The organism is Legionella santicrucis (assembly GCF_001468135.1).
In the GTDB taxonomy this organism is placed as follows: Bacteria; Pseudomonadota; Gammaproteobacteria; order Legionellales; family Legionellaceae; genus Legionella; species Legionella santicrucis.
The window spans coordinates 45,248-265,161 of sequence record NZ_LNYU01000032.1 but is presented as its reverse complement, the minus strand read 5'-3'; the positions used below and the strand labels follow the sequence as shown (position 1 = coordinate 265,161).

The following is a 219,914-nucleotide window of genomic DNA, read 5'->3' as shown; positions in this document are numbered from 1 at the left end:
CATCTCGAACTCAGAAGTGAAACGAACATGCGCCAATGATAGTGTGAGGTTTCCTCATGTGAAAGTAGGTCATCGCCAGGGCTTTTTTAAGTGACTAATCAACTAAAGAAAAGTTAGAGGTCACAATATTGCTTAGAGCATGAGCAAAAGAAGTATATGCCGGCGTAGCTCAGTTGGTAGAGCAACTGACTTGTAATCAGTAGGTCCTGGGTTCGATTCCTAGTGCCGGCACCATCTTATGAGGTTAACCGTTAACAAAATGTTGACATTCTATTCATATTAAAAGAAAATAGCGTTCTTTTTGGAGGGGTTCCCGAGCGGTCAAAGGGATCAGACTGTAAATCTGACGGCTCAGCCTTCGAAGGTTCGAATCCTTCCCCCTCCACCAATTTAAGAAGGATAAAACAAGCGGGTGTAGTTCAATGGTAGAACTTCAGCCTTCCAAGCTGATAGCGTGGGTTCGATTCCCATCACCCGCTCCAATTTATTAGTAATATTTGCTTGTTCATATAGTCAGCAAGCTAGTATGTAAGGCCCACATAGCTCAGGCGGTAGAGCACTTCCTTGGTAAGGAAGAGGTCGTTGGTTCGAGTCCAGTTGTGGGCACCATAACGTAAAATAGCAAATGGGGAGACTTTCCAATGGCGAAGGAAAAATTTGAACGTAAAAAGCCACATGTGAATGTGGGGACGATCGGTCACGTAGACCACGGTAAGACCACATTAACAGCGGCAATTACCACGATCATGGCAAAGAAATTTGGTGGTATAGCAAAAGCATACGATCAGATCGATGCTGCACCAGAAGAAAGAGAGCGAGGCATTACAATATCTACAGCGCACGTTGAATATGAGTCAGCGAACAGACATTATGCGCATGTGGATTGCCCAGGACATGCTGACTATGTGAAGAATATGATTACGGGTGCTGCGCAAATGGACGGAGCGATACTGGTAGTATCTGCAGCGGATGGTCCTATGCCACAAACCAGAGAGCATATATTGTTGTCACGCCAAGTAGGTGTACCGTACATTGTAGTATTTATGAATAAAGCGGACATGGTTGACGATCCTGAACTGTTAGAACTTGTTGAAATGGAAGTTCGTGATTTGTTAAGCAGTTATGATTTTCCTGGGGATGACATTCCAATTGTTGTTGGTTCTGCATTGAAAGCGCTAGAAGGTGATACCAGTGATATTGGTGTACCGGCGATTGAGAAGCTAGTAGAAACTATGGATTCATACATTCCAGAGCCAGTACGTAACATTGATAAGTCATTTTTATTACCGATCGAAGACGTATTTTCAATTTCTGGTCGAGGAACAGTAGTAACAGGACGTATCGAAAGTGGAATTGTGAAAGTAGGCGAAGAGATTGAGATTGTTGGAATTCGTGATACATCAAAGACGACCTGCACAGGTGTTGAGATGTTCCGTAAGTTGTTAGACGAAGGACGGGCTGGAGATAACGTAGGTATACTGCTCCGTGGAACTAAGCGAGATGAAGTTGAACGTGGTCAAGTATTAGCAAAACCAGGTACAATTAAGCCTCATACAAAATTTGAAGCGGAAGTATACGTTTTATCTAAAGAGGAAGGTGGGCGACATACTCCATTTTTCAATGGATATAGACCGCAGTTTTATTTTAGAACAACAGACGTAACAGGTACTTGTGATTTACCATCTGGAGTAGAAATGGTAATGCCTGGAGATAACGTACAGTTGACTGTAAATTTACATGCGCCTATCGCGATGGATGAAGGTTTGCGTTTTGCAATTCGGGAAGGTGGCCGTACTGTTGGCGCCGGTGTTGTCGCTAAAATTATCGAGTAATTACAATGAGTAGCAATCAAAACATTAAAATAAGATTAAAGTCCTTTGATCATCGGTTGATTGACTTATCAACTCGAGAAATTGTGGAGACTGCAAAGCGTACTGGTGCACAAATTCGTGGACCAATACCATTGCCGATTCGCAAGGAAAAATTTACTGTATTGACTTCACCGCATGTTAATAAAGATGCTCGAGATCAATATGAATTACGTACTCATAAACGCCTGGTCGTTATCGTACATCCAACTGAAAAAACAGTAGATGCTTTGATGAAATTGGATCTGGCTGCAGGGGTTGATGTTCAGATAAGCCTTGATGACTAATTTTAAGGTGAAGGATATTAAAGAGGTGTTACAATGATGATCGGTTTATTAGGCCGTAAAGTCGGTATGACTCGAGTCTTCATGGCAGATGGAGTGTCAGTTCCTGTGTCTGTTGTTGAAGTACATCCTAATCGAGTTTCACAGGTTAAAACAAAAACCACAGATGGTTATTCTGCAATTCAGTTAACAGGTGGTGCAAAAAAGGCAGGAAAGGTAAATAAACCTTTAACTGGCCATTTTGCAAAAGCTGAGATTGAAGCAGGAGATATGCTCGTTGAATTTCTAGTTGACTCTGAAGATGAATTTACTGCAGGTCAAGTGATTTCTATTGCTGATGTCTTTACAGCGGGCCAATTTGTTGATGTGTCTGGTACTTCTAAAGGTAAAGGCTTTGCAGGTACCGTTAAAAGATACAATTTTAGAACACAAGATGCTACTCATGGTAATTCCAGATCACATCGTGTTCCGGGCTCTATTGGTCAAAACCAAACTCCTGGTCGTGTTTTTAAAGGTAAAAAGATGGCAGGACACATGGGGAATGTTCGTTGTACAGTTCAAAGTCTTGAACTCGTACGTGTAGATGCTGAAAGAAATTTACTTCTAATAAAAGGTGCGATACCTGGTGCACCTGGTTCAAGAGTAGAAATTAAGCCTGCAGCCAAAAAGCAAGCACGAGGTGAGTGATGGAAATTACTACTATAGATACAAAATCAACATTAGCACTGAACCAAGAAGTATTTGCATATGGCTACAACGAAGGCTTGATTCATCAAGCAGTTGTGGCATATATGAATAATGCTCGTAGTGGTAATAGCGCGCAAAAAACTCGCTCTGAAGTAAGAGGTGGTGGAAAAAAACCATGGAATCAAAAAGGTACAGGTCGTGCACGTGCTGGTACGATTCGAAGTCCTCTTTGGAGAAGTGGTGGAGTAACATTTGCATCTAAAAAAAGAGATTATTCACAAAAACTTAATAAAAAAATGTACAAACGTGCATTACGTAGTATAATCTCCGAACTTTGCCGCACAGGCAACCTGTTAGTCGTCAGTGACTTTCAATGCGAAAGTAAGAAGACTAAAGATTTCATCAACAAAATGAATCAGCTAAATGTAACAAATGCTCTGATTATAATGACCGAAGTTGGTGAAAATGAATATTTTGGATCAAGAAACTTAATTGATTATGATATTTGTGACGTTACAACTGTAGATCCAGTATCCTTATTAAGATTTGAAAAGGTTGTTGTTACAGAAGCTGCAATTAAAAAAATTGAGGAACAGTTACAATGAACGCTGAAAGATTGTTGATGGTTCTACGTGAACCACATACTTCTGAAAAAGCTACTGTCATAGCGGATAAGCTTAAACAGTTTACTTTCAAAGTATTGAAAACTGCAACTAAGACTGAAATTAAAATGGCGGTAGAAAATATATTTAACGTCAAAGTTAAAAATGTGTCTGTTGTTAATGTGAAGGGAAAAACAAAACGTTTTAAACAAATGAATGGAAAGCGTAGTGATTGGAAAAAGGCTTTTGTAACTCTTCATGCAGATCAAGATATTGACTTTACAGCTACCGAATAAGGCAGATTAAGATGGCACTATTAAAATCTAAACCTACATCGCCAGGAAAGCGTGGCGAGTTACGTGTGGTTCACCACCACATTCATAAGGGTAAACCTCACGCAGCTTTAGTCGAAAAACTAAAGAAAACTGGCGGAAGAAATAACCAAGGTAGAATCACTGTAAGGCATATCGGTGGTGGACAGCGAAATCAATACCGTATTATTGACTTTAAACGAAATAAAGATGGTGTTGAGGCACGTGTAGAGCGTATTGAGTATGATCCCAACAGAACAGCTCTTATTGCTTTGATTGTTTATCAAGATGGTGAACGAAGATATATCATTGCACCAGCCAACTTGAATGTTGGTGATAAAGTCGTTAGTGGTGCTGATTCACCTATTAGCGTTGGTAACTGCTTACCATTGAAAAATATTCCAGTTGGTACTACGATTCATTGTGTGGAAATGAAACCAGGAAAAGGAGCACAAGTATTACGAAGTGCTGGTGCTAGTGGTCAAATTGTTGCAAAAGAAGGTGTTTATGCGACACTAAGACTACGTTCAGGTGAAATGCGTAAGATACATGTTTTATGCAAAGCAGTAATTGGGGAAGTCAGTAATAGCGAGCACAGTTTACGCTCTTTAGGTAAAGCTGGAGCTAAACGTTGGAGAGGTATTCGCCCAACTGTACGTGGTGTTGCTATGAACCCTGTTGATCACCCACATGGTGGAGGTGAGGGACGTACTTCAGGTGGACGTCATCCAGTATCACCTTGGGGAGTACCAACTAAAGGTTATAAAACTAGAAGCAATAAGCGTACTGATGATTTCATTGTCAGAAGACGCAAGAAGAAATAATTATTGAGAGGATATCAAGTGGCTCGTTCTATAAGAAAAGGTCCTTTTGTTGACCATCATTTGATTAGCAAAGTTGAAGCTGCAATCGAATCTAAATCAAAAAAACCAATTAAAACTTGGTCAAGACGTTCAACAATTGTTCCTGAAATGATTGACCTTACAATTGCAGTGCATAACGGTAAAGATCATATCCCTGTATATATAACAGATAATATGGTCGGTCATAAATTAGGTGAGTTTGCCATGACTCGAACATTCAAAGGTCATTCTGGTGACAGAAAGGCTAAAGGCAAATAAGAGGATATGATGGAAGTTACAGCTAAATTGAAAGGTGCTCCCTTATCCGCTCAAAAGGGCAGATTGGTAGCAGACATGATACGAAATATGAAAGTATCTGGTGCACTTGATGTCCTCAAGTTTACACCAAAAAAAGGTGCTCAATTAATGCTTAAGTTATTAGAATCAGCTATAGCTAATGCTGAAAATAATAACGGAGCTGATATTGATGATTTAAAAGTGGGTATGGTTTGCGTTGATGAAGCAATGACTTTAAAACGCATTAGTCCCAGAGCTAAAGGACGTGCAAATCGTATTTGCAAACGTACCTGCCATATCACGATTAAAGTATCTGACGAGGAATAGCAATGGGACAAAAAGTTAACCCTATAGGCATTCGCCTTGGTATTATTAAAGATTGGAATTCAAAGTGGTTTGCTGGTAAAAAATACGCTGAATTTTTAATTCAAGATATCAAGTTACGTACTGAGTTGAAAAAGAAACTTATGGCTGCAGCCGTAAGTAAAATTCTTATAGAGCGTCCTGCAAATAACGCTGTTGTTACAATACTTACTGCCCGACCCGGTATTATTATCGGTAAAAAAGGTGGTGGTATTGAAGCTTTACGTGCTGAAATATCAAGTAAACTAGGTGTTCCTGTTCATCTTAATATAGAAGAAATTAAAAAGCCTGAACTAGATTCTACACTGGTTGCTGAAAGCATTGCTCAACAATTAGAGCAACGAGTTATGTTTAGACGTGCGATGAAGCGTGCAGTGACTGGAGCACTAAAAGCAGGCGCCAAAGGAATTAAAATTTGTGTTAGTGGACGACTTGGTGGAGCAGAAATTGCGCGCAGTGAGTGGTATCGAGAAGGTCGTGTACCGTTACATACCTTTAGAGCAGATATAGATTATGGTACAGCAGAGTCTAAAACTACCTACGGTATTATTGGCGTAAAAGTCTGGATCTTCAAGGGTGAAGTTTTACCACAAAAGAAAAGATCAACTGACAGTGCGCAGTAAGTGAGGATTAAGAATCATGTTACAACCGAAACGTACAAAATACCGAAAACAGATGAAAGGCCGTAATAGAGGTCTAGCTTTAAGAGGCAGTAACATCAGTTTTGGTGAATTTGGTTTAAAAGCGTTAGAACGTGGTCGTTTGACAGCAAGACAAATTGAAGCTGCTCGTAGAGCAATGACCCGTCATATTAAACGTGGTGGAAAAATTTGGATTAGAGTGTTTCCTGATAAGCCGATTACTCAAAAGCCTTTAGAAGTGAGACAAGGTAAAGGTAAAGGAAGTGTCGAATATTGGGTTGCTCAAATTCAACCTGGCAAGGTTTTGTTTGAAATGGAAGGAGTGTCCAGAGAGCTTGCGATGGAAGCTTTTGATCTGGCTAAAGCAAAACTTCCTTTCAAAGTTATATTCGAAGAAAGGAAGGTGATGTAATGAAAAAAATTGACGAATTGCGCGGTTTATCAATTGAAGAACTGCAAAATGAATTACTTTCATTACGTAAAGAACAGTTAAATTTACGAATGAAAAAAGCAAGTGGCTCACTAGATAAAACACATCTTATCACTATGGTGCGTAAATCAGTGGCAAGAGTAAAAACAATGTTGACTGAAAAGGCAGGTAAGTGACATGTCTAATAGTGAATCAAATGCCAGAACGTTAGTTGGAAAAGTTGTTAGTGACAAAATGGATAAAACTATAGTCGTGATGATTGAGCGCTCAGTTAAACATCCAAAATATGGAAAAATAATTAAGCGTAGATCTAAATTACATGCCCATGACGAAAATCAAGTATGTCAAATTGGTAATATAGTTAAAATCCGTGAGTCAAGACCACTCTCTAAAACAAAAAGCTGGGTATTAGTTGAAGTAATTTCTTAATCAACACTGTTGATTTACTTTTAAAACCCTAAAAGGCCTGATATAATCAGCAACCTTTTTCTGGTCGAAATCAGAGCTGGAGAATAAAATGATCCAAATGCAGACAGTGCTCGAAGTTGCTGATAATAGCGGAGCACGTAAAGTTATGTGTATTAAAGTACTTGGTGGATCACACCGAAGATATGCTCGTGTCGGGGATATCATTAAAGTGAGCATTAAGGACGCAATACCAAGAAGTAAAGTAAAAAAAGGTGCGGTGATGAAAGCTGTTGTTGTTCGTACAGCACAAGGTGTTCGTAGAGACGACGGATCTTTAATACGCTTTGACGGTAATGCAGCTGTGCTTTTAAATAATCAAAACGAGCCTATTGGTACTCGTATTTTTGGCCCTGTTACTCGCGAGCTACGAGAGAGATTTATGAAAATAATATCTCTAGCTGCTGAAGTTTTGTGAGAAGGATTGAGATATGAAACGCATTCAAAAAGGCGATGATGTAATTATAATCGCTGGTAAAAGCAAAGGTCATCGAGGTAAAGTCTTACGTGTGACTGAAAATGGTGTTGTAGTTGAAGGTGGAAATTTAATTAAAAAGCATATTAAAGCAAATCCACAGAAACCAGAACATAAAGGTGGTATTATCACTCTTGAATCACCTGTACACGTTTCAAATGTTGCTCATTACAATCCAAACACAAAGAAAGCAGATAAAGTAGGATTTAAGTTTATTGAGAGTAACGGTATAAACAAGAAGGTCAGGTATTTTAAGTCTGACAATGAAATAATTGACCGTGTTTGATTAGGTGAACGAAATGACAAGACTTAATGAATTATACAAAAAAGAAATTGTCCCTATGATGATGAAGCGGTTCAACTATTCAAGCGTCATGGAAGTTCCTAAATTGCTTAAAGTCACTTTAAATATGGGTGTTGGCGAAGCAGTAGGCGACAAAAAAGTAATGAACCATGCAGTTGAAGATATGACTTTAATTGCAGGACAAAAACCGGTTGTTACAAAAGCACGAAAATCAATTGCTGGTTTTAAAATTAGGGAAGGGTGGCCTATAGGATGCAAAGTTACGCTCCGACGGCAACGCATGTATGAATTTTTAGACAGATTGATTTCAATAACTTTACCTCGTGTAAGAGACTTTCGCGGTTTAAATCCTAAGTCCTTTGATGGAACTGGTAATTACAGTATGGGAATACAAGAGCAAATCGTATTTCCTGAAATTGATTACGATAAAACTGATGGTATTCGTGGTTTAGATATTTGTATCACTACAAGTGCAAAAACTAATGAAGAAGCTAAAGCTTTATTAGAGGCCTTTAACCTTCCATTGAAAGATAGAGATAAAAAATAAGGGTGAAATTGTGGCTAAAAAATCAATGCTTATGAGAGAGCTAAAGCGTAGCAAACTCGTAGAAAAGTACAGAAAGCGTAGAAATGAATTAAAGAAGCTAATTAAGTCATCAGATGATTTTCAAGTGATTATGGATAGTCAAGCTAAATTAGCTAAGCTACCTATTAATTCAAATCCTGTTCGTTTTAAAACACGATGTCAACAATGTGGTCGTCCACATGCTGTATATCGTAAATTTAGCCTTTGTAGGATTTGCTTAAGACAACAACTAATGGTTGGTAATATACCAGGCGGAAGAAAGTCTAGCTGGTAATTTTTATTGGAGAACGATTGTGAGTATGCATGATCCAGTTGCTGATATGCTGACCAGAATTAGAAATGGTCAACAAGCAAAACATCAGCAAGTAACTTTAACATCTTCAAAGTTGAAAGAAGAAATTGCTCGTGTTTTAAAAGAAGAAGGTTATGTTGAAGACTTCTTTGTTGAATCACTAGATAATAATCTTAAATTAATGACGATTAAACTGAAATACTATCATGGTAGACCTGTTATCGAATTAATAAAAAGAATAAGCAGACCTGGTTTGAGAGTTTATAAATCTTACAAAGAGCTAACCTCAATACCTGGTTTTGGTGTGGCCATATTGTCTACATCCCAAGGTATAATGACCCATATATCTGCTAAGATGAAAGGCGTTGGTGGTGAAGTCATTTGTGAAGTGGCTTAATACTTGCGAGGAATAATATGTCTAGAGTAGCAAAAGCCCCAGTAGTTCAACCAGCAAATGTAGAAATAACATTAGGTGATGGTGAAATTACTGTAAAAGGGCCTAAAGGAATACTAACCCAAAAGCTGAATCGGTTAGTGAAGGTAAGTAAAAACAAAGAGGCTAATCATATCGAATTTGCTCCTGCAGCTAATGATCCTAAAGCCTGGGCACAAGCCGGGACTGCTAGAGCGATAGTAAACAATATGGTTAAAGGTGTTACTGAAGGTTTTGTTGTAACCCTTGAATTGGTTGGAGTTGGTTACAGAGCACAATCAAAAGATAAATCAATTACTTTATCTTTAGGTTATTCTCATCCTATCGAATACCATTTGCCAGAAGGTGTTTTAGTAGAAACTCCTAGTAATACGGTAATCTTACTTAAGGGTGTTGATAAACAAATTTTGGGGCAAGTTGCTTCTGAGATACGTGCATTTCGCCCACCTGAGCCATATAAGGGTAAAGGTGTTAAACTTGCTGGTGAGTATATTGTTCGTAAAGAAGCGAAGAAGAAATAAGGTTTAAGCTATGAATAAACAAAACTCACGTATTCGACGTGGATTAAAAGCAAAGGCACTGATTCGCAAATCGGGTAGAGTAAGATTAGTAGTTTATAGAAGTGGATTACATATCTATTCTCAAATTATTCGAGCGGATGAGCTTGGAGATAAAGTATTAGTTGCTTGTTCAACTAATGATAAAGAGTTACGAGCCAGTCTAGCCGGTAAATGTAAAGTAGAACAAGCGAACCTTGTTGGTAAGTTACTAGGCAAACGTGCAAGTGATCAAGGAATCACTGAAGTTGCATTTGATCGCGCTGGTTATAAATATCATGGCCGAGTGAAAGCCCTTGCAGAAGGTGCACGCGAGGCTGGGTTAGATTTTTAAGGAACAACTATGGCATTCGATGAATCATCACCTAAATCAGATGGCTACCAAGAGAAATTAGTATCAGTTAATCGTACTGCTAAAGTTGTGAAAGGCGGACGTGTTTTTGGCTTTGCTGTTCTTGTCGTTGTTGGCGATGGTAAGGGTAAAGTTGGATTTGGTAGAGGTAAAGCACGTGAAGTTCCAATTGCTATTCAGAAAGCAATGGAACAGGCGAAGAAAAATATGGTTTATATTCCACTCAGTGGTTCAACTATTTATCATGAAATCACCTGGAATTATGGTGCATCTAAAGTATTTATGAAACCAGCTAGTGAAGGTACAGGGATTATTGCTGGTGGAGCAATGAGAGCGGTTCTTGAGGTTTTAGGTGTCCAAAATATATTAGCTAAAAATATTGGATCTACAAATCCGAGCAATATTGTACGTGCAACAATTGCTGCTTTAACTAATATTGGTACCCCTGATTATGTTGCGGCCAAGCGTGGTAAAACTGTTGAAGAAGTGATGGCGGGCTAATTATGGAAAACAAAATTAAAATTACTTTAGTTAAAAGTACTATAGGCAGAAAGCCTAAACATATTTCAATTGTAAAACAATTGGGTTTGGGTAAAACTAATTCAAGTGTAACTCATAACGATACTCCAGCAATACGTGGTCTTATAAACCAAGTTGATTATCTATTGTTGGTTGAGGAGAGTGTATAATGAATTTAAATTCTCTATCACCTGAGCCAGGTTCACGCCGTCCTAAAAAGAGATTAGGACGTGGTATAGGATCAGGGCTTGGAAAAACAAGCGGTAAAGGCCATAAAGGTCAAAAGGCTAGAGCCGGTGGTTACCATAAGATTAACTTTGAAGGCGGACAAATGCCTATTCAAAGACGTTTACCAAAAATGGGTTTTAAATCACGAGTTGGTAGAACAGTTGATCAAGTTTGTTTAAGTGAACTTGCACAATTATCTAATGATGTAATTGACTTAAATGCTTTAAAAGAAGCGGGTATCGTAAGTCGTTCCATTAAAGATGTAAAAGTAATCTTATCTGGTGAATTAACTACTGCCATAAAACTTAAAGGTTTAAGGGTCACTAAAGGAGCTCGTTCAACCATTGAAGGTTTAGGCGGCAGCGTAGAAGAGTGACTATGAAAAACCAAAAGCATAATACAAGCCAATCACGCGGAGGATTGGCTGAGCTAAAATCAAGATTGTTTTTTGTTGTCTTAGGTATTTTAGTCTATCGATTAGGTGCACATATCCCTGTACCAGGATTAGATCCTGCTCGATTAGCTAATTTTTTTAATGAACAACAAAATACTATTTTTGGCTTATTCAATATGTTTTCTGGCGGAGCCTTATCACGAGTAACGGTTTTTGCTATAGGGATTATGCCGTATATTTCTGCATCGATTATTCTTCAACTTTTTACTGTAGTTTCTCCAAAACTTGAACAACTAAAAAAGGAAGGGGAATCGGGTAGAAGAAAAATAAATCAATATACGCGTTATTTGACGTTAGTATTGTCTATTTTCCAATCTTTAGGGATGGCTCGATGGCTAGCTGGGCAACAGATTGCTTTGCAAGCTGACTTTTCATTTTATTTCACTGCGGTAGTTACATTGGTTACAGGTACTATGTTTCTAATGTGGTTAGGTGAGCAAATTACTGAAAAAGGTGTTGGAAATGGTATTTCTCTAATCATTTTTTCAGGTATTGTTTCAAGTATGCCTACTGCTATTGCTTCAGTTCTTCAGCAGGTCAAAGAAGGACAAATGCAAGCCCTAACTTTAGTTGTCATTACAGTAGTTGTTGTAGTGGTGACGGGTTTTGTAGTGTTCATGGAGCGTGCGCAAAGACGAATTAGAGTAAACTATGCTCAAAGGACACAGGGTAGAAAGGTTTATGCTGCACAAACAAGCCACTTGCCGTTAAAGATTAATATGTCAGGTGTTATACCTCCGATTTTTGCATCAAGTATTATACTTTTACCCGCTACTTTAGCGCAGTTTTTTTCGCATACTAAAGGTATGGGTTGGTTAGCTGATGTTGGAATGGCTTTATCTCCTGGACAACCGCTATATTTAATCGTTTATGCAGTGGCTATTGTGTTCTTTGCATTCTTTTATGCAGCGTTGGTGTTTAACCCTAAAGATACTGCAGATAATTTAAAGAAATCTGGTGCATATATTCCTGGAATTAGACCAGGTGAACAAACTACGAAATACATTGATGCTGTAATGACTCGCTTAACATTAGTTGGCTCAATCTATTTAGTTTTGGTTTGTCTTTTACCTCAGATTTTAATGTATACATGGCATGTCCCTTTTTATTTCGGTGGAACGTCATTGCTGATTATCGTAGTTGTTATTATGGATTTTGTAGCTCAGGTACAAGCTCATTTAATGACACAGCAATATGATTCTTTAATGAAAAAGGCTAATTTTAAAGGTACTAAATTACCTGGTCTTTTATGATTTTTATCGGAGTTAGGAATGAAAGTAAGAGCATCTGTAAAGCGAATTTGTCGCAATTGTAAGATTATTAAAAGAAGTGGCACGATACGAGTTATTTGTAAAGATGCCAGGCATAAGCAAAAACAAGGTTAATATCTTTGCTTGATTTAATTTTATAAAAATAGTATTCTTCTGTCCCTTTCGACAGAACAAATAACGTTCGGAGAAGTTAATGGCTCGTATTGCAGGAGTAAATATACCAGATCACAAGCATCTTGTGATTGCTTTAACAGCAATTTATGGTATTGGTAAACCTACATCTTTAAAACTATGTTCAAGCGTTGGCATTGATCCTTCAAAAAAGGTTTCAGAGTTAACAGATGCTCAACTAGAGTCTTTAAGAACAGAAATTGCTAAAATAACTGTTGAAGGGGATTTGCGTCGTGTTGTAACAATGAACATTAAACGACTTATGGATCTAGGATGTTACCGGGGGTTAAGGCATAGAAGAGGGCTTCCTGTACACGGCCAACGTACTAAAACGAATGCACGTACAAGAAAGGGTCGCAGAAAAGGCACCACCGTTTGATATTTCATGTAGGATAGTAAGATGGCAATAACAAAGTCAAAACAACAAAAAGTACGCAAAAAGGCAAAACGTGTTGTATCAGATGGTATAGTACATGTTCATGCATCTTTTAATAATACCATAGTGACTTTTACTGATAGGCAAGGTAATGCACTTTGCTGGGCAACATCAGGTGGATCGGGTTTTAGAGGTTCAAGAAAGAGTACTCCTTATGCTGCACAAGTTGCAACTGAGCGTGCTGCTGCTGTTGCAAAAGAATATGGTATGAAATCTGTAGCTGTATTTGTTCATGGTCCTGGTCCAGGTCGAGAGTCCACTATTCGTGAATTAATATCACAGGATTTCAAAATTGTTGAAATAACCGATGTTACTGGTATCCCTCATAATGGGTGTAAGCCACCTAAAAAACGTCGTGTATAAGACTCAGGAGTAATTAATGGCTAGATATCTTGGTCCAAAATGTAAATTATCACGTCGAGAAGGCTGTGATTTATTACTGAAAAGTGGTGTCCGTGATCACAAATCCAAATGTAAATCAGAAAAATTACCTGGACAACATGGCGATAAGAAGCCTCGTTTAAATAGTTATGGTTTGCAGCTTAGAGAGAAACAAAAAATCAGAAGATTTTATGGTATTCTTGAAAAGCAATTTCGTGGCTATTATAAAATGGCTGCACGCATGAAGGGTGCTACAGGTGAAAACTTGATGATTCTTCTTGAGAGACGTTTGGATAATGTAGTTTATCGTATGGGTTTTGCAAGTACGCGTGCTGAAGCGCGTCAATTAGTAACGCATAAAGCCATATTAGTTAATGATAAAATAGTTAATGTTCCATCTTTTTTAATAAAGCCTGGTGATGTTATATCTGTGAGACAAAGAGCAAAAAATCAAGGCCGTATTCAAGCTGCTTTAGCTTTATCTGAGCAAAGAGTACCATGTGATTGGCTTACTGTAGATACCTCTTCGTTCAAAGGAACTTTTTCTACAGCACCAACGTTAACTGACTTATCTTCAGACTACAACGTAAACTTGGTTGTAGAACTTTACTCTAAGTAAGCTCGGAGAAATAGCTGAATGTATACTGAAATCAATGAAATGTTGACACCTAATGTTCTTAAGGTACAGGCTGAGTCGCCTTTTAAAGCTAAAATAGTTTTAGAGCCTTTGGAGCGCGGCTTTGGTCATACTCTCGGCAATGCTTTGAGACGTATATTATTGTCTTCTATGCCTGGTAGTGTAATTACAGAAGCCTCAATTGAAGGTGTTCTTCACGAGTACAGTACAATTGAAGGTGTACAAGAAGATGTTGTTGATATACTACTGAATCTAAAATTAGTTGCAATTAAAATGACAGTAGGAGAAGAGGCTATAATAACTCTTAATATGCAAGGTCCTTGTCAAGTTACTGCTGGTGATATTCAATTATCTCATGGACTAGAAATTATTAATCCTGATCTTGTTATTGCTAATTTGAACGAAAAGGGCAAATTAAATATGACAATGAAGGTTGAAAGAGGAATTGGTTTTCATAGTACTGATTCATTTATTAAACATTTTGATGAAGAAGTAGAGAGAAAATCTGTTGGCAAACTCAAAATTGATAATAGCTTCTCACCTGTCAAGAAAGTAGCATATTATGTTGATAGTGCTCGTGTTGAAAATCGTACTGATTTGGATAAGCTGACTATTGAATTAGAAACTAACGGGACAATTGATTCAGAAGAAGCAATCCGTATTTCAGCGAGCATTTTACAACGACAGTTACATGCTTTTGTTGATATGAGATTTGAAGAGTCACGCTCAGATCAGAAGGAACGTAATGATTTTGATCCTATTCTTTTACGTTCTGTTGACGATTTAGAATTAACTGTTCGTTCAGCGAACTGTTTAAAAGCAGAAAATATTCATTATATAGGCGATCTGGTACAACGAACTGAAAATGAACTTTTAAAAACTCCTAATCTTGGTAAAAAGTCTTTAACTGAAATTAAGGATGTTTTGGCTTCCCGTTCATTATCGCTTGGTATGAAGCTTGAGAATTGGCCGCCAGCAAATCTTGGCGAATAAAGTTTAGGAGTTTTGTTATGCGTCACCGTAATTCAGGCCGTCGTTTTGGCCGTACAAGTAGCCACAGAAAGGCTATGTTTGCAAATATGTGTTGCTCGTTAATTGAGCATGAGCTGATAAAGACTACTTTGCCTAAAGCAAAAGATCTTCGTCGTTACATAGAACCTTTAATCACTGTATCTAAAGTTGATTCAGTAGCAACACGTAGACATGCATTTGATATATTGAGATCAAAGTCTGCAGTAGGTAAATTATTTACTGATTTAGGTCCACGTTTTGTAACACGCCCAGGTGGTTATATACGTATTATTAAATGTGGTTTTAGAGACGGAGATAATGCACCTATGGCAATTGTCGAGTTATTAGACAGACCTGTTTCTAGTGCTGATACTGAAGAATAATATTGTTTTATAATATTAAAATTACCCGCTGCATGCGGGTTTTTTTATAAATATGTCCTTTAAAAATATATCGTAAAAGTCATCTTATCTGATGTTCCATTAAATCTTATAAACATTAAATTATGATTTATTCATTCAAGGCATTATTAGCTTGTTTTCCGGGTAGGCTTGATTTTTGGTGATAGGCTGGATTAAGCGCCTAATCGCTTAAAAATAGATTGATTCTATCATTCTTAATGAAGTTAGCTATAGGGCGTTAGATGTATAGAACTTAGCCTTTCGGTACGCAAGGGATGAATACCTACTTTCGATAAATGAATGAGTATGAACCATAGCAAAAAGCTTGCAGGCTGAATAAATTTCTCATTATAAATTTCTGTAGTTTTTATAGAATATTACTATGAAAAGCTGCCCTTATTTATAAGGGCAGAAAATGCTATCAAAAGTTACTACTCAAATAAGACTTAGAATGGAACATCATCATCTAATTGATCAAAAGCATCTTGAGGAACTTGTTGTGCAGGCTGTTGCTTTCCAAAGTTTTGATTGGTTGGCGTAAATTGAGCCTGAGGGATATCATCAAAACCTGATGATGCTCCTCCTTTGCTATCTAGCATTTGTATGTCGTTTGCAACAATCTCGGTAGTATATCTATCTTGTCCTTGCTGATCTTGCCATTTTCTGGTTCTTAGACTGCCTTCAATATAAAGTTTGGACCCTTTGCGAACATATTCTCCGGCAATTTCACCTAAACGATTAAAACACACCACGCGATGCCATTCTGTTCTTTCTTGTTTTTCTCCAGAGGTCTTATCTTTCCATGTTTCACTAGTAGCAATTGAAAGTGTAGTCACTGCATTACCATTGGGTAAATATCGTACGTCAGGATCTACACCTACGTTACCAATAAGTATCACTTTATTTATACCACGTGCCATTTATTATCTCCTGTATGCGAAAGTTAGGAGGAGAGTATACCTAATTTATATAGGGCTTGCACTGGAATTGAGTTAGGCTTTTACACAGTCGTTAAGCTTTAGTCTTCAATGTTTTGTGCTAAAGTTATCGTGATAATACTTGTATTAGATACCTACACTACTACTATTTTTTCTCATGGTCTCTATTGACTCTCACGGTACGTGATAGTTTAGAATCAGCTTTGAGGAGAAAATTGAATGAAATTTTATCAAATTAAAGAAATTAGCCAAATGACGTCGTTAACTATAAGGTCGTTACAATATTATGATGATATTGGCTTATTAAAACCAGCGAAGCGTTCAGATAGTGGCTATCGTTTCTATTCAGAGCAAGATCTCATTCGCTTACAACAGATCACTACCTTAAAATTTTTAGGATTTTCTTTATCTACGATAAAAAAAATCATCGAAAATCCAAATTTCGATATTATGACTTCTGTAATTATTCAAGCTCGTGAACTGAAAGAAAAAGCAGCGCGCATTAATGAAGCTGCATCTTTACTAAACTATATTTCCAGCCAAATGGAAATGAATCAACCTGTAAACTGGAAAAGTACCGCCAAAATTATAGAAATATTGGAGTTAAATAACATGAACGATCTTGTTTTAAAAAAATATCAAGCTGTGGAAGAAAAATCAGAATTAGGAAAAAAATCGAACTATGATGATATTTACAATCCTAATCGATTATATCCTATCCCCCGAGATGGAAAACGGCATGAAATAGGAATAGATCCCGCGCAACTTCCTTTTTATGGATTTGATTGTTGGAATCATTATGAGGTATCTTGGCTTAATCCCAAGGGGAAACCTATGGTTGCAATTGCTGAATTATACTATGACTGCAGTTCACCTAATTTAATTGAATCTAAGTCTTTAAAACTTTATTTTAATTCGTTTAATAATACTCGCATTCAAAATATCAGTGAGTTAGAGAATATAATTAAAAAGGATTTACAAGAGCGTGTCGGGGCTGATGTGGCAGTGAATATCTATCTTTTAGATAATGCAACACAATTTGTAGTACAGCCTTCATTTGTCGGTGAATGCCTAGATGATCTTGATGTCGAATGTTCTGTGTATCTAGTGGAGCCCTCATTTCTTTCTATAAGTAATGAAGTGGTTGAAGAGACGTTATACTCCAATTTGCTTAAATCAAATTGTTTAGTAACAAACCAACCTGATTGGGGAAGCATACAAATTAGTTATAAAGGTAAAAAAATAAATCGAGAAGGCCTATTGCAATACCTTGTTTCATTTCGAAATCATAATGAATTTCATGAGCAATGTATTGAGCGAATTTTTGTAGATATTATGAACCGTTGCCAGCCCGAATTATTGACCGTTTATGGGCGATATACCAGACGTGGCGGTTTGGATATTAATCCTTATCGTTCTACAGAAAAGAACCCATTTTTAGGAAAAAATGTACGTTTGGTGCGTCAATAATATCATTTTAAATTGGGATTTGAGTTAGAAGCGCTCAAATCCTATGCCATTGTCAAGTCAAACTGATTTAAATTTATTCACATATAAACATCTTTAATCTTTAATTAATATTCGTAGATTATAATTATCTCAAATTGATTAAAATATTTTTATATGAAAATACTATACATACCGTTTACTTTTGAAGATGCCCTATTTGATTTATCAGTCAAAGCAGGTACGTGGCGTAAAGATTATGAGGCTAAAGGAAAGGAAGTCGTCGTGATTTATCATGACAGTAAGGAATTTCTTGAAAAAGAAGAGGTTCAGGCCGCTTTGAAAGCAGGGACTTGTCAGATTTATATTTTAAGCCATGGTATTAATACCCCTAAATTAATTGTAGGGAATCAAACTAAAGAGGATGAAAATTATAAGGAATTAACCATAGAAGAGGTGGCTAAGAATTTTAAGAGTGATTTAGCCATAGAGGGATTTAGCAACAATAATATTGTAAAGTTATTTTTTTGTGATGAATATGCAAGGAAGAATAAACCACGGCAAATGGCAGAACAATTCCGTAAACAATTAGGTGAATCACACCAAGCCATGGAAATAAAGTATTATACTGATGTGAGCATTGGTTTACCGGGCACTGGGACAGATGGTTTATTAAGCTCTAAAGGCGCCGTAAGAGTATTTCAGATGAAGAATGATTTATTTTGTTTCAACTTATCGTGTGTCGTTGGACGAGCACGAGCTTTTCGACAAGGTTTGGATGTCGTAGAAGATGCTTCAAAATATAATTTTTTTACAAGTGCTCCTAAGGCAGTGGAATATCCTAAATTTTCTCATCCAATTTTAGATAATCTAGCCCACGAATTGGTAAATATGATTCAACATGATAAATTCTTTTCAAAGAATCAATCAGCGATAATTGATGAATTACTTCGTAGTTTGCCGCTTGATATTTCGGGTTATTTAGTGGAATCACTCACTATTACAGGAAAAAATTTGAAATTTGAAATGCGGATCAATAAACCTCGTCTTGAGGAATTTTTGATAAAATCTGGGGTTATTATTGAAGACGAATCTATAGCTTCACCTGCAAGAGATGTACAACAAAAACAAGCTTGGGTCGATGAAGACGATTATTTTGGTGCAGTTAATACTTCATTTACCGATTTTAATGGAGATGATTTTTTTGCTTTGACTGATTATGAAGAATTGCTTGACAGCGAAAACTCTTTAGAGCTTAGACCAAGTCTAATATGAGTAATTTTGGGATTGATAATGATTTATTTATACATTCCATTTAAGCTAAATGAAGGGAATAAAAAATTAATCAAGCATGCCAATCAATGGTACAAAACAGCATACGAAGGACGTGCTGTTTCATGTACTATTTTAAGTGCTGATGACACATTCTCCATCTCTCAAGATCTTAAAAAAAACAAAATTTATGTATTAGCCTATGAGGCAGATGCAAAGATCGGAATGTTAGCATCTGTACCAAATTCTATTTCATGCAAAACTATTGACGCAAAGGAATTAGTAGAACGCTTATTAGCATCACGGTTACCTGAGGTTGGGCCCGTAGAAATTAAATTGTGTATTAGACAGCAGGTAGATAATGACTGTTCTTTGATTTCTTCTGAATTAATTAGAAACCATTTGCTAAATGGAAATTATAAGAATCCAGTGTTATCAATTCAAGTTCAATGTTCTACAGAGCCTTTCCCAGGAGAAACGAACAAACTGGGTTATCGCACGCTAACCGGTAGCATTCCTTTGTTTTTTAATGAAGATAAGGAAATCGCTAATGCAGAGTCTTCTGAGCTGGAAGTAGGTGCTCCTGAACGGGAAGCAGAAAACAGTGTTAAGAACTGCAATCCAATGAAGGCATAAGAATTTTCTCCGCGCTACCTGCAATATAATACTTTTTGTCAATACGTAAATAAATAACACCTTCCTCTTGTACTAATGCAGCTTCAATAACTCCTTGAGTATTTAACAACCGCTCTAGTACATCTTCTTTTTTTTCAGACCAAGGATAATGGAGAATAAGCGTTGCAATATAGAGATTAGGTTTCATGGCGCTGGCAACAATTAACCATAAGAGACCTAAAACAGCATTGGCGATAAAAACACCTTGACTGCCATTCCATTGAAATAAGAGGCCAGCAAAAGCACCTCCTAGAAAAAGCCCGAGAAATTGACTAGTAGAATATATTCCCATAGCGGTCCCTTTACTTCTAGGGTTAGCCTGTTTCGAAATAAGCGATGGCAATACTGCTTCAAGAATATTAAAGGCAATAAAATAAATCAGCATAATAAGACATAAGCCAAGCCAATTTTGAAGTGTATAAATGAACAATAATTGAGTTGCTGCAATGACGAAAACGGAGGAAAGAAACACACTCTTCATTCTTTTCTTCTTTTCAGCAAGCACAATAAATGGGATCATGAGGATGAACGAAAGTAGCATAATAGGTAAATAAAAATGCCACTGTTGGGTTAAATGGCCTTGTTCCATTTGTTTTTGTAAGATAAAAGGAATCACAAAAAATGTTGATGTAAGAATAAAATGTTGACAGAAAATGCCAAAATTAAGACGTTGCAGTTGCGCGTTAAAGATAATTTGCTTTAAGAGAGCAGGATTTGTTTCACTATCAACATGAAAGCGTTCTCTCATTGGTTTAGGTATTACCCAATGAAGCAGAATAATACCACATAAGGCTAATAAGGTAGTCAGGTAAAAAATTCCTGCTAAGCCAAAATGATGGGTAACCACCGGGCTAACTACCATCGCTAGACTAAATGAGGTGCCTATGGTCATACCAATAACGGCCATCGCTTTAGTTCGCTGTTCTTCAGGGGTTAAATCTGCAAGCAAAGCAATGAGCACACTGCCAATTGCCCCAGTTCCTTGGAGCACTCGTGCAACTATCATTCCATAAATAGAATGAGTTAATGCTCCGAGGAAGCTGCCACAAGCAAATAAAAGCAAGCCTATGGTGATTATTGGTTTTCTACCCCATTTATCGGAAAGCATACCAAAAGGCATTTGCAGTAATCCTTGAGCAAGACCATATATTCCAAAGGCAAAACCTACCAATGCAGGTGTTGCACCCTGCAAATCTTTCGCATAAATACTAAATACAGGAATTAGGAAAAACAGACCTAACATACGAAAGGAAAAAATTGCTGCAATAGGGAATACAGTTTTAGACCAGGAAAGCTTCATTCATTAATATGCATATAATCTAATCGTGTGCCGATAGTACAAAGTTAGCACTCTAGAAACAAGATATTTAAAAATTTAATGCGCTAAACATTGCTTTATCGAAGAATACGCATGAAAATGTAGGCTTTTTAGTTATTCATCTAATGGTGTTAACTTAACCAATTGTACAAATTTTTGTAAATTTAAGAATTGAGGAATGTTATGAGTTTAGTTTTTGCAGATAAAGTAGGATTAATTACTGGCGGTGCTCGAGGCATCGGTAAGGCGACTGCATTAAAGTTAGCTCAAGCAGGGAGTGATATTGCTGTTGTCTATTATAATAGTTCTGATGAAGCTCAAGCTTTGGTTGAAGAAATACAGACTATGGGCCGTAAAGCAATCGCCCTACAAGCTAATGTAGCAGATCACCAGTCTGTAAAAGAAATGTTTACTCAATTTAAAGAGCATTTTAACCAGCTTGATTTTTTAATCAGTAATGCTGCGAGCGGTGTTTTAAAATCAGCCCTTAAGATGTCTACCAAGCATTGGCGCTGGTGTTTGGAGACTAATGCTCTGGCTTTAAATCATTTGGTTGTTGAAGGACGACTATTAATGCCTAAAGGAGGGCGTATTATTGCTTTATCAAGTCTTGGTGCCCATAGAGCAATTCCTAATTATGCCTTTATTGGGGCATCTAAAGCAGCTCTTGAAGCTTTAGTGCGTTCTTTAAGTCTTGAGTTAGCGGTTGATGGAATTACCGTGAATACTGTTTCAGCGGGGGTGGTTGATACAGATGCATTGAAGCATTTTCCTAATAGAGAGCAATTACTCGATGAATACCAAGCCCATTCTTTATCGGATAGGCCGTTAACAACACAAGATGTGGCTAATGCTATTTATCTCTTGTGTTTACCAGAAGCGGCGATGATAAATGGACATACTTTATTTGTTGATGCAGGATATAGCCGAGTTGGTTAATATCCCATCTTTTTTATGCTTTATGCCTTTAAGAAAAAATATGATATAATTTTGGGCTTTGTAAATTAGCTGATTTCTGAGGACAATATATGAATGTAGCAGATGTTTATCCTAAAGTTAGGGAAATAGTTGCTGAGGTGCTAGTAATTGACGAAGAAGAAATATCACTTAATAGTCGATTAATAGTAGATCTGGGCGCTGAATCTATTGATTTTCTTGATTTAGTTTTTCAATTGGAAAAAGAATTTAAAATTAAAATTCCTCGTGGTCAATTGGAAAAGAATGCACGTGGTGATTTGGCAGAGAGTGAGTTTGAAAAAGGTGGTGTCATTACTACTGAGGGTCTAAAAGCATTACAAAGTTATTTAAGTGAAATTCCTGTAGAGCAATTCAAGACTAATATGAAAGTGAATGAAATACCCATGCTTTTTACAATAGAAACATTTTGTAAATTGGTTGTTTCTGCAATTAAAGAGCAACAAAGCGCCGCAACTGAAGCTTAGCTTCTCAGTTGTTTATTTATCTTGGTCAATAGGGTTTAATAGATACTAATGAGATTTTTATTCGTTGATCGTATAGTTGAGTTATTTCCTGGTCAGTTGATTCGGGGAATTAAACACGTTACCCAAGATGACACATTTCTTACGGTTGATGAACAGGGACGTCCTTGCTTTATCCCTTCTTTAATCGGAGAAACACTAGGTCAATTAGCGGCATGGAACGTGATGCACTGCCTAGAGTTCTCTCATAGGCCTGTTGCTGGTATTGTTGCTAAGGCCGTCATGCACAGACCTGCATATGTAGGAGAAACCTTATTACTCGAATCATTCATTGAGCGCATCGAAGATTCAGTGATGCAATATCATAGTGTGGCACGAATAGGGAATGAGGTTGTTTTTACTCTTGACGGGGCGTTAGGCCCTTTATTACCTATGGATGATTTTATCGATCCCGGCGAGGTAAAACGGCAATTTTCTGAGATTAATAGACCAGGCGATTGGTCCATTATTAGTTCAGAAAGTACCCTATTTTTGAATAGTGATTTCATGCAAAATATGGAATTACCTCTAGTATCTATGACTTTTGATAGAGTTTGTTCTTGTGAGCCAGGAGTCAGTTTAATTGCTGAAAAACGAATTACACGTGCAGCTCTTTATTTTGACGATCATTTTCCTAGAAAGCCAGTATTACCTTTAACGGTGTTATTGGAATGTAAATTAAACTTAGCGCGTGAGTTTGTTGCACGTTCAGGGTATGCGATAAGCTATCGCGTTAGCGAGCTTCGCAAAATTAAAATGAATGAATTTGTCCATCCAGGTGATGTTCTTGTGTGCTATGTAAGTGTCAAGAAACAAACCGAGGAAGAATTGATCCTTACTTTTCGTAGTGAAGTTTTAGGTAAACGTGTTTGTGTGGTGGATGTGGTGCTTATTCCTAGAGGTAAATAAAAGTGAAAAAAAGACGAGTAGCAATTACAGGTTTAGGGGCAATTTCACCTATAGGTCTCGATGTTCAATCCACATGGTCCAATTTATTAGCAGGACAGTCAGGAATTGCTAAAATCAAACAATTTGATGCGAATGCTTTTCCAACTCATATAGCGGCTGAAGTGAAAAATTTTGTTCTTGATCCTAAGTTGTCTACAAAGCGCACACGTTTTTCCATGTCATTTACACAATATGCCATTGAAGCCGCGCAACAAGCCTTCAATGATGCGGGTATTTTACCCACTGAGCAAACTGCACCACGTTGGGGCGTGGTTACAGGTAGTGGCATGATGACAGCTGAATTTGATTACCTGTCACGATTCCAAAAAATTTGTGCTCCAAATGGTGACGCTGATTGGGTGCGGTTGCTTGCTAATACTCAAGAGTTTTATAAATTATCAGACTTTGGTAAGACTACTCCTAATTCAGGTTTGTCTTTATTAATCCAGCAATTTGGAATTCGAGGGTATGCATCTTCTGTCCATACGGCATGCGCTTCAGGAGGGCAGGCTTTAGGACTGGCTATGCAGGTAATTCGTCGCGGTGAGGCTGATTTTATGTTGGCAGGGGGATTTGACTCAATGATTAATCCTTTAGGATTATCCAGCTTTTGTTTATTGGGTGCTTTATCAACCTATAATAGTACGCCAGAGACTGCAAGCCGACCTTTTGATGCGACACGTAATGGTTTTGTCTTAGGTGAAGGAGCCGCATTCTTAATTTTAGAGGAATGGAGTAAGGCAAAAGCGCGAGGTGCATCTATTTATGCCGAACTAGCAGGCGAGGGGAACTCTTTGAGTTCTTATCGAATTACTGATTCTCATCCCAATGGTGATGGCGCAATTCAAGCAATAGAACGAGCTCTTCAAGATGCGGGTATTAAAGCCTCTGATGTGGATTATATTAATGCACATGGCACATCCACTAAAATGAATGATTTAAGTGAAACTAATGCGATTAAAGCAGTGTTCGGTGAGCATGTTTCAAATTTACCAGTTAGCTCTACTAAAAGCCAAACAGGACATTTAATCGCCGCAGCAGGAGCGCTCGAAGCTGTTTTAGCCGTTAAATCTATAGAAAAGGCGCAAATACCTAAGACAGCGAACTTAACCACACCAGATCCTGAGTGTGACTTAGATTATGTGGTGGATGGACCGCGAGAACGCTCCTTAGGCGCGGTTTTATCTAATTCTTTTGGGTTTGGGGGCTCTAATAGTTGTTTGCTATTTAAGCATCCTGAGTTTGAAGGAGCAGGCCAATGAATCAGAAGAACAGAGTATTTATTACCGGACGAAGCGCATTAACCGCATCAGGAGCTACCGCAGATGCAACCTGGGATGCGATTCTTGCTGGTAAAAGTGGGATTGCAGAAATAACTCAATGGGATCTATCACAATGGCCCCATCGTTTGGGTGGAGAATTAAAAGAATTCAATCCTGCAAAAATGTTGCCGGATCGAAAATTAGTCAAAGTGATTTCACGTCAAGACGTGATGGGGATTAATGCTGCAGTTCAGGCAGTAGAGCATAGCCAGATAATCACTTATCGCGATGGGCTTGAAACGCCTAATGAGTTTAATGAGCAAACTGCAGTTTTTGTAGGATCACCTGGGAATAAATATTTTCAACAATATGATTTTTTACCTTTGTTGGCAAAGGCTCAAGGTAACATGCAACATTTCGCAGAACATTTATTTGAAACAGTACATCCTATGTGGCTGTTACGTATATTACCTAATAATGTTCTTGCATATACAGGTATTACTTATGAGTTTAAAGGTCCTAATCATAATGTAACTAATCATGCTGTTGGCGGAACGCAAGCCTTATTAGAAGCATATCATGCAATCAATAGTGGGCAAGCAGAGCGGGCTATAGTGGTGTCTTATGATATGGCTGTAGAACCCCAATCTTTGTTTTATTATGAACAATTAGGCGTGTTAAGTCACCGCCATTTAAAACCGTTTGATGAAGAACATGATGGCACTATTTTAGCGGATGGTGCTGCTGCTTTCGTGTTAGAAAGTGAAGCAAGTGTTCGAGCTCGTTCTGCGGTTTGTTATGGAGAAATTATCGGTGGATTGTCATCGAGTGAGGCGCAAGGATTATTTTCTTTAGACGCGAGTGGTCAACAACTTGCAGACTTAATTCAGCGCACTCTAGAATCTGTAACATTAAATCCTGCAGGCGTAGGTTTTATTGTTGCTCATGGGAATGGAAATAGCAAATCAGACTATAGTGAATCTCAAGCAATACAACAAGTTTTTGGCCAGCAACAGCCTGTCACTGGATTTAAATGGTCTACTGGACATACTATTTGTGCCTCTGGATTGATTGATGCTGTTCTTGCTACGTATGCACTCGAGTCAAGATGTATTCCAGGAGTGGCTAATTTTCAACGTATTGCATCAAGTTGTGATGGTTTGTCAGTAAGCGCAGATCATCGGTCATTGCAAAGTCCTTATGTATTGACCGTTAATCGAGGATTTGCCAGTATGAATGCATGTTTGGTGATTAAAGCTTGTGACTGATTTAGAACAAAAAATTAACGAATTGCCAGTGAGCTTACTAGGGCGTTTTGTCTATCAATTCTTACCCTATAAGCGGCAAATCATTATGGCGAATATTGATCGCGTCTATGGCGATCAATTAAAAATAGAGCAAAAAAAACGGCTTGCTCTATCTTATTACTCACACCTATTTAAATCCTTTAAAGAAGCAATACAATTGCGTTTTATGACAGAGGAAACCTTAAGAAATCAAGTTGAGGTTCGTGGTCATGAGAAAATGTTGGAAGTGGTAGCGCAAAAAAAAGGGGTTTTAGTTCTTACTGGCCATTTTGGTAATTGGGAGGTAGCTCCTATAGGTGGGGTTTTAAATTTTAAAGAATTTCAAGGACAGTTTCATTTTATCCGAAGAACTTTATCCATTAAATCTATTGAGCGAAGCTTATTTAAGCAATACTATCAAGTCGGTTTAAATGTGATTCCGAAAAAGAACTCTCTAGATAAAGTTTGTGCTGCATTGGAAAAAAATCATGCTGTCATTTTTGTTCTTGATCAACATGCCTCATTAGCTAATCGTGATGGTATTGCAGTGGAGTTTTTTGGTACAAAAGCCGGAACGTACCGAAGTTTAGCAACTTTATCCCGTTATACCGGAGTTCCCGTTGTTCCTGCCGCCGGTTATAGATTACCTAATGGGAAGCATGTTTTAGAGTTTTATGATCCTATTCCTTGGAAAGATTATGATACAGTTTCAGAATCTCTATATTATAATACGCTTGCATATAACCAGGCTTTAGAGCGTATTATTTTGGCTCACCCCGAGCAATGGAACTGGATGCACAAGCGTTGGAAGCTCAAACTTAAAAAAGATTAATGGACAGTCAATGGCGCCAACTTAGTGAATTAGATGTGTATCTAATCTCCTCAAAAAAGCTATAGTATAAAGAAATGTTCCCAGTTACTTACGTATCTGTTCAGGTAATGGCGTCAACTAAGTACATGTAGCCTGAATTACGGCTGCGTCTAATCCGGGCTACAAAAAAATAGGAATCAGTTTTCTTATGACGCTATTACGTGATGTTTACTTACTTGTTGATGTATTAAATGTAGGAACATGTTCCACTTTAAAACCGTCATCTTCTTCTTTAGGTGGGTTTCCAATTTTAGCCAAAAAACATCCAGCCCACTGCCATGCATTTTGTGCATACTCTGATGCATCAGTTGCATACTCAGATAAGACTTTAGTGGTGCTTGCTATAAAATCAGATGTTTGAGCGTTTTTAATGAGTTTTGGAATGGTTATAACACCTAATTCTGGCATTGCGCAATTTAACTCATCAGAAATATGTTGAAGTTGATCTGAATCTTCATTGATTTGTTTCAATAAAAAATTCACCTCGTCACGAGGTTTTTCTTTTATAACCAATTCTAATAGACGCAATTGATTGACGATAAATGGATTTTGATTATCCTTTAGCCAACGGTACAGTGTTTGGTTTTCTTCTCTTTTGCTAATGACGTAATGATATAAATTATGGAGTTTTTGTCGTGTTTCAAGCTCGTCTTTAGGTAGTGTTTGTAGTGAATAAATATCCAAAGCTTTTATGATGTCTTCAAATTTTTCTTGAGTTAAGGGAAGGGATATTTTATTTAATAAAGTCAGAAGCTCTTTTTCTGGTGTACCAACAGTGTTCAATTTTTTAATATATTTTTTAGAAGGTTTTTTAGAGGAGGGTTCAAGAGTCCATGATTCTGGGGCTATATATTCAGGTAGATTAGGTTTGAAAAAACCGGTCCAACCATAAGTCCAACATCGTTTCATCCATTTGATTACGTTCGAAAAAAAACCTTGTTCTCTAGTAAAGCTTAATTCGAGCCTTGCTTCGGTAAAAGCTTTTTGGGCAATTTGAATAATTTCCGGATTTTTTTCGGAATTGAGATTTTTTAAAGCTAAAGTACATAAATCAATTACTCTTTGGTAATTTTCTTTTCCTCCACGTAGACCAAAATAGCGAATAATTCTTTTGGTATCAAATAAAAATAATTGATAACTAATTTGTTCATCAAAAAAAGATGGATGATTTAAAAAAGTTGTAAAAATGGCTTCTTTAACTGTTGTTTCTAATTCAGAACGTGTCAGCATAAAACCGAGGTGATGTATTGCTTGAGAACGGCTTTTAAAATTATCGGAGTGTTCATAGGATTCCATATAATCATTGAGCAATTTTCTTATAGATTCAGAATTTCCCTGATAATGTATTAAAAAATACTCAAAACAATTAATGAATTTGTTATGTTTGATCAGACCACTTATAAATGAACTTTCACCAGAGCCTTCGAGTTGTTTCTGTTGTTCTTTAAAGGATTCAGGAACTACGGGATTTAAATTAATATTTTGGATCATTCTTTGCAGATTGATCTGATTATTTTGGTAAAATAATGCAATATTGCCTTCTTGAGCATTATTTTTTAAATAGCGATTTGTTAAGAAAGCACTTTTATTGGCCAATTCTTTGAAGGCAAGTTTATCATTTAAGAAAAAAAGTAATTCAATTGCGGAGGTTGAAAAAGAATGATTTTTTTCTAATAATTTTTTTGTTAATTGATTAATATAAGTAGCAAGTGTTTTATTATAATGGCCATTAAGATAGAGACGAATTGCTAAAATCAAATGAGTTTCTTTATTTGCATGCTCTAGGAATCTTTGAGGAATGTAATGAAATAATTCAAAATGTTCAATAATGTTGACAATGATTGCTTCTTTTTGGTTCGGTTCTATTTTGCTTAATTCATCAATAATATTTGTGCCTGCCAATTTCATTAAATGAGCTAATACATAATGGGCATTAGGCATGGTCGCAAAATGGTTCATCCAGTACACAATTAGTTCGTGTTTCGCATGTCTTCCAATTAAAGCTTCTGTTTGCTCTCGAGTTAGGTGGTGAAAATGAGGAATAGAACAAAGAATACTTACGGCCGCTTCAGGTTCTAATTCGCTTATCATCGTGTTTGTAAGTACCTTTAAATCGAGTTGATGTATTAGTGCATTAAGACGAGAGGGGGTATGATTATCACGAATGGTTAATCGATGTAACAACGAAGTGCCTTTTAAAGAGCTCAAATATTCTTTTTGACTTAACAGGTATATGATTAATAAAGACTTTACCTTTGAGTTTCGGATGATTTGAATGGAGTCCAGAATTTCTTGGAATGTCAAATGTCCTTCTTTGAGCGTTGTTAAAAAGTGTGTCTGAGTTGCGGTATTTTTATTAATTGCAGTTAGATAATCTGGATTTCCTATAGCCGCTTTGAATAAATCAAAACTTTGTATTTTGCTTCCTGTCATAGCCCTCTCCTATAAGACTCACATCGGTTTCCAAATTGTAAGATACGAGTTGAGCCTTCATTCAGCATAACTCTTTGTAAAAAAAATTCAATACGTGTGTTAATTTTGCCTCGATATAGGATAAATTTATTGTCTTGTATCGAATGGTTTTTGTCGTGATTGGCAAATTATATGCAGATGTTTTTATATCCTGGGCAAAGTATTATTGAGATTAAAACAGTAAGAGACTGAGTGTTTAAAATAATGTGCCTTCATAAACAAAAACAGCAGGGCCGGTTAAGCAAATTGGCTTATTAAATTCAGGCCAATCAATGAGTAAATCACCACCAGGCAAAGTTACCTTTATTTGTTTATCCAGCTTGTAATATAAACATCCTACTGCAGCGGCTGCAACAGCTCCACTGCCACACGCTTGCGTTTCGCCGCAGCCCCGTTCAAAGACTCGTAATTTAATGTGCTGCGGATTTACAATTTGCATAAATCCGACATTTGCTTGTTCGGGAAAACACGGATGAAGACTAATTTGTTTGCCTAAAGTGAGTACAGGAGCTGTTTGTATCTCTTGAACTAATAAAACAGCATGAGGGTTACCAACGCTTAGAGCATGTAGGTAAAGGGTTTCATTGTTTGAAAGTGCTACAGCGTATTTTTCAGATTGTTCTTGAGCCAGAAGCGGAATGTTTCTTGGTGCTAATTTAGGAATGCCCATATCTACACGTACGCTCTGATCTGCATTAATATACAAATCCATTTTTGTGGTTTTAGTGGCAACTGTTAAGTGGCTTTTATTTGTTAAACCATAATGCTTGACAAATAAGGCCAAACATCGTGCTCCATTTCCACATTGCCCTACTTCCTGACCATCAGCATTAAAAATTCGATAATTAAAGTCAATTCCTTCTTGCTGACTGGATTCAATAAGCAAGCATTGATCAAAACCAATCCCAGTATTACGCTGAGCCATTACTGCTATTTGTTGCGAGGTGAGGTTGATATTTTGATTAATGCCATCAATCACTATGAAATCATTGCCTAGTCCATGCATTTTGGTAAATCTAATGGTCATTATTTTTCCTATTGAAAATTACTTGCTCGAGGCATTTCTTGTTGCTTCTGGTAAATAGAGTGGTCCTTTTTGTCCACAACCAGATATAATTAAGGTGATGCCAACTATCAATACAAAGTGTAGTCGTTTCATTAAAAATGAGTTATTAATTATGAGTAGAAGAGTATTTACCACTTATTGAAGTAAAAGTTCAAGTAATAATAATATAGATTGGTCTTGTTTTGTGCATAAACAGCAAATTTTCTTACTAAACCATCTTTTTTGAACAGAGTATTTTAAAGGGTATAACTTGCACTGTGCTTATGCATTAGCGATAATTTGACTTTTTATATCAGGGGATTGGTTTTGAGTGAGTTTATAAATGAGTCTGAAGATCATGCTCAAGCATGTGTTATTTGGATGCATGGATTAGGTGCGGATGCTTCCGATATGATGGGCTTAGTAGATCAATTAACAGTTACTGATATAGTGTTACGCCATATATTTATCAATGCGCCTCAGCGTCCAGTCACGCTTAATGGTGGAATGGTTATGCCTGCATGGTATGATATTATGGGTATGAAGTTAATTGATAGAGAAGATCAGAAAGGAATCGAGCAATCTGAATTGCTGGTTCGTAAGGTTATAGACGAGCAATTAAATGCGGGTTTTTCGTACAATCAGATTTTTTTAGCTGGTTTTTCACAAGGAGGAGCTATGGCGTTACATACAGCTCTTCATACTCCAGCTCAGTTAGCTGGAGTAATTGCTTTGTCTGCTTATTTGCCTTTAGCTGCACATAATAGGCCAAAACTTGATAAAAGTACGCCTTTTTTTATAGGTTCTGGTCAATATGATCCTCTTGTCTTGCCTCAATGGACTGAATTGAGTAAAGACTGGCTATTGGATAAAGGGTATAAAAATATTTCTTATTATAAATATCCTATGGAACATTCGGTGTGTTTCGAAGAAATTAAAGATCTTAGCTTTTGGTTAAAACAAGTTGCGGGAGAAGCATAATGCCCATAGTGAAGAAATCACGTACTGTTAATTATACTTGTGAGCAAATGTTTGCTTTGGTGAATGAAGTAGAGCGTTATGCTGAGTTTTTACCTTATTGTTCAGAAAGTTTAGTGCATCATCGTGATGAAGATGAAGTGCAGGCAACTTTAGTGATTGGTGCTGCTGGAATGAGTAAATCGTTTACTACACGTAACAGGCTCCAAATTAATAAAATGATAGAAATTCGTCTTGTTGATGGCCCATTCAGTCATTTAGAAGGCTTTTGGCGTTTTGATGAAGTAGAAGAGGGTTGTAAAGTTTCTTTTGACTTGGAGTTTGAATTCGCCGGACGAATGTTTTCTATGCTTCTTGGTCCAGTATTTGAGCAAGTAACTGATAAAATGGTAGATTCTTTCTGTGAGCGAGCAAAAACAATTTATGATAAAGGTTGAGGTAGTTTATGTGCCTTTAACAAAGGCTGTTATACATAGGGCACTTGATCTCAAACTAGGGGCAACAGTTTCTGATGCGATTCATGCATCAGAAATATACTTAATTTATCCTGAAACACGTAGTTTTCCAGTGGGTATCTTTTCAAAACAAGTTTCTTTAGAGCAGGTGCTTAAAGAAGGAGACAGGATAGAAATATACAGACCGTTGATTTTAGATCCTAAAGAAAGCCGACGAAAAAAGGCGAATGTTCTTTCGGAAAAAAACAAATCGTAATCTTAGGATGCAACAGATTTTGTGTTTTACACATGCAAAAAGCCCACTAGAAGGGGAAATTTATTTAGTATTTGTACAGGGGAATGCTTGCCTCTTAGTGAAAAGATGGATTTGAGTGCAGGTTATGTGGAAATGATACTGAAGAAACGGGGGCATGCATCAGTATGTGAGGCTTTTGAAGTGTTATTTCCACGTAACCTGCGCCAAATGCAGCCTTTAGATGCATTTGGCGTAAATGTTTATATCATTTATTCTTGATTGATGTCTGGGTGTGCGAGAGCTATACCTACACCTGGATTGAGTTTGTCCCGCTCTATACGAGTCAGTCTGCCATTATGAAAATATAAGCTCACAGTTGACATAGTAATAGGCCCATGTCCCCTACGCCAAGTATATGCATAATCCCAGCGATCATGATTAAATACAGGACTCAATAAGCTTGTTCCCAATAATAGAGCTACTTCATTTTTGCTCATTCCTATTTTTAAACGGTCAAGAGTTGCTTTGGGTAGTAGGTTCCCTTGTTGTACTACCCGTCGAGAAAGGTCAAACGAGGTACATTGAGTTAGGGTTAAAGTACATACAATTCCAAGTAGAAAAATTATTATTCTCATTTTTTTGCCTATCATGAAAAATTTCGCCATAATAGCACGTCAGTTAATGAAACACACCTGCATAGTGAAGACAACTTCATTGCATTGAGGAGCACTAATGGAAGAAAGTAGACAGCTAAAAAATGCTGGATTAAAAATTACTTTGCCACGTTTAAAAGTATTACAAATCTTAGAGCAATCTCCCAATCATCATTTAAGTGCAGAAGGAGTTTACAAAGCATTGCTAGAGACAGGAGAGGATGTTGGGCTTGCCACAGTTTATCGTGTATTAACGCAATTTGAAGCCGCAGGATTAGTTACTCGCCACAATTTTGAAGGGGGGCATTCAGTATTCGAATTGAGTCAGGGTGAGCATCATGACCATTTGGTCTGTATTAAATGTGGTAGTGTGGAAGAGTTTGTTGATGAAATAATAGAAGAAAGACAAAAAACTATCGCAGATAGAGCTCATTTTCAGATGACGGACCATGCTTTAAACATTTATGGAATATGCCCCAAGTGTCAATAATTAGCGTAAATTCCATATAAAAATCAAGTTATCCCTGATACCGTTCCCTCAATAGTCTGATGTGCATTCATTGCGCTATAGTTCTTTTTTCCCGAGTAGGAAGAAGGTTTTTAGGGTACCGATTCCTTTCATTTCTATGGTTCCTCTTGGTTCCATAATGAATTCATCCTCAAGCATAAATGCCATTTTTTCTGAAATATGAATTTTATTAGGAAGGGACGTTTCTTCCAATCGGCTTGCTAAATTGACTACATTACCCCATATGTCATAAACAAATTTTTTATGTCCAATCACACCTGCAATCACAGTACCATAAGTAATACCGATGCGAAATTGGAGTTGCATCTTATTTTCTTGATTAAAGGACATCATTCTTTCCAGAATAGCTAGGGCATAGTTTGCTATATTGATTGCATGTCTTGTAGTTTGCTCAGGAACACCTGATACAGCCATATAGTTATCACCTATAGTTTTTACCTTTTCAACATGATATTTTTCAGTGAGGTTATCAAATTCTGCAAACAGGCGGTTTAAAATATTTACAGTTTTTTTAGCGCCTAATTGTTCTGTTAGCTGAGTGAAATTGATAATGTCTGCAAACATGACACTGGCTTGGGAAAACTCATCCGCAATATCTACCTCGCCCATTTTCAAGCGTGACGCAATTGGTTCGGGCAAAATATTTAATAGTAATAAATCATTTTCATCATTAACTCTGGAAATAGATTTTAGTGCATGAATAATAAAGAAAATCATGAGTATTGTTGATAAAAATGTGAAGATAAGTGTTAAAAAAATAATTCGTGACATTTTCATATCAATTTTTTCATTAGTGAGTAACGTTCGGTGTTCAACATGAGTAAAAAAAGAATGAAGTGGCTTCATAATGCCCATCTTGGCTTGTGCGTATTCATCACTAAAAACTAGGCTTTGGGCTAGTTTAGGATTAGGCTTTCCAATTATAGTATAATTCCCATCCTTATCTGGATATTTTCCTTCAACCATATTCATCGCTTTAATTTCTAACTTTACTAGCTCATTACTTCTGTGTTCCACTTCAGTCAGCATGGCAAACTCTCTCAGGGTAAAATTATGCTCTAGCATCATCGCGGCTATAGATTGTTTTTCGCCATAAGGCTGGGGGCGTTTATTGTCAATAACTAAATCCCAATAAATCTCATCGTAATCTAATGGTCTAGGTGATTTTCCATCTCGAATTGATAGAATTTCATTATAATAATCACGATACTTCTTCTCTCCAGTCATCACATAAAGTCTCACCATATCCGTTAAGTCATCAGAACTTTGACGAAGACTATCAGCGATTAGATAGGATTGGTAACGTTCATCGGCGTCAAGAGCTTCTTGTACCGCTATATGTTTTAGTGCAAATAAACTTATTATTAGACCCAACAGTGAAAGAGTCAGAAAAAAGAAAAAACACTTTAAAAGATAGGTATTTTTAAGATTGAGCCTTGTTATTTGCATTTTACGCTAAAGTTTTATCAACTTACGTTGAGAATAGCTTATTTATATTAATTGAGCTATTTCTAATAACTGATTTTAAATGCTATTCTAAAATAAGAAGGGTTATTAAAATAAGAAGTATATTTAATAAGGAATTTTTAGAACTCAGACTCGAGTTTTAACTTCACTCAGGGATTTATTCATGAAACTATTATTCTTAGGAGCTGGTAGTGGTTTAGGAACGGATTCTAAAAATTTTCAATCAAATATGCTTCTTCTCACTGATAAAGGTAAAAAACTATTAATAGATTGTGGCACTGACATTCGTTTTTCATTATCTCGGGCCCATTATATTTCTCAAGATATTGATGCAGTTTATATCAGTCATTTGCATGCCGATCACATTGGTGGTTTAGAGTGGCTTGCATTTCAACGTAAATTCGCAGTGGAGAGCAAGGCACCTCAGCTAATTATACATGAACATTTAGTCCATCTATTATGGAGTCATTCTCTCAGTGGTGGTTTAAAAACGCTTAATGAAAAAGAAGCCACCTTGAATGATTATTTTAGGGTGAATACTGTAAGTGACGATCAGATTTTTCAATGGGAAGGATTGCATTTGAATTTAATTAAAACAGTACATATTCATTCTAATAAGAAATTAATGCCAAGTTATGGTTTATACATACAGCACCATAACAAAAATTTTTTTATTACTAGTGACACACAATTTACACCCGATCGCTTTAAAAAATATTATCAGGAAGCAACATTGATTTTTCACGATTGTGAGACGCTAGAGGTACCAAGTGGAGTACATGCCCATTTTAATCAGTTAGATGCACTTGATCCTGAGATTAAAGCGAAGTGTTGGTTATATCATTATAATGATGGCAAATTACCCGATGCCCAATCCTATGGCTTCCTTGGTTTTGTTCAATGTGGCCAAGTCATCGAGCTTAAATGAATAATTGACTATAATTTAATTATACCCAAAAGTTTTAACTGATATCCTATGAAACAAAAAACTCAAAATGAAATAGGAGTAGAGGGTTTTTTGCTATTACTGAATGGAACCTTAATCTCTATTCCTTTTAATATTATTGGTGCGGGCTTACTGAGTCTTGACTTTTTTTATCATCATGTGCCCAATAATATAGTATTTTCTTGGTTCGGAGCGATTTTTTTTCTCACCCTATTTCGCTTGATTTTTAATCAAATAATTATTGCAAAAAAATACTATCAGGAGCATTTTGAGTTAACACGTTTTCTTTTCCTCGTTTTTATTTTTCTTAACGGCTTAACTTGGGGGGCGGCATTTTTTATTTTTTTACCCATTATCAATAGTGCACAACAAACGATTCTTGCTCTTGTGCTAGGAGGTATGTCTGCTGGTGGAATAGCTGCATTAGCAATTTATCTTGCTGCTTTTTATGCGTATGTGTTGCCTATGTTTGTACCCATCATTATTTATGATTTTTATTCGTTGAATCCAGATATGGTAATTACTGGAGTTTTGTATTCTATGTTTTTGATATTGATATGTATGACGGCAAGAGTAAACTCTCGATTGCTCCATGCTACCTTCAAATTGGATAGAGAAAAAGACATATTAATTAAAGAATTAAAGGTTTCAAACCTCAAGCTGGAAAAATCTATTGGTGAGGCTAGGGCGATGTCAATTACTGATTCGTTGACTGGTTTATATAATAGACGTTATTTTGATATGATTTTTTATAATGAATTAAAAAAAGCACAACGTAACCAGTATGCTATAAACTTAGTACTTATTGATATCGATAATTTTAAATACATCAATGATACTTTTGGCCATCCTTCAGGGGACGATTTTTTAGTTTATGTAGCAAGTTCACTAAAAAAATCTGCAAAACGTGCTAATGATATTATTTTTCGTCTAGGTGGCGATGAGTTTGCTTTAATTTTATCAAATATGTTACTTACTGATGTCATGTATTTTTGCGGCGCTTTACAAAATAGATTTGATAATAACAATCAACATAAAAATGTTACTTTGAGTATGGGAGTGATCTGTATTTCTTCATTTCAATCATTGGATCTCCAAACAGTGATTACAGCTGCAGATCGTACGCTCTATCAAGCTAAAAAAGACGGGAAAAACAAAATTATTGCAAAAGTAATTAATTGATAATTTTTATTCATTTTATTCTTAAAATTTGATCTGTTTCATTGCTATAATGCCTTCTCTTTTAATTTAGCAGTATGGATATTTATGTGGATTGTATGGATTGCTCTCTCGCGACCTTACACGTTTATTGTTATGGCTCTTATGCTTCTTATTATTGGGCCTTTAGCAATTATGCGTACCCCCACAGATATTTTTCCTGATATCAATATTCCAGTTGTGAGTGTGGTATGGACTTACACTGGATTACCTCCTGATGAAATGGGCGATCGTATTACTAGCGTTTTCGAACGTGCGGTCACTACTACTGTTAATGATATTGAACACATCGAATCTCAATCGTTGATTGGTGTGAGCGTTGTTAAATTGTATTTTCAAAAAGGGGTGAATGTAGATATAGCTTTAAGCCAAGTCACTGCAATCGCTCAAACTATATTACGTAACTTGCCGCCGGGGACTTTACCCCCCTTAATTTTAAGCTATAAGGCATCGACTGTCCCTGTATTACAACTTGTGTTATCGAGTTCAACGATTCCTGAGCAGAAGTTAAATGATATAGGAAATAATTTCATTCGTACTCAGCTTGCAACAGTTCAAGGTGCATCACTGCCTTATCCTTATGGCGGTAAAATTCGACAAATCATGGTCGATCTGGATACACAAGCTATGCAAACTTATGGTATTTCCGCCAAAGAGGTAAATGAGGCAATACTCGCCCAAAACCTCATTATTCCTGCAGGTACGCAAAAAATAGGTGATTATGAATATATTGTTAAACTCAATGGTAGTCCTCTTGTTGCAGTTGAATTAAATGATGTGCCCGTTAAAACGACACCTGGTCGTGTGTTGTATATTCGTGATGTAGGCCATGTGCGTGATGGCTTCGCACCACAAACGAATATTGTTAGAGTAGATGGACATAGGGCGGTAATGATGTCTATAGAAAAAACTGGAAATGCATCAACACTGGATATTGTCAGTCGTGTTAAGGGTATGATTCCTAAAATAAAGAATATGTTACCTGATGGACTTCAATTGTCTTATTTTGCCGATCAATCCATTTTTGTCACCGCTGCTATTCGCGGGGTAATTACAGAAGGAGTAATCGCTGCTGCATTAACAGGGTTAATGATTCTGCTCTTTTTAGGGAGCCTGCGTAGTACTTTGATCATCACTTTGTCAATTCCTTTATCGATTATTACTTCGATAACTATTCTTTCTGCATTGGGCGAAACAATAAATATTATGACCTTAGGGGGACTAGCTCTAGCCGTGGGTATTTTAGTGGATGATGCTACAGTAGCTATTGAAAACATTAACTGGAATTTGGAACAAGGCAAAGAAGTAGAACAAGCTATTCTAGATGGAGCAAAACAAATTGCAATACCTGCGCTTGTATCAACTTTATGTATTTGTATTGTTTTTGTGCCCATGTTTTTTCTTGGTGGGGTTGCGCAATATTTATTTGTACCTTTAGCTGAGGCCGTTATTTTTGCGATGCTTATGTCTTATATATTATCACGTACTCTTGTTGCTACCTTAGCGAAATATTGGTTACGCAAGCATGAGCTCAATGTTGAAGAAGAAAAAAAGAAAAGTCTTCTGGAGCGTGTCCATGGAAGATTTGAAGAAAAGTTTGCACTTTTGCGTTCTCGATACTTTGATGCGCTTTCCTGGGTATTAAATAATGCTAAAATTTTTATTACCTGCTTTTTAGGATTTGTTGGGGTTTCAATAGTATTGCTATGGCCATGGTTGGGTTCGAATTTTTTTCCTGATGTGGATGCGGGGCAAATTAAGTTACATATTAGTGCGCCAACAGGGACGCGGGTAGAAGAAACTGCACGGACTGTAGACAATATTGATACGCTTATTCGTCAAGTAATTCCTCCTAAAGACTTAGGAAGTATTGTTGATAATATAGGTTTACCTACAAGTGGAATTAATTTATCGTACAGTAATTCGGCGACGAATGGACCAGAAGATGCTGATATTTTAATTTCGCTAAAAGAAGGACATCGTCCAAGTTCCGATTATGTGCATCAACTCAGATCGATTTTACGAGAACATTTTCCATCAGTAACCTTTGCTTTTTTACCTGCAGATATTGTCAATCAAATTATTAATTTTGGTTTACCTTCTCCGATCAATATCCAGGTGATTGGTTTAAAGAAAAAGGAAAATGCTGAATATGCCAATAAATTATTAAATCAACTAAAATTGATTCCAGGCCTCGTTGATGGACGGATAAGACAAAAAAATAATTATCCTGAGTTTTTTGTTGACGTGGATCGTAGCTTGGCTCGTGAACTAGGATTTACTCAATACGATGTTGCTTCTGATTTGTTGGTAACATTGTCGGGTAGTTTTCAAACGACGCCCACATTTTGGTTGGATCCTCGAAATGGAGTTTCTTACCCTATTGTGACTCAGGCACCCCAATATGTAATGACTTCATTAAACGATTTACGTAATATTCCTATTGGAAGTTTAACCGTGCCGAGTCAATTGCAAATTTTAGGTGCTTTTGCCACACTGAAACGTACATGGACTTCAGTTGTTGAATCACATTACAATGTGCAGCCAGTAATTGATATTTTTGCAACAATACAAGATAGAGATTTGGGTTCAGTAGCAAGTGATATTGAGAAAGTTATTGATCAAACTAAAAAGGATGTTCCTAAAGGATCGTCAGTAGTTATTCGTGGTCAAATTGATACTAAAGAGCATGCGTTCAGTGGACTTTATTGGGGGTTGGCTTTCTCAATTTTATTGGTTTATTTATTAATTGTAATTAATTTTCAATCATGGACAGATCCTTTTATTATTATCACCGCATTACCTGCTGCAATTGCAGGAATTAGTTGGATGTTATTTATGACTCATACCCCATTAAGTGTGCCTGCTTTGACTGGTGCAATTATGTGTATGGGGGTTGCAACGGCAAATAGTATTCTTATTATTAGCTTTGCCAGGGATCATTTGGCTACAGAAAATAATCCAATGCAAGCTGCTCTTGAAGCAGGGAAGACGCGTTTAAGACCCGTGATGATGACTGCTTTAGCGATGATTATTGGTATGTTTCCCATGGCGTTAGGATTGGGAGATGGAGGCGAGCAGAATGCGCCATTAGGACGAGCAGTAATTGGTGGTTTATCATTTGCTACCCTAGCAACGCTTTTTTTTGTCCCTACTGTTTTTTATGTAATTCACGAGCGTAATTTGAGGAAAAAGCAAAGGAAAGAGCATGCTTAAAACAATTCACTCCCATTTACATAAGCATAGGCATACGCGATTAGTTATCGCTCTGGCTGTGTTTTTATTGATTCTACTTCTTATTATTTTTTTTCGTGTTTATGCGTCTATTCGTTTGCGTAATGAGACTAGAGCTGACGCTGTACCTGTGGTAAGGGTGATGACGGCGGAACAAGAAAAAGGCATGGACCGAATTGTTTTACCCGGTAATGTTCAAGCTTGGCATGAGTCACCTATCTATGCCCGCACGAATGGGTATGTGAAACAATGGTATGTAGATATTGGCAGTCGTGTTAAAACAGGAGATCTGCTTGCAGTAATAGAAACTCCTGAGCTTGATGCACAAGAACGTCAGGCAAGAGCTGATTTGAAGGTTGCAATTGCTAATAATAAAATCGCACAAATTACCGCAAAACGTTGGCTTCATTTGGTAAAAACGGAGTCTGTATCACAACAAGAAACTGATGAAAAAGTGAGTATAGCTGCTGCACAAGAGGCTGCCGTGTATGCAGCGCAGGCTAATCTTCAGCGCTTGCAAGAGTTAGTTGGTTTCGAGCGTGTTATAGCCCCATTTGATGGGGTGATTACAGATCGTGCAACGGACATAGGTGATCTTATTGATGCAGGAAGTAGTACTACTGCGCAACCTTTATTTCGCATTGCTCAGACGAGTCCTCTACGGATTTATGTAAAAATTCCTCAATATTACTCAGCCCGTATTAAGCCTGATATGGCGGTAAAGTTGCATTTTGCAGAGCATCCAAAACAGACATTTTCTGCTAAATTATTTGAAACAGCCCATGCTATCGACCCTAAAACGCGTACTTTATTGGCTCAATTTACAACTAAAAACAAAAAAGGGGAGCTATTGCCTGGAGGTTATACTGAAGTATTGTTTCGTTTGGATGTTCCACCTAATACAGTGATTCTCCCAGTGAATACCTTACTTTTTCGTGCTCAGGGATTACAAGTGGCTGCTTTAGATAAAGACAATACAGTGATGCTCAAGTCCATAACTGTTCGTCGTGATTTTGGTTCTAAGATTGAAATCGCAACAGGTGTTATGCCTGGTGATCGAATTATACTGAATCCTCCGGATGGGATTATCAATGGAGAAACGGTACGGGTTGTTTCATGAATAGATTGATGAGTCTAGGTGTATTTGTTTTGGCGTTAGCAGGTTGCTCCTTAGCCCCAAATTATCAGCGACCTGCGATGCCTATTCCAGAACATTTTAAAGAACCGGGGCAATGGATAGAAATTAAATCAACACCTAAATTGATAGCTCCGAATGCTTGGTGGGAAGCTTTTCATGATCCCGTTTTAAATGATTTACAAAAACAGCTGAATTTAGCAAACCAAGATTTAAAGCTGGCTTATGCCCGTTTTCAAGAGGCGATTTCTATAGTTCAAATTGCTCGTTCCAATTTTTATCCTAATGTTCAAGGCTTATTAAATGGAAATAGAGAGCAAACATCAAACACTATAGCAAATCCTGCGAAACAATCTCTTTTCAATAACGTTTTAGTCGGCGGGTATCTTACTTATGAGGTTGATGCCTGGGGAAGTATTCGTAACGCAGTTAAGGCAAGCGAAAGCCTTGCTCAGGCTAGTGCATCCGATATGGCCTCAGTCCGTTTGAGTTTGCAGGCCGAACTTACAAATAATTATTTTGCATTACGAGGAAGTGATGAAGCACAACGTATCTTGGATACGACAGTTATTGCGTATCAGAAAGCCCTTTATTTAACGAAACAGCGATATCAAGGCGGGGCTTCGCCTATTGCGAATGTTGATGAAGCTGAAACACAATTAGAAAATGCGAAAACATTGGCCGCAGACATACGATTACAACGAGCTCAATTAGAACATGCGATTGCGGTTTTAGTAGGACAAATACCAAGCGAGTTTTCAATAGCTCCAGGTAAACTTCCAAAGAGTTTACTTGCAATTAGCCCTAATTTGCCTTCAACTCTTTTAGAGCGCAGACCTGATATTGTGGCAGCAGAATCACGTGTACAAGCTGCGAATGCTACTATTGGTGTAGCACGGGCTGCTTTTTTTCCTGTGATTAGCTTAACGGGTACAGGTGGTTTTCAAAGTCAAAGTTTTTCAAATCTTTTTTCGAAACCCAGTCTCTTTTGGTCTCTTGGGCCCTTTAGCTTATTCACATTATCCCAACCTATAGTGCAACAAACACTCTTTGATGGGGGTCGCTTACGTGGATTGTTAAATCAAGCTAAAGCCCAATATTTTGAAACAGTGGCGCAGTATCGGCAAACAGTTCTCACTGCTTTCCAAGATGTAGAGGATAGTCTTATAGCAATGCACCAGTTAGATAAAGAAATTCACACTCAAGAAGCTGCAACTCGTGCTGCTATAAGAGCTTGGAATCAGGAGATATATCGATATAAAGGGGGATTAATTACTTTTCTGCAAGTGGTGATTGTGGAGAATATAGCATTGCAATCAGAACTTTCATTAGTCAATATACGTACACGTCGTCAAATTGCTAGTGTGCAATTAATTAAAGCTCTAGGGGGCGGTTGGTCTTTGGATATGGGAGAAAGAAAGACTGCCCTTGCTCTTTCTCATACGCCAAAAAAACGGTAATTAATTTACATAAAGACCATGAGTGGATGAAAACAAAACTCAAAGCAAGAGTGCTGAACTTATTGCTGATTTGACTTCACCCACACGGTAAAGCTTATCCTTCTAGTCAAGATAAATCGTATACGAATAAGTATTAAAACCATCATATTGAGTACTAACATAACGCAATCCATTGCAAGAAGAGTGAACTACGGGATGATTTATTAATGGGCCATCTTTTATATCGAGGACACACCAGTTGTTTTGCTCATCACCAACAGTCACTAGAGCATAGCCAGCGTGACATTGATAAGAGTCAGTGATCTCAAAGCTATGAGGACCTAATATTTGCAACAGTACATCTTGATCACTATATCCACGTGTAATAACGACACCAGGGTGAGATGCACTGTAGATACGAAAATAATCTTTATAACCGCACCAAGATTGTTCTGCGTGTACATTGCTCATCATTAAGCTTGCTGCCAGTACCATCCATTTTTTCATTTCGGAGCACCTTTTTATTTTTATTGTTAAAGTCGGGGCAAATTATAGGGAAGTCTTGAGTATAAAACAATCATTAAACTATTCCGCTGCAAAGCCTTTTGATGCACTGGCAAAAGTTGGTTTTGCGAACCAAATGATGATGAGTAAAAATATGAAAATCCAGGCTGCAAGTCTAAAAATATCGTTGGTAGCTAACATATAGGCTTGGTTTATGACAGTTGTGTAGAGAACTCCAAAGCTTTTTATGCCTGATATGCCTAGCGTATGCAGTTGTTCTGTAGTTTTCTGAACTAAAGGATTATATGCAGTTATTTGTTCAACAAGCTGACTTTGGTGTAATGCTTCTCTATTGTTCCACAGAGTGAGACTGATTGATGTGCCAAAACTACTACCTAAGATGCGACAGAAATTAGCAAGTCCAAGAGCACTGGCTAGTCGTTCGGGAGGGAGCTCAGCTAAAATTAAAGCAATTAATGGTGTAAAGAAAAATGCAAGTCCAATACCTTGAAGGAATCGAGGTTCAATTAATTGAATAAAACCCATACCTGTGTAAAAAGTAGACTGCCACATCGAAGTGAGTGTAAATACAATAAAACCAATGCTGATAATAATGCGTAAATCAAATTTACCCATGTAATTGCCAACAATAGGGGTTAAAAAAAAGGGTAAAACTCCTACTGGAGCAACTGCAAGACCTGCCCAAGTTGGGGTATAGCCCATTTGCGTTTGTAGCCATAATGGGAAAATAACCACCGTGGCAAAATAAACAAGAAAGCCCAAAGTAAGACTGATCGTTCCTATTGCAAAATTTCGCTGGGTAAATAAACGTAAATCGATAATTGGATTATTTTGAGTGAGAAGCCAAATAATTAAAAAGCTTAGTGTGACTGTGGAGATAATTGCTAAAGTAATAATAAAATTAGAGTGAAACCAGTCTGAATCGTATCCTTTATCTAATAAAACTTGCAAACACCCAATACCAATGGTTAATAACAATAAACCAATATAATCAATGGGTAATTTAGAGATAGGGGTTTCTCTACCACTAAGTGTTATCATAGTGAAGATAACAGAAAAAATTCCAACGGGTACGTTAATGTAAAAAATCCATGGCCAAGTATAATTGTCCGTGATGATTCCGCCCATAATGGGGCCAAATATTGGGCCTACAACAGCAGTCATAGCCCATATACCGGTCGCCAACCCTCTTTTTTCTGGCGGATAATTAGCAAGTAAGATACTTTGAGATAATGGAATCATAGGTCCTGAAACAGCACCTTGAATTACTCGAAAAAAAACCAGCATCCCTAAATTCATTGATAATCCGCAGAGTACGGAAGCGACTGTAAATAATGCGGTGGAAAAAACAAAAAGACGTACTTCGCCAAACCGTTTTGCTAGCCACCCTGTAAGGGGTAGCATAATGGCTTGACTGACTGCAAATGAGGTGATAACCCAAGTGCCATTATCAGGACTTACTCCTAGATCTCCTGCAATAGTTGGAATGGCTACATTAGCAATAGAAATATCTAAGACATTCATAAAAATTGCTAAAGACAATGAAACTGTCATTAAGATCAATCTACTGCCAGTAAGAGGTGGTAGATCAGTCATTATGATTTGCTCCTGTGTAAAAACATATCTGGGGAGTTTGTTTGCAAAATGTCGTTAATAAGAGGTTCCACTTCTGCTAATTGTTTTTTGTAAACTTTTGTTTGAAATTTCAATGCGGGTTCTGATTTTTTAGGGAGTCTACTTCCCTTTAAATTGTGGATATCAATAGTAACGCGCATAGACAACCCTAATTGTAACGGGTTCTTTTTCAATTCATCGGAATTTAAACTAATGCGAACAGGAAGTCTTTGTACGATTTTAATCCAGTTTCCGGTTGCATTTTGTGGTGGCAATAACGCAAAGGCTGAACCTGTGCCTGCATTTAATCCAACAATTTTGCCATGATATGTAATTCCAGGATAGGCATCAGCATAAATAGTAACGGGTTGACCGATGCGGATATCATTAAGTGCGGATTCTTTGTAATTTGCATCAATCCATGTATCGTCAAGTGGGATAATTGCTAACATAACAGAGTTCATTGAGACTTGTTGGCCAGGCTGAACACTGCGTTTAGCAACATAACCTGTAATGGGGGCTTTAATGATTGTTCTTTGTAAGTCCAGATAAGCCTTTTTTAAATTTGCTTTGGCAGCTTCTACAAGCGGATGAGTATAGAGTTGCGAGTTTTCGACTAAGGCAAGTGCTGCGTCTAAGTGATGCAACGAAAGATCATAGGTTGCCTGGGCTGCTTCCAAAGCAGTTTTATAGTGTTGCATTTCTTCGCGTGATACGGCGCGATTACCCATTAATCCTTGTCGACGTTGCAAATCGAGCTGGGCTTGAACTAAATTGGCTTTATCCAAAATTACTTTTTGTCGTGCCTCAGCTGCATTTTCAAAATACTGGCGAACTTGGCGGACAGTTTGAGCTAAATCTGCTTTAGCTTTTTGTAATGCGACTCTATAATCAGCGGAATCCAATTTAATTATAGTTTGTCCTTCAATAACTAATTGAGTTTCATCAGTATCTATTTCAATTACAGTACCAGCTACTTGCGGCATGAGCTGTACCATATTGCCGTTGACATATGCATCATCAGTGTAAAGTTCAAATTGTCCCCAAATCAACCAATAGATAAGCCATATCAAAGCAATAAGCAAAAAGACGCCGCCGAGTATTAGCATGGCGATTTTACGTTTATGTAAGGTTTCTGGAGTCGTCCCTTCTTTTCTAGTTTCAGTTTCTTTGTTTTCAGCCATGATCTAAAGCTCTCCACCTAAAGCTGTTAATAAGGCTATAAAAGCTTGTTTCTGACGGGTCTGTAACTGTTGTAACGTCGCTTTTTGCTGTATTAATAATTGTTTTAGTTCAATAAGTTGGGGGTAATCAATAATTCCTTGAGTATAACGTGCTTGGAATAGTTTGTAATTGGATTCTGTAGTATTGAATGCTTGATTTTGTGCAGCAATTTGTGTTTTAAGCGTTTTTAAGGTAGATAATTGATCACTAACTTGTTGTAAGGAATTTAAAATTGTTTGATTATATTGATTTACTGCAAGTTCGTATTGTGTATAGCTTACGCCAAGATTTGCTCGCCGAGCTCCCGCATCAAAAATAGGTAAATCAACAGCAGCACTGGCATTGTCATTTTCAAACCATATATTAAAAGCCTTACTAAAATAAACGCTTTGTACGCTTAATAAACCCTTCAAATTTATATTAGGAAAAAATGCAGTTTTAGCGACATTTATTTGATGTGCTGCGGATTCTGTAATTGCGCGTGCCGAAGCAATATCAGGTCGTTGGGCAAGAATATTTGCAGGAATTATTTTGGGGAGAGTCAGTTGCTTTTGGTCATATACAAAAGTGGTGACATCCACTTGAGTGGAAAAAGGATTTTTTCCCATTAATACAGCCAGCTGATGGCGTGATTGCATCTCTGCTCGTTTGAAATTTTCTACAGAGAGTATGGCTGTTTGGTAATTTGCTAATGCAGTTTTTACTGGGATATTCGATGTGATGCCCTGTTTTTCACGATCTAAAATGATGTCTGCAAGTTGTTTTAATAAGCGCACATTTTCTTTTGCTAAACGTTGCTGGGTAATATTATTTTGTAGTTCAAAATAAGTTGTTGCAACTGCAGCACTCACCACCAGTCGAGTTTCAGCCAGATCCATTTGTGCAGCAAAGGATTCACTGATTTTGCTTGCTAAGTTTTCCCTGTTTTTTCCCCAGAAATCAAGTTCATAATTAAAGTTGAAACCAATATCTGCAATGTTTGCTTGGTTGATTCTGGTTAGGAGAGGGCGTAGATCAGGAGGGATGGTTCCATGTATAGGAAAGTAAGCTTTTTCTAAAGACCCATCAAGGTTCATTGTTGGCCAAAGTGTTGAATAGGCCATTTTTGCAAGCTGTTGCGCACGCTCAACACGTGCTTTAGCACTATGTATATTAGGAGCATCAACAAGCGCTACGGAAATAAGTTGATTTAGTTGAGGATCATTAAAATGTTTAAGATAAGGTATTGATTTATTTTTAGGAATTTTATAAATATGTTCCACGGATAAATTATCCGTTTTAATGGGTTTTGTCTTGGCCTGTATTTCACCAAATAAAGAGCAGCCCGTTACTGTTAACGCACTTAATAGACTGATGATGAAGGTTATGCGCACATTTAAATCCCTTTTTATATCAGGTCTTGTACTTTATCAACTTTTTAAAAGAAAAACATTAAGGATCAACCGACTTATTGATAATGAAAAAATTTATGGGTTTCTAAGTTTATAAAATATGGACTAGAATAATTTAAGTAGGCACTAATAAAAAGTAAGAGAGGAAAATCATGGATATATTAAAAAGAATAGTGATGATGGGTATTGTTTTGACAACACTTGGATTTTTGAGTGCTTGTGGAACGGTCAACGGATTTGGTAAAGATGTGTCTCATGTAGGTAAAGACATACAAAGAGCAGCACAATAAATTTCTATCATCCTGGGGGCGGTTAATACTTAACTGTTCCGGATCTCGATAGTTGGTTGCTTACATAGCGAAAGCGGTGTTCCATTTTTGATGCAGGATCAATGTTCATATAGAAATGGATTTCCGCTTTTGCGAACATGACGAAACCATTTAAATCAATGCCCTGATGCTCAGGCAATTATTGATGATATCCCTTTATGGAAAATCAGATTTGATTCTCAAAAGTAACTATCCCTGGCATTGCTTGGATCCTACGATTCTTTGTCCCTAATTCTTTGGGTATATAGGGCTGCCATTGCCATGTGGGTAGATCATAGTTTTGTGCCTGAAAAAGTTCATTTAAATGATCAATTAATGCATTTTTATCTGATAAATCAGGAGTGATTTGAATGGTAAATTGATTCAGTTTATGTTGTTTGATACTGTAATCATCAAATTCGAATGGAAATGAGGCCATTTTCTGACGAATGAGATCTGCAAAAATAGGAAACACTTTGTTTCCTTGGGTTGCATAACAGATATCGCCTTCCCGACCTTCAATTCCTGCTAATCGAGTAAATATACCCTCTGATTTTTCTTCAATCAAAACATCGTCTAAACGATACCGAATTATTGGCTGTGTAGTGCGCAATAAGTCGGTAATAATAGGCACAAACCGCCTATCATCTAACCATTCTTTTTCAATAATTAAATATTCTTCATTCATCAATAAATGATTACTCTCTTTATTGCTAATTGCTAAAAAGCCTTCTGTACACTGATATACTTGGGATACTCGGCAATTAAATGCGTTACTTATAACGAGTTCATCACTGGGCTCTAAAACTTCAGCTACGGCGAATATTTTTTCAGGATTAATGGATAAACAATGCTTTTTTCTAGCTAAGGCCAATAATACAGAGGTTGGGGCGGATAAAATAGTAGGTTGTAGTTTGTTCAGCGGATCTAAATGATTTTCAAAATTTTCAAATAAATCAAAAAAGTGAAATTGAATTTTTTTATTTTTATTCAGATTTGTATACAGCTTGTTATTTGCTCTGAGGAAGAAAGCAATACGCTCTTTTTTCTTTAGTCCTTTAGGTAAGGTTTTGGCCATTAAAATGCCAGCCCAGGCATCACGTTCCTTGGCACTGACAAGAAATAATCCGCGATTTCCTGAAGTTCCAGAGGAAAGTCCAACGGCAATATTATTAATTAAAGCAGAAAAGTCACGTGTATGTTCTGCATTTAATGCTAACGCTAAGGCCTGGTCTTTTTTTATTTTTTGAGTATTTATATCATCAAAATGTTCCATCATTATTTTTTTATTAATAATAGGCCATTCAGCAAATGGTTTATCCAGATAAGGTTGATAAAAAGGGGATTTATATAGGGTTGTTTTTACTAAATTTTTGAACTTTTTTTCTTGGTAGGCAGATAATTGTTCACGTGATTTAAAATATTTTTGAAGATATTGAGTTTTAAAATAATAATAAAGAAGTCTAAAAATCATTATTGTTTTTCCAAAATGCGGTTACGTATGTGTTGACAATGAGAAGGAATAATATCTATTGTTTTATTTTTTTTAAAAAGTAGGTGTAAATTTCTTATGGTCTGTTGATAAGCTTCTTTATTGTCATGAATTAAGTAAGTGAGATTGCTGGGAAATATAAATTTCTTAAATGCTTCTTGATGCCAGCAACTGTCTGCAACTAAGAAGACTTCTTGAGTATTTAGTTCTGGAGCGTGGAATCGAGGGCTTTTGAAATACAAACCAATTTGTCCTTTAGCATGCCCAGGTAAAGGAATAGCAATCAGGTGCTTGTCGTCAAAAAGATCAAAACCTTTTGTAAAAGGGGCTAAACTGGATTCAAGTTGTACTTCATTTTTTAAAACCACAAGACGTTCATAAAAATCTTTGGGGAGCAATCCAGGTAAAAATCCTTGGATTAATGCTTTAATGCCTTTTTTATTGGATATATTGTTTATAGCATCTGCATGGCAGAAAAATTGGGCATTAGGAAAATCGTTTAAGCCTCCTATATGATCTGCATGGAAATGTGAAATCACAATTGCTTTGATCTCAGAGGCCGAAATATTGTTTTCTTCTAATTGTTGTTTCAGCGATTTTTTTAATGTCACAGGAGTTAGGCGTCTATAAAGCGAAAATGGAAATTTTTGAGTAAGCTCATAAAATCGGTTGCTGTAACCTGTATCGAATAAAATATAACCTTGTTTAGGGTGTTTTATTAAAGCACAGATTGCTGGATATTCGCATTGTTTCAAGCGGCCATTTTTTAATGTCATTCGTTCGCAGTGTCTACAAAAACCTGCTTCAAATAATTGATATTCGATCATGATGTTTGATACCAGTGGGCAAAACGCTCAATGCCTTGCTCAATATTTATTTTGGGTTGGTAACCCAAATCTTTTTGAGCTGCTTCAATATTTAAAGTTTGTCCCAAAGATAAAACTGCTGCACTGTATTGGGTTAAGCGAGGCTCTTTGGTAATAAAGGGTAGGCTAAAGGCTTTTTCCATGCAGGCAGCATATATTTTTGCAACTGAATAAGGGATAAATTTAGGTATAAATGGTTTTTGTAATGCATGAAACAATTGCGTCAGAATGTTGAGAAGTGTTTGGGGCTCATTATTGGTTATATTGTATTTTTTACCACAAAACTTTTGGTCTGCGTGAGCAGCTAAGAGTAAGCTTTCTACAACATTTTCAACGTAAGTAATGTCGATCACATTTTTTCCATCACCAATAATAGGTAAGAAGCCTTTTTTTTCATTCTTTAATAGGCGAGGAAAAATTGCTCGATCATAAGGACCAAAAATAGCGCGCGGGCGCAAAGTAATCACATTTATATTTTTTTCTTGGTAGGCTTTATCCACTATAGCTTCTGCGAGTAATTTAGTTTTTACATAATAATTAGCAGGTTTTGGGGGTAATGCCATATCTTCTTTGATGTTGTATTGTTCCGTGAAATTAAAATAGATACTGGGTGAAGAAACATATACTAATCGCGCATTTTCTGGAGTTGCTTCTATGATATGTTGTGTCCCTGCTACATTGGCTGCGTAAAAATCTTTATAACGACCCCAGGGACTGGAAAGTGCGGCACAATGAAAAATGGTTTGGGCATTTAGTGCAGTATTTTTTAATTTGGTTTTATCGGCTAAATCCAGGGCAATAAATTGAGCTCCTAGCTTGGTAATGACTTTGCCCAGTTCTTCATTACGTCCCAATGCAATCACTTCGTGCCCTTCTTCAATTAAGCGCTTGGTTAAATTTATTCCAAGACAACCCGTTGCTCCCGTAACGACACAAATCATCTTAATACTCCAAAATCACGCCACCAGCTGCTAAACCAGCCCCTGTACCCAATAACAACACTAATTGTCCACGGCGTAATTGATTTGTATCAATGAGAGTAGATAAAGCTGTAGGGATAGAGGCGGCAATTTGATTCCCATGATAGGGGTAAATGGACACAAATTTTTCAGGAGGAATATTCAGCCTTTTTTGTATGTGATGCATGGCAAGTAAGCTTGCTTGATGCGGAATAAACCAATCAATATCTTGCATTTTTAAATTAGCTTTATTTAATAAGTTATCCATGAGGCTATCTAATAACTTGGAAGCTAATTTGAATACTCTTTTGCCTTCCATATGAAATAAACCCTGTTCTCTATTTTTAAGAGGGTCTTTTGCTGGTAAGCGAGTTCCTCCGGCTTCTATTTGACAGATGGTAGAACCAATACTATGCGTTTCGTGATGTGACGATAAAATTCGACTATCACCATCACTTTTTTCAAGCACACATGCAGCTGCTCCATCACCAAAAATGGTGCAGGTTTCCATATCTTGCCAATTGAGTCCAGCTGAAGCAATATCACTGGAAACAATAAGAATACGATTAAATCGACCGCCCGCGATTAAATAGGAAGCAATATCTAAGGCACTCACGAAGCTTAAGCAGGTACTGTTTATATCGAAACATGCAATTCCCGATTGTTCCAATCCCAATTGTTTTTGGATTAATACTGAAGTACAAGGAATTGCTTGCTCGCCTACACCACAGGCGCTGATGATGGCATCAATATCGGCTAATTTAATATTTGATTGGTGTACCGCAGAGAGTGCGGCTTGTGCTCCCATATAGGAGGTTGTTTCATCGGGAGAAACAAAATGACGTGAAATGAGGCCAGATTTCTTTTGCACACTTCCTTTTGGTAAATTGAGTTTTGTATCTAATTCTGTAGAAAGAACTTTGTTTCTAGGTAAATAACGCCCCATTCCAGTAATTTTTACAGCAGGCATGTTTGGTCCTTAATTGTTAACATTAAAAGCTATTTTAAGCCAGGTGGTTTTCACCTTAAATTTGAGGAAAAAGCATTAAGTATATTGCCATCCAAAGATTGATAATTATACTACATGTTTGTTAGTTGCTCAATTATTGTTTGCTTAAATTAATTTGATGAGTAAGAAGACCAAAACAAAATCTGAAACTGTCAACTCATTCTAATTCATGTTAAATTAGTCATTAATTTTACATGATTGGCAAGGGATTGTAATTAGTGTTCAGTTCTAGATATCGTACAAGAATGTTAAGTAGTGTGCTTCTGAGTGCTTTTCTTCATACTTCTTGTATGGTAGGCCCAAATTTTCATTCTCCTGCACCACCAAAGGTCAAAGACTATACCGAAAACCCCTTACCCGATAAAACGGTAAAAACTGCCGGATCAGGAGGTCAAGAGCAAGCATTTATTACCAATAAAGACATTCCACTTTTGTGGTGGGAGCTTTATCGTTCTTCTGAAATCAATCAGTTAATACACACGGGTTTAGCCAACAGCCCCACTTTAGCCGCCGCTTCTGCAGCATTACGCCAGGCTCAGGAAAATTTAAAAGAGCAAATAGGGAATTCAATGTGGCCTGCAATTGATGTTACTGATTCGATACAACGACAACGTTATTCAGGGGTACAAATCGGTATTCCCTCGGAGAGTGTTACTTTTAGCCTTTATTATACTTCGTTTAATTTATCCTATACCTTGGATGTTTTTGGTGGTGCGCGACGACAAATCGAAGCATTGCGAGCACAAGTGGATTATCAACAATTTGAAGTCATTGCGGCTTATCTCACATTAACCTCTAATATAGTGACCACTGCCATAGCAGTTGCATCTTATCAAGCACAAATTGAAGCAACTATCGAATTGATTCAGGCAGAACAAGGAGTTCTTAACTTATTAAACAAGCAATATCGGTTAGGGGGTGTTTCAAAAGAAAATGTGTTAACCCAACAAACTTTATTGGAACAATCAAAAGCAACTTTACCTCCGTTACAAAAAAGCTTATCGCAGGCGAAGCATGCATTATCTACCCTAGTAGGCGCATTTCCAGATGGGCCTTTACCTACTATTCGTTTAGATCGTTTAAACTTGCCTACAGAATTACCTATAAGTTTGCCTTCAAATCTTGTTCGTCAACGTCCCGATGTACGTGCTTCTGAGGCTTTGTTGCATGCGGCTTGCGCGCAAGTGGGTGTTGCTACAGCAAATTTATTTCCACAGTTTACTATTAGCGCCAACGAGGGATGGCTTAATACTTCCTGGTCAAATCTCTATACTGCAAGAAATAATGTGTGGACGGCAACCGGCATGGTGCTGCAACCTTTATTTCATGGGGGAGCATTGCTTGCACAACGGCGCGCAGCAATTGCTGCTTATCAACAAACGGCAGCACAGTATCAACAGATTGTGTTACAAGCATTCCAGAATGTGGCCGATGTTTTAAGAGGGTTGGAGATAGATGCGCGTACATTGCAAGCTCAAATAAGAGCTGAAGATGCTGCTCGAGCATCTCTTAATCTGACTCTCAAGCAATATCGTTTAGGTGCAGTCAGTTATATCAATTTATTAAACGCACAACAGCAATACCAACAGACGCGTATTAGTCGTATTCAAGCTCAAGCTACTCGTTATAACGATACGGCAGCATTATTCCAAGCTTTGGGGGGCGGCTGGTGGCATAAACCTTGGTGTGTCAAAGAGTGTCTATGATGAAAGAGATTTTCTTAAAAAAACAAATGATCATTATGCTAATAGCTGTGGGTATTCTTTTTAGCCTTATTTTTGGCTGGAAAGTCTTTAGTGGCTATATGCTGAAAAAATATCTTTCTCAGTCCCAAGCGCCTGCAGTTACTGTTTCAACCATGAAGGTTGAGCCTTCTTTATGGCAACCTACCCTAAAAGCAGTAGGCAGTCTACGCGCTGTTCTTGGGGTTAATGTGACGACGGAACTTGCTGGTATGGTGCAAAAAATCTATTTTAGACCTGGTTCTGCTGTGCAAAAGGGGGCTGTTTTAGTGCAATTAAATGCAGGGACCGAATTGGGGTTATTGCATTCATTGCAAGCACAAGTTGAATTAGCAAAAATTACTTACAAACGCGATAAGGCTCAATATGCCGTGCATGCCGTAAGTAAACAAACGCTAGATACTGATGAGTGGAGCCTGCGAAATTTGCAGGCTCAAGTTGAAGAACAAGCAGCAACCGTAGAAAAGAAAACCATACGCGCACCTTTTTCAGGACAATTAGGTGTTAGAAACGTTAACCCCGGGCAATATCTTAATGTAGGTGATACTGTAGTGAGTTTACAAGCTTTAGATGTTATTTATGCGGATTTCTATTTACCGCAGCAAGCATTAGCTCGACTCAGGTCAGGACAGAAAGTCAACATGGTTACCGATACTTTTGCAAATCAAGTTTTTCAAGGAACTATTACTACGATTGAACCTATTGTGGATAGTGCAACTCGTAACGTAGAGGTTGAGGCTACTTTTCCTAATCCTGGTTGCAAATTAAAGCCGGGGATGTTTACACGAGTCGAGGTGGATGTAGGAAACAAACAAAGTTATCTTACGATACCACAGTCAGCAATTACGTTTAATCCATATGGAGACATTGTTTACGTGGTTAAAGACAGTGGAAAAAAGGACAATAAAAATCAACCAATTCTTGTGGTGAAACAAGTTTTTGTCACGGTTGGTGATACACGTGGGGATCAAATTGCAGTGTTAAAAGGTTTGCACAAAGGAGATGTTATAGTGACTAGTGGTCAATTGAAGCTTAAAAATGGCAGTCAGGTCGTAATCAATAATCAACTACAACCCAGTAATGAAGCATCACCGAAAGTTGTTGAGAAATAATCTAAGGATTTGTAACAATGCGGTATACGGATATTTTTATTAAAAGACCAGTACTGGCTACAGTGATTAGCTTACTGCTTTTAGCTATGGGTTTACGATCGATTAATTCTTTGCCCATCATGCAATATCCATTTACAGAAAATGCTATTGTAACAGTGACTACGACCTACACTGGTGCAGATCCTGATGTAATTGCTGGGTTTATTACAACGCCCTTAGAAAATTCAATTGCTCAAGCGAATGGTATTGATTATATGACATCAATCAGCTCGCCTAGCACAAGTACAATTACTGTAAATCTTCGTCTTAATTATGATCCGCTAAAAGCATTGTCGGATATTACGACTAAAGTCAATGCAGTGCTGAATCAGTTACCTAAGAATTCACAGCAACCAGTAATTACTGTTTCAGTAGGTCAAACAATTGACTCCATGTATATTGGATTTTATAGCGATGAATTACCCATCAATAAGATTACTGATTATATAATTCGGGTGGTACAACCCAAACTTCAAGCAGTAAATGGAGTACAAAATGCACAAATTCTTGGAAACCAAACCTTTGCTTTGCGAGCTTGGTTGGATCCAGTCAAGCTTGCTGGTTATGGAATTTCAGCAGCAGAAATTGGTACTGCATTAGCGAATAACGATTTCATTTCTGCGGTTGGACGCACTGATGGTCAGATGTTTATCCAAAACTTAACTGCCAGTACTAATTTAACTGATGTGAATCAATTTAAGAAAATGGTTATTAAAGCGCAAAACGGGGCTATAATCCATTTGGAAGATGTGGCTACTGTTTCTTTGGGAGCACAAAACTATAATTCTTCTGTGAGTTTTGATGGGCGCACAGCTGTTTATGTCGGTATTGTGGTTGCCCCTTCAGCTAATCTTTTAACTGTAATTGATGAAATAAAAAAAATATTTCCTACGATTCAGGAACAATTGCCTCAAGGCTTAAACGGAAAAATTGTCTATGATGCGAGTTTGTTTGTTCATTCATCGATTCATGAAGTTATTGTTTCCCTTTTAGAAGCATTTCTTATTGTCACTGCGGTTATTTTTATATTTTTAGGATCGATACGTTCGGTTTTCATTCCAATTGTGGCTATCCCTTTGTCTCTTATTGGCGCATTCTGGATTATGCTTATTTTGGGATACTCCATTAATCTTCTTACCTTATTGGCTTTGGTGCTCGCAATTGGTTTAGTAGTTGATGATGCCATTATTGTTGTAGAAAACGTGCAGCGTCATATAGAGGATGGACAAACTCGATTAAGGGCTGCATTGTTAGGCGCGCGTGAATTAGCCAATCCAATTATTGCCATTACTGTTGTTTTAATTGCAGTTTATCTACCTATTGGTTTTATGGGGGGATTAACCGGCGCTTTATTTACGGAATTTGCCTTTTCTCTTGCAGGTGCGGTTACCGTTTCAGCAGTTATTGCCCTTACTTTATCACCGATGATGTGTTCCAAATTGCTCAAGATTGGAGATGGCGGTGTCAAGGGACGTTTTATGGCTTATGTTGATAAGTTATTTGCAAAATTGGAGCGATTTTATGAGCGAATTTTAGCTTCTACTTTAAATCATTTGTCTGTTGTTGTGGTCTTTGCGATGATTATTCTTGCAAGCAATTATTTTCTTTTTATCACTTCTGCTTCTGAATTAGCACCCCAAGAAGATCTTGGTGTGATCATTTCCCAAGTTACAGCTCCTGCAAATTCTTCATTAGCTCAAACCCAAATGTATGCTAATGAAGTAAGCAAAATTTTCAAAAAATATCCTGAAACCGATCATATTTTTCAAGTTGATGGATCCCAGGGATTAAATACTTCCATTATAGGGATGGTTCTAAAGCCTTGGGATCAACGTCAGCGAACAACAAATCAGCTGCAACCATTGATTCAAAAAGAGCTAGATCAAATTGCTGGCGCAAAAGTAGCTGCTTTCCAACTGCCATCATTACCAGGAGGGGGGAGTGGACTTCCAATTCAATTTGTTATTACAACAACTGAATCATTTGATAACCTGAATGTGGTGTTACAAAGTATTTTAGATAAAGCGTATCGTTCGGGTATTTTTGCCTATATCGATCCTGATCTTAAAATCGATCAAATTCAAACTAAGGTTAATTTAGATCGTGATAAAATCGCAGAGTTTGGTTTAACCATGCAAGATATTGGCAATTTATTTGGCTCTGCTTTAAGTGAAGGATATATTAATTATTTTAATTATGCAGGCCGTTCTTATCAGGTGATTCCTCAGGTAAAGAGAGAAAGTCGCTTAAATACAGATGAACTCTTGAATTATTATATAAAAACTTCTTCTGGAGCATCTGTTCCTTTGGCTACTGTTGCTGATTTACAACGACAAATTGTTCCTGAATCGTTAAACCATTTCCAGCAACTGAATTCAGCAACAATTTCAGCAGTGGCATTTCCTGGCGTAACTATGGGGCATGCGTTAGAGACTTTGGCCAATATTGCCAAACAGACTTTACCTCAAGGTTATTACATTGATTATGGTGCCCAATCACGACAATTTGTTCAAGAAGGAGCTAGTCTCATTATTACCTTTTTCTTTGCTTTAATTATTATCTTTTTGGCACTATCAGCTTTATTTGAAAGTTTCCGCGATCCACTTATTGTTTTGATCAGTGTGCCTATGTCCATTTGTGGGGCAATGATCTTTGTGAGTCTGGGCATTGGACACGCTACGCTTAATATTTACAGTGAAGTTGGCCTTGTTACTTTAATTGGGTTGATCAGTAAACACGGTATTTTAATCGTCCAATTTGCTAATGACTTACAAGCTCAAGGACAAAAAAAATTAGCGGCAATCAAGGCCGCAGCTGCCATACGGTTACGTCCTATTTTAATGACTACTGCAGCAATGGTATTGGGTGTCATTCCTTTAATTTTTGCAACAGGCGCAGGAGCGGAAAGTCGTTTTAATATTGGCTTGGTTATTGCAATGGGAATTTCGATTGGAACTTTATTTACGCTTTTTGTTGTCCCCTCCATATATTTATTATTAGCGGCAGATCATGCGAAAAAAGTATCCCCTGAAGACGAAGAGTTTTTATAATTTGAATTGAATAAGTGATTTGTTTGGGTTATTTTTTAATCATATTTTATTGTATATGTTCAATAAATATATTGAAAAAACCAATATATTTGCCAATTTCATAAGACACATAAATATATTTAATTGGTCAAGTAGCGCTTCTCTCCAATAAGATTATCCTAACCGTTGTAATAAATTAGGAGCGAGTTGTGAGAGAAGAAGTAATAAAAAAATTAATGACATAACGCAAAATAAAACCTATCCGTAAAGTCATATATAGTGTTACCCGTTGTGATTTTGTATTAAGCAATGAACAAAAGGAAAAAATGACGGTTCAATCAATGAAAGCAGAGATTAATAAACTTAAAGAAGTAGAGCCAATTTCTCAGCGTGAATACTCCTGCCGTTAACTCTAACTGTGTAGGGTATATAAAGGATTTTAAAAAATTGTTGCTTTTTAGACCTCCCGCTTTTGCTCATGGGGGTCAACTTAAGGAAAAATTGACTATCACCTTTAAGGGGTGATGTTTAGCAGGACGTCACCCTCTGCGCAAGCAGGGGGTCTATTGAAAGCTATGCTGTATATGATGTTTCTAGCAAGGTGTATTGCTTTTCAGATTTTCCCCTTTTGCGGCGTTGCTGCATGATTAATGGATCCTAAGCCGTAGGTGCTGTAATGAGAGTAGGGACTTCATATTTTTTCTTGACGCTCTCTGTAGGTGTAGAAGCAAATAAACCAAAACGCTTTGTCAGTTCGCTTATTTCGGGAGGGTGATGTACTGCATTGTTAACACCATCTAAAAGCTTTTTGCGAGTTGGAGTATATAAATGCAATGCTTCTAACAAAGATAAGAAACAGATTTTTAAGAAATTGAAACTAAAAGTATTAGTTTGTCTGTGCTTAAGAATAATGCGTTCAAAGTTAGGGTTTTTAACTTTATTTTTAATCAGCTCCAAACGTTCTTTTACCTCTAAACCAGGATTTTCAGCAATGTCTTCAAGCTCCTTAATACATTTGCTTTTCTGATTTAAGGTTGTTTCACTTTCAAATAAAGAATTATTTTTTTGTATTTGTACCGTAGAATAACTAAAGTAATTTTTGAATTGGGCTAAAGCAACTCGAACTGAATCAAGATGATAGTATTCGGCATAATGTCTTTTTTCAAAAAGACTAATTTTTTCTTTTAACCGTTTTTGGATGTTCAAATTAATATCGTTTGCTGTTTTTGATTCAGCGATGATTTCATTTCTGAAATTAAGTAAGTATTTTTCTAACTTAGCTTGATATTCTTTGTCGGTATACTGCAGGCCAATATGACGATTGCAATAAAGTGTAAAATGTTTATCAAAGGATTCTGTAGTATATTGCTCAACAAACGTAATATTTTCTTTTTCTTGAACTTTAGCTAAATCAGTAAGATACGTTAATTTTTCTTCTGCAGTAGCACGTCTCATTTCATGGGTTGCTTTTAAACCTAAATAGTAATGATGACTTGCTTTGATTAATGCTTCGACTTGAGCGAAATGAGGCGTATAATCTTTAAGTCCAAAATTACAAAGATTATCAAGTGCAAGGTCCTCTGGATACTCGCTAGGTTCAATGTTAATTTTTTTATCGTGTTTTAGTTTTGCAATTTTAGGGAGTGCTTTTTGGTAGGCTACCCGTAAATTTTCTTTGTCCCTATCTAATTCTTCCTGTGATGGAAAAATACTTTCAGGATCGTGATATACAAGATAACATTGGTATAAATCTTCAATATCTTTATATTTTTTCTCTAAATTTTTTAAATATTTTTTTGTACTTTTAATTTGATTGTTCGTTAGAATTGTTCTTTTACTCAATGGTTCTTTATCACAGACAAGCGATAGATGTGTTTTGGAATCTAAATCAAACGGGTGCAGCAATCCTTTAAAAAATTCATTTGTTATTTGTCTTAAAGGTTCGGATAATTTCCCAGGCTCTAATCCTAATCTATTTTCCCAGAGATCTGCTTCAAGAAGCATGGGAGTAAATATCGTAGAATGCATTTGGTTTATATTGTTAAGTACTGCATCGTGGGAAGTCGTTGTGAATTCATTGAGTTTTTGGGTTAGCTCTTGGTACAAATAAATCATGTTCGGTGTTTGCAAGAACAATTTGAAGTAAGAATCAGAGCTATTTATTAAGTTTTCAATGAATAAAGTCGCTTTTTTAGCGCGAATATGTAAGTCGTTGAGTTCTTCTGTAGTTAGGTAATTCGTATTTTTTAAGGCTCTTATGTGTTTAGGCCCTATGTAAAAAGTATTAAGAACATACCAAAGTGCGTTATATTGTACATTAGGGGAACCATAAGGCACTTGCTCTGGACCTACTTGGTATGCATCAGATTGCTCTTGGAAAGTTGCATATAAATGTTGTGCTTTATCCTGTAATTCGCGAGCAATAAATCCTAGGTGAGGATCAGCAATCAAGCGCTGGGTTAATTTAATAATTTCATTAACATGCCCATAGGCTTGCAATAAATAATATACGTAAAGGCTTTTAGCGCTTTTATTATTTAATTTTTCTAATTCAAGAACAATTCCTTCCAAATGGTACATACTGTTAAATATATCTTTTAAAGCACACACCTGTTTACTTTGCGTTAATCTTCGGTTGTCATCCTCCATTTCGGGGAAAGGTACCCCTGACTGTTGAGGCCTTAATTCAGCTTTCATTGCTTTATTAAACAATTTTATAACTTCAAATAAGGATGATCTAAACTTATGGATGGCTTCTGAGTAATTAGTATGTTGAATGACATAATGAGCTCTTTTATTTGTTTTGGAGTCTAGCTCTAGGTCATGGGCGTCATTTTCAAGGGCAAATTTTTCTTGAGCCAAATCATAATAAGTTTGGGCTCTGTTTTGCCAATTTCTATGGGTTCCGCTAAAAAAATCTTGGAAATAGTGGTCTAAGTCTCTGAATGTTTGTACTGAAGGTATATCTTTGTTGTTTATCTTCTTATTTGATAATAAGGCAACGATATATTTATCAAACGTTAATGCATCTTCTTTTCTTTTTTCCGGAATAGCACTAATGAGATAGGGTTGGAAAATACTATAGAGATTACGGCATTGCTCTTTAACTTGGGGAGCAAGATTATCAAGAAGCAATTTTTTTCCACTCATTTGAGGTGTTATAAGTTCTATAAATTGAGAATATGCATTACGAACAACTAAAAATTTAGTATGCTTATTGAGATACCACTGCCACATATCAATAGCTTGATCAGCACTTAATTGTTCAGGATTTTGGAGTATTTTATTACTTTTTTTTGTTTTAAAATGAAGCTTTGCATCTTGATCACGTTTAATCTTTAAAGCTTTTGATTCTTCTTCGGAAAGAAAACTTTTTTTCGAAAAATCATAATAAAATTCACTTTTATCTTTCCATTTGGTAAAGAACTCTTTATCTTTTTTCTCTTTCGATTTTTCAAAGAACTCCAAAACCTCTTTATCCAATTTCAAAAATAAAGAAGTAGAGGGAGCATCTAAAATATCCATGGGTTTATTAGCAAATAAGTCTGCTAAATATTGCTCAAAATTTTGGGCGGAATCCTTAAGCTTAGGTGAAACCACCAATTTGAAATAGGGTTTAAAAATTTGATACAAATTTTGGCACTGCTTTTTTATATCTTCATCAAGATTAGTGAGCGTTAGGCTGCTGCCATAAAGCTCTGGTTTCACTTCTATTTGTTTTTTTATAAGTTGTGAAAAGCGAGTATAGGCAGATTGAACTTGTTGAAGCTCACTTTTATTAGACCACTCATAATTAATTTGATTAAAAAAATCCTGGATATTTTTATCAAGATTTAGAAAAAGTTTTGTTGTTGGCGAATTTGTATTTGTTTTCTTGGAAAAAAAATCGGTCAAATGTTGCTCTAAGCTTTTGGCAGCATCTTGATGTTGGGCCGAGGTAAAAGCACTCAGATAAGGTTGAAAGATGTTATATAAACTGTGACATTCTCTTTGCAAGGTACTTTCAAGCTTATTCAACGCTAAGTTGTTCTCCAGATCAGGCTGCCTGGCTATTTGTCTTTTTATTATTTGGGCAAAACGAATATAGGCATTTTGTACGCGTTGAAACTCTTCTTTTGTAAGCTTTAATTTCTTATTGATTTCTTTTTCAATTTCTAATGGTTTGGACTCATCAAGAGTATAGACACTTTCTTTTTCACTATAAGGAAATAGAAATAACTTGGTATTTTTATGGACTGACTCGATGAGATCTTTGTTTAACTTAATATGAAAAAGCTGACTGTTTTCCGCTTTTGTAATTAAATCCTCCATGGCTTTTTGTTTTTCTAAAACAAAGTTAATATGATCTGCGGGATATTGTCCCCGGATCCAACGCCATGGTTTTTTTAGATAAGAATTCCAATCTTCTTTTTCTACGCCGAATTTTTCAATGAGCAATACATTTAAATCAATGTCCAGTTTAGACATATAGGGACTAATCAATTTATAATTTTTTATCAGTTCTTTTTTTACCTCTGGGGGAAACTGATACATACGAAAGTCTTTATAACGAGGATCATTTAATATTGCGAAAAATTGAGAACAGGCTTCCCGTACTTTTTGGATTTTGTACAATGCCTTATTAGCCTTATCAATCCGCTTGTAAGACATTTCCAATCTTGATTCGATAAAGCGTGGATCTTCAATTTCAAGTAGTTCTGCTCCCTTAGTTTTAAAGTCGACTGCTTTTTTAGGTAGATAAAGTATTGCCTCATAGAGTACTTTGACTTTTTCCATCAAGGGAACTGACAACGTTCCCGGTTTTAACATGGCGTTATCTTCAATTTTGTCAACTAAACCAAATAAAGTGGGTATTAGGTTATATTTTAAATGGGATAATTTATCACGAACTAAATCTTGGGATGAATCGCTGAGCTCGCCTATTTGTTCTAAAGAACTCATAGATAAGGTGATAATATTGCGTATGATATGAATGTAATTTAAGAACTTAAGGGAAACAAAAACACTGCTCCCTTTTAAATTCTCTAAATCATTTAATAGGTGAAGCGCGGCATTTTGTAACTCATCTAGCTTCTCTTTATTAAGCTTAGGTTCTGATTCTTTAATTTGAGATGAAAACTGTTGAATATGTTGAGTTAACTTATCAATATAACTGGGTAAGACTGCGCTAAATTGCGTTAGAAAATTATAGTCTACATCACCATCAAGAGGGCGCATTTGATCGACCGTAATCCCAGCTACTTTACCTGCATTGTAAGCTAATGGTTGGGGTTGTAATGCTTTTACTATAGTCTTTTGCTCATCTGTATGATTTTCCGCAAAATGTTGAATTTGGCTAAATAATGGCAATAGAACAGTTAATTCATCACTAAACATATCTCTTAAATCGACATCTAAATGAGTGAGCAAAAAGCTTGCTTCATAAGCTGAATTAACCGTCTTATCCCAAAGCGATTTCAAATCAGTATAAGGTTGTTTTCTAACATCAACATTTTCTAAATCTATAAAGGTTCGACGCCCATGATAAAGTGCATTAATTAATTTTTTGATTTGAGAAATGTTATCGGGGTCGAGAGAGTAATCAGTAAAGGGCGCCCATTGGATATGGCCTTTTCTTGCAACAGCTGAAAGTATATTTGGCTTAAGTGCATTTAATGTAAATGGATGAGTATGTTTTTTTTTCGCAGTGATGTCGATAATTTTGGGCATCAATTGCTCTAAATCTTCAAAAGAAAGATTAGAGTTAGGGGCTACCTTAAGTTCCTCTTTTTTTATGCGGCTCGTTATTGTTTTTCCATTGGGATCAAGTACTGTATATTCAAATCCCTCATCTAACATACGAACATAAAAGAAGCCTTTTTGAGGCTTTACTTGGTCAGACATTAAGGCAAGGTTATATTTAAAAGGAGATGGAGCTGCAAGTTCTTCTAAGACCGCATTTTTGATTTCCTTTCCATTGGGGGCTATTACCGAATAGGCAATTTTCCCCTCATGTTCCCTAACATAGAGTTTACCGGGTTCTAATTTTGTTTCATCAGTCATGAAACAAAGCTCATAGCGTGGGAAAAAAGGAATTAAGCGTGGACTAACGTGTTTACTGTAGAGAATTTCAAATAATTTTTCATCAATGCGTTCTAATAGTTTTGATATCTGGTTTCGTTTAAATGACTCTAATAATTTTATATATTCTTCAATCATTACAGATACCCAAAAGATTTGATCTCAAGCATTTTACAAAACAATACTTAAGTCAGTATTAAGAATATTTCAGTTTGGCAATATTTTCATCTAAAACTATCGATAAATCAATGAATCAACGTAAAAAAGTCAATTGAGTCTGCTTGCAGATAGTACATGGATTCAGGTTGAGTTTTTAGAAAATAAAATACTAAGCATTTACATATTGGATGTGAATTAGCCAATAACCTTTAAGAACGAACTTTAACCGAGAGCTCTAAAATAAAATCCGCAACTTCTTCATGAAATGAAGGATAATCGGTGAACGCTTTTATATGAATCGGTTTGGTAATCCTTTCTCCTGTAATTTTTGATTCTTGTATCATTGTTTCAACTAATGCACCTTCAGAACACATAAAGTAGACATCTGATTCCGGTCGGCGTAAAAACTGTGCCTGAAAGGATTTAAAAGCAAGAGATATCTGACATTGTTTTTTGGTTGCATGATAAAAACCATGCAACCCTCCTGCAAGATCTGCTCCTACTGAAAGAGCGCCAAAATACATCGAATTTAAATGATTACGACTTCGCCTATTTAAAGGCAAACAAATGATTATTTCCGTATCGTTAAGTTTTATGAGACGAGGTTTTAAATACCCAATCATAGGTACTTTAAAATGACCAAACTTCCAAAGAAAAAACTTAAACCGAGTGAGGAGATTCATGGATTATCCTTTTTTACCATATCAACGCTTTGAATAATAAAACGATCAAATGGCTTTGTTACTACCATGGAAAAGGCAACCATCTCATTTACTTCTGCAACTAATACCACTGAGTCTACACGCCAATACTTAACTCCATTAGAAACTCCTTCGCTTTCAACAAAGGGCTCTTTAGCAAATTTGGGATGAAGAGTAAGATGTTGCTCCCTCACGATTTTTACATATCCTCCTAAAAATACAGCTAAAGCATTCCAGGCGTTATCTGAATAATTTTTACGAAACGCTAAATGTTCTCTTACTTTATAATTGTAATCTATAGATAGAGTATCTAAGATAATTTGTTTTACCCACTGAGTTACTTCAGTATCAGTTTGCGCATAAAGGTTAAGTGAGGAAGTAAAAAGTACTACGAATAGAAGTATTTTTTGTAAAAGAGATTTCATTTTAAAATCCTTTTTTAGTTCAAAATTAATAATTTATGTATTCATTGTAGCATAATTATGAATTAGGAATGCGTATAAAGTGCTCTCCAATTCCTGAGAAAAATGGTCTAAAAATAAGAGCTATTATTGTAGATACATATTTGCGCTAAATGCTCCACATTTTTATCATATTATCTTATAATTCTTACCTTCTTTAAGTAAAAAGACAATAGGCTCTTTTTAAGTCACTGATTAAATCATATGCATGTTATCTCTATACGGGGCGCAAGAACCCACAATTTAAAAAATCTCGATTTGGATTTACCGCGAGATAAAATGATTGTCATTACAGGGTTATCTGGTTCGGGTAAGTCTTCTTTAGCTTTTGATACTTTATACGCAGAGGGACAACGTCGTTATGTAGAATCTTTATCTGCATATGCCCGACAATTTTTGGCCATGATGGAAAAGCCGGATGTTGACTCCATAGAGGGTTTATCTCCTGCAATTTCAATCGAGCAAAAGGCAACCTCTCATAATCCTCGTTCTACAGTAGGGACAATTACTGAAATTTATGATTATTTAAGGTTACTTTATGCACGAGTTGGAGAACCTCGTTGTCCGACTCATCATGTGAGTTTACATGCACAAACCATTAGTCAAATGGTGGATCAAGTTTTGGCTTTACCTCTTGATAGTAAAGTGATGATTTTGGCTCCAGTAGTTCGTGAGCGTAAGGGGGAACAGGTTCAGCTATTGCAACAGTTACAAGCCCAAGGTTATGTACGAGCCCGTATTGATGGCGAACTTTATGAATTGGATTCTCCACCTAAATTGGGTTTGCGTACAAAACATACTATAGAAGTAGTGGTGGACCGATTTAAAGTGAGACCAGAAATTGCCCAACGGTTAAGTGAGTCATTTGAAAATGCTCTAAATTTAGCCGAAGGTCTCGCTCTTGTGGCATCAATGGAGAATCAATTTAATGAACTGGTATTTTCTTCAAAATTTGCATGCCCTGAATGTGGTTATAGCCTTAGTGAATTAGAACCCAGACTTTTTTCTTTTAATAATCCGGTGGGGGCTTGTCCTAGTTGTGATGGGCTAGGGGTGGATCAGTTTTTTGATCCAGAACGAGTAGTTCATGATCAAACGGCAAGTTTAGCTGAAGGCGCTATTCGTGGCTGGGATAAAAAAACTACTTATTATTACGCAATGTTGCAATCACTTGCGGCGCACTATGGGTTTGATACACATACCGCATTTTGCGATTTGTCTGAAGAGATACGCCAAATTATTTTATATGGAAGTGGACAAGAAGTCATTGAGTTTCATTATCATAGACCTAATGACGGGCATATGGTAAAGCGTCATTCATTTGAGGGTATTATTCCTAACATGCAACGGCGTTATCGTGAGTCTGATTCAGGAATGATTCGTGAGGAACTCGCCAAATACTTATCATCCAGACCTTGTTTGAGCTGCCAGGGCGCAAGATTACGTATCGAGGCACGCCATGTCTTTATTGATAATAAAAATTTACCTGAAATTACAGCTTACTCGATCGAGAATGCTTATGATTTTTTTAAAAATTTGCGCATGACGGGATATAAAGGCGAGATTGCAGCAAAAATCAATAAGGAAATTGTTGAGCGATTAGGTTTTCTTGTTAACGTAGGCTTGGATTATCTTTCATTAGCTCGCAGTGCCGAAACTTTATCTGGGGGTGAAGCACAACGTATTCGTTTAGCCAGCCAAATTGGTTCGGGGCTTGTTGGTGTGATGTATATTCTGGATGAGCCATCCATTGGTTTACATCAGCGCGATAATGATCGATTATTAAAAACTTTAATGCACTTAAGAAATCTAGGGAATACGGTAATTGTCGTCGAGCACGATGAGGATGCTATTCGTAATGCTGATTTTGTTTTAGATATAGGTCCGGGTGCAGGTGTGCATGGAGGTGAAATTGTTGCTTGCGGCACACCTCAAGAGGTGATGCAAAATCCAGCTTCATTAACGGGTCAATATTTATCAGGAAAGCAGTCAATTTCTATTCCTGCAACTCGATTAGCAGTTAATCCAGAAAAAATGCTCCATTTAAAAGGGGTGGTTTGTAATAATTTACTGGGTATTGATGTGAGTATTCCTTTAGGTTTAGTAACCTGCATTACGGGAGTTTCTGGTTCAGGTAAATCCAGTTTGATTAATGATACTTTATATCCTAGTGCTGCAAATTTGTTAAATAGGGCAAGTTTATATACCTCAGGATCCGCTAAAGAAATTTTAGGATTAAATTTATGCGATAAAGTGATCGATATTGATCAAAGTCCAATTGGTAGGACTCCTCGTTCTAATCCCGCTACATACACAGGTATCTTTACCCATATTAGAGAATTATTTGCTGCTACCCCAGAGTCTAGAGCTCGTGGCTATCAGCCAGGACGTTTTAGTTTTAATGTACGCGGCGGCCGCTGTGAGGCCTGTCAGGGAGATGGACTTATTAAAGTTGAAATGCACTTTCTTCCTGATATTTATGTTTCCTGTGATGTATGTAAAGGCAAGCGCTATAATAGGGAAACCTTGGACATTCAATATAAAGGGAAGAATATTCATGAAGTTTTAGAAATGACGGTTGAGGATGCAAGTCATTTTTTTTCAGCGATTCCCGTATTAGCTAGGAAATGTCAAACGTTGATGGATGTAGGCTTGTCGTACATCAAATTAGGACAAAGTGCAACGACTCTTTCTGGGGGAGAAGCGCAGCGAATCAAGTTATCACGTGAATTATCCAAACGTGATACAGGAAGTACTTTATACATACTGGATGAACCAACGACGGGGTTACATTTTCACGATACTAAGCAGTTATTGGCTGTTCTATTTCGTTTGCGCGAGCAGGGGAACACCGTTATTATTATTGAGCATAATTTGGATGTGATTAAAACAGCAGATTGGATTATTGATCTGGGGCCTGAAGGAGGCAGTAAAGGCGGGCGTATTGTGGCGACCGGAACACCAGAGCAAGTGGCTGAATGTGAGTATTCCTATACAGGACAATTTTTGAAACCTATTTTACAACAAACCTAATTGACGTAAGTTAAGTTTCAACAGCATCGAATTTTTCTAAATGGTGATACAAGTAAAAACTTAGAGGTAAAAGTAAGGCCCAGGTAATTCCTACAGAAAAATAAAAGGGATAACTCCGTTCGATAACTACTATGTTACATGCAGCACCAATTTTGTAAGCAAATGGCATCAAAAAAAGAGTAAGTAAAAACCAAATGAAATAATAGCGTGTCAATTTTTCATTAAGAATAATCAAATTTAAGCCAAAGCTTAACCAAATACATACCATCCATGGAGCTGTGAAATAAGGAGCAAAAGGGTTGGCTTTAAAATGAATATAGTTTTGGTGTAACCAAATGGCATCAGTTATGGAACCAATCAGGCCGATAAAAAGGGCAAAATAAAGCGCTTTTAAGTAAGGCAGGCGATTAATAGATTGCCAACTAATTTGTACCGCAATAATCAAAAAGCCAATAACTGGTCCAAGGTATGTTTCATTTTGTGCTGCAAAATAAAAGCAGGCTATCCAACATAAATAATAGGATAAAAAATGGATACACCACCCTAATTTACTTTTATTCATTGATTTATCTCATTTTATAATCCGTTGATAGTCAACTCTATTTTACAGGAATTAATTCAATTATTTCTTTACTAAAAATAGATAAAAGTGTAGAAACATCGCCTTAGTTATACTGTTTTTTTTATAATTTTCGGTCTATAACTTAATTGTAGGAAATTTTGCATAGGAATGAAAATGAGTACTTTTTTTATTGTTCTGATAGTTATAGTAGCTCTTATCATGATATGGGCTATTAGTATCTACAATATCCTGATTCAATTTATTGAAGCAATTAATAATGATAAAAAACAAATTGATATCCAACTGGATCGTCGATTTAAAGTATTTGAGTCTTTGATTGAGGCTGTAAAAAAATATATGGATTACGAACAAACTACTTTAAAAGATGTAGTCGCTTTACGTAATCAGGCTCAAGCAGCAAAAGCCTCAGGAGATGAACAAGGTCGTATTGCTGCAGAAAACCAAATCTCACAAATTGCATCGGGCCTTAATGTGGTATTTGAGAGATATCCCGATTTGAAAGCCAGTCAAAATGTGATGCAATTACAAGAGGAAATAGTTAACACCGAAAATAAATTAGCTTATTCAAAACAAGCATATAACGATGCTATAGAACGTTATAATGCGAAGAAAAAATCATTTTTTGAATCAATAATAGTATCAATATTTTCTTCTTCCTTAGATAAGGATTTTGTTTATTGGGGACTTTCTGAGGAGCAGATTAAAGCTAAAGAAGACTATACCGTAAAATTTTGAGTTTAAAATATGAGTCTTGAAGATTATGATAGTGAAGCTGTAGATTGGCGCGAGCAAATTCGGCGAAATAAGCGCAAGACATTATTGGTGATGATGTTTTATATTGGAATTTATTTTGTTGTTGGCTGTGTTGCTGATGTTGCTATATTACAAGCGCTTTATTTTCCTCATATTACTCTTGAGCAAAGCGTTCTCGCATTGCTTCGGTTACAAGTTATCCCTTATGGCACCATTCTTATGGTTGGTTTTGCGGTAGTTTCATTAATCATTACTTATGCATTTTATGATCGGATTATGTTATTGGGCACTGATTATCGAGAAATTACCCCAGAAACAGCCAATAATTTACAAGAACAGCAACTCTATAATGTTGTAGAAGAAATGCAGATTGCTGCTGGTTTGGATTACATGCCTCGGGTATTCATTATTGACGCTGATTATATGAACGCTTTTGCAAGTGGTTATAGCGAGAAATCGGCAATGGTAGCAATTACGCGGGGCTTAATGGAAAAGCTAGATAGAGCAGAAGTACAAGCAGTGATGGCCCATGAACTAAGTCATATTCGCCACCTTGATATTAGATTAACTTTAACAGTTGCCATCTTGAGTAATATTCTTTTAATGGCTGTGGATGTTTTATTTTATTCTGTCCTTTTTAGAGGTAATGATGAACGACGTGAAGATAATCGATTGTTTATGGTTATTGTGATTTTGCGTTATCTCGTACCTTTAATTACAGTCTTATTAACATTGTTTTTAAGCCGAACACGCGAATATATGGCCGATGCTGGGTGCGTGGAATTAATGCGTAATAATGAACCTTTGGCCCGAGCTTTACTGAAAATAAGTGTGGATCATAAGCAATATGCAACACGTTATGCAGAAGAGTACGGTAATACACCTCATGAACAAGTAAGGCATGCTTCTTATCTTTTTGACCCTTCAGATGTTGATCCTGTGAAGTCACTTAACACCGCTTTTGCAACACATCCTACAGTGGATCAACGTTTACGAGCCTTGGGGTTTAAGCGCAAACAAGAGAAATAATTTTAGAAACTCAAATTAAGCCTTCACCAAGAGCCAAGCGATCCTCTTGAATGGATGCCTACCATCCTTTACTGGAGCAAATTAATTCATATGCTTTTACTATTTTTTGAGTTTTTTCATTGGCCATTTTAATCATTTCTTGAGGTAATCCCTGAGCAATTAATTTATCAGGATGATTTCGGCTTAATAAACGTCTGTAGGCACGTTTTACTTCTTGTTTGCTTGCGTTAGGCGATATTTCCAGAAGTGCATACGCATAATCCAAATTTGTTTTAGTGGATTGGTAATTATATCTGCTGTATGAAGAGTAGGATTCAGATGAAGATTGTTGTGATTGTTGCTCATCATCTTTGGGTTGCTCATACGAATAACTAGTACCAAAATCTTCATAAAAACGATATTGTTTATGAAGTGGTGCAAAATCCAGTTTGGAAAAAATAATATCCAAAAGTTGAATTTTTTTTGTACTAAGACCATCAGTTAGAGCTGCTCGATACTGAATATCGAGAAATAACTTGAGTAAATCTCGATTATCTTTACAGGATTTTTTTAATTTCTCGAGAATCTCATTTAGATTAAAACCAAGTTGTTTGCCTTCATTAAATAAACGCTTCGCTAAGTTTTTTTGTTCTTTGCTTAAATGCATTTCCTCCATAAATTGACGTGCAATGTCTAGCTCTTTCTCAGTTACACGGCCATCCGCTTTGGCTAAATGCCCCATAATGGAGAATGTCGCTTCAAAAAAAGTCTGTTGGACGACTTTACGTTTTTCACTGTAATAGAACCAATGAGGGTTGGAGTAATATTGGGATAAGCCTCGGTCAAAAAAATTACCTATTAAAAGACCAAAGAGTGTCCCCATAGGCCCGGCAATTAAATAGCCAAAACATGCGCCAATAATTTTCCCCCACCAGGTAGTGATGATAAAGAAGTCCCGAAAAGTCATCTGCAAGGATCCTTTAAAATTATGTCATTTTATCGCTTTATACCATATTTTAAGTATATACTGTCGCTTTTTGGGTTTGGTTTTATATGCGATTTTTTTACTCTTTTTTAATGTATTTGCTTATCCCTTTTATTTTAATACGATTATGGTGGAAAGGGAAAAGTTTACCAGCTTATCGAAAACGCATAGCAGAACGTTTTTTCCTAAGTACTTATGAGTATAAACCGGTTGATGTTTGGGTGCACGCTGTTTCTTTAGGAGAAGTCATTGCTGCTATTCCTTTAATTGATGCCATGCTTGATAAAAACTGGTCTTTATTGGTGACTACGATGACTCCAACGGGTTCAGAACGAGTGCAAGCTCGTTTTGGTAATAAAGTGATGCATCAGTACCTGCCTTATGATCTTCCTGGTGTATTGAAACGCTTTTATCAACGAATTAAACCTCGGGTTGGTGTGATTATGGAGACGGAGTTATGGCCTAATTTAATTTATCAGGCACAAACTGCTCGAATTCCTTTATTGCTTGCTAACGCACGTATATCAGACGATTCTTTACACGGCTATAAAAAAATAAAATGCCTTATTAAACCTATTTTAAATCAATTCTCTGCTATTTTGGCGCAAGGAGAAGAGGATGCACGGCGCTATATGGCTTTGGGCGCTAGAGAAGAAATAGTACATGTTTTGGGAAATATGAAGTTTGATTTACAGACCAATAGAATTGAGAGCCAACGTTTTAGTGATTTAAAAAAACACTGGGGATCTACACGTATTACAGTGATTGCGGCAAGCACTCATGAAAATGAAGAAGCACAGATTTTGTCTCAATTGAAGCGTCTCCAGCAAGCAATTCCAGATGTAATTTTATTAATCGCTCCGCGCCATCCTGAACGTTTTCAAGCCATTTATCAATTATGTATTCAGTCGGGGTTTAAGACAGGGCTACGCTCTGATGTGCAGACACTGAGTCCAGAAAATGAGATTGTTGTGCTCGATAGCCTAGGTGAGCTTTTAGGATTATATCAAATTAGTGATTATGCTTTTGTGGGAGGCAGTCTTGTTCCTGTAGGCGGACATAACGTATTAGAGCCTATTGCAATGAATGTTCCCGTGTTAAGTGGCCATCAAGTTCATAATTTTAAAGCCATTTGTGATGAGTTACAGGCGGCGCACGGTATTATATTAGTGCAGAACGCAAAAGAGGTTATTGATGGAGTTATTAAGTTACATACAGATCCCACACTCCGACAGCAGATGGTTCTCAACGCTACTACTGTTTTCGAAAAGAATAAAGGTTCGGTTGTACGACATTTACAGCAAATTGAAGCAATAATATAGGTAAGCTAACCTTTGGTTTTTTGAAAGATCGTGACCTGCCGCGAAAGTTGAAGATCTAAAATATCTTACCAAACAGTAAGAGGTCGTTTCTGGAACATTTGTTCCATAGATACTCCCCGACGTTTTGCAGCTTGTCCGCTAAATCCAGGGGCACTGCGTTAAAACAGTGGACCCTGAATGAGCCTCAGGGCGTCAGAAATGGAGCCAAGGAGGCAGCTGCTTATAACTGGGCTACTACATTTTTGTGTAGCACAGTGAAAAAAGAAAAATAGATCTCTTTTATGAATGAAAGTATCTTTTAAGAGCCTTGGTTTTGTTTTTCTTTAATTTCTGACAAAGTTTTGCAGTCAATACATAAAGTTGCAGTAGGTCTTGCTTCCAGACGCTTGAGACCAATTTCAATACCACATGCTTCACAATAACCAAAATCTTCATTTCTTAATCGTTCTAATGCATCTTCAATTTTTTTGATGAGTTTGCGTTCGCGATCACGTGTACGCAATTCGATGCTAAATTCTTCTTCTTGGCTTGCTCTGTCTGATGGATCGGGAAAATTGGCTGCTTCGTCTTTCATATGTGTTACAGTACGATCAACTTCTTCCATTAATGATTGACGCCAGGCTAACAATATTTTTTCAATATGTGCTAACTGATTTTCATTCATATATTCTTCCCCAGCAGTTTCCTGATAGGGGGTAATTCCCATGCTACCTATTGCGTCGCTTTTCACGTATTGTCTCTCATTATTTTTATCAATTAATTGTTCGGTCATTTTAGTCTCCCTCCCCAGCGTTTAACCTGGGACTACAGAAAGGAAAGGGTTTAGGTATACCAAAAATCTATTGTATCATCAATAATATTATCGCCAACCCCCACTTACTCTGTCATGACCCTGGATGTCTTGCCAACATCTTATACTTTTATACCCTAATCTATTAAGTATAGCTTGTACTTTACATTTTTGATCAAATCCATGTTCAAGCAAGAGCATACCTTGAGGTACAAGATATTCATAACCGTGCTCAATAATACATTGTAGATCAGCTAAGCCTTCTTGACTACTCACGAGTGCATTTCGTGGTTCAAAACGTAGATCACCTTGTTGCAAATGCGGATCGTTTTCTGCAATATAAGGAGGATTGGCTACAATAGCATGGTATTGGTGTTGCGGAATGTTACTAAACCAGTCTGACTGAAAAAACTTTATATTGTTTATTTTGTGGTTTTGTGCGTTTTCTTTTGCAACTTTCAGTGTATCCTGGTTAATGTCACATGCAACAATTTTCCAGTTTGGTCTTTCTTTTGCCAATGCTAAGGCTATGGCTCCGCTTCCAGTACCTAATTCAAGAATATAAATATTTGGTAAATTGGGGATAAGCTCTAAGGCTAATGCTACAAGTAATTCCGTTTCATGGCGTGGAATTAAAGTATGTTCATTGACTTTTAAATCAAGAGACCAAAATTCACGTTGACCTGTAAGATAGGCAATCGGCATTCCTTGCGCCCTTTGAGCCATTAAATGTTCAAATGCAGCTAATTGTTTCGGTGTAAGCACTACTTCAGGATGAGCAAAGAGGTAGGCCCTGGTTTTATCTAAAACATGGCCTAATAAAATTTCTGCTTCACGATCTGGATTTTGTTTTAGAACTGTATGAATATTAATCATTTCGTCCTAGTTCTGCTAGTAATTCGGCATGATATTCACGTTTTAAGGGCTCAATTACTAAAGAGAGCTTACCTTCCATTACATCATTTAATTGATAAATTGTTAGATTAATTCGATGATCTGTTAAACGACCTTGAGGATAGTTATAGGTACGAATTCTCTCAGAGCGATCACCTGTGCCAACCAGCGATTTACGGGCTTGTGCTTGCTCTTTCTTCTGTTTACTTTGTTCAGCATCCAACAAGCGTGTTTTGAGTAAAGACATTGCTTTAGAACGATTTTTATGTTGGGAGCGCTCATCTTGGCATTCCACAACTACACCAGTAGGTATATGGGTAATACGAATAGCAGAGTCTGTTTTATTGACGTGCTGTCCACCAGCTCCTGATGAGCGATAGGTATCTATACGTAGATCATCTGGGTTAATTTGAATATCATCAATTTCATCAACTTCAGGTAAGATGGCAACAGTACAGGCAGAAGTATGAACACGTCCTTGGGATTCAGTTTCAGGAACACGTTGTACACGGTGAGCCCCAGATTCAAATTTAAGCTGTGAATAAACAGCATTACCACTAATACGCGTGATAATTTCTTTATATCCTCCATGTTCACCATGACTTGCACTAATTAATTCCTGTTGCCAGCCTTGTTCTTCTGCATAACGAATGTACATACGATAAAGATCACCGGCAAAAATCGCAGCCTCGTCTCCTCCAGTTCCTGCTCTGATTTCAAGATAAATATTGCGTTCATCATCTGGATCTTTGGGAATCAAGTGCCATTGTAGTTGCTCATCGAGTTCTTCAACTTGATTTTTGGCACTTGCTAATTCTTCATCCGCCATCGCCGCTAATTCTTTATCCTCTCCGGCAAGTAACTCTTCTAAAGAAGACACATTATTTTTTGCTTCGAGATAAGTTTCATAACAAGTCGCTATAGGTTCTAATTGTGCATATTCTTTTGATAAGGTTTTAAATTGATTTTGATCAGCAATAATTGATGCTTCAGATAATAAGCGTCCCACTTCCTGATAACGTTCCAGCATTTGCTGCAGTTTTAGTTCAAGAGATTTCTTCATAAGATGATTGACGTGTTGTAGTAGTAAAAAGATATTGTGCTAAGGTAAATAAATCTTCTCGGCCATCTTTGGCTATTTGTCTTAAACCAGCGGTGGGATTATGGGTTAGTTTATTCACCAAACGTTCGCTAAACTCATTTAAAACAAGTTGCTGACATTGACCTGCAGACAGTTTTTTCAAGGCACGTTGCAATTCTTTTTGTGCCAGATCATACATTTGGTTGCGATAATCACAAATGACTTTTTTGGCTTTAAGAGAACGGTGTTTGCGAATGTAATTATTCAGTTCTTCTTCAATTAATTGCTCTGCATGTAATGCAGCAAGGCGTCTTTCTTCGATGCCTTTTTCTATCATAGCCTGCAAATCGTCAATATTGTAAAGGTGCACTTGGGCGATTTCTTTGACATTAGCCTCAATATCTCGAGGCACTGCTAAATCTAGAAAGAACATAGGAGCATGATTTCTTTGATTTAATGCTTGCTGAACCAAATCCTTATTAATAAATGGAATGGGGCAAGTCGTTGCAGAAACAATAACATCTGCTTGAGACAGGTGTTGAGCAATATCACTGATAGGGATCGTTTTTCCATGAAACGCTTGAGCAAGTTTCTCCGCATTTTCTTGGGTCCTGCTTGCTACCATAAAATGGTTCACACCTTGTTGATGTAAATATTTTGCTACTAAAGAAGCTGTTTCGCCTGAGCCAATTAAAAAGACATTGAGTGATTCGTAGCCTGTAAAGAGTTGGCCAATAAGTTGAACTGCAGCATAAGCTACTGAAACAGGATTTACACCTATACCACTTCGAGTGCGTACACGCTTTGATGCACTAAAAATATATTCGAAAATCGGGCGCAATTCTGTTTTTATGGTACCCAGATTACATGCATGTTGATAAGCCTGTTTCATTTGCCCAAGAATTTGTGGTTCCCCAATCATCATGGAGTCTAAACCACTAGCAACCCGTAAAGTATGTTTTATTCCTTCATGGCCTTTATATAAATATAAAAAGGGAGATAATGATTCATGTGATAATTGATGTTCTTGTGCAAGCCAGTGGGCAAGAACCTGCGGATCGTGCGCATTACAGTAGATTTCTGTGCGATTACAGGTAGATAAAATAGCAGCTTCATTGACCCCAGGGAGATTGAGTAAGCTATTAAGCAAAGAATCTTGGGCAGCCGGATCCATGGCGACTTTTTCACGCACGTTTATTGGAGCAGTTTTATGATTTAGCCCACAAGCAACAAACACCATAAGATTATGAATTATTGAATTTGAAATTATTGAGTTAATCGGGAATTGTAAACGATTAGTTGTTAAATTTGTAGAGTACTAAGGTCATATTTATTGGAATTGTTACTGAGGAACTTATTTACTCATCCATTATATCTCTTTCTAAACTCTATTGAGGCGGTAAAATTGCTTTGTTGATTCGGTGCATAATTTCTATGTATCTACGTATACATTCTTGTTCTGGGTTCTGTTTCTCGGTGTACTTCACTCCTCTATCGCGTTTAGAAAGAAACTATTAAATTGATGAAAAAATATCTTCTTGTTAAATTAAAGTACATTGTTGTTTTGCCGCTAACAGTAGTAGAGGGTTTTTGTTCAAATGCCCAAGTTGACGAGGGGAATGAATCATGGACATAATCTTACAAGGCGAGCATAGTGGTGAAGAAGCAACACAAAGCCTGGCGCGAGTATTAGAATTATTTAAGGAACGTTATCATATCGCGGGATTTCGTGAAATCCATTTAACAGTAACTTTGCTCGATGAGCAAGGGGATGATGTGGAATTGATTGATAGTGAATCAAATCAGGCATATCGAATTTTTGAAGTTTATCGTCAGGGATATGAGCTTAGTTCAAATAAAGGAAAAAAAGTTCCGGTATTGCAATTAGTTGTAGATAACACACGTACACGATAAAGGAGTGACCTATGCTTTTGGCAATTATCGCCATAATACTTACATTAATACTTGTAGTAGGGATTCATGAAGGTGGACATGCAGTATTAGCTCGTCTTTTTCAAGTAAAAATTAAAAAAATTTCCATAGGATTTGGTAAGCCACTATTACGTTGGCGAGGCAAAAGCGGTTGTGAATGGGTATGGGCTTTTTTTCCTTTGGGGGGATATGTTCAATTAGAGAACACTCGAATTAGTCCTGTAAAGCCAGCAAAATATTCTGGATGTTTTGATAAGAAGCCAATTTGGCAACGTATCCTGATTTTGTTAGCTGGAGCCGTTGCCAATCTCATCACGGCTTGGTTTGCTTTTGTCATCGTATTTTCTATAGGTCTTAGTTATCACTTCCCTGAAATCAAAGGAGTACAACCCAGCAGTACTGCTGCTCAAGCAGGGATGCTTCCAGGGGATAAATTTGTATCCATTGGTGACTATGCTACCCCAACTTGGAGTGATGTGGGCATGCAATTAGTTATTCTTTGGGGGAAAAAAGACATTCCTGTAGTGCTTAATCGGAGTGATGGAACAGAGGCCAATGCAGTGCTTGATTTAAGCCATGTGCAATTTCGTGGAGCAAAATTATCTTTATTGGCGCAACTGGGTATTGAGCCCAATTTATCTGCAGCAAAAAGTGAATTACGTGCCTCATCATTTGTTGATGCAATCCATCAAGCTAATGCCACGATGATGCATATGATTTATTTTTTCCTGATGGTATTAAAACAGTTATTTTCAGGTTTAATCCCTTTTTCCGCGCTACTAGGTCCTATAGGTATTTTTGCTGCTTCGGTGATCTCTCTGACCCAAGGAATAGTGGTTTTTATGTTTTTTATTGCGACTTTAAGCCTTGCCGTTGCGGTGATTAACTTATTTCCTATTCCAGGATTAGATGGTGGTTCTATAGTTTATGCACTAATCGAAAAAATCCGTGGCAAACCCGTATCTGTGGCGATGGAACTTTTATTACATAGATTGGTATTTATTGTATTTTGTGTGGTATTAGTTCATTTATTAATGAATGACTTGCAAAGGCTTTAAGTAAATTTAAAAGAATATGCCATTATTGTTTCTCAATAGCTCGTGCACAACACCAAACATCCACCTGTTTCACTCCGGATTTTTTTAAAGTGCATGCCAGCTCATTTGCTGTATTACCTGTGGTCAGAAGATCATCGATAATGGCTACATGCTGATAAGGAAGTTGTTGGGTTATAAAGGCAGAGCGTAAATTTTTTCTCCTTTGTTTTTCATCTAGACCTGCTTGAGGTTGGGTATTGAGAATTTTTTGACAACTGAATAAATCACAAGGAAGCTGTAATTTTTTAGCTAAAGAACGGGCTAAGACTGCCGCCTGGTTAAATCCACGTCGTTTGATTCGTTGGGGATGCATAGGGACAGGAAGCAAACACTGAGGCATATCTGCTTGACTTGATAATGATTTAAAAATTAAATGGCTTAAAAAAGAAGTCAGATAAAGACCATCATGATATTTGAATTGATGTAAAAGGCTTCGCAGGGGTTCTTCAAAAGTGTAGTTAATGATTGCTCGATCAAAAGAAGGTGGTTTTTTAATACAATGTCCGCAGACAAGAAAATGGGTATCAGGTAAGGGATAAGCACAATGGCGACAACCAGGGCCTAACAAAGGCATGAGCTCAAGGCAGTGCAAACATACCGCCATTTTGTTGTTGTGGGATTGATTACATAAAATACATATTGAGTATATACGTAGACTTTGTGTTAAACTCCATGTTTTTTGATGCACGAGAAGCTGGATTCCTTTAATCTTTCCTGGTCTTATAATGGCTGTTATCTATGAAATTAGCAAGGCATTTAATCAACATGCCACAGAATATGAAGTTGCTGCTAAAGTACAGCAAGAAATTGGGGTTCGTCTATTAGAACGCTTGCATTATTTAAACATGAAACCGCAACGCATTTTGGATTTAGGGTGTGGTCCTGGTTTTTTTTCCCAAGAATTAGCGCGGATGTACCCAAAGGCACAAGTTGTAGGTTTAGATTTAGCCCAAATCATGTTATTTCAGGCGCGAAAAAAACAAAGTTGGCGACGTCGATGGTCTCTAGTCGCAGCAGACATGCAACGTATGCCCTTTGCAGATGGAACGTTTGATTTAATTTTTGCCAATCAAGTGATTCATTGGGGTGATTCTTTAATGCATGTTTTTCGAGAACTAAACCGAGTAATCAATACGAATGGATGTTTGATGTTTACTACATTAGGGCCTGATACATTTCAGGAGTTGAAAGCTGCCTGGTTTGGAGTGAATCATTACGCACACGTTAATGAATTTGTTGACATGCATGATGTAGGTGATTGTTTGATGTCTGAACATTTCTTAGATCCAGTCATCGATATGGAGTTGTTGGCAGTGCATTATGAAAGCTTGCCTAAATTGTTACAGGCTTTAAAGGCTCAAGGAGTCAAAAATATTAATCCTAAAAGGAACCAAGGATTAACCGGAAAAACAGCTTGGCAACTGTTTAAACAAAACTATGCCACAATGCAAACCGGCAACGGAAAATACCCTCTGACTTATGAAGTCGTTTACGGACATGCCTGGAAGGGGGAGCAAAGAAAAACAGAATTCGGAATAGAAACAAGGATTCCTGTATCACAACTATTGAAGCACAAAAGTTAGATCCTTATGTTGCAGTTGGTCTACTTTTGGTTTTCCTAAATAATCTATAGCATCATCCACAAAGTGAAAGAGGGCGTTATATATCCTCTACTGCAGAATGAAGATTAAAGCAGTAGAGGCAATCTTATTTATTCAATTTAGGCATAAGAATATTTTCAATGTTCTCATTTTTTTCATAACGTTCAAGGGGAGGATTTTTTAGCTTCTCTTCTAAGTGTGCCTTAGAATCTTTTGTAGTTCTTGATTTTATAATTTTAGCTAATAAAGGGTAATTCCCATTTTCGTCATCCTGAATATGTCCAGAAAGCCATTCTGGTGATCGAGCATCGTCTGCTCCCATATCAACAAGTTGATCCCAGCAATTAAAAGGATGCGTGGTTGTTGAATTTTCATGACCTAAAAGTTTAAAAATATTATCACAAATATCTTTAATCGCCATATTATCAAGAAAAGTCGGATCTTGCTCTTGCTTTAATATAATTAAACACCATTGGATAGCGTGAGTGAATTCACCATGGGGTTTACCCCTGAGGCTACTGTCTTTAAGCATAAATCCTGAAGCGGTTAAAAACATAAAATCTTCTTTTTTCAATCCCTTCTCACCTATTGTTTGGACCATCCCTTCTCTAAATCCGGCGTTGGTTAATAATTCCTGCAGCAGTGTTCGCAATTGCTTCGTTGCTTTTTTTTCTCCTGCTGTTAATTTACTGTTTTCTAACTTTGTTGCGAGTAGATTATTTAAACGAGTAAGTTGATTTTCTACAGCGTCAATATCCATGAAAAATTTTTCTATTTTTACACAATTTTTTATAAATGGTTCATTATTTAATAAGTCTCCTTTAAGTGATTTTTTCAACTCCTCTTCAATAGGGTCGGTTTTTTTTTGCGGGTTAGATGGATCGTTTTTAAAGAACATAGGAGCTCCTTTATATGCTAATTGAGCAATTAATGTACAATTAAGTATAGTAGTTTTTACAGAGAAAAGAGGGTAAAAGGTGTCAATTTTCCTATTTAACACCGGATGACGATAATAAATTTAAAGAGGCTAAAATCGATTACTACGCTCTTGTAATTCTTTAGTTAAATCAATTAATAAGAGCGCTTTTTGACCAAATAGTTGTAATGCATCAAGAGCAATTTGATAGTGCTTGCTGATTTCCCTCTCCAATTTATCTTTGGTATATAAAGTAGCAAAAGTAGTTTTTTGGTTCGCCAAATCAGAGGAGCGTCCTTTACCCAAAAATTCGGCTGGAGCATGATAATCTAAATAATCATCTTGCATTTGAAAGACAAGACCAATGTGATTCGCATAAGTTCGCAAAGCGGATTGATACGCTTCAGATGTTAGCTGGACTCTCAAAACCATTTCGATACACGCAAGGATAAGCCGTCCTGTTTTAAGATGGTGGATTTCTTTGAGTCGCTCGTCATCAATAGAAGATTGTGCTAATTCAGATAAATCCAGGCTTTGTCCGCTTACCATTCCACTAATGCCGATTGCTTGAACGAGTTCACGAGTTATGGATATGACGCATTCAGGTTGCACCAAGTGGGGAAGATAAGTTAAAAGCACATCAATAGCTAATGCTTGCATGCCATCACCTGCCAAAATCGCAGTCGCTTCATCAAATGCCTTATGACAACTTGGTCTTCCTCGGCGTAAATCATCATTATCCATTGCTGGAAGGTCATCATGGATTAAAGAGTAACAATGGGTTAATTCTACTGAAGCAGCAATAGCATCCAGAACATTTAGATCCAGATCAAGTAAGCTTCCAGTAAGATAGACCAAAATAGGTCTGATTCTTTTTCCACCTGGGAAAAGAGAGTAGTCTATTGCAGAACGTATGATCCCTGCAGGAACAGATGAATGAGCAATGACCTGCTTCAGAAATGTTTCATGTCGATTTATATAATTGCTAATCACTTAATTGTTCGTCCGAGCTTGGTTCAGCGGTAGTTAATATTTCTATTTTTTGTTCAGCTTTTAGCAATGCATCTTGACAATGTCGTGCCAGGCCTATTCCTTTTTCAAATTGCTTGAGGGAATCTTCTAAGGAGAGTTCACCTTTTTCTAATTGCCTGACAATTTCTTCCAGTTCCGTGATTGATTGTTCAAAATGGAAGCCTTTGCTCATAGAATTTGTCCTGAGTGTGCAAAATGTAATGATTATACTGGGTTACTCTAAGGATTCAACCTAAAAATTCAGTTGCTCTTAAAAGCAAGGGTGCTTTAAAATCTCGAGCCCTTTCCCCCTATTGCCTGGCGCGAAGGACAAAAAAGAAAGGATGTTTTTTGGGAGAGTAAATCGTGTATAGTATTTGCTACCCAAGCTAACGGAATCAAGATGAAAGCAAAAACCCAATTTGTATGCAATCAATGTGCTGCACTTTTTAAACAATGGGCTGGGCAATGTACACACTGCGGGGCATGGAATTCGATTGCAGAAGAGGGAGTCATACCTGCTGCGGGCCGTAATACTCACAGAGGTTCTTGGGTCAATCAGCGTTCAGTAATCACTGCTGTTGAAGATGTGGTTATGGATAAAGAAGTGCGTATGGATTGTGGTTTATCCGAGTTAAACCGAGTACTCGGCGGTGGTTTGGTTTATGGTTCCGTAGTTCTTATTGGTGGTGATCCTGGCATAGGCAAATCTACTTTATTATTACAAACACTTGCCAATCTTTCTCTTCAAGAAACTGTTCTTTATGTAACAGGCGAAGAATCCTTACAACAGGTTGCTATGCGAGCCAAACGTTTAGGATTACCCTTAGCGGGACTAAGACTTCTAGCAGAGACACAAGTTGAATCAATTATTGTACAAGCACAAAAGGAAAAGCCCAAAATTATCGTCATTGATTCTGTGCAGACTATTTTTACGGAAACGATAAGTTCTGCTCCCGGTGGTGTTAGTCAAGTCAGAGAATCGGCAGCACAGTTAGTGCGTTTCGCCAAAATGACGCAAACAGCTGTATTTTTAGTAGGTCATGTAACCAAAGAGGGTGCTTTGGCAGGACCGAGAGTTTTGGAACATATGGTTGATAGTGTCTTATATTTTGAAGGACAAAATGACAGTCGTTTTCGAGTCATTCGCACTATTAAAAACCGGTTTGGTGCCGTGAATGAATTGGGTGTATTTGCGATGACGGATAAAGGTTTAAAGGAAGTGGCTAATCCTTCAGCAATTTTTTTATCGCGTCAACCAGAACCTACTTCAGGGAGTGCGGTAATGGTTACCTGGGAAGGATCTCGACCTATGTTGGTTGAAGTACAAGCACTGGTTGATGAAGCACATGGGCAGCAATCCAAGCGCGTTACGGTTGGTCTTGAGTCTAATCGTTTGGCAATATTACTTGCTGTTTTACATCGGCATGGCGGAATTGCCACTTATGATCAGGATATATTTATTAATGTTGTAGGTGGCGTCAAGGTTACAGAAACAGGATCAGATTTGGCTTTATTAGCGGCAGTGGTTTCCAGTTTGCGTAATCGCGTATTTGATCGCGAAACCATTATTTTTGGTGAAGTGGGGTTAGCGGGGGAAATCAGACCTGTACAAAGTGGGCAGGAGCGTCTGAAAGAGGCAGCAAAACACGGTTTTAAACGCGCGATAATTCCTTTTGCTAATGCACCTAAGCAGAACAACTCTTCTATGACAATAGAACCTGTTAAATACCTGCATGAAGTTTTAGAAAAAATGTAGGATCTGTTCATCATTTAGAGACTTAGTAGTCACAAATGCAAAAGAAGAGAAGAAGTCTATTATACTAAAAGAAGAGTATGCACTTCCTGGAGACTGATATATGGACATAACTCCTTTTTTTAAATTAATGGTGGATAAAAGTGCTTCAGACCTGTTTTTTAGTGTGGGAGCGCCACCTAATATTAAAATTGAAGGAATTATTTTGCCCATTGGCCATGTCCCGCTTAAAGCACAGCAAATGGCTGAAATTGCCTTGTCACTGATGAATGATGATCAGCGTAAGGAATTTGAAGCAACAATGGAATTGAATATGGGACTTTCCATTCCTGCAGTAGGGCGTTTCAGGATTAACTTATTTCGCCAACGTGGTGATATCTCTATGGTTGTGCGTTATATTAAAAATAAAATTCCTTCAATAGAACAATTAAATTTACCACCTATTTTAACGTCTATAGTCATGGAATTGCGTGGTTTAGTCTTAGTTGTCGGTGCAACTGGTTCGGGAAAATCAACAACTTTAGCGGCAATGATTGATTATCGTAATCAGAATCAAAGTGGCCATATTTTAACAATCGAAGATCCCATAGAGTTTCTCCACGAACATAAAAAATCCATAGTAGATCAGCGTGAAGTGGGCATAGATACGATGAGTTACGATAATGCTTTAGTCAATGCAATGCGAGAAGCTCCGGATGTGATTTTAATTGGTGAAATTCGCGAGCGCAATGCAATGAAACAAGCAATTGCTTACGCAGAAACGGGACATTTATGTATTTCCACTTTGCATGCGAATAATGCAAATCAAGCTATGGATAGGATTATTAATTTTTTTCCTGAAGATGCAAGAAAGCAAGTACTTTTGGACTTATCGCTGAATTTAAGAGCTATTATTTCCATGCGTCTTATTCCTGGAGTCAACCAACAACGAATGGTTGCTGTAGAGATTTTATTAAACACACCCTATGTTTCTGATTTAATTGAAAAAGGAAAAATTGATGAGATTAAGGAAGTTATGGAGCGTAGCACCGAGCAAGGAATGCAGACTTTTGATCAGGCTTTATTAAAACTTTATAAAAATGGGTTGATTTCACAGGAAAATGCAATTAAATATGCTGATTCCAAAAATAATGTAGGATTACAAATTCGTTTGAATAGTGGTGGGAGTTTTGATGCACCAGCGGGTGATTTAACAATAGAATCGGATGAATGTTGATCTATATTAAACTGTGTGGTAAAATTTAGTACAATTTTTTATCCTGTGTATCGTGTTTTCATGGCTGGCAATTTTCGTGTTGAAGATATTACTCCCGGGCCTGTTTCAAATTCATCGGGACATGAAGCATATCTTCGCGCTGTATATACCCCCCCAGATTTGCAAACCCCTCCTTATAGAATCATTTATAAAAAAAACAAGCATGGTCGCGCTGATTTTTCACGTTTAGAAGTCACATTTAGCCAATTAGCACGTTTATTTTTATTGCCGAATTTAACGCCCACTCATCATTTGGTCATTGATCAAAATAAGAATGTCATTGGTTTGGCTGTCCAGCATCTTGCCTATGTTATTGCCAATAAAGAAGGACTAAATACCCCTTTTTATGAATTAACTGATCCACAACAGCTTGGTTGTGCTCATAGTGCATTGAAAGTGGATGATCCAACAAAGATACCTATTTATTTTTTGAATAATCTACCTCAAGGTTTTTATGCGAATTTGGTGGAGGCTGAAGCAAACGGTATTTTAACGATTGATTATGAGTCTTTAGCCAGTATTCTTTCTACTTCATATACCCTTGAGGAAGATGATTTACATAAAGGAAATTTTGGTTTTTACTTGGTAGAAAAAGATGGCAAACCCCACGCTGTATTTTTTAAAATCGATCATGATCTCATGTTCGTGGACAGTATTATGGGTTTTCAGACTCGTAGACCTTTTCATTTAACTCATGGTGCTCATGCGTTTGACATTACTGTAGATGATTTGATGTCTCTTGCCTGTTTAAAAAATTCATGTAACTCCTACTGGCCTACTAAATTTGGTTATATTGCGAATCCCTTTGATAATAAGGAATATCGTAATTATGCAGATATTGATGCTTTTGCCCGCCTAAGCAATAATGCTGCATTTATCAAAGCGAAATGGAAATCTTTTTATAAGCATATTTTAATTCCTACTCAATTAATTGAGCGTACATTAAAAGAATGTAGCGATATGAAAAAGGCCTCTGATCGTGCTCACGTTGCCTTGGTAGCTCAAACTTTGACTGCAAGACTGGCTCGTTTGCGTGCGGTATTGTTCTCCATTAAAGAATTTCGTGATTATGTTTCTCAATTGAATGAACAAGAAACAAAGGCGTTACTCAAAGAAATTATTCCACCACATAGTTGTAATGAGGCCCTCATGCAACAGGTCCAGGAATCATTTGTTCGCTACAAACAACTGTGTCATGGACAATTGGGATTTGAAAACGGAGATACGCCATTACACACTGCCATTAAAATGGGTGAATATCGCTATGAAGAAACAATCAGTATGTTTGGCCAATTTATTAATGTAAAAAATAAAGAAGGCAAAACCCCTTTGGATGTTGCTTTAGAGCGTGTTCATACGTTTCGCGGTGATCAGAATGTGGGTAAAAATGCTTATTTTATAATGAAGCATTTATTAAACAATGGTGCTCGTAAAACAAATATTTATAAACTTTCTGATATTGATTCGGCAGTTAAAGCCTATCGTTATTCCAATCCTTATATGCAAGAGATTAGAGCCAGTATGTCTTATGGTGAATTTAAACGGATTTTAAGAAATATCGGTGAAGATCATCGTTTTTGTTTAAAATTTCAAAAGAATTTGGCAGTTCAGTGCATTAAACGATTTATAGAAGTCAATAAGCAACATCCGAATTTTGAGAACCGGCTGTTGCAATTAAGAGACGACATCAATGGCTATTCATCGGACGAGGAATCAGCAGGTGTCAAATACATTCGCCAATTACGTAGTAAGCTATGGATTATTCGTCAATTACGTGGCTTATACGGCTGGACTTCAACCCAATGGGAAATTAATTCAACCATTAACCAGGCTTTGGAACAGCACAAAGCCAAAGAGCCCAGTTGTTTCTCATTTTTCGCGAGCCCCCAGCAAACAACGGATCATGTTCACAAAGACTTAGCATTGGATAACCGTTCTTGTTTGGTAATGGGGTAATGACGCTACTTTAGTGTATGTTCGATATTCAAAGAAATCAGATCGAGCAAATGTTCAGTTTACATCCCGATCTTTTTTTTGAAACTCTCAATTTATGAAGGTGATGGGATGGGTCTTCGTTTTATAATGATTGGTCAATTTATGCTACAATTATAGTCACATGAAGACTAAAAAGATAAAGTAGAAACACGATTTGATTCTTTGGGTTGTATGCACGGTGCATCATGACTCCAAACACGTAAGGGATCGTTAAGCAAATTTGAAGTATTATGAGAATATATAAATGCATCAATTGAGTCATTAGCTCTGGGGTTAATGAATTAAGATGATTGAAAATTTGGAGATAGTAATGGTTGATGAAGCAATAACTAGTGACAAAATAACCGTAGATGACCCTCTTAAATCAGATATTGCTACACTTTTTGATTCCCGAAAGAACGTTGGGGTTAAAACAATACAAGATATTCACTTAAAGGGAGAGGTGAATACAGACGATGCATTTGCCAAGTTTAATGAACTCTTAAATAAGTCAGAATTAAGCAAGCAAGGTATACTTGATGCCCTAAATGAAATGAACAATCTAGATGGAGGCATGCTGTGGCATACGAGCAGATCGGGATTGACATCTCCCGCAAAGCCTACAAAAGAAGTTATAGAATCAATGGCAAGCCATTTATTTGCTAGGATTCAATACAATCGTATTTTAGCATTGACAGTGGATCCCGATGATAACTATTTAAAAGAACAGCTGGAAGCTAGGAAAACAGAAGTCCTTGAAATATTAAGGAATAAAAATACTGCCGAGGAGATCACTACTCTGTTTGAGGCAGTAAAGGATCAAGACAAAGACAAAGAAAATATTCAAGAGGCAATGAAGGATCTGGGTTTGGAGCATGGTAATGATGCTAAGGTTAAAGAACTTTTTGCTGAGATTCAATACAACCGTATTTATAAATTGGCAGTAGCTGATAGTAAACTAAAAGCGCAGCTGGATGACAGCGTAAATGAGGTAATAGAACAATTAGAAGGTCTAACAGAAGTTGGTGAGGTTACTGATTTGTTCAATGACGTGCAGGATCCAAACAAGTCTAAAGCCGAGATAAAAACGGCAATGCAGGAGCTAGGGTTAGACGATGAGGATGCCAAGGTTAAAGCACTATTTGCCGAGAACCAATATAACCGAATTCTTGAAGCTGTAAAAACAACTAACCCAATACTTTATGCGCAACTAAAGGATGAACGCGAAGCTGTTATCACGGCCCTTGCTACTCCTGATGATGTAGATACAGTAGATAAAGTAACTGCATTACTAGATGCGGTTAAGAAGCCGGATACAGATAAACCAGGCATTAAAACTGCGATGGAAAAGCTGGGCCTAAAACATGATGATCCAGCAAAACTTAACGAACTATTTGCCGAGAATCAATATTTTCGTATTCTTGGGGAAGTCCAAGCCAATAACCCTAAACTTCATGAGCAATTACAAGAGAAGCCAGAGGATGTCAAGAAAGCATTGGCTGGGGCAGTGGATTTAGCTGCTGTAAAACTACTAGTAGATGCAGTTCAGAAAAAAGATAAAGATAAAGCAAGCATTCAAAAGGCAATGGAGGCTTTGGGCTTACAACATAATGAAAATACTAAGGTTAAAGAACTATTCGCCGAGAACCAATATGCACGTATTCTTGAAGAGGCTCTTGCCAACAGTCCCACACTCCATAAGCACTTAGAGAATAAAAAAACAGATGTTATTGTCGCGCTGTCTAATGCAAATATAGAGGATTTAGCTGGGGTAAATAAATTAGTAGAAGCAGTTAAGAATCCAGCTATAGATAAACCAGGTATTAAAACGGCGATGAAGGAGCTGGGTTTAGGCGAGGATGACGAAATAGCGAATGAGCTTTTTGCTGAGGCTCAACATGCACGTATTTTAGAATTGGCAAAAGATGATGTCGAATTAAAAAATCAGCTTACGAATAAAAAAACTGATGTTTTAAATAAATTAAAGGAGATGACAAAAGTCGAGGATATTACGGCCTTGCTTAACAAATTAAAGGATCCTGCAACTACTAAGACACAGACTTTAGAGAGGATGGAGGAGTTAGGTTTAGGCAATGATGAAGAAGATGCTAAAAAACTATTTGCCGAGAACCAATATAAACTTCTTCTTGAAAATGTCCAAGAGAGTAATCCAAAACTTTATGCGGAATTAAAAGCAAAACCTGAGGATGTGATTAGAGCACTGGTTCGTGCAGATAAAGAGGATTCCGCTGGGGTAAAACTCCTGGTGGATGCGGCTACGAAAACAGATTCAGATAGATTAACGATTAGAAGTGCTATTGGAGCTCTGGGTTTAGATCCTAATAAAGACAAGCAAATATTTGCCGAAAATCAATACAGTCGTATTCTTGAAATGGTCAAAGACAGTAACCCAAAACTACATGCACAATTAAAAAATAAACGTGATGATGTAATTCAGGCTCTGGTTGATGCAGATGTAGCGGATTTAGCTGGAGTAAATCAACTAATAGAGGCAGTCAAGGATCCCGCTAAAGATAAAGATGATGTTGAAGAGGCGATGGAGGAGCTGGGATTAGGTAATGATGAGGCTAAGGTTAAAGAGCTTTTTGGAGAAAATCAATACAATAAGTTAGCGACACAAATGGAAGCGCATAAAGATACAAATCCGAAGCTCTACGATTATTATAAAGATCCAGTTAAAAGAGTGGAGCTTATTAAAGAATTAGGAGGCAAAGACAGTTTAGAATCTGATACTTTAGACAAGATCGTTCAGATTCTTTTAAGCGAGCCTGGGAAACGTATCGAACAACAGAAAGAATTTAGCAAATCCATTGAAAAACATGCCCAAAAATTAAAACCAATTGATGCGCTTGATGAGGTTATTCATTTACATAACCCTGCATTCCAGGCAAAAGCACGAAAAGATCCTGAAGGAATGAAAAAGAAATATGAGAGTTCATCTCAGGAATGTGCAGTGATGATCAGCCGATTAGAAATGCAATTGAAAGAATTGGAGGCAGTGAAAGAAGCTCTGCAAAATAAAAAATTAAAGCCGGAGGATTTAGGAAGCACTCCTTTTTTCGGAAATAGTCCGGCGATGGATGTGTTAAATGGCATAACGGAAAAGCGCCTTAAAGATCAGTTGGATTTTTACAAGCAAGTACAAGATAAAATAGATAATCATATCTTAATAGCAATTGACGAAGCTGTTAAAGGGTCGAAAAAATATATTTATGATCCAAATTCAGTATCTAGCCGCAATGTTTCACGGGAAGATCTAAAACAACATAGAGTGGGATTTGACAGAAAACCGGGAACAAATAATGTCAACGTAACTACTCCTCCTGATGCAACTTCATCGATAATGGACTTCATATTAGAGGACGAAAAACCGACCAAGGATCAGGTCCGTTGTTTTGATGTGGCTTTTACGCATGAGAAAGATACTGGTGAGAAGGTGGGAACAGCCGCACGCTTTACCTACGATCCTAATCCTCCTGGTGTTAGTGGATCATCAATGCTAATAGGGAAAGAGGTTAGTAAGTCGACCCCAAGTAAATTTGAAATTTTGCAATTTCCTAGGGATCCAGATAATAAATTAACACCTGACGAGCTTCGAAAAGCCCAAATAGAATTTTCTATGACTATGGCGGTACAGATTCTTGCGACGCTTGATAAGCCTCCCACTAAAGACAAGCCTCTTTGTATTAACGGTTTTAGTGGCAAACAAGATGAGGTTGCGTATTTATGGACAGCATTAGCTATTCTTGGCGAAAAGAATCCTAAAATGCAATTCTCTCCTGATGCCCTAGTTGTGAGAGGGAATTCCGGATTTAATCCAAACGCGCAAAGGGGGCGTCTCTACGGATTTGCGAATACCTCCATTAAAGCAACGGTATTTGATGCCCATAGCGCATTGATAGATAATAAGAGACAAGACTTAGCTAAATTGACTACAAAACGGTTTGATACTAAACCTATAAATAAAGTAGAAGAGGGCACTGAGGAGGCGACAAAGGAATATAAGGATAAATTGAAGACAGGTAAAGTTAAAACAGAAATTGAAAATGCGGAACAAAAAGTTGAGGAAGATAAATCATTAAAAATATGACTAAGATAATTATCTTATGAGTGGTCATAAAAGAAAAAATTGAGTATGAGCCCCAATAAAGACATAAACAAGGAGGGGCTTATCAGAGGTTGCAAAACTAACAAATAATGAAACAACCTAGAGAGGGGAATACAATTGAATACAAACCAATTAGCAATTGGTGTATTTGACTCCGGGATGGGGGGGTTAACGGTTTTACGTGCCTTACGCGAGGGGTTACCACAAGAATCATTTGTCTATTTGGGGGATACTGCACGGCTTCCTTATGGTACTAAGAGTCCAGATACGGTAAAACAATATGCAATGCAAATGGCAAAATTATTGGTGGAGCGTCGTATTAAGGCTTTGGTTATAGCCTGTAATACAGCAACTACCGCGGCATTGCCTTATTTGCAATCCATGTTACCGGACATGCCAGTGCTGGGTGTTGTTGCTCCAGGTGCTGCAGCAGCGGTTGCTGCGACTAAAAATAACCATGTTATTGTTTTGGCTACTGAAACAACGATTGCCTCGAATGCATACCAGCAGTTAATTGCCCAACAATTACCGCGAGCAGTCATTAATACTCGCGCCTGCAGTGTTTTAGTCGCTTTGGCAGAAGAAGGAATGGTTAATAATTCAGTAGCAAGTGAAGCTTTAAAACATTATTTGGGTGGTTTTACGCATGAAGACACGGTTTTATTGGGATGTACTCATTTCCCAGTGTTTAAATCTTTGTTAACTCGTATATTACCTGAAGGAGTGAGCATCGTTGATTCAGCTCATGCAACAGCGATTGCATTATATCGTTTGTTAGAAAAGCAGGATTTGCTCAATGACGTACCTTCGCTGTATCGGAGAGTCAATTATTTAGTCACAGATTCGATCAAACGCTTTCAGACTGTTGGCGAGATATTTTTAGGCGAACCATTAGTCTTCGAGGATATTGAGCTAGTTGATGTTAGGGGATAATGATATCGTGCTCAGTATTAGTCTACAAAGCGAAAAGTCTATTAAAGATATGCTGCAAGAAGAAGCTTCTAGCAAGTTTGGTTACTTTTAGACCTTCCGTTTTCACGGAAGGTGACGTATGGGGAAAGCGTTTGCCTTTGCGAAAGCAGGGCTATTAGTATTCTGCAGGTGGGGTTCCTAGCAGGTTATTAGTTTTTTAGACCTTCCGCTTTTGTGGAAAGTGGTGATAGGAGAGTACTTCAGGTTGCGGTGTTTCGTTACATTATAGAACAACAGCCGCGTTCTATTTTTTGTAAATCTTTTTCATCATCAAGGCTCACTTCCAAGAACTCTAATTCTTGATACATAGTCAGCGATATTTGTAATAAGCTGTTTGCAGTGTCCCATAAGCGATCTTTTTCTCTAACGGATGCTAGATTATTTAATAAAATAAGGCATCCTGCATGTTGCTCGCTTCTAGGTGTTTGCGCAGCCAAAGATTCTGGTGGGGGATTTATTGGTTTCGGAGTAATAGGTATCTGTACCATGTAATCAATAAGATCGGATATGGGATTATTATTAAATATATTTAATAAGTTAATTATATGACTATGTAACAGCAGATGAGAATCGGATAGGATTTCTTTAAGCAGTAGGAGAAGATTTTTATTTTTGGATGTGATTGGTATTTTGCCTAATTCAACGAGCACTTGTTGTTGAGCCGACTTAAGATTCTCAAGATTTTTTTTCCAATCAGACAATTGTGTGTTCAAGCTTATTGTTTCATATCGCGCTCCATCTGAATTAAGATAACTTGAAAAAAATTTAATTAAGTCTTCAATGGTGTTCGCTTTAGAAATCTCTTCAATTAAGTACCGTATAATGCCTTTATTATTAACTAAGTAATGTTTTTCTAATCCTGCTTTATAAAGAGATATAATGGAATCCTTCATGTCGAACTCACCTTTAGGTCATTCTTCTCTAGGAGGGCGGTTCATGAGGTTTTGCACTACTTTTTTAGCACTAATTTCTCCTTGTAAAAGTGCATTAATTTGTTCACAGATAGGCATTTCTACTTGATGTTGCTTTGCTATGAAACAGACTTGTGATGCATTACTTTTTCCTTCTACAACTTGTCCAATTTGTTGTTCCGCTTCAGTAATGCTCGTATTGCGCCCGAGAAGTAAGCCAAAACGACGGTTGCGGGATTGATCATCGGTACAAGTCAATACTAAATCTCCTACACCTGCTAAGCCAAGAAAAGTCTCTGGTTGTGCACCTAAAGCAAGTCCTAGGCGCTCCATTTCTGCTAAACCACGGGTGATTAAAGCAGCTTTAGCATTTGCACCATAACCTAAGCCATCACTTATTCCGCAACCAATCGCCAAAACATTTTTAATTGCTCCGCAAATTTGGACACCTATAAGATCACTGCTTAAGTAAACTCGTAAGTTACGATGATGAAGTAAATTTTGGATATCTTTTTGATATTCTGGATTGTTCGAAGCTAAAGTTACTGCTGTGGGTAATAAACTGGCCACTTCTTTGGCAAAGGATGGCCCAGATATAATGGCTTGAGGAAAAGAAGAGCCAAAAGTCTTAGAAACTAACTCACTTAATAACTGATGGCTTTGTGGATCAATTCCTTTGGTGAGCCAAGCCAGGCCTTGGAGTGTTTTGGGAATTTTCGCAATAATTTCAGCAAATGCATGTGATGGCACAGCAATAATCATGTGATCTGCCTCTTTGAGACAGTGAGCAATATCCTGAGTAGGAAAAAGGGTTTCAGGAAAATTAATGTTGGGTAAGTAACGAGAGTTTGCTCTGTTTTCAGACATAAGTGCTACATGTTGTGGATCGTGTCCCCACAATAAAACTCGATACCCTACATGAGCAAGGTGTATTGCAACGGCAGTGCCCCAAGATCCTGCACCTAATATGGCAATAGTTTTCTGATTCATTTTTATGTTCTTAAACAAGTTGCAGTTCTGCCTGACAAGCACAACTAAGGATATATTAAATCCATTACTGCATTAAAATAGATTCCCGCTTACGCGGGAATGACGATTTTCTTAACTTAATGATGGTATGCCTGCCTACTTCCGTACACTATTTTATTTTTAGTGGGTGGTTTCTTCTTTAGCTTGGCCTGATTTTTGTTTTTCTGCAAGTTGTTGCATGTATAAAGCATCAAAATTAATAGGCGCTAGTACCAGTTGTGGGAAGCTGCCATGAATAACTTGAGAAGTTATTGCTTCACGTGCGTAAGGGAATAGGATATTGGGGCAGAAGCTGTTTAGTAAATGATCCAGTTGATTCTCTGGAGCTCCTTGGATAGTAAAAATACCTGCTTGTTTGACTTCCACTAAAAAGGCAGTACTTTTTTGATTGGTTACGGTGGCAGTTACTGTTAATACAACTTCAAAAACATTTTCTTCTAGTTTGGTTGTGGTGGTATTCAGATCAAGATTCAGTTCAGGTTCCCATTGTTGTTGAAAAACAGCAGGAGTATTCGGTGTTTCAAAGGATAAATCTTTAACATAGACTCTTTGAATCATAAATTGGGTTTCATTGTTTTGTGGCACCTGGTTTGCTTGTTCGTTCATAATATCACTATCCTTTTAGTAATTGATCGAGTTTTCCCTGGGCATCCAGGGCATATAAGTCATCGCAGCCCCCAATATGTTGGCCATCGATGAAAATTTGTGGCACGGTACGTCTACCACTTTTGGTTATCATTTCCTCACGTAATTCGGGGTGTAAATCAACACGAATATCAGTAAACAAAGTGTTTTTCTGTTGGAATAACTCTCTTGCTCTGGTGCAGTAAGGGCAATAGCCAGTACTGTACATGATTATTTCAGCCATAACCTTATTTTCCTTTCACTAAGGGTAGATCTGCCTCTTGCCAGGCAGCGATTCCTCCACTAAGCACTAAAGCTTGATAACCTTGCGTTTGTATTTTTTTCGCGATGGTTTGTGTATCTATGGCTCGAGCACCCACTAAAATAATAGGTTTATTTTTGAATTTGTTCATTTTTTGTTGTTCAAAATCGTCACTTTTAGCATTTATAGAATCAATAATATGACCTTGTTTGAATGCTTCTTTGTCACGAAAATCAATCACTACAGCATTTTCATTGTTAATTAAATCTACAGCTGCTTGAGGAGTCAGTTCTTTAGCTTTCTTTTTTTGGGTGATTAATTCATTAATAAAGGTTAACAACAAAATCACAATTAGGGCTAACCATAGTTGCCAGTGATTTATAATAAATTGACCTAAATGTTCCATGTTCCGCTCTTGATGTTTTATTAATGTAGCGAATTATCCCCAGAATAGAGAGTGAACGCAAGTAAAGGATGAGGATCGTGCACGATCTTACGGATCTTATCTTTTTCTTTTCAGAAAAACATAAATTGCTCCGCTGCCGCCATCTTTAGGCAACGCACTGTGAAAAGCGATGACTTCATTTATTTGGGGCAACCAGCGATTAAGGAGATTTTTTATTACAGGAGGGGCGCCCTGAATTCCCCCTTTACCGTGAATAATTAATAAGCATCTTTTTCCCTGTTCCGCTTGTGTTTGAATGAACTGACAAAGCATCTCTCTGGCGTTTTCACTTTTTAGACCATGTAAGTCTAATCGAGCTTCCCATGGGATTTGTCCTTTTTTTAACGCTTTGAATCGTTGGAGTGAAAGGCTGGGTTGAGAATACGAAAGAATGGTTTCAGAAAGAACTGTTTCAATAATCATATCCGATAAGTAATATTCTTTTTTTTCTTCCTTGCAGGTGCTTTTTTGAGGTTGCCTCGGGGGTTGAGTCTTTGTTGAGACACGTTTTGTTTTTTCATGAAGTGGTTTTACTGAGCGCATGCATTCGCGAAAAAGCGCTTTGTCCTCATCTGACACAGAATTATCAGCCATTTTTTGCTAGAATTTAAAGATTATATTTAAGTATATCTTGAAAATTAGATAGGTAGAAACCCTGAGTATCGTTAAAATTCTTGAGTACGGGTGTTGCATTGCTAGGCTACATTTGTTACTTAACATAGGGTACAATTTGTACTTTTTCTGGATGAGAATGAACCTCTATGAGCAGCTATATACTTAAAGAAACGGAAGAGTTAATCACTATTTTAGATTTTTTACGGTTTAGTGTGTCCTGTGCGATGAATACTAATTTGTTTTATGGTCATGGTACAGATAATGCGTGGGATGATATGCATTCTTTAATTCTAAGAAGCCTTTTATTACCTTATGATATTGAATCTAATTGGTTAAATGCTCGTTTGACTACAAGCGAAAAAAAATATTTATGCCAGCAATTGGAAAAACGTATTAATCAGCGTGTACCCGTGCCTTATTTAATAAAAGAAGCTTACTTTTGTGATTTACCTTTTTATGTGGATGAACGGGTCTTGATTCCGCGTTCGCCTATCGCAGAACTGATTAAAAATGAATTTTCTCCATGGATCGATGCGGATAAGGTACATCGTATTTTGGATTTATGTACTGGTAGTGGATGTATTGCGATCGCTTGTTGTTATGCTTTTCCTGATGCTCAAGTTGATGCTACGGATATTTCTAGTGAAGCACTTGCTGTTGCTGCAATAAATCGTGAACAATTAGGTGTTGAAGAACAACTTACTTTAATTGAATCGGATTGTTTCACCAAAGTACCGCAAGTAAACTATGATTTAATTGTCTGTAATCCTCCTTATGTGGGTAAAGAGGAGATGCAAACTTTACCGGATGAATTTCGTCATGAGCCTGTTTTAGCTTTAGAAACCGGGAATAATGGTTTGACTATTGTGGAAAGCATTTTGCAAAATGCCCATGCTTACTTGAGTGAGCACGGTATTTTGATTGTAGAAGTAGGAAATAGTGAAGAAACCTTATGTGAGGCATATCCACATGTCCCCTTCACTTGGTTGGAAATGAGCCATGGTGGACATGGTGTGTTTTTATTAACGAAACAACAACTCGATGAGTATTTTAATGTCAGGTAATACTTTTGGAACTTTATTTACAGTCACTACATTTGGCGAAAGCCATGGTCCAGCTATTGGTTGTGTCGTAGATGGTTGCCCCTCTGGATTAGCGTTGCAGGCTGAAGATATTCAACCCTTTCTTGATAAACGCAAACCGGGCCAGTCTAAATACACTACCCAAAGAAGAGAAGATGATAAAGTGCAAATCCTCTCTGGCGTTTTTGAAGAAAAAACAACAGGTGCGCCTATTGCCTTGTTGATTCCAAATACAGATCAACGTTCCAGAGATTATGAAGAAATCAAAAATTTATTTCGTCCAGGACATGCCGATTTTACCTATCATCATAAATACGGACATCGGGATTATCGTGGTGGAGGCCGATCTTCAGCACGCGAAACCGCGGCACGAGTTGCAGCTGGTGCAATCGCTCGTTTGTATCTACAACATCATTTAAAAATTGATATTGTGGGTTACTTACAACAAATGGGAGATTTGGTTTTAGACGTTAATGATGAGGCAGAGATTCATAATAATCCTTTTTTTTGTCCTAATAAGACACAAGTTCAGAATCTTGAGTATGCAGTAGAACAACTAAGAAGGCGGGGAGATTCAGTTGGAGCTCGAGTGAAAGTTATTGCTCGTAATGTACCTGTAGGACTAGGCGATCCAGTGTTCGATAAACTGGATGCGACATTAGCCTATGCGATGATGTCAATTAATGCGGTTAAAGGTGTTGAAGTTGGTGCCGGCTTTGCTGCTGTTCATCAACTTGGTTCAGTACATCGAGATGAAATGTCGCATTTGGGTTTTTTGAGTAATAATGCAGGTGGGATTTTAGGAGGCATCTCTACAGGACAAAATATAGAAGTAAGCATTGCATTAAAACCTACATCAAGTATTACTACTCCAGGAAAAACGCTCAATGTTTTTGGAGAAGAGGTTACTGTAGTAACTAAGGGACGACATGACCCTTGCGTGGGGATTCGAGCTGTACCTATAGCCGAAGCAATGATGGCTTTGGTATTAATGGATCATTATTTAAGACATAAGGCGATAAAGGGATAACCTATGGTGGGATGTGTGGCCTTATCAAGGATACAATTAATAGAAACATAGAGTGAGGTTATAATGAGTAGAGAATTAAATGTAGCCATCGTGGGTGCTACTGGCGCTGTAGGAGAAACTTTTTTAACGGTATTGGAAGAAAGAAATTTTCCTGTAAAGACTCTTTATCCTTTGGCAAGTTCTCGCTCTGTTGGCAAAACAGTAGTGTTTAAAAATAATGAATTGGATGTTTTAGATTTAGCAGAATTTGATTTTAGCAAGGCGGATATCGCTTTATTCTCGGCTGGAGGTTCTGTCTCTAAGGAGTATGCTCCCAAAGCTGCTGCGAGCGGTTGTGTCGTTGTTGATAATAGCTCATGTTTTCGTTATGAAGACGATATTCCTCTTGTCGTTCCGGAGGTGAATCCCCATCGTATTTCTGAATATAAAAACAGAGGTATTATTGCAAATCCTAATTGCTCCACCATCCAGATGGTTGTTGCTTTAAAACCTTTACACGATGCGGCAGGAATTTCCCGTATCAATGTTGCCACATATCAGTCTGTTTCGGGTACTGGAAAAAAAGCCATTAGTGAACTTGTGTCACAAGTGGGCGATTTATTAAATGGTAAGCCTCCTCAGATCAATGTTTACTCCCAACAAATCGCTTTTAATGCTATTCCTCATATTGATCAATTTGAAGATAATGGCTATACCCGTGAAGAAATGAAAATGGTATGGGAAACACGTAAGATTATGGAAGATGAGCATATTATGGTTAATCCTACTGCTGTTCGAGTTCCTGTTATTTATGGGCATTCTGAGGCCATTCATATAGAGCTAAAAAGAGCAATGACTGCAGAAGAGGCTCGTGCCATTCTTTCCAAAGCGCCTGGTGTTAAGGTGATTGATAATATAAGTAAAGCAAGTTATCCAACAGCAATAAAAAATGCTATAGGCCGTGATGAAGTATTTGTAGGTCGGATTCGTGCTGATATTTCACATCCAAATGGACTAAATTTATGGGTTGTAGCAGATAATATTCGTAAAGGTGCTGCATCTAATGCGGTGCAAATTGCTGAAGTTTTACAAAGAGAATTTTTGTAATTAATTGCACCTTTAGTTTTGGTTTATCCATTAAGTCTTGATTCGAGCTACGATATGTTCAAACCTAAGCTTTATAAATGAATGCTATAATAAAAGTATCTATTGATGATTTTGGTCACCTTCTCCTTGATGAGGGAAGGTGGGTTGTTTATCTATCATTCATTTCGAATGATAATTAGAACGCTTAAAAAATCCTCCTACTTTTTATAACCTAAGTTATACTTTGATTAACGCGATTGGATATTTTGAAGTATATGCTAAACGAATATTATTTAACTGATGATATTGAAGAGCCGGTTCTTGCTCATGCTGTTTTATCTTATGTGACGCCGAGTATCTCTGGTAAGCAATTTCATGAATTAAAAACAGGGCAAATTCCCTGGGATGCAAAGTTGGATCTTTCGGGTTTACAGACAGAAGATGCCCGTAAGGCTTTGTTAAAATTTATTCAAAAACAAGTAAAAAATAAGAAACACTCACTACTCATTATTCATGGTACAAAAAGTCATAAAAATGCTTTTCCTTTATTAAAGAATTTAATTAATCACTGGTTACCTCAGATTGCGGAGGTGGCAGCTTTTCATAGTGCAAATCCTAAAGATGGCGGTATTAACGCCGTATATGTTTTGCTTAAAAAAATTTATGAGCTTCCTGAACTTACTCGTATCGAAAAAGAATCCATTTTAGCTACAGAAACTAAGGCAATGGAAAGACAAAGACGCTTAGCTGAACAACAAGGGGAGCGACGGTTAGCATCGGTAAAAGCGCGTGAGCATTCTAACCAAGAAGCGCAGCCTAGCCCTGAAGGCGAATTGCAAAATAGCATTTTGCAACATCCAGAGTTAAACAGTCAGCGTTTTGATGGTGTTGACTCTCCTTTAAATCCCGAACCTCCTTTAAATACCGAGGCGCGACGAGAATTTGATAATGAACGACGTAACCAAGAACAAGAAAAGCAACTGCGTTTAGGGCATATGCCTAAATTTACGAATACACCTAGACCTAAAGGACCTCAATGACAATTGCAAGTGACATAATCAGTCATCAAATGCCTGATTTTGAATCTTATCTTCGGGCAGGAGAATCGTTAGATGACATTGATGAGTATGGTTTTACGCCGTTAATTGAGTGTGCTATTACTCGTCAAATTGAAATTGCCGAACAGTTAATTAGTCGCAAAGTGGATGTAAATAAAGCTGATGTAACTGGACGTACTCCTTTGCATTGGGTTGTGGATAATAACGATGTGGCGTTTGCACGTCTATTATTGAATAATGGAGCGGATCCTAATGCCTATACGCGCAATGGACTTTCTGTATTGGTCTATCCGGTACTCCGTGGTCAGGATGTACTCAAACACTTGCTCTATAATTATGGGGCAAAGCTTGATTTTGCGCTGGATTTCATTAATGGCAAACTTTTGGGACATCGGTTCGAATTGCAAGGTGATGTAGATATAGTTAACGCCAAGGACGAATTTATCGAACTGGATTATGAAGGTTTTATTCTAGAATTTACTGTTTCTGCAATAAAAGATGCTCTAAAGCGTTTTATTAGTAGTTTTTCAACACGACATTTACGAGAATATTTTCCATTTGCTCATGCCATCATTGATGCATTTACTATTGCCGAAGAACTTTTGCAATATCAGCATTTGCCGTTTTTGGAGAAGCAGCATCTTAGTCGGTTGCAGACTCTCTTAAACACATCCATGTTAATTCTCCCCGCGGCAAGTCGCGGTCATGCTATGGGCTTTATCCGTTTGGGACAATGGTGGGCTAAAATTGATAGGGGTGAAAACAGTCTAAAAGAAGGTAGCGTCAATATTTATAAAATCACGAGACAGGAAGCTTTTGATGTTTATTTTTTGAACGATTTTTTATATAAAAAGCAAGCAAGGACTTATTTTCATCAAATGATCAACCAACAATTAGGATTAATTCCTGTAGCAAAAATGCCTATTAGTTCACAGATCAGTGGTAATTGTTCCTGGGCTAATATCCAAGCTATAGTAGCAGTGGCTTATGCTATTCAAGAATTGGAGAAAACAACTCAGTTTAATCCTAACCCCGCTCTAGCTTTTTATGATGAGTGGGTCGTATGGGATAAGGAAAGGGCAATTGATGAGTGCATTCAGCGTTTTCATTTGGCAGAGCCAACTCGTAAGGCAAGTCTTGCTGCAATGCTAGGGGGTGTTTTATTTCAAGCTTGCGATTATGCGAATAAGCGGGACTTGGAAATGGCCGAAAAAATACTCAAAGTTTTGGCCTTACCTGAATATGAATACATTTTAAAAAGCTATCTTGAAGAATATTGTATTAAACGCTTAACCAAAAGAGGGAATAATTTACTTAAAATTCTCGATGACTGTGGCATAAATCCTAATATTGGTGTTAATCCTATTGCTACAGGTTTGTAAGTTTACTATCCTCTAGAGTTATTCCTCATGATTCAACAGTGTGTTTTAGGTTATGTATCAAATTGTTGATGTCTTATTATGCTAGAGTTTCGTTATCCTTGGACTTGACCGAAGGATCTATTGATTGAGCAAAGAACTTGGATCTTCCGATCAAGCCGGAAGAGGACGTAATAAATGTAAATCAACAAATTTGTACACCTCTGTTTTTTTAGGTTATTTCTTTTTTCGGCTATACTCAAAAGTAAGGTGCCATTCATGCCTAAATGAGGTTCTTTTCTCACAGCATGAGGACGCAGATAAAAATTCTCAATGAGAAGGATTTGCAAGAATATTTATTTTTCTCGATAAGGAGATCATCATGCTCAAGTGGGCCCTTATATTTTTAGTTATTGCTCTAGTAGCAGGTTTGTTTGGTTTTCGAGGTATTGCATCTACGGCCACTAGTATTGCGAAAGTACTTTTCTTTTTATTTATCGTTATTTTTTTAACATTTTTAATTTTGAGTTTATTTGGAACTGCATCATTGACTGCAGTCCCATAGCTGAAGTGTTGATTTGAAACATAGAGGAGCTCAATATAACTTCCTGTAGCGATTGATTACCTCGTTTTTTGAGTATTGTGTCTACATCAAAATGAGTCCTTGTTTTTGCGAGGACGACAACAAGTACCTTAAGTCAATGGCTGTATTCCTCAGCCCGAACGAATATTCGCTTTCTTATCCCGAATGCACTCCTAATTTTATGAAAGTGAAGCAATATCAATAACAAAACGATAGCGAACATCACTTTTCAAAACGCGTTCATAAGCTTCATTGACTTTATGAATGGGAATTAGTTCAATGTCAGAGACTATGTTGTGTTTGCCACAGAAATCAAGCATTTCTTGGGTTTCTTTGATGCCGCCAATCAACGAACCTGATAAATTTCTGCGACGCTCTATCAAAGAAAATGAATTAATCAGAGCTGGCTCTTCTGGAATACCCACAACAACCATAGTTCCATCACGTTTTAGTAGTTTGAGATATTCATTCCAATCTATTTTGGCGGAGACAGTGCAAATAATGAGATCAAAATAATTAGTTAATTGTTCAAAAGTTTTTGAATCAGAAGTGGCAAAAAAATGATTTGCTCCCATGCGTTTGCCATCAGCTTCTTTGTTAAGTGAATGACTAAGTACGCTCACTTCAGCACCCATTGCATGGGCGAGTTTTACTCCCATATGTCCAAGGCCACCTAAACCTAAAATCGCTACTCGTTTCCCAGGGCCCACTTGCCAATGTTTTAGCGGTGAATATAGAGTTATTCCTGCACAGAGTAGGGGAGCTGCCGCATCTAGAGGTAAGTTTGATGGAATTTTTAAAATATAATTTTCATCCACAACTATCTTAGTGGAATAACCCCCTTTGGTCGTATTATTTTCATTAGATTCTATAGAGTTATAAGTTAAAGTCATGCCTTTATCGCAAAATTGCTCGAGTCCTTCATGACAGTTTTCACACTGGCGACAGGAATCTACAAAACAACCAACACCTACTCGGTCACCTACTTTAAATTGAGTAACAGAAGATCCTATTTGACTGACAAGGCCAATAATTTCATGACCAGGAACCATTGGAAATATACTACCCTCCCATTCGCCTTTTACAAGATGGATATCTGAGTGGCAGATACCACAATAATGAATATCAATTAAAACGTCATTTTCACCTACTTCACGACGATTAAAGGAATAAGGAGTAAGGGGGCTTTTTGCACTTTGGGCAGCGTAACCTTTGACGGGTATCATTTCAAACTCTCCATGTTAGTGTATAGATATATTGCGAAAAACATCACATTGATGCTGGCGCCTCAACGGAATGAGTTCCGTTGAGGCTGGAAATTACATCTATTCTTTTATCGCAGGTTCTCTTTTTTTATTGTTTTCATTCCGAGCAGGGGCTTTATTCGATTGTTGTGGCTGACTCGTTTTTTTACGATGCACGCCAGGACCTGATGAACCACTACCTGTATTTGTTCGTTGTTGCGATCCAATCGATCGGCGTCTACGGTTTGGAGATTTTCTGTCGCCAGAACCAGAAGGGCTTTTAGATGACTTAGCATGAGCGTGACCGCGGTTTTGCATTTTTTGGGAATGACTCTGAGTGGCGGAAACAGCTGAATCGGTATGTCCACCAAATAAACTAGTCCATAATCGCTTGATGAAGCTTGTTTGAGCACTTTTCACGGGTTGATGTTCGACAAAAGATTTGACCGCTGGTTCATCTTGTAAAGAAGTGTTTGCTTCACTGCTCGAAATTTGTAATTCAGGTTGTTGAATTAAGCTATAACTTGGTTTTTTAGATTTTCCTACGTTATCCTCTTTCAAACGAGTAATTGAATATTGAGGTAAGTGCATATAAGGATTTGCAATGATCATTACAGACACACTATGTCTTTTTTCGATGTCTCTAATGTAATTACGCTTTTCATTCATAATGAAAGTAGCCATTTCAGGAGGAAGCTGAACCTGTATCTCAGCAGTTTTTTCTTTCAATGCTTCTTCTTCGATAAGTCGTGCAATGGATAAGCCATGTGACTGAATATTACGAACAGTACCACGTCCTTCACAACGAGGACAAACCTCCTGAGCACTTTCACCAAGAGATAGCCTCAATCGTTGACGAGACATTTCTAAAAGACCAAAACGAGAGATACGACCAACTTGAATACGTGCGCGGTCGGCTTGTAACGCTTCTTTTAAGCGGCTTTCAACCTCGCGTTGATTTTTACTGGAACTCATATCAATAAAATCAATCACTACTAAACCACCTAGATCACGTAGACGTAATTGACGTGCGATTTCGTCTGCTGCCTCTATATTGGTATTTAAAGCTGTTGCTTCAATATCGGCACCGCCTGTTGCTTTGGCAGAGTTTACATCAATTGAAACCAGTGCTTCAGTTCTATCAATGACCAACGCACCTCCAGAGGGTAGCATAACCTGTCGTTGATATGCCGTTTCTATTTGGCTTTCGATTTGATAGAAATTAAATAAAGGAATGCTGCTATTATAGAGTTTTAAGTTGGGTAAAAACTCAGGTTTGACTCGTTCAATATACTGTTTTGCTTTAATATAGGAAATCTGATCATCAATGATGATTTCGCTAATTGATTTGCGTAAATTGTCACGGATTGAACGGATAATTACATCACCTTCTTGGTGAATCAAGCAAGGAGCTAGTTCTGTATTATAAGCTTGTTTGATCGATTGCCACTGATTACACAGCATATTCAGATCATCTTGCAATTCTTCCTGACTTTTGCCAACACCGGCTGTTCGAATAATGAGCCCCATGTCTTCAGGGAGGACCAGCGCGTTAAGTGTTTCTCGAAGTTCATCTCTCTCTTCACCTTCTATACGTCGCGAAATGCCGCCGGAACGGGGGTTATTAGGCATGAGAACTAGATAGCAACCTGCTAAAGTAATAAAGGTTGTAAGTGCTGCACCTTTGCTGCCACGCTCTTCTTTATCAACCTGAACTAATAATTCTTGGCCTTCACGGATTAACGACGTGATTGGTGGTTTTTCATCGCCAAATTCCTCTGGATTTTTACTTAAATATTCAGGTGCAATTTCTTTTAGAGGTAGAAAACCCTGACGCTTGGCGCCATATTCTACAAAAATGGCATCGAGACTAGGTTCTCTACGGGTAACTGTCGCTTTGTAAATATTACCCTTTTTTTTCACTTCACCCGGACATTCAATATCCAGATCAAATAAGTATTTATCTTTAATAAGTGCAACACGAACTTCTTCAGTTTGCATTGCATTGATTAACATTTTTTCCATCTATTTACCCCATATTTAGGGCGCTGTCATTTAAGATGAGATAAGGACTATTTATAAATCTACTATCTTGAACAAAATATCTCGATTTTCTGTGCTATGGTGCTTACATAGTTTATTTATGCTGCACTACATTGCTCGAAAACCATGGTATTTTGTCCCAACTTAGCGAATTGTAAATAGGCCTGTGTATAAGGCTCACTCCTTAGAGGTTCAATGCGATGGCTGACATTCCTATTCTCTTGTCTGGGTGCTAAATTTTCGATACTTCGTTGCTGCATGGAGAGGTATGCTTTATTGCAATTGCTTGAAAATTTAGTCATTTCACCATAAGCCGGTAATAGACCAGCTTCAGCTGGGATTGAACAATAAGTGATGTGATCTTTAGGCGAGCCCATAGCCTTGTGGACAGACCTCATGCATGTTCCCTGTACAATAGACTTTTGAAACGCTAAGGTCAAAGCGAATTGCTTTGTCAACATGGCTCCCGAGTCCCCGTGCTTTGTCGTGGACATTTTAGTCGGGTATTCCGTATTTCCTTGCACTTTCTTCTTTGGAAAACGTTTCGAAAAAGATCTAATAAAAGGTGCACACTGTGAAATATACTGGTTACGAGTTAAGTGGGTTGAAAAAGTAAGCCAATGGCGTGTGGTAGCCCTGAAATAATTCGTAATCGGTATAAAGCATGTCTGGCATGCATAGGTTTCTGTCAAAAATATGATCAATTTAGCCCTGGCATTGGGTCGCTTCCTTATATCTTTAAGCTTAAATGGAAGCGCTATTTTTCTTGTAACTACATTTAAAATATATGTAGGTTGGCTTAATGGCCCAATTTCCTCAATTATCTATATATACTTTAAAAGTAAATAGTCACGCTTTTTTTCTATTTATGCGTTATAATTCGGTTGCATGAAAATTTTCCATGCTACTGGCGATCATATCAAAAAAATCGCACACAGCAAACAGGTTTATTGACAATGAGTGAAGTAAGTTATAAAGAAATTAACAATGAAGAAGACGGACAGCGTTTGGATAATTACTTAATTCGAGTTTTAAAAGGTGTTCCTAAAAGCCATATTTATAGAATTATACGTGCAGGTGAAGTCCGAGTTAATAAAAAAAGAGCTCAAGTTAATTCAAGATTACATACTGGTGATAGTGTACGAATTCCTCCGATTCGTGTGGCGGAACCAAAAGAGGTTTTTGTTGGTAATACTTTAGCAAAACGGCTGCAAGAATCTATTATTTTTGAAGATAATAGTCTCCTGGTAATTAATAAACCAGCAGGTATTGCAGTTCATGGAGGAAGTGGTTTAAGCCTTGGTGTGATTGAGGCCTTGAGAAAAACTCGATCTGACTTAGCTTATCTCGAATTAATACATCGTTTAGATAAAGAAACTTCCGGATGCCTTTTACTCGCCAAAAAAAGAAGTGTTTTAAGGGCAATACATGCTTTGCTTGAAGCTCGAGAGGTTCAGAAAACTTATTGGGCATTATTAACTCATCGTTGGGAAGGGAAAAAACAAGTAATTGTTCAGGCTGCGCTCGAAAAAAATATTTTAAAATCAGGTGAGCGCATCGTTAAGGTTAAAGAAGAAGGCAAGGCCTCCGAAACAGTATTCAAGCTTCTTGAAAACTATGAACAGGCCTGTTGGGTTGAGGCCAGTCCCAAAACAGGTCGTACTCATCAAATCCGCGTACATAGTGCCCATTTAGGACATGTTATTGTCGGAGATAAAAAATATGGAGCACTTGCAGGACAAGTAGAAGGGATAGATAATCAGCAATATCGTCTTTTTTTACATTCACGATCCATTCAATTTGAATTGAACGGAAAAAAGCATTTGTTTCATGCCGATGCAGACGAACAATTTTCTACTACACTAAAACAATTGCGTGCGAGGAGCGTAGTGTTCGATGAGCAATCCATATGAGTTGGTAGTATTTGACTGGGAAGGTACTATTGCAGATACTTTGGGAGTAGTCTTACATGTAGTTTCTACAGAAGCAAATTTGCTGGGTTTTGGTGATTTTGATTCTTTTGAAGCGAGAAAATATGTAGATTTGGGTTTAGTACAAGCATTGAAGAAAGCATATCCCCACCTATCCTCGGTACAGCACCAACAATTATTGCTCGCTGTGCAACAAGCCATGTATTCTCGTCCATTAGATGTGTGCTTAATGCCAGGTGTTCGTGAACTTATTTCTCAATTACATGAAGCTCAGATAAAGTTAGCCATTGCAACGAATAAAGGACATCAATCTTTATCGCGTGCCTTGCAAGCCACAAAACTTGATAAGATATTTCAAGTAACGCGCTCTGCAGGACAAGTTCCAGCAAAGCCTTGCCCGCAGATGTTGGAAGAAATTATAGAGGAAACCGGAGTGACTCCGGATACAACTTTGATGATAGGTGATTCACCTACGGATATGGAAATGGCACGAATTCTCAAAGTAGCGGCTGTAGGAGTGGATATTTACCATCAGCAAGAGGCTGTACTTAAAGCAGCAGGAGCTTTAGTCGTATTTGATGATTATAAACAGGTAGCTGATTTTTTAAATGTAACGAGAGATAATTGAGTTATAGTACCTATTTATTATTTGGGAGCTGCTCATTGGACGGAGTGTGCTCTATTTAGTCATATGTAAAAGGGAGTATCAAGCGTTGAGTACATTAACCAGTTTGCCCAATTTATTAACTTTGCTGCGCATTGTTCTGATCCCAGTGTTAGTGATTGTTTTTTATTTGCCATTTAAATTTGCTTATGCTTTGGCCGCAAGTATTTTTGCTTTAGCAAGCTTTACTGATTGGTTGGATGGTTATTTAGCAAGGCGGTTGCAAATGATGTCCCCTTTTGGTGCTTTTCTTGATCCCGTTGCAGATAAGTTATTGGTTTCTACCAGTTTGTTGTTATTAGTCGGCGCTAACAATATTCATTACATTACGATTCCTGCAATTGTTATTGTCGGACGCGAAATTGTGATTTCAGCATTACGCGAGTGGATGGCTGAGATAGGTAGACGAGCAAGTGTCACTGTAGGATATGTAGGTAAAATAAAAACTTTTTTACAGATGGTCGCTTTATTTTTATTATTGGCGTTTAATTCATTGGATTCTTGGGGTGGAATTTTCGGTTTTGTACTGCTTTATGTGGCTGCAATTTTAACTATTTGGTCTATGATTATCTACTTAGCAATTGCATGGCCAGAATTAACGAAAAAAAATTAATTTTATTATTGACAGAGAATTAATTTTAGGTAGAATCACACCCCGTAGAGACGCGGGAATAGCTCAGTTGGTAGAGCACAACCTTGCCAAGGTTGGGGTCGCGAGTTCGAGTCTCGTTTCCCGCTCCAGATTAAGCGACGACCATGTCGCTTTTTTTTTAGAGTGTGTCGGTTTAGAAGTATCAAAATGAGGCTGTGTGGCAGAGTGGTCATGCAGCGGCCTGCAAAGCCGTGTACGCCGGTTCGATTCCGGCCTCAGCCTCCATAAAATGATTGCCCAGGTGGCGAAACAGGTAGACGCAAGGGACTTAAAATCCCTCGGTGGTAACACCATGCCGGTTCGATTCCGGCCCTGGGCACCAATCAATAATTATTATTATTCTGTAGCAAATAAAATTAGAGCTAGAATCGCAAAGATCATTCCTAATCCATGTTTTAAACTGAGCCCTTGTTTGAGAAATACAACTGATAATAATAAAGTAATCATTGGATACATCGATGTGACTAATACTACGGGCATTGTAGGTCCATTACGTAATGCCATAATGAAGAAAATACAGGCGATACCGCTAGCTAAGCCATTCAATAAACCATACGTGCCTCCTTTAGGGCAAATATCCAATTTAAAGTCCAGTAATATCAAAGCAATAATACCCGAAATAAGTACGCCTATACTGGAATAAAAGGTAATTGAAAGTGGATTAATAAAACTTGATGCTCTTGTGCCCCAGTATCCCCAGGCACCATAAAGACATAAGGCAATTAAAGATGGATAATACCAAGAACTAGGATTCATACAGATACTTTACCTTAGATGCATTTTTTAGATTATTGGCATAGAATAACTGGTAGTTGATTAAAATAATACTACTAAGTGTTCTCTTTTTAATTAATCCTGAGCTTGAATGAAGGGTAATATGTTTGACTTAATGAAAGATGATTTTTCTCCATGCTGAATTTTAGTTTAATTTTTTTGGGTATCTCAAGTCGAGACGGCTATACTCCACATATTAAAATAAATTAAATGTACAATTTAAAATATCCACAAAATCTGTGGATAAGCCTGTGTGTTATCTGATGAAAAGAAATCATGTATTTAAGGATGCTTACCTAGTCGACGTTCTATTGTTGATTGTATTCCTTTGTTGCGCATTAAAGTAAAAAACTTCTTATTGAAGTTTAGAAACAGATTGAATACAAGAACTGCCTATAGGGTATATCGCTTGAGCGATTTTTTCTCTACAATAAGTATTTAACCAAAATCAAAGTAATTATGTATAAACCACTAGCCCTTTTTATGGGTTTACGTTACACACGTGCTAGAAAGAAAAATCATTTTGTTTCTTTTATTTCTCTTAGCTCGATGCTTGGTATTGGCTTGGGGGTGATGGTTCTTATTACCGTTTTATCGGTAATGAATGGATTTGATCAACAAATACATAAGCGATTTTTTGGCATGGCACCTGAAATTACTGTCTCTGGTCCTAATGAGCGATTAAGTGATTGGCCAGAAATCGCTAAAAAAATTCAAACGATTCCTGAAATTAAAGCGTTTTCACCTTTCGTTGGCGGCCAAGGGTTAATGGTTCATGAGGGACAAGTATTACCTATCGTCCTAACTGGTGTATTACCACAAGAAGAAGAAAAAATGAGCCATCTGCAAGATAAGTTGCTTGCTGGAGATATTAATAATTTAAAAGATTTTGGCATTATTCTTGGACGAGGTTTAGCAGATAGTATGGGAACTATGATTGGGGATAAGGTAACCGTTATGATCCCCCAAGCGACAGTTACACCTGCCGGAATGATTCCTCGTTTTAAACGATTTACGGTTGTAGGTGTTTTTTCTGCAGGGACCGGATTTAATTTTGATACAAAATTAGCGTTTATTAATCTAGGGGATGCGCAGAAGTTATTGCAAATGGGCAATGATGTGACTGGTATTAAGATGAAAATCAATAACGTATACCAAGCGCCAGAATTATCTTCTCGATTATCGCATTTATTAGGTGAAGAATATCAAGTAGGTAATTGGACAGAACAATATGGATCTTTTTTTCAGGCAGTTAAAATGGAAAAAACAATGATGTTTATGATCTTATTACTGATTATTGCGGTGGCAGCATTTAATTTAGTTTCTTCTTTAGTTATGGTTGTCAATGACAAGCAAGCAGAAATTGCGATTTTGAGAACTATTGGCGCTACTCCTTCTATGATACTAAGCACTTTTATAGTTCAAGGGATGATGGTAGGAATAGTAGGGACTTTTTTGGGGTTGATTGGTGGGGTAATTTTAGCAGAAAATGCAACGACTATTGTGAACCATCTACAAACTTGGTTTCATTTTAAAATTTTATCATCCAGTATTTATTTTGTGGATTATTTACCCTCTAAAATTATGTTTAGTGATCTATGGCAAGTTTGTTTGATGGCTTTATTAATGAGCTTTGTTGCAACTATTTATCCTGCTTGGAGAGCCTCAAGAACAGTGATTGCGGAGGCTTTACACTATGAGTAATCTTATTTTAAATGTTACAAAACTCTGTAAGTCTTATAATGATGGTGCTTCTAAAGTTAATGTATTGCGAGGTATTGATTTGGCCATCACCGAAGGAGAGCGTCTGGCAATTATTGGTCCATCAGGCTCTGGGAAAAGCACCTTATTGCATTTACTTGGTGGATTAGATAAACCAACAAGTGGTGATGTTTGGATCAAGGAGGTAAATTGGCAAAAAATAAATGAAAAAAAACGCTGCCAATTACGCAATCAAGGCTTAGGGTTTATTTATCAGTTTCATCATTTATTACCTGAGTTTACTGCGCTTGAAAATGTTTCTATGCCTTTACTTTTAGCAAAAAAATCGGTTAGAGATGCAGAGGCTGAAGCAAGTAAAATACTCGATGATGTTGGACTAAAGGAAAGAAAAACGCATAAACCGGCTCAACTTTCGGGAGGAGAGCGACAGAGAGTTGCCATAGCTCGAGCTTTAGTTCATCAACCTTATTGTGTCTTAGCAGATGAACCTACTGGTAATTTAGATCAGATTACTGCAACCAAGGTTTTTGAGTTAATGTTAGAGTTGAATCGAAAAATGAATACCGCCTTGGTTATTGTCACTCATGATCATCAATTAGCAAAACAGATGGATAGAGTTTTAGTATTAGGAGAAGGGCTTTTATCTGATCTTATGTAGATCCTAATGATCAGAATCGCGCTGATTTGCGGAAATATCTATTTTTAAAGCATCGGAATTAATTAATAGGAGTTACCAAAATGTTTATAAAAATTGAAGCACTTGAAAAAAATTCTGCAACTCATTCAACGTCAGAACACAATACGAAAAAAAGTTGGTTGGCTAATCAGAACACAGCGCAACTAGAGCTTACAGATACTGGTAGATTAAACACTCACCATTTTTTTTCTGCTAAAGAGATGTTTAAGAGTAACATTGCTAAGAAGATGTTGTTAACTGACTCTAAGGAAATAGAAACGTCAATAGATGAGACAATTCAGAAAAAAATATAGTTTTTTATATCTACCCACTAAAAGGCTGTATTTGGCACAATTGCACGAATACAGCCTTTCCTGATTATCTGCTAATAATCAGCATGGCCTGGGGTGCGTGGAAATGGAATTACATCACGTATATTGGCCAATCCAGTAACGTAGCTCACAAAACGCTCGAGCCCTAAACCAAACCCCGCATGTGGTACAGTACCGTAACGACGTAAATCTCTATACCATTGGTAACTTTCTTTATTGAGATTACTTTCCTCAATGCGTCTATCCAAAACATCTAAACGATCTTCACGCTCACTACCTCCAATAATTTCACCAATTCCGGGAGCTAAGACATCCATGGCAGCAACAGTCTTTTCATCGTCGTTAAGGCGCATATAAAAGCCTTTAATTTCTTGAGGATAATTAGTCAATATCACTGGTTTTTTGCAATGTATCTCTGCGAGATAACGCTCATGCTCTGATTGTAAATCGAGTCCCCAACTGACAGGAAAATCAAATGGTTGTTCACTTTTTTCCAAAATTTTAATGGCATCAGTATAAGTCATGATTTCAAAATCTGATTCAGCGATATGTTTTACACGCTCAATACATCCAGGAGCAACAAATTGATTGAAAAAGTCCATATCGTCTGCTCGCTCTTCAAGAACAACTTTGCATAAATAACGCAACATGGATTGACTCAAATCACATATATCAGATAATCCCGCAAAAGCGATTTCAGGTTCCACCATCCAAAACTCGGCCAAATGACGGCTGGTGTTTGAGTTTTCCGCACGAAAAGTTGGACCAAAAGTATAGACCTTAGACATAGCAAGACAATAAGCTTCTACGTTTAATTGTCCAGAAACAGTAAGGAAAGTTTCTCTACCAAAAAAATCTTTGCTAAAGTCAATTTGCCCCTGTTCACCTTTAGGTACATTGAGTAGATCTAAAGTAGATACTCGAAACATTTCCCCAGCCCCTTCGCAGTCGCTTGAGGTAATAATGGGCGTATGGATCCAAAAAAAACCTTGTTCGTGGAAAAAACGATGTATGGCTTGTGATAAGCAATGACGAATTCGTGTAACTGCACTAATTGTATTCGTACGAGGACGTAGATGTGCTACTTCACGTAGAAACTCAAGTGTATGACGTTTTGCTTGAATAGGGTAGGTATCAGGATTTTCTACCCAGCCAATAACGTTAATATGCTCTGCCTGAATTTCAAAGGTTTGACCTTTTCCTTGGGAGGCGACTAATTTACCTGAGGCAATTAATGAACAGCCCGCGGTAAGTTTCGTCACTTCATCATGATAATTCGTTAAATTATCAGTGGCTACGATTTGAATGGGAGAAAAACAGGAGCCATCGTGCATACTGATAAAAGATAGGCCTGTTTTTGAATCACGCCGGGTTTTTACCCAGCCTCTGACAGTAACGTATTCATCAGCACTGATTTCACCATCTAAACACTGTCTTATGGTAAAAACTTCGGTCATTTTTTACTCCTAATTATAAATATACTTAGCTTGGCCAAAAAGTAAGATTTTGTATTTCTATCTGCTTATAAGCTCCCGAATTAGAAAAAGACAGAGGTGTATTTGTGTTACATCAGCATTTTCGATTGGAGAGTCCACAAGCACAATGCAGGTAGGTGATGCCAAAATCGCAATTTTGTGATCACGCGAAGATAGATACCTTTTATTTAAAATGAGATGATACACTGGGCCTATCGGCATTTCTACTCTCTTGGCTAAAACGGATCGATTTTCTTAGTTTTTATGGACTCTAAAACTATTTTATGCCCTAATACCCTGAATAAATCATTGAGGAAGAATTATGTTGCAAAAGATATTGTATCTATTTCTGTTCTTTTATTCTTTTGACGTTGCGGCAGATGATACGATATTAAAATTATATAGGCCCTATGGTGATGTGGAGAATCAAATTGCTCCTCAAATCAAAAATACGCTTAGAGGTGAATGTTATTCACAATCTCGATTAATTGTGCGTGAAGATGCATGGCGTTGCATGGTAGATGGCAAAACTTATGATCCATGCTTTGTTAAATCAGGCCCTAATAGAACTACTGCTTTATGCCCTCAATCTCCTTGGGTGGGGGACAGTGTGCAAATCATGGTAAAACTCCCCTTAGATAATGAACAAAATAAAACATTGGATATGTCGCGTACTTATCCGTGGGCAATAGAGTTAACAAATGGTGAACATTGTCAGGCCATCAATTCAGGTAAGATTTATGACGAGATGCCTGTGCGTTATAAATGTGGTAAAAAGAATTACTTAGTAGGACATTTACAACGATGTAAAGCGGCATGGAGCATGCTTGAAAAAACACCTTCTGGAGTTGTTACTGTAGAAGTAAGTAAGGCTTGGTTCTAATCAGAATTGTGTCGTTGTAAATTTTTAACGTGCATCTTTAATGATTTTTTAAAATTCTAGTTTTAATTTATTAAGGCTTTAGATATGTATCATTTTGATCTTTATCTTAGTTAAAGGCCTCGTTGCGACCCTTTACCTTGGGGTACTTTTTAAGTTTGACAACAACTTCTGAAAGAGTTTTTTCAAGCGCTTCATATGGTTTTACATCATTGTAAATACCTGACTCGTACCTGAATTAATTACTTGGCTAGGGCGTGTTGTAGACACGCCCTAATGATTTGAATTTCATGAAGCCTCAGGGAGTGCTTTTTGAAAGGCTTCAAGTGTTAAGCAATGTGTATTTATTTCATTTATAAGTGGATAATTATCCATTGCAAAGTGAAAACGATGGGCATTGTATACTTGAGGGATGAGACAAAGATCCGCTAAAGAGAGCGTGCTGCCAAAACAAAAAGGTTCTTGACGAGTGAGTGTTTGTAATTTAGCTTCGAATGCATCAAATCCGACTTTAAGCCAATGGTGATACCATTGTGTTATTTGAGATTCGCTGGGATTAAACTCATTTTTTAATTGATTTAATACTCTCAAATTATTTAAAGGATGGATATCGCAGGCAACAATTAAAGCCAAAGATTTAACAGTAGCTCTATCTAGAGCATTCTGGGGCAATAAGGGAGGAGTAGGGTAAGTTTCATCGAGATAATCAATAATCGCTAATGATTGACTTATAACATGGCCATTGATTTCTAAACTGGGCACTAAACCTTGAGGATTAACTTTCCGATATTCAGGACTATGTTGTTCTCCTCCATGATTGATTAAATGAATGTTTACTTTTTCGTAGGGAATATTTTTTATATTGAGTGCAATTCGTACCCGATAGCACGTTGTTGAGCGATAATAGTCATAAAGCTTCATGGCTTATACCTCTCAACGATTTGATCAATTGCACCAAACAGACTATTTTTTTGTGGGTTTAGCATTTCAATGCGAATCCTATCTCCAAAGCTCATAAACGAAGTTTTAGCCTGTCCTTGTTCTATGATTTCAAGCATTCTTTTTTCAGCAATGCAGGAGGAACCTTTGCTGCGATCCGTGTTAGAAACCGTACCTGAACCAATAATGGTTCCTGCACTTAACTTCCTCGTTTTTGCAGCGTGTTGAATTAGTTCTGGAAAGGAAAAGGTCATATCAACACCGGCATTAGGTTGACCAAATAGTTGTCCATTTAAATGACTTAATAGCGGCAGGTGCACGCGTTGTCCATCCCAATCAGAACCTAATTCATCAGGGGTAATGGCAACAGGAGAAAAGCTGCTGGAAGGCTTAGACTGAAAAAAACCAAAGCCTTTCGCGAGTTCATTGGGGATTAAATTGCGCAATGAGACATCATTGACTAACATCAACAACTTAATATGTCGTCCTGCATCCTTATGATTGATGGCCATAGGGACATCATCGGTGATGACCGCAATTTCAGCTTCGAAATCGATTCCAAAAGCTTCATCTGCAACTAAAATGGGATCTCGTGGCCCTAGAAAGGAATCTGCACCTCCTTGATACATGAGTGGATCAGTCCAAAAATTAGCCGGAAGCTCTGCACCACGGGCTTTGCGAACTAGTTCGACATGATTAACATAAGCACTGCCATCCGCCCATTGATAGGCACGAGGCAGGGGAGAGGTACATTCTTGCGGATTAAAATCAAAAGTATTATCTAATTGCCCTTCATTAAGTTGCTGATATAGTTTTTGTAACTTTGCTTCTACTACGTGCCAATGATCAAGGGCATATTGTAAGTTAGGTGCAATTTGGGGAACAGTGATTGCAGTAGTTAATGACTGATTGACTACACATAGTTGCCCATCCCGAGATGATGTTGATTTTAAACTCGCAAGTTTCATAAGAACCTCTTTATAAGCTTAGTTTAACCAGCAGCTGGCGCTCGTTATAGTGCCATTTTTCTGGTATAAACGCCTGAGTTCAATAGGATAGATAACCCAGGCTACATTTTTTATTTCTTGTAATAGAGCACCTCCCCGGTATAACCATATTTGGCATATCTCGTGTGATAATCTGACCATTTGCCTAAATATGGCGTAGAGGAGCTGAGCTATTATTGTCTTTTTTAAACAGATGTTTCTTTTAAGGTACCGCGTTTGATTTGATCTCTTTCAATTGCTTCAAATAAAGCTTGGAAATTACCTTCTCCAAAGCCTTGATTCCCTTTACGTTGGATAATCTCAAAAAATACGGGACCAAAGATATTTTCTGTGAAGATTTGCAGCAATAAACCATGTTTAGGATCCTGTTCTCCATCAATCAGTATTTTTTCTTCATTCAGCTGCTTGACGGGCTCTTGATGCCAAGGAAGACGCTCATGTAACATTTCATAATAAGTGTCTGGAACATCAAGGAATTTTACACCTTGTTCCCTTAATGTATGGACTGTATTGTAAATATTGGTGGTAGTTAACGCGATATGTTGAATACCTTCACCTTTGTATTCATGCAGAAACTCTTCAATTTGGGAGAGATCATCTTTGGATTCATTCAAAGGGATTTTAATTTTTCCACAAGGACTACCTAACGCTCGGCTTAACAATCCAGTCATCTTACCTTTAATATTAAAATAGCGAATTTCTTGGAAGTTGAAAATCGATTCGTAAAAATGAGCCCATTTATCCATATTGCCACGAAATACATTATGAGTTAGATGATCAATCAGTACTAAACCATTACCCTCTACTTTTTGATTCGGTTGGTGTTCCCAATGGGTAGAGAAGGGTTGATGTTGTTCATCCACAAAATAAATTACACTACCTCCGATTGCCTGAATGGCGGGCAAGCCATGATGAGCATGCTCACAATCTTCAAAGGCAATAGCTCCGTGTTTGATGGCGTAGTCAAATGCTGCTTTGGCATTTTTAACTCTAAATCCCATTGCACAAGCCCCAGGGCCATGAGTTTTGGCATGTTCTTCAGCCTGGCAATTGGATGTTGCATTCACTATAAATTGAATTTCACCTTGTTGAAATAAAGTAATGTCTTGGTTTTTATGACGGGCAGTGGCTTGGAAACCCATATCAGTAAACTGTTGATGCAGACGTGTTTTGTCTGGGCCTGAAAACTCTAAGAAAGCAAAACCATCTAATCCGCAAGGGTTGTTGTTTTGTTGCATTATCTATCACTCCTTTAAAATTATTCCGCTGTATCAAACATAACTATCACATAATGATATCAACTTAAGCTCTAAACTTGTTGGGGTCATGTATGTCACTTGGTGAAACTCGTGTTTTCAGTTTTTCGGACTGGTGATTTAAATCAGACCTAGGTTTAACATAGTTTTCTTAATGCTTCAAAAGAAGAGCTTATGTGTTGTTCGGTTGTACTAATAATAATCCATCAGCTATAGGCAACAGGCTAATAAATACTCGTGGATCATTTTTAATTAAATCATTAAGTTTCCTTATTTCTCTAGTTTGTCCACCTGTTTCATTTTCATTAATTACTTTACCATCCCAGAATATATTATCTATAGCGATTAATCCTTGGGGTTGAATCAGTTTTAATGCCATTTCATAGTAATTGATGTAATTGGTTTTATCCGCATCAATAAAAATAAAATCAAATTTATGTTGCCAACCTTCATGAACTAATTCATGCAAAGTATCAAGTGCACGTCCAAGCCGTAATTCAATTTTATGGTCTTGCTTTGCTTCTTTCCAGAAAGGATGCGCTTTACTCGTCCATGTGGTATTGATGTCGCAAGTAATGAGCTTTCCATCGTCAGGTAACATCAATGCCATTGCTAAGGCACTATAGCCTGTAAATGTTCCTAACTCCAAGATATTTTTTGCATGAATTAAACGCAAGAGCAATTGAAAAAATTGTGCTTGTTCTGGAGGAATTTGCATATTTGCCAACTCCATTGTGGATGTTTCTTTGCGTAATGCTATTAAGGACGGGTGTTCACGCAAAGATTTATCCAGCATGTAGGCGTATAATTCAGGAGTTAGGCTAATATGCTTCATATGATCCTTTTTATTTTAAGAGAGTTTCTCTTGGGCTAAATGATCTGCTATTTCGTTAGTGGGTAAATTTTCTTTGGCAGATCGAGTAAAGATTTCCATTAAATGAACGTATATTGCATCAATTTGCTCATTAATTTTTTCTTCCGGGGTATGAAGATATTTAGATGCCGCAAAAATTAATCCTCCAGCATTAATCACATAATCTACTGCAAATAAGATATTTTTATCATGTAGTTTTTTACCATGGTAAGTATGTGCTAACTGATTGTTTGCAGCACCTGCAATAATTGTCGTTTGCAGTTGAGGTAGCGTAAGGTCATTAATAATAGCTCCCAATGCACAAGGAGCAAAAACATCACAGGGCACCTTGTGAATTTGATCAGTACTTACTGGTTTTGCTCCAAATTGAATCACAGCCCGTTCTACTGCAGCTGGAGAAACATCGGCAACAGTCAGTTTGGCGCCTAATTCATGTAAATGTTTGCAAAGTAAAAATCCAACATGGCCTAAGCCTTGGACTGCTACATGAACTCCGTTTAGACTGTCTTTCCCTAATTTAAAAGCAACTGCTGCTTGAATACCGCGTAAAATTCCACGAGCAGTAGACGGAGACGGGTCACCATCATATTTGGATAAACTAGCAACATAAGGAGTATGTTCTGCAATGACGTCCATATCTTTTAATTCGGTTCCGCTATCAAGAGCAGTGATGTAACGACCATTTAATTCATGAACAAACTTACCAAATTGATGCATGTATTGAACCCGATCGAAGGACTCTTTAGGCTTTATGATAACAGACTTACCACCTCCTAAAGGCAGATTTACAGATGCGGCTTTAAAGCTCATTCCGCGAGCAAGGCGCATTGCGTCTTTGAGTGCGGCCTGAGTACTTGGATACTCAATAAAGCGACACCCTCCCAAAGCAGGGCCTAATTTAGTGTTGTGTATGGCTATTATTGCTTTCATTCCTGTTTCAGGATCAACCTTAAAGTGCAAATCACCAAATCCATGAGAGAGGGCGTAATCAAGAAAATCATCATCGGCTATTGTTTGGTTACTATTAGAGATATTGTCCACAGACATCATGTTTCGCTCCGATTGAAATATTTGCAGAAGTTATATTCCTATTTTTTGATTAAATCAATGGTGCCGTTTAATAATTTGGTATCTTTGGGTTTGCTGATATACACTTATTCGATTATTTATCAACTTGGAGACTGTTATGCGTCAGGTAGTTCAAATGCTGGCTTTGATGGTAGTTACGCCGTTTGCCTTTGCGGAAAATGTCTTACCACCACAACCTCAATTAGTACTTGATAAAATTGATTTCCAACTTTCGGCAAAACAATGGGTTACAACGCAAACTGCGTTGCTTGGTGTAAATATTAATGTGACTTTAAATAATGCGGATCTTGTTAAAGCTCGTTCTGATATTATGGAGCGATTAAACAAAATTGCCAAAGGAGATTGGCATCTTGTTCAATTTGATCGTTCACAGGACAGTTCTGGACTTGAGAAACTTTATGTACAAGCTCAAGCGCGAGTGAGTCAGGAAGTATTAACTGATATTTATCAAAATGCCAAGACTGTGAGCTTGCCTGGTGCTCAATATGAAATCTCCAATGTAGATTTCAAACCAAGCTTTGATGAAACTCAGGTTGTTTTAACTCAAATCAGGGAACGTTTGTATCAACAAGTAAATGATGAGCTTGCTCGTATCAATAAGGCTTATCCAACACAAAATTATAGTGTGAGTAACTTGGTTTTTGTTGATGGAAATAATCCTCCCCAGCCCAGGCCTTACCAAGCCAAAGAGATGAATACGGTGCTGGCTACAACTGCACCTGTTGCAGCATCTGCTTTAACGGTAAGCAATGAGCTTATATTAACAGCTGTAGTTGAAGTGGCTGCAAATCGTAAACAATAAGTTGAGGAAATAGTTGTAATTATAAGATGAGTTATCGCAGGCACTAGAAGAGTATTATTAAGCTTCATGCCCACGTTAAATTAAGGAGGTTAATTCTGCGTCTAGGTGAAGACGACTGCTTTCTTGGTATTTAAATGGTGGGCGCATGACGCGTGTCTTATGCTTTTTACTTGAAGGGGATTTAATTTGTTAGCTGTAGAAAAAATTATTGGACATAGAGGCGCTTCTGCCTATGCTCCTGAAAATACCATAGCAGCTTTTGAAAAAGCCTTAGCTTTAGGATGTCGTTTCATTGAGTTTGATGTGATGTGTTGCTCTGATGGTGAACCTTTTGTCATTCATGATGACTGTTTAAAAAGAACGACAAATGGACGAGGGGATGTTGGTTTAGTTGATTCAAGTTATTTACAATCCTTAGATGCTGGTTCTTGGTTTTCACGGCGATTTAAAGGAGAACATATTCCTCATTTTAAAGAGGTTTTAGACTGGATGTCTGTTACAAATGTACAAGCAAATATTGAGATTAAGCCTTATCCTGGCGCAGAAGAGCAAACAGCAGTAGCAGTAATGAGTCACATTAATCGTTATTGGCCGTATGAAAAAAATTTACCTTTAGTATCCAGTTTTTCTTGGGATGTGTTGACATTATGTCGAAGCATTGCACCAGAGATGCCTTTAGGTTTACTGCTCCATGTTTGGGATGAGCAATGGTTGCAAAAAGCAAAACAATTGGAATGTTTTTCCATTCATTTTAACCGTAGAGTTTTAACCAAAGAACGAGTTAAAGAGATAAAGGCAGAGGGTTATGTGCTTTATGCTTATACGGTTAATCGCAAGCGTTTAGCAAATAAATTGTTTGACTGGGGCGTGGATGCGATTTTTAGTGATTATCCTGACTTATTAGTATGAAAACACTAACTCATAACTACTTGAGAAGTTTTATTATTTTTAATTGCTTATTTGCTTTATTGTGTACTTTTCCGGCACAGGCAGAGCGAATCGAGCTGGTATTTTGGCATGGAATGGCAGGACATTTAGGAGAAGAGGTTCAAGTGCTTGCTGGTGAGTTTAATCAAAGTCAAAACCAATACTTGATTAAACCTGTCTATAAAGGAAATTATGTCGAAACCTTAACTAGTTTTGCTGCAGCATTCAGAGCGCATCATCCTCCTGCAATCGTACAAATATTTGAAGTTGGCACCGAAATTATGCTTTCGCCTAAGGGCGTTATTAAACCAGTAGATGAACTCATGCGAGAGCAGGGGATTCGTTTACCTAAAGAAGATTTTATACAGTCTATTCGTGAATTTTATAGCAAAAATGGGGAGTTGATGGCTTTGCCTTTTAATCTTTCAGTTGCTACTTTGTATTATAATTTGGATATTCTTGCTAAGGTAGGTTATACCCAGACAAATTTTCCACGTACTTGGAGTGAAATGGAGGTATTGGCTAAAAAGTTAAAAAGTGCGGGTTATGATTGTACCTATACAACAGCCTATCCCGGCTGGGTGCTTTTTGAATCTTTCTTAGCAATTCATGGATTACCATTAACTCAAGAGGATCATGCTGTTTTTGCTACCCCACAATTATTAAGTCATTTTGAACGTTTAAAACGTTGGCATTCTCTTCGCTATTTTCGTTACGCTGGAAGAGTAGATGATGCGACTATTTTATTTACCAGTGGGGTTTGTCCTTTATTTAGTCAATCTTCAGGTGCTTACAATAGTTTATCTGCATTAGTTCCTTTTCATCTAGGTATCGCGAGTATGCCTTTGGATACGGAAGTGAGCAAAATAAGGCATGCGAATGTTGCAGGAGGGGCCGCTCTATGGGCGGTATCAGGACAAACAAAGGAGCAATACCAAGGAATTGCACAATTTTTTGCTTTTATAGTAAAGCCACAAACACAAAAACGATGGCATGAGCATACAGGGTATCTTCCTATTGGTTTGCAAGGTATCTATGCCAGTATTCTACAAAGCAGTCGTCACCCTACATTGCTTATGGCTCAAACTGATTTAGAAGGTAAAGCACATAACAAATCATTACACCGCTTTGGCCCACAAAACCAAATCCGTAGTATTAACGATGAAGTCCTAGAGGCAATGTTTGCTGGATTTATAAGTCCAAGTAATGCCTTACAGGAGTCTTCTATGCGAACGAATCACGTGTTATTGCGCTTCATCCAAAATACAGAAGGATAATGAAGCAAATGCTATTTATCCTGAAATAACATTCGCTTAGCGACAATGTATTTCCAGGCCTTTTATGTCGAACCAAGTTATTTATGAATAATAACAACTGACTCGTATGTGTCTGTATCTGTATCTGTATCAGTAGCGACGTCTGGATACACAACTTGGGGGGGATTATAGCCTGGAGCATAAGTATAATTAATTGGGACGTTTGATGTGCCAACTACAGTAGCAGTGGGAGCGCATCCAGTTAGTGAAGAAAATATTATCCCTAATAGACTGCAAGAGAAAATTATCTTTATCATAAAAATTACCTTAAGGCATACAAAAAAAGCAGTGTGCCTTTGAGTTTGATTGTATAATTATAGACCAATTTGATGCCAAGAGGCATAGAATCTAGTATTGAATTTAGGAAGTGTTGGCATTCGTTTTAAAATAGAGATAATTATTATACATAGAGTTTGAAGTTCACTGTTATTGGCTTAAGGAATCAAGATAGATCCCTTAAGCCAATAACAGCTAGGCTGAGGCTCTTCGGCCTTATATGTGTTAATCTATCAAAAAATTTTTATAAGGGCTCTAGAAAATGGTTTAAGTTAGATTTTTGGCCCAAACGATATTGATAAACAACATAAAAAGCCATAATGTTTTTTAAATAATTTCGTGTCTCTTGCCACGGTAAAGTTTCTATCCATACATCAATTTCTTTGGGTGGATGAGTTTTTAACCAATAAACTACTTGTTTGGGGCCGGCATTATAAGCTGCTGCAATCAGTATAGGATGATTACCAAATCGCTTTGCTAGTTGTTTTAAATAAGCCACTCCTATATTAATATTTTTTTGGGGTAAGAATAATTGTTTTTGATCGATATAAGGAATCTTATCTGCTTTTGAGACTACTCTTGCAGTATAGGGCATGACTTGCATTAAACCACGAGCGCCAGCTGAAGAAGTCGCATCATCTCTGAATCCGCTTTCTTGGCGGATGATGGCATAAATAAATTCGGGTTCAACAGTATATTTTTTAGAATAAAGTGAGATACTGTCTTTATATGCGAGCGGAAATCTTAAAGAAAGTTGGTTATTAAGCGTTTCGTTATTACTGAGATAAACGGATTTGCCATGCCACTGCAGTTTACTGTCAATCCAATAGACTAAAGCACTTGCCTCGTCTTTAGGCAATTCACTAATAAAATCATTGAGTAACCGAGATGCTTGTAGATTTTGTTTGGTGATGTAAAGCGTTTTGATTTGCTCGATAAAAGATTGATAAGGTTTTAAAACATCTAAGTTTGTTGTTGGTGTCTCATTGCTAAAGCTTGGTGTTTTATCAAGACGTAAACTGGCTAAAAATCCATAATATTGCCTGTTTTTAGCTAAAGGCTCATAAATTGCGCGTGCCTCTGCCATCTTACCTTGCTCTTCTAAGGAGCGAGCTAGCCAATATTGCCAACAAGGCTCTTCTTTATTTTTTGAATCATTAATTAAAACAGTAACTTGAGCCCAATTTTTATGTTTTAACGCGAAACGTATTTGCCAATCCAGCAAAGTATCATTGTAATATTGTGGCTTTACTTTAGCGAACCATTGCAATGTATCTTCATGATTGCGCATTGCTTTATAAAGTGCTAAATGAGCTAAAAAGGCTTGTTTTTGCTCTTGGTTAAGCATCTGTTGGGTTTTACTTTGTTGCCATAATTTAAGCGCTTGATCCATATTTGTTGAAATCATGTGCTTAAGACCATAAAGATAAATGGTACTGTTTAATCCACCTGGATTAAGCTTACTGATGTTAGCTGGATTTTGGATCACGGCGTTTAATGCTTGAAGCTCTGCTCCATGAGATATTTTGTACTGTTTTAACACATAGCGAGCTAGCTGTATGTTACGTTGATCTAATGCTAGGTCAAAACGTTTTATAATTAAGTTTTGGTCTAAGTTATTGTCCTTTAACAATAAGTTAAACAAGCTATCGCATGATGGAGGCATTGAGTTTCCTGTTAACCACAAAGGAATAGACTCTTTTAAGACTTCATCGTGCATTCCTAAATTATATTTTGCAATCTGATCATAACATACGAGATTAAGGTCCTGGGATGGCCGGTAATATTGACTAAAATTAGACCAGTCTTTGTTTTTAGCCAATTCATAAAGCCATTTGTCGCGTAATTTGGATGAAAGAGCCCCATCTCCGCTGATAAATTCGAGGAATGTGGCATTAGGTGTTGCAGGAATATTTTGACTATAGGAGAGATAAGTATTAAATCGATCCATGTAAGCCTGACCTGAAAGAGCATGGCATAGCTGAGATCCCATAAGTCCACATAGTAGTAAAATGATATTTTTCATGACTCTCATACATTAAAGTTCTTTATACATTGGCTAACTGTGCGCGCATAGCATTAATGGTGTCTTTGTAATTGGCACTTTTAAATACCGCAGCCCCAGCAACAAATTGATTTGCTCCAGCACGGGCTAAGGTGGCGATATTGTCTATTGTCACCCCTCCATCAACACAAAGATCAAGCTGTGGATAGCGTTCATGGACTTGTGATATTTTGTTAATAATTTCAGGAATAAGTTTTTGACCACCAAAACCTGGGTTCACAGTCATAATGAGTACAAAATCAAGTTTATGAGCACACCAAGTTAATACCTCAATGGGTGTCGCTGGGTTTAATACTAAGCCAGCCTCGCATCCTAAGTCTTTAATAAGATTGAGACTTCGATCTACGTGGATTGTTGCATCTGGATGGATGCTTATACGCTTAGCGCCAGCCTTTGCAAAAGATTCAATCAGGGCATCTACAGGTTGGATCATAAGATGCACATCTATAGGCAGTTGAGGAAAGCGGTTGATTAAAGCATCGCAAAATGCGGGGCCAAATGTCAAATTAGGTACATAGTGATTGTCCATGACATCAAAATGAATAAAATCAGCCCCAGCCTTCATTACAGAATCGACTTCAGAGCCAAGACAAGTAAGATCGGCCGATAATATTGAAGGTAATATATGATAAGTCATGGTTTATGTATTTAAAATTTGGTGCATAAGCATATAATATGCTGTCTTGGAAAAACATTCTATTGCTATTGCGTGGAAAGCAATAAATTGTTTTCAGCTCGCTTGATTATGGCGCATAGGAAGCTGCAGAGAATAATAAACTTCTTCAATATTTGAACTCAATATTGAGAATTTGAACAAAATATGAGATAATATCAGACTTATTTCTGGTTTTATATTGCGTTAAGTTATAAAGACCTAATCATGCTTTTAGGGAGAATAATATGAGTCAAAATTGGCCTACCAGAGACAAAGATTTACAAACCGCCCGCATGATTATGGAAGAATATGCTAGTGAGCGTGAAAGTGATACTTTAGGGCTTTTTGAAATTGTTGTGGATCAATCCGAAAAAAAGATGAGCTTTCGTTTATCTGGATGGGTCATTACTTTAGCGAAACATTTTAATTCAATGTATGGAGTGGATCAAGGTGATTTTGTAATCCGACAAGTGATTACTCGTTGTTTTACTCAGGGACAAACATTACATTAGATTTTTTCTAAAATATTATAGTGTCATCCACTAAGTTGCTAGCAAAGGCTCAAGTATAGTGAGATGACGGAGCGTACAAAAAAATACATGGCTGAGCCGAACGAGCTTACAACGATGTATAGAACTTAGTTGGAGCATTATTATGAGTTCGGCATAAGACATGGAAATGTGTTTTATCTCGTAAAACGAACTTAACGTTTGTCTCTTGCAAAGACAGAAATGTAATGTATTAATAAGGTATTCGGTTCTCAATAAAAGCAGTTCAATACAAAGGATTTATGCAAATGGAAAATTCTGCGTTGCTGCAATCAAAATCCTGGTTTATCGAAAAATATCTATCAGATTTACATCATCCTTTATGTGATAGTGTAAAGAAACTCATTCTTATTAGCGACTATGCGTGCAGACATATTCAATTGTTAAAAAACCTGCTGATTACGAATAATTGCCATTCTGCTTTATCCCGTGAGGACTATTTTCATGCACTAAGAAGCACCTCGTCAAGTTTACCGATCGCAACTTACTTACGTGTCGTACGCCAATTTAGAAATACCCAGCTGTTGCGGCTACTTCTTCTTGAGATGGCAGGTATTATTCATGTCGAAGAAGCAATTAAATCTTGGTCAGATTGTGCTGATACTTTGATATTGCATGTTTTAGATTATTGCAAACAATTGCTTTCTTTACGTCATGGGACACCGCGTGACAGAGAGGGAAATGAAGTTCATTTGTATACCCTTGCTATGGGAAAGTTAGGGGGAAGAGAGCTTAATTATTCTTCGGACGTTGATCTGATTTTTGCTTATACGCTTGTAGGGGAAACTGACGGTGAAGAGCGTATTGATAATCAACATTTTTTTAGCAAATTAGTCCAGCAATTCGTTCAGATTTTGCAAAATATAACGGCAGATGGATTTGTTTTTCGTGTCGACTTGAGGTTACGCCCTAATGGAGATAGTGGTCCTTTGGTTTCAAGTCTGGCAGCACTAGAAACTTATTATCAAGAGCAAGGTCGCGATTGGGAACGTTATGCTATGGTTAAAGCGCGTATAATTACTGAGTCACTGGATGAGGTACACCCTTGGTTTGAGCGCTTAATTATCCCTTTTGTGTATAGGCGTTATGTTGATTTTAGTGTGATTGAGTCATTGCGTAGTATGAAGGCAATGATCGAGAGAGAAGTAGAGTTAAATCCACGATTGGATGATATAAAACGAGGTAAAGGTGGAATACGAGAGGTTGAATTTGTTATTCAGAGTTTTCAACTCATTCGCGGTGGCCGGCTACCGCAATTACAAGAACAAAATGCTTTATCAGCACTGCGTGTTTTAAAACGGGAAAAACTATTACCGCACACAGATGCTTTAAGACAAGCTTATCTGTTTCTGCGCCAATTAGAAAATATGTTACAAAGTTTAAATGATCAACAGACTCATTCTTTACCTGAGGACGTAATAAAACAAGAACAAGTTATTTTAGCTATGGGATTCTCTTCTTGGGATGATTTAGTAATCAAATTAAACAAATATCAGCGCATTATTAGCTATGCATTTCATTCAGTACTTGGTAAGGTCAAAGATTATGAAAATGATAAAAGGTTATTGGATAATCAGTTATCGAGTCTTTGGCAAGGACATGTTGAAACCAGTATGGCAATTAATTTATTAACCAGTTTGGGTTTTACAAACGCCTCTTATTGTTACCAAATGATTCATTCCTTTCGTCATAGTCCTCGATGTCGACGTTTAACCCAAGGTGCGCGTATGCGTCTGGATCGGTTAATGGTTATGTTGCTTGCTGAGCTTACTCATGTTGAAAAAACGGATGAGGTGTTATTGCAAGTGATGCATTTACTTGAAAATATTGTGGGGCGTAGTGCTTATCTGGCTTTAATTACCGAAAATCCTCAAGTACTTACAGAGTTATTATTTTGGTTTGCTCATAGTCCTTTTATTACTTCATTGTTAGTCAATCAACCGTTTTTACTGGAAGTCTTGTTGGATCAAGGGCAGGAATGGCGGCCATTGTCTCTACAGCAATTACAACAACAATTGATTGAAAAGTTAGCCCATCATGATGACATTGAATTGCAAGAGGAAATTCTGCGACAGTTTAAATTGGCTAATTGGCTGATGGCTGCTCGTGCAGAATGTTATGGTTTCTTTAGTGCTGTACGAATGGGGCAATTTTTGTCGGATGTGGCACAAGTGATTGTGAATCAGGTTTTGCAGCTTGCTAGCGAACAATTGTATGTACGCTATCCTGAAATAAAACAAACCCAATCACATTTTGCAATTATTGCTTATGGGAAATTAGGTAGTCGTGAAATGAACTATGCATCTGATCTGGATTTAGTATTTTTATATACTGCAAAACCATCAGAAGAGGCTTTGGTAACACGTTTAACCCAAAAGATTTTACATATGCTGACTACACGCTCCCAATCTGGAGTTCTTTATAACGTTGATACACGTCTTAGACCTTCTGGTTCTGCAGGACTATTGGTTAGCCATGTGGATGCATTTGTTGAATACCAAAAAAAGCAGGCATGGACGTGGGAACATCAGGCTTTATTAAAAGCACGGATCTTAAGTGGGAATGCAAAAATTAGACATCATTTCATGCAATTGAAAAAAGCAGTAGTTCAAATAGAGCGTAATAAAACCACGCTACAACATGATGTATTGTCCATGAGATCCAAGATAGAACATTATCAAGCCAGAGATTCTATTTCTCGAGGACTGTTAGATTTAGAGTTTTTAGTACAGTATTTGATACTTCATTTAAGAAATCCTTCTTTGGCTCGATATACACATACATTAAGTCAATTGCACCATTTATTTTTAGCCGGCGCTTTCAATAAAGAGCAATACACCTTTTTGAAAAAAGCATATAAGAAATACCATCAGCTATTACATTTGAATTTATTGCGTCCAAATACGGTAAGTAGTGATGGTATGCAAAATGAGATTATGTCCATTTCTCGTGAATTTTTTGATTAATCTTTGAACTCTGCGTACAAGTCATAATCATCGCTATCTGTAATTAGTACTTCCGCAAAAGATCCGCTTTTAATTCCAGGATTAGGGGGTAGAATCACAAGACCATCAATCTCGGGGGCATCACCTTTGCTACGCGCAATAATTTGATCGTCATGTATTTCATCAATTAATACAGTTTGGGTTTTACCGATTTTGCTTTCTAATTTATCGCGACTAATTTCTGCCTGTAATTGCATGAAGCGATGGTAACGTTCTTCTTTTATTTCTTCGGGAACTGGATCACTTAATTCATTCGCTTTAGCTCCTTCGACCGGAGAGTATTTGAAGCAACCTACGCGATCTAATTGGGCTTCTTCTAAGAAGTCGAGTAATTCTTCAAATTCTTCTTCTGTTTCTCCAGGAAAGCCGACAATAAATGTGGAACGAAGTGTAATCTCTGGGCAAATCTCGCGCCAGGAGGCAATGCGTAAGAGCGTATTTTCACTGCTTGCAGGACGTTTCATTGCTTTAAGTATTCTTGAGTTGGCATGCTGTAAAGGAATATCCAAATAAGGAAGAATAAGACCGTCGCGCATTAAGGGAATGATGTCATCAACATGAGGATAAGGATAGACATAATGTAAACGGATCCAAATGTCTAATTGACCTAATTGTTCACATAAATCAAAAAATCGTGTATTAATGGTTTTTTCTTGCCAAGTCACCGGTTGATAACGTGTATCTACTCCGTAAGCACTGGTATCCTGAGAAATCACTAAAATTTCATTAACGCCAGCATCTTTTAATTTCTTGGCTTCAGTTAATACTTGTGCTATTGGATAACTTTGTAATTTTCCACGCATCGTTGGAATGATGCAAAAAGTACATTTTTGATTGCATCCTTCAGATATTTTTAAATAAGCATAATGACGTGGAGTTAATTTAATTCCTTGCGGAGGAACAAGTTGGGTAAAAGGATCGGTTGGTGGGGGAAGGTGTTGATGAACCGCATTGACTACTTCTTCATAAGCATGAGCGCCACTAATATGAAGAACATCAGGACAAGCTTCTTTTATGATGTCAGCTTTAGCTCCTAAACAGCCGGTAACAATAACACGTCCATTTTCTGCCATTGCTTCTTTAATAGTGTCTAGCGATTCTTTAACCGCACTATCAATAAAACCGCAAGTATTGATAACGACAATACCGGCATCTTGATAACTGGAAACTAATTCGTATCCTTGAGCACGTAATTGAGTAATAATTCGCTCTGAATCAACCAGAGCTTTAGGACAACCAAGGCTAACAAAACCAACTTTATGATTCATATTATATTTTAACTGTAAAAAAAATGAACTAATTATACATCTTCTTCAATACTATTCCAATAATCTTATTTAATTTTCTCGTACTTAAAGTATGCGGTGTGGTCTAAATGAAAAAAGATGATGGATGAATTAATGGTTTCGTCATTGTCGCGCAAGCGGAAATCCATTTCTACAGGAGCATTACGTCTCCATCGACATGGGTCCTCGCTTGCGCGAGGCCGACTACAAGTTCCTTAAGCCAATAGCAATGAGGCTGAGTGGATGATTCACTTTCTTATCCATAACGTTAATTTAGAGACATGCTTTTTCGAGATTCCTCCAGATTTTCGTGAAGTTTACTACCTCGGGATTTCCAGAAACTCATGGAGTTGCTTGTTGTCTTATCGCTTGGGGTGAAGGGGGTTAGATACAACAGACTTGGTAATAATGTAGTGATAAGATGGCGTGCAGCATACATCACATTGGTAATGAATCTTGATAAGGAATCACGATGCGTTTTTAGGGTTTCAGCTCCATCATTAAGGGTGATAAAAAACTGATTAACACGATCGGACGGCCTCCAAGAAGACTTTGTATCATTCAAATCGTGTATCAAGTGCTTCATTAAATTAATTTTACTTTCTGTTCTTATTTTTTTTGTTTTATTCATGCTCGTTAAATCTTGAGATTTAAGATAATCGTAGTATTTTTGAGTCATCGGCAGCAACTTATTTTGAATGAGCTCAAAATACTTATGTTCATTTTTATCATTCACTAGATACATTAAGTTTTCTTTTTCAATGTGTAATCTCACATTAGTTCTAAAGACATCAACAAATGAATCTAAAAACCTATTTATTTCATTTTTTAATTCTTCAATATCCTTATTTTTTTGATCTATTAACTCTTTAGTTTCATTTTTTAATTTTTTAAAGTCCTTGCTCTTTTCATCTGCAAACGCTGTAGCTTCATTTAATGCTTTTTCCTTCTTCGTCAACTCATTAAGTTGTAAGTTTATCAATTCTGCGAGACTAACCACCTTGGAGTCTGGTTTAAAACTTGGAGGACCATTTTGTTTGAAAAGCTCAAATTGTTCTTTCCCTTTTAAACATCTTACAATATGCCAGCCTTTGTCGGTATCGGAGAAATTAATAGGGGTACCAATGAGGGTCTGCAGGCCTTTGTCTCTTAGTGTGCCATCTTGATTTTTTACAGGTAGCGTGGTTGAGATATGGTTGGCTTCTACCTGTTCATCAATTTGATCGATGTTTATATAAGTTAAATCGTTCTTTTTTTGAATGCTTATTGCAATTGCGGCTTCATTTTTACGATAATTACATGTATCCCCACCAATGCGATGAAAGACTATCTCTTGTCCATCCTTAGTATAAACCGTTTTGCAAATTCGAGGGCGTCCCGCAGGAACATGGCCATGATATAGATCATACACACCGCTTTCTGAAAGTTTACGCAGTGTTTCTTCATTTAAAGCACTTCCAAAAGCCCCATGGATTAAGGTTTCTCCATTATTGCGTGCAGCAGGAAGTCCCATATTGATAAGTTCAGCTAGCCCATTATTGAGGCGTGAAGTTGCTTGTTCATCTAATTGTGCTGCATTAGCGTATAATTTGTATAAAGCCGCATACCAAGCATTTTCAGCGTCTAGCAATTCTTTAATATTTCGTGCAACTAATCTGCCTTTTTCATTTGCTTTAGGGATATCATTGTTAAAAATTTGAGCTAATGTCTGGGCATCAACTAATTCAGTTAAAGTACGAGGCAAGATAAAAGAATTATTATCAATTCCACCATGAGTAAATAATGTGTTACCAATTTGTGCAGCTATTTGGCAATGACCAAGATATTTGACATAAGGGCTATTAGGGTTGGTGAAGTAATCTTTCACAAATTCCAAAGTGCCCTCTTCATTATCGACCACTATTTTATTCTTTTGCCAATGAGCGTAACCTTTTTCTAAAGCCAGATCTTCCCATAATTCAGGAGCACCAGTACTATTTGCAAATTGCCATTTTGTAAATAGAATTTGTTTTTTAGTCTCAGTTAATGTATTAAATAAAGCGATTAACTCTTGAGAACTAGAATCTTGAGGCCATTTTAACTCGTCCATCAGATAAGTTAAAAATAATTTTGTTTTATCGTTACCATCTACCCAAACAAGAGAGGAATTACGAGCTGCTCCTTTTTTTTGACGTTCTTCTGGAGTTAATTGAATATCGTTTAGAAATACCTGATTGATAGATTCGATTTTTAGCTCATTTAAGATGCGAGGCTTGGTTGTTTCGCGATTACCAAGAATGGAAATCATTCGCTCTCCATACATCTCATGAGTATTGTTGATAATGTCAACGAGACGTATATTATGGGGATTTTTTCGACCTGTATTACTGCGCGATTTATCAGTAAGGTCACCAATATTCACACAAAAGACGTTTTGGGGTAGTTGAATATAGGTTTTGCCTTCTTTTGTTACTAATGTAAAATCGTTTTTCTCTAGAGCAAGTCCAGTAAAACTTTCCTTATATTTGTTTTTATAAAGAGCTAAACTTCGTTCTAAAAAACTTAAATCTCCTTCAAGATCAGCAAAGGTGATTATCATCTGTCCCTCATATAATTCATGATGGGTTTTTTTTGTCATTATCAAATGCTCCTAAAAAGTTGAATTTTTTGAAATACTACACAAATAGGTCTTTTTTTTGCCAATAAAATTTGTTTATATGTGATATGAAATTTACAAATAATAAATAATTAACAATGAGTTACATGTATTCGGTTGCATAATAATTTCTTAATAGGTAGGTTGCAAAGAATTTAACAATGAACAGCTTAAGTGAATTTAGGCCTTTGAGGGATTAAAAGATAAATGAAGTCAGGCAAGGCCTGACTGCTTATGTTTATTGGATTTGATTTAAAGTTTTTAAGAATTTATTGGTAGAAATTTCACCCACTAGTTTAAACTGATTCAGTTCCGTTCCTTTTGTGTTAAAAAAGATAAAAGTAGGGGGTGCTACAACATCAAAGTAAGTAAGTATCGCCTTATTTTCAGAGTTCTGTGCGGTAACATCGATTTTAATTACCGTAAATCGCGTTAAGGCATCTTGTACTTGAGAATCTTTAAATGTGGTTGCTTCCATAACCTTGCAGGAATGGCACCAATCTGCATAAAAGTCCAACATGATGGGCTTGCCTTGCGATTCTAAAATTGCCTGCTTTATGTCACTTAAACCCTGTACTTGTTGTGTTTTAACCTGGGGGATATTTGCTGTGTATGCAGTAGTTAAAGGTTGCAAAGGATTGGTCGCTCCCATACTGGCACCTACTAAAATTAAGAAACCATATACGAGCAAAATCAATCCCATTCCTTGGCTGAATTTTTCACGATTTGTTGTAGAGTAGGTTAATGCACCGCTGTAAATACCCGAAAATATAAGTAAGCAAGCCCATAAACCCATGCTGATTAAAGAAGGAACTATACGAGAGAGTAAATCAATAGCAACCGCAATGAAAAGAATACCAAAAAGTGCTTTAATCGTATTCATCCAACTGCCAGTTTCTGGTAACCATCTGCCTGCGGAGGTACCAATCAGAAGTAAAGGCGTGCCCATTCCCAAACCCAAGATGAATAATGTTAAACAACCCAAAAGAACATTTCCAGTTTGAGCAATATAAGTGAGTACTCCAATTAGAGGCGCAGTAACGCAAGGAGAAAGAATCAGAGTAGACAAACATCCCATAATTGCAGCTCCTAGATAGTGGCCACCCCTTCGATTACTTGTACCGTGTATTTTTGCTTGCCAAGAATGCGGTAATTTAAATTCATAAAATCCAAACATGGATAAGGCTAAAAGAATAAAAATTAGGCTGAATATTCCTATAGCCCAAGGTGATTGCATGCTGATTTGCAGATTGGCTCCGAGCAGGGCGACTACCGCTCCAATTATTGCGTAGGTTATCGACATACTTAAGACATAGCTTAAAGAGAGGAAAAAAGCTTTTTGGGTTGAAAGTTCTCTCCCATGGCCAACTATGATTCCAGATAAAACTGGAACCATTGGTAGGATGCACGGGGTAAATGATAAAAGTAAACCAAAGCCGTAAAAAGTAATAAGAATAATAAGCCAGTTATGACTCAAGAAGACTTTTGAAATGTTGTCATTTTGAGTTTCTTCTGCAACTACAGGTTCATTACTTGATTGTTCTAGGTTTGCTTGAGTCAATGCCAACTTGTTATCTATAGATAACCGTATTATTTTTGTTTCTGGGGCATAGCAAAAGCCATCGTCGGAACATCCTTGGTAGCGCAAATCAACATACGTTTCTCCTGGTTGATCGGCTAAAATACTCACTGGAATAGAAACTTGGTTGCGATATACAGCATAAACATGTCCTTGCTTGTCAGTTTTTTTTACTGTAGGGGGCAAACGAAGAGGGCCTAAATTAATGCTACTTCCTGATTTAAATGTGAGCTTAATACGTTTACTGTATAGAAAATAATCTGGCTTTATTTGAAAATTGATAGCAAAAGTATTGGGATCGACTTTTGCTACATTCACATGAAACACTTCCGCAGCAGGAAGTGGGTTTGCATGTAGAGCAAATGCAGCAATGTAACAAAATACCAATAAAAACCATTTTCTCATTCTGCAACCTTTTTAATAAAATTAGAGTCTGGAACAGTTAGCATCTAAGATTTCTATGCCATGCCCGAAACATGTAAATAACTATATCAGAACATAGTGTAGTGTGAATAAAGTTAAAACTAAAATTTTTTTTGTTTTAACCCTTGAAAGTTTTTTCTTTGTCCCCATATGCGTTTCAGTAACATTGTAAATGAGTTTAAAGTTTAATTAATCAGGAGATAGAAGCATGAAAATTCGTCCTTTACACGATCGAGTTGTTGTTCGTCGTATGGAAGAAGAGCGTACCACAGCTGGTGGTATTGTTATTCCAGATAGCGCTACTGAAAAACCAATGCGTGGTGAAATCATTGCTGTTGGCGCGGGTAAAATATTAGATAACGGCGATGTTCGCGCTTTAGCAGTAAAAGTAGGTGATATTGTTTTATTTGGTAAATATTCAGGTACTGAAGTAAAAATCGACGGTAAAGAACTGGTTGTGATGCGTGAAGACGACATCATGGGTGTTATTGAGAAATAATTTGTTTCATTAGGAGATAGAGATAATGGCAAAAGAATTACGTTTTGGTGACGATGCTCGCCTACAAATGCTTGCTGGTGTTAATGCATTAGCTGATGCAGTTCAAGTAACAATGGGACCTCGTGGCCGTAATGTTGTTTTAGAAAAATCATATGGTGCACCTACTGTAACTAAAGATGGTGTGTCTGTTGCTAAAGAAATTGAATTTGATCAACGCTTTATGAATATGGGCGCTCAAATGGTTAAAGAAGTCGCTTCTAAAACTTCTGATACCGCTGGAGATGGTACAACTACTGCTACTGTATTGGCTCGTGCTATTGTGGTTGAAGGCTATAAAGCAATTGCAGCTGGCATGAATCCTATGGATTTGAAGCGTGGTATTGATAAAGCAGTTTCTGCAATCACCAAAAAATTACAAACCATGTCTAAGCCTTGCAAAGACAACAAAGCAATTGCACAAGTAGGTACTATTTCTGCTAACTCTGATGAAGCAATTGGTTCAATTATTGCTAGTGCAATGGATAAAGTAGGTAAAGAAGGTGTTATTACTGTTGAAGACGGTAATGGATTGGAAAATGAATTATCTGTTGTTGAAGGGATGCAGTTTGATCGTGGATATATTTCTCCATACTTCATCAACAATCAACAAAGCATGACTTGTGAGCTTGAGCATCCATTCATTCTGTTAGTTGATAAGAAAATTTCTAGCATTCGTGATATGTTGTCTGTATTGGAAGGTGTTGCAAAATCTGGCCGTCCATTATTGATTATTGCTGAAGATGTTGAAGGTGAAGCTTTAGCTACTTTAGTAGTTAACAACATGCGCGGTATTGTTAAAGTATGTGCTGTTAAAGCTCCAGGATTTGGTGATCGTCGTAAAGCAATGCTACAAGACATCGCAATTCTGACTCATGGCCAAGTAATCTCTGAAGAAATTGGCAAAAGCTTAGAAGCTGCTACTTTAGAAGATTTAGGTACTGCGAAACGCATCGTAGTGACTAAAGAAAATACCACTATTATTGATGGTGAAGGTAAAGCTGCAGAAATCAATGCGCGTATTGCTCAGATTCGTGCTCAAATTGAAGAAACTACTTCTGACTACGATCGTGAGAAATTACAAGAGCGTGTTGCTAAATTATCTGGTGGTGTTGCGGTGATTAAAGTTGGTGCTGCTACCGAAGTAGAAATGAAAGAGAAGAAGGCTCGTGTTGAAGATGCATTACACGCTACCCGTGCTGCTGTAGAAGAAGGTATTGTTGCTGGGGGTGGTGTTGCTTTAATTCGCGCACAAAAAGCTTTGGATTCTTTGAAAGGCGATAACGACGATCAAAGTATGGGTATCAACATTCTTCGTCGTGCTATTGAAGCTCCAATGCGCCAGATCGTATCTAACGCTGGTTACGAAGCATCTGTCATTGTAAACAAAGTAGCTGAAAACAAAGACAACTACGGTTTCAATGCTGCTACTGGCGAATTCGGTGATATGGTTGAAATGGGTATCTTAGATCCAACTAAAGTAACTCGTATGGCATTACAAAACGCTGCTTCTGTAGCAAGCTTAATGTTGACTACTGAGTGTATGGTTGCTGACTTACCAAAGAAAGATGAAGCTGGTGCTGGCGATATGGGCGGCATGGGCGGAATGGGTGGTATGGGAGGCATGGGCGGCATGATGTAAGCCTCCTCTTAACCTATTCTTTTAAAACCCGCCTTTATGGCGGGTTTTTTTTAATAGTTTTAATAAAATATTTTTATTGGTTCTAAAAAGTATTTATCATCCAATAATTATTACAAAGCTAGGAGTAACGATGGAAACAATAATTAAAAAATTGGAAGTAGTATTGGCAGATACATATGCTTTATATCTTAAAACGCAAAACTACCACTGGCATGTTAAGGGTGTGCAATTTAAAAGCTTACACGAGTTGTTTGAAATGCAATATAAACAATTAGCAAATGCTGTAGATGAAATTGCAGAACGAATTTTGATTATAGGCCATAAAGCTCCAGCTACTTTTTCTGAGTTTAATGCACTAAAAACAATCAAAGATGGTAATTCTAGCGCTGATGCAAACCAGATGGTGAGTGAGTTAGCTGAAGATAATGAGGCTTTAGTTAAAGATCTTAATAAAGCAGTTCGTTTAGCTCAAGAAAATGGTGATGAAGGTACCGTAGCATTATTAAGTGAGCGTATCGCAGCGCATGAAAAAGCACATTGGATGCTAAGTGCTTCTCGTTAAGACTAATTTGTAATCCTAAATCTTCAAAAAGCATCGCCTGCTGTGAACGCAGAAGAGCTATTCCTGGTTGCAAGCAACCAGGCTACTCGTCTACGTTGATTTTGCTTTATTCACGCCAATTTTATTTAAGATAATCGTGAACAACTCTACCGTAAGGTAAAGTGAGATCGGATAATATATGTACCGCATTTACTATGCGATGAACAGGAAGACTCGCTACTGGAGCTAATGCATGGTGTGCTAATTCTAATTGAGCAGGTCCTTGCCAGGATCCTTTGATAACAACATCTTCTAAGTGATACTCGACAAGTTCACAAATACGGACACTTCCATCTACATGGGGAATGATTTTAAGTAAATAGTTAGGAGCATTCATTGACTCTGCTACTTTTTTTACATCTAATGTTTCGTATTTGTAGCCCATAGTTGCAGTTGCGATTCGAAAAGGTCCATATTCGAGGGTGCCTAGTAATGTTTCATGAGCGACCTCCAGTTTTGGCTGGGCTAATTTCTTAGGAAACCCCCATATTTCTCGGCCTCCTGCTATAGGAGGAAGATCATCTAAAAACATTGCGTGAGTATATCCTCCCATTTTACCCTTATAACGTACAGGGATTACTTGTCCTGATTCAGTATAATCACCAAATCCTGTTGAATCAGGCATGCGAATGAATTCAAATTTAACTAAAGGATCTACTACTTCTAAAGGTTCAGGGACTATTTGGTGCAATAAATCTATATCCGTTTCATAAGTAACGATTAAATATTCTCTATTGAGAAAGCGATAAGGACCACGTGGATAAGCTGGACTGGTAAGTGGCATTGCAAAAGCCTGTTCTATTACCTCTGCTTCGTTCATTTCCAAACTCCTTTTGGATGTGTTTATGGTGACAGGCAGATTATAATAATTGAATCCTTGTCGCCCGTAATTGCTTGTCCCACTAAATAGTGGAGCTATGTTTAAGTCATGTCTATTTACTCCATGAACCAGCCATGACTTACTACAAGTGATTGTCCTGTCAGTGCATTAGATTCAAAAGAAGCAAAAAATAAAGCGGTTTGTGCTACGTCATCAGTAGTAGTGAATACTCCATCAACTGTATCTTTTAGCATGACATTTTTAATGACTTCTTCTTCAGTAATTCCTAATTCTTTTGCTTGCTCTGGAATTTGTTTGTCTACGAGTGGTGTTCGAACAAAACCAGGACAAATGACGTTTGCTCTTACATTATGGGCTGCCCCTTCTTTAGCAACAACTTGACATAAACCAAGTAAGCCATGTTTTGCAGTGACATAAGGTGCTTTAAGCTTCGAAGCCTCTTTGGAGTGTACCGAGCCCATATAAATGATACTGCCTCCTTTACCAGAAGCATACATATGTTTTAGTGCAGCACGTGTTGTTAAGAAAGCACCGTCTAAATGAATAGAGATTAATTTTTTCCAGTCCGAAAAAGCTAATTGATCTACAGGACTAATAATTTGAATTCCGGCGTTACTAACCATAACATCCACACCGCCAAAATTTTCAGCTACAGCGTCTACACCTTGATTGACTTCGTTTTCATCGGTGACGTTCATGGCAACAGCCATTGCCTCTCCACCTTTAGACTTTATTTCCTCAGCAGTGATATTGGCTTGAGATAAATTCAGATCAGCAATTGCAACTTTCGCTCCTTCTTTTGCATAAACCAAAGCTATTTCTTTACCAATTCCACTGGCGGCTCCAGTAATTATAGCTACTTTATTTTTTAAGCGCATGATAACAATCCTTGTATTATTTTTGAGTTAATGGGCAATCATATTGATTGAACTAAATTTTTTAAAAGTATAGCAATGGAAGTAAAATATTGCTTTATTCTTCCCTAAGAATTTTTGACAATTCATTTCATGTCCCGAGATTTATGTCCGGGAGCTAAATGGTGTGAATCTATTTGTGGGAACTAAATTGTCAACAGCCCCTAATCTTTTATAGATGCATTACATGAATTAATACTAAAAGCCTAATGGGTTTACTTTAACCTCTTTAATAGAGGTTAAAGTTATTTTTTATATTAGTAATAATAATAATTGTAGCCAGGACGATAATAACGATGACGGTAGTAATATTGTCGGTCTTGTTGCTGGCCAATCGCATTACCTACTAGGGCTCCGGCTCCTGCACCTATTACTGTGCCCACTGCACTTCCTCCAGAAACCGCATATCCTATACCCGCTCCTGCTGCTCCACCAACACCGGTTCCTACTTCTGTATTAGTGCAACCACCGAGCATAAAAACTGATAAACTGACAAAAAATAATGGAGCAATAATTTTTTTCATAGTGAACTCCCTTTTATGATTTTAAGAATTTCTGCATTTATAAATTGATTTTTTTGTGCAAGAAGATTCTAATTGCTTTATCTCCATTATGATTTTAGTACAAAAATTTTATTATTTGTCAAATAATTGTACATATTTTGTATTTGTTGAAGGTATTTAAAAGACAAATTTTACTCTGACCCTCATTTTCCAGTAGTATTAGCACTATCGATCATAAAAAATAGAGGAAGATATGTTTAAAGGAAGCATAGTTGCTTTATTAACCCCCATGCTCAATGATCAAGTGGATGTACCGCGTCTGCGTGAGCTTGTCGAATATCATATTGAAATGGGTAGTCATGGTCTGGTTGCGGCAGGTTCTACAGGTGAATCAGGTACTTTATCCCACGAAGAAAAGATGCTTGTGATTAAAACTGTTGTTGATCAAGTTAAAGAGCGGATTCCTGTCATTGCGGGAACGGGTATGAATGCCACTCGTGATTGTATTAAACTAACTCAAGAGGCGATGGAATGTGGTGCACATGCTGCATTAATTATGACTCCCGCATATATTAGACCAACCCAAGAGGGTTTATATCAACATTATTGCCAAATAGCTCAGACGGTTGCCATGCCTATCATCCTTTATAATGTTCCAACTAGGACTGCTTGTGATATGTTGCCTGAAACTGTAGCAAGACTTGCAAAAATTTCTAATATTGTAGGAATCAAGGATGCTACGGGGCAAATGACTCGGTTACAACAAATTTTGCGTCTTTCTGAAGGAAGCATTGATGTATTTAGTGGTGATGATTTTACCGCCGCCTCTTGGATGTTAGCTGGAGCTAAAGGAAATATTTCCGCAGCAGCTAACATAGTTGCTAAATTAATGGCAAAATTATGTGATTTAGCTTTAGATGGAGATCATGCGGCATGTTTGCGCCTCAATGAACAATTAATGCCTTTATATGAATTATTGTTTATTGAAACAAATCCTATTGCTATAAAATGGGCAGCAAACAAAATAGGCTTAATGGAAAATGAATTAAGAATGCCATTGACTCCTTTATCAAAAGAGCATCATGAACCTTTAGAAAAAATATTGAAGAATTTGGAGTTGATCTAAGTGAAAAAATTGAGTTTTATTCTTGTTTGCATTGCTCTAATTTGTTCTGGATGCAGTCGCTATGCAAGTAATGGGGAACATCTTTACTTAAATAGTCGTAATGGTCCAGTTTTGGAGGTTCCACCTCCATTATCGAGGGCAAATATTAGTAATTTTTATGATTTGCCACAACAAAACCAAGATGCACGTGTAAGTATTGCTCCACCTGTATCATAGAGGGTTTATTATGACACCATCGGAATCAGCTGAATTACTTATTGTTCAGGACTTATCGCAGCGTATTGTAGATGCACAACGCAAGATCAGGATTCTTGATAGTATCAAATGGGATGATTCTATAAAAAAAGAGTTTTTGAAACATAAAGGTAAAAAACTTCCATCCATTGATAAAGAATATTATGAAAAAAAACCTTTACCATTTGATGTGTTGGAAAAACAAGAAGAATTTCGAAATATTTTACGTGATGCTCAGAATCAATTGGGACAATATTCTACTTTAACTCGTTTAATTCGGCGCCAATGCGAAGAATACATTAGGGCAACACAAATGCTCGCCGCACGAGGTACGCCTGCATTTTCTGAAATAGCAACAGAATTGTATGGCAGTCCAAATGATGTATTTTATGCTGGGGGACCACGTATGTCAGAGATGGGAACATTACTCTTTGATGTATTAACAGGTCTTAGTGTTCAATTGCAATCTGAAGCAGATGTAAAACATTATACACCACAACAAGCACAAGAAATTTTACAAGCTCGATTAGGACAATTTTTTGATAAACATCCAGGTAAAGTCACTGTTATGGTAAGTGACGATATGATTGCAGATGCTTCAGCAGGTGCTGACAGTATTAAACTGAGTCAACAAGCCATGTTTAGTGATCGAGATCTTCGTTATTTGGAGGTGCATGAAGGATGGGTTCATGTGGGTACGACCTTGAATGGTTCGATGCAACCTAATTGCTTTTTTCTTTCTAAAGGCTCGCCATCAAGTAGTGTTATTCAGGAAGGTTTAGCAGTGATCACGGAAGTTGTGACCTTTTCTTCATATCCCAGTCGTATGCTAAAAATTACTAATAGAGTAATTGCACTAGATATGGTCACACAAGGGGCAGACTTCCTCGATATTTATAACTATTTTTTAGGATGTGGTTTGAGTGAGGAAGATGGTTATAATCAAACAGTGCGCGTTTTCAGAGGCAGTATACCGACAGGTGGTCCTTTTACAAAAGATCTTTCTTATGCCAAAGGTTTTGTACTGATTTACAATTATATTCGTTTTGCGATAAGCAAAAAGCATGTGGAGTCGATTCCATTATTATTTACAGGTAAATTAGTTTTGGATGATTTGCCTTTGCTAACTGAATTAAAAGAGCGTCAGATATTGACAAATCCTGTTTATTTGCCACCTCCATTCCGAGATTTGGCTGCATTAAGTGCGTGGATGAGCTTTTCCTTGTATTTAAATCAGTTTGATTTGAATGAGATCCAAAAGAATTTTCGATTCCTGTTGGCTTAATTTTATAAAGATTGGAGCTTGTTGACCATTAATTACTATTCAGCGTTGTAAGAATTAAATAAATAGAGTTACATAATGTGGATCCCGCGTATAAAATGCGGGATGTGGGGGACAGAATAAATTGTCAACGCATCCTAGGGTTGCATGTGGATACATATACGTTGGAACGAGGCTGCTTTATGTGCCCCTTAGTTCAATTTATAAGCTTATTCTTATAAAATCATTTTGCTAGTTTCGGCCAAACTTTGTTGTATGAGTTTCATCATCATTCGATTCTCTTTCTTTCAATAATTCTTCTTGCAATTGTTTTTCAAGGTAGTCATCATCAAATAAAGGTTCTTTTTTCTCATATTCCTTAATTTTTTCTTTTATCTTTTCATTTTCAAAAAATTTTTTTGGTATTGATTCATGTTGATTATCTGAATTATCAGGTTTACTTGATTTATATGGCATTTGATTTTCCTCTATTCAGGGTAAATATCTTTTAATAGTCCAGTTTTTGATCATTATCATCATTCACATCATATCCTGATTTAGATAATAGTTCACTGGAGCTTATGGATAAACTTCTTTTCATCGATCGAGAGAAAAATTGCTCTCTATTAAGAATTGGTTCTATATGTCTTTTGCCACGAAATGCCGCTAATTTTTCCGAATCATAAATTTCTGCTTTTTTATCTTTCATATCGATCCATGCAACATAAACAGGAGTAGCACCATGTGGCACATTAGTATCATAAATAGAGATTTGAATGTTTTTATTCCCAATTAATTCTTGATTGGAAAGCAATTCATATGTTGATAAAGTTACATTGCGATGTGAATTGATTAAATAAGAAGTTTGTACGTATCGACCAGTACTTTCCCCACGTTGTTGGGCTCTTTTTACCGAGCTTTCAGGATCAACTGTAACAATTGAAATTTCAAGTTTACCATTATCCTGGGTTCCTAATTGAATTCTATCATTTGCTGGAGTTACTCCATCAATCAACATATGAGGTGCACTATTTTGATTAACCTTTTGGCGCATTTTTTCGTAGCCCATAAGTGTAATATAAGATGCTTCATCATTGTTTAAAGATACATGAAGCTCATTATTCGTGCCTAATTGTTCCTGGCGTCCTTGGCATACTAATATTCGGTGTGTGTCCGTATTAATTTTTACCATATCTCGTTCATCGATACCATTTGTTGTTTTAGCTTCATGCAGTACTTTAGCGAGAATGGTACCTTTTCCTGATGCAGGAGCTCCCGCTAACATAAGTGTTACTCGTTCTGCTCCTTGATGTAGTGATAATTTTTGCAGAGGCGCTTCTCCGATGACGGTTCCCTTTGCATCATGGATGGGAAAAAGAGTTTCTTCTGCAATAACCTGGTTAATTATTTTTTCAATTTGAGGCGTTATATTCGATTGAATGCATTTTTTCATTTCTTCATTGTAAACCATATCTTCTATGGTCATTTTTACTAACAAAGGAAAAGCTTCTTCTTGATTAATATTGTGTTTCAGTAAAAATTTATTTGATACTTGATATAGGCCACTTTCAAAGGCTACTTTTATTCTATCGTAGACCTCTTTGTATTTAGCCAAAGAAGGATCGAGTTCTTCTTCTGTATGGATCGCATCAAAAGCTTTTAGTGCAGTAATTTGCGCTGTTTCTTTAATTGCATGCTCAAATTCTTTAAAGTCGAGTTTAAAAACTTTGTCATAGATGTAATCTACATATTTATATAAATCAAGTTCTTCACCACATTGAACCTCTGTTTCAATGGTTGCAATGGTATCGAAGTATACGATACGTTCAATTGGATAGGTAATAAGGCTTTGGACGTTAGGGTATTTGGGTTTTTCTGTTTTCGAATATACGGCATTACAAGCCATTATTTCAGCAATATCTAGCTTGGATCGTTGACAACTTTGCAAATTTGTATGAGTATATATTGGTTCTATGCCAGATTTGATCATTTCTAAAACTTGAGTTGCTGGAACATTTTCAATATATTTAATTGTTTCGTCAATTTTATTTTGCATGGCTCACACCTACTTAGATAGATATTTATTTTAAAAATAGTAAATAAAACCATTTGTGTCATGTAAATGACCAATAAGATTTTTTGTGGATTATAATAAAGGCTATTTTTACATTTCACTGCTATTAACTTAAGAGCCTCCTCCATCGATGTTCTGCAAACAAATCCCGGAGCGTAGGGATGAATTCCTTAAGTCAATAGCAGCGCTCCTCAGATTGAGCAAGGCAAAGTAGGCACTAAATCTTTATCCCGAGCTGATATTTCCTGAGTACCGAAGTACTCAGTGAAATGCATCTCTATCAAATTTTACACGCTGCTGCGTCTATATATTTGCTGTTTACCTCTTTTTCTGGTTGACGGGTAAAGAACTGATGAATATTGTTATTATGATACAACCTAGGTTGAGCATGCTCTCTCATTGTTCTTGCTAATAGGGGATATTCAGTAACTAGTTTTTTGGCCTGCCCTATAATATATGAATCATTAGATCTTTGAATCATTCCTAAATAATGCACAGCCTTTCTCAAATCATTCACATCATCTGTTTTTGCCAATATTTGGCACATTACCAGCATTGCATTAGTACATCCCAAATTAGCAGATTGGCGCATAGTTTGTTTGTACTGAGAAGAATTTGGCGGATAGATGTGCGCTAAATGATATAATGCCATAGGGTTATCTTGAGCTAAGGCCAACACTTTAGGTAAATGCTGTACCACAGCTGCTTTTATGGCTGGATCATTTGGTGATTTATGTAACTGGTTTACTAATGCAGCAAATTCATTACTTGATGTGGCCATTTCCTTACCCCCAACATTAACTACTCTTGTTTGTAGAATAAAAGATGAAGGTTAAGGTAAGATTAAGCCTAGGTCTCTTTACGATTTTTTTACGTTTTTAAATATTGCCCATCCTAAATGAAACAACATATGCGCTAATATCGCTGCAATCAGTCCATATTGCCAGAATAAGTACCCAAAAAGTAGGGATTGGTAAAGGCTAAGAATAACAAAAGAATAGAGGAAGCGTCTGTTCGAAGCGCAACCAGCAGCTATGTAGGCAGGAAGTTGTCCTAGAGCAAATATTAAGCCACTAATAAAAATTGCAATCCACGTAGTGATGGTGACATGTTCTTTAGTAAAAAGTAAACTAAAAAATAAGGTCAAATTCATGAGCCCCCAACGGACAATGACTTCTTCTACAACACCTCCATAAAGGACACAACCGTCAACACCTAGAGTAAAACGAATTTTTTCCATAATTTCTAGACTTTTTTCATCGATAATTCGTTTCATTACTCCATAATACAGAACACCAAAAATAAGAAGTCCGAAAAATGCATACAAGAGTGCGGGAAATAAAACAGGTAAAAGTACACCCACCCCAGCGGTTCCTTGTAACAGTGCTTCAAGTTCAGGAGCACGTAAACCAGTAGTTGGAGATAAAACTGAACCAGCGATACTCAAGATTAAAACCATAAATAGAGTTTGCAGAATGGCAAAACGACTTATTCTCTTTTTTAACTCTTCAGAGTTATCGGGTAATAAAAAATAAATTAAACGCTTTATAGCTATTGTTACCCCCGGAATGGATAAGCAGAATAAAACGATGATTAAGGGCCAATTGAGGGTCATTTTTCATCCTTAAATAATACAGAGTAAAAGAAACCATCCATACCTTGTTCCCCAGGTAGAATTTGTTGACCATATTCTGTTGCATGTCCCCAGGGCCAAGATTTTGTGATTAGATTACAGTCAGGATTATTTTTTATAAAGTTAGCTATTTGTTGTTCGTTTTCGGCAATCATTATTGAGCATGTGGCATAAACAAGTACCCCACCTTTTGCCAATAAAGGCCATAAAGCGTGAAGCATAGTATGCTGAATTTTTGTAATAGCGGCAATTTCTTCATCGTTTCGAAGTAATTTAATGTCTGAATGGCGTCGAATAACTCCAGTTGCCGAGCAAGGGGCATCTAATAAAATCCTATCGAAGAATCTTCCGTCCCACCATTGGGATGGGTCTAAAGCATCTCCTTGGAGCAAGGTAGCATGCAAATCAAGGCGATTTAAGTTTTCTCGAACTCGGCCTAATCTTTTAGAATCAATATCTACAGCAACACATTCTGCGAGAAGAGGTTCTTTTTCTAAAATATGGCAGGTTTTTCCTCCTGGGGCACAACAGGCATCAAGCACATGAAGGCCTGGTTTTAAAGATAATAATGAAGCCGCTAATTGGGCTGCTCCATCTTGTACTGAAACTAAACCTTGCGCAAATCCGGGCAGTTGATATACATCACAAGGTGTCTCTAGAACAATTGCTTCGGGTGCAATAGGATGAGGAGCGGCTACAATATCCGCTTGTTTTAAAACATGTAAGTAATCCACCACCGAGATTTTTCTCAGATTAACTCTTAAAGTCATAGGGGGATGGGCTTCGTTTGCCTTGGTTATTGCTTGCCAGTCGTTGGGCCAATCCTTTTGCAAACGTTTTAATAACCATTGAGGATGTCCATAAAGAAACAAGGGATCCTTATTGAGTCGAGTAAGAATTTCATTATGTTGGCGACAAAAATTACGTAGTACAGCGTTTAGTAAGCCTTTTGCCCATCCCTTTTTTATTTTTTCAAGTAATGCTACGGTTTCTTTAACTACTGCATAATCAGGTAACTTCATATAGTGCAATTGATAGATTCCTATCAATAGGGCAACCCAGATTTCTATTTCTTTAGGTTTTTTCTGCATGAGGCAATTTGCCATTGCTTGCAGACGAAAATAATGCCGGCAAAAGCCAAAACAAATTTCTTTAGTCATTGGTGAGATTTCAGCAGAGGATGGCATAAGCTGCGACAACGGCGTTTTTTCAACCAATAAATGGGTTAGAATGTTTAGGGCATGTAATCGTTCATTAGGCTTCTTTCGAGGCTCTATTGCGGTGGAGCATTGTTTTGAGTTTCTTTGCACTTTTTTCTCTACGATGAACTTTGAAGGAGGTTTATTCTTGTTCATCAAAGCAAAAACCTACATGTACTTGTGATTTAGAAGAATTCAACCAATCTGCTATAGAAATGACTTTTGCACCAGGGAGCTGGATTTTCTCTACAAGCAAACCTTGATCTCCAGTTGCAATCAGTAAACCTTTTTTATCAATGTTAACTACCGTGCCAGGAGCTTGCGAAAATGCCGTTGCTATAACTTTGGCTTGGTGAATACGCAAGATCTCTTCACCAAAGAAGGTGTATGCTATAGGCCAAGGGTTGAAAGCGCGAATTTTGCAATCAATTTCTATTGCGGTTTGTTGCCAACTAATACAAGCATCTTCTTTATTAATTTTACTGGCATAAGTGGCTAATTCATTGTTTTGGATTTCTGATTTTGCTGTATGGTTGGCTAATTCATTAAGTGTATCTAATAAGGGTTGAGCGGCAATTTGAGCTAGCTTATCATGCAAACTGTTTGCAGTTTCTGTCGATGTTATAGGACAAATTACTTTATGCAGCATCGCTCCAGTATCCAAACCCACATCCATTTGCATGATGGTGACCCCAGTTTCTTGATCGCCATGCAAAATGGCTGATTGTATTGGGGAGGCTCCCCGCCAGCGAGGTAATAAAGAAGCATGTACATTAATACAACCTAATCTTGGTGTTTCAAGAACTGCTTTAGGAAGTATTAGCCCATAAGCGATAACAACCATGATATCTGGTTTTAAAGCCATTAACTCAGCAACTGCCTCAGGATTCTTAAAATTAATGGGTTGATAGACCGGGATTTGATGCGATGAAGCCCATTCTTTTACGGCGGAAGCTTGTAGCTTTCGACCTCGACCTGCAGGGCGATCGGGTTGAGTATAAATCGCTTGGAGATGATGGTTTGAATGCAACAATGCCTCAAGACAAGGAATGCCGAATGCAGGTGTACCCGCAAAAACTATATTTAATTGGTTCATGATTTGCGTGTGTGTTGGCGTTTAAATTTTTCTAATTTTTTCCGTGCCATGGCTTTTTTCAATGGCGAGAGCAGATCAACGAATAACTTGCCATTCATGTGATCAATTTCATGTTGTAAGCATTCGGCGAGTAAGCCATCAGCTTGGATTTCAAAGGGGTTACCTGTCCTATCTAATGCTTTTACCGTAACTTTTTCTGCGCGAATCACGGTATCATAAGCCCCAGGGACAGAAAGGCAGCCTTCTTCAAATTTTTTTTCCCCTTCAGAGGCTATAATTTCAGGGTTGATAATAACCAGTTGATTTTTTTTATCGCCGACAATATCAATGACAGATAATCTTAAACCAACACCAATTTGGGGTGCTGCAAGTCCTACACCACGGGCGGCATACATAGTCTCAAACATGTCCTCAATTAACGTTTGTAATTTATCATCAAAATGAACAACAGATTTTGCAACTTCTCTTAATCGAGCGTCAGGTAAATAAAGAATTGTATGAATAGCCATCGTTTATCTGGTTCTCTGCATAAAAATCATGTTATTATCCTTGATATATTGTAAGGCTGCAAGATATTCCAACAAAGGATTGACTCCATGAGATTTGTTCTCTCGTTATTCTTTTTTTTCTTTTCTGCTTTGAATTATGCCTTAAGCTTAAAGTCAGACGCTCCTTCACGGTACATTGTTCAACACGGAGATACTTTATGGAGTATCGCAGGCCATTACCTACATAATCCTTGGGAGTGGAAAGAGCTTTGGCATGCAAATCCTAAGATAAGAAATCCTAATCGTTTATATCCAGGTGCAGTGTTAGTTCTAGCTTATGCTGGTAATAAGCCGTATATCAAAGTGTTATCAAATGGAACGATAAGATTATCACCCAATGTGCGTCCTTTACCACTAGATGAAGCAGTTCCTGCAATTCCATTAAGTGATATTAAGCCTTTCTTAAATGAGTCTTTAGTTTTAGATCAAAATGTTATCGACTGGGCGCCTTATATAGTCGCCTTCGTTGGGGAACATATGATAGGAGGACAAGGAGATGAAGCTTATGTACAAGGCTTGCATCCTTCTCGAGAGTTACCAGCGAGAGGTGTTCCCGCGTATTCTATTTTTAGAGGTGGTAAAAATTATGAGCATCCCAAGACTAAAGAATTTTTAGGGTATCGTGCCAATTTAGTAGGGTATTCCGAACTTGTTGTAGGGGGTGAGCCCGCTACTATTTTATTAACCAGTATCAATGAAGGAATTAAAATCCAAGATAGCGTGTTAATTAATAATAGTCCTGAGTTTAATCTTTATTTTGAGCCTAAAGCGCCTAATTTTCTTGTGAAAGGTTACATCATTGATATGCCAAATGGTATGCCTAATGGAAATGTTCAGGAGGCCGTAGGAGGCGTAGCGGTGATTAGTTTAGGGGCGCGTGATGGTTTAGAGGCAGGGGATGTGCTTGGCATTTACAGAAATTCGGGTACAGTTAATGACCCTAAAGATAAATTAGTCCCTATACAGTTACCACCGGAGCGTATTGGAGAGATTATGGTTTTTAGGGTATTCACCAAGACAAGTTTTGCGTTAATTTTGCGTTCAACGCGCGCTATTTATTTGTTCAACATGGTGACTAATCCATGAAAAATTTGCCCTTTTATCTTGCTTTAAACCGAATGGAAAAAGTTGGTCCACGTACTGTGGTAAAGTTACATCAACGTTGGCCTAATTTACAACAAATGTTTCAGCTTACAGCCACGGAATTAGAGCAAGCGGGAGTATCTGGCACTTTAGCACAAACCATAGCTGGTTTTGATTTCAGTGTGATCCAAATGGATTTAGATTGGTTTAGGTCAGCAGATGATCATCATCTATTGACCTGGGATTCACCAGAATATCCCGCTTTATTAAAAGAAATTACTGATCCTCCTCTAGTTTTATATGCGAAAGGTCAGCTTTCGTGTTTGCAGCAGCCAAAGCTTGCTATAGTGGGAAGCCGTAATCCAACTGTAACAGGAAGCGAGAATGCGCGGATGTTTGCAAAATCAATTGCAGCTTATGGTATTACCATTGTCAGTGGTTTAGCTTTAGGAATTGATGCGCAAGCTCATATGGGATGTTTGGAGGCTGATGGCCAAACAATCGCCGTCCTAGGAACGGGAATAGATTGTATTTATCCGCATCGGCATGTAACGCTTTCGCAACATATTAGTCAAAATGGTCTTCTATTAAGCGAATTTCCCTTAAAAAGTCCACCAATCGCTGGACATTTCCCAAGAAGAAATCGTATAATAAGTGGTTTATCATTGTGCACTTTGGTTGTTGAGTCAGCAGTGAAGAGTGGCTCATTAATCACAGCACGAATGGCCTTGGAACAAAATCGCGATGTTTTAGCGATTCCAGGTTCCATTCATAATCCTATGGCTCGAGGGTGTCATTATCTGTTACAGCAAGGAGCTAAGTTAGTGACTTCAGTTGCTGATGTTCTCGAGGAGTTAATGATTGATTCAAAAGAGCAAACAACGAGTAAAGCAATTTTACCTCTTGCCAGCGGGAATAAAAACCTAGTAAAGTTCATTGGTTTTGAAATGACTACTGTTGATCAGATCATTTTACGTAGTGGATGCACCGTTGAGCAAGTGATTCGTGAGCTTGCAGAATTAGAATTGAGAGGGGTTGTTGTATCTGTCCCCGGTGGCTATATGAGGTGTTAGTATATGAAAGATAACTTATTTGAAATGTTGTTGAGTTTATTTGAAACAAGTCTTACGCAGCTACAAAAAAGCCATAAAACCGCTGATCAAGATGCAATCGAATCTAATGACGAAGAAAGTTTGGCTTCTGAAGAACAGATGATGCATTTGAAATCGCAACAACATACATCAACTCGGGTATTTACCTATGATGAGCAAATAAAGCTAACTAAGGCCAGTTATCAATTTCTTGTACGTATGAAATTATATAATGTTCTTAATGCAGAATCTTTTGAAATCATTATGAATCAATTACAATTTTCTGAATCTCGTATTGTGACCCTGCAAGAAACTAAATGGACGATAAGGAATGCGCTAGCTAATAATTTAGATGAAGATCAATTGGCTTTTCTTGATTTAGTTCTTTATCAATCAGAAGATGAGTTGACATTACATTAATATCATCTATTACCTATATTACGAGAAGTTATTTTAAATAGTTCATTCTTTAGCGCCAATGTTCGCCTTTAATTCGCGAATTTTTGGCATTCTTGTGTTGAAATGGGGAAGAAGGATAAGGTTAACATTAAGATGAGTAAACATTTGGTAGTTGTTGAATCACCCGCTAAAGCAAAAACAATTCAAAAATATCTAGGGAATGATTATGAGGTCATAGCCTCTTATGGACATGTGCGTGATTTACCTGCACGTAAAGGATCTGTCAACCCAGATAAACAGTTTGCCATGACTTATGTTCCTATTGAAAAGAATGCTCGTCATATTGAAACAATCGCAAAAACACTCAAAAAATCAGATTCCCTATTGCTTGCAACAGACCCTGATAGAGAGGGCGAAGCCATTTCTTGGCATATTTATGAATTAATGAAAGAAAAAAATCTTACTAAAGATAAGACTATTCATCGGATTTTTTTTAATGAAATTACTAAATCGGCTATTCAAGATGCTCTAAATCATCCACGTACCATTTCTATGGATTTGGTTAATGCCCAACAAGCAAGACGAGCATTAGATTATCTGGTAGGTTTTAATCTTTCTCCCTTACTTTGGAAAAAGGTCAGAAGAGGGCTGTCTGCTGGACGAGTACAAAGTCCCGCTTTGCGTCTTATTGTGGAACGTGAAGAAGAGATCGAAGCTTTTGTTGCCCAAGAATACTGGAAGATTTTAGCTCAGTGTTTCCATGAAAACAGCGCATTTGAGGCGCGTTTAACTCATTATAAAAATGAAAAATTACAACAATTTACAATAGTTCAGCAAGAACAAGCACAGCAAATTAAAGAATTTTTGATTAATCAAGCTAAAGGCTTTTTGCTGGTTACGAATATTGAGAAAAAGCAGCGTAAACGTAAACCTTCTCCTCCTTTTATTACATCTACGTTACAACAAGAAGCTGCGCGAAAATTAGGTTTTACTGCTCGAAAAACAATGATGGTTGCTCAACAACTCTATGAAGGAATAGATATAGGGACCGGAACAGTAGGGCTTATCAGCTATATGCGTACCGACTCAGTGAATTTGTCGGTAGAAGCGGTAGAAGAAATTCGTCAATTTATTACAGAACGGTTTGGTGCAGCTAATTGCCCAACAAGTCCAAGGCTTTATAAAACTAAATCTAAAAATGCTCAAGAAGCTCATGAGGCTATTAGGCCCACATCAATTAAACGTGTACCGGAAATGGTGCAATCGTCTCTAACTGCGGATCAATATAAGCTCTATACTTTGATTTGGAAGCGTACAATCGCGTGTCAAATGGCTGATGCTGTATTAGATACGGTCGCAGTAGACTTAAGTTGTGGCGAAGGTACTGTTTTTCGTGCTAATGGTTCTACGGTCACATTCCCTGGATTTCTTTCAGTCTATGAAGAGGGGCGTGATGATACTAAAGATGACGAGAATGACGGTTCTTTATTACCAGTATTGGCTGTGGGTGAAAAAGTAAAAGTACAGGATATACTAGCCAATCAACATTTCACTGAGCCACCGCCACGATATTCTGAAGCAACTTTAGTTAAAGCATTGGAAGAGTATGATATAGGTCGTCCCTCAACCTATGCGACAATTATACATACCTTACAACAGCGAGAATATGTTGTTGTTGATAAAAAGCGGTTTTTTCCGACTGATGTAGGTCGTATAGTCAATCGTTTCTTGACTGGCTATTTTACACGTTATGTTGACTATAAGTTTACTGCAGAGCTTGAAGATACTCTTGATGCAGTATCTCGGGGTGAAAAAGAATGGATACCGGTTTTGGATGAGTTCTGGAAACCATTTGTACAACAAATTAAAACTACGGATGAACAGGTACAACGTAAAGATGTGACCTCAGAAATTTTAGATGAAAAATGTCCAAAATGTGAGAAGCCTCTATCAATTAGATTAGGCAAACGTGGACGATTTATTGGGTGTACTGGTTATCCAGAATGTGATTACACTCAAGATATTGCAGGCCAGGAAAATGAAAAAAAAGAACCAGAGGTAATTGAGGGAAGAGTTTGTCCCGAATGTTCCAGTCCGTTGCATATAAAAGTTGGACGTTATGGTCGTTTTATTGGTTGTAGTAATTATCCTCAATGTAAACACATGGAGCCTATAGAGAAGCCTGCTGATACGGGTGTCGATTGTCCTAAATGCCACCAAGCAAAAATATTACAACGTAAATCAAGAAAAGGAAAAATTTTCTACTCCTGTGGTAATTATCCTAAGTGTGATTATGCATTATGGAATGAGCCAATTAATCAACCTTGTCCAAAATGTAACTGGCCTATTTTAACGGTTAAGGAAAGTAAGAAATTCGGTCGTCAAATTTTATGTCCGCAAGAGGGATGTGGTTATTCTACAAAGGAAGAGTAAAAACCGAAAGTTCACATTTACTCAACGACAAGAGTCGACTTATTTTTCAAGATCTTAAATTATTTTTAATTGCTCGTATTCCCGCTTTCGTTTAGCGACATAAAAGGCATCCCTATGCCTTTTATGTCGCGCTCATGTTAATTAATACCAATCAATAGTGGTTGCTGTAACATCAACTCCAGGATAGGTATAAACTGCTACAGGTTGAACGGCAGGCATAACTTGTCTGTATTCGACTACATCAGTTGAGTAATAGCATCCAGACATTAATACAGCACTAATTATTAGGATAATCCATTTCATTATAACGCCCCTTTCTTGGACACTTATAAGAAATTGTATATTATTTGATCAAATATGGCCAATTTTGATGCTCATCTTGATATCTATTTTCAAAGAACTCTGAGTATATAAGATTTAGATAATGTTTTCTGATTTACAATAACTCATTCTTCCTGTTCATTTTGAATCGGTATATACTCATCGTCTTCTTAGAAAATAACTCAAACAGGATGTAGCGATGTTAGACAGGGCTATTGTAGTTGATGAGCAGTTTTTAAGCCGGATCCAGCAAGCAGATTTTCCAAAATCCAAGAGTACGATGGATCCGGAAACGGCAGAATTGGATAAGAAAACTGCTATTGACCTCTTTGATTCGCAAATCAAATCACGTCTACTTGATTTGATTGCCAGGCAGCTGAAAGAAAAAGGTTTATCTTTTTATACTATAGGCAGTAGTGGACATGAAGGTAATGCGGTATGGGGGCAGGTTTTTCGCCCGGAGGATATGGCCTTTTTGCATTACCGTAGTGGTGCATTTTATTTGCAACGTGCAAAAAAAATACCAGGAACTGATGGGGTTAGGGATATTTTGTTGTCTTTGGTTGCAGCAGCGACGGATCCAATATCAGGCGGTCGCCATAAAGTATTTGGTAGTGTTCCTTTGAATATTCCGCCACAAACATCGACTATTGCCTCTCATCTGCCTAAAGCCTTAGGGGCGGCAATATCTATTACGCGAGCAAAAGAACTAAAAGTTCCTAGTAACTTAAATTCTGACTCAGTCATACTTTGTTCTTTTGGCGATGCATCTACAAATCATGCCTCTGCACAAGCGACCTTGAATGCTTGCTCCTGGATGGCACAGCAAAATTACCCTTTACCTATAGTTTTTATTTGTGAGGATAATGGAATAGGAATTTCTGTTTCTACTCCCCATGATTGGATAGAACGCTCCATTTGTGCGCGACCTGGATTGCATTATCTTACTTGTGATGGATTAAATATTGCTGATGCCTATGCTGTGGCTCAGGAAGCAGAGTATCTAGCCCGAATAAAAAAGCAACCTGTTTTCTTGCATATGCGTTGTGTTCGTTTATTAGGACATGCTGGTTCTGATATTGAATCTCAATATTGCACTCAAGAAGAAATTGAAGCAAGAGAAGCGGAAGATCCTTTGCTTCATACTGCAGGTCTTCTTTATCAAGAGGGTTGGATGAGTATTCAAGATATGCTCAGCCTTTATCAGAACAATAAAGATTTAATCGAAGCCAAAGCGGTCGAAGCGATTAGGCAGCCTAAACTTTCTAGTGCAGATGAGGTAATGTCTTCATTGATTCCTATTGTATCTCCAAAACAGACCTGTCCTCTTCCAAGCGAAGACCAGCGTGTCAATGTCTTTGCCAATGCGTTTTCGCAATTAACTCAAAAGCGCAATTTATGCCAACAGATTAATTTTGCGCTGACGGATTTAATGCTGCAATATCCTAATATGTTGGTGTTTGGTGAAGATGTGGGTAAGAAAGGTGGTGTTTATCGTGTGACTGCAGATTTGCAGGCTCGATTTGGACGACGCAGGGTGTTTGATACTCTTTTGGATGAGACGACTATCTTAGGTACTGCTATAGGCTTAGCTCATAATGGATTTATCCCTGTTCCAGAAATCCAGTTTTTAGCTTATTTACATAATGCAGAAGACCAACTGCGTGGCGAGGCCTCTACCTTATCTTTCTTTTCGAGTGGTCAATACCAAAATCCTATGGTTGTGCGTATTGCTTCATTAGCTTATCAAAAAGGATTTGGTGGTCATTTTCATAATGATAACTCTATCGCGGTATTACGTGATTTGCCAGGTGTCATTGTCGCTTGCCCGTCCAATGGTCCAGATGCTGCAAAAATGTTGCGTACTTGTATGCGTTTGGCTTATGAGCAAGGGCGGGTAGTTGTGTTTTTAGAGCCTATTGCGCTGTATATGACTAAAGATTTACACGTGCCTGGCGATAACGGATGGTTGTTTCACTATCCTGCTCCTGATGTGGAGATTCCATTGGGTGAAGTAGGTACTTATGGTGAAGGAACAACGGTCATTTTGACTTATGCTAATGGTTATTATTTATCACGACAAGCAGCACACGTACTGCAGGAAGAACATAAAATTTCAGTGAAGGTTGTGGACTTACGTTGGCTTAATCCTTTACCAAGCGATGCCATTTTAAGAGAAATAGCCAAAGCAAAACAGGTGTTAATTGTGGATGAAGGTAGACGAAGTGGATCTGTTAGCGAAGGGTTAATGTCTTTGCTCTTGGAAGAAGCTTCATCTAACTTAAAAATCAAACGAATTACAGGTAAAGATTGCTTTATTCCTTTGGGTAATGCATGGCAGTATTTATTACCCAGTAAAGAAAGTATTATTGAAGCCGTAATTACGTTAGAGTCAGATAAAAGGGAGAAAGAGAGTGGACGACTTGTTGTTTCTTGATGAACAGTTAAATGATGACGAACGTATGATACGGGATAGCGTAGCGCGTTTTGTCAGCAATGATGTAATGCCTTTGATGGTTGAATCCTTTGAGCATGCTCAATTTCCACGTGAGTTGATTCGAAAGTCTGCTGAATTAGGTTTATTAGGTTTAACTTTACCTGCAGAATATGGAGGAGCGGAGGCATCTTATGTTGCTTATGGTTTAGTTTGCCAAGAATTAGAAAAAGGGGATAGTGGTCTGCGCAGCTTTGTTTCTGTACAAAGTTCTTTATGTATGTTTCCTATTTTTCGTTATGGTAGCGAAGAACAAAAAGTACGTTTTTTACCAGGAATGGCTACTGGCGAAATTATTGGCTGCTTTGGTTTGACTGAACCTGATTTTGGTTCTGATCCATCAGGCATGAGAACAACAGCGAAAAAAGTCGATGGAGGTTGGTGTTTGAATGGTGCCAAGATGTGGATAACCAATTCACCAATTGCTGATATTGCTATTGTTTGGGCAAAAACAGATGAAGGCATACGCGGTTTTATTGTGGATACTAAATCTCAAGGTTTAAGTCGTCCTGAAATCAAACTAAAAATGTCGTTACGTGCTTCAATAACTGGAGAATTAGTATTTGATAATGTTTTTGTTCCTGATGAAAATTATCTTCCTGGTAGCGATAAAGGTATAGGCGCTCCTTTAAGTTGCTTAAGCCAGGCACGATATGGAATTGCTTGGGGAGCTATGGGAGCGGCTATAGCTTGTTTCGATATTACCCGCGATTATTTACTGGAGCGCAAGCAATTTAATAAGCCGTTAGCATCATTTCAACTAATCCAAAAAGATTTAGCTGATATGTACACTGAAATTATTAAAGCACAATGCCTTAATTTACAAGTGGGCCGCATAAAAGATCATCATCGCGAAAATCCTGTAATGATTTCTCTTGCTAAAGGGAATGCTTGTCGCGAGGCATTGAAAATTGCACGAAAATGCAGGAATCTATTAGGAGCAAATGGAATCAGCCTGGAATATCATGTAATTCGCCATATGCTTAATTTGGAATCAGTCTTTACATATGAGGGTACAGACAATGTTCATACTCTTGTATTAGGAAAACATATTACAGGAATTAATGCTTTTGTTTAAATCAAGCAAAATTTGGTTCAGGGGTATTGATAATATTTTATTGGGGCAAGGCATCAGCCTGCTCCACACTATCATTAAGTTAGAGGGTGTCATTCCCAGACGGATCCGTTAACAAAGCTGGCATGATGCTGCATTAAAACTGGATTTTCTCGAGAGCGACTTCCTGCTTCATGATAGTGTATCACTTTGGCATGGTGATTGAGTTTGACGAGTGTTACTAGTGATTCAGAAGAACTTACTTCATAGGGATTGTGTGAAGTAACGGCGGGTTTGTCGGCAACTTACAGGAGTATCTATGTTTAAAATGATTTTAAAAAGATCTTTAGTTTGCAGTTTAATTCTATTTAGTATGAATGCCCAGTCTGAGCTAAGTAAAGAGTTTTTAGCCAATCAATGTCATCAGTTATCCCATGTCATTATTTCAACTTTGGAAAAACAGAATAGAAAGCAATGCATGGATAAACTCTATAGGGCATCAATACAAGTAAATACAGCAGCAGTTTTGATTATGGGAGATGAGCCGAATTCAGCAAAAGGAATGCTAAATAATGTGGTTGCTGATTTACAATATGCAGAATTACTTAGTTGTAATCAATATATTCAAATTGTGCATTCAAAATTTGAAGCGCAGAAAATTAAAACATTATTATAACGACATAATATTTCGTGGGTTTGTGCTGGAGGAATGGGAGCCTATATTAAGTTCTTGCAGACTGGGTGTCGCGCATAAAGTGCGACATGTAGTCAGAGGAGATTCAAGATCAATAGATCTTAATTTAAAGAGCAGTTTGTTCGTTCTGATTTATCGATACAAATAGCTTATGCCTCCATTACATGGGTGAATTTTGAAATAAATTAATTGTAATTGTTGTTTAAAATAAGTAAGTTAATGAAGCAAATAAAACAAGGAGTGATATATGACATGTAAGTTTTACCCACTAGTTATTAGTGGCTTATTCTTAGCAAATGCAGCATTTGCTACTACCCCACCCATTCTTGATAAGGATGGTCCAGTTTGTTCAAGCATGCTTTGTGCATTTAAGAGTCCTGGTGGCTTATATGTTAATGGTACTGGCTATTATGTGCAACCCAGTGAAACAGGGCTAGGTTTAGTTACTGACAGTTGGTTGTTTGAAGCTCCAGGAGGTTCTCAAGCACAAAGTAAGCCTTTTAATCCTGGCTACCAATGGGCTGGTAGTGTGGCCATTGGTTATGATATACCCATGACTGCCAATAATGTTGAAGTCGGCTATCTTTATTTAAATAACAAAACTCATGCAGTAAATTCTTTTGCAAATGGTTCTATTTTATTTGGAAGTATTTTATTTCCTGATGCCACTATTCCTATAAATTTTGATCCTGGATTGGTCAGCGATGCATATTTAACCTACAGAGTAGATCAAGTAGATGTTAAAGCAGGGAGAAAATACAGTGATACTTCTGGAGTATTCACCATTCGTCCTTCTTTAGGGGTACGATATGCGCAAATAAAACATGAGCTAACTTTTGCTGCTCCTGGAGAATTGAACAGTAAATTTAGTGGGGCTGGACCGCTTTTTGGTTTGGATGGGCACTATAATTTATGGAATGGATTTGGCTTACTTGGTTATTTTGATTATGCACTGATGGCTGGGTCGATGCAGTCTTATTCAGCTGTTTTTCTTGGATCAAATCTCAGTTTTAATTGGCCTAAACGCAATCGAGTTGTAAATAGCGTAACAGGAAAAATTGGATTAGATTATACACATCAATTGCATAATGCTTCTACTTGGACTGCTGCGGTAGGATATCAAATTAATGAATATTTTAGCGCGATGGATACAATTAGAGGATTTACCGGGATAGGTAATTTAGGGCCTCAACGGATTGCAGGAAATGAAACAAATAATTTCTCGTTTCAAGGGCTTTTCTTAAGTTTAACTTTACATGCTTAAGATACTGAATCCTAAAAAAATATACTCCACTTATATCAATGATGAGCTTTAATCTAATGGAGTCCATTGACCAGCTAAGCGCTAAAAGCCTTAGCTGGGGATAAAAATCAAGGGTACATCTTATGATTCGAATTGATTTCCATGAGTTTCTTTACAATGCTCTCAAGCTCAGTTTTTTGAATAGTTGTAGTTTGTTCATTATTGAGCTTGCTTTCTAATTTCGATAAAGGGCTATCTAAATAATGAGCACTTTTACTTACAGCATCACTATTAAATGCCTCTACTAGATCATTACCATTGTGCTCAATTATTTTTAATAATAAGTTTGTAATCGCGAATGTATCAATGTTTCGATCCATTGCAATAATTAATGACTGAACAAGATGCATAATGCCATTTTCACCTTTTCGTATTCCCATCTTGATTGGTTGAGTTAATACTGAGCTCATTGTATCTGGTGATTTTTTAAAAAAATTGTGAATAAGATCAACAAGTAGATTGAACATTTTTTTATTGTTTTCAATGTATGATGCAGAAACAAGAGCTGTGAAAATGATATGGAATGCATGCATTCCTTGATTGTAGCCACTTTGATTGATTTTAGTAAGCGAATCCATTAATGGTTGGGGGTGTCTTTCATTCACTATTAAAAGAATTTTACAAATAGTTTTTACAGCATCAATATTGTCTTGGGAACATCGCGCAAGTGTAGGTATTATAAAGTCCATAATCCCAGTTCCAGAAAATGCACCTTTAGTAACTTCTTGGGTCATAGCAAATCCTAACTCATTAGGAGATTGAGTAATAAACTTTGCTAAGAGTTCTGCAATTAAATTTGTTATCGATTGATTACAGTCATATTCAGATGCATTTTTTAATGCATAAATAAGATTTAATAAGGCATTTGTTCCACTTGTAAAACCACTTTCAATAGGTTTAACCATAATTGAGCAAAGTGCGCTACCGTCTTGTTCAAGTAAATGAGAAAAAATTGAATTAATGGCGATTAATGTTGGAGAAAAAATAGAATTAAATGTTGCACTGTAAAATCGATCCATCCAAACAAAAATTCCGGTTTGACCTTTAAATTCACCAGCTTCAATTGTTTTTCCAAGCATCGTTATTGCAAGATGAGGATATTGTTTACTTATGTTATAAAGAATAGAGGCGATCTCGTAAGAGGAGGAGAAGTTTTTATTTTTCATGGCATTAGACAAACCATGGGTTAGCCAATATAAGGTATTACTCTGTTCTAGTTCGGATTCTGATAAATTGGCTAGGTCTAAGTAGGACTTTATTTGATTGATAAGCTCCGATAATTCACTCTCAGAGAGGGCAGGTGCAACATTTCCTTTATATTCTTTAATGGGGGTGTTAAGGAAATCCTCTTGAATCATTTTTTCAATCATATGTTATGTGGTGGATGGAGGTTTTTTTATTATAACGAGCTTAACTTAGATATTCAAAGATTTTTCATCTAGCAATATTTTTTTACAAGTATAGCTCTAATAAATCAAACGCGTACTTATTATGTAGTTTCCATAAATGGCAATAAAAATTCTATTTTATAAATAAAACACCATTTGCTCTATAATTAATCATAAAGTTAAATAATTTTTAATGTAGAGGTCATTATGGATGAAAAGATAGACAGACCTAAACCGAGTAAACACACGCCATTTTTTATATTACTAGAGAAAACCCAGCGAACTACTCTTTATACCTCCTATACAGGAGACGAAGAAGATTATATAAATAAAGATGATGGCGTTTTGAAGCAATTACAGACCTATGTGAATGCAGGTAATGAGGATGCATACAATGAGTTGGTAAATAAATTCCCAAGTCGTATATTTCGAAGAACAAAAGGCGAAGTATATGAAATGTTTGATGAGGGTAAAGAAATTGATCTACGTATCGCATTGCAAGTCAAAGCCCATAGTTTGACTTGGTATTTCTGGAAGTCAGGGGTTATGGATCAGTATCCTCAAAAGTTCAGAGATATACTTTATCATTCTGCGGCCCAGGCACATAAAAAAGTGACAAATGGTTGTGATTTATATTATCGTGGTAGTAATTCGGTACATCTAAAATTAATGCATCACTTAGAAATTGAATCACTTCATAATCATAACCACTATCGTTTAAAAAATAACCAACCCTATACTCCTGAGGATTTTAACCAACACATGGAGGCTTTAAAAGAAACGGAAGCATTTGCTCAATTCTTTAATGAGGGTGAAATCGAAAAAATTGAAGAGCGGTTTGCTCAATTTTATGCCGATTGGCATATAAAACTGGAAGGAAGTTTATCGAAACACGAGGAATATATGCAAGATCCTTCTCAGCGGTTAAACACAGGAGATGTAATCGAATTAATGCTATTTGGTCATCAACAAGAACCTTGCCGTATTAATGTACGTGAATTAACAATTGATTATGATGTAGCAAGAAAAGAAATTGAGGAAGCACTAGAAAAAGGAGGTACATCCGAATCGCAACTGGAGTTAACCCAAAAGCTTGAAGAAATAGAAAAGCAATATAAAGCTCTTTTAAAGTATCGAGAAAAGGGAGGTAGTCGTGGCTTACTTTCAGAAATTGGTGCTACGCGACAAACGTACCAATCGGAATTCAAACCTAATCCCTATGTCGGCGGACAAGACAGCAGTTTTGGAGCTCCACCAGAAATACCCGAGTGGGCAACAAAACTAAAGATACTTGTTGATGAAGGTAAGCAAGCAATGATTGAGACAAGAGCGGAAAGAGAAATTATAGAGGACTCTCAAAAAGAAGAGGCCATAAAAAGTTTTGAAGAAGAGGTTCCAGAGCATATTCGTATTGCAAATATGCAAAAGAACATAACGTTTTTTAAAGAAGAAACGAAAGAAGACACCAAAGACAATCAAGATCTACCCACTAACAAGAAGAGATTCGAAACAAAGAAGTGAGATAAAAAGCAATATTTATTTAAGAGGATAGAAATATGCAAACTACAAAGTTACTTAATGAAGCAGATTACAAGCATAGAGCAGAGTTAATCCTTCAAAATCTTGATAGTGTTCAATTAGATATAGAAAAATACAATAAAGAACTTTTTCTTCTTGGTGAAAAACTAGACAAAGTCAATTCATTTCCGGAATTTTTTAAAATTGTTGATGACGTTATTAAAACGGAATCAGAGCTTGATAAATTTCTTATAAAAGAAATGAAAGGTTTGAATCAAAATATTAGAAATATCCTCATACAAGATATAAAGGATAAAAGCGAATTTCAGTCTTTTATTAATGTTCTAAGTTTTAATCAAATTATAACGGATAAAATTTTAAAAAATAAAGAGCGGTTAAGTCTCCATCTTTTAAAAGAACAATTACCTGAACCAAAATATAATCTTGCGAAAAATTTTATTCATTCTATTACTGTATTAAAGCCAATTACTGAGCTTATTGAAAAACAAAAAGCTCATTTTAAAACTGCATTAGATTCAGCAGATTCAATGGATCAAGTTAATGAAATAGAAAGACAAATTGATGTTCAGGATAGTGATTTGTTAGAGGCTTATCAGACGTTAATTAATTTTCCAGAAGATGAACAAACCGCTGAAGCTGTTATTAATTTTTTAGAGAAAAATCAGCAAATAAAAAATCTTATGGAATCTTTTGATTTTGCTGAGTCTTTAATAGATGATGTACTCAATGCAAAGACAAGAGTTTCTGTTTTTGAGAATCATGGCCCTAAGTAATATGGGACAGGAATATCGCCATAATAATGAGGTACTTTGAGCCAGTTAACTTGATTTCATGCTCAAAAAGAGGATTAAATGCCTAGGCATATCTGGTTTTCTACAAAAGTTTTTGGTGTTAATTTTAAACAAATTCAATAGTAGACCTCTTGAATAAATATCTAGCACTTGTTATTTCCTCCAGACTTCGCTATTATTTGCGGGCAGTCGGGGCGTAGCGCAGCCTGGTAGCGTACTAGCATGGGGTGCTAGTGGTCGAAGGTTCAAATCCTTCCGTCCCGACCAAGCCCAGTAAGGGTTATAATAAATCCCCATTCACTAATATAAAATCTTGGCTACACTTCTGGCTACACTTTCTGGAAATGGTCCAAATGAGCGTAATAAATATTAAACCTATTTCTGAAATTTATCTTCGTGTTCGGGGTGAGTTAAAGTTATTGAAAATTGCTCTGATAAATAAAGACTTAAAAAAAATTATGCGGCATAGAACCACCTTGCATAGCTTAACAACAAATTTTGAAATTAGTTTAAAGCATAATGAAAAAAATTTACTTATCCATTATAGGATTAAAGAAGCATCTAAGAATTTATTGATGCTTGTGCAATCCACTCTTCATACCGCATCGCACTACCTTTCGATGAATTTAGGGTGTCTATGAGTGGCTTCCAAAGTTGTTTTCGAATTTTTTCATTATATGTTGAATTGGTTGCATGTATCATAATTGACCATAAATGCCATTTATAGGCATCTTTTCTCATAGAATTAATCAATCCAAGTCTATGTAATATGTTTTTTAATTGATTTAGAGGTTCTCCGGTTAAAAGAGATTTAGTTTGTGGTTGCAATTTAATTGAAAAATTTGCATTGAATTCTTTAACTCCCGTTTCAAAAATAGTTTTTACTATTTCTGAGTAATCTGAGGAATTTCGATATTTTTGGAATAGTTGTGCAGGACTTCCACTAGCCAGAATTTTATATTCAATCTTGATGTCTTGAGGGTTAAAACTATTTAATTGATCAAAATATTCCCTGACAGCTTTTTGCACGTTATATTTAAAATCATTCAAATTTATATCGATTTTTCTTGGTTCAACAAGCAAATTAAATTCATTTTCAGTAAAATCGCATATTAAATAGTGTATGCTTTTATTTTTGGCATCCCAATAAAATGAAGTTCTTATGTCCATATTTTTCTCCAAGAGTTAAATATAATATAGAACAATAATTAATCACTTTGTTGTTGAGTTACAGTATTAAGCCCCTAAGAAAGGCTTAATGATAAGAAAAATGAGGGTAAATTCCAAATGTATCTTGATTCCAACCAAATTGTATTCTCACCGTCAGATCTGACTCAGTTTATGGAAAGCCCCTTTGCATCATGGATGGAACATCTTGCAATAACTCATCCAAACTTAGTGCCTACTCCTGATGAAAGTGATGAATTGTTGAGTGTTTTGCATGACATGGGAAATCAACATGAATCAGAAGTATTAACTGCATTTGAAGCTAGAGGATTAACGATTGCTAATTTGCGCAAGCGGACTGATTCATATCAAGCAACTATTGATGCTATGAAAAATGGGGTAGATGTAATTTACCAGGCGCATTTGGAATTGTTACCGTTTAGAGGGTACGCCGATTTTTTGATTAAAGTCCAAGGTAAAAGTATTTTTGGAGATTATTGCTATGAAATTTGGGATACTAAATTAGCCAAGTCCGTTAAGACTTATTTTCTGGTGCAATTATGTTGTTATGCTGAAATGCTTGCTGTAATGCAACAAACAACTGCCGAGCATATCACTATTGTTTTGGGTAATAAGGAACAAAAACGATTCAGGGTTAATGATTATTTTTATTTCTACCAAAATCTTAAGCACAAATTTTTGTCTCTGCACCAAGAATTCGATCCCGTTAAATGTCTTGATCCGGCCTCATCAAAAAGTTGGGGAAGATGGAGCATACATGCTGAGAATCTACTATTGGAAGCAGACCATCTGATTCAGGTTGCTACCATTACTTCTGGACAAATCAAGAAATTGAATAAAGCAGGTATCGATACCATGACTGCTTTAGCTAACGCTAATAATAAAAATGTAAAAGGAATAAAACCTGAACTATTTGAGCGGCTAAAAGCTCAGGCCAAAATTCAAAAAGAGAGCATTGGAAAAGATATTCCTGCTTATCAGTTAATTGATAATGAAAATGGAAAAAAACAGGGATTGGCTTTGCTACCACCTAAATCAAAAAATGATATCTTTTTTGATATCGAAGGGTTTCCTTTAGAAGATGGAGGTTTGGAATATCTTTGGGGCGTAACTTATTTTGATGATAATAGTCAGCGTCAATACATGGATTTTTGGGCACATAATAAAGATCAGGAAAAAGAAAGTTTCAGAGCATTTATTGAATGGACTTACCAACGATGGCAGCAAGATCCATCCATGCACATATATCATTATGCAAGCTATGAAATTACTGCTTGCCGTAAACTAATAAGCAGATATGGCGTGTGTGAGTATGAAGTTGATCAGTTATTACGTAACGAAGTATTTGTTGATTTATACAAAATCGTAAAAGGCGCGCTATTAATAGGAGAGCCGCGTTACTCAATTAAAAATGTTGAGCATTTATACCGCTCCAAACGAGATACAGAGGTAGGCTCTGGTGGAGATTCAGTAGTTGTTTATGAACGATGGCGAGAAAATCCTGATGGTAATACTTGGCAAACGTCAAAGGTATTAAATGATATTCGCACTTACAATATTGATGATTGTAACTCTACCCAGGAATTGGTTACCTGGTTAAGAGAAAAGCAGGAATCCAGTGGCATTTGTTTCCTTGGCAAAACAGAATTAGTTGAGCCTGAGATTAAAGAAGAAATTAACGAACGCATTAAACTTCGTGACAACTTGCTTGAACAAGCTTCACAATTGAAAGGTGAGGATCAGGAACAATTATCAAAAATTAATTCTGTTATGGCTTGGTCAATTGAATTTCATAGACGTGAGTCAAAACCCGTTTTTTGGAGGATGTTTGATCGGTTAGGATTAAGTGAGGAAGAATTACTTGAGGATATTGATTGCTTGGCCTATTGTCAGCGAACTGACAAATCGCCGTATAAGCCAACGCCTAAAGCCCGCAACTTAGTCTATGAATATTCGTTTGATCCAGATCAGGAATTCAAAGGTAATGCAAAAGAGTATTACTTGTTAGGCTGTGAGACACCAGATGGTAAAAACATAAAAGCTGCTTGCCACGCGGAAGGCAGTGATCTGGAGAATGGAATTATTGCACTGCAAATAAAAAGTGAACCTGATAGCCCTATTACCTTAATTCCAAACGAATATGTTAATCCTGATCCAATACCTCAAGCTATTACAAAACAGGCAGAGGCATTTGCAAAAGGAGCACTAACTCATACTGTTATAATTGATTTTTTGGGTAAATCTATCCCAAGAATTAAAGGACATATGTCCGGTCAAGCAATAGCCCCCAGCCATGATCCAAATCAACGATTGAATGAAATTATTGAGGCAGTTACTAATTTGAATAATAGCTATCTGACTATTCAAGGCCCACCAGGTGCTGGCAAGACATATACAGGTAAGCATTTGATTGCTGAACTGATTAAAAAAGGTAAAAAGATAGGCATATCTTCCAATAGCCACAAAGCCATCAATAATTTATTAATTAACACTGCCCAATATTGCCATAAAGAAGGAATTACAGGACATTTTGCTTGTACACGCAATACTGACTCTGCCATTGACGATTTGAAGATTAGTGTGCTGGAAAATAAAGATATTGCTGGTTTTGTGCAAGCAGGCCGTGTCGTAGGAACAACTGCTTGGGGCTTTTCCAGAGATGACCTTGAAAATGGGTTTGATTATCTTTTTATCGATGAGGCAGGGCAAGTTAGTGTTGCAAATTTAATTGCTATGAGCAGAGCAACAGCCAATATCATCTTGATGGGTGACCAGATGCAATTGGGTCAACCTTCTCAAGGTAGCCATCCAGAGGACAGCGGATTATCCATTCTCGATTACCTGTTACATTCGACCCCAACTATCCCTGATTCAATGGGCGTATTTTTGGGAACAACCTATCGAATGCACTCGGCAGTCAATCAATTTATAAGTGAGGCAGTATATGAGGGTAAACTTGAAACCGCTCCAGAAAATGATGAGCAATTGATAACTATCCCTATTGGTTATAATGGTATTTTAAACAAGGAGGCTGGAATAATAACTGTACCAGTTATGCATGAAGGCAATACACAAGCCAGTGATGAAGAAGTTGAGAAAATTGTTTCTTTAGTTCATGAATTATTGGGGCGGACTTTTAATACCAAAAATGGTAAACAAAGAACAATTGATTGGGAAGATATTCTTTTTGTTGCTCCATACAATTATCAGGTTAATAAATTGAAAAAAGCCCTTGGAGATAAAGCCAGAGTAGGCAGTGTTGACAAATTCCAGGGACAAGAAGCGCCAGTTGTATTTTTAAGCATGTGTGCAAGCAGTGCTAATGAGTCTCCCAGAGGGTTAAATTTTCTATTTGATAAGAATCGCATTAATGTTGCAGTATCAAGGGCACAATGTATGGCAGTTATTGTTTATTCTCCAGCATTGTTAGATTCTGTACCAAATAACATCGAACAAATCACTATGATGAATTTATTTTGCCAATTAGTGAAAGACTGATACTTTGTTTGATTGCAATGAAAACAAGTTATGAAATAAATAACCATTTTGTGGTTTTGTATAGATCATGGTGTAAAAAATGTCACCTCAACTTAATTGCCTTGATGAGATAATAAATCTATAATCGGAATCTGTTATACAAGGTAATTAATAAGGAGATGTTATGAAAGTATATTATTCTAATAGAATTGATGCCGATGAAGATAAGGACGAATATATGCCTTGGTTATCAATGGAGATATAAGTATCTCCTTTGATGGTTTTATATTGATATGAAATTAGTTTTAAACAATGATGTTTTTGCAGTAATTGATGACTTCTTAGAGCTATCAGCTTTTGAAAAAATTTGGAATTTTATTCAAACTGAAAAATTCAAGTTTGTTCATACTTCTAAATGGGTAAATGCTTTTAGTCTTGAGGATGGCTCCCCTTTATGGGGTGGTGTTACTATTTCTCACCCTAGACCTGAGTCTTGCACTACAGAGCAAATTTACCCTACAAACACAACAATTGATTTATTTATAGAGGAATTAATTGCAGGATCCACTGACTATTCTCATTTAATAGGTTTCAAAGATAAAGATTGGGATTTTTTCTATGCTAGATCCTATTTGTATCCAAGAGGGGCAGGACTATCTTGGCATACAGATGGTAAGTACAAAATATCAGGTGCATATGTATATTACTGCCACCCCACTTGGGACATAAATTGGGGAGCTGAATTATTAATTAATCCTACACCCCAACTAGATTTTGATTATCCTGAAGTGACGTTGATTGATGATAAGAAGAAAAAAGTAGGGTTCCATCTTACTAGTTCTGAGTTGAATAAGTTTGCTGCTGATGGAATAGGCTATTATATTGTACCTAAACCTAATAGGTTGGTTATTTTTAAAAATAATATTTTGCACTGTATAAAAAAAGTAGAGAATGCAGCAGGAAATCATGTAAGGGCATCGATAACCGGGTTTTTTATGAGTAATGATAAAATAAATGAAGCGAAAGAGGCTGAGCAAGAACATTCAAGCTTATAATTATTAGTTTTAGTCCCGCCAAATTATAGATGACTCCCAATCTTAATATGCTTGGAATTAAAAAATGAATTTAGTGCACGAAATCTCCCCTAGTCAGGCTCAAGAAAAAGTAAATTTTGTTATTTTGGTACCCAATACTAAAGAAGTTACTTTATATAACTTTATACTTAGGGAGGAAGAAGTTCCTTATAATGAACAACCAAGTCATTATCAATTTAAAAAATGGTCTGCTTGGTGTTCTGCTCATTTTTCCTCTTATTACTTCTTGGTGAAATATAAAAATGCTCTCTTAAGATGTAAGCAATTTTTGTATGACTTTGGACCTTTATCAACATTAGATCACGCTGCTTTATACGATCATTGGGTTTGGGAAATGAACCCCCACGTTTTGAATCAGGAAAGTATTTGTTGGATTGGTTATGATTATTCGAAATCGAAAACGTTAAGTTTTTTATCCCATGGGACTAATATTGAACTTCGTCTACTTGAAGGAAATTTAAAGGATGAGGAGTTCTTAGAACTTTGTAAATTTTTTTCTCCTCTTTCATCATCAAGTGAAATCTTAGAAAAGAGCTTTTTTGAACTATCGTATTGGTCACGCTACAACAACTGCGTAGAAAATGCATGCATTAATAGAAATGAATATAAACCACCTTCAAGTTTATGGAATTTAAGATGGCCAATGCATAATATCCTTAGTGGAAGCAAGCCAGATCACAATCTAAAGTATTTAAACTATCTAAATTTGGATTTTATTGCCGATAGTCAAATTATTTATGGCAATAAAGATCAAATAGAAGAGATTCAACTGGTTATGTTTCCGAAGAATGGAAAGAAAAGCCAAATTGCATGGTTTCGTGTTTTTAATAAAGCCTCTTTTCCAATAAAGAAACCACCACTTTCTAGATTGCCCAATATGAATTCATTTAGTGGATACAGTAATTTTAATTTAACTGTCCTAAACCCGAAGAGTGATATGATTTCCAGCAATATATACATTGCCAGTGTTAATAATTGTTATGGGCCACATGATGCTCTTTGGTGGGATAATGAAAATGCTTATCTACTACAGCTAAGTGCTAGTGTAAATAACTCTATAGAGTTATTTAAGGAAATTTTTTGTCAACTTATGGATGACAAATGATCAATGGACTCATTCACTTTTAGTATGGATATATTAAGCTAGCACCAAAAGCTACCAGTAAAGCTCCAATCCACTGATATTGGGAAATCTTTTCACCAATAAAATAAGCAAATATTTGCGCAAATACTACTGAGGTATTACGAAGAGTAAGGGCTAGACCAGCTTCAGCATGACGCAATCCTATTAAAAATAGCAAGAAAGATAATGCGCTTATAATTCCTCCTAGAGAAGTCATTTTCCAATTGGATTTAACTTGTTCTTTGAATGTTTGTCTTTGTTTTTTCTTCATCAAAAGAAAAACACAGGGCAAAGCAATCCATAAAGCTGCAGAAAAGAGCGCTGCTGGGTTTGCACCATATACTAAAGAACGACCATAGCATAAATGATAACCAGCAATGCAGATGCCACATAGAATAGGAAATAATAGTTGTCTTGATTGATCAGGGTTAAAAGTTTTGCTTGTTAGTATCAATCCAAAAAGAACAGAGGATACACCAATGATGCTAAATAAATTTATATTTTCACCAAGGAAGCATGCTGAGATAAACCAGACAATTACCATGGCGCTTCCTCGCATAATAATGTAGGCTTTCCCAAGCGAAGACTGACTTAGACTTATAGCTAATGTGATTATATAGCCGCCTTCAAATAAACCAGAGGTTAGTGCCCATAAAAAGGAATCAGATGTTTCAAACAATGGGCCAGAGAAAAAAGGAATAAATAGAAGCGAAAATACAGTTGCAAAACTCATAATTCCCAATACTTCGTAATAGGGTGTTGAATTGCGTTTGGCAAATGTATTCCATGCTGCATGGAGTATTGCGGATAAAATTATAAATACACCAGAACCCATTTTAGTTCATTTTGAGTTAAATAATCGATTATTGTAACATTGAATCAACGGGCTATAATACTTGTTTAAAACCTAATAGAAGTTCCAAAGGGATTTTAGAGTTTAAAGTAGTAGAAAAGAAGCCCCAAAGAGGGGCTTAATAGCTTGAAAAAATATATGCCTGTCCACCAAACTCTACCGAACAATAATCACTAATAAAAAGATCCCGAGCAAAAGCCTCAAAATCAAAATAGCAGATCAAATTATCCGGTATTTGATGGGCATAACAGTCATCAAATAACTGCCTGGAAAAATCAACCTCTGAATCATAACAACCTTGATAATGCTCCTCCAACATAGTTTGTGCTTCATCTATCGAATAATCACAGAGAAGGGCTAAGCCCAGTTCCCCATGCTCTTTAATAAATGATGCGTACCCAACAATATTGCATATTGATTCGTACTCATGGATTTTGATGCTGCCGAATCCTTCATAATCGTGTATGGCGTATTCTTCAGCATTGGGTTCAGGGCTGTTATCCAGCATTTCCCAGATTTCTTCCATAATGTCATCTTCGCTTTGTGTGGCATCTATCCAAACACCATGCAGGATGGCATTGTTGTATGAGGCTAAACACGCGACGTAGATTGAAGGGGTGTCCATGGGATTATCTCCTTGTATTAAGGGAGCAATCCCACACAGGAGCTTGCTCCCGTGGTAGGGTATGATTAAAACGGAATTTCTTCTGAATCGGTTTGCAACATTTCACGCATTTGCGCCATGTGGTGCTCTGCGGTCTTGTTGCTAGATTCATCAGCAGATTTGGAGTGACTGAGTAGCTGGATATGATTGACGACGACGCTTAAGGTTTGATGTGTCTTACCTTCATTGTCAGTCCATTGATTAGAACGCAGTTTACCTTCAAGGTATACTTGTGAACCTTTCTTTAAATATTCAGCTACTTTGGTAAGTTTTCCAAAAAGCACCAGTTGATGCCATTCCACTCTGGTTTGCCATTCATCATTTTTTTTGAATGATTCATTGGTAGCCAAAGTGGCAGTGACAAAAGATTGTCCGTCTTTTCCGGTGATGCTTTTAGGATCAGCGCCGAGATTACCGATTAATTGAACGCGGTTTAAAGATGCAGTCATTGTATTCTCCTGTTATTGTTAAATGTGAGCCGCATAACAGAAAAACATCCGCATAGGCAGGTGGTTTTCTGTTATGCGGATAAGACTTAATTTGCTTCAATTAACAAGCAATTCGTTGAGTATCAAACTGTTTGACAAAGGAAATCAGGGATTCCAATTTGTGCAAACTTAACTCTGCTTGCTGAATGTCATGAGGATTGATTTGGAGTCGATGGCGACTTAAATCATTGACACAACAATTCAGTTCAAATAGCAAATGTTCAATCTCAAGATGTGCTGGTTCCTGTTGTTGCATGGTAGCTCCTTGGGATAGGGAGGATTAGCCCCAAAGGGATAATTCATCCCAATTGGGTTATGCAAAAAAGATCACCGAAACATCGGTTGATTTACCTGGTTATTAATGATGATGTGCTCGAAGCACTCCTCGGGCGCAAAGCCGTAAAGACAACTCCTGATGGGGTTTCCCTGCTAAACACTTTGCCATGGAATTAGGGAACAAGATGGCATATCACAAGACCTATAGGTTTCGTCAGAATTGCGCTGACTCATCAGTTGTGTTGCTTTCAGATTATCAAGCTAGTACTCGAAAGCAAGGATTTTTTCTTGTTGATATTAAATGAGCTCAATTGAAAGCATGGTATAATTTTCTCCAATTCAGTGTTAATTCATAATAGAAGTAATCAAGTGTTAAATCACATTGGTTTAGATGTAAGTAATGTGTAGCACTGGAGGAAATTATGAAAACCAAAATAGTTAACTTTCTTGATGAAGAACATAAAATAAACCTATTATCCCTATATCCCTATATCCCTATATCCCTATATCCCTATATCCCTATATCCCTATATCCCTATATCCCTATATCCCTATATCCCTATATCCCTATATCATGATACATGGTGGTCTAGTGATCGAACTAATGAAAAATTGAAAATATTTATTTTAATAAGGCCAATCGATATTTTCCAATTTCTTGAAAGCCAAGGGCTTTATAAGCGCGTATAGCAGAATTATCATTGGTGAACAAAATAGCTCTTTTGACTTTCTTCATAGCAGCTTGCTTTAAACAAAGATACACAGCGGCCCTGGCAAAACCTTTATTTCTTAAAGAGGGAGGGGTATATACCGGACCTAGCTGCACAATATCAGGTAAATGGGCATTGAATCCACACAGTGAAAGGGGTGCATTATTTACAAATAAAACCCAACGATTTTGACTAAGCTGTTTATCTTGAATTTCATTAATAATGGATTCTTCAAGTTTGGGATTGTTAGCATCGTCTCCAAGTGCTTCTATATGATAGGCGATAAGCCATTCTTTGATGACATCCATTTCACAATCCTGCACTGGTTTGAGTGTGCAGCTATATGAATGAATTACTTGAGGTGTAATCATTTTTTCAAGATTAAGTGAGAATAATTTTTCCTGATAATTAATAGCGAATAGGGATGATTGTAAGTCCAGCTTATCAATGACAACATTGGCTTGAGAGTCTTCACCTAGTATTCCGGCAATTAACCTTGTCCTTTTAAGTTTAAATTTTTCAACTAATGCTGATAACGCAGTAAAATTTTCAGCCTGCATCATCACATTACCATTCCAATAATGAGCTAAAACTCCATTAAGTTGGTTGTTCTCGAAGGAACCATAATACTCTCCGTGAAATGGCTCATCTTGGTAAGTTATACCTGAGTAATACAAATTGTTCCTAATGAACATAGTCGTTTCTTGATAATGATTGAGATAGGATGACAGTTCATCTATATACAATTCGTCTAGCTTTTTTATCACAATCATTTTTTCCTCGGTAAGATGAATATTTTTAATGCACTTTTAAGACATATGCTAAGATAGCCCAATATTGGTTGTTATTAAATACAAAACATAGCATATGATTACCTTACTCCCTCATAATCCTGCGTGGATAGCAGCATTTAGCATTGAAAAACAACAGTTATTGCAATTGGGTATCAAGAATATAACCCAAGTTGAGCATATTGGCAGTACAGCTATTTCTGGCATTTATGCAAAACCAGTGATTGATATTTTAATTGGTGTTAAGTCTTTGAGTGAATTTACTTCTGAGGATATCCAAAAAATTGAATCCTTGGGTTATCGGTATAATCAAGTTTTTGAAACAGTTTTTCCACACCGGCGTTATTTCCAAAAAGATAATGAATATGGTGAGCGCACGCATCAGATTCATTTAGTTAATTATCCATCTTCTTGGTATGCGAAGCATCTGTTGTTTCGCGATTATTTGCGCGTTTACCCCGGTATTGCTAAAGAGTATGAAGCACTTAAGCTCAATTTGAGCAAAATCCATGACAATACGATTGAATATGCCAATGCCAAGAGTGAATTGTGTCAGGCTATTGGTAAGAAAGCTTTTTTGCATTTTGGAGTTAATAAACCAATCATAGAAACCTCTCGGCTTATTGCATTTATTCCCCAAGTAGCTTGTCACGAAGACTATGCAATAATGCTTTCAAATCTTGAGTTTATTCAATGTTATGGTGTTTCATACAATGAAGGCCAGGCTTTAAATCGTTTGGAATCGGATATGACGCATTACAATCAATATGGTTTTGCTCCCTGGATGTGGTATGACAAGGAAACCCATGGCTTTGTTGGGAGAGCTGGATTAAAGACATTTGTATTAAATGAAAAAGAAGAAGTTGAGTTAACTTATCAAATAGCCCAAATCTACTGGGGAAAAGGTTTAGCGTTTGAAATGGGGCAAGCATCATTGGATTATGCTGAAAAGCATTTAAATTTGGCCAGTACTATTTGTTTTACAGCACACAGTAATTATTCATCATTGCGAGTTATGGAAAAATTAGGTTTTAAATTTGAGTTTGATTTTGAGCATGCTGGAATCACGCACAAGTTGCATCGAAAATCTACAATAAAGAAGCAATAGAGGCCGCCTTAATGGATAAAGTCAAAATTAACATTCACTTAGTCGAAAAACTGATTACTGAGCAATTTCCACAATGGCAATCACTGACTATTCATCCAGTTGCTCAAAGTGGTTGGGATAATCGAACGTTTCACTTAGGTGAGGAAATGGTGATTCGTTTGCCTAGCGATAAGCAGTATGAGCCACAAATAGAAAAAGAATATCAATGGTTGCCATGGCTCTCCAAACAGCTCTCATTTCAAATCACGCAACCTATTGCACTAGGAAAACCATCACCAGCTTATCCATGGCATTGGAGTATCAATCGCTGGATTGAAGGGGAATCTGCTTCAAGACAGAATATTCATGATATAAAGTGTTTTGCGGAAACATTGGGTAACTGTTTAAACGAACTTCAATCTTTAGATGCTACAGGTGGGCCTCAGGCTGGTGCACATAATTTTTATCGGGGAGGTTCATTGAAGGCCTATGATCATGAAATGCGACTTGCAATTCCTAAAATTAAAAACGCTCATGAACAAAGTCTTGCAGTATCATTATGGCAAGATGCACTTTCTTCTGAATGGCGCTTGAGTCCTGTTTGGGTTCACGGAGATATAGCGGTTGGAAATATTTTGGTACATAGTGGAAGATTGCAAGCGATTATAGATTTTGGCCAGATTGCTATAGGCGATCCAGCATGTGATTTGGTGATAGCATGGAATTTTTTTTCCAGTGAAGAACGGGGTGTGTTTAAAAATGCAGTTCAACTGGATAATGATACCTGGATACGAGCTTTAGGATGGGCATTTTGGAAAACCTTATGTTGGCCAATTAAAGGCACTGATGTAAAAGAGGTTTTGCATGAAATTTATAAGGATTATAATGCGCTTAAATAAACATGCCGGAAGTATTCAATGATTAAGGTTTGGGAATATAAATGCAGCGTTGGCATTATAAATATTCGTGAATAACAGAAGTACAAGTCAAAGTTTTATCCCAACTATTTGAGTTTAATCAATTATGAACATGAATAATGAGAACAGATTTCATTTTAAACCAGTGAGTAAAACACAAGAAAACCTTGTTCTTGATTGGATTAGTCAGCCACATATTAATGAATGGCTTCATGGAGATGGTTTAAGTAATACAATAAAAGACATTCATGAATTTTTGAACGATGGGGAACCGTGGGCTACTCATTGGATAGCCTATGATAATGAAATCCCCTTCGCTTATTTAATTACTTCTGAAATAGAGAAATCAGAAGAATATCCTGATGGTGCAGTTACACTAGATTTATTCATTTGCAGATTGGATTATATCGGTAAGGGATTGTCCGTAAAGATGATTCATGAATTTATCTTAAGTCAATTTTCTGATGCCAAAATAGTGCTTATAGATCCTGAGATCGCTAATGAGCGTGCGGTTCATGTTTATAAAAAAGCTGGTTTTGAAATCATTGGGGAATTTATAGCTTCATGGCATCCTGTGCCACACTATAAAATGCAATTGTGTATTGAAATGCTAAAAACAAAAGGGGTCAGCCTAAGTAGACCCTGACTATAGCGATACGAGAATGGCCCATCTCAAGGCTTATAATTTCCCGGGCTTTGCGATCTATTTCTTTTTGATTTTCAGGTAAATGTTTCGATGGGATGCCTCCTTCAATAGGGCATTTAAATGGTTTATTGTCTGGAGATAATTGACTGGTGAGTTCATGATAACGCCTTTGGGCATAGGCGTGGCGTAAGCCATGGCAGTTTTTTAATCCCATCTTTTCTGTCTCAGTTTGGTATCGTCTTAGATGCTGTTTATAGGTTTTACCTTTGGGGATTAATGATTGATTGTGTGGAATTTGACGAAAGGCTTTCTCTAACCATTGTCTTTGTTCATTACTAATAATATCAAGAGTTCTCCCTATACCGCCTTTGGTCCAGCTGGGCTTGATGACTAAATGATTTCCTTGCCAGGCTTCACTAATGACCAGTTTCATTGATTCTTCACGCCGCAGACCAAAAAGATACTGCGCTTCTAGCGATAAGCGTATCATTGGGTCATTGCATTTGGAAAAATCGACATCTTTAATGGCTTTATTATAGGTTGGAGCATAACTGCGCCGACTAATTTGATAATGATCATTGCTTGGTTTGACGAGCTCTGGTTTATTTAGTAGGACGGACACCTTCCGTAATTTAGCCATGTAATTTTTGATGGTGGCAGGGTTTTTACCCTGATTTTTCCAGTGCTCAACTAAGACATGAATATGTTTGGGTTTTAAACCTTTGATATGCGCGACCATTAACCCATGTTCGTGCAGATCTTTAATACAACGATTAAGAATATGACGCATGTCTGCCTTGCTGGCGTAGGAGTATCCTTTGAGATCCTTTAGACATCCATTTATCGAATAAAGTGCGTTTTTTAGTTTTGATTTACTCATGCAGGTATGACCATAGTGTGTTTCGAGATTTAATGCCCATTTCATCGTGTAGGAGCAAGTAGGTTTGGTAGTTACCTAGAAGTGGCAGCAGATATTCATACATTTGCTTGGCATAAAGATAACGCCAGGATTTTTTTGCTGGTAAGTCATGTTTTGCAAGGGTATTGTGCCAATCTGACCGGATTTGTTTATAGCCCAAAAAGTGTATCAGGCTGATACCATTAGTTAGTTGGTTTAAATCAGACAGAATTTGTTTTTGCACTTCATTTCTGATGGGAATCATCCTGTCAGCAGAGTTAAATGCGATATCACGGGTAATCCAGAGTTTTTGTTCTTTGATATGGATACCGGGTTTGATGTGGAATGTTTCACTAAAAGTTAATCCGAATTGTGTTTGCAATGCCATGATTAATTGAGAGGTACTATCAGTGAATGATTCCCAGATATTGGGCTTCCAGTCTAAGCGTTGGCCTGATAGTCTTTGACGGTTTAATTGCAATGATTTGTTATCTATATTAGGTATTGGGCAATCGATACTCTGTAAATAGTTTCTAATGATGGTCATGTGACGCATGATGGTTGCATCTTTCAGATGGTATTTTCTCCAATGCTCAACCAGTTTTTTGATATGCTCTTGTTCCAAGTTATTCCATGATTTAGGTACATCACCAATACGAAATAAATCATCTATCATTTTTTGAATGACGTAAGCCCGTTGTTTTCTCTCTCTGTAGCTGCCGTTATTATCAAGTTGTAAATAACGGTTGGCTGTTTGTCGTAAGGAATATTTTCTCATCGTCCAATCCGAAAATTCATTTGCCCTGTCTCTGGTTTAGTGTTGGTCGAGCGGCTCACTCAAAGATGAAACCCGGCAAAAGCCGTAAGCTCGAAGTAGGGGGGCAAAACAATCGTTATATGGCAAACGATCTCGCCTGTTTACAGCAGTTTTTTGTGTCGGTGTTTTCTCCTTATTAGTTGATTAATAAAAATGACAAGACAATGGGCCTTATCACAAGTCCATGGTCAAATTGAAATAAATTGACTTAAACTCCCGAGGGAGTTGCCCTGCCGGATGACAGAGATTCCTAGATGGTTTTCCCGACTAAACGTCCAGCCACAGAGTTAGGGAATGAAGTGGCGTTGCATAAGACGTCAGAAGACGTTTCGCCGGAATCGCACCAGCTCATCAGTTATGCTTTATTTAAAACTATCAAAGCGGTGCTTGCTGCGCAAGGGTTTAAGGAGAAGAATTTTGTCCTGACGCGTGAATCGCGCCAGGACAAAATGACTGAATGTGTTGATTTTACTGGGTAAAATCAAGGTTGGTTTTCTGCGTCACTGCACATTTTTGCAGTGACGCAGAACAGAGGAGTAGAATACGATGCATTAATGATTGGGTTATATATTGTCAAAGGATACTCTGAATCAGACTTACGTTCATTGCCCCTCAAAAATTTGTTTTGTGTAGTCTAAACTTGGAGGGATTATATGTACGCAGAAGAAGGATTAATATTAACTTTATAGAACTGGGGCACATGAAAATTTTTATTGGAATATCAAAAAAATAAGGGGGCATGACTCGCATGAAGCATATCAGACTGTCTAAAATAGAAAAAATGAGCCTTTTTAAGGTTATTCTTACTGTTATTTTTTTCTTCACAGAAATAAACGCCTATGCAGGCATGGAATCCTATCATATTAAATATCATAAAGATTCCAAAATAAAAAATGTATCTTTATCCAATATCGAGATATTAATAGAGTTCCATCGTAATGGAAATTCAATTGGGAGAATTACTACAAAAACAAGTAATACTCAAGATATTAAAATAGATAACACCTATGGAAAAAATTTGATTATTCATATCCTATCAATGAATATAGATGGAAAAAGGATAAGATGCTGGGGTGTATCAACACGTAAAATAAATACCATTGAGATTCAGTGTGATAAAGTTGTTTCATTGAAAAAGATGGAAGAAGAAACTAAGCCCTCTGATTCAATTAATTGAGAAAGGGATGCGACAAGCAATAATTCTCCTCAGTTCTTTTGATTATGTCTTTTGGTTTTAAAACCCCATGACTTAGAAAGAATAAAAAAATCCAGGATTGCTGAGCTAAAATACTGACTATTGACACAGAGAATCATGTAGCATGACACTATAAAGCACTAAAATCATCAGGGAAAAAACCAAAATGACAAATAAAATTCGCGGTAAAGTAAAATGGTTTAATGAAGGCAAGGGCTTTGGCTTTATTGAAAGTAGTGGCAAGGATTATTTTGTCCATTTCAGTGCCATACAAAGTAGCGGTTTTAAAACCCTTCCCGAAGGGGCAACCGTTCTGTTTAAAGTAGGCAAAGGACAAAAAGGGCCGCAAGCAGAGGACGTTGAACTCGTTAAATAATTAAATAACCAAATCAAGGAGGAAGGAAGGTGAATAAACGAATTGCTTTAGTAACGGGAGGAACTGGTGGCATTGGAACAGCCATATGTCAAGAAATGCAAAACCTCAATTATCAAGTGATTGCTTGCTACTTCAAACATGGCCATCACGAATTAGCAAGAGAATGGCAGAAAAAACAATCCACGCAAGGATTTGATATCGACATTGCCTATGCGGATATTTCTTCCTTCAATGATTGTGAAAAATTAACGGATTTGGTGATAGAGAAGTACGGCAAAATTGACGTTCTAGTTAATAATGCAGGCATTACCCATGATACCAGCTTGAAAAAAATGACACCGGAACAATGGCAAGAAGTCATTAATGCTAATTTAAATAGCGTTTTTAATATGACGAAAACCGCATTATCCAACATGCTGGATAATGGTTATGGGCGTATTATCACGATTTCTTCAGTTAATGGACGCAGAGGTCAATTTGGGCAATGTAATTATGCTGCCAGTAAATCAGCACTCTACGGATTCACCAAAAGTCTCGCGCAAGAAGTCGCAAAGAAAGGGATCACGGTGAATACGGTCTCCCCTGGTTATATTAAAACGGAGATGCTCGCCTCCATGAGAGATGATATTTTAGAAGCAATCGTTGCCCAAATTCCAGTTGGACGAATAGGGCAGCCTGAAGAAATTGCTCGGGTCGTCGCTTTTCTTGCTGATGAACAAAGTGGCTTTATCACGGGTGCTAATTTTGATATCAATGGCGGGCAATACATGTAAATAACTAAGCGTCAATTCTGGAGGAGTTACTTTTGGTTTATTAGGCCTTGATATTATAACCGCCATCCACATAAAGGATCTGACCGGTAATGGAGGCGGCTTTATTGGATACCAAAAAAGAGGCTGTTTCACCAATGTCCTCTATTGTAACCAGCTGATGCAAGGGCGCTTCCTTTGCCGCCTGTTCCATCAGCTTATCAAAATCAGCTAAACCTGAGGCCGCACGAGTGCTTATTGGCCCTGGAGAAATGGCATTGACTCGAATCTTTTTACTGCCAAGTTCCATGGCGAGATAGCGCACAGAGGTTTCTAAAGCCGCTTTAACAGGTCCCATGAGATTGTAATTTTTAACCACTTTTTCAGCACCATAATAACTCATGGTCATAATACTCCCTCCATCGACCATCAGTGGTTCAGCGGCTTTTGCCAATCGGATGAGCGAATGACAAGAAATATCCATCGCCATCATGAAGCCATCTTTCGAGCAATCGACAACACGACCTTGTAAATCAGTTTTTGGTGCAAAGGCAATCGCATGGATAACAAAATCAAGACGACCCCAGCAGTCTTTTATTTTCTGAAATAGGGCATCAAATTGTGCCTTATCCGTCACGTCCAAAGGCATAACAATAGGAGATGACACTTTTTCAGCCAAAGGCTGTACATAACCCTTGGTTTTCTCATTTTGATAGGTGATTGCCAATTCGCTGCCCGCTTCATGCAATACTTTGGCACAACCCCAGGCGATGGAGTACTCATTGGCAATTCCAACAATCAATCCTTTTTTATTCTTCATCCGTTTCCTACCTCTGTTTTGCGTTCAAGAAGCGACATGGCATGAAGTGCCATCATGCGTTCTTCATTGGCTGCAACAACCCGTGTTTCAAAAGGCTTAAGAAATGTCACATGACGCAAGATAGTGTTTCGCACAAAGGCTGAGTTCTCACCAATACCGCCCGTAAACACGATGGCATCCACCCCACCCAGGGTTACTGCCATCATCCCCATGAATTGGGCAGCTTTAAGACAGAAATACTCTAATGCAAATTGAGCCTTTGCATCTTTGCTGTCTTGCAAGGTTTTGACATCATTGCTTAGGCTCGATAAACCAAGAAGCCCTGATTCATTGTAAAGAAGGGACTCAACCTCATCGATAGACAAACCTAGGTGACGTATCATAAACGTCACAGCTCCGGCATCAAGGCTCCCACAACGAGTTCCCATGGGTAATCCATCCAGGGCTGTCATGCCCATTGTCGTATCAACACTTACTCCATGGTGTATGGCACACAAACTGGCTCCATTGCCAAGATGGGCCGCAATAAGCCGCCCCTCAGCCAATGACGGCTCATATCGCCGCAAGGTGTGAACAATCCATTCATACGATAATCCATGAAACCCATAGCGACGAACACCTTGCTCCCTTATCTTTTGTGGCAATGCATACTCGGTGAACAAAGCCTTATGATGGGTATGAAATGCTGTATCAAAACAAGCAATTTGAAGTACCTCTGGTTTCAGAGTACCGATGAACTCAATGGCTTTGAGATTATGGGGTTGGTGTAAAGGAGCCAATGGGGCTAATGCCCATAATTTATGCATGACGTGTGGATTGACTAGCACACTGTTTTTAAAGAGGGTCCCACCATGGACAATGCGATGAGCAACTGCAGTCACCTGCCACTGTTCACTCCACTCCTCAATCCAGTCCCAAATACGGTGTAAAGCCTCTTCGTGCGAGCAATTATCAGAAAGTATTTTTTTGTCAGCCTGCTTATTCTCAGGGTTTAGCAGGGTATCGGTGGCTATAAAGGAAGATCTTCCGCCAATATCAGCCACCTTCCCTTGAACTAAAAGTTGCGGGTTTAATTGTCTTGAAAAAAGCTGAAATTTGACGCTGGAAGAGCCCACATTAATCACAAGAATACTGGCTGCTTTGATTGCAGTCATTTGATTCGTCCTTCCTTTCGAGCTGCCACCAGTTTAACAGCCAGAGAACAGGAGAAAAGCCGCGTTCGCAGTGAGTCTGCTCGGCTCACCAGAATGATTGGAACACGAGCACCCAAAACAATTCCAGCAGCATCCGCATGACCTAAAAAAGTCAATTGCTTGGCCAAAATATTCCCAGACTCGATTTCAGGAACCAAAAGAATATCCGGATCGCCTGCCACGAGAGAAATAATCCCTTTTTCTTTGGCTGCCTCCTTGTTAATCGCATTATCAAAAGCCAAGGGACCGTCAAGAATGCCATCATTTATCTGTCCTCGGTCAGCCATTTTGCACAAAATAGAGGCATCGACAGTGGCTTGCATCTTAGGGTTGACGGTTTCGATGGCGGCAAGGATAGCTACTTTGGGCTTCTTGTCCTCGCCAAACAATACTCGCCAAAGATTAATAGCGTTTTGGCAAATGTCCGCTTTGTCGGTGGCAGTAGGGGCAATATTAATCGCAGCATCTGTAATGATGAGTGGTTTGTGGTAAGAAGGGATATCCATGACGTAGGCGTGACTCACACGATGTTGCGTGCGTAAGCCAGAGGCAGTGGGTACAATAGCCCCCATTAATTCATGAGTGCTTAATGAGCCTTTCATGATGGCATCAATCTCGCCGGAAGATGCCAATTCGGCAGCCTTGCTTGCTGCGGCATCGCTGTGCTCCGTATCAATCGTTTCCCACTGTGATAAATCAATCCCTGCCTCTTGAGCTGCAGTCTTCATTTTGACCAAAGGGCCAATCAAAATGGGAATAATGAGCCCAGCTTTTACCGCATCGTTCACCGCTTCCATGACACTCATACTAACCGGATGCACAATGGCCGTGCGAACAGCACCCATACAGCGACACGCTTTGATTATCGCCTCGAAGCGATCGTGGTTATGTATTTCTATAGACGGTAAATGAGTTCGTGCAACCCGTACTTTTTTCGTTGGCGCAAGCACGGTTGCCAAGCCCTCGATGACTGTTTCTCCGTGTTGATTCACGCCCTTGCAATTAAAAATCACTCGGGGCTTATTGGCACCCTTATCCTTGACGATGATGGTGATGGTGAGCGTGTCCCCTAAACGTACTGGCTTTTTAAATTGAATGTCCTGTTTAAGATAAATGGTGCCTGGACCAGGTAAAACAGTGCCCAGCAGTGCAGAAATCAGCGAGCCAGACCACATGCCATGACCCACAATACCATGAAAAATATCGCTTTGGGCAAACACCGGATCCATATGAGCAGGATTCACATCACCCGACATGGCAGCAAATAAATTGATGTCGTCTTGAGTGAGTGTTTTACTTAGACTCGCCTGACGACCCACCGTAAGCTCATCAAAAGTCACATTCTCAAGAAACTCCTTGTCCATTTTTCTTCCCTTTTATTTCTGCAGTACATAAGTACCTGGTGCAGCGGGTAGTGAGGTATTCATGACCAGTGGAGGGACGCGTTTTTTAGCCGATAGCTGCACTAACCAATCATGCCATTCTTGCCACCAGGAGCCTTCTTGTTGTTTTGCGATCGCAAGCCAACTCGCAGGATTGAGGTAAGCATCACCTTTCTTGCTCTCATGAACCCGATAAGAACGCCCCGGATGACCCGGTTCACTCACAATCCCTGCATTATGTCCGCCGCCGGTGAGAACGAAGGTAATATCACCCTCCGTCATCAGGTGAATTTTATAAACAGACTGCCAAGGCGCTACGTGATCTTTTTCAGTACTGACTGCAAAAAGTGGCAACTGGATATTCTCAGCAGCCACTGGCTTTCCTTCCACGGTATAACGACCTTCTGCAAAATCATTGTTTAAGAACAATTGTTCAAGGTATTCACTGTGCATTTTATAAGGCATTCGGGTGGCATCCGCATTCCAAGCGGTTAAATCAATCATCCCACGCCGCATCCCGTGCATGTAGTCCTGAACCATTTTGGACCAAATCAAATCGTAGGCACGCAACATTTGAAAGGAACCGGCCATTTGTTTGGTATCAAGATACCCTTGTTCTCCCATCATGTTTTTAAGGAAAGCCACTTGGCTTTTAGTAACAAAAAGCATTAATTCCCCGGCTTCAGTAAAATCCCCTTGGGCTGCAAGAAGGGTGAGGCTATTTAAGCGTTCATCCCTATCTCTACTCATCGCGGCCGCCGTAATCATGGCGAGCGTGCCACCTAAACAATAGCCCATCAGATTAATTTTTGTTTGAGGCAGAATGGCTGATACCGCATCAATCGCCGCCATGGCCCCTTGGCGATAATAATCATCCATTCCTAAATCACGGTCCTCTTTATCTGGATTGCGCCAGGAAATGATGAATACGGTATGGCCTTGTCTAACAAGCCATTTCACCAAGGAATTATGGGGGGATAAATCGAGAATATAGTATTTCATAATCCAGGCAGGGAGAACTAGTATGGGCTCTTTATACACGGTTTTAGTCTGAGCTTCGTATTGAATCAATTCGATTAAATGATTTTGAAATACCACTCGTCCTGGGGTAATCGCCACGTCTTTGCCAGGGATAAAATGTTCAGAGCCTGTAGGAGGTGCGCCCGTTAGCTTTTCTAAGGAGTCTTCCATAGCGATTTGGCTGCCTTGAATGAGATTAAATCCCCCGGTGCGAATGGCTTCATGGAATAAATCAGGGTTAGACCAAACACAATTGGAAGGGGACAGGGCATCAAGATATTGGCGTGCCCAGAATGAAACGGTGCGCTCCACCTGGTCGGGTAATCCTGGCACACGGGTTGTGGCGTGTCGCCACCAATCCTCCACCTGCAAAAATCCTTCTGCATATAAACGCCAAGGCATAGGCTGCCAACTGTCTTTTTTGAAACGTACGTCTTTGCCACCGGCAGCACGCTCAACACAAATGATATTATTAATGCAATCATTAGCATGAAAAACAGGATAAAAGGCCAGTTCCCATAATACTTCTGGGGATTGTGCCAATTGCCAAAGCCATGTGGAATAAGAAGAGCCTAGCGCGGCAGGACTTATCCCCGCAGTCCATTTAGCAAGGTTTGCTTGAAATAACTGACCAAAAAAAGCAAAGACATTATCTGTAGTATCTGCATCATCGGGTACACAGCAAGAGTCTATATGTTCTGAAGATTCTTCCTGCTTAGTTAATATAATGTTCTTGGGACAGCATTCCTTTTCTAGTCCGTTCATCACCGATATCCCTGGTATTAAGCTATAGAATCAATAAAATATAGTAAATCATAGCATAAAATTTAACCTGTCATTCCATTTTCAAAGAGTTCTAACGCCATTTTATTACCAAAAAGGTGGTTTATGGCGTTCAATATCCGTTGAGCTGATTAATTCAAAATTATATTAAATCTAATTTATTGTCACAAAACCTTTCGGGCGTACACATCAAGCCCCTCAAAAGATAAGTGCTCTTTTTATTTAGTTATTTCATGACCCTAGAGGTGCGGCATAAATGCTGTACAACACGTTATATTAGTCATTTTTCATTTCAGGAGCATTGACTCAATACCTAGAGTACGCTCATCTCTTTTTCAAAAAGTGACAATGATTGGCAGCGCGTGTTTTTAATAGTGCTATTATAATAATAAGTTATCTAATGATACAGGTTGTTTTTATATTGATTCAATAGTCACCTTATTTCATTGCAAGGAGCATTGATATGCAACCTATCAGACTATTTAAAGTAGTTATTGGGGTAGTGATATTATTAAGCTCAACCCTTCTGTTTACCTCGTGTGCTTCATCAACAAAAGCCACTAATTCACATACTGTTTCTCATACCTATGAAGGGCACAATACTGGAGGGATTGGCTGGCATTAAGCTTAATGGCTTTCGATGCCTTTCAAAGCCTATTCTTCTTCAAATTGAGTTGCTCAAGAGGTGAAAAAATATTAGTGCCTTCTAGGATGAGCAACCCAAACGCGCCCAACAGATGCTTTACTGTGTTTGTCGCTGTTCTTATTATCATTACTTTTAGACTCATTGGTTGTCGTTGTCATAGAAGTACATGCGCAAACAGTAAAAAGTGTAAAAATTACCATTAAAAAAATATTTTTTTTAGCCTAGTTAAACTATTCAGTTTCGCTTCCCTAAAATTAAAATTTTTCTTTCAAAAAGGATTTCTATTAGTGAATAAAGTCCTTAATTTCTTTTTTAGCTATTTTGTGCGATAAGGGCATTGAAGTCTAATGGTGTCGAGTAACCACTCCTCATTGTTTTCTAAGTCGTTTAAGTGTTCTTTGTGCTAAGCTATATATTAATTGTTGCGGCAAACGAGACGGTATTTCATGGACGAACACAATTTAAAGCGAGGGGAAGAGGCTATCTCCAAAGAACAAAAGCCCTCATTGACTGAAGTATTTTCTCAATCTTACCAACTGTGGAATGATTTGTTTCATTACCACATTGATTATTGGCAACGAAGTGTCCTATTTTTCGACACACTACGTCAGCGGGCCAATGACATGATGGAACATGAACAACAAGGGATGCCACCGCCTCTGCGCTTTAGGTATGAGCTGGTTCTGGATGGCAGAACCTTGGAGCCCAAAACGAATTATGCGCTACTTAAAATTCTTGAAATTGATGATGTGTGTTTTGAACAGTGTTTCGACCCCAATAAGCCGCCAGTCATTATTGTTGACCCAAGGGCAGGTCATGGGCCAGGGATTGGTGGAATGAAGAGGGATTCTGAAATAGGAATTGCGCTACATCGGGGTCATGCCGTTTATTTTGTCATGTTCTACCCTCAACCCATCCCGCATCAAACACTGGCTGATGTATTGTCAACAATGAAGCAATTTGTTGCACAAGTGAAAACCTGGCATCAAGACCAACCACCCATTCTTTATGGCAATTGCCAGGCGGGTTGGATGTTGGCGTTACTGGCTTCTGATTGCGCAGGCTTGGTGGGCCCACTCGTGATGAATGGCTCTCCCATTTCTTATTGGTCCAGTGGCGAAGAAGAAGTAAATCCCATGCAATTGCTCGGTGGGCTTTTAGGCGGTGTGTGGCTTACTCGTTTCATTACTGATTTGAACGATGGAATCCTTGATGGGGCATGGCTTGTACAAAATTTTGAACTGTTAAACCCCACTACCGCCATTTGGGATAAATACCACCATCTCTTTGATGCAGTTGACACGGAGCGCGAGCGCTTTTTAGATTTTGAACATTGGTGGAATGGATTTTATCACTTCAGTACAGAGGAAATAACAGCAACGGTTGAGAATCTTTTTATTGGTAATAAACTGGAGCGAGGTGAAATTGCTATTAATCATGATTGTGTTTATGATTTAAAGCGCATCCATAACCCTATTGTGATTTTTGCCTCGCAAGGTGATGAAATTACACCACCTTATCAAGCCCTGCATTGGTTAAGAAGAATCTATCCTACGACAAATGATTTAAAAAAAGCCAAGCAACGCATTATTTACCTTTTGCATCCTACCATCGGTCATTTAGGCATTTTCGTTTCAGCCAAAGTGGTTCGCTTTGAACACCGTGCCATTTTGGAACATTGCACGGCCTTTGAGAAGTTACCACCCGGTTTATATGAAATGATAATCACCAACCCAACAGGCAATCCAGATTGCAGCAAGGAACAATATGAGGTTTACTTTAAAGAACGTGATCTCGCAGAACTGTGTTCCAGCAACCCCATCGAACCCTTCGAGAGGGTGCGCAAACTGTCTGAGGCAAACGACACTTATTATCGCGCTCTTTGTCAACCTTGGATTCAGGCAATCAGCAATCCTCTCTTGACATTATGGCTAGATAAAACGCACCCTATGCGCCTGAGTCGCTATGTCTTTTCTGAAAAAATAAATCCAACCATGCGGCTCATTTTATTGGTAGCAAAAGCAGTCGAAGCGAATCGTCAGAGGCTAGAAGGTACTAATTTATTTAAAAACAATGAACAGCTGTTTTGTGAGATGATTCGCTCGTCATTGGAGGCAGTGAGGAATGAGCGAAATAACCTCATGAAACACTTATTTGAATCCCTTTTTGGTGGAGATAATAAGGATAAAGGATGATGAACACAGAACATGACCAACACCAACAGACCAAAAAATCCGGGTTTCCTTCTGCGCGTGGATTTATCCTAATTCTCATTTTCGTGATTATCGGTTATTACCTTTTCACAGAACACAAAGCCCATGTGATCGGTTTTTTGGCGGCTTCTCCCTGGTGGATACTGTTGTTTTTATTATGCCCTTTAATGCATCTTTTTCATGGTGGGCATGGGGGACATAGCAACCACAAAACGCAACATGACAAAAAAGATAACAACCTGGATTCGAATGAAAAGGATTGATGATGGAACATTCTAATGCTTATGGTCTTTGGCTTTTAGTGATGGTTAACTCAGCCATTTTTATTCTCTTTGCTCTCAGTTTTACTCAACTCAAATCCAAACGCGATTGGAAGAGCCTTGGCGCCTTTTCTGCCTTTGTCATCGCTTATTTTACGGAAATGTATGGATTTCCTTTAACCATCTACTTATTATCCGGATGGCTTTCTAACCATTACCCTGGCATTAACCTCTATGGCCACGATTCTGGTCATCTACTGCATACGCTATTAGGGCTGAAAGGTGATCCGCATTTTGACTTATTCCATATCTTGAGTAACGTATTCATCTTTGGCGGTCTTTACCTCATTTACTCGGGGTGGAGTACCCTTTATGCGGCGCAAAAAACCAATCAACTCGCCACCACAGGACTTTATGCCTACGTTCGGCATCCGCAATACGATGGGTTCATTCTAGTGATGATTGGATTTTTATTGCAATGGCCAACGCTTATTACCTTATTCATGTTTCCCATCCTTGTTTACGTCTACGTACGTCTTGCTCACCGAGAAGAACAAGAAACGCAAGCGTTGTTTGGGGAAGCCTATCAACGTTATGCGGCAAAAACACCCGCATTTATCCCCCATCTTTTTCACAAACGCCAAAGAAAAGGAGATCTGCCCTGATGTTTCTATTTCACACAGCTATGACGCTGGGCTTAATTGCTTTTTCATTAGGTGTAAGTCTCATTATCTGGGGGCTACGCAATCAAGGAGCTGGCGTACAATTGGCAAAAGTACTAAGTTTAGCAACGTAATTTGAATACTTTTATTTAACAGCTTAAATTCGTTGCAAAAATCAGATGCAAAAGTCTATTGTTTTGCGATATGATTTGCAAATAAAATATTAGGGATTGGTTATGAAAATTGGATATGCTCGCGTTTCAACCACAGATCAAAATTTAGAGTTGCAATTAACAGCTCTAAAGAAGCAGATTGTAAACGTATCTATCAGGAAAAAATTTCTGGGGCAAAAAGAGATCGTCCAGAATTACAACGATTACTTGATCAGCTTCGACCTGATGATGTAGTCGTTGTTTTGAAATTGGACAGATTGGCGCGTTCAACCCAGCATTTACTAGAATTAATAGACTACATAAGAACAACAGAGGCTTCCTTTTGTTCGCTTTCCGAGCCATGGGCAGATACCACTTCTCATGCCGGTAAAATGATCATGACTGTATTTGCTGGTATTGCAGAATTTGAGCGTGACTTAATTCGCGAACGTACTGGTGCTGGACGCGCAGCTGCAAAGCAACGTGGAGTTCGTTTTGGACGACCCGAAAAAATGAATGAAGAACAAAAACAATTAGCCAAGCGGCTTTTACAAGAAGATAAATCAGTCAGTGAAATTGCAAAAACCTTTAATGTCCATAAAGCAACAATTTACCGTTTACAACAAGAACGATTCACTACAGCTTCCACATCCTATGCTATTCTGAATAATAAGGATTATTTATTAACGATAACATCTGGTATGTTTTGTACTAATTTTTTAATGGATAAATAATGAATAATATAAAATATGGATTTGGAAAAGAAGTAATGTATTCATTTGATGATGCAATTAAAAAAGTTACTGAAGAACTGCAAAAAGAGGGATTTGGGGTTCTTACAAATATAGATGTGTCAGCAACTTTGAAAAAAAAATTAAATCAGGATATGCCTCCCTATCAAATTCTTGGTGCATGCAACCCACAATTTGCCCACCATGCTTTAGAAAAAGAGCCATCTATAGGTTTGCTTCTACCATGTAATGTGGTTGTACGCCAGGATGATACAGGCAAAGTGTATATTGAATTTATGGATCCAAAATCAGTATTAGAATTGGTCGGCAATCCTGAGATCAATCTGGTCGCTGGTGAAGTAAGACAAAGACTGGAGAGAGTATTAAACGCATTGTAATGGCTCATCCATAGTTAAGATCTTAACATGCGAAGACCACTTGCAATAACAATAAGTTCACTGATTTCATGAGCTAAAACTGCTATTGGCAACGTAAAATAGCCGGTTACCGCCCCGACAACAAGAGAGCTAATTACAATTATAGAAAGTCCTAAATTTTGTAAAATTATATTCCAGGTTCGACGACTAAATTCGATGAGATAAGGTAATTTTAATAAATTATCACTCATTAATGCTACATCCGCAGTTTCTAATGCGACATCACTACCAGCAGCACCCATAGCAACTCCTACATGGGCTGCTGCAAGTGCTGGAGCATCATTTACTCCATCGCCAACCATCATTACCTTACCGTAACGTCTTTCCAGTTCTTCAATTTTCCGTGTCTTATCTTCTGGTGATAAATCAGAGAGTACCTCATCTACACCTGCTTGAATGCCAATTGACGAGGCAGTTATCGAGTTATCTCCAGTGAGCATAACCACACGTTCAATACCCAACAATTTTAAGGAAGATACCATCTGCCTTGCTGTTGGTCTTAACGGATCAGCAATTGCAATTAAACCGAGAATTTCCTTATCAGTTCCTAATAATACGACTGTCTTTCCAGCAGCCTGTAATTTGTTTATTTCTTGGGTTAAGGCTTCTATTAATAGACCCATATCAATAAATAATTTTGGATTGCCGATATAGAATTTTTCCCCATTAATAAAACCAAGTACACCCGAACCAGTTAATGACTTAAATTGTTCAACAGGATTATATTGAATATTTTCTTCAGTGGCTTGTTGCAAAATGGCTTGGGCCAAAGGATGCTGAGAGCGCGATTCAATAGTTGCGGCTGCATTTAATATTTGATTCCGAGTATGATTATTCAATGGAATGATATCGGTGACCTTCGGTTTACCTTGTGTTAATGTTCCTGTTTTATCCAGCGCAATTACCTTTATCTTCACTAGTTGCTCTAAATATAATCCACCTTTTAGTAATATGCCATTTCGACTTGCTGTACCAAGAGCAGCTACAAGAGTAATTGGTATGGAAATCACTAAGGCACAGGGTGCTGCAGCAACAATAAACACTGTTGCACGTATCACCCATTCTTGCCAAGACAACCCCAATAGGGGTGGCACAGTGGCTATAAGTATTCCTACTAAAAGAACAAATGGACTGTAGAGGTCGCCAAAACGCTCTATAAATCGTTGACTGCGACCCTTTTTGTCTTGTGCTTTTTCGACAAGAAATATGATACGAGATAATGTATTATCAGCAAATTGTTTAGTTGCGCGAACAGTAAGAGTTCCCTCACCGTTTATAGTTGCAGAAAAAACGTTACTTCCTATAATTTTCTCGACTGGAATTGATTCCCCTGTAATGGGTGCTTGATTAACACTGGAGTGTCCTGAAATGACTTCTCCATCTGTAGCAATGCTTTCACCTGGAAGAACAATGAACTCATCTCCAACTTGAATTTCTTCTAAGGGTATTCGAAATTCACTATTATTTCGCCGGACTAACGCTGCTTTTGGAGCAAGATCCATTAATGCTCGGATAGCATGTCGCGCTCGTTCACCGGAATAACCTTCTGCAGCTTCAGAAATAGAATACAAAAAGACTAATGTTGCTGCTTCCGCCCATTGCCCCATTAAACCAGCAACAATGGCAGCAATGGACATCAAGAATTCAATACCGATTTCATATTCTTTGATAAATTTGTCTATTGCTTCGTGTGCGAAGTAATATCCACCAATTAATATTGCACTTACGTAAAACCCGTTAGCGATAATCCTTGGTAATGTCAAATATGAGCCTACAAAACCAATTGTTAATAATAAGCCGGCTATTGTTGCCGTAATGACTTTAGGATTATGCCATAGCTTGGGCATTGGCTCTTTATGAGAAGTACATGTGGAGCAACCCATTTATTTACACCCCTTATTCATAGTTTTCTTTAGAGCAGTAATACTAAAGAGCCATTGTTACCTAAAAATAAGGGTTTTTAAAGAATTCGCTTTAGATATTGAATAAAACTATAAAACTATTTTGTTCTACTATAGATAATTTGAAAACTTAATTACTAATGATGAAAAAATTGGTTATCTATCTGTATTCAATGAAAATACTAGAGAGTTCACAGTTTACAATTTCTATAAAATGAAACATACCGAATTATAGATATTAAGAGACCCATGTAGTCCTTAAGTCGGTTGGCTGTTCCATTGCTCCCCAAGCCCGAGGATGAGTGTATACAGTTGCTAAGATTATCGAGAACTGGCTCTCATTCTGATTTGTTTAAATAGGCGTAGGTTCAATTGAATTTAATTATTTTATTTCTTATTTAAAAACGTTATTAACCCACCGAACAAATTCAGTCACATTGATTAAATCTATTCTTCGTTTTAACTGGATGGTTCGTTACACGATGATTACGTGTTAACCTTGTGTGCATTTTAATAGCATGGATGTAGCGATCTGCCACCTGGTTATGGTGATTGGAAAAGCTCTCAAAGACGTTTCTGTCGTTGGCATGGTAAAGGGCTATGGGAGCGCTTGCTTGAGATTTTAGTTAACAAGTCTGATTATGAATGACTTATGATTGATGCAAGTCACGTAAAAGTACATGCTCATGGAGCGCATAAAAAAGTGTGAGGCAATTAGTCGAGAGGCTACTCGACTAATTATATTTTTTATGTCCGGTTTTAAGTTGTTAGTACTATTTTTAGGCAATGGTGAGTCCCATGGCAGAGGACCTCAAGGCAGCTATTAAGTAGCCGATCTTGAGGTTTGGGATGAGTAGAACGGCTAGATCATTCCAGCTGAACTCTTCTTTTGTGATTTCTAACGAATCAGTGTCTAAGCAAATAGCCTAGCATGCCAACTGAAAGCCAAAAGACACATCTCATCATCATACAGCCTGACTACTGAATCAAGGAGTAGTCGAAGCACCTGAAAGGGAATAAGTGGCGCGAATTTGTTCAAGCACCTTTTGCAATTTTTGCCAGTTTACCTTCGTGCCTTCTTTATCGTTAGCGTCACCGGTTTTATCAAGACGCTTTGCCAATTGCTCAGTGTATCCCACGTTTTGCTGAAGATTTTTTAATTGTTCTTCGGACAAGTTTTTACTTAAACCAGGTAGTGCTTTGACTAAGTCCCGAATCGCAAACGCATGCTGATGAATGGTATCCAATTGATTGTTGGCAAGTGCTTTATTAATTGCTGTCGCGCGTTCATCTATTGCCTCCCAAATGGCCGGAATGGTGGTTGGGATGGATTGAGCCTGCTCATCAGGGTTGGTTGCGGCATGCAAAGGGGATAATAAAGCCAATAAAACCACCAGCAAAGAAAATAAATCCACTGCTTTCTTATTAATACATTCCATTATTCGACTCATCATGACTCTCCTTGAGGGTTTTGGTTTTCCTTTAAATACAAATGCTGCTCACGCCATGCTTCGATGGCATTATAAACTGTTGGTACTACAAACATATTTAAAAACGTTGAGGTAAATAATCCTCCTAGCAATACTTGGGCCAAAGGACGCTCAAGCTCCTTTCCAGCAGGAGAACCCCACAACAGAGGGATTAAGCCAAGAGCGGCCGTTGCTGCTGTCATTAACACGGGCACCAAGCGGTCAAGGGTGCCCTGAATGACCACTTGTTCACGGCTTTGTCCTTGGATGCGCAATTGATTGTAGTGACTCACTAAAATAATCCCATTACGTGCCGCAATTCCAAATAAGGTGATAAAACCAATCATGGCCGCGACACTCATGTCACCACTGGCAAGATACAAAGAAACCACCCCACCAATCAAAGCCAGTGGCAAGTTGAACATCACGAGCAGTGCTTCACGGAACGTGCCAAAGGCTTTGTGAAGCAGAATCAACATAATGAAAATAGCAAGCCCACCAAACACAATAATTACGCGTGAGGCTTGTTGTTGACTTTCAAATTGACCACCATATTGAATAAAATAACCGCTCGGTAGGGTGACCTTTTCCTTAACCCGTTGTTGCACTTCTTGAATCACACTACCTAAATCCCTCTCTTGCACATTAAAGGCAATCACTAAGACGCGCTGCACGTTTTCGCGGTTAATCGCAAAAGGCTGAGGCTCTAAGCGAATATCAGCCACCGCACGCAAAGGAATTTTGGTTTCCTGATTTGCCACTCCATGAGCATCAATGAGCATGTTTTGAATGGCTTTAATGCTGTCTCGCCCTGTTTCATTCATACGCAAATACAAATCGAACGTTCGCTGGCCTTCGAGAATACTCGATACCGTCATTCCATTGAGAAGAACTTGCACATCCTCAGAAATTTGCCCTACATTAACCCCATAACGAGCCGCTTTCTCTCGGTCAATGGTAATGATTAACTGAGGCACATTGATTTGCTGCTCTTTGTTAACATCCACTATTCCTGGAATGGTTTTCAAAATCGCTTCGACCGACTGACCCAGTTCGTTAAGGGTAGCAAGATTATCGCCAAAGAGCTTTACCGCCACTTGCGCTCTGACGCCTGAGAGCACTTCATCCATGCGATGAGCGATAAATTGCCCTACATTAAACAGTGCTCCTGGGATATTTGCTAGATCCGCGCGAATGCGTTGCAACAACTCATCCGGAGACATGGTTTTGTCTTTGTCAAAATTCAAGCGCACATCAAACTCACTAACATTAGGTGGTAGTGCGTCTTCATCCAATTCACTGCGTCCTGCCCGTTGGGCAATGGAGATGACTTGCGGGTACTTCAGCAAAGTTTTACTGACTTGATTGCCTAATCGCATGGACTCATCCAATGAAGTTCCAGGCAACGTGCTCATCACAATAATAAAATTACCCTCATGAAATTCAGGTAAGAACGAAGTCCCAAAAAAAGGAAGCAAGGCCAAGGCGAAAAGAAAGGCACCGATTGCCATGGCCACGACTGTTTTACAATGGGCCAGAGACCAATTTAACCCAGTTAAAAAATGTTTTTTTAACCAAATCACAAAACGAGTTTCCGCTTGAGCGTGTTGGGCCGCTTCTTCTTCCGTCAAATGATAACGTTCCTCTTGAGATAAAGCATGCATCACTACTTTAGTATCCTGCTGTTTTTCCGTTTTTCGTACTAAAAGAAGATAACAAAGAGCTGGCACCATAGTAATAGAGACCACAAGAGAACCTAATACTGAGGCGATATAAGCAATCGCTAAAGGGCTAAAAATTCGCTCAGGAATACCTGACAAAAAGAAAATAGGCAAAAACACCAAGCTAATAATAATGGTCGCATAGACCACTGAACTTCTAATTTCCAAAACCGCATCAAAAACAATTTCAATGGCGGGTAGAGGTTTTTTGGCCAACCGATTCAGTCTTAGTCGATGTACTACATTTTCAACGGTGATAATACCATCGTCCACTACCTCACCAATGGCAATTGCCATCCCTCCTAACGTCATAGAGTTAATGCCAAAACCAAAATAGTGAAGTACTAGAATACCCACAATAAAAGAAACTGGCATGGAGAGGAAGGTAATGAAGGAAGCTCGCCAGTTCATTAAAAAGAGAAACAATATAGCAATCACAATGATGCCCCCTTCAATAAGGGCTTTGGTCAAATTGTGAATGGCTGATTCAATGAAATTGGCTTGACGAAACACATCGGTGATTAACTCAACACCCGCGGGCAAAGATTTTTTGATATCGGCTAAAGCGTGTTCCACTTTCTGAGTCGTGGTTACCGTATCGGCACCGAAGATTTTAGAAACGGTACCAATGACCGCGTTTTCTGCATTATAAGCCCCATCCCCTCGTTTGATTTCACCACCAAAAGCGACAGTGGCCACGTTGTTAATGGTGATGGGGACTCCATTACGAACCACAATGAGTGTTTTTTTAATGTCTTCCAGCGTCTTAATGCGCCCAATGGTGCTGACAACGAATTCAGTACCTGCCTGATGAACAAAAGCACCAGGCACGTTTTGATTTCCTGTCGCTAACGCTTGGCGCACTTCTTCAACCGTGATGCCATAGGCCAGCATGCGCTTAGGTTCAAGCTGGACCTGATATTGCTTCACCTCCCCACCTAGAGACACCACGGAAGCGACGCCACCAAGAGCCAAAAGGCGCGGACGGATGGTCCAGTCTGAAAGTGTACGTAATGTTTCAGGGCTTGCAGTTCGACTAATAAGCGCATATTTAAGTAGCCACCCCACTGCCGAGGTGACGGGCAACATCACTGGTGACGAGACACCTGGAGGAAGACGGTTTATTATTTGTTGAATCCGTTCATTAACCAATTGGCGATTGCGATAGATATCCGTTTTATCATCAAATACCACAGTAATCGTCGATAGTCCGACGGAGGTTTTTGAGCGAACACTGGCTACTCCTGGCGTTCCATTGATGGCACTTTCTAAGGGATAGGTCACCAAAGTTTCCACATCTTGGGTGGCCATACCAGGCGCTTGGGTTTGTACCACCACTTGTGGTGGAGCAAATTCAGGAAAAACATCCACGGGCATTTGTTTTAAGGTATAGCCACCCAGTAAGCAAAGGATAATCGTTAACGCCAAAATCAAAGGGCGATTATGTAAAGACCAGGCAATTAATCGCGTAAACATTTAATGATGCTCCTCTTGGCCTGACTGCGGTTTACTGCCCCCAGTGAGCCATAGTGTATAAAGTTCGCGATTGCCTTGAGTCACAACGAGGTCGCCAGGCACTAAGCCGTCTGTAATCTCTGAGTAGTCATCGTCTACTGCACCTACTTTAACGTCCACTCGTTCATACTCATCCCCATTTTGCACAAAAACGAATTGCTCATTATCCGCCTGTAAAAGGGCGGTATTAGGCACCGCAAGTGCCGCTTCATTATGAGCTAAAATGACATTGGCACGAACAAACATGCCCGGTTTGAGTAGTTCTTTCTCATTATTCAAAGTAATTCGCAGGTTCACTGTGCGAGTTAACGGGTCAAGATTGGGTTCAATTAAAGTGACTTTGCCTGGAAAAACCAGCTTTGGGTAACTCAACGCATGAATATTGACTTCCTGTCCTACCTTAACCTTGCCTAAATCTTCTTCATAAACCTGGGCAATGACTAACAGTTTATCGCGGTTGCTGATGTGAAAAAGAACCGTATTCGGTTCAACGGCTTGACCTAAATTGATGTTTCTCGCATCAATGATGCCGGCAATGGGGGCTGTGACCGCCACACTGGGTGGGGGATTACCCACTAGTCTTGATTGCACAGTAGCTAAGCGTTGTCCTGTCTTGACACCATCGCCTAAATTCACATCAATGGCCGTCACGCTCCCACTAATCCGAATACTGACATCCGCCTGCGCATCGGGTAAGAGTTGAATTTGGCCATTCAAACCAAGCATTTGCGCCATGGGACGATTGGTTGCTTTTGCGACTTTGATTTCGAGCATTTTGGTTTGTTGGGGTGTCAAATGCACAGGACCTTTGGCTCCTCCTTCACTCACTTCGATTTCTTCTCCATGGGCAAACACTCCCTGAGCATGGATGAGGAGACCAAGAAAAACACTGGTGAGTAAAATTGCTCTAATTCGCTGTTGTAATGCCATCATCATAACCATTCCTTTGATAAGCTAAGTAAGGACAAAATCCTTGTGTGTGGCCAGGGCCAATGGCCGTACATAAAGCCACATACACTTGTAAATACTTTTCTAAAGTCGTGAGATAAGTCATTTGCAAATCATTTTGTTGTTTTTGCACTTGCAACACATTCAAAAGCGAAATTTGTCCGTTTTCATAAGAGTCACGCGCCAGTTTCACGCTTTCAACGCCTATTTTAAGAGATACGCTTTGCGTTTCTCTAAGGCTCATCCTAAGTGCTTTCAATTGGGCATAGTTACTCGCTATTTCTGTTTCAATGCTTAAATTCAAGGCGCGTAACGCCATCATCGCCTGAGTTCCCGTGCGACTTGCCTCTAAAATTCGTCCCTGATTCTGATTTAAAAGAGGAAGTGGAACAGAAAGCGTCATGCCCAAAGTGCGATCGGCTGGTTGGGGTGGTCCCTCTTCCACCACAATTTTATCTTGTTGGACACCAAGCCCTACTGTCCAATCAGCAAAGCGCTCCGCTTTTGCCAAGCGGCGATCGGCAATGGCGCGGTTAATTGATAGAGCAATGGATTGGCGGTCAGGACGATTATTAAGTGCTAACGTTTTTAGCGCAGGTAATTCAGGAAAATTTTGCCCTGTATTTAGGTCAGCCTTAAGAGATAAAGGAGAATTCGCATCTCGGCCCATCAATTGGTTCAGTGTGGCCATTTGACTGATGCGAAGGCTATGTAATAAATGCTTTTCTTGAACAATGCGCAGATACTCAATGCGAGCTGCATTCTCATCCAACTTTGAAATTTCAGCGGCATGATAACGATTATGGATGACGTTCACTAATTCTTTGTTGATTCTTAATAAATAATTCAATTGTTGCAGGCGACGCTCCGTAATCACCGCGGCATAAAATGCATTCGCCACTTTGGCACTGAGTTGACGCTCGGCCTCCCTAATTTCGGCGATGGCTTTCATGACATCGAGGCGTGCGACAGTCTTTTGTTTTGCAATACGTCCAGAAATAGGGAATGCTTGACTAAAACCAGCACTGCGCGAATACTCTCCTTCATCATTAAACAAGCGATCATCATTGTTTGAGAGATTAAGGTTTGGATTAGGCCAAAGACCGGCTTGGATCAATCGGGCCTTTGCAATAGCTACATTATAACGAGCCGCTTTTAAATCCTTGTTATTTGCTAGAGCAATTTGGGTTATTTCCTGAAGGATCAATGCATTCCCTGCTATTGCCGAATAGGAGCACAACAGGAGCACTATCCAACAGGAAAACTGCCAAGCACGATAATGTTTCATAAACGGGAAGACTCAAAATGATTATTAATTTGTCTTACAGCGGTAGGCTTTACCCGCCATCCCATGATCCGCCACAAAATCATTTTTGGGATTGCCTTCATAAGTTTGCTGATGTTCGGTTACCCGAAGTGTATTTGCTCCTAAAAGCGCTGCCTTGTTTCTTAAGATATTGAGTTCATCCTTAATCAAATGCTCATGGGATTGATAAGATTGGCTCATCCCATTGCGATCGTAGGCTCTGACCTCACCTAAAAAAGTGCAATTCTTTGTAGGCTTTCCTGACTGTACAATGGTTACTTTTTCGCCTTCAGGAGTTAACTTGGCATTATAAGAACAACCAACAAGGACTGCCGGAACCATTAATAGGAGAGTGCGTTTCTTTAGAAAATGTGTCATTAATCAATACCTTTTTTTTGTTATTCTATCCTTTCAGTATCTCTTATCCAATGTGATTAAACAAGGCATGACATCAAGAAGAAAAAGGGGACTCATTAGAGTCAATGAACTGTTATTGAGAGACTGGTTTTTGTTGGCTTTTACTCCTTATGGGGTAATCTGATTTCCACTAAAATTGATTGCATTATTTTTTGTCGTAATCATGGAATTATAGACACAAACCGAACCATTGATTTTTCTTTGTTTTGCTGCATAACAGGCCAAGTCAGCTTCTTTAATCACGGTATTCACTGAAGCCGAGTGGTGATTCATCTGGGTAATGCCAATGGAGCAACCCAGATTAAGCTCAGATAGAGTACCTTCTTTTAGAGATTTTTTCGTCACCGTAATAAGATTCTCAGCAATCTTTTTTGCCTCATCCATGGAGGTGTTCTCCATCAAGACAATAAATTCGTCCCCACCATAACGAGCCACTACATCATCCCTTCGCAAGCGCTGCCTTAGGAGTCCACCAAACATGTGTAACGTGGTGTCACCTACCTCATGACCATAGCGATCGTTGACCGTCTTAAATCGGTCCATATCAATAAAAAGAACAATAACAGAGCCTTCATTCATCTTGACTTGTTGAAATCGTGTGTTCATCATCTCAAAAAGATACTCTCGATTATTGCAGCCTGTCAGCGAATCATAGGTTGCGTGATGCCGTAATACTTCATAGCGATTTTTAAAATCATCCATCAACTCCATTTTTTGAATGGTATTGGTCATAAGACGACAAGATGAATAGATATAGGTAGCACCTAATAAAAGCACGCTGGCATAAAAATTATTAAGACAGTGGGGATCGACTAATAGACCGTAAAAAATGCTGGCTGAATAACTGAGAATAAAAACCGCAATAAAAGCAAGATAACTGAACCACTGCCTGCGATAATGATTTGTTTTTTGAAGTAACTTATTGATTAAATAGGCTCCACTGATAAGAAGGACAATACCTAACACGATCATTACGACTGGGAACACCATAATTTTGCCTTAAAAACAGCCTGATTGATTCCTTTTAGTATAGATTCTGTCTCTTGATTTGTCAGAAACATTTAAGGGCGCAAATAAAAAAACAGCAAAAATTAATAAAATTGTCTAAAATTGAATAGCGGCCTGTCATTATCGGCCATCGTGACACTATTCATCGTTTAAGGGAGAAAACCATGAAGATTAGATTATTTTTAATTCCGGCCATATTATCATTTGGCCTTATCAGTTCATTGGCGCAGGCAGCCGACACAGAAAATAAACAAATGACGGCGACGTTTAAAACACAGGATGGAAAGACGATACAGTGTTTGATGGCTCCAGAGGGCAGTAAGGACATGAAGACGGGTGACATGATGGAAATGATGAGCATGCATAGCATGCAGGGAAGCCACATGAAAGGATGCCACATGCAGGGAAACCAGATGAAAGGATGCCCCATGAAGGCGATGTTTAAAACACAGGATGGAAAGACGATAGAGTGTTTGGTGACCCCAGAGGTCGGTAAGGAAATGAAGGCAGGCGAAAAGATGGAAATGATGGGTATGGGTATGCAGAACATGGAAGGAAGTGGCATGGAGGGAAACCATCAGTAATTTGAGGATAGAGGTATGGCGTGCGGTTTGTTTGGGCATGGAGTTTGCAGGGAAAAATTAATTTGGACCTGCAAACTTAAATAAAGATGGCACATAAGACATTGATATGTCTGTGTATGTTTTATCTCTTGCTGCCCTCCTTATTTCTATTGAAAGCTTAGGGTTATAGACACAAACCGAACCATTTATTTTGCTTTGCTGCTAAATAGGCTAAATTAGCATCTTAATCACGGTATTAATTGATGCAGAATGGTGGTTTGTCTGAGTGACACCAATGAAGTATCTTAAATCAAGGGTTGATAGTATTTCGTCTTTAAGACGATGGCTTGCTACAAATATCAAGGCTCTCAACACTTTTCTTGGCTTCATCCATGAAAATACTCTCTCGCCATCATAATGAATTGGCTGTTAAGCATATTGTTTAAAAAAAGTACCTATTATTGCTGTGTTTAGAACCTCAATTGAGCATGATTCATGTCGTACTAAAATAATGTTGTTGTGTCCCTTGGGCCACGACGGCTTCGCCGTAACGATTTAGGGCGTGTATATAAGCTGCTGTACGCATATCAATTTTATTCTTTTCCATTATTTGATACACTTTTAAAAACTCAGGTACCATAATATCATGTAACCGTTGTTGTACTTGTTCACCACTCCAGTAATATCCAGTTTTATTCTGTACCCATTCAAAATAACTGACAGCAACCCCTCCCGCATTAGCTAACACATCGGGTACTACTAAAATATTTTTATTTTTTAAAATAGGTTCAGCATCTAGCATTGTTGGGCCGTTGGCAATTTCTACAATCACAGGTGATTTTATTTTTGCTGCATTATCTTTGGTAATTTGGTTTTCTAATGCGGCAGGGATAAGTAAATCAACATCCAATTCCAGAAGTTCTTCATTTGAAATTTTGTTCGCTTCAACTAGTTCACATTCGCATACTGATCTAGTGCAGTAAACTGCTTGAATATTCTTACTACTGTTTTTTTTATGAATCAACGTAGGAATATCAAGTCCTTTTGCTCGATAGATACCTCCTTGAGAATCACTTACTGCTACTATTTTATAACCTGACTCATATAGACAGAGTGCGATGTGCTGTCCTGCATTTCCAAATCCTTGAATTGCTACACGAATGTTTTGGGGTTTCCAATTTTTTTTCTTAGCTAATTCATTAATGCAATAAAAAGCACCACGACCAGTCGCATCCTCCCGTCCATAACTGCCACTTAAAGCAATGGGTTTCCCGGTGATAACAGCAGGACTGTATTCTTGTTTAAGTTTAGAATATTCATCCATCATCCAGCCCATAATCATGGCATTTGTATAAACATCGGGTGCCATAATGTCTTTGTTAGGTCCAATAAAACTGGAAAAATGCTCCAAGTAAGTCCGGCTTAAACGCTCCAATTCCAATCTGGAAAGTTGTTTTGGATCAACTACAATTCCACCTTTCGCACCTCCAAAAGGAATACCAATTACTGCGCATTTAATTGTCATCCAAAACGACAGAGCCTTTATTTCTTCGAGAGTAACGAGAGGATGAAAACGAATACCCCCTTTAGTTGGGCCACGAGTATTGTTATGATGAACTCGATAGGCGGAATACATAGCTAAACTGCCATCATCTTTTCGAAGAGGTAAAGACATTTGAATGATTGCTTGAGGATGCTTCAATCTCTCGATAGCTTCTGGATCAATTTCTGCATACTGATAGGCAACATCTAATCGTGCTAATGCATCCGTAAAAATGTTATCCATTCAATATTCCTTATATGGGTTTTGAGAAGAGTCCGGTCGGACTGTTCCAGCAATTCTTGTGTCTTATCTTCTTATGGGTGTTTAGTATAGTGAAAGAAGAAGTTATAGCCGTTATAGCTTTCGCTTTCTTTCACTTTTTATGTTTTATAAAGATCGTACAGTATCTTAAGCTGCCTAAAACCTGTATTTACACGATTAATAAAAACACAAATCACCCAAATAACATAAGTTATATTTCAAAATAAGGAATTTATCAACGGTACGAAATTATTTTGCTATTAATTAACTAATTAGTGTTGCTGCCATTAAAGTTGATGAGCAATATAAAATAAAATTATTTATGGTCTAACTCAATAGTTGATTATTTACATAATACACAAATATTAGGCTCTCCTTGAAATAATTGAGTTGGAAATAACCCTCCGTTTTATTTACAAGAATAAACTTAGTAAAAGGTAGTATTGTATTTAGTATCTTTTACTAAGTTTATTCTTGTAAATAAGTTAGTAACCTATATAATAGGTAGTAAATAAATTACTACTATTTAATAAAATAATTATGATACAAAATAATTGGCATTATGCTAGGCCTTCATTGGCAAAAAAATATCTCGATTTATTTGCGTTAGGATTAACTTCTGCTCGAGGATTATTTGCTAGAAGAAGAATGGGAAAAACCGAGTTTTTGAAAAAAGATTTTATCCCCGCAGCAGAAAAAGCTGGTTATGTTGTTGTATATACAAACTTATGGGAGTTAGAGATAGATCCTGCAACAGCATTAGTATCAGAATTTTATAAAATGGTAGAGCCTAAAGGATTTACAAAAATCTGGGATAAATTGAATCAATCAATAAATTTCAAAAAATTTAAAGCTTCTGGAAAAATACCTGGCATTGGTGAAGGATCCGTAGAAGCAGATTTATTAGATCCTAAGAGAGTCACAGGTACATTATTAATGGAAGCAATGAACTCTTATGATCGCAAAAAAATAAAAATGGTGTTAATTATAGATGAAGCACAAGTTTTAGCTTATGAAGAAAACTCACATTTTGCCCATGCTTTAAGAGCTGCTTTAGATGTTAGAAAAGAGGGTATCAAAGTAATATTTGCAGGAAGTTCTGAAACGACGCTTAGACGTATGTTTGGGGTTGCATCTGAGCCATTTTACAATTGGGCACCATTAGAGTCGTTTGAATTATTGGGTGAAGATTTTGTAAAAGCTATGGTAGAGAAGGTAAATACCATTTCTAAATTTCCCTTGGCTATAAATGATGGTATTAATGCATTTGAACAACTTAAAAATACCCCTGAATTTTTTCGCAGATTTATAGAATATTATTTGAGTAATCCAGAGCAAGGGCCACAATCAGCTATTGAACATACCAAAAATAAAGTATTTAGTGATAAAAACTTCCATAAACAGTGGAGTGCATTATTACCTACCGATATGGTTGTTTTATCAATGATTGCAGATGGAATAAAAGACTTATATGGCCAATATGCTATAAAAAGACTTGGTGAATCTCTTGGAGTAGGGGGGAATGTAAATAAAAATACCATTCAGAATTCATTAAGGAGATTAGAGAAAAAAAATTTAATTACCAAAATTGATTATGGCACGTATCAATTTGAGGATGAGACTTTTTCAGATTGGGTAAAATATAAGGAAGATTAGAACTTAGAAGCTGTCTAGAAAGTTGCAAACAGAATATTAAATGCTAAATGAATAATAAGGGAGTAATCATGGGCTGTGATATCCATATTGAAATAGATATATATCAAAAGGGTAATTGGGCTGGTAATCCCCCAAAACTTCCTGACTTTCTTGAGTCACATCGACTCTTTAATTCATTTTTCTCTTCACTTTCAAGATATCATGTATCCCTATTTAGTGGTGCTTATAAAATCCAATCCCTTTTATGTCCGTCCAGGCAGTCGTTTGATGGCACATAAAACATTGATCCACCTGTGCATGTTCCTTTCTCGCTACCTTCCTTGATATCATGCGAAAATGCTCCATGTAATGACTGGGTGGCGCTTGATGACATTGGGAGCAATCCTTTGACCTAGGGGATGGATGAATGAATTCTGGGATGTTCCAATCTGACGTTTCATGGCAGGCAGAACAATTGTTGCCAAATAAAGTAAAGTGTTTGTCTTCATTTTGATGACACGTGGTACATTGCAGGGTGCGCTCGGCAGGGGATACGTGCGGATTGATGAGCGGTGATTGTTTTGGAGATTCATTCATTTCCAAGTAGTGCTGAACTTGCTCAAAAATCAATCGTTGCTCTTCATTTTTGACTGCATTTTTTTTAAGTTGCTTTAGCTCAATTGCAACAAACGCATTATGATCCATTTGGGTGGGACGTCTATTTTGGCCTTGATGTTCCGAATGACATTCAACGCAACTTCCAATGTCGGCATGAAATGAGGTGGGTTGTCTTTGTAAAAGAGCAACATCATTCGCATGGCAGGTGATGCAGTTTACGGCTTCCACTCCTCTGACAGGCGTATGGCAGGCATTGCAATTGTGACTGAGAAAGGAATGCGCTTTAGATAATGTTCCGGGTCTTGCCATTCTTTGCCATTCAACAGGATTAAACCAATTCGTAGGCCCTCCTTGTTCATGGCTGGGCGCATAATAGGCTGCAACAAACAGTGAAATTAAAACAGCAAGGGCAGCAAATAGGGCTCCACTCAATTTCATTGAAACCACCTTAGCCCAAAGTAAATTCCAGACCAGACATGCAAGGCAAGCAAACCATACAACACAAGGGCAATCACAATATGCAGCTTCAACCATGTCCGAAAGGCGCGTTTGAATTGTTCATGAAATTGAATGGCGTATTCCAGCTCCGCAATGGCTTCAACCAAACGTAAGGCACGTAGACTTGCTGGGGCTGTGTTTTCGCCAGTTAATACGTTCTCATTAAATAGCCAAGATGCGAAACGCGCTCTCATATAATGAAAGCGTGTTAGGGTTTTCTTTAAATCAGGGTTCGTTTGCATTTCCTGAGCTACCCTTTGATACTGATTCTGAAGGCCTGAAAGGAGTTCTTTTTTCTCACGAACTTCATCGGCTATAAAACTCAAGAGGTAGCGCCCCACAAAACCACTTATCGTGACAATTAAGGTCATCCCGGTCAGGGCAATACCCAGCACACTTTGAAATTTATGTCCGGTATGAATCAGTACTAAAATGGGGCCAATAATGCCTGCATAGATATGCCAGGAAAGTAAGGTGTTCATGGAAACATACTGGGTGACCCAATGTTTTAAAATAGGGATACGTTTAATAAAAAGGTAAAATAAGGGCACGAGCATTAACACGGAACCACTAATGCCAATGACGCCACCCCACAAGCTTCCTGCAAAACGAGGAGACACATGCACCGTAAATCCCAGCCATGTCATCATCATGAGCAGAATCAATCCGAGTGCCATCATGCGTCCTGGTGCATTCATCACACATCAACCTCAATATTCTCATCGGTTTTGGCCTGGCATGCCAGGATAAAACCGTGCTGCTTTTCTTCCTCTGAAAGCGCATCATCACAATCCATGGATACCTTGCCTGTGAGTAATTTCACTTTACACAGCCCACACTGGCCTGTGCGACACGAGTTATCAATAGAAACACCATTGGCCTCGGCGATTTCAAGAAGCGTGTAGTTGGGTAAGATTGGGGCTGTTTTATGAGAACGCGTAAATAAAACAACTGCCTTATTTTCTGGTGCAATAGCCTCCATTTGTTGCGGGGTCAATGGTGGCTTCATGGCCGTACCAAACGCTTCGGTATATATCTGTTTTTCAGATACACTAAGCTCCTTTAAACTATTCAGCACCGCATTCATCATGCCCGGAGGACCACATACATGGATGCGACGCTTGGCGACATCCGGCACCAGATAGGAAATGATGCTGGTTGTGAACTCGCCCTTTAAACCCATCCACACCGTTCCTGATGCGCGTAACATGGTGGCAAAGACATTGAGGTTAGGGTACCTTTTTTGCAGCCGCTCTAATTCGTCACGAAAGATAAAATCGCTGGTTGTTCTGCAGCAGTACAGTAAATAAATATCACCGTGCCATCCTATATCCGTTAAATAACGAATAATGCCCATCATTGGGGTAATTCCCACCCCGCCACAAATAAGGACAATGCTCGATGCTTCTTCTCCGGTAAAAGTAAATTTTCCATTGGGCCCCATCACCTCAAGCACATCGCCTTCTTTAACCTCATCATGCAAATAACGTGAGAACAAACCTTGTTCTTCGCGTTTCACTGTGATGGCACAATAGTGAAGTTGGGTAGGCGTTGAGGCGATAGTATAGCTTCGCTTCACCCGTGTGCCATTAATGGTAGCTGTGATGGTGATGAATTGACCAGGGAAATAGGTAAAAGGCAATGCCACTTCTTTTAATGATGCGAGCAAAAAGGTTTTTACCCCCGGTGTTTCATCAAAGATACGGCACACACGCAATTGCCCCTCCCACTGATCAAGGGGGATTGTTAGCGTGCGCATGACCGGGAACTTTGGTGGTTTCGCAGGTGTTGCTAATTCCCCAGAGGACTGATGAGTCTCTTTAATGACTTCCGAAGCGGCTGCAGGAGGAGGACTCATTGAGCTCGTGGCTGAAATACTTGGAGAAAGGACATCTCCTTTGCTGGTCAAACTCTCAAGTAATGCCGATGCCCTTCGCATTTTAAAAAAATACATCCAAATCATTAGGATAAAGAAGACAAGAAACAGCGTGATAATCGTCAAATGAAACAGCGGGCCACCTAAAAGTGTATGGGTGGCAGGTGCCGTGGGGAGTAAATTCATTTCCTGTTTGAACCATAATAAGGCCACTTGGCGTGGCACCTTTCCCTCGGCAAGCGCACGAGATGCAGCCAATCCACTATCATACTGTGAAAGACCTTCACGTATCGAAGCGACTGCATCCTGCATCTGAGAAAAATTCGTCTTAGCCGATGCTTTAAGAAGCGTATCAATCCCTTTCGCCATCAAAGACAGGCCCGATTGCATCCGTTCTTGTGCCAATTGTTGTATTTCACTGCGCCTTTCCAGTGGGATATCGGGCAGACTCATCAACGAGGGATACAGCGCTTTTCGTTTCGGCATGCCCATTTGCTTCATCATCTCACCCATAGCACCCATCATGTCTTTACCAGGAGTTTGTCCAGTTACACTCGGAATGACACTGAGATTACCCTGGCTGCTTTGATGATGACTGGCATGCTCATCGGATGCCTGGGCATAGGATGATGCGGTGGCGCCCATTAAAATCAAAACCAACAGCACTTTCAATAGGGGCTGCCATTGGCGAATTGTCTTATTGGTGTTGTGATATCGAATCATTCTTTTCCACGATAAAGTAATATTTCCGAGCTATGCCTATATTATGCTATTGATATTAGTACTATTTTACAAGGGGTGTCCTCGCCAATCATCCCCCTTTCGAAACCAAAGAGGGCGCAAGAGATAGGTCCTCACTCAATGTCCAAGTGGTGTTCCTTCATGTCATTGCCAATAATCGCTTCCGCACATCGGATGATGTTCTGAATTTCTTCAGTAATTTCTTCTTGACGCAGTATATTAAGATATTTTTTTAATGCGCTTCGTTTATTCTCTAAGCTATCCAAGGCATGATTCAAATGAAACAGCCTTTGGTGGTTTTCACCATAAAATGATTTATAAAAAATGGAATAACACATTGAAAATAAATACTGTTCAGCAAACTCAGATAAAAATTGCTCATGGGATAAATTGAGAATCGGTGGAACGGAACATGGCTTGTCATTGGTTAAAAAAAACTCTTGGAATGGACGCACTGTTTTTACCTCAATTTGATTTTTTTCCTCCTCATTGAACAGGATCTCCCACTGCCAAGAGTGCCATTCCATACGCTGTTGTGATACTACTTCCTCAAGAGACTGCAACAGATGTAAAATCACCGCAGGAATTTCTTGGAGAGCATTAGCGCCATCTAATGCTTTGATGACACGCGAATCGTTTGCCATTTTCAAAGCCAATTTACGCCCTACGACAAGGAATACTGGCAAAAATTCAGGGTCTTGTTGTTCCCTCTCCGCTATCCAGTGAAGCACGCTATCATTAAAACCACCACAAAAACCTCGTTCAGAACCAATAAGAATATAAAGGGAAGAATTACCATTTGGTGTATTCATGGGGGAAATGGGGTAAGCACTAAAAAAATCACGCCCTGCGTCTCTAATGGTTTGCATGACTTGTTCCTGCATAGGAAGAAATTTGGTGATTTTATTGAGCTCAATAGAACAAAGAGTTTTCATGGCGGTCATGATATTACCAATGTCGTCTAAGGCCGTAAAATGATCGTTTAGTTGACTACGCTTGGTCATAAATTTCTTCCTAAAATTCAATGCGCCTGAGAAACAGGCATGGTACTACCCATTTAACCAGCCTTTGACTGCATTGCTCCATTCCTCGCGAGAACTGGCCAGTGACAAGCTGCTTTTTTTGACTTCTTGCTCTATTTTTTTTAGAACCTTGGGGATGTCATCTAAACTTAAGTGGGCAAAGAGTCCCTCATTGTAGGCAATCAACCAGGCGAGTTGGAATTCAATTGGCAAGGGCGAAAGACGCTCTTGTTTAAATACTTCTCTTAACAGTCGTCCATTTTGAATGTGTTGTTGCATTTTAATATCGAGCTTAGCCCCAAAACGCGTAAACAGTTCCAAGTCAAGAAATTGCATGTAATCCAACTTCATTCGACCCGCCTCTTTTTTTATGTTGGGGTGTTGGGCTTTACCGCCTACGCGAGAAACGGATTTGGTGATATCAATTGCCGGTAGAAATCCTGCTGAGAATAAATGTTCATCAAAAAAGAGTTGCCCATCGGTGATTGAAATCAGATTTGTGGGGATATAGGTCGCAATTTCCCCTTGTTTTGTTTCTATAATAGGAAGTGCGGTCATACTGCCCCCTCCCATTTCAGGAGACAGGCACGTTGAGCGCTCTAATAAGCGAGCATGTAAATAGAAGATATCCGCAGGAAAAGCTTCACGCCCAGGAGGCCTGCGCAGTAAAAGCGACAGTTCACGGTAACAGTTGGCATGAGCACTCAAATCATCGTACACGACCAACGTATCAAAGCCTTGCTTCATCCAATGCTCCGCAACAGCACATCCTGCGAAAGGGGCGAGATAAAGCAATCCGGGTAATGAGGTGGCCAGTGCCACAACCACCGTGGTGTATTCCAACGCCTGAGTTTCTTTTAGCAATTGGATGGTATTGGCAACCGTAGAACGTTTTTGGCCAATTAACACATAGACACAACGCACGTTTTTATCTTTTTGATTGATCACAATATCAATAGCCAAGGCGCTTTTGCCCAACCCATTATCACCTATAATGAGTTCCCGCTGTCCTTTTCCAAGAGGAATGACATTATCAATCATTTTATTACCGGTATAAAAAGGGCGCGTCACAAAATCACGGTGAATAATAGGGATCGATAAAATGTCAAGTAATCCTTGTTCATCACAGGGTGGTGGTTCCTCTTCATCTAATGGATGCCCTAAAGGATCAACCACTCGCCCCAAAAGCGAATCCCCTACAGGAATACTTAATGAACGCTTCAGATGAAACATAGGCATCCCGGATTTTAATTTTTTAGTTTGCAACAACATGATGGCGCCTACAAGGCGTTCGGTGAGATGAAAAACCATAGCGATACAACAGCCATCGACTGAAATAAGAATTTCATCAATAGCTGCTGTTGGCAGCCCTGCGATCCAGATAATTCCATCGCCCACTGAGACAACATGCCCCACTTCAGAACGCCTTACTTCAAAGTGATAGTTCTCAATTCGTTGCCGTTGATGCTCAAGAATGGAGTGGTTGTCGGGTAAGTTCATTGTTCGTCTCGGTAAAGAATTTTAATTCATCGCGAAGATTCGCTTGTAGAAGGATTGAGCCCATTTGAAGTGTTAACCCGGCCAGAAGCGCTGGGTTTTCAACCCATTCTATAGTTGGTTTTTTACACATTATTTTTTCAATGGCCTGACCTAGGCGGCGTTGTTGACTTTTATTGATTGCATAAGCACTTTGGACAACAAGAGTATCCTGTTCAGAAACATCCTCCATTAATTGCCATGGTTTTTCTGGATAACGATTAAGGTCTTCGATTGTTTTTTCAATGATTTTCTGTTCAAGGTGCTCATCAGCAAACTGGATTAACAATTTTTCTGTAAATTTTCCGGCCAGTAACAGCGCTTCTTTGGCATTTTTTTCAATATATTCTTTGGCCTTTTTCATTTCACGTGCATTTAATTGTTCTTGTTCTTTATTTAACTTTTTTTCAAAATGGAGCGTTTCCTCCGACTTCCATCGTTCCATCGCTTGTTGGAATTCCTTTTGCAACGTATTTTTCTCTTGTTGCCAATCCGCGAGACGATGTTCATATTTTATTTGTAACTGCTGGGCTTCATTGTGACGTTGTTCCGCGTTTTCTAATTGTTCTTGGACCATGTGCCTGCGCTTTGCAATGGTTTGCTGGATTGGGGCATAAAAAAAATAGTTTAAAATCCAAATCAAAACAAGAAAATTAATGAGTTCCAATAAAAAGGTTGACCACGATAGCTCCATTTTTAGTCCTTATTGAGAAACGAGATAAGACAATAATGGATTTCTAAATAAAATAATCAAAACAATCACCAAGCAATAAATAGCCAATGATTCAATCATGGCTAAGCCGATAAATAAGGTTCTGGTAATTGATTTTTCAGCCTCTGGCTGCCTTGCTAACGCATCAAGAGCATGACTTATGGCACGCCCCATGGCGATCGCAGGACCTATAGTCCCAATAGCAATCACCAATGCGGCAATCACTGTTGATGCTAAACTAAACCAGCTGATACTGTTCATGACCACTCTCCTTGTTTCTTCAACTCGTGGGATTGAATACCCCCGGCAATATAGATTAAAGCCAGCATACCAAAGATATAAGCTTGTATCACTGCTTCAATAATATGAAGCATGAGAATGGGTATCGGTGCTAAGAATCCAGCAATCATCAGAACAATAAGTGCCGTTAACTGAAGACTCATGACGTTACCAAACAAGCGGATAGCCAAAGCCAATGTTCTCGATAATTCGCTAATTAAGTGAAACGGTAATAAAAAGGGCGTGGGCTTCAAGTAATGCTTTAAGTAGGCTTTCCACCCCTCGGCGCGAACTCCAAACCAATGCACGGAAAAAAAAGTCACTATCGCTAGAGACGCTGTGACTGATAGATCGGCTGTAGGCGAATAGAATCCTGGAATAATGCCAATTAAATTGGAAATAAGGATAAAAATCCATAACGTGGCAATAAAAGGAAAGACCAAAGCAACATAGGTCAAAGGCAGCACTTCGTTCATCGTATCCTGCATTGCGACCACAATACCCTCTAAAACAACTTGGCAATTCCCCGGAAGAAGCGATAAGTGTCGCGATGAAAGCCATAAAAAAAGGAGCAAAGCCATCATAATGAGCCAGGTGGTTAACACACTTTGTGTGATGACCACTGAGCCTAGCGAAAAGGATAGTGCGTTTAAAATCCCTTCTTCCCCCATGGCTATTCCTTAATCAGGAGGTACACATTCACCGCACCAACGATAACCCCAATAATAATTAAGTTGATTGTCCAGCTAATAGAAAAACCCTTCAGTTTGCTGTCTAACCAAACCCCTAGGTAGGCCCCTGCAATAATAGGCAAAATAAATACAAATCCCAAGGTGCCTAAATAAATCGTTTGTGCTAGCACAGTGGATTTTTCCCTTTTTGCTTTGTTGATTTTGCTCACGTCCAATTTAACGTGTTGTGCCAGATCTTTTTTTGGATCTTTAAATTTCATAAGCATTCTGCCGTTTTAAATTCCATAGACGCTGTAACATCTCTTCATCCAAACGATGTAAACTGTCGTTGATACTGATAAGATGGTCTGCTTCACTCTTTAATTCGTTCTCTAAGATATGCTGTATGGCTTGATACTCTTTGTGGCGAACATAATGTCGCGTAGCGAGAAACAATTGATTGTCTTTAAAATAGAGGATTGCTCCTGGCAAAGCCAAATATTCCGTCTCATTATTATCGTAACGAAACCATGCCAAACCGAAATGTAAGCACGTCATCATTTGGGTATGCTGGGCTAAAATACCAAACAGGCCTGAAGCATCTTCACCAACAAAACTAACGACATGAGACATTTTTTCACATTGTGTCGAACTCTGTAAGTATAAATCGAAACACGCCATTTTTAGTTTTAGCTCCTTTTCATGGTGCCTATCATATAGCACTCATCCTCAGATAATTCATCGAAATCACCATTGATGAACGCCTCGCAATCGGCTAATGTCTCTGCTAATGACACCGACTGTCCTTCCATGGCCGTTTGTTGTTTCGTCACATGAAAAGGCTGGGTAAGATAGCGTTGCAGTTTGCGTGCTCTTAATACCATAGCACGGTCTTTAGAGGAAAGCTCTTCAATCCCCATCATGGAGATAATGTCCTCTAATTCATCATAACGTGCTAAATGCTCTCGTACCGCTTCTGCAATCGAATAATGGCGTTCCCCCAGCACGATTTTATCCATAAATTTACTTTTAGACGCCAAAGCATCCACTGCGGGATAAATGCCTTTGCCCGCTTGGGCTCGAGAGAGCACCACAATGGAATCCAAATGGGTAATAATTCCAGTCACTGCGGGATCACTCATATCATCCGCGGGAACATAAACCGCTTGCACTGAAGTCACAGCACCTTGAGCCGTTGACGTAATGCGTTCTTGGAGTTCTGCTATCTCTGTCATTAACGTAGGCTGATAACCGACATTAGCAGGCATCCTGCCTAAAAGGCCTGAAATTTCACTGCCGGCTTGTACAAACCGATAAATATTATCGACTAGAAACAGTACGTCGCGTGCCACGGTGTCTCGCAAATACTCCGCATACGTTAATGCCGATAACCCTGCTCGAAAACGAACTCCAGGCGGCTCATCCATTTGACCAAAGACCATCAAGGTTTTTTCCATCACACCTGCTGCGTTCATTTCATACCACAACTCATGGCCTTCTCGTATGCGTTCCCCAACCCCTGCAAAAACTGAAATGCCCTGATGCCATTGAATAATGGCATGCATCAATTCCATCAGCAGTATGGTCTTTCCTACGCCCGCACCACCAAACAATCCTATCTTACTGCCCCTGACGAAGGGGCAAAGCAAATCAATCACCTTGATTCCCGTCTCAAGAACAGTCGCCTGGGCTGTCTTCATTTCAATGGGCGCAGGACTTGCTAAAATATCGCGATATTCCTCAGTGTGTAGCGGCAAACCCCCATCAAGCGGTTCGCCAAAAATATTTAAAAGTCGGCCCAGGCAATGGGGAGAGACTGGAATGTGCAGTGAGTTGCCTTGGTCATACACGGCGAATCCCCGCTGCAACCCAGTGGCCCGATGAAGGGTCAATGCCTTCACATGATGTTGATCAAGATGCTGAAACACTTCTAGAATATATCGGTCCGTATCGGAATAGGTATTAAGCGACTGGTGCAAGGGCGGCAACCTATCGCACCGTATGGTGACAACAGGCCCATTGACTTCGACAATATGGCCGATTAATTGTTCATTATCCTTAACAGCAACCGAAATGTTATCCATTTTTTTAATTAGGCTCATCACACCAAATAGAAAGCTTATACCTTGCCTTCTGGGCTTGCAATAGAAGGAATCTTCATAAAGCAGGATGTCCTGTTATGAACCAATCCGACTCACTTAGGTCAAATTAAATAACCCCACCACCACGGGCCTTTTTATAACCTATGAATCATACGATTAGAACGCGTTTATCAAAGATATGGACTCGCTTTATTAATGACTACACTAATTGATGGAACGGATCGCATCGAACTCATCATCCCAGTCCAAGACACGGTTTGGTTCGTTCTTTTCATGAAACTCTTTCTTTTGTGGCCGCCATAATGCGGTTTCTTTTTCTTCTTCTACACATTCTTCGACTAAGGGTTTTAAGACCTCCGTATCCATCCTAATCATTCCTTGTTATGAGAGTTATTATCAAGAACCTCAACATGATTGGAGCATGAAAAAAATTAAGCCTTTCATTCTGTTGAAAGGCTTTCTATTTAAAATATCACGGCAACACCGAAAGACACCGTCGTCTGAGTGGTCGATTCTCCTAAATCAGTAAGAATCCTCTTGTAGGCACCATAATCTTTGTCATACTCAAATTCAGTAAAGACATTTAAACCAGGCATAACGCGATAATAAGGTCTAATGATATAACGCATTTGATTTAAGCCAGAACCAATCTCATTTTCGACCACGGTATGAGTGGCGAGAATACTGCGGATCCCCGTTAGGAAGAAGAAGTTATTGGTAAGCTGGGTAGCCCGCGATAACTGAATGTCAAACTTAACACTGCCATCACGATAATAAGTTCTAATGTTGGTGTCAATGTAATAAGGCATCAACCCTTCGATGCCAATACCGGGTTGCCAATAAGGTCCTCCAGGGCGATAAAAATAATTGACCCCGCCTTTAATGGCCCAGAATTGACTAATCAAATGCCAATAAAAAACATCGATGTCCGCATTTTCAACAATTCCTTGATAAATTTCAGCATCCTCAGTATACAGCTGGAGTTTTTGGTAATCAGTCCCATAATACCCTCGAAACGTCATTTCTTGAGCGTTATGAAAAGGATCGGCATTCACCTCAAGAAAATTGGCCCGATAGAACCCTTGATGATGTCCTGCGGGGTGAGTAATAAGGGCCTTATCAATAGGCATCACCTCATCGACTCGGACAATCGGTCGATTGATATAGGGTGTTGGCGCAATTTCCGTTTCAGGCTTGGCTTTTCCGTTCACCACGTCGATAATGGTTTCATATTGGAATACCCGCGCCATACCCGATGTCATGTGAAACAGATGATGACAATGGAAAAACCATTGGCCGCTGGCCTCCGTATCAAAATCAGCCACCGCAGTAGCACCGGGATCGACTTCAATGGTATGCAACAAGGGATCATAAACGCCATGACCATTGCGTAAAATAAACCAATGGCCATGAATGTGCATGGGATGGCGCATCATGGAGTTGTTGGTAAAGATAATACGATAGCGTTTTCCAGGTTCAATGACAATCGGTTTTGCTTTGTATTCCGGCAAGCCATTAATCATCCAAATATACCTGTCCATATAACCAAACAATTCCATGCGGATGATCCCATCGACGGGTATATCCGGATTGTTGGTAGGAACCGCTGCGGTTAATTGTTGGTATTTTGTTCCTAGGGTTTTAGCGCTTATGGAATTGGGCGCTGAAATCGTATCCCCTATAATGGTTGGTTCGATGGGCATGGTCATGCCATTATCCATGGACATCCCATTGTTCATCGTATCGTCTTGCATGCCTCCATCACCCGACATCGTAGCGTGTTTCGTCTGCGTGGTAGACTGGCTCCCCATCGAACCCGTTGACATAGAACTCATGGGAGGCATGCCTTTTGGTTTCATTGGTCTGGAGGCTGAAGTGGACTCGTTCATTGAAGAAGAGGGGGCTGTCGACATTTTATTTTTAAGTATGGAAGCATGATTCATCCCCGACATCCCTTGGTCTTGTTTCATAGAGGACATGGAGTGATTAGAGTGCTTGGTATTACCCGGACTATTTTGAGAAGTCATTGCTGGCATGTTGTGTTGATTACCTTGCGAACTCATCGTTTTGGAATGGGAAGGCATGGCCATAGGTTGTTTCATTGCCATACCCCGCTTATTACTCATGGAATGATTGTTTTTTGCCATCGAGCCATGATTCATCCCTGACTTCATCATGTTGGCCATCATCTCTCTTGTGACAGGAAGAGGCTCTGGAAAGGGTACAATGTGCTGATAATCAACGGGTTGTCTGGGCTTAGTCACTAAGGCGCCATAGACTTTGCCCAGCGTATCAATGGATTCAGCATAAATAATGTAAGGCCTGTTTTTTTGAATTTTAACCAAGACATCATAGGTTTCCCCAGGTGCAATCCAAAAATCATCGATGAGATAAGGGCGCACATCATTTCCTTGGCTGTGCACCATTTCCATTTTGGCATCAGGAATTTTAACGCGATAGATAGTACTGGCACCAGCACCAATGAACCGTAACCTTACGGTGTCCCCAACTCGAACAGGTGCCGTCCAGGGGGATGATTTAGGCTGACCATTGAGTAAATACGCATCATAAGCAATGTCGCTTAAATCATAAATACTCATGCGCATTTGCTGCATCATTTTGTAATCAGCGATTAATTCTTTACGTTCTTTAGCTGGTGCTTTGCGATAGTCATGCAGAAATTTCATGAGCGAGGGCTGCAATGGGAATCGAGGGCTATAGTAATCCCCATCTTTTTTTAAATTAGCAAACACGTTATCGGCAGGGGTGTTGCTCCAATCGGATAATACCACCACATGATCTTTGCTGTATTTGTAGGCTGGGGGGCTCGGTGGGTCAATAAGAAAGGCGCCGTACAAACCCTCTTGCTCTTGAGCCTTGGCATGGGCATGGTACCAATAGGTTCCTCTTTGATAAAGAGTAAATCGATAATGGAACACACCTCCTGGTGGAATGGCTTTCTGACTGACGTCCTCGACACCATCCATTTGCCAGGGGACAAGTAAACCATGCCAATGAATGGAGGTTTCCTTATCCAAATGGTTGTACACATTAATGGTGACCTGCTCACCTTCCTTGAAATGTAGGGTAGGGGCAGGGATTCGACCATTGACGGCAATGGCACGTCGAGGTTTACCAGCAAAGTATACGGTTTTATAAGCCACTACCAAATTAATCGTACGCGCTGGGCCACGTGGAAGGGACAGGGGTTTTATTGCCCTGGCAGGTTTCTTTTTAGCCGGTTGTTGTTCCGTTTTTTTCCCCGTAGGTTTGGATTGAGATAGTGTCGTCTTGGAAGAAGTCTCTGTTGGGGTCGCCGCACCATGCTGTTCATGTTGGGCAAACAAAGCAAAAGGACTGAACACCAAAAGGAAAAAAATAAGAAAATAGTTCCTTAGTACATGATGGAAGTCCTTTTTTAACATGTTACTATCCTTCTATAAAAATTTAATGTTGAAGTACTGCTTTTTGTGCTTGGGTAGGTACAAGAACACCATAACCATAGCGATAGACTAACTCTCCTCCATGCCAGGCCGTTGTTAACAACAGTGCTTGGACAATGAACAAAGCAATCAAGAAAGCCAGGGTTGGTTTTTGGGTTTTACTATA

At 38.0% G+C, this 219,914-nt stretch carries 212 protein-coding genes, 8 tRNA genes, 1 rRNA gene and 4 pseudogenes; 129 read left to right on the top strand and 96 right to left on the bottom strand.

Annotation, left to right across the window (positions count from 1 at the left end; translation table 11 throughout):
* From rrf to rplQ, 34 genes are all read left to right on the top strand, one after another.
* Positions 1–81, top strand: a 5S ribosomal RNA gene (gene rrf / locus Lsan_RS23670); the annotation flags it as partial.
* A 77-nt stretch (positions 82–158) separates the two neighbouring features.
* Positions 159–234, top strand: a tRNA-Thr gene (locus tag Lsan_RS08840).
* A 69-nt stretch (positions 235–303) separates the two neighbouring features.
* Positions 304–388: transfer RNA gene (locus Lsan_RS08835), tRNA-Tyr, on the top strand.
* A gap of 20 nt (positions 389–408) precedes the next feature.
* Positions 409–482: transfer RNA gene (locus Lsan_RS08830), tRNA-Gly, on the top strand.
* A 51-nt stretch (positions 483–533) separates the two neighbouring features.
* Positions 534–609: transfer RNA gene (locus Lsan_RS08825), tRNA-Thr, on the top strand.
* A 32-nt stretch (positions 610–641) separates the two neighbouring features.
* Positions 642–1,832, top strand: coding sequence for an elongation factor Tu (gene tuf, locus Lsan_RS08820; RefSeq protein WP_058514041.1), 1,191 nt, complete (start codon positions 642–644; stop codon positions 1,830–1,832).
* A 5-nt stretch (positions 1,833–1,837) separates the two neighbouring features.
* Positions 1,838–2,155: a 30S ribosomal protein S10 gene (gene rpsJ / locus Lsan_RS08815; RefSeq protein WP_003633094.1), complete on the top strand. Its 318-nt coding sequence runs from the start codon at positions 1,838–1,840 to the stop codon at positions 2,153–2,155.
* Between the two features lie 33 nt (positions 2,156–2,188).
* A complete protein-coding gene (rplC, locus tag Lsan_RS08810; RefSeq protein WP_058514040.1) occupies positions 2,189–2,839 on the top strand; it encodes a 50S ribosomal protein L3 in 651 nt (216 codons plus the stop codon).
* On the top strand, positions 2,839–3,444 hold the full coding sequence (gene rplD, locus Lsan_RS08805) for a 50S ribosomal protein L4 (RefSeq protein ID WP_058463867.1): 606 nt from the start codon (positions 2,839–2,841) through the stop codon (positions 3,442–3,444). The genes rplC and rplD overlap by 1 nt, the downstream gene beginning before the upstream one ends.
* Positions 3,441–3,737, top strand: coding sequence for a 50S ribosomal protein L23 (gene rplW, locus Lsan_RS08800; protein WP_027272068.1), 297 nt, complete (start codon positions 3,441–3,443; stop codon positions 3,735–3,737). The genes rplD and rplW overlap by 4 nt, the downstream gene beginning before the upstream one ends.
* Positions 3,738–3,748: 11 nt before the next feature.
* Positions 3,749–4,576, top strand: a complete 828-nt coding sequence (rplB, locus tag Lsan_RS08795; RefSeq protein WP_058514039.1) for a 50S ribosomal protein L2 — start codon at positions 3,749–3,751, stop codon at positions 4,574–4,576.
* Positions 4,577–4,594: 18 nt separating this feature from the next.
* A complete protein-coding gene (gene rpsS, locus Lsan_RS08790) occupies positions 4,595–4,873 on the top strand; it encodes a 30S ribosomal protein S19 (RefSeq protein ID WP_003633088.1) in 279 nt (92 codons plus the stop codon).
* 9 nt (positions 4,874–4,882) lie between these two features.
* On the top strand, positions 4,883–5,218 hold the full coding sequence (gene rplV / locus Lsan_RS08785; protein WP_003633087.1) for a 50S ribosomal protein L22: 336 nt from the start codon (positions 4,883–4,885) through the stop codon (positions 5,216–5,218).
* Between the two features lie 2 nt (positions 5,219–5,220).
* Complete coding sequence (rpsC, locus tag Lsan_RS08780; protein ID WP_058514038.1) at positions 5,221–5,877, top strand: 30S ribosomal protein S3; 657 nt, start codon at positions 5,221–5,223, stop codon at positions 5,875–5,877.
* A gap of 16 nt (positions 5,878–5,893) precedes the next feature.
* A complete protein-coding gene (rplP, locus tag Lsan_RS08775; RefSeq protein WP_003633085.1) occupies positions 5,894–6,307 on the top strand; it encodes a 50S ribosomal protein L16 in 414 nt (137 codons plus the stop codon).
* Positions 6,307–6,501 (top strand): 50S ribosomal protein L29, encoded by a 195-nt coding sequence (gene rpmC, locus Lsan_RS08770; protein ID WP_058514037.1) that lies wholly within the window; start codon positions 6,307–6,309, stop codon positions 6,499–6,501. The genes rplP and rpmC overlap by 1 nt, the downstream gene beginning before the upstream one ends.
* A gap of 1 nt (position 6,502) precedes the next feature.
* Positions 6,503–6,754 (top strand): 30S ribosomal protein S17, encoded by a 252-nt coding sequence (rpsQ, locus tag Lsan_RS08765; protein WP_058463862.1) that lies wholly within the window; start codon positions 6,503–6,505, stop codon positions 6,752–6,754.
* 88 nt (positions 6,755–6,842) lie between these two features.
* Positions 6,843–7,208: a 50S ribosomal protein L14 gene (rplN, locus tag Lsan_RS08760; RefSeq protein WP_003633077.1), complete on the top strand. Its 366-nt coding sequence runs from the start codon at positions 6,843–6,845 to the stop codon at positions 7,206–7,208.
* A gap of 13 nt (positions 7,209–7,221) precedes the next feature.
* The gene (rplX, locus tag Lsan_RS08755; protein ID WP_058514036.1) at positions 7,222–7,551 is read left to right on the top strand and encodes a 50S ribosomal protein L24; all 330 of its coding nucleotides are present in this window, start codon (positions 7,222–7,224) and stop codon (positions 7,549–7,551) included.
* Positions 7,552–7,564: 13 nt separating this feature from the next.
* Entirely contained in the window at positions 7,565–8,116 is a 552-nt protein-coding gene (gene rplE, locus Lsan_RS08750) for a 50S ribosomal protein L5 (RefSeq protein ID WP_058463860.1), read from the top strand.
* Between the two features lie 10 nt (positions 8,117–8,126).
* Positions 8,127–8,429, top strand: coding sequence for a 30S ribosomal protein S14 (gene rpsN, locus Lsan_RS08745; RefSeq protein WP_058514035.1), 303 nt, complete (start codon positions 8,127–8,129; stop codon positions 8,427–8,429).
* A 25-nt stretch (positions 8,430–8,454) separates the two neighbouring features.
* Complete coding sequence (rpsH, locus tag Lsan_RS08740; protein ID WP_197718826.1) at positions 8,455–8,844, top strand: 30S ribosomal protein S8; 390 nt, start codon at positions 8,455–8,457, stop codon at positions 8,842–8,844.
* Positions 8,845–8,861: 17 nt separating this feature from the next.
* A complete protein-coding gene (gene rplF / locus Lsan_RS08735) occupies positions 8,862–9,401 on the top strand; it encodes a 50S ribosomal protein L6 (protein WP_058514034.1) in 540 nt (179 codons plus the stop codon).
* A gap of 10 nt (positions 9,402–9,411) precedes the next feature.
* Complete coding sequence (gene rplR, locus Lsan_RS08730) at positions 9,412–9,771, top strand: 50S ribosomal protein L18 (RefSeq protein ID WP_058514033.1); 360 nt, start codon at positions 9,412–9,414, stop codon at positions 9,769–9,771.
* 9 nt (positions 9,772–9,780) lie between these two features.
* Positions 9,781–10,290, top strand: coding sequence for a 30S ribosomal protein S5 (gene rpsE / locus Lsan_RS08725; RefSeq protein WP_003633062.1), 510 nt, complete (start codon positions 9,781–9,783; stop codon positions 10,288–10,290).
* Positions 10,291–10,292: 2 nt separating this feature from the next.
* The gene (gene rpmD / locus Lsan_RS08720; protein ID WP_027272080.1) at positions 10,293–10,478 is read left to right on the top strand and encodes a 50S ribosomal protein L30; all 186 of its coding nucleotides are present in this window, start codon (positions 10,293–10,295) and stop codon (positions 10,476–10,478) included.
* Positions 10,478–10,912, top strand: coding sequence for a 50S ribosomal protein L15 (gene rplO / locus Lsan_RS08715; RefSeq protein ID WP_058514032.1), 435 nt, complete (start codon positions 10,478–10,480; stop codon positions 10,910–10,912). The genes rpmD and rplO overlap by 1 nt, the downstream gene beginning before the upstream one ends.
* Before the next feature lie 2 nt (positions 10,913–10,914).
* Positions 10,915–12,243: a preprotein translocase subunit SecY gene (secY, locus tag Lsan_RS08710; RefSeq protein WP_058514031.1), complete on the top strand. Its 1,329-nt coding sequence runs from the start codon at positions 10,915–10,917 to the stop codon at positions 12,241–12,243.
* Between the two features lie 18 nt (positions 12,244–12,261).
* Positions 12,262–12,375 (top strand): 50S ribosomal protein L36, encoded by a 114-nt coding sequence (rpmJ, locus tag Lsan_RS21520; RefSeq protein WP_010946099.1) that lies wholly within the window; start codon positions 12,262–12,264, stop codon positions 12,373–12,375.
* 79 nt (positions 12,376–12,454) lie between these two features.
* Positions 12,455–12,811 (top strand): 30S ribosomal protein S13, encoded by a 357-nt coding sequence (rpsM, locus tag Lsan_RS08705; protein ID WP_058514030.1) that lies wholly within the window; start codon positions 12,455–12,457, stop codon positions 12,809–12,811.
* 21 nt (positions 12,812–12,832) lie between these two features.
* Positions 12,833–13,231 (top strand): 30S ribosomal protein S11, encoded by a 399-nt coding sequence (gene rpsK / locus Lsan_RS08700; protein ID WP_003633055.1) that lies wholly within the window; start codon positions 12,833–12,835, stop codon positions 13,229–13,231.
* 16 nt (positions 13,232–13,247) lie between these two features.
* On the top strand, positions 13,248–13,868 hold the full coding sequence (gene rpsD / locus Lsan_RS08695) for a 30S ribosomal protein S4 (RefSeq protein WP_058514029.1): 621 nt from the start codon (positions 13,248–13,250) through the stop codon (positions 13,866–13,868).
* Between the two features lie 18 nt (positions 13,869–13,886).
* Positions 13,887–14,879: a DNA-directed RNA polymerase subunit alpha gene (locus Lsan_RS08690; protein ID WP_058514028.1), complete on the top strand. Its 993-nt coding sequence runs from the start codon at positions 13,887–13,889 to the stop codon at positions 14,877–14,879.
* Positions 14,880–14,896: 17 nt separating this feature from the next.
* Positions 14,897–15,280 carry a 50S ribosomal protein L17 gene (rplQ, locus tag Lsan_RS08685; RefSeq protein ID WP_058514027.1) on the top strand — a complete coding sequence of 128 codons (384 nt, stop codon included), beginning with the start codon at positions 14,897–14,899 and terminating at the stop codon, positions 15,278–15,280.
* A 464-nt stretch (positions 15,281–15,744) separates the two neighbouring features.
* On the opposite strand, the gene ssb is transcribed toward rplQ, so the two are convergent.
* Positions 15,745–16,218 (bottom strand): single-stranded DNA-binding protein, encoded by a 474-nt coding sequence (ssb, locus tag Lsan_RS08680; protein WP_058514026.1) that lies wholly within the window; start codon positions 16,216–16,218, stop codon positions 15,745–15,747.
* 237 nt (positions 16,219–16,455) lie between these two features.
* Here ssb and Lsan_RS23425 point away from each other — a divergent pair.
* The 4 genes and pseudogenes from Lsan_RS23425 to Lsan_RS08665 all read left to right on the top strand — a co-directional run.
* A pseudogene (locus Lsan_RS23425) lies at positions 16,456–16,608 on the top strand (MerR family DNA-binding transcriptional regulator); the annotation flags it as partial.
* A gap of 240 nt (positions 16,609–16,848) precedes the next feature.
* A complete protein-coding gene (gene queF, locus Lsan_RS08675; RefSeq protein ID WP_058514045.1) occupies positions 16,849–17,706 on the top strand; it encodes an NADPH-dependent 7-cyano-7-deazaguanine reductase QueF in 858 nt (285 codons plus the stop codon).
* Between the two features lie 153 nt (positions 17,707–17,859).
* A complete protein-coding gene (locus Lsan_RS08670) occupies positions 17,860–18,957 on the top strand; it encodes a hypothetical protein (RefSeq protein WP_058514025.1) in 1,098 nt (365 codons plus the stop codon).
* A gap of 18 nt (positions 18,958–18,975) precedes the next feature.
* Complete coding sequence (locus tag Lsan_RS08665) at positions 18,976–19,590, top strand: hypothetical protein (protein ID WP_058514024.1); 615 nt, start codon at positions 18,976–18,978, stop codon at positions 19,588–19,590.
* On the opposite strand, the gene Lsan_RS08660 is transcribed toward Lsan_RS08665, so the two are convergent.
* On the bottom strand, positions 19,562–20,929 hold the full coding sequence (locus Lsan_RS08660) for an MFS transporter (RefSeq protein ID WP_058514023.1): 1,368 nt from the start codon (positions 20,927–20,929) through the stop codon (positions 19,562–19,564). The genes Lsan_RS08665 and Lsan_RS08660 overlap by 29 nt on opposite strands.
* A 201-nt stretch (positions 20,930–21,130) precedes the next feature.
* On the opposite strand from Lsan_RS08660, the gene fabL reads away from it, so the two are divergent.
* The 6 genes from fabL (at position 21,131) to Lsan_RS08630 (ending at position 26,753) form a co-directional block, all read left to right on the top strand.
* Entirely contained in the window at positions 21,131–21,886 is a 756-nt protein-coding gene (fabL, locus tag Lsan_RS08655; protein ID WP_058514022.1) for an enoyl-[acyl-carrier-protein] reductase FabL, read from the top strand.
* 89 nt (positions 21,887–21,975) lie between these two features.
* Positions 21,976–22,389, top strand: coding sequence for an acyl carrier protein (locus Lsan_RS08650; protein ID WP_058514021.1), 414 nt, complete (start codon positions 21,976–21,978; stop codon positions 22,387–22,389).
* Positions 22,390–22,437: 48 nt separating this feature from the next.
* Positions 22,438–23,334, top strand: a complete 897-nt coding sequence (locus Lsan_RS08645) for an ApeI family dehydratase (RefSeq protein ID WP_058514020.1) — start codon at positions 22,438–22,440, stop codon at positions 23,332–23,334.
* Between the two features lie 2 nt (positions 23,335–23,336).
* Positions 23,337–24,635, top strand: a complete 1,299-nt coding sequence (locus Lsan_RS08640) for a beta-ketoacyl-[acyl-carrier-protein] synthase family protein (protein WP_058514019.1) — start codon at positions 23,337–23,339, stop codon at positions 24,633–24,635.
* Positions 24,632–25,903 carry a beta-ketoacyl-[acyl-carrier-protein] synthase family protein gene (locus Lsan_RS08635; protein WP_058514018.1) on the top strand — a complete coding sequence of 424 codons (1,272 nt, stop codon included), beginning with the start codon at positions 24,632–24,634 and terminating at the stop codon, positions 25,901–25,903. Before Lsan_RS08640 ends, Lsan_RS08635 begins: the two co-directional genes overlap by 4 nt.
* Positions 25,896–26,753, top strand: a complete 858-nt coding sequence (locus Lsan_RS08630; protein WP_058514017.1) for a lysophospholipid acyltransferase family protein — start codon at positions 25,896–25,898, stop codon at positions 26,751–26,753. The genes Lsan_RS08635 and Lsan_RS08630 overlap by 8 nt, the downstream gene beginning before the upstream one ends.
* Positions 26,754–26,960: 207 nt before the next feature.
* Here Lsan_RS08630 and Lsan_RS08625 read toward each other — a convergent pair whose 3' ends face one another.
* From Lsan_RS08625 to lptM, 3 genes are all read right to left on the bottom strand, one after another.
* Positions 26,961–29,225, bottom strand: coding sequence for a hypothetical protein (locus Lsan_RS08625; RefSeq protein ID WP_058514016.1), 2,265 nt, complete (start codon positions 29,223–29,225; stop codon positions 26,961–26,963).
* A gap of 235 nt (positions 29,226–29,460) precedes the next feature.
* Positions 29,461–30,291, bottom strand: coding sequence for a diaminopimelate epimerase (dapF, locus tag Lsan_RS08620; protein ID WP_058514015.1), 831 nt, complete (start codon positions 30,289–30,291; stop codon positions 29,461–29,463).
* An 18-nt stretch (positions 30,292–30,309) separates the two neighbouring features.
* The gene (gene lptM, locus Lsan_RS21515; protein WP_083505105.1) at positions 30,310–30,423 is read right to left on the bottom strand and encodes an LPS translocon maturation chaperone LptM; all 114 of its coding nucleotides are present in this window, start codon (positions 30,421–30,423) and stop codon (positions 30,310–30,312) included.
* 213 nt (positions 30,424–30,636) lie between these two features.
* On the opposite strand from lptM, the gene Lsan_RS08615 reads away from it, so the two are divergent.
* From Lsan_RS08615 to Lsan_RS22020, 4 genes are all read left to right on the top strand, one after another.
* Entirely contained in the window at positions 30,637–31,290 is a 654-nt protein-coding gene (locus Lsan_RS08615) for an alpha/beta hydrolase (protein WP_083505104.1), read from the top strand.
* Positions 31,290–31,724 (top strand): type II toxin-antitoxin system RatA family toxin, encoded by a 435-nt coding sequence (locus Lsan_RS08610; protein ID WP_058514014.1) that lies wholly within the window; start codon positions 31,290–31,292, stop codon positions 31,722–31,724. The genes Lsan_RS08615 and Lsan_RS08610 overlap by 1 nt, the downstream gene beginning before the upstream one ends.
* Positions 31,711–31,998 carry an RnfH family protein gene (locus tag Lsan_RS08605; RefSeq protein ID WP_058514013.1) on the top strand — a complete coding sequence of 96 codons (288 nt, stop codon included), beginning with the start codon at positions 31,711–31,713 and terminating at the stop codon, positions 31,996–31,998. The genes Lsan_RS08610 and Lsan_RS08605 overlap by 14 nt, the downstream gene beginning before the upstream one ends.
* 87 nt (positions 31,999–32,085) lie before the next feature.
* Complete coding sequence (locus tag Lsan_RS22020; RefSeq protein ID WP_157068291.1) at positions 32,086–32,256, top strand: hypothetical protein; 171 nt, start codon at positions 32,086–32,088, stop codon at positions 32,254–32,256.
* Here the strand turns inward: Lsan_RS22020 and Lsan_RS08600 are convergent.
* Complete coding sequence (locus Lsan_RS08600; protein WP_237762075.1) at positions 32,247–32,612, bottom strand: outer membrane protein assembly factor BamE; 366 nt, start codon at positions 32,610–32,612, stop codon at positions 32,247–32,249. The genes Lsan_RS22020 and Lsan_RS08600 overlap by 10 nt on opposite strands.
* Before the next feature lie 97 nt (positions 32,613–32,709).
* On the opposite strand from Lsan_RS08600, the gene fur reads away from it, so the two are divergent.
* The gene (gene fur, locus Lsan_RS08595; RefSeq protein ID WP_058514011.1) at positions 32,710–33,120 is read left to right on the top strand and encodes a ferric iron uptake transcriptional regulator; all 411 of its coding nucleotides are present in this window, start codon (positions 32,710–32,712) and stop codon (positions 33,118–33,120) included.
* Between the two features lie 75 nt (positions 33,121–33,195).
* Here the strand turns inward: fur and Lsan_RS08590 are convergent, their stop codons facing one another.
* Positions 33,196–34,608: an adenylate/guanylate cyclase domain-containing protein gene (locus Lsan_RS08590; RefSeq protein ID WP_058514010.1), complete on the bottom strand. Its 1,413-nt coding sequence runs from the start codon at positions 34,606–34,608 to the stop codon at positions 33,196–33,198.
* A gap of 181 nt (positions 34,609–34,789) precedes the next feature.
* Here Lsan_RS08590 and Lsan_RS08585 point away from each other — a divergent pair, with 181 nt between their 5' ends.
* The 5 genes from Lsan_RS08585 to Lsan_RS08565 all read left to right on the top strand — a co-directional run bounded on the left by Lsan_RS08585 (position 34,790) and on the right by Lsan_RS08565 (position 42,619).
* On the top strand, positions 34,790–35,554 hold the full coding sequence (locus Lsan_RS08585; protein ID WP_058514009.1) for an MBL fold metallo-hydrolase: 765 nt from the start codon (positions 34,790–34,792) through the stop codon (positions 35,552–35,554).
* Positions 35,555–35,602: 48 nt separating this feature from the next.
* Complete coding sequence (locus Lsan_RS22930) at positions 35,603–36,754, top strand: GGDEF domain-containing protein (protein ID WP_065236290.1); 1,152 nt, start codon at positions 35,603–35,605, stop codon at positions 36,752–36,754.
* 84 nt (positions 36,755–36,838) lie between these two features.
* On the top strand, positions 36,839–40,006 hold the full coding sequence (locus Lsan_RS08575) for an efflux RND transporter permease subunit (RefSeq protein WP_058514008.1): 3,168 nt from the start codon (positions 36,839–36,841) through the stop codon (positions 40,004–40,006).
* Entirely contained in the window at positions 39,999–41,144 is a 1,146-nt protein-coding gene (locus Lsan_RS08570) for an efflux RND transporter periplasmic adaptor subunit (RefSeq protein WP_058514007.1), read from the top strand. Before Lsan_RS08575 ends, Lsan_RS08570 begins: the two co-directional genes overlap by 8 nt.
* Complete coding sequence (locus tag Lsan_RS08565) at positions 41,141–42,619, top strand: efflux transporter outer membrane subunit (RefSeq protein ID WP_058514006.1); 1,479 nt, start codon at positions 41,141–41,143, stop codon at positions 42,617–42,619. The genes Lsan_RS08570 and Lsan_RS08565 overlap by 4 nt, the downstream gene beginning before the upstream one ends.
* A gap of 102 nt (positions 42,620–42,721) precedes the next feature.
* On the opposite strand, the gene Lsan_RS08560 is transcribed toward Lsan_RS08565, so the two are convergent.
* The 4 genes from Lsan_RS08560 to Lsan_RS08545 all read right to left on the bottom strand — a co-directional run bounded on the left by Lsan_RS08560 (position 42,722) and on the right by Lsan_RS08545 (position 47,334).
* The gene (locus Lsan_RS08560) at positions 42,722–43,105 is read right to left on the bottom strand and encodes a hypothetical protein (protein WP_058514005.1); all 384 of its coding nucleotides are present in this window, start codon (positions 43,103–43,105) and stop codon (positions 42,722–42,724) included.
* A 78-nt stretch (positions 43,106–43,183) separates the two neighbouring features.
* Positions 43,184–44,719, bottom strand: a complete 1,536-nt coding sequence (locus Lsan_RS08555; protein WP_058514004.1) for a DHA2 family efflux MFS transporter permease subunit — start codon at positions 44,717–44,719, stop codon at positions 43,184–43,186.
* Entirely contained in the window at positions 44,719–45,921 is a 1,203-nt protein-coding gene (locus Lsan_RS08550) for an HlyD/EmrA/EmrK family protein (protein ID WP_058514003.1), read from the bottom strand. The genes Lsan_RS08555 and Lsan_RS08550 overlap by 1 nt, the downstream gene beginning before the upstream one ends.
* 3 nt (positions 45,922–45,924) lie before the next feature.
* Positions 45,925–47,334, bottom strand: a complete 1,410-nt coding sequence (locus tag Lsan_RS08545; protein WP_058514002.1) for an efflux transporter outer membrane subunit — start codon at positions 47,332–47,334, stop codon at positions 45,925–45,927.
* Between the two features lie 170 nt (positions 47,335–47,504).
* Between Lsan_RS08545 and Lsan_RS08540 the strand changes: the two genes are divergently transcribed.
* The gene (locus tag Lsan_RS08540; protein ID WP_058514001.1) at positions 47,505–47,642 is read left to right on the top strand and encodes an entericidin A/B family lipoprotein; all 138 of its coding nucleotides are present in this window, start codon (positions 47,505–47,507) and stop codon (positions 47,640–47,642) included.
* Between the two features lie 205 nt (positions 47,643–47,847).
* Here Lsan_RS08540 and Lsan_RS08535 read toward each other — a convergent pair whose 3' ends face one another.
* The 4 genes from Lsan_RS08535 to Lsan_RS08520 are packed head-to-tail and all read right to left on the bottom strand — an operon-like array spanning position 47,848 to position 51,947.
* Positions 47,848–49,134 carry a F390 synthetase-related protein gene (locus tag Lsan_RS08535; RefSeq protein ID WP_058514000.1) on the bottom strand — a complete coding sequence of 429 codons (1,287 nt, stop codon included), beginning with the start codon at positions 49,132–49,134 and terminating at the stop codon, positions 47,848–47,850.
* Positions 49,134–49,979 (bottom strand): MBL fold metallo-hydrolase, encoded by an 846-nt coding sequence (locus tag Lsan_RS08530; RefSeq protein WP_133134205.1) that lies wholly within the window; start codon positions 49,977–49,979, stop codon positions 49,134–49,136. Before Lsan_RS08530 ends, Lsan_RS08535 begins: the two co-directional genes overlap by 1 nt.
* Positions 49,976–50,959 (bottom strand): NAD-dependent epimerase/dehydratase family protein, encoded by a 984-nt coding sequence (locus Lsan_RS08525; protein ID WP_058513998.1) that lies wholly within the window; start codon positions 50,957–50,959, stop codon positions 49,976–49,978. Before Lsan_RS08525 ends, Lsan_RS08530 begins: the two co-directional genes overlap by 4 nt.
* Before the next feature lies 1 nt (position 50,960).
* Positions 50,961–51,947, bottom strand: a complete 987-nt coding sequence (locus Lsan_RS08520) for a beta-ketoacyl-ACP synthase III (RefSeq protein ID WP_058513997.1) — start codon at positions 51,945–51,947, stop codon at positions 50,961–50,963.
* Between the two features lie 257 nt (positions 51,948–52,204).
* Between Lsan_RS08520 and Lsan_RS08515 the strand changes: the two genes are divergently transcribed.
* Genes Lsan_RS08515 through Lsan_RS08505 form a run of 3 tightly spaced genes read left to right on the top strand, consistent with a single transcriptional unit; the run spans position 52,205 to position 57,929 of the window.
* Positions 52,205–53,692, top strand: coding sequence for an efflux transporter outer membrane subunit (locus tag Lsan_RS08515; protein ID WP_237762074.1), 1,488 nt, complete (start codon positions 52,205–52,207; stop codon positions 53,690–53,692).
* Complete coding sequence (locus Lsan_RS08510) at positions 53,692–54,840, top strand: efflux RND transporter periplasmic adaptor subunit (protein WP_058514042.1); 1,149 nt, start codon at positions 53,692–53,694, stop codon at positions 54,838–54,840. The genes Lsan_RS08515 and Lsan_RS08510 overlap by 1 nt, the downstream gene beginning before the upstream one ends.
* 17 nt (positions 54,841–54,857) lie before the next feature.
* A complete protein-coding gene (locus Lsan_RS08505) occupies positions 54,858–57,929 on the top strand; it encodes an efflux RND transporter permease subunit (RefSeq protein WP_058513995.1) in 3,072 nt (1,023 codons plus the stop codon).
* Positions 57,930–58,565: 636 nt separating this feature from the next.
* Here Lsan_RS08505 and Lsan_RS08500 read toward each other — a convergent pair.
* The 3 genes from Lsan_RS08500 to Lsan_RS08490 all read right to left on the bottom strand — a co-directional run bounded on the left by Lsan_RS08500 (position 58,566) and on the right by Lsan_RS08490 (position 65,253).
* On the bottom strand, positions 58,566–64,106 hold the full coding sequence (locus tag Lsan_RS08500) for a hypothetical protein (RefSeq protein WP_058513994.1): 5,541 nt from the start codon (positions 64,104–64,106) through the stop codon (positions 58,566–58,568).
* A gap of 230 nt (positions 64,107–64,336) precedes the next feature.
* On the bottom strand, positions 64,337–64,810 hold the full coding sequence (locus Lsan_RS08495; protein ID WP_058513993.1) for a hotdog family protein: 474 nt from the start codon (positions 64,808–64,810) through the stop codon (positions 64,337–64,339).
* On the bottom strand, positions 64,807–65,253 hold the full coding sequence (locus Lsan_RS08490; RefSeq protein ID WP_058513992.1) for a DotI/IcmL/TraM family protein: 447 nt from the start codon (positions 65,251–65,253) through the stop codon (positions 64,807–64,809). Before Lsan_RS08490 ends, Lsan_RS08495 begins: the two co-directional genes overlap by 4 nt.
* Before the next feature lie 240 nt (positions 65,254–65,493).
* On the opposite strand from Lsan_RS08490, the gene uvrA reads away from it, so the two are divergent.
* Positions 65,494–68,322 carry an excinuclease ABC subunit UvrA gene (gene uvrA / locus Lsan_RS08485; RefSeq protein ID WP_058513991.1) on the top strand — a complete coding sequence of 943 codons (2,829 nt, stop codon included), beginning with the start codon at positions 65,494–65,496 and terminating at the stop codon, positions 68,320–68,322.
* Between the two features lie 10 nt (positions 68,323–68,332).
* Here the strand turns inward: uvrA and Lsan_RS08480 are convergent, their stop codons facing one another.
* Positions 68,333–68,884, bottom strand: coding sequence for a DUF2878 domain-containing protein (locus Lsan_RS08480; protein ID WP_058513990.1), 552 nt, complete (start codon positions 68,882–68,884; stop codon positions 68,333–68,335).
* A gap of 174 nt (positions 68,885–69,058) precedes the next feature.
* On the opposite strand from Lsan_RS08480, the gene Lsan_RS08475 reads away from it, so the two are divergent.
* Positions 69,059–69,640 (top strand): LemA family protein, encoded by a 582-nt coding sequence (locus Lsan_RS08475; RefSeq protein ID WP_058513989.1) that lies wholly within the window; start codon positions 69,059–69,061, stop codon positions 69,638–69,640.
* A gap of 9 nt (positions 69,641–69,649) precedes the next feature.
* On the top strand, positions 69,650–70,687 hold the full coding sequence (htpX, locus tag Lsan_RS08470; RefSeq protein WP_058513988.1) for a zinc metalloprotease HtpX: 1,038 nt from the start codon (positions 69,650–69,652) through the stop codon (positions 70,685–70,687).
* A 58-nt stretch (positions 70,688–70,745) separates the two neighbouring features.
* On the opposite strand, the gene djlA is transcribed toward htpX, so the two are convergent.
* A complete protein-coding gene (djlA, locus tag Lsan_RS08465; protein ID WP_058513987.1) occupies positions 70,746–71,633 on the bottom strand; it encodes a co-chaperone DjlA in 888 nt (295 codons plus the stop codon).
* 86 nt (positions 71,634–71,719) lie between these two features.
* On the opposite strand from djlA, the gene waaA reads away from it, so the two are divergent.
* Complete coding sequence (waaA, locus tag Lsan_RS08460) at positions 71,720–72,973, top strand: lipid IV(A) 3-deoxy-D-manno-octulosonic acid transferase (protein ID WP_058513986.1); 1,254 nt, start codon at positions 71,720–71,722, stop codon at positions 72,971–72,973.
* A gap of 298 nt (positions 72,974–73,271) precedes the next feature.
* Here waaA and dksA read toward each other — a convergent pair whose 3' ends face one another.
* The 4 genes from dksA to hemA form a co-directional block, all read right to left on the bottom strand.
* Entirely contained in the window at positions 73,272–73,745 is a 474-nt protein-coding gene (gene dksA / locus Lsan_RS08455) for an RNA polymerase-binding protein DksA (protein WP_058513985.1), read from the bottom strand.
* Positions 73,746–73,832: 87 nt separating this feature from the next.
* Positions 73,833–74,639: a peptide chain release factor N(5)-glutamine methyltransferase gene (gene prmC / locus Lsan_RS08450; protein WP_058513984.1), complete on the bottom strand. Its 807-nt coding sequence runs from the start codon at positions 74,637–74,639 to the stop codon at positions 73,833–73,835.
* Positions 74,632–75,720 carry a peptide chain release factor 1 gene (gene prfA, locus Lsan_RS08445; RefSeq protein WP_058513983.1) on the bottom strand — a complete coding sequence of 363 codons (1,089 nt, stop codon included), beginning with the start codon at positions 75,718–75,720 and terminating at the stop codon, positions 74,632–74,634. The genes prmC and prfA overlap by 8 nt, the downstream gene beginning before the upstream one ends.
* Entirely contained in the window at positions 75,704–76,978 is a 1,275-nt protein-coding gene (gene hemA, locus Lsan_RS08440) for a glutamyl-tRNA reductase (protein ID WP_058513982.1), read from the bottom strand. Before hemA ends, prfA begins: the two co-directional genes overlap by 17 nt.
* A 386-nt stretch (positions 76,979–77,364) precedes the next feature.
* On the opposite strand from hemA, the gene Lsan_RS08435 reads away from it, so the two are divergent.
* The gene (locus tag Lsan_RS08435) at positions 77,365–77,652 is read left to right on the top strand and encodes a hypothetical protein (protein WP_058513981.1); all 288 of its coding nucleotides are present in this window, start codon (positions 77,365–77,367) and stop codon (positions 77,650–77,652) included.
* Positions 77,653–77,663: 11 nt separating this feature from the next.
* Entirely contained in the window at positions 77,664–78,728 is a 1,065-nt protein-coding gene (locus Lsan_RS08430; protein ID WP_058513980.1) for a M50 family metallopeptidase, read from the top strand.
* Positions 78,729–78,750: 22 nt separating this feature from the next.
* Here the strand turns inward: Lsan_RS08430 and Lsan_RS08425 are convergent, their stop codons facing one another.
* Positions 78,751–79,455 carry a ComF family protein gene (locus Lsan_RS08425; protein WP_420324289.1) on the bottom strand — a complete coding sequence of 235 codons (705 nt, stop codon included), beginning with the start codon at positions 79,453–79,455 and terminating at the stop codon, positions 78,751–78,753.
* A 37-nt stretch (positions 79,456–79,492) separates the two neighbouring features.
* On the opposite strand from Lsan_RS08425, the gene bioC reads away from it, so the two are divergent.
* A complete protein-coding gene (gene bioC, locus Lsan_RS08420; RefSeq protein WP_058513978.1) occupies positions 79,493–80,350 on the top strand; it encodes a malonyl-ACP O-methyltransferase BioC in 858 nt (285 codons plus the stop codon).
* 124 nt (positions 80,351–80,474) lie between these two features.
* On the opposite strand, the gene Lsan_RS08415 is transcribed toward bioC, so the two are convergent.
* The 3 genes from Lsan_RS08415 to Lsan_RS08405 all read right to left on the bottom strand — a co-directional run bounded on the left by Lsan_RS08415 (position 80,475) and on the right by Lsan_RS08405 (position 82,488).
* The gene (locus Lsan_RS08415) at positions 80,475–81,266 is read right to left on the bottom strand and encodes a LirA/MavJ family T4SS effector (RefSeq protein ID WP_058513977.1); all 792 of its coding nucleotides are present in this window, start codon (positions 81,264–81,266) and stop codon (positions 80,475–80,477) included.
* 129 nt (positions 81,267–81,395) lie between these two features.
* Positions 81,396–82,277: a polyprenyl synthetase family protein gene (locus Lsan_RS08410; protein WP_058513976.1), complete on the bottom strand. Its 882-nt coding sequence runs from the start codon at positions 82,275–82,277 to the stop codon at positions 81,396–81,398.
* On the bottom strand, positions 82,270–82,488 hold the full coding sequence (locus Lsan_RS08405; protein ID WP_058513975.1) for an exodeoxyribonuclease VII small subunit: 219 nt from the start codon (positions 82,486–82,488) through the stop codon (positions 82,270–82,272). Before Lsan_RS08405 ends, Lsan_RS08410 begins: the two co-directional genes overlap by 8 nt.
* A 210-nt stretch (positions 82,489–82,698) precedes the next feature.
* On the opposite strand from Lsan_RS08405, the gene radA reads away from it, so the two are divergent.
* The 5 genes from radA to murI all read left to right on the top strand — a co-directional run bounded on the left by radA (position 82,699) and on the right by murI (position 92,342).
* Positions 82,699–84,054: a DNA repair protein RadA gene (gene radA, locus Lsan_RS08400; protein ID WP_058513974.1), complete on the top strand. Its 1,356-nt coding sequence runs from the start codon at positions 82,699–82,701 to the stop codon at positions 84,052–84,054.
* A 100-nt stretch (positions 84,055–84,154) separates the two neighbouring features.
* Entirely contained in the window at positions 84,155–85,267 is a 1,113-nt protein-coding gene (locus tag Lsan_RS08395; RefSeq protein ID WP_058513973.1) for a PilT/PilU family type 4a pilus ATPase, read from the top strand.
* Positions 85,268–85,327: 60 nt separating this feature from the next.
* Positions 85,328–87,262 carry a Dot/Icm T4SS effector AnkK/LegA5 gene (ankK, locus tag Lsan_RS08390; protein WP_058513972.1) on the top strand — a complete coding sequence of 645 codons (1,935 nt, stop codon included), beginning with the start codon at positions 85,328–85,330 and terminating at the stop codon, positions 87,260–87,262.
* Positions 87,263–87,587: 325 nt separating this feature from the next.
* Positions 87,588–91,391, top strand: coding sequence for a hypothetical protein (locus Lsan_RS08385; RefSeq protein ID WP_058513971.1), 3,804 nt, complete (start codon positions 87,588–87,590; stop codon positions 91,389–91,391).
* A 135-nt stretch (positions 91,392–91,526) separates the two neighbouring features.
* Positions 91,527–92,342 (top strand): glutamate racemase, encoded by an 816-nt coding sequence (gene murI / locus Lsan_RS08380; RefSeq protein ID WP_058513970.1) that lies wholly within the window; start codon positions 91,527–91,529, stop codon positions 92,340–92,342.
* Positions 92,343–92,599: 257 nt separating this feature from the next.
* Here murI and Lsan_RS08375 read toward each other — a convergent pair whose 3' ends face one another.
* From Lsan_RS08375 to Lsan_RS08350, 6 genes are all read right to left on the bottom strand, one after another.
* Positions 92,600–93,274 (bottom strand): hypothetical protein, encoded by a 675-nt coding sequence (locus Lsan_RS08375; RefSeq protein ID WP_058513969.1) that lies wholly within the window; start codon positions 93,272–93,274, stop codon positions 92,600–92,602.
* 18 nt (positions 93,275–93,292) lie between these two features.
* Positions 93,293–94,282 (bottom strand): NAD(P)H-dependent glycerol-3-phosphate dehydrogenase, encoded by a 990-nt coding sequence (locus tag Lsan_RS08370; RefSeq protein WP_058513968.1) that lies wholly within the window; start codon positions 94,280–94,282, stop codon positions 93,293–93,295.
* Between the two features lie 159 nt (positions 94,283–94,441).
* Complete coding sequence (gene secB, locus Lsan_RS08365) at positions 94,442–94,927, bottom strand: protein-export chaperone SecB (RefSeq protein WP_058513967.1); 486 nt, start codon at positions 94,925–94,927, stop codon at positions 94,442–94,444.
* A gap of 7 nt (positions 94,928–94,934) precedes the next feature.
* Positions 94,935–95,189 carry a glutaredoxin 3 gene (grxC, locus tag Lsan_RS08360; protein WP_058513966.1) on the bottom strand — a complete coding sequence of 85 codons (255 nt, stop codon included), beginning with the start codon at positions 95,187–95,189 and terminating at the stop codon, positions 94,935–94,937.
* Between the two features lie 4 nt (positions 95,190–95,193).
* On the bottom strand, positions 95,194–95,613 hold the full coding sequence (locus Lsan_RS08355; RefSeq protein ID WP_058513965.1) for a rhodanese-like domain-containing protein: 420 nt from the start codon (positions 95,611–95,613) through the stop codon (positions 95,194–95,196).
* Between the two features lie 96 nt (positions 95,614–95,709).
* The gene (locus Lsan_RS08350; protein ID WP_058513964.1) at positions 95,710–96,246 is read right to left on the bottom strand and encodes a Smr/MutS family protein; all 537 of its coding nucleotides are present in this window, start codon (positions 96,244–96,246) and stop codon (positions 95,710–95,712) included.
* A 167-nt stretch (positions 96,247–96,413) separates the two neighbouring features.
* Here Lsan_RS08350 and prmB point away from each other — a divergent pair, with 167 nt between their 5' ends.
* From prmB to Lsan_RS08320, 6 genes are all read left to right on the top strand, one after another.
* On the top strand, positions 96,414–97,331 hold the full coding sequence (gene prmB, locus Lsan_RS08345; RefSeq protein ID WP_058513963.1) for a 50S ribosomal protein L3 N(5)-glutamine methyltransferase: 918 nt from the start codon (positions 96,414–96,416) through the stop codon (positions 97,329–97,331).
* Positions 97,321–98,379 (top strand): chorismate synthase, encoded by a 1,059-nt coding sequence (aroC, locus tag Lsan_RS08340; RefSeq protein WP_058513962.1) that lies wholly within the window; start codon positions 97,321–97,323, stop codon positions 98,377–98,379. The genes prmB and aroC overlap by 11 nt, the downstream gene beginning before the upstream one ends.
* 63 nt (positions 98,380–98,442) lie before the next feature.
* Complete coding sequence (locus Lsan_RS08335) at positions 98,443–99,465, top strand: aspartate-semialdehyde dehydrogenase (protein ID WP_058513961.1); 1,023 nt, start codon at positions 98,443–98,445, stop codon at positions 99,463–99,465.
* Between the two features lie 254 nt (positions 99,466–99,719).
* Entirely contained in the window at positions 99,720–100,484 is a 765-nt protein-coding gene (locus Lsan_RS08330) for a Smr/MutS family protein (RefSeq protein ID WP_058513960.1), read from the top strand.
* Positions 100,481–101,884: a Dot/Icm T4SS effector AnkH/LegA3 gene (gene ankH, locus Lsan_RS08325; RefSeq protein WP_058513959.1), complete on the top strand. Its 1,404-nt coding sequence runs from the start codon at positions 100,481–100,483 to the stop codon at positions 101,882–101,884. Before Lsan_RS08330 ends, ankH begins: the two co-directional genes overlap by 4 nt.
* A gap of 358 nt (positions 101,885–102,242) precedes the next feature.
* Positions 102,243–102,425, top strand: a complete 183-nt coding sequence (locus tag Lsan_RS08320; RefSeq protein WP_058513958.1) for a DUF1328 domain-containing protein — start codon at positions 102,243–102,245, stop codon at positions 102,423–102,425.
* A gap of 197 nt (positions 102,426–102,622) precedes the next feature.
* Here Lsan_RS08320 and Lsan_RS08315 read toward each other — a convergent pair whose 3' ends face one another.
* From Lsan_RS08315 to Lsan_RS22925, 3 genes are all read right to left on the bottom strand, one after another.
* Positions 102,623–103,669 carry an NAD(P)-dependent alcohol dehydrogenase gene (locus Lsan_RS08315; protein WP_058513957.1) on the bottom strand — a complete coding sequence of 349 codons (1,047 nt, stop codon included), beginning with the start codon at positions 103,667–103,669 and terminating at the stop codon, positions 102,623–102,625.
* A gap of 99 nt (positions 103,670–103,768) precedes the next feature.
* A complete protein-coding gene (locus Lsan_RS08310; protein ID WP_058513956.1) occupies positions 103,769–105,712 on the bottom strand; it encodes an Rne/Rng family ribonuclease in 1,944 nt (647 codons plus the stop codon).
* Between the two features lie 116 nt (positions 105,713–105,828).
* Positions 105,829–106,128, bottom strand: a complete 300-nt coding sequence (locus Lsan_RS22925; protein WP_237762073.1) for a hypothetical protein — start codon at positions 106,126–106,128, stop codon at positions 105,829–105,831.
* A 558-nt stretch (positions 106,129–106,686) separates the two neighbouring features.
* On the opposite strand from Lsan_RS22925, the gene Lsan_RS08300 reads away from it, so the two are divergent.
* The 6 genes from Lsan_RS08300 (at position 106,687) to Lsan_RS08275 (ending at position 109,299) form a co-directional block, all read left to right on the top strand.
* The gene (locus tag Lsan_RS08300; protein WP_058513954.1) at positions 106,687–107,643 is read left to right on the top strand and encodes an RluA family pseudouridine synthase; all 957 of its coding nucleotides are present in this window, start codon (positions 106,687–106,689) and stop codon (positions 107,641–107,643) included.
* Positions 107,627–108,289 (top strand): HAD family hydrolase, encoded by a 663-nt coding sequence (locus Lsan_RS08295; RefSeq protein ID WP_058513953.1) that lies wholly within the window; start codon positions 107,627–107,629, stop codon positions 108,287–108,289. Before Lsan_RS08300 ends, Lsan_RS08295 begins: the two co-directional genes overlap by 17 nt.
* 85 nt (positions 108,290–108,374) lie before the next feature.
* Entirely contained in the window at positions 108,375–108,938 is a 564-nt protein-coding gene (pgsA, locus tag Lsan_RS08290) for a CDP-diacylglycerol--glycerol-3-phosphate 3-phosphatidyltransferase (protein ID WP_058513952.1), read from the top strand.
* A gap of 52 nt (positions 108,939–108,990) precedes the next feature.
* Positions 108,991–109,066, top strand: a tRNA-Gly gene (locus tag Lsan_RS08285).
* Between the two features lie 62 nt (positions 109,067–109,128).
* Positions 109,129–109,202, top strand: a tRNA-Cys gene (locus Lsan_RS08280).
* Between the two features lie 10 nt (positions 109,203–109,212).
* Positions 109,213–109,299, top strand: a tRNA-Leu gene (locus Lsan_RS08275).
* 14 nt (positions 109,300–109,313) lie between these two features.
* Here the strand turns inward: Lsan_RS08275 and Lsan_RS08270 are convergent.
* Positions 109,314–109,733, bottom strand: a complete 420-nt coding sequence (locus tag Lsan_RS08270) for an EamA family transporter (RefSeq protein ID WP_058513951.1) — start codon at positions 109,731–109,733, stop codon at positions 109,314–109,316.
* Between the two features lie 477 nt (positions 109,734–110,210).
* Between Lsan_RS08270 and Lsan_RS08265 the strand changes: the two genes are divergently transcribed.
* The 3 genes from Lsan_RS08265 to Lsan_RS08255 all read left to right on the top strand — a co-directional run bounded on the left by Lsan_RS08265 (position 110,211) and on the right by Lsan_RS08255 (position 112,463).
* The gene (locus tag Lsan_RS08265; protein WP_058513950.1) at positions 110,211–111,455 is read left to right on the top strand and encodes a lipoprotein-releasing ABC transporter permease subunit; all 1,245 of its coding nucleotides are present in this window, start codon (positions 110,211–110,213) and stop codon (positions 111,453–111,455) included.
* Positions 111,448–112,131 (top strand): lipoprotein-releasing ABC transporter ATP-binding protein LolD, encoded by a 684-nt coding sequence (gene lolD / locus Lsan_RS08260; protein WP_058513949.1) that lies wholly within the window; start codon positions 111,448–111,450, stop codon positions 112,129–112,131. The genes Lsan_RS08265 and lolD overlap by 8 nt, the downstream gene beginning before the upstream one ends.
* A gap of 80 nt (positions 112,132–112,211) precedes the next feature.
* Entirely contained in the window at positions 112,212–112,463 is a 252-nt protein-coding gene (locus tag Lsan_RS08255) for a hypothetical protein (RefSeq protein WP_058513948.1), read from the top strand.
* 71 nt (positions 112,464–112,534) lie between these two features.
* Here the strand turns inward: Lsan_RS08255 and asnS are convergent, their stop codons facing one another.
* On the bottom strand, positions 112,535–113,938 hold the full coding sequence (gene asnS / locus Lsan_RS08250; RefSeq protein ID WP_058513947.1) for an asparagine--tRNA ligase: 1,404 nt from the start codon (positions 113,936–113,938) through the stop codon (positions 112,535–112,537).
* A 340-nt stretch (positions 113,939–114,278) separates the two neighbouring features.
* Here asnS and Lsan_RS08245 point away from each other — a divergent pair, with 340 nt between their 5' ends.
* Complete coding sequence (locus Lsan_RS08245) at positions 114,279–114,839, top strand: hypothetical protein (protein WP_058513946.1); 561 nt, start codon at positions 114,279–114,281, stop codon at positions 114,837–114,839.
* Between the two features lie 285 nt (positions 114,840–115,124).
* On the opposite strand, the gene maiA is transcribed toward Lsan_RS08245, so the two are convergent.
* The 5 genes from maiA to Lsan_RS08220 form a co-directional block, all read right to left on the bottom strand.
* Positions 115,125–115,757 carry a maleylacetoacetate isomerase gene (gene maiA / locus Lsan_RS08240; RefSeq protein WP_058513945.1) on the bottom strand — a complete coding sequence of 211 codons (633 nt, stop codon included), beginning with the start codon at positions 115,755–115,757 and terminating at the stop codon, positions 115,125–115,127.
* Positions 115,754–116,743, bottom strand: a complete 990-nt coding sequence (locus Lsan_RS08235) for a fumarylacetoacetate hydrolase family protein (protein ID WP_058513944.1) — start codon at positions 116,741–116,743, stop codon at positions 115,754–115,756. The genes maiA and Lsan_RS08235 overlap by 4 nt, the downstream gene beginning before the upstream one ends.
* 224 nt (positions 116,744–116,967) lie before the next feature.
* A complete protein-coding gene (gene hppD, locus Lsan_RS08230; RefSeq protein ID WP_058513943.1) occupies positions 116,968–118,020 on the bottom strand; it encodes a 4-hydroxyphenylpyruvate dioxygenase in 1,053 nt (350 codons plus the stop codon).
* A 190-nt stretch (positions 118,021–118,210) separates the two neighbouring features.
* A complete protein-coding gene (locus tag Lsan_RS08225; protein WP_058513942.1) occupies positions 118,211–118,873 on the bottom strand; it encodes a class I SAM-dependent methyltransferase in 663 nt (220 codons plus the stop codon).
* Between the two features lie 15 nt (positions 118,874–118,888).
* Entirely contained in the window at positions 118,889–119,962 is a 1,074-nt protein-coding gene (locus Lsan_RS08220; RefSeq protein ID WP_058513941.1) for a Leu/Phe/Val dehydrogenase, read from the bottom strand.
* 136 nt (positions 119,963–120,098) lie between these two features.
* On the opposite strand from Lsan_RS08220, the gene Lsan_RS08215 reads away from it, so the two are divergent.
* The 3 genes from Lsan_RS08215 to Lsan_RS08205 all read left to right on the top strand — a co-directional run bounded on the left by Lsan_RS08215 (position 120,099) and on the right by Lsan_RS08205 (position 123,007).
* Positions 120,099–120,803 carry a hypothetical protein gene (locus Lsan_RS08215; protein WP_058513940.1) on the top strand — a complete coding sequence of 235 codons (705 nt, stop codon included), beginning with the start codon at positions 120,099–120,101 and terminating at the stop codon, positions 120,801–120,803.
* 186 nt (positions 120,804–120,989) lie between these two features.
* A complete protein-coding gene (ugpQ, locus tag Lsan_RS08210; protein ID WP_058513939.1) occupies positions 120,990–121,712 on the top strand; it encodes a glycerophosphodiester phosphodiesterase in 723 nt (240 codons plus the stop codon).
* Positions 121,709–123,007: an extracellular solute-binding protein gene (locus Lsan_RS08205; protein ID WP_058513938.1), complete on the top strand. Its 1,299-nt coding sequence runs from the start codon at positions 121,709–121,711 to the stop codon at positions 123,005–123,007. The genes ugpQ and Lsan_RS08205 overlap by 4 nt, the downstream gene beginning before the upstream one ends.
* A 77-nt stretch (positions 123,008–123,084) precedes the next feature.
* On the opposite strand, the gene Lsan_RS22015 is transcribed toward Lsan_RS08205, so the two are convergent.
* The 3 genes from Lsan_RS22015 to rpe all read right to left on the bottom strand — a co-directional run bounded on the left by Lsan_RS22015 (position 123,085) and on the right by rpe (position 126,024).
* The gene (locus tag Lsan_RS22015) at positions 123,085–123,303 is read right to left on the bottom strand and encodes a hypothetical protein (protein WP_133134206.1); all 219 of its coding nucleotides are present in this window, start codon (positions 123,301–123,303) and stop codon (positions 123,085–123,087) included.
* A gap of 263 nt (positions 123,304–123,566) precedes the next feature.
* On the bottom strand, positions 123,567–125,348 hold the full coding sequence (locus Lsan_RS08200; RefSeq protein ID WP_058513937.1) for a transglycosylase SLT domain-containing protein: 1,782 nt from the start codon (positions 125,346–125,348) through the stop codon (positions 123,567–123,569).
* A gap of 22 nt (positions 125,349–125,370) precedes the next feature.
* Positions 125,371–126,024: a ribulose-phosphate 3-epimerase gene (gene rpe / locus Lsan_RS08195; RefSeq protein WP_058513936.1), complete on the bottom strand. Its 654-nt coding sequence runs from the start codon at positions 126,022–126,024 to the stop codon at positions 125,371–125,373.
* Between the two features lie 263 nt (positions 126,025–126,287).
* Here rpe and Lsan_RS08190 point away from each other — a divergent pair, with 263 nt between their 5' ends.
* Both Lsan_RS08190 and glnE read left to right on the top strand, forming a co-directional pair.
* Positions 126,288–126,554, top strand: a complete 267-nt coding sequence (locus tag Lsan_RS08190; RefSeq protein ID WP_058513935.1) for a hypothetical protein — start codon at positions 126,288–126,290, stop codon at positions 126,552–126,554.
* A 278-nt stretch (positions 126,555–126,832) separates the two neighbouring features.
* The gene (gene glnE, locus Lsan_RS08185) at positions 126,833–129,556 is read left to right on the top strand and encodes a bifunctional [glutamate--ammonia ligase]-adenylyl-L-tyrosine phosphorylase/[glutamate--ammonia-ligase] adenylyltransferase (RefSeq protein WP_058513934.1); all 2,724 of its coding nucleotides are present in this window, start codon (positions 126,833–126,835) and stop codon (positions 129,554–129,556) included.
* Here the strand turns inward: glnE and rimO are convergent.
* The 3 genes from rimO to dsbD form a co-directional block, all read right to left on the bottom strand.
* The gene (gene rimO, locus Lsan_RS08180) at positions 129,553–130,863 is read right to left on the bottom strand and encodes a 30S ribosomal protein S12 methylthiotransferase RimO (RefSeq protein WP_058513933.1); all 1,311 of its coding nucleotides are present in this window, start codon (positions 130,861–130,863) and stop codon (positions 129,553–129,555) included. The two genes, glnE and rimO, sit on opposite strands and share 4 nt — an antisense overlap.
* A 286-nt stretch (positions 130,864–131,149) precedes the next feature.
* Positions 131,150–133,498, bottom strand: a complete 2,349-nt coding sequence (locus Lsan_RS08175) for a hypothetical protein (RefSeq protein WP_058513932.1) — start codon at positions 133,496–133,498, stop codon at positions 131,150–131,152.
* Between the two features lie 256 nt (positions 133,499–133,754).
* Entirely contained in the window at positions 133,755–135,500 is a 1,746-nt protein-coding gene (gene dsbD / locus Lsan_RS08170) for a protein-disulfide reductase DsbD (protein WP_058513931.1), read from the bottom strand.
* Between the two features lie 226 nt (positions 135,501–135,726).
* Here dsbD and groES point away from each other — a divergent pair, with 226 nt between their 5' ends.
* The 3 genes from groES to Lsan_RS08155 all read left to right on the top strand — a co-directional run bounded on the left by groES (position 135,727) and on the right by Lsan_RS08155 (position 138,257).
* A complete protein-coding gene (groES, locus tag Lsan_RS08165; protein ID WP_058459691.1) occupies positions 135,727–136,017 on the top strand; it encodes a co-chaperone GroES in 291 nt (96 codons plus the stop codon).
* A gap of 25 nt (positions 136,018–136,042) precedes the next feature.
* The gene (gene groL, locus Lsan_RS08160) at positions 136,043–137,695 is read left to right on the top strand and encodes a chaperonin GroEL (protein WP_058513930.1); all 1,653 of its coding nucleotides are present in this window, start codon (positions 136,043–136,045) and stop codon (positions 137,693–137,695) included.
* A 130-nt stretch (positions 137,696–137,825) separates the two neighbouring features.
* Positions 137,826–138,257, top strand: a complete 432-nt coding sequence (locus Lsan_RS08155; protein WP_058513929.1) for a Dps family protein — start codon at positions 137,826–137,828, stop codon at positions 138,255–138,257.
* 121 nt (positions 138,258–138,378) lie between these two features.
* Here the strand turns inward: Lsan_RS08155 and Lsan_RS08150 are convergent, their stop codons facing one another.
* The 3 genes from Lsan_RS08150 to Lsan_RS08140 form a co-directional block, all read right to left on the bottom strand.
* Positions 138,379–139,116: an acetoacetate decarboxylase gene (locus Lsan_RS08150; RefSeq protein WP_058513928.1), complete on the bottom strand. Its 738-nt coding sequence runs from the start codon at positions 139,114–139,116 to the stop codon at positions 138,379–138,381.
* 116 nt (positions 139,117–139,232) lie between these two features.
* Positions 139,233–140,015 carry a 3-hydroxybutyrate dehydrogenase gene (locus Lsan_RS08145; protein ID WP_058463451.1) on the bottom strand — a complete coding sequence of 261 codons (783 nt, stop codon included), beginning with the start codon at positions 140,013–140,015 and terminating at the stop codon, positions 139,233–139,235.
* A 293-nt stretch (positions 140,016–140,308) separates the two neighbouring features.
* Positions 140,309–140,575, bottom strand: coding sequence for a glycine zipper domain-containing protein (locus Lsan_RS08140; RefSeq protein WP_058513927.1), 267 nt, complete (start codon positions 140,573–140,575; stop codon positions 140,309–140,311).
* A gap of 232 nt (positions 140,576–140,807) precedes the next feature.
* Here Lsan_RS08140 and dapA point away from each other — a divergent pair, with 232 nt between their 5' ends.
* The 3 genes from dapA to Lsan_RS08125 are packed head-to-tail and all read left to right on the top strand — an operon-like array spanning position 140,808 to position 143,199.
* The gene (dapA, locus tag Lsan_RS08135; RefSeq protein WP_058513926.1) at positions 140,808–141,680 is read left to right on the top strand and encodes a 4-hydroxy-tetrahydrodipicolinate synthase; all 873 of its coding nucleotides are present in this window, start codon (positions 140,808–140,810) and stop codon (positions 141,678–141,680) included.
* Entirely contained in the window at positions 141,681–141,896 is a 216-nt protein-coding gene (locus tag Lsan_RS08130) for a hypothetical protein (protein WP_058513925.1), read from the top strand.
* A 10-nt stretch (positions 141,897–141,906) separates the two neighbouring features.
* Positions 141,907–143,199: a flavohemoglobin expression-modulating QEGLA motif protein gene (locus Lsan_RS08125; protein WP_058513924.1), complete on the top strand. Its 1,293-nt coding sequence runs from the start codon at positions 141,907–141,909 to the stop codon at positions 143,197–143,199.
* Positions 143,200–143,427: 228 nt separating this feature from the next.
* On the opposite strand, the gene Lsan_RS08120 is transcribed toward Lsan_RS08125, so the two are convergent.
* From Lsan_RS08120 to def, 7 genes are all read right to left on the bottom strand, one after another.
* A complete protein-coding gene (locus Lsan_RS08120; protein ID WP_058513923.1) occupies positions 143,428–143,652 on the bottom strand; it encodes a hypothetical protein in 225 nt (74 codons plus the stop codon).
* A 31-nt stretch (positions 143,653–143,683) separates the two neighbouring features.
* Positions 143,684–145,231: a zeta toxin family protein gene (locus Lsan_RS08115; RefSeq protein ID WP_058513922.1), complete on the bottom strand. Its 1,548-nt coding sequence runs from the start codon at positions 145,229–145,231 to the stop codon at positions 143,684–143,686.
* A 298-nt stretch (positions 145,232–145,529) separates the two neighbouring features.
* Complete coding sequence (locus Lsan_RS08110) at positions 145,530–146,030, bottom strand: hypothetical protein (RefSeq protein WP_058513921.1); 501 nt, start codon at positions 146,028–146,030, stop codon at positions 145,530–145,532.
* A gap of 78 nt (positions 146,031–146,108) precedes the next feature.
* Entirely contained in the window at positions 146,109–146,864 is a 756-nt protein-coding gene (locus Lsan_RS08105; protein WP_058513920.1) for a CPBP family glutamic-type intramembrane protease, read from the bottom strand.
* Entirely contained in the window at positions 146,861–148,237 is a 1,377-nt protein-coding gene (rsmB, locus tag Lsan_RS08100; RefSeq protein WP_058513919.1) for a 16S rRNA (cytosine(967)-C(5))-methyltransferase RsmB, read from the bottom strand. Before rsmB ends, Lsan_RS08105 begins: the two co-directional genes overlap by 4 nt.
* Positions 148,224–149,177: a methionyl-tRNA formyltransferase gene (fmt, locus tag Lsan_RS08095; RefSeq protein ID WP_058513918.1), complete on the bottom strand. Its 954-nt coding sequence runs from the start codon at positions 149,175–149,177 to the stop codon at positions 148,224–148,226. Before fmt ends, rsmB begins: the two co-directional genes overlap by 14 nt.
* Complete coding sequence (gene def / locus Lsan_RS08090; RefSeq protein ID WP_058513917.1) at positions 149,174–149,686, bottom strand: peptide deformylase; 513 nt, start codon at positions 149,684–149,686, stop codon at positions 149,174–149,176. The genes fmt and def overlap by 4 nt, the downstream gene beginning before the upstream one ends.
* A gap of 87 nt (positions 149,687–149,773) precedes the next feature.
* On the opposite strand from def, the gene Lsan_RS08085 reads away from it, so the two are divergent.
* The 4 genes from Lsan_RS08085 to topA all read left to right on the top strand — a co-directional run bounded on the left by Lsan_RS08085 (position 149,774) and on the right by topA (position 154,731).
* On the top strand, positions 149,774–150,811 hold the full coding sequence (locus Lsan_RS08085) for a LysM peptidoglycan-binding domain-containing protein (RefSeq protein WP_058513916.1): 1,038 nt from the start codon (positions 149,774–149,776) through the stop codon (positions 150,809–150,811).
* Positions 150,808–151,881: a DNA-processing protein DprA gene (gene dprA / locus Lsan_RS08080; RefSeq protein ID WP_058513915.1), complete on the top strand. Its 1,074-nt coding sequence runs from the start codon at positions 150,808–150,810 to the stop codon at positions 151,879–151,881. The genes Lsan_RS08085 and dprA overlap by 4 nt, the downstream gene beginning before the upstream one ends.
* A gap of 3 nt (positions 151,882–151,884) precedes the next feature.
* Positions 151,885–152,319, top strand: coding sequence for a DUF494 family protein (locus tag Lsan_RS08075; RefSeq protein WP_058513914.1), 435 nt, complete (start codon positions 151,885–151,887; stop codon positions 152,317–152,319).
* A 132-nt stretch (positions 152,320–152,451) separates the two neighbouring features.
* Positions 152,452–154,731, top strand: coding sequence for a type I DNA topoisomerase (topA, locus tag Lsan_RS08070; RefSeq protein ID WP_058513913.1), 2,280 nt, complete (start codon positions 152,452–152,454; stop codon positions 154,729–154,731).
* 141 nt (positions 154,732–154,872) lie between these two features.
* Here topA and Lsan_RS22495 read toward each other — a convergent pair whose 3' ends face one another.
* Complete coding sequence (locus Lsan_RS22495; protein ID WP_164480583.1) at positions 154,873–155,034, bottom strand: hypothetical protein; 162 nt, start codon at positions 155,032–155,034, stop codon at positions 154,873–154,875.
* A 217-nt stretch (positions 155,035–155,251) separates the two neighbouring features.
* On the opposite strand from Lsan_RS22495, the gene Lsan_RS08065 reads away from it, so the two are divergent.
* From Lsan_RS08065 to Lsan_RS08050, 4 genes are all read left to right on the top strand, one after another.
* Positions 155,252–157,489, top strand: coding sequence for a dehydrogenase E1 component subunit alpha/beta (locus tag Lsan_RS08065; protein WP_058513912.1), 2,238 nt, complete (start codon positions 155,252–155,254; stop codon positions 157,487–157,489).
* The gene (locus tag Lsan_RS08060; RefSeq protein WP_058513911.1) at positions 157,467–158,624 is read left to right on the top strand and encodes an acyl-CoA dehydrogenase family protein; all 1,158 of its coding nucleotides are present in this window, start codon (positions 157,467–157,469) and stop codon (positions 158,622–158,624) included. The genes Lsan_RS08065 and Lsan_RS08060 overlap by 23 nt, the downstream gene beginning before the upstream one ends.
* 295 nt (positions 158,625–158,919) lie before the next feature.
* The gene (locus Lsan_RS08055) at positions 158,920–159,276 is read left to right on the top strand and encodes a hypothetical protein (protein WP_058513910.1); all 357 of its coding nucleotides are present in this window, start codon (positions 158,920–158,922) and stop codon (positions 159,274–159,276) included.
* A gap of 265 nt (positions 159,277–159,541) precedes the next feature.
* Complete coding sequence (locus Lsan_RS08050) at positions 159,542–160,558, top strand: Lpg1974 family pore-forming outer membrane protein (protein ID WP_058513909.1); 1,017 nt, start codon at positions 159,542–159,544, stop codon at positions 160,556–160,558.
* A gap of 107 nt (positions 160,559–160,665) precedes the next feature.
* Here Lsan_RS08050 and Lsan_RS08045 read toward each other — a convergent pair whose 3' ends face one another.
* Positions 160,666–161,955: a hypothetical protein gene (locus Lsan_RS08045; RefSeq protein WP_237762072.1), complete on the bottom strand. Its 1,290-nt coding sequence runs from the start codon at positions 161,953–161,955 to the stop codon at positions 160,666–160,668.
* Positions 161,956–162,192: 237 nt separating this feature from the next.
* Here Lsan_RS08045 and Lsan_RS08040 point away from each other — a divergent pair, with 237 nt between their 5' ends.
* The 3 genes from Lsan_RS08040 to Lsan_RS08030 all read left to right on the top strand — a co-directional run bounded on the left by Lsan_RS08040 (position 162,193) and on the right by Lsan_RS08030 (position 164,582).
* Positions 162,193–163,506, top strand: a complete 1,314-nt coding sequence (locus Lsan_RS08040; protein ID WP_058513907.1) for a hypothetical protein — start codon at positions 162,193–162,195, stop codon at positions 163,504–163,506.
* A 35-nt stretch (positions 163,507–163,541) separates the two neighbouring features.
* Positions 163,542–164,297, top strand: coding sequence for a hypothetical protein (locus Lsan_RS08035; RefSeq protein ID WP_058513906.1), 756 nt, complete (start codon positions 163,542–163,544; stop codon positions 164,295–164,297).
* 208 nt (positions 164,298–164,505) lie between these two features.
* Positions 164,506–164,582 (top strand) — tRNA-Pro (locus Lsan_RS08030).
* Between the two features lie 294 nt (positions 164,583–164,876).
* Here the strand turns inward: Lsan_RS08030 and Lsan_RS08025 are convergent.
* Positions 164,877–165,485, bottom strand: coding sequence for a hypothetical protein (locus Lsan_RS08025; RefSeq protein WP_010652794.1), 609 nt, complete (start codon positions 165,483–165,485; stop codon positions 164,877–164,879).
* Between the two features lie 117 nt (positions 165,486–165,602).
* Between Lsan_RS08025 and Lsan_RS08020 the strand changes: the two genes are divergently transcribed.
* The 3 genes from Lsan_RS08020 (at position 165,603) to Lsan_RS08010 (ending at position 171,179) form a co-directional block, all read left to right on the top strand.
* Positions 165,603–169,001: a TM0106 family RecB-like putative nuclease gene (locus Lsan_RS08020; RefSeq protein WP_010652795.1), complete on the top strand. Its 3,399-nt coding sequence runs from the start codon at positions 165,603–165,605 to the stop codon at positions 168,999–169,001.
* 272 nt (positions 169,002–169,273) lie between these two features.
* Entirely contained in the window at positions 169,274–170,035 is a 762-nt protein-coding gene (locus tag Lsan_RS08015) for a 2OG-Fe(II) oxygenase (protein ID WP_010652796.1), read from the top strand.
* Between the two features lie 64 nt (positions 170,036–170,099).
* On the top strand, positions 170,100–171,179 hold the full coding sequence (locus tag Lsan_RS08010; RefSeq protein WP_010652797.1) for a hypothetical protein: 1,080 nt from the start codon (positions 170,100–170,102) through the stop codon (positions 171,177–171,179).
* Positions 171,180–171,198: 19 nt separating this feature from the next.
* Here the strand turns inward: Lsan_RS08010 and Lsan_RS08005 are convergent, their stop codons facing one another.
* The 5 genes from Lsan_RS08005 to Lsan_RS07985 form a co-directional block, all read right to left on the bottom strand.
* A complete protein-coding gene (locus Lsan_RS08005; protein ID WP_010652798.1) occupies positions 171,199–172,032 on the bottom strand; it encodes an EamA family transporter in 834 nt (277 codons plus the stop codon).
* Positions 172,033–172,168: 136 nt separating this feature from the next.
* The gene (locus Lsan_RS08000) at positions 172,169–172,675 is read right to left on the bottom strand and encodes an antirestriction protein ArdA (protein ID WP_010652799.1); all 507 of its coding nucleotides are present in this window, start codon (positions 172,673–172,675) and stop codon (positions 172,169–172,171) included.
* Positions 172,676–172,740: 65 nt separating this feature from the next.
* Positions 172,741–173,163: a single-stranded DNA-binding protein gene (locus Lsan_RS07995; protein ID WP_010652800.1), complete on the bottom strand. Its 423-nt coding sequence runs from the start codon at positions 173,161–173,163 to the stop codon at positions 172,741–172,743.
* Positions 173,164–173,263: 100 nt separating this feature from the next.
* Positions 173,264–173,458, bottom strand: a complete 195-nt coding sequence (locus Lsan_RS07990; protein ID WP_010652801.1) for a hypothetical protein — start codon at positions 173,456–173,458, stop codon at positions 173,264–173,266.
* A gap of 642 nt (positions 173,459–174,100) precedes the next feature.
* A complete protein-coding gene (locus Lsan_RS07985) occupies positions 174,101–174,961 on the bottom strand; it encodes a GNAT family N-acetyltransferase (protein ID WP_010652802.1) in 861 nt (286 codons plus the stop codon).
* A gap of 94 nt (positions 174,962–175,055) precedes the next feature.
* Here Lsan_RS07985 and Lsan_RS21505 point away from each other — a divergent pair, with 94 nt between their 5' ends.
* The 3 genes from Lsan_RS21505 to Lsan_RS07970 all read left to right on the top strand — a co-directional run bounded on the left by Lsan_RS21505 (position 175,056) and on the right by Lsan_RS07970 (position 177,629).
* The gene (locus Lsan_RS21505) at positions 175,056–176,087 is read left to right on the top strand and encodes a bifunctional GrpB family protein/GNAT family N-acetyltransferase (protein ID WP_010652803.1); all 1,032 of its coding nucleotides are present in this window, start codon (positions 175,056–175,058) and stop codon (positions 176,085–176,087) included.
* Positions 176,088–176,098: 11 nt separating this feature from the next.
* Positions 176,099–176,965: an aminoglycoside phosphotransferase family protein gene (locus Lsan_RS07975; protein WP_010652804.1), complete on the top strand. Its 867-nt coding sequence runs from the start codon at positions 176,099–176,101 to the stop codon at positions 176,963–176,965.
* A 124-nt stretch (positions 176,966–177,089) separates the two neighbouring features.
* On the top strand, positions 177,090–177,629 hold the full coding sequence (locus Lsan_RS07970) for a GNAT family N-acetyltransferase (RefSeq protein ID WP_010652805.1): 540 nt from the start codon (positions 177,090–177,092) through the stop codon (positions 177,627–177,629).
* On the opposite strand, the gene Lsan_RS07965 is transcribed toward Lsan_RS07970, so the two are convergent.
* Together Lsan_RS07965 and Lsan_RS07960 are read right to left on the bottom strand one after the other, a co-directional pair.
* Positions 177,610–178,509 (bottom strand): phage integrase N-terminal domain-containing protein, encoded by a 900-nt coding sequence (locus tag Lsan_RS07965; RefSeq protein ID WP_010652806.1) that lies wholly within the window; start codon positions 178,507–178,509, stop codon positions 177,610–177,612. The two genes, Lsan_RS07970 and Lsan_RS07965, sit on opposite strands and share 20 nt — an antisense overlap.
* A complete protein-coding gene (locus Lsan_RS07960; protein ID WP_010652807.1) occupies positions 178,502–179,305 on the bottom strand; it encodes a phage integrase N-terminal domain-containing protein in 804 nt (267 codons plus the stop codon). The genes Lsan_RS07965 and Lsan_RS07960 overlap by 8 nt, the downstream gene beginning before the upstream one ends.
* Before the next feature lie 293 nt (positions 179,306–179,598).
* Here Lsan_RS07960 and Lsan_RS07955 point away from each other — a divergent pair, with 293 nt between their 5' ends.
* From Lsan_RS07955 to phbB, 4 genes are all read left to right on the top strand, one after another.
* Complete coding sequence (locus Lsan_RS07955) at positions 179,599–179,823, top strand: hypothetical protein (protein ID WP_010652808.1); 225 nt, start codon at positions 179,599–179,601, stop codon at positions 179,821–179,823.
* Between the two features lie 269 nt (positions 179,824–180,092).
* On the top strand, positions 180,093–180,521 hold the full coding sequence (locus tag Lsan_RS07950; protein ID WP_010652809.1) for a hypothetical protein: 429 nt from the start codon (positions 180,093–180,095) through the stop codon (positions 180,519–180,521).
* A 184-nt stretch (positions 180,522–180,705) separates the two neighbouring features.
* Positions 180,706–180,915: a cold-shock protein gene (locus tag Lsan_RS07945; RefSeq protein ID WP_010652810.1), complete on the top strand. Its 210-nt coding sequence runs from the start codon at positions 180,706–180,708 to the stop codon at positions 180,913–180,915.
* A 29-nt stretch (positions 180,916–180,944) separates the two neighbouring features.
* On the top strand, positions 180,945–181,688 hold the full coding sequence (gene phbB, locus Lsan_RS07940) for an acetoacetyl-CoA reductase (RefSeq protein ID WP_010652811.1): 744 nt from the start codon (positions 180,945–180,947) through the stop codon (positions 181,686–181,688).
* A 40-nt stretch (positions 181,689–181,728) separates the two neighbouring features.
* Here phbB and fabI read toward each other — a convergent pair whose 3' ends face one another.
* From fabI to Lsan_RS07920, 4 genes are read right to left on the bottom strand one after another with little or no spacing between them, the layout of a single operon-like run.
* Positions 181,729–182,484, bottom strand: coding sequence for an enoyl-ACP reductase FabI (gene fabI, locus Lsan_RS07935; protein WP_010652812.1), 756 nt, complete (start codon positions 182,482–182,484; stop codon positions 181,729–181,731).
* Positions 182,481–183,638, bottom strand: a complete 1,158-nt coding sequence (locus tag Lsan_RS07930) for an acetate/propionate family kinase (protein ID WP_010652813.1) — start codon at positions 183,636–183,638, stop codon at positions 182,481–182,483. The genes fabI and Lsan_RS07930 overlap by 4 nt, the downstream gene beginning before the upstream one ends.
* Positions 183,635–185,041 carry a bifunctional enoyl-CoA hydratase/phosphate acetyltransferase gene (locus Lsan_RS07925; RefSeq protein ID WP_058513905.1) on the bottom strand — a complete coding sequence of 469 codons (1,407 nt, stop codon included), beginning with the start codon at positions 185,039–185,041 and terminating at the stop codon, positions 183,635–183,637. The genes Lsan_RS07930 and Lsan_RS07925 overlap by 4 nt, the downstream gene beginning before the upstream one ends.
* A 12-nt stretch (positions 185,042–185,053) precedes the next feature.
* Positions 185,054–186,844, bottom strand: a complete 1,791-nt coding sequence (locus Lsan_RS07920; protein ID WP_010652815.1) for a PHA/PHB synthase family protein — start codon at positions 186,842–186,844, stop codon at positions 185,054–185,056.
* A 481-nt stretch (positions 186,845–187,325) separates the two neighbouring features.
* Between Lsan_RS07920 and Lsan_RS22485 the strand changes: the two genes are divergently transcribed.
* From Lsan_RS22485 to Lsan_RS07895, 8 genes and pseudogenes are all read left to right on the top strand, one after another.
* Entirely contained in the window at positions 187,326–187,487 is a 162-nt protein-coding gene (locus Lsan_RS22485) for a hypothetical protein (protein ID WP_010652816.1), read from the top strand.
* A 467-nt stretch (positions 187,488–187,954) separates the two neighbouring features.
* Positions 187,955–189,703 carry a DUF3141 domain-containing protein gene (locus tag Lsan_RS07915; RefSeq protein WP_010652817.1) on the top strand — a complete coding sequence of 583 codons (1,749 nt, stop codon included), beginning with the start codon at positions 187,955–187,957 and terminating at the stop codon, positions 189,701–189,703.
* Positions 189,700–189,984 carry a DUF2933 domain-containing protein gene (locus Lsan_RS07910; RefSeq protein WP_231296926.1) on the top strand — a complete coding sequence of 95 codons (285 nt, stop codon included), beginning with the start codon at positions 189,700–189,702 and terminating at the stop codon, positions 189,982–189,984. The genes Lsan_RS07915 and Lsan_RS07910 overlap by 4 nt, the downstream gene beginning before the upstream one ends.
* Before the next feature lie 2 nt (positions 189,985–189,986).
* Positions 189,987–190,646: a methyltransferase family protein gene (locus Lsan_RS07905; RefSeq protein ID WP_029489105.1), complete on the top strand. Its 660-nt coding sequence runs from the start codon at positions 189,987–189,989 to the stop codon at positions 190,644–190,646.
* Positions 190,646–190,777, top strand: coding sequence for a hypothetical protein (locus tag Lsan_RS23340; RefSeq protein ID WP_010652820.1), 132 nt, complete (start codon positions 190,646–190,648; stop codon positions 190,775–190,777). The genes Lsan_RS07905 and Lsan_RS23340 overlap by 1 nt, the downstream gene beginning before the upstream one ends.
* A 102-nt stretch (positions 190,778–190,879) precedes the next feature.
* Positions 190,880–191,226 (top strand): annotated as a pseudogene (locus tag Lsan_RS23530) (recombinase family protein); the annotation flags it as partial.
* Positions 191,227–191,307: 81 nt separating this feature from the next.
* Entirely contained in the window at positions 191,308–191,529 is a 222-nt protein-coding gene (locus tag Lsan_RS23525; RefSeq protein ID WP_231296944.1) for a helix-turn-helix domain-containing protein, read from the top strand.
* On the top strand, positions 191,529–191,924 hold the full coding sequence (locus Lsan_RS07895) for a DUF302 domain-containing protein (RefSeq protein WP_010652823.1): 396 nt from the start codon (positions 191,529–191,531) through the stop codon (positions 191,922–191,924). The genes Lsan_RS23525 and Lsan_RS07895 overlap by 1 nt, the downstream gene beginning before the upstream one ends.
* A 14-nt stretch (positions 191,925–191,938) precedes the next feature.
* Here Lsan_RS07895 and Lsan_RS07890 read toward each other — a convergent pair whose 3' ends face one another.
* A complete protein-coding gene (locus tag Lsan_RS07890) occupies positions 191,939–193,846 on the bottom strand; it encodes a heavy metal translocating P-type ATPase (RefSeq protein ID WP_010652824.1) in 1,908 nt (635 codons plus the stop codon).
* Between the two features lie 547 nt (positions 193,847–194,393).
* Between Lsan_RS07890 and Lsan_RS22915 the strand changes: the two are divergent.
* Positions 194,394–194,510, top strand: a pseudogene (locus Lsan_RS22915) (IS5/IS1182 family transposase); the annotation flags it as partial.
* A gap of 340 nt (positions 194,511–194,850) precedes the next feature.
* Here Lsan_RS22915 and Lsan_RS07885 read toward each other — a convergent pair.
* The 6 genes from Lsan_RS07885 to Lsan_RS07860 all read right to left on the bottom strand — a co-directional run bounded on the left by Lsan_RS07885 (position 194,851) and on the right by Lsan_RS07860 (position 202,230).
* Positions 194,851–195,315, bottom strand: coding sequence for a hypothetical protein (locus tag Lsan_RS07885; protein ID WP_010652825.1), 465 nt, complete (start codon positions 195,313–195,315; stop codon positions 194,851–194,853).
* Complete coding sequence (locus Lsan_RS07880; protein ID WP_010652826.1) at positions 195,315–198,530, bottom strand: efflux RND transporter permease subunit; 3,216 nt, start codon at positions 198,528–198,530, stop codon at positions 195,315–195,317. The genes Lsan_RS07885 and Lsan_RS07880 overlap by 1 nt, the downstream gene beginning before the upstream one ends.
* Positions 198,531–199,499 (bottom strand): efflux RND transporter periplasmic adaptor subunit, encoded by a 969-nt coding sequence (locus Lsan_RS07875; protein WP_058442212.1) that lies wholly within the window; start codon positions 199,497–199,499, stop codon positions 198,531–198,533.
* Positions 199,477–200,805, bottom strand: a complete 1,329-nt coding sequence (locus tag Lsan_RS07870; RefSeq protein ID WP_010652828.1) for a TolC family protein — start codon at positions 200,803–200,805, stop codon at positions 199,477–199,479. The genes Lsan_RS07875 and Lsan_RS07870 overlap by 23 nt, the downstream gene beginning before the upstream one ends.
* A 24-nt stretch (positions 200,806–200,829) precedes the next feature.
* Positions 200,830–201,201, bottom strand: coding sequence for a DUF4156 domain-containing protein (locus Lsan_RS07865; protein ID WP_058441826.1), 372 nt, complete (start codon positions 201,199–201,201; stop codon positions 200,830–200,832).
* A gap of 147 nt (positions 201,202–201,348) precedes the next feature.
* A complete protein-coding gene (locus Lsan_RS07860) occupies positions 201,349–202,230 on the bottom strand; it encodes a GGDEF domain-containing protein (protein ID WP_029489106.1) in 882 nt (293 codons plus the stop codon).
* A gap of 182 nt (positions 202,231–202,412) precedes the next feature.
* On the opposite strand from Lsan_RS07860, the gene Lsan_RS07855 reads away from it, so the two are divergent.
* Positions 202,413–202,832 (top strand): hypothetical protein, encoded by a 420-nt coding sequence (locus tag Lsan_RS07855; RefSeq protein WP_010652831.1) that lies wholly within the window; start codon positions 202,413–202,415, stop codon positions 202,830–202,832.
* 472 nt (positions 202,833–203,304) lie between these two features.
* Here the strand turns inward: Lsan_RS07855 and Lsan_RS07850 are convergent, their stop codons facing one another.
* A complete protein-coding gene (locus tag Lsan_RS07850) occupies positions 203,305–204,597 on the bottom strand; it encodes a Glu/Leu/Phe/Val family dehydrogenase (RefSeq protein ID WP_010652832.1) in 1,293 nt (430 codons plus the stop codon).
* 558 nt (positions 204,598–205,155) lie between these two features.
* Here Lsan_RS07850 and Lsan_RS07845 point away from each other — a divergent pair.
* Positions 205,156–206,271 carry an ATP-binding protein gene (locus Lsan_RS07845; protein ID WP_010652833.1) on the top strand — a complete coding sequence of 372 codons (1,116 nt, stop codon included), beginning with the start codon at positions 205,156–205,158 and terminating at the stop codon, positions 206,269–206,271.
* A 213-nt stretch (positions 206,272–206,484) separates the two neighbouring features.
* Here the strand turns inward: Lsan_RS07845 and Lsan_RS07840 are convergent, their stop codons facing one another.
* The 14 genes and pseudogenes from Lsan_RS07840 to Lsan_RS23420 form a co-directional block, all read right to left on the bottom strand.
* Positions 206,485–207,306 (bottom strand): cytochrome c3 family protein, encoded by an 822-nt coding sequence (locus Lsan_RS07840; protein ID WP_058513904.1) that lies wholly within the window; start codon positions 207,304–207,306, stop codon positions 206,485–206,487.
* Entirely contained in the window at positions 207,303–208,064 is a 762-nt protein-coding gene (locus Lsan_RS07835) for a hypothetical protein (RefSeq protein WP_010652835.1), read from the bottom strand. The genes Lsan_RS07840 and Lsan_RS07835 overlap by 4 nt, the downstream gene beginning before the upstream one ends.
* The gene (locus Lsan_RS07830; RefSeq protein ID WP_010652836.1) at positions 208,064–209,965 is read right to left on the bottom strand and encodes a 2Fe-2S iron-sulfur cluster-binding protein; all 1,902 of its coding nucleotides are present in this window, start codon (positions 209,963–209,965) and stop codon (positions 208,064–208,066) included. Before Lsan_RS07830 ends, Lsan_RS07835 begins: the two co-directional genes overlap by 1 nt.
* Positions 209,966–210,096: 131 nt before the next feature.
* On the bottom strand, positions 210,097–210,987 hold the full coding sequence (locus tag Lsan_RS07825) for a F0F1 ATP synthase subunit gamma (RefSeq protein WP_010652837.1): 891 nt from the start codon (positions 210,985–210,987) through the stop codon (positions 210,097–210,099).
* A 45-nt stretch (positions 210,988–211,032) separates the two neighbouring features.
* Positions 211,033–212,505 (bottom strand): F0F1 ATP synthase subunit alpha, encoded by a 1,473-nt coding sequence (locus tag Lsan_RS07820; protein ID WP_029489108.1) that lies wholly within the window; start codon positions 212,503–212,505, stop codon positions 211,033–211,035.
* Positions 212,474–213,235, bottom strand: coding sequence for a F0F1 ATP synthase subunit delta (locus tag Lsan_RS07815; RefSeq protein WP_010652839.1), 762 nt, complete (start codon positions 213,233–213,235; stop codon positions 212,474–212,476). Before Lsan_RS07815 ends, Lsan_RS07820 begins: the two co-directional genes overlap by 32 nt.
* Positions 213,236–213,244: 9 nt before the next feature.
* Positions 213,245–213,514 carry a F0F1 ATP synthase subunit C gene (locus Lsan_RS07810; protein WP_010652840.1) on the bottom strand — a complete coding sequence of 90 codons (270 nt, stop codon included), beginning with the start codon at positions 213,512–213,514 and terminating at the stop codon, positions 213,245–213,247.
* A complete protein-coding gene (locus Lsan_RS07805) occupies positions 213,511–214,203 on the bottom strand; it encodes a F0F1 ATP synthase subunit A (protein ID WP_010652841.1) in 693 nt (230 codons plus the stop codon). Before Lsan_RS07805 ends, Lsan_RS07810 begins: the two co-directional genes overlap by 4 nt.
* Positions 214,204–214,205: 2 nt before the next feature.
* A complete protein-coding gene (locus Lsan_RS07800; protein WP_010652842.1) occupies positions 214,206–214,484 on the bottom strand; it encodes an AtpZ/AtpI family protein in 279 nt (92 codons plus the stop codon).
* Positions 214,474–214,884 carry a F0F1 ATP synthase subunit delta/epsilon gene (locus Lsan_RS07795; RefSeq protein WP_010652843.1) on the bottom strand — a complete coding sequence of 137 codons (411 nt, stop codon included), beginning with the start codon at positions 214,882–214,884 and terminating at the stop codon, positions 214,474–214,476. Before Lsan_RS07795 ends, Lsan_RS07800 begins: the two co-directional genes overlap by 11 nt.
* Positions 214,885–214,892: 8 nt before the next feature.
* A complete protein-coding gene (gene atpD / locus Lsan_RS07790) occupies positions 214,893–216,287 on the bottom strand; it encodes a F0F1 ATP synthase subunit beta (RefSeq protein ID WP_029489109.1) in 1,395 nt (464 codons plus the stop codon).
* A gap of 222 nt (positions 216,288–216,509) precedes the next feature.
* Entirely contained in the window at positions 216,510–216,671 is a 162-nt protein-coding gene (locus Lsan_RS22010) for a hypothetical protein (protein ID WP_155807052.1), read from the bottom strand.
* A 98-nt stretch (positions 216,672–216,769) separates the two neighbouring features.
* Complete coding sequence (locus Lsan_RS07785) at positions 216,770–219,730, bottom strand: multicopper oxidase domain-containing protein (protein ID WP_058513903.1); 2,961 nt, start codon at positions 219,728–219,730, stop codon at positions 216,770–216,772.
* A gap of 22 nt (positions 219,731–219,752) precedes the next feature.
* A pseudogene (locus tag Lsan_RS23420) lies at positions 219,753–219,914 on the bottom strand (DUF2231 domain-containing protein); the annotation flags it as partial.

Coding starts and splice junctions, on each gene's coding strand:
- tuf (WP_058514041.1), top strand. CDS start 642: ATGGCGAAGGAAAAATTTGAACGTAAAAAGCCACATGTGAATGTGGGG.
- rpsJ (WP_003633094.1), top strand. CDS start 1,838: ATGAGTAGCAATCAAAACATTAAAATAAGATTAAAGTCCTTTGATCAT.
- rplC (WP_058514040.1), top strand. CDS start 2,189: ATGATGATCGGTTTATTAGGCCGTAAAGTCGGTATGACTCGAGTCTTC.
- rplD (WP_058463867.1), top strand. CDS start 2,839: ATGGAAATTACTACTATAGATACAAAATCAACATTAGCACTGAACCAA.
- rplW (WP_027272068.1), top strand. CDS start 3,441: ATGAACGCTGAAAGATTGTTGATGGTTCTACGTGAACCACATACTTCT.
- rplB (WP_058514039.1), top strand. CDS start 3,749: ATGGCACTATTAAAATCTAAACCTACATCGCCAGGAAAGCGTGGCGAG.
- rplV (WP_003633087.1), top strand. CDS start 4,883: ATGGAAGTTACAGCTAAATTGAAAGGTGCTCCCTTATCCGCTCAAAAG.
- rpsC (WP_058514038.1), top strand. CDS start 5,221: ATGGGACAAAAAGTTAACCCTATAGGCATTCGCCTTGGTATTATTAAA.
- rplP (WP_003633085.1), top strand. CDS start 5,894: ATGTTACAACCGAAACGTACAAAATACCGAAAACAGATGAAAGGCCGT.
- rpmC (WP_058514037.1), top strand. CDS start 6,307: ATGAAAAAAATTGACGAATTGCGCGGTTTATCAATTGAAGAACTGCAA.
- rpsQ (WP_058463862.1), top strand. CDS start 6,503: ATGTCTAATAGTGAATCAAATGCCAGAACGTTAGTTGGAAAAGTTGTT.
- rplN (WP_003633077.1), top strand. CDS start 6,843: ATGATCCAAATGCAGACAGTGCTCGAAGTTGCTGATAATAGCGGAGCA.
- rplX (WP_058514036.1), top strand. CDS start 7,222: ATGAAACGCATTCAAAAAGGCGATGATGTAATTATAATCGCTGGTAAA.
- rplE (WP_058463860.1), top strand. CDS start 7,565: ATGACAAGACTTAATGAATTATACAAAAAAGAAATTGTCCCTATGATG.
- rpsH (WP_197718826.1), top strand. CDS start 8,455: ATGCATGATCCAGTTGCTGATATGCTGACCAGAATTAGAAATGGTCAA.
- rplF (WP_058514034.1), top strand. CDS start 8,862: ATGTCTAGAGTAGCAAAAGCCCCAGTAGTTCAACCAGCAAATGTAGAA.
- rplR (WP_058514033.1), top strand. CDS start 9,412: ATGAATAAACAAAACTCACGTATTCGACGTGGATTAAAAGCAAAGGCA.
- rpsE (WP_003633062.1), top strand. CDS start 9,781: ATGGCATTCGATGAATCATCACCTAAATCAGATGGCTACCAAGAGAAA.
- rpmD (WP_027272080.1), top strand. CDS start 10,293: ATGGAAAACAAAATTAAAATTACTTTAGTTAAAAGTACTATAGGCAGA.
- rplO (WP_058514032.1), top strand. CDS start 10,478: ATGAATTTAAATTCTCTATCACCTGAGCCAGGTTCACGCCGTCCTAAA.
- secY (WP_058514031.1), top strand. CDS start 10,915: ATGAAAAACCAAAAGCATAATACAAGCCAATCACGCGGAGGATTGGCT.
- rpmJ (WP_010946099.1), top strand. CDS start 12,262: ATGAAAGTAAGAGCATCTGTAAAGCGAATTTGTCGCAATTGTAAGATT.
- rpsM (WP_058514030.1), top strand. CDS start 12,455: ATGGCTCGTATTGCAGGAGTAAATATACCAGATCACAAGCATCTTGTG.
- rpsK (WP_003633055.1), top strand. CDS start 12,833: ATGGCAATAACAAAGTCAAAACAACAAAAAGTACGCAAAAAGGCAAAA.
- rpsD (WP_058514029.1), top strand. CDS start 13,248: ATGGCTAGATATCTTGGTCCAAAATGTAAATTATCACGTCGAGAAGGC.
- Lsan_RS08690 (WP_058514028.1), top strand. CDS start 13,887: ATGTATACTGAAATCAATGAAATGTTGACACCTAATGTTCTTAAGGTA.
- rplQ (WP_058514027.1), top strand. CDS start 14,897: ATGCGTCACCGTAATTCAGGCCGTCGTTTTGGCCGTACAAGTAGCCAC.
- ssb (WP_058514026.1), bottom strand. CDS start 16,218: ATGGCACGTGGTATAAATAAAGTGATACTTATTGGTAACGTAGGTGTA.
- queF (WP_058514045.1), top strand. CDS start 16,849: ATGAACGATCTTGTTTTAAAAAAATATCAAGCTGTGGAAGAAAAATCA.
- Lsan_RS08670 (WP_058514025.1), top strand. CDS start 17,860: ATGAAAATACTATACATACCGTTTACTTTTGAAGATGCCCTATTTGAT.
- Lsan_RS08665 (WP_058514024.1), top strand. CDS start 18,976: ATGATTTATTTATACATTCCATTTAAGCTAAATGAAGGGAATAAAAAA.
- Lsan_RS08660 (WP_058514023.1), bottom strand. CDS start 20,929: ATGAAGCTTTCCTGGTCTAAAACTGTATTCCCTATTGCAGCAATTTTT.
- fabL (WP_058514022.1), top strand. CDS start 21,131: ATGAGTTTAGTTTTTGCAGATAAAGTAGGATTAATTACTGGCGGTGCT.
- Lsan_RS08650 (WP_058514021.1), top strand. CDS start 21,976: ATGAATGTAGCAGATGTTTATCCTAAAGTTAGGGAAATAGTTGCTGAG.
- Lsan_RS08645 (WP_058514020.1), top strand. CDS start 22,438: ATGAGATTTTTATTCGTTGATCGTATAGTTGAGTTATTTCCTGGTCAG.
- Lsan_RS08635 (WP_058514018.1), top strand. CDS start 24,632: ATGAATCAGAAGAACAGAGTATTTATTACCGGACGAAGCGCATTAACC.
- Lsan_RS08625 (WP_058514016.1), bottom strand. CDS start 29,225: ATGACAGGAAGCAAAATACAAAGTTTTGATTTATTCAAAGCGGCTATA.
- dapF (WP_058514015.1), bottom strand. CDS start 30,291: ATGACCATTAGATTTACCAAAATGCATGGACTAGGCAATGATTTCATA.
- lptM (WP_083505105.1), bottom strand. CDS start 30,423: ATGAAACGACTACACTTTGTATTGATAGTTGGCATCACCTTAATTATA.
- Lsan_RS08610 (WP_058514014.1), top strand. CDS start 31,290: ATGCCCATAGTGAAGAAATCACGTACTGTTAATTATACTTGTGAGCAA.
- Lsan_RS08605 (WP_058514013.1), top strand. CDS start 31,711: ATGATAAAGGTTGAGGTAGTTTATGTGCCTTTAACAAAGGCTGTTATA.
- Lsan_RS08600 (WP_237762075.1), bottom strand. CDS start 32,612: ATGAGAATAATAATTTTTCTACTTGGAATTGTATGTACTTTAACCCTA.
- fur (WP_058514011.1), top strand. CDS start 32,710: ATGGAAGAAAGTAGACAGCTAAAAAATGCTGGATTAAAAATTACTTTG.
- Lsan_RS08590 (WP_058514010.1), bottom strand. CDS start 34,608: ATGCAAATAACAAGGCTCAATCTTAAAAATACCTATCTTTTAAAGTGT.
- Lsan_RS08585 (WP_058514009.1), top strand. CDS start 34,790: ATGAAACTATTATTCTTAGGAGCTGGTAGTGGTTTAGGAACGGATTCT.
- Lsan_RS22930 (WP_065236290.1), top strand. CDS start 35,603: ATGAAACAAAAAACTCAAAATGAAATAGGAGTAGAGGGTTTTTTGCTA.
- Lsan_RS08575 (WP_058514008.1), top strand. CDS start 36,839: ATGTGGATTGTATGGATTGCTCTCTCGCGACCTTACACGTTTATTGTT.
- Lsan_RS08570 (WP_058514007.1), top strand. CDS start 39,999: ATGCTTAAAACAATTCACTCCCATTTACATAAGCATAGGCATACGCGA.
- Lsan_RS08565 (WP_058514006.1), top strand. CDS start 41,141: ATGAATAGATTGATGAGTCTAGGTGTATTTGTTTTGGCGTTAGCAGGT.
- Lsan_RS08560 (WP_058514005.1), bottom strand. CDS start 43,105: ATGAAAAAATGGATGGTACTGGCAGCAAGCTTAATGATGAGCAATGTA.
- Lsan_RS08555 (WP_058514004.1), bottom strand. CDS start 44,719: ATGACTGATCTACCACCTCTTACTGGCAGTAGATTGATCTTAATGACA.
- Lsan_RS08550 (WP_058514003.1), bottom strand. CDS start 45,921: ATGGCTGAAAACAAAGAAACTGAAACTAGAAAAGAAGGGACGACTCCA.
- Lsan_RS08540 (WP_058514001.1), top strand. CDS start 47,505: ATGGATATATTAAAAAGAATAGTGATGATGGGTATTGTTTTGACAACA.
- Lsan_RS08535 (WP_058514000.1), bottom strand. CDS start 49,134: ATGATTTTTAGACTTCTTTATTATTATTTTAAAACTCAATATCTTCAA.
- Lsan_RS08530 (WP_133134205.1), bottom strand. CDS start 49,979: ATGATCGAATATCAATTATTTGAAGCAGGTTTTTGTAGACACTGCGAA.
- Lsan_RS08525 (WP_058513998.1), bottom strand. CDS start 50,959: ATGATTTGTGTCGTTACGGGAGCAACGGGTTGTCTTGGAATAAATTTA.
- Lsan_RS08520 (WP_058513997.1), bottom strand. CDS start 51,947: ATGCCTGCTGTAAAAATTACTGGAATGGGGCGTTATTTACCTAGAAAC.
- Lsan_RS08510 (WP_058514042.1), top strand. CDS start 53,692: ATGAAAGAGATTTTCTTAAAAAAACAAATGATCATTATGCTAATAGCT.
- Lsan_RS08505 (WP_058513995.1), top strand. CDS start 54,858: ATGCGGTATACGGATATTTTTATTAAAAGACCAGTACTGGCTACAGTG.
- Lsan_RS08500 (WP_058513994.1), bottom strand. CDS start 64,106: ATGATTGAAGAATATATAAAATTATTAGAGTCATTTAAACGAAACCAG.
- Lsan_RS08495 (WP_058513993.1), bottom strand. CDS start 64,810: ATGAATCTCCTCACTCGGTTTAAGTTTTTTCTTTGGAAGTTTGGTCAT.
- Lsan_RS08490 (WP_058513992.1), bottom strand. CDS start 65,253: ATGAAATCTCTTTTACAAAAAATACTTCTATTCGTAGTACTTTTTACT.
- uvrA (WP_058513991.1), top strand. CDS start 65,494: ATGCATGTTATCTCTATACGGGGCGCAAGAACCCACAATTTAAAAAAT.
- Lsan_RS08480 (WP_058513990.1), bottom strand. CDS start 68,884: ATGAATAAAAGTAAATTAGGGTGGTGTATCCATTTTTTATCCTATTAT.
- Lsan_RS08475 (WP_058513989.1), top strand. CDS start 69,059: ATGAGTACTTTTTTTATTGTTCTGATAGTTATAGTAGCTCTTATCATG.
- htpX (WP_058513988.1), top strand. CDS start 69,650: ATGAGTCTTGAAGATTATGATAGTGAAGCTGTAGATTGGCGCGAGCAA.
- djlA (WP_058513987.1), bottom strand. CDS start 71,633: ATGACTTTTCGGGACTTCTTTATCATCACTACCTGGTGGGGGAAAATT.
- waaA (WP_058513986.1), top strand. CDS start 71,720: ATGCGATTTTTTTACTCTTTTTTAATGTATTTGCTTATCCCTTTTATT.
- dksA (WP_058513985.1), bottom strand. CDS start 73,745: ATGACCGAACAATTAATTGATAAAAATAATGAGAGACAATACGTGAAA.
- prmC (WP_058513984.1), bottom strand. CDS start 74,639: ATGATTAATATTCATACAGTTCTAAAACAAAATCCAGATCGTGAAGCA.
- prfA (WP_058513983.1), bottom strand. CDS start 75,720: ATGAAGAAATCTCTTGAACTAAAACTGCAGCAAATGCTGGAACGTTAT.
- hemA (WP_058513982.1), bottom strand. CDS start 76,978: ATGGTGTTTGTTGCTTGTGGGCTAAATCATAAAACTGCTCCAATAAAC.
- Lsan_RS08435 (WP_058513981.1), top strand. CDS start 77,365: ATGGACATAATCTTACAAGGCGAGCATAGTGGTGAAGAAGCAACACAA.
- Lsan_RS08430 (WP_058513980.1), top strand. CDS start 77,664: ATGCTTTTGGCAATTATCGCCATAATACTTACATTAATACTTGTAGTA.
- bioC (WP_058513978.1), top strand. CDS start 79,493: ATGGCTGTTATCTATGAAATTAGCAAGGCATTTAATCAACATGCCACA.
- Lsan_RS08415 (WP_058513977.1), bottom strand. CDS start 81,266: ATGTTCTTTAAAAACGATCCATCTAACCCGCAAAAAAAAACCGACCCT.
- Lsan_RS08405 (WP_058513975.1), bottom strand. CDS start 82,488: ATGAGCAAAGGCTTCCATTTTGAACAATCAATCACGGAACTGGAAGAA.
- radA (WP_058513974.1), top strand. CDS start 82,699: ATGAAAGCAAAAACCCAATTTGTATGCAATCAATGTGCTGCACTTTTT.
- Lsan_RS08395 (WP_058513973.1), top strand. CDS start 84,155: ATGGACATAACTCCTTTTTTTAAATTAATGGTGGATAAAAGTGCTTCA.
- ankK (WP_058513972.1), top strand. CDS start 85,328: ATGGCTGGCAATTTTCGTGTTGAAGATATTACTCCCGGGCCTGTTTCA.
- Lsan_RS08385 (WP_058513971.1), top strand. CDS start 87,588: ATGATTGAAAATTTGGAGATAGTAATGGTTGATGAAGCAATAACTAGT.
- Lsan_RS08375 (WP_058513969.1), bottom strand. CDS start 93,274: ATGAAGGATTCCATTATATCTCTTTATAAAGCAGGATTAGAAAAACAT.
- Lsan_RS08370 (WP_058513968.1), bottom strand. CDS start 94,282: ATGAATCAGAAAACTATTGCCATATTAGGTGCAGGATCTTGGGGCACT.
- secB (WP_058513967.1), bottom strand. CDS start 94,927: ATGAACGAACAAGCAAACCAGGTGCCACAAAACAATGAAACCCAATTT.
- grxC (WP_058513966.1), bottom strand. CDS start 95,189: ATGGCTGAAATAATCATGTACAGTACTGGCTATTGCCCTTACTGCACC.
- Lsan_RS08355 (WP_058513965.1), bottom strand. CDS start 95,613: ATGGAACATTTAGGTCAATTTATTATAAATCACTGGCAACTATGGTTA.
- Lsan_RS08350 (WP_058513964.1), bottom strand. CDS start 96,246: ATGGCTGATAATTCTGTGTCAGATGAGGACAAAGCGCTTTTTCGCGAA.
- prmB (WP_058513963.1), top strand. CDS start 96,414: ATGAGCAGCTATATACTTAAAGAAACGGAAGAGTTAATCACTATTTTA.
- aroC (WP_058513962.1), top strand. CDS start 97,321: ATGTCAGGTAATACTTTTGGAACTTTATTTACAGTCACTACATTTGGC.
- Lsan_RS08335 (WP_058513961.1), top strand. CDS start 98,443: ATGAGTAGAGAATTAAATGTAGCCATCGTGGGTGCTACTGGCGCTGTA.
- Lsan_RS08330 (WP_058513960.1), top strand. CDS start 99,720: ATGCTAAACGAATATTATTTAACTGATGATATTGAAGAGCCGGTTCTT.
- ankH (WP_058513959.1), top strand. CDS start 100,481: ATGACAATTGCAAGTGACATAATCAGTCATCAAATGCCTGATTTTGAA.
- Lsan_RS08320 (WP_058513958.1), top strand. CDS start 102,243: ATGCTCAAGTGGGCCCTTATATTTTTAGTTATTGCTCTAGTAGCAGGT.
- Lsan_RS08315 (WP_058513957.1), bottom strand. CDS start 103,669: ATGATACCCGTCAAAGGTTACGCTGCCCAAAGTGCAAAAAGCCCCCTT.
- Lsan_RS08310 (WP_058513956.1), bottom strand. CDS start 105,712: ATGGAAAAAATGTTAATCAATGCAATGCAAACTGAAGAAGTTCGTGTT.
- Lsan_RS22925 (WP_237762073.1), bottom strand. CDS start 106,128: ATGAGGTCTGTCCACAAGGCTATGGGCTCGCCTAAAGATCACATCACT.
- Lsan_RS08300 (WP_058513954.1), top strand. CDS start 106,687: ATGAGTGAAGTAAGTTATAAAGAAATTAACAATGAAGAAGACGGACAG.
- Lsan_RS08295 (WP_058513953.1), top strand. CDS start 107,627: ATGAGCAATCCATATGAGTTGGTAGTATTTGACTGGGAAGGTACTATT.
- Lsan_RS08270 (WP_058513951.1), bottom strand. CDS start 109,733: ATGAATCCTAGTTCTTGGTATTATCCATCTTTAATTGCCTTATGTCTT.
- Lsan_RS08265 (WP_058513950.1), top strand. CDS start 110,211: ATGTATAAACCACTAGCCCTTTTTATGGGTTTACGTTACACACGTGCT.
- lolD (WP_058513949.1), top strand. CDS start 111,448: ATGAGTAATCTTATTTTAAATGTTACAAAACTCTGTAAGTCTTATAAT.
- Lsan_RS08255 (WP_058513948.1), top strand. CDS start 112,212: ATGTTTATAAAAATTGAAGCACTTGAAAAAAATTCTGCAACTCATTCA.
- asnS (WP_058513947.1), bottom strand. CDS start 113,938: ATGACCGAAGTTTTTACCATAAGACAGTGTTTAGATGGTGAAATCAGT.
- Lsan_RS08245 (WP_058513946.1), top strand. CDS start 114,279: ATGTTGCAAAAGATATTGTATCTATTTCTGTTCTTTTATTCTTTTGAC.
- maiA (WP_058513945.1), bottom strand. CDS start 115,757: ATGAAGCTTTATGACTATTATCGCTCAACAACGTGCTATCGGGTACGA.
- Lsan_RS08235 (WP_058513944.1), bottom strand. CDS start 116,743: ATGAAACTTGCGAGTTTAAAATCAACATCATCTCGGGATGGGCAACTA.
- hppD (WP_058513943.1), bottom strand. CDS start 118,020: ATGCAACAAAACAACAACCCTTGCGGATTAGATGGTTTTGCTTTCTTA.
- Lsan_RS08225 (WP_058513942.1), bottom strand. CDS start 118,873: ATGAAGCATATTAGCCTAACTCCTGAATTATACGCCTACATGCTGGAT.
- Lsan_RS08220 (WP_058513941.1), bottom strand. CDS start 119,962: ATGATGTCTGTGGACAATATCTCTAATAGTAACCAAACAATAGCCGAT.
- Lsan_RS08215 (WP_058513940.1), top strand. CDS start 120,099: ATGCGTCAGGTAGTTCAAATGCTGGCTTTGATGGTAGTTACGCCGTTT.
- Lsan_RS08205 (WP_058513938.1), top strand. CDS start 121,709: ATGAAAACACTAACTCATAACTACTTGAGAAGTTTTATTATTTTTAAT.
- Lsan_RS22015 (WP_133134206.1), bottom strand. CDS start 123,303: ATGATAAAGATAATTTTCTCTTGCAGTCTATTAGGGATAATATTTTCT.
- Lsan_RS08200 (WP_058513937.1), bottom strand. CDS start 125,348: ATGAAAAATATCATTTTACTACTATGTGGACTTATGGGATCTCAGCTA.
- rpe (WP_058513936.1), bottom strand. CDS start 126,024: ATGACTTATCATATATTACCTTCAATATTATCGGCCGATCTTACTTGT.
- Lsan_RS08190 (WP_058513935.1), top strand. CDS start 126,288: ATGAGTCAAAATTGGCCTACCAGAGACAAAGATTTACAAACCGCCCGC.
- glnE (WP_058513934.1), top strand. CDS start 126,833: ATGCAAATGGAAAATTCTGCGTTGCTGCAATCAAAATCCTGGTTTATC.
- rimO (WP_058513933.1), bottom strand. CDS start 130,863: ATGAATCATAAAGTTGGTTTTGTTAGCCTTGGTTGTCCTAAAGCTCTG.
- Lsan_RS08175 (WP_058513932.1), bottom strand. CDS start 133,498: ATGACAAAAAAAACCCATCATGAATTATATGAGGGACAGATGATAATC.
- dsbD (WP_058513931.1), bottom strand. CDS start 135,500: ATGAGAAAATGGTTTTTATTGGTATTTTGTTACATTGCTGCATTTGCT.
- groES (WP_058459691.1), top strand. CDS start 135,727: ATGAAAATTCGTCCTTTACACGATCGAGTTGTTGTTCGTCGTATGGAA.
- groL (WP_058513930.1), top strand. CDS start 136,043: ATGGCAAAAGAATTACGTTTTGGTGACGATGCTCGCCTACAAATGCTT.
- Lsan_RS08155 (WP_058513929.1), top strand. CDS start 137,826: ATGGAAACAATAATTAAAAAATTGGAAGTAGTATTGGCAGATACATAT.
- Lsan_RS08150 (WP_058513928.1), bottom strand. CDS start 139,116: ATGAACGAAGCAGAGGTAATAGAACAGGCTTTTGCAATGCCACTTACC.
- Lsan_RS08145 (WP_058463451.1), bottom strand. CDS start 140,015: ATGCGCTTAAAAAATAAAGTAGCTATAATTACTGGAGCCGCCAGTGGA.
- Lsan_RS08140 (WP_058513927.1), bottom strand. CDS start 140,575: ATGAAAAAAATTATTGCTCCATTATTTTTTGTCAGTTTATCAGTTTTT.
- dapA (WP_058513926.1), top strand. CDS start 140,808: ATGTTTAAAGGAAGCATAGTTGCTTTATTAACCCCCATGCTCAATGAT.
- Lsan_RS08125 (WP_058513924.1), top strand. CDS start 141,907: ATGACACCATCGGAATCAGCTGAATTACTTATTGTTCAGGACTTATCG.
- Lsan_RS08120 (WP_058513923.1), bottom strand. CDS start 143,652: ATGCCATATAAATCAAGTAAACCTGATAATTCAGATAATCAACATGAA.
- Lsan_RS08115 (WP_058513922.1), bottom strand. CDS start 145,231: ATGCAAAATAAAATTGACGAAACAATTAAATATATTGAAAATGTTCCA.
- Lsan_RS08110 (WP_058513921.1), bottom strand. CDS start 146,030: ATGGCCACATCAAGTAATGAATTTGCTGCATTAGTAAACCAGTTACAT.
- Lsan_RS08105 (WP_058513920.1), bottom strand. CDS start 146,864: ATGACCCTCAATTGGCCCTTAATCATCGTTTTATTCTGCTTATCCATT.
- rsmB (WP_058513919.1), bottom strand. CDS start 148,237: ATGAACAAGAATAAACCTCCTTCAAAGTTCATCGTAGAGAAAAAAGTG.
- fmt (WP_058513918.1), bottom strand. CDS start 149,177: ATGAACCAATTAAATATAGTTTTTGCGGGTACACCTGCATTCGGCATT.
- def (WP_058513917.1), bottom strand. CDS start 149,686: ATGGCTATTCATACAATTCTTTATTTACCTGACGCTCGATTAAGAGAA.
- Lsan_RS08085 (WP_058513916.1), top strand. CDS start 149,774: ATGAGATTTGTTCTCTCGTTATTCTTTTTTTTCTTTTCTGCTTTGAAT.
- dprA (WP_058513915.1), top strand. CDS start 150,808: ATGAAAAATTTGCCCTTTTATCTTGCTTTAAACCGAATGGAAAAAGTT.
- Lsan_RS08075 (WP_058513914.1), top strand. CDS start 151,885: ATGAAAGATAACTTATTTGAAATGTTGTTGAGTTTATTTGAAACAAGT.
- topA (WP_058513913.1), top strand. CDS start 152,452: ATGAGTAAACATTTGGTAGTTGTTGAATCACCCGCTAAAGCAAAAACA.
- Lsan_RS22495 (WP_164480583.1), bottom strand. CDS start 155,034: ATGAAATGGATTATCCTAATAATTAGTGCTGTATTAATGTCTGGATGC.
- Lsan_RS08065 (WP_058513912.1), top strand. CDS start 155,252: ATGTTAGACAGGGCTATTGTAGTTGATGAGCAGTTTTTAAGCCGGATC.
- Lsan_RS08055 (WP_058513910.1), top strand. CDS start 158,920: ATGTTTAAAATGATTTTAAAAAGATCTTTAGTTTGCAGTTTAATTCTA.
- Lsan_RS08050 (WP_058513909.1), top strand. CDS start 159,542: ATGACATGTAAGTTTTACCCACTAGTTATTAGTGGCTTATTCTTAGCA.
- Lsan_RS08045 (WP_237762072.1), bottom strand. CDS start 161,955: ATGATTCAAGAGGATTTCCTTAACACCCCCATTAAAGAATATAAAGGA.
- Lsan_RS08040 (WP_058513907.1), top strand. CDS start 162,193: ATGGATGAAAAGATAGACAGACCTAAACCGAGTAAACACACGCCATTT.
- Lsan_RS08035 (WP_058513906.1), top strand. CDS start 163,542: ATGCAAACTACAAAGTTACTTAATGAAGCAGATTACAAGCATAGAGCA.
- Lsan_RS08025 (WP_010652794.1), bottom strand. CDS start 165,485: ATGGACATAAGAACTTCATTTTATTGGGATGCCAAAAATAAAAGCATA.
- Lsan_RS08020 (WP_010652795.1), top strand. CDS start 165,603: ATGTATCTTGATTCCAACCAAATTGTATTCTCACCGTCAGATCTGACT.
- Lsan_RS08015 (WP_010652796.1), top strand. CDS start 169,274: ATGAAATTAGTTTTAAACAATGATGTTTTTGCAGTAATTGATGACTTC.
- Lsan_RS08010 (WP_010652797.1), top strand. CDS start 170,100: ATGAATTTAGTGCACGAAATCTCCCCTAGTCAGGCTCAAGAAAAAGTA.
- Lsan_RS08005 (WP_010652798.1), bottom strand. CDS start 172,032: ATGGGTTCTGGTGTATTTATAATTTTATCCGCAATACTCCATGCAGCA.
- Lsan_RS08000 (WP_010652799.1), bottom strand. CDS start 172,675: ATGGACACCCCTTCAATCTACGTCGCGTGTTTAGCCTCATACAACAAT.
- Lsan_RS07995 (WP_010652800.1), bottom strand. CDS start 173,163: ATGACTGCATCTTTAAACCGCGTTCAATTAATCGGTAATCTCGGCGCT.
- Lsan_RS07990 (WP_010652801.1), bottom strand. CDS start 173,458: ATGCAACAACAGGAACCAGCACATCTTGAGATTGAACATTTGCTATTT.
- Lsan_RS07985 (WP_010652802.1), bottom strand. CDS start 174,961: ATGATTGTGATAAAAAAGCTAGACGAATTGTATATAGATGAACTGTCA.
- Lsan_RS21505 (WP_010652803.1), top strand. CDS start 175,056: ATGATTACCTTACTCCCTCATAATCCTGCGTGGATAGCAGCATTTAGC.
- Lsan_RS07975 (WP_010652804.1), top strand. CDS start 176,099: ATGGATAAAGTCAAAATTAACATTCACTTAGTCGAAAAACTGATTACT.
- Lsan_RS07970 (WP_010652805.1), top strand. CDS start 177,090: ATGAACATGAATAATGAGAACAGATTTCATTTTAAACCAGTGAGTAAA.
- Lsan_RS07965 (WP_010652806.1), bottom strand. CDS start 178,509: ATGAGTAAATCAAAACTAAAAAACGCACTTTATTCGATAAATGGATGT.
- Lsan_RS07960 (WP_010652807.1), bottom strand. CDS start 179,305: ATGAGAAAATATTCCTTACGACAAACAGCCAACCGTTATTTACAACTT.
- Lsan_RS07955 (WP_010652808.1), top strand. CDS start 179,599: ATGGTTTTCCCGACTAAACGTCCAGCCACAGAGTTAGGGAATGAAGTG.
- Lsan_RS07950 (WP_010652809.1), top strand. CDS start 180,093: ATGAAGCATATCAGACTGTCTAAAATAGAAAAAATGAGCCTTTTTAAG.
- Lsan_RS07945 (WP_010652810.1), top strand. CDS start 180,706: ATGACAAATAAAATTCGCGGTAAAGTAAAATGGTTTAATGAAGGCAAG.
- fabI (WP_010652812.1), bottom strand. CDS start 182,484: ATGAAGAATAAAAAAGGATTGATTGTTGGAATTGCCAATGAGTACTCC.
- Lsan_RS07930 (WP_010652813.1), bottom strand. CDS start 183,638: ATGACTGCAATCAAAGCAGCCAGTATTCTTGTGATTAATGTGGGCTCT.
- Lsan_RS07925 (WP_058513905.1), bottom strand. CDS start 185,041: ATGGACAAGGAGTTTCTTGAGAATGTGACTTTTGATGAGCTTACGGTG.
- Lsan_RS07920 (WP_010652815.1), bottom strand. CDS start 186,844: ATGAACGGACTAGAAAAGGAATGCTGTCCCAAGAACATTATATTAACT.
- Lsan_RS22485 (WP_010652816.1), top strand. CDS start 187,326: ATGCAACCTATCAGACTATTTAAAGTAGTTATTGGGGTAGTGATATTA.
- Lsan_RS07915 (WP_010652817.1), top strand. CDS start 187,955: ATGGACGAACACAATTTAAAGCGAGGGGAAGAGGCTATCTCCAAAGAA.
- Lsan_RS07910 (WP_231296926.1), top strand. CDS start 189,700: ATGATGAACACAGAACATGACCAACACCAACAGACCAAAAAATCCGGG.
- Lsan_RS07905 (WP_029489105.1), top strand. CDS start 189,987: ATGGAACATTCTAATGCTTATGGTCTTTGGCTTTTAGTGATGGTTAAC.
- Lsan_RS23340 (WP_010652820.1), top strand. CDS start 190,646: ATGTTTCTATTTCACACAGCTATGACGCTGGGCTTAATTGCTTTTTCA.
- Lsan_RS23525 (WP_231296944.1), top strand. CDS start 191,308: ATGAATGAAGAACAAAAACAATTAGCCAAGCGGCTTTTACAAGAAGAT.
- Lsan_RS07895 (WP_010652823.1), top strand. CDS start 191,529: ATGAATAATATAAAATATGGATTTGGAAAAGAAGTAATGTATTCATTT.
- Lsan_RS07890 (WP_010652824.1), bottom strand. CDS start 193,846: ATGGGTTGCTCCACATGTACTTCTCATAAAGAGCCAATGCCCAAGCTA.
- Lsan_RS07885 (WP_010652825.1), bottom strand. CDS start 195,315: ATGAGTCGAATAATGGAATGTATTAATAAGAAAGCAGTGGATTTATTT.
- Lsan_RS07880 (WP_010652826.1), bottom strand. CDS start 198,530: ATGTTTACGCGATTAATTGCCTGGTCTTTACATAATCGCCCTTTGATT.
- Lsan_RS07875 (WP_058442212.1), bottom strand. CDS start 199,499: ATGGCATTACAACAGCGAATTAGAGCAATTTTACTCACCAGTGTTTTT.
- Lsan_RS07870 (WP_010652828.1), bottom strand. CDS start 200,805: ATGAAACATTATCGTGCTTGGCAGTTTTCCTGTTGGATAGTGCTCCTG.
- Lsan_RS07865 (WP_058441826.1), bottom strand. CDS start 201,201: ATGACACATTTTCTAAAGAAACGCACTCTCCTATTAATGGTTCCGGCA.
- Lsan_RS07860 (WP_029489106.1), bottom strand. CDS start 202,230: ATGGTGTTCCCAGTCGTAATGATCGTGTTAGGTATTGTCCTTCTTATC.
- Lsan_RS07855 (WP_010652831.1), top strand. CDS start 202,413: ATGAAGATTAGATTATTTTTAATTCCGGCCATATTATCATTTGGCCTT.
- Lsan_RS07850 (WP_010652832.1), bottom strand. CDS start 204,597: ATGGATAACATTTTTACGGATGCATTAGCACGATTAGATGTTGCCTAT.
- Lsan_RS07845 (WP_010652833.1), top strand. CDS start 205,156: ATGATACAAAATAATTGGCATTATGCTAGGCCTTCATTGGCAAAAAAA.
- Lsan_RS07840 (WP_058513904.1), bottom strand. CDS start 207,306: ATGAAATTGAGTGGAGCCCTATTTGCTGCCCTTGCTGTTTTAATTTCA.
- Lsan_RS07835 (WP_010652835.1), bottom strand. CDS start 208,064: ATGAATGCACCAGGACGCATGATGGCACTCGGATTGATTCTGCTCATG.
- Lsan_RS07830 (WP_010652836.1), bottom strand. CDS start 209,965: ATGATTCGATATCACAACACCAATAAGACAATTCGCCAATGGCAGCCC.
- Lsan_RS07825 (WP_010652837.1), bottom strand. CDS start 210,987: ATGACCAAGCGTAGTCAACTAAACGATCATTTTACGGCCTTAGACGAC.
- Lsan_RS07820 (WP_029489108.1), bottom strand. CDS start 212,505: ATGAACTTACCCGACAACCACTCCATTCTTGAGCATCAACGGCAACGA.
- Lsan_RS07815 (WP_010652839.1), bottom strand. CDS start 213,235: ATGGAGCTATCGTGGTCAACCTTTTTATTGGAACTCATTAATTTTCTT.
- Lsan_RS07810 (WP_010652840.1), bottom strand. CDS start 213,514: ATGAACAGTATCAGCTGGTTTAGTTTAGCATCAACAGTGATTGCCGCA.
- Lsan_RS07805 (WP_010652841.1), bottom strand. CDS start 214,203: ATGGGGGAAGAAGGGATTTTAAACGCACTATCCTTTTCGCTAGGCTCA.
- Lsan_RS07800 (WP_010652842.1), bottom strand. CDS start 214,484: ATGAAATTTAAAGATCCAAAAAAAGATCTGGCACAACACGTTAAATTG.
- Lsan_RS07795 (WP_010652843.1), bottom strand. CDS start 214,884: ATGGCGTGTTTCGATTTATACTTACAGAGTTCGACACAATGTGAAAAA.
- atpD (WP_029489109.1), bottom strand. CDS start 216,287: ATGGATAACATTTCGGTTGCTGTTAAGGATAATGAACAATTAATCGGC.
- Lsan_RS22010 (WP_155807052.1), bottom strand. CDS start 216,671: ATGGATACGGAGGTCTTAAAACCCTTAGTCGAAGAATGTGTAGAAGAA.
- Lsan_RS07785 (WP_058513903.1), bottom strand. CDS start 219,730: ATGTTAAAAAAGGACTTCCATCATGTACTAAGGAACTATTTTCTTATT.